The organism is Ensifer sp. LC11 (assembly GCF_001695835.1).
GTDB lineage: Bacteria > Pseudomonadota > Alphaproteobacteria > Rhizobiales > Rhizobiaceae > Ensifer.
In genome coordinates this window covers 1-230,686 of sequence record NZ_MBSO01000023.1, presented here as the reverse complement: position 1 = coordinate 230,686, position 230,686 = coordinate 1, and the positions used below count along the sequence as shown (strand labels likewise).

The 230,686-nt window shown below is 62.8% G+C and carries 194 protein-coding genes and 4 pseudogenes (1 of these 198 cut by a window edge); 112 read left to right on the top strand and 86 right to left on the bottom strand.

Features of this window, described 5'->3' with window-relative positions:
* Both BBX50_RS17335 and BBX50_RS17330 read right to left on the bottom strand, forming a co-directional pair.
* Nucleotides 1-933 carry the 5' portion of a DUF817 domain-containing protein gene (locus BBX50_RS17335; protein WP_065776565.1) on the bottom strand. It extends 15 nt beyond the left edge of the window, so 933 of the gene's 948 nt are visible here — the first part of the coding sequence; the start codon lies at nucleotides 931-933; its stop codon lies off the left edge, out of view.
* 156 nt (nucleotides 934-1,089) lie between these two features.
* Complete coding sequence (locus tag BBX50_RS17330; RefSeq protein WP_065776564.1) at nucleotides 1,090-1,572, bottom strand: hypothetical protein; 483 nt, start codon at nucleotides 1,570-1,572, stop codon at nucleotides 1,090-1,092.
* Between the two features lie 559 nt (nucleotides 1,573-2,131).
* Between BBX50_RS17330 and BBX50_RS17325 the strand changes: the two genes are divergently transcribed.
* The 4 genes from BBX50_RS17325 to BBX50_RS17310 all read left to right on the top strand — a co-directional run bounded on the left by BBX50_RS17325 (nucleotide 2,132) and on the right by BBX50_RS17310 (nucleotide 9,866).
* A complete protein-coding gene (locus BBX50_RS17325; RefSeq protein ID WP_065776563.1) occupies nucleotides 2,132-3,880 on the top strand; it encodes a hypothetical protein in 1,749 nt (582 codons plus the stop codon).
* Nucleotides 3,881-4,010: 130 nt separating this feature from the next.
* A complete protein-coding gene (locus BBX50_RS17320) occupies nucleotides 4,011-6,059 on the top strand; it encodes a type I secretion protein (RefSeq protein ID WP_244513179.1) in 2,049 nt (682 codons plus the stop codon).
* 63 nt (nucleotides 6,060-6,122) lie between these two features.
* Nucleotides 6,123-8,519: a type I secretion system permease/ATPase gene (locus tag BBX50_RS17315; protein WP_244513194.1), complete on the top strand. Its 2,397-nt coding sequence runs from the start codon at nucleotides 6,123-6,125 to the stop codon at nucleotides 8,517-8,519.
* 6 nt (nucleotides 8,520-8,525) lie between these two features.
* Nucleotides 8,526-9,866 (top strand): HlyD family type I secretion periplasmic adaptor subunit, encoded by a 1,341-nt coding sequence (locus tag BBX50_RS17310; RefSeq protein WP_065776560.1) that lies wholly within the window; start codon nucleotides 8,526-8,528, stop codon nucleotides 9,864-9,866.
* A gap of 240 nt (nucleotides 9,867-10,106) precedes the next feature.
* Here the strand turns inward: BBX50_RS17310 and BBX50_RS17305 are convergent, their stop codons facing one another.
* A complete protein-coding gene (locus BBX50_RS17305) occupies nucleotides 10,107-10,715 on the bottom strand; it encodes a hypothetical protein (RefSeq protein WP_065776559.1) in 609 nt (202 codons plus the stop codon).
* Between the two features lie 227 nt (nucleotides 10,716-10,942).
* On the opposite strand from BBX50_RS17305, the gene BBX50_RS17300 reads away from it, so the two are divergent.
* The 8 genes from BBX50_RS17300 (at nucleotide 10,943) to BBX50_RS17265 (ending at nucleotide 17,982) form a co-directional block, all read left to right on the top strand.
* Nucleotides 10,943-12,463, top strand: a complete 1,521-nt coding sequence (locus BBX50_RS17300; RefSeq protein WP_065776558.1) for an FAD-binding oxidoreductase — start codon at nucleotides 10,943-10,945, stop codon at nucleotides 12,461-12,463.
* 9 nt (nucleotides 12,464-12,472) lie between these two features.
* Nucleotides 12,473-12,880: a hypothetical protein gene (locus BBX50_RS17295; protein ID WP_065776557.1), complete on the top strand. Its 408-nt coding sequence runs from the start codon at nucleotides 12,473-12,475 to the stop codon at nucleotides 12,878-12,880.
* A complete protein-coding gene (locus BBX50_RS17290; protein ID WP_065776556.1) occupies nucleotides 12,880-13,956 on the top strand; it encodes a hypothetical protein in 1,077 nt (358 codons plus the stop codon). The genes BBX50_RS17295 and BBX50_RS17290 overlap by 1 nt, the downstream gene beginning before the upstream one ends.
* A gap of 26 nt (nucleotides 13,957-13,982) precedes the next feature.
* Nucleotides 13,983-14,294, top strand: coding sequence for a hypothetical protein (locus BBX50_RS17285; protein WP_244513180.1), 312 nt, complete (start codon nucleotides 13,983-13,985; stop codon nucleotides 14,292-14,294).
* A gap of 13 nt (nucleotides 14,295-14,307) precedes the next feature.
* Nucleotides 14,308-15,288, top strand: coding sequence for an alpha/beta hydrolase (locus BBX50_RS17280; RefSeq protein ID WP_065776554.1), 981 nt, complete (start codon nucleotides 14,308-14,310; stop codon nucleotides 15,286-15,288).
* Nucleotides 15,289-15,672: 384 nt separating this feature from the next.
* On the top strand, nucleotides 15,673-16,203 hold the full coding sequence (locus BBX50_RS29955) for a hypothetical protein (protein WP_065783795.1): 531 nt from the start codon (nucleotides 15,673-15,675) through the stop codon (nucleotides 16,201-16,203).
* A gap of 140 nt (nucleotides 16,204-16,343) precedes the next feature.
* Complete coding sequence (locus tag BBX50_RS17270) at nucleotides 16,344-17,315, top strand: aldo/keto reductase (RefSeq protein ID WP_065776552.1); 972 nt, start codon at nucleotides 16,344-16,346, stop codon at nucleotides 17,313-17,315.
* Between the two features lie 283 nt (nucleotides 17,316-17,598).
* Nucleotides 17,599-17,982 carry a VOC family protein gene (locus BBX50_RS17265; protein ID WP_065776551.1) on the top strand — a complete coding sequence of 128 codons (384 nt, stop codon included), beginning with the start codon at nucleotides 17,599-17,601 and terminating at the stop codon, nucleotides 17,980-17,982.
* A 65-nt stretch (nucleotides 17,983-18,047) separates the two neighbouring features.
* Here BBX50_RS17265 and BBX50_RS17260 read toward each other — a convergent pair whose 3' ends face one another.
* The gene (locus tag BBX50_RS17260; protein ID WP_065776550.1) at nucleotides 18,048-18,473 is read right to left on the bottom strand and encodes an OsmC family protein; all 426 of its coding nucleotides are present in this window, start codon (nucleotides 18,471-18,473) and stop codon (nucleotides 18,048-18,050) included.
* Nucleotides 18,474-18,638: 165 nt separating this feature from the next.
* On the opposite strand from BBX50_RS17260, the gene BBX50_RS17255 reads away from it, so the two are divergent.
* Entirely contained in the window at nucleotides 18,639-19,121 is a 483-nt protein-coding gene (locus BBX50_RS17255) for an isoprenylcysteine carboxylmethyltransferase family protein (protein ID WP_065776549.1), read from the top strand.
* Here BBX50_RS17255 and BBX50_RS17250 read toward each other — a convergent pair.
* Nucleotides 19,105-20,316 (bottom strand): aromatic amino acid transaminase, encoded by a 1,212-nt coding sequence (locus tag BBX50_RS17250; RefSeq protein ID WP_065776548.1) that lies wholly within the window; start codon nucleotides 20,314-20,316, stop codon nucleotides 19,105-19,107. The two genes, BBX50_RS17255 and BBX50_RS17250, sit on opposite strands and share 17 nt — an antisense overlap.
* A 24-nt stretch (nucleotides 20,317-20,340) precedes the next feature.
* Nucleotides 20,341-21,252: a DMT family transporter gene (locus BBX50_RS17245; protein WP_065776547.1), complete on the bottom strand. Its 912-nt coding sequence runs from the start codon at nucleotides 21,250-21,252 to the stop codon at nucleotides 20,341-20,343.
* 115 nt (nucleotides 21,253-21,367) lie between these two features.
* Here BBX50_RS17245 and BBX50_RS17240 point away from each other — a divergent pair, with 115 nt between their 5' ends.
* Entirely contained in the window at nucleotides 21,368-21,823 is a 456-nt protein-coding gene (locus BBX50_RS17240; protein ID WP_065776546.1) for an Lrp/AsnC family transcriptional regulator, read from the top strand.
* Nucleotides 21,824-21,847: 24 nt separating this feature from the next.
* Here BBX50_RS17240 and BBX50_RS17235 read toward each other — a convergent pair.
* Nucleotides 21,848-22,075, bottom strand: a pseudogene (locus tag BBX50_RS17235) (hypothetical protein); the annotation flags it as partial.
* On the opposite strand from BBX50_RS17235, the pseudogene BBX50_RS30820 reads away from it, so the two are divergent.
* The 7 genes and pseudogenes from BBX50_RS30820 to BBX50_RS17215 form a co-directional block, all read left to right on the top strand.
* A pseudogene (locus BBX50_RS30820) lies at nucleotides 22,055-22,168 on the top strand (segregation and condensation protein B); the annotation flags it as partial. The pseudogenes BBX50_RS17235 and BBX50_RS30820 overlap by 21 nt on opposite strands.
* Before the next feature lie 304 nt (nucleotides 22,169-22,472).
* On the top strand, nucleotides 22,473-22,748 hold the full coding sequence (locus BBX50_RS17230; protein WP_139108341.1) for a hypothetical protein: 276 nt from the start codon (nucleotides 22,473-22,475) through the stop codon (nucleotides 22,746-22,748).
* Between the two features lie 361 nt (nucleotides 22,749-23,109).
* The gene (locus BBX50_RS17225) at nucleotides 23,110-23,391 is read left to right on the top strand and encodes a hypothetical protein (RefSeq protein ID WP_065776543.1); all 282 of its coding nucleotides are present in this window, start codon (nucleotides 23,110-23,112) and stop codon (nucleotides 23,389-23,391) included.
* A gap of 9 nt (nucleotides 23,392-23,400) precedes the next feature.
* Nucleotides 23,401-23,619 (top strand): hypothetical protein, encoded by a 219-nt coding sequence (locus tag BBX50_RS30815; RefSeq protein WP_083213715.1) that lies wholly within the window; start codon nucleotides 23,401-23,403, stop codon nucleotides 23,617-23,619.
* Nucleotides 23,620-23,629: 10 nt separating this feature from the next.
* Nucleotides 23,630-23,812, top strand: a complete 183-nt coding sequence (locus BBX50_RS17220; protein WP_065776542.1) for a hypothetical protein — start codon at nucleotides 23,630-23,632, stop codon at nucleotides 23,810-23,812.
* 279 nt (nucleotides 23,813-24,091) lie between these two features.
* Complete coding sequence (locus BBX50_RS29950) at nucleotides 24,092-24,340, top strand: hypothetical protein (RefSeq protein WP_139108335.1); 249 nt, start codon at nucleotides 24,092-24,094, stop codon at nucleotides 24,338-24,340.
* A 140-nt stretch (nucleotides 24,341-24,480) separates the two neighbouring features.
* The gene (locus BBX50_RS17215; RefSeq protein ID WP_065776541.1) at nucleotides 24,481-24,744 is read left to right on the top strand and encodes a DUF1488 domain-containing protein; all 264 of its coding nucleotides are present in this window, start codon (nucleotides 24,481-24,483) and stop codon (nucleotides 24,742-24,744) included.
* A 201-nt stretch (nucleotides 24,745-24,945) separates the two neighbouring features.
* Here BBX50_RS17215 and BBX50_RS17210 read toward each other — a convergent pair whose 3' ends face one another.
* Nucleotides 24,946-25,200, bottom strand: a complete 255-nt coding sequence (locus BBX50_RS17210) for a hypothetical protein (protein WP_065776721.1) — start codon at nucleotides 25,198-25,200, stop codon at nucleotides 24,946-24,948.
* A gap of 576 nt (nucleotides 25,201-25,776) precedes the next feature.
* Here BBX50_RS17210 and BBX50_RS17205 point away from each other — a divergent pair.
* The 4 genes and pseudogenes from BBX50_RS17205 to BBX50_RS30810 all read left to right on the top strand — a co-directional run.
* Nucleotides 25,777-26,118: a hypothetical protein gene (locus BBX50_RS17205; protein ID WP_065776540.1), complete on the top strand. Its 342-nt coding sequence runs from the start codon at nucleotides 25,777-25,779 to the stop codon at nucleotides 26,116-26,118.
* A 59-nt stretch (nucleotides 26,119-26,177) separates the two neighbouring features.
* Nucleotides 26,178-26,300, top strand: a complete 123-nt coding sequence (locus BBX50_RS30955) for a hypothetical protein (protein ID WP_106407803.1) — start codon at nucleotides 26,178-26,180, stop codon at nucleotides 26,298-26,300.
* A 160-nt stretch (nucleotides 26,301-26,460) separates the two neighbouring features.
* Nucleotides 26,461-28,239, top strand: a complete 1,779-nt coding sequence (locus BBX50_RS17200) for an SLC13 family permease (RefSeq protein WP_065776539.1) — start codon at nucleotides 26,461-26,463, stop codon at nucleotides 28,237-28,239.
* A gap of 373 nt (nucleotides 28,240-28,612) precedes the next feature.
* Nucleotides 28,613-28,768, top strand: a pseudogene (locus BBX50_RS30810) (transcriptional regulator); the annotation flags it as partial.
* A gap of 100 nt (nucleotides 28,769-28,868) precedes the next feature.
* On the opposite strand, the gene BBX50_RS17195 reads toward BBX50_RS30810, so the two are convergent.
* Nucleotides 28,869-30,020, bottom strand: coding sequence for an efflux RND transporter periplasmic adaptor subunit (locus BBX50_RS17195; protein WP_065776538.1), 1,152 nt, complete (start codon nucleotides 30,018-30,020; stop codon nucleotides 28,869-28,871).
* A gap of 15 nt (nucleotides 30,021-30,035) precedes the next feature.
* Nucleotides 30,036-33,179: a multidrug efflux RND transporter permease subunit gene (locus tag BBX50_RS17190; protein ID WP_065776537.1), complete on the bottom strand. Its 3,144-nt coding sequence runs from the start codon at nucleotides 33,177-33,179 to the stop codon at nucleotides 30,036-30,038.
* 445 nt (nucleotides 33,180-33,624) lie between these two features.
* Here BBX50_RS17190 and BBX50_RS17185 point away from each other — a divergent pair, with 445 nt between their 5' ends.
* Nucleotides 33,625-34,233 carry a TetR/AcrR family transcriptional regulator gene (locus BBX50_RS17185; protein ID WP_065776536.1) on the top strand — a complete coding sequence of 203 codons (609 nt, stop codon included), beginning with the start codon at nucleotides 33,625-33,627 and terminating at the stop codon, nucleotides 34,231-34,233.
* A gap of 1 nt (nucleotide 34,234) precedes the next feature.
* Here the strand turns inward: BBX50_RS17185 and BBX50_RS17180 are convergent, their stop codons facing one another.
* Together BBX50_RS17180 and BBX50_RS17175 are read right to left on the bottom strand one after the other, a co-directional pair.
* On the bottom strand, nucleotides 34,235-35,557 hold the full coding sequence (locus tag BBX50_RS17180; protein WP_065776535.1) for an MFS transporter: 1,323 nt from the start codon (nucleotides 35,555-35,557) through the stop codon (nucleotides 34,235-34,237).
* Nucleotides 35,558-35,608: 51 nt separating this feature from the next.
* Nucleotides 35,609-35,884 (bottom strand): metal-sensing transcriptional repressor, encoded by a 276-nt coding sequence (locus BBX50_RS17175; protein WP_139108336.1) that lies wholly within the window; start codon nucleotides 35,882-35,884, stop codon nucleotides 35,609-35,611.
* A 440-nt stretch (nucleotides 35,885-36,324) separates the two neighbouring features.
* Between BBX50_RS17175 and BBX50_RS17170 the strand changes: the two genes are divergently transcribed.
* Genes BBX50_RS17170 through BBX50_RS17150 form a run of 5 tightly spaced genes read left to right on the top strand, consistent with a single transcriptional unit; the run spans nucleotide 36,325 to nucleotide 41,747 of the window.
* Complete coding sequence (locus BBX50_RS17170; protein ID WP_065776533.1) at nucleotides 36,325-37,902, top strand: nickel ABC transporter substrate-binding protein; 1,578 nt, start codon at nucleotides 36,325-36,327, stop codon at nucleotides 37,900-37,902.
* 9 nt (nucleotides 37,903-37,911) lie between these two features.
* Nucleotides 37,912-38,847, top strand: a complete 936-nt coding sequence (locus tag BBX50_RS17165) for an ABC transporter permease (protein ID WP_065776532.1) — start codon at nucleotides 37,912-37,914, stop codon at nucleotides 38,845-38,847.
* A complete protein-coding gene (locus BBX50_RS17160) occupies nucleotides 38,838-39,746 on the top strand; it encodes an ABC transporter permease (RefSeq protein ID WP_065776531.1) in 909 nt (302 codons plus the stop codon). Before BBX50_RS17165 ends, BBX50_RS17160 begins: the two co-directional genes overlap by 10 nt.
* Entirely contained in the window at nucleotides 39,739-40,734 is a 996-nt protein-coding gene (locus BBX50_RS17155; protein ID WP_065776530.1) for an ABC transporter ATP-binding protein, read from the top strand. Before BBX50_RS17160 ends, BBX50_RS17155 begins: the two co-directional genes overlap by 8 nt.
* The gene (locus BBX50_RS17150; protein ID WP_065776529.1) at nucleotides 40,731-41,747 is read left to right on the top strand and encodes an ABC transporter ATP-binding protein; all 1,017 of its coding nucleotides are present in this window, start codon (nucleotides 40,731-40,733) and stop codon (nucleotides 41,745-41,747) included. The genes BBX50_RS17155 and BBX50_RS17150 overlap by 4 nt, the downstream gene beginning before the upstream one ends.
* Before the next feature lie 203 nt (nucleotides 41,748-41,950).
* On the opposite strand, the gene BBX50_RS17145 is transcribed toward BBX50_RS17150, so the two are convergent.
* From BBX50_RS17145 to BBX50_RS17135, 3 genes are all read right to left on the bottom strand, one after another.
* Nucleotides 41,951-42,439 carry an SRPBCC family protein gene (locus tag BBX50_RS17145; protein WP_065776528.1) on the bottom strand — a complete coding sequence of 163 codons (489 nt, stop codon included), beginning with the start codon at nucleotides 42,437-42,439 and terminating at the stop codon, nucleotides 41,951-41,953.
* Nucleotides 42,440-42,525: 86 nt separating this feature from the next.
* Nucleotides 42,526-43,887: a dicarboxylate/amino acid:cation symporter gene (locus BBX50_RS17140; protein WP_065776527.1), complete on the bottom strand. Its 1,362-nt coding sequence runs from the start codon at nucleotides 43,885-43,887 to the stop codon at nucleotides 42,526-42,528.
* 213 nt (nucleotides 43,888-44,100) lie between these two features.
* On the bottom strand, nucleotides 44,101-44,943 hold the full coding sequence (locus BBX50_RS17135) for an oxidoreductase (RefSeq protein ID WP_065776526.1): 843 nt from the start codon (nucleotides 44,941-44,943) through the stop codon (nucleotides 44,101-44,103).
* A 141-nt stretch (nucleotides 44,944-45,084) separates the two neighbouring features.
* Between BBX50_RS17135 and BBX50_RS17130 the strand changes: the two genes are divergently transcribed.
* From BBX50_RS17130 to BBX50_RS17105, 6 genes are all read left to right on the top strand, one after another.
* Nucleotides 45,085-45,975 (top strand): LysR family transcriptional regulator, encoded by an 891-nt coding sequence (locus BBX50_RS17130; RefSeq protein ID WP_065776525.1) that lies wholly within the window; start codon nucleotides 45,085-45,087, stop codon nucleotides 45,973-45,975.
* A gap of 287 nt (nucleotides 45,976-46,262) precedes the next feature.
* On the top strand, nucleotides 46,263-47,615 hold the full coding sequence (locus BBX50_RS17125; protein ID WP_065776524.1) for an LLM class flavin-dependent oxidoreductase: 1,353 nt from the start codon (nucleotides 46,263-46,265) through the stop codon (nucleotides 47,613-47,615).
* An 8-nt stretch (nucleotides 47,616-47,623) separates the two neighbouring features.
* Complete coding sequence (locus tag BBX50_RS17120; protein WP_065776523.1) at nucleotides 47,624-48,481, top strand: ABC transporter permease; 858 nt, start codon at nucleotides 47,624-47,626, stop codon at nucleotides 48,479-48,481.
* A 38-nt stretch (nucleotides 48,482-48,519) separates the two neighbouring features.
* Entirely contained in the window at nucleotides 48,520-49,503 is a 984-nt protein-coding gene (locus tag BBX50_RS17115) for an ABC transporter substrate-binding protein (RefSeq protein WP_065776720.1), read from the top strand.
* 9 nt (nucleotides 49,504-49,512) lie between these two features.
* Nucleotides 49,513-50,283, top strand: a complete 771-nt coding sequence (locus BBX50_RS17110) for an ABC transporter ATP-binding protein (protein ID WP_065776522.1) — start codon at nucleotides 49,513-49,515, stop codon at nucleotides 50,281-50,283.
* 119 nt (nucleotides 50,284-50,402) lie between these two features.
* Complete coding sequence (locus BBX50_RS17105; RefSeq protein ID WP_065776521.1) at nucleotides 50,403-50,777, top strand: hypothetical protein; 375 nt, start codon at nucleotides 50,403-50,405, stop codon at nucleotides 50,775-50,777.
* A gap of 94 nt (nucleotides 50,778-50,871) precedes the next feature.
* Here BBX50_RS17105 and BBX50_RS17100 read toward each other — a convergent pair whose 3' ends face one another.
* The 5 genes from BBX50_RS17100 to BBX50_RS17080 form a co-directional block, all read right to left on the bottom strand.
* Nucleotides 50,872-52,602: an adenylate/guanylate cyclase domain-containing protein gene (locus BBX50_RS17100; RefSeq protein ID WP_065776520.1), complete on the bottom strand. Its 1,731-nt coding sequence runs from the start codon at nucleotides 52,600-52,602 to the stop codon at nucleotides 50,872-50,874.
* A 148-nt stretch (nucleotides 52,603-52,750) separates the two neighbouring features.
* A complete protein-coding gene (locus BBX50_RS17095; RefSeq protein ID WP_065776519.1) occupies nucleotides 52,751-53,773 on the bottom strand; it encodes an LLM class flavin-dependent oxidoreductase in 1,023 nt (340 codons plus the stop codon).
* 186 nt (nucleotides 53,774-53,959) lie between these two features.
* Complete coding sequence (locus BBX50_RS17090) at nucleotides 53,960-54,274, bottom strand: cupredoxin family copper-binding protein (RefSeq protein WP_065776518.1); 315 nt, start codon at nucleotides 54,272-54,274, stop codon at nucleotides 53,960-53,962.
* Between the two features lie 8 nt (nucleotides 54,275-54,282).
* On the bottom strand, nucleotides 54,283-54,804 hold the full coding sequence (locus BBX50_RS17085) for a DUF4142 domain-containing protein (protein WP_065776517.1): 522 nt from the start codon (nucleotides 54,802-54,804) through the stop codon (nucleotides 54,283-54,285).
* An 89-nt stretch (nucleotides 54,805-54,893) separates the two neighbouring features.
* Complete coding sequence (locus BBX50_RS17080; protein WP_065776516.1) at nucleotides 54,894-55,595, bottom strand: RNA polymerase sigma factor; 702 nt, start codon at nucleotides 55,593-55,595, stop codon at nucleotides 54,894-54,896.
* 341 nt (nucleotides 55,596-55,936) lie between these two features.
* Here BBX50_RS17080 and BBX50_RS17075 point away from each other — a divergent pair, with 341 nt between their 5' ends.
* Nucleotides 55,937-56,347: a hypothetical protein gene (locus BBX50_RS17075; RefSeq protein ID WP_065776515.1), complete on the top strand. Its 411-nt coding sequence runs from the start codon at nucleotides 55,937-55,939 to the stop codon at nucleotides 56,345-56,347.
* A 133-nt stretch (nucleotides 56,348-56,480) separates the two neighbouring features.
* Here the strand turns inward: BBX50_RS17075 and BBX50_RS17070 are convergent, their stop codons facing one another.
* The gene (locus BBX50_RS17070) at nucleotides 56,481-57,440 is read right to left on the bottom strand and encodes a LysR family transcriptional regulator (RefSeq protein WP_244513181.1); all 960 of its coding nucleotides are present in this window, start codon (nucleotides 57,438-57,440) and stop codon (nucleotides 56,481-56,483) included.
* 67 nt (nucleotides 57,441-57,507) lie between these two features.
* On the opposite strand from BBX50_RS17070, the gene BBX50_RS17065 reads away from it, so the two are divergent.
* From BBX50_RS17065 to BBX50_RS17045, 5 genes are all read left to right on the top strand, one after another.
* Nucleotides 57,508-57,966 carry an ester cyclase gene (locus BBX50_RS17065; RefSeq protein WP_065776513.1) on the top strand — a complete coding sequence of 153 codons (459 nt, stop codon included), beginning with the start codon at nucleotides 57,508-57,510 and terminating at the stop codon, nucleotides 57,964-57,966.
* A complete protein-coding gene (locus tag BBX50_RS17060) occupies nucleotides 57,963-58,886 on the top strand; it encodes an NADP-dependent oxidoreductase (protein WP_065776512.1) in 924 nt (307 codons plus the stop codon). Before BBX50_RS17065 ends, BBX50_RS17060 begins: the two co-directional genes overlap by 4 nt.
* Nucleotides 58,887-58,971: 85 nt before the next feature.
* Nucleotides 58,972-59,967 carry an MBL fold metallo-hydrolase gene (locus BBX50_RS17055; RefSeq protein ID WP_083213713.1) on the top strand — a complete coding sequence of 332 codons (996 nt, stop codon included), beginning with the start codon at nucleotides 58,972-58,974 and terminating at the stop codon, nucleotides 59,965-59,967.
* A gap of 164 nt (nucleotides 59,968-60,131) precedes the next feature.
* Nucleotides 60,132-61,835 (top strand): amidohydrolase, encoded by a 1,704-nt coding sequence (locus tag BBX50_RS17050; protein WP_083213712.1) that lies wholly within the window; start codon nucleotides 60,132-60,134, stop codon nucleotides 61,833-61,835.
* A gap of 243 nt (nucleotides 61,836-62,078) precedes the next feature.
* Nucleotides 62,079-63,017, top strand: a complete 939-nt coding sequence (locus BBX50_RS17045; protein WP_065776510.1) for a LysR family transcriptional regulator — start codon at nucleotides 62,079-62,081, stop codon at nucleotides 63,015-63,017.
* A 238-nt stretch (nucleotides 63,018-63,255) separates the two neighbouring features.
* Here the strand turns inward: BBX50_RS17045 and BBX50_RS17040 are convergent, their stop codons facing one another.
* Genes BBX50_RS17040 through BBX50_RS17035 form a run of 3 tightly spaced genes read right to left on the bottom strand, consistent with a single transcriptional unit; the run spans nucleotide 63,256 to nucleotide 65,727 of the window.
* Nucleotides 63,256-65,088, bottom strand: a complete 1,833-nt coding sequence (locus BBX50_RS17040; protein WP_065776509.1) for a carbamoyltransferase — start codon at nucleotides 65,086-65,088, stop codon at nucleotides 63,256-63,258.
* 11 nt (nucleotides 65,089-65,099) lie between these two features.
* Nucleotides 65,100-65,249 carry a DUF5989 family protein gene (locus BBX50_RS30805; RefSeq protein ID WP_244513182.1) on the bottom strand — a complete coding sequence of 50 codons (150 nt, stop codon included), beginning with the start codon at nucleotides 65,247-65,249 and terminating at the stop codon, nucleotides 65,100-65,102.
* Nucleotides 65,250-65,295: 46 nt separating this feature from the next.
* Complete coding sequence (locus BBX50_RS17035; RefSeq protein ID WP_065776508.1) at nucleotides 65,296-65,727, bottom strand: hypothetical protein; 432 nt, start codon at nucleotides 65,725-65,727, stop codon at nucleotides 65,296-65,298.
* A 587-nt stretch (nucleotides 65,728-66,314) separates the two neighbouring features.
* Here BBX50_RS17035 and BBX50_RS17030 point away from each other — a divergent pair.
* From BBX50_RS17030 to BBX50_RS17010, 5 genes are all read left to right on the top strand, one after another.
* Nucleotides 66,315-68,123: a sensor histidine kinase gene (locus BBX50_RS17030; RefSeq protein WP_083213711.1), complete on the top strand. Its 1,809-nt coding sequence runs from the start codon at nucleotides 66,315-66,317 to the stop codon at nucleotides 68,121-68,123.
* Nucleotides 68,084-68,764 carry a response regulator transcription factor gene (locus tag BBX50_RS17025; protein ID WP_065776506.1) on the top strand — a complete coding sequence of 227 codons (681 nt, stop codon included), beginning with the start codon at nucleotides 68,084-68,086 and terminating at the stop codon, nucleotides 68,762-68,764. The genes BBX50_RS17030 and BBX50_RS17025 overlap by 40 nt, the downstream gene beginning before the upstream one ends.
* A gap of 511 nt (nucleotides 68,765-69,275) precedes the next feature.
* Complete coding sequence (locus BBX50_RS17020) at nucleotides 69,276-69,674, top strand: hypothetical protein (protein WP_139108337.1); 399 nt, start codon at nucleotides 69,276-69,278, stop codon at nucleotides 69,672-69,674.
* Nucleotides 69,675-69,741: 67 nt separating this feature from the next.
* Nucleotides 69,742-70,983 carry a hypothetical protein gene (locus tag BBX50_RS17015; protein ID WP_065776504.1) on the top strand — a complete coding sequence of 414 codons (1,242 nt, stop codon included), beginning with the start codon at nucleotides 69,742-69,744 and terminating at the stop codon, nucleotides 70,981-70,983.
* A 55-nt stretch (nucleotides 70,984-71,038) separates the two neighbouring features.
* Entirely contained in the window at nucleotides 71,039-72,091 is a 1,053-nt protein-coding gene (locus tag BBX50_RS17010; RefSeq protein WP_065776503.1) for an SGNH/GDSL hydrolase family protein, read from the top strand.
* A 112-nt stretch (nucleotides 72,092-72,203) separates the two neighbouring features.
* On the opposite strand, the gene BBX50_RS17005 is transcribed toward BBX50_RS17010, so the two are convergent.
* Nucleotides 72,204-73,106, bottom strand: coding sequence for a LysR substrate-binding domain-containing protein (locus BBX50_RS17005; RefSeq protein WP_065792077.1), 903 nt, complete (start codon nucleotides 73,104-73,106; stop codon nucleotides 72,204-72,206).
* 334 nt (nucleotides 73,107-73,440) lie between these two features.
* On the opposite strand from BBX50_RS17005, the gene BBX50_RS17000 reads away from it, so the two are divergent.
* From BBX50_RS17000 to BBX50_RS16940, 13 genes are all read left to right on the top strand, one after another.
* A complete protein-coding gene (locus BBX50_RS17000; RefSeq protein WP_244513183.1) occupies nucleotides 73,441-74,280 on the top strand; it encodes an arginine deiminase family protein in 840 nt (279 codons plus the stop codon).
* A gap of 16 nt (nucleotides 74,281-74,296) precedes the next feature.
* Nucleotides 74,297-75,376 carry an ABC transporter ATP-binding protein gene (locus tag BBX50_RS16995; RefSeq protein WP_065776718.1) on the top strand — a complete coding sequence of 360 codons (1,080 nt, stop codon included), beginning with the start codon at nucleotides 74,297-74,299 and terminating at the stop codon, nucleotides 75,374-75,376.
* A gap of 53 nt (nucleotides 75,377-75,429) precedes the next feature.
* Nucleotides 75,430-76,539, top strand: a complete 1,110-nt coding sequence (locus BBX50_RS16990) for an ABC transporter substrate-binding protein (protein ID WP_065776501.1) — start codon at nucleotides 75,430-75,432, stop codon at nucleotides 76,537-76,539.
* A complete protein-coding gene (locus BBX50_RS16985) occupies nucleotides 76,536-77,387 on the top strand; it encodes an ABC transporter permease (RefSeq protein WP_244513184.1) in 852 nt (283 codons plus the stop codon). The genes BBX50_RS16990 and BBX50_RS16985 overlap by 4 nt, the downstream gene beginning before the upstream one ends.
* A gap of 7 nt (nucleotides 77,388-77,394) precedes the next feature.
* The gene (locus BBX50_RS16980) at nucleotides 77,395-78,159 is read left to right on the top strand and encodes an ABC transporter permease (protein ID WP_065776500.1); all 765 of its coding nucleotides are present in this window, start codon (nucleotides 77,395-77,397) and stop codon (nucleotides 78,157-78,159) included.
* A 341-nt stretch (nucleotides 78,160-78,500) separates the two neighbouring features.
* Nucleotides 78,501-79,601 carry an ABC transporter ATP-binding protein gene (locus BBX50_RS16975; protein WP_139108343.1) on the top strand — a complete coding sequence of 367 codons (1,101 nt, stop codon included), beginning with the start codon at nucleotides 78,501-78,503 and terminating at the stop codon, nucleotides 79,599-79,601.
* Nucleotides 79,598-80,509 (top strand): ABC transporter permease, encoded by a 912-nt coding sequence (locus tag BBX50_RS16970; RefSeq protein WP_065776499.1) that lies wholly within the window; start codon nucleotides 79,598-79,600, stop codon nucleotides 80,507-80,509. Before BBX50_RS16975 ends, BBX50_RS16970 begins: the two co-directional genes overlap by 4 nt.
* 12 nt (nucleotides 80,510-80,521) lie before the next feature.
* A complete protein-coding gene (locus BBX50_RS16965) occupies nucleotides 80,522-81,322 on the top strand; it encodes an ABC transporter permease (RefSeq protein ID WP_065776498.1) in 801 nt (266 codons plus the stop codon).
* 49 nt (nucleotides 81,323-81,371) lie between these two features.
* Nucleotides 81,372-82,397 (top strand): extracellular solute-binding protein, encoded by a 1,026-nt coding sequence (locus BBX50_RS16960; RefSeq protein ID WP_065776497.1) that lies wholly within the window; start codon nucleotides 81,372-81,374, stop codon nucleotides 82,395-82,397.
* 48 nt (nucleotides 82,398-82,445) lie between these two features.
* A complete protein-coding gene (locus BBX50_RS16955) occupies nucleotides 82,446-83,858 on the top strand; it encodes an aminotransferase (RefSeq protein ID WP_065776496.1) in 1,413 nt (470 codons plus the stop codon).
* A 10-nt stretch (nucleotides 83,859-83,868) separates the two neighbouring features.
* Nucleotides 83,869-84,744 (top strand): N-carbamoylputrescine amidase, encoded by an 876-nt coding sequence (gene aguB / locus BBX50_RS16950; protein WP_065776495.1) that lies wholly within the window; start codon nucleotides 83,869-83,871, stop codon nucleotides 84,742-84,744.
* A 93-nt stretch (nucleotides 84,745-84,837) separates the two neighbouring features.
* A complete protein-coding gene (locus tag BBX50_RS16945) occupies nucleotides 84,838-85,851 on the top strand; it encodes an agmatine deiminase family protein (RefSeq protein ID WP_065776494.1) in 1,014 nt (337 codons plus the stop codon).
* A gap of 32 nt (nucleotides 85,852-85,883) precedes the next feature.
* Nucleotides 85,884-86,657 carry a helix-turn-helix transcriptional regulator gene (locus BBX50_RS16940; RefSeq protein WP_065776493.1) on the top strand — a complete coding sequence of 258 codons (774 nt, stop codon included), beginning with the start codon at nucleotides 85,884-85,886 and terminating at the stop codon, nucleotides 86,655-86,657.
* A 109-nt stretch (nucleotides 86,658-86,766) separates the two neighbouring features.
* On the opposite strand, the gene BBX50_RS16935 is transcribed toward BBX50_RS16940, so the two are convergent.
* Nucleotides 86,767-88,476, bottom strand: coding sequence for an amidohydrolase (locus BBX50_RS16935; protein WP_065776492.1), 1,710 nt, complete (start codon nucleotides 88,474-88,476; stop codon nucleotides 86,767-86,769).
* A 240-nt stretch (nucleotides 88,477-88,716) separates the two neighbouring features.
* Complete coding sequence (locus tag BBX50_RS16930) at nucleotides 88,717-90,219, bottom strand: aldehyde dehydrogenase family protein (protein ID WP_065776491.1); 1,503 nt, start codon at nucleotides 90,217-90,219, stop codon at nucleotides 88,717-88,719.
* A gap of 142 nt (nucleotides 90,220-90,361) precedes the next feature.
* Between BBX50_RS16930 and BBX50_RS16925 the strand changes: the two genes are divergently transcribed.
* Nucleotides 90,362-91,627 (top strand): Zn-dependent hydrolase, encoded by a 1,266-nt coding sequence (locus BBX50_RS16925; protein WP_065776490.1) that lies wholly within the window; start codon nucleotides 90,362-90,364, stop codon nucleotides 91,625-91,627.
* Between the two features lie 77 nt (nucleotides 91,628-91,704).
* On the opposite strand, the gene BBX50_RS16920 is transcribed toward BBX50_RS16925, so the two are convergent.
* Together BBX50_RS16920 and BBX50_RS16915 are read right to left on the bottom strand one after the other, a co-directional pair.
* Nucleotides 91,705-93,099 (bottom strand): FAD-dependent oxidoreductase, encoded by a 1,395-nt coding sequence (locus BBX50_RS16920; protein ID WP_083213709.1) that lies wholly within the window; start codon nucleotides 93,097-93,099, stop codon nucleotides 91,705-91,707.
* A 14-nt stretch (nucleotides 93,100-93,113) separates the two neighbouring features.
* On the bottom strand, nucleotides 93,114-93,491 hold the full coding sequence (locus BBX50_RS16915) for a cupin domain-containing protein (RefSeq protein WP_065776489.1): 378 nt from the start codon (nucleotides 93,489-93,491) through the stop codon (nucleotides 93,114-93,116).
* Nucleotides 93,492-93,862: 371 nt separating this feature from the next.
* Between BBX50_RS16915 and BBX50_RS16910 the strand changes: the two genes are divergently transcribed.
* Nucleotides 93,863-94,747, top strand: coding sequence for a helix-turn-helix transcriptional regulator (locus tag BBX50_RS16910; protein WP_065776488.1), 885 nt, complete (start codon nucleotides 93,863-93,865; stop codon nucleotides 94,745-94,747).
* Between the two features lie 2 nt (nucleotides 94,748-94,749).
* Here the strand turns inward: BBX50_RS16910 and BBX50_RS16905 are convergent, their stop codons facing one another.
* The 4 genes from BBX50_RS16905 to BBX50_RS16890 are packed head-to-tail and all read right to left on the bottom strand — an operon-like array spanning nucleotide 94,750 to nucleotide 98,670.
* Nucleotides 94,750-95,544, bottom strand: coding sequence for an ABC transporter permease (locus BBX50_RS16905; protein WP_065776487.1), 795 nt, complete (start codon nucleotides 95,542-95,544; stop codon nucleotides 94,750-94,752).
* A gap of 10 nt (nucleotides 95,545-95,554) precedes the next feature.
* Nucleotides 95,555-96,457, bottom strand: a complete 903-nt coding sequence (locus BBX50_RS16900) for an ABC transporter permease subunit (protein ID WP_065776486.1) — start codon at nucleotides 96,455-96,457, stop codon at nucleotides 95,555-95,557.
* A gap of 9 nt (nucleotides 96,458-96,466) precedes the next feature.
* Complete coding sequence (locus BBX50_RS16895) at nucleotides 96,467-97,534, bottom strand: ABC transporter ATP-binding protein (protein WP_065776485.1); 1,068 nt, start codon at nucleotides 97,532-97,534, stop codon at nucleotides 96,467-96,469.
* A 29-nt stretch (nucleotides 97,535-97,563) separates the two neighbouring features.
* On the bottom strand, nucleotides 97,564-98,670 hold the full coding sequence (locus BBX50_RS16890; protein WP_065776484.1) for an extracellular solute-binding protein: 1,107 nt from the start codon (nucleotides 98,668-98,670) through the stop codon (nucleotides 97,564-97,566).
* Nucleotides 98,671-98,910: 240 nt separating this feature from the next.
* Between BBX50_RS16890 and speB the strand changes: the two genes are divergently transcribed.
* On the top strand, nucleotides 98,911-99,864 hold the full coding sequence (gene speB, locus BBX50_RS16885; protein ID WP_065776483.1) for an agmatinase: 954 nt from the start codon (nucleotides 98,911-98,913) through the stop codon (nucleotides 99,862-99,864).
* A gap of 74 nt (nucleotides 99,865-99,938) precedes the next feature.
* Here speB and BBX50_RS16880 read toward each other — a convergent pair whose 3' ends face one another.
* The gene (locus BBX50_RS16880) at nucleotides 99,939-100,907 is read right to left on the bottom strand and encodes a DUF808 domain-containing protein (RefSeq protein WP_065776482.1); all 969 of its coding nucleotides are present in this window, start codon (nucleotides 100,905-100,907) and stop codon (nucleotides 99,939-99,941) included.
* Nucleotides 100,908-101,151: 244 nt separating this feature from the next.
* Here BBX50_RS16880 and BBX50_RS16875 point away from each other — a divergent pair, with 244 nt between their 5' ends.
* From BBX50_RS16875 to BBX50_RS16865, 3 genes are all read left to right on the top strand, one after another.
* A complete protein-coding gene (locus BBX50_RS16875; protein ID WP_065776481.1) occupies nucleotides 101,152-101,760 on the top strand; it encodes a TetR family transcriptional regulator in 609 nt (202 codons plus the stop codon).
* Between the two features lie 63 nt (nucleotides 101,761-101,823).
* Nucleotides 101,824-102,966, top strand: a complete 1,143-nt coding sequence (locus tag BBX50_RS16870) for an efflux RND transporter periplasmic adaptor subunit (protein WP_083213729.1) — start codon at nucleotides 101,824-101,826, stop codon at nucleotides 102,964-102,966.
* 26 nt (nucleotides 102,967-102,992) lie between these two features.
* Entirely contained in the window at nucleotides 102,993-106,148 is a 3,156-nt protein-coding gene (locus tag BBX50_RS16865) for an efflux RND transporter permease subunit (RefSeq protein WP_065776714.1), read from the top strand.
* A gap of 187 nt (nucleotides 106,149-106,335) precedes the next feature.
* Here the strand turns inward: BBX50_RS16865 and BBX50_RS16860 are convergent, their stop codons facing one another.
* Nucleotides 106,336-107,481 (bottom strand): serine hydrolase, encoded by a 1,146-nt coding sequence (locus BBX50_RS16860; protein WP_065776480.1) that lies wholly within the window; start codon nucleotides 107,479-107,481, stop codon nucleotides 106,336-106,338.
* A gap of 483 nt (nucleotides 107,482-107,964) precedes the next feature.
* Here BBX50_RS16860 and BBX50_RS16855 point away from each other — a divergent pair, with 483 nt between their 5' ends.
* From BBX50_RS16855 to BBX50_RS16810, 10 genes are all read left to right on the top strand, one after another.
* Nucleotides 107,965-109,197, top strand: coding sequence for an HlyD family efflux transporter periplasmic adaptor subunit (locus BBX50_RS16855; RefSeq protein ID WP_065776479.1), 1,233 nt, complete (start codon nucleotides 107,965-107,967; stop codon nucleotides 109,195-109,197).
* On the top strand, nucleotides 109,179-111,176 hold the full coding sequence (locus BBX50_RS16850) for a glycosyltransferase (protein WP_065776478.1): 1,998 nt from the start codon (nucleotides 109,179-109,181) through the stop codon (nucleotides 111,174-111,176). The genes BBX50_RS16855 and BBX50_RS16850 overlap by 19 nt, the downstream gene beginning before the upstream one ends.
* Nucleotides 111,177-111,612: 436 nt before the next feature.
* The gene (locus BBX50_RS16845; RefSeq protein WP_065776477.1) at nucleotides 111,613-113,637 is read left to right on the top strand and encodes a beta-N-acetylhexosaminidase; all 2,025 of its coding nucleotides are present in this window, start codon (nucleotides 111,613-111,615) and stop codon (nucleotides 113,635-113,637) included.
* A gap of 259 nt (nucleotides 113,638-113,896) precedes the next feature.
* On the top strand, nucleotides 113,897-114,775 hold the full coding sequence (locus tag BBX50_RS16840) for a LysR substrate-binding domain-containing protein (RefSeq protein WP_244513185.1): 879 nt from the start codon (nucleotides 113,897-113,899) through the stop codon (nucleotides 114,773-114,775).
* Between the two features lie 190 nt (nucleotides 114,776-114,965).
* Nucleotides 114,966-116,390, top strand: coding sequence for an aldehyde dehydrogenase (gene aldA / locus BBX50_RS16835; RefSeq protein ID WP_065776476.1), 1,425 nt, complete (start codon nucleotides 114,966-114,968; stop codon nucleotides 116,388-116,390).
* Nucleotides 116,391-116,604: 214 nt separating this feature from the next.
* Complete coding sequence (locus BBX50_RS16830) at nucleotides 116,605-117,882, top strand: MFS transporter (protein ID WP_065776475.1); 1,278 nt, start codon at nucleotides 116,605-116,607, stop codon at nucleotides 117,880-117,882.
* A gap of 5 nt (nucleotides 117,883-117,887) precedes the next feature.
* Nucleotides 117,888-119,105 (top strand): mandelate racemase/muconate lactonizing enzyme family protein, encoded by a 1,218-nt coding sequence (locus tag BBX50_RS16825; RefSeq protein WP_065776474.1) that lies wholly within the window; start codon nucleotides 117,888-117,890, stop codon nucleotides 119,103-119,105.
* A 21-nt stretch (nucleotides 119,106-119,126) separates the two neighbouring features.
* Nucleotides 119,127-120,740 carry a GMC family oxidoreductase N-terminal domain-containing protein gene (locus BBX50_RS16820; protein WP_065776473.1) on the top strand — a complete coding sequence of 538 codons (1,614 nt, stop codon included), beginning with the start codon at nucleotides 119,127-119,129 and terminating at the stop codon, nucleotides 120,738-120,740.
* Nucleotides 120,741-120,999: 259 nt separating this feature from the next.
* On the top strand, nucleotides 121,000-122,739 hold the full coding sequence (gene ggt, locus BBX50_RS16815; RefSeq protein WP_065776472.1) for a gamma-glutamyltransferase: 1,740 nt from the start codon (nucleotides 121,000-121,002) through the stop codon (nucleotides 122,737-122,739).
* 182 nt (nucleotides 122,740-122,921) lie between these two features.
* Nucleotides 122,922-123,278: an SPW repeat protein gene (locus BBX50_RS16810; RefSeq protein ID WP_065776471.1), complete on the top strand. Its 357-nt coding sequence runs from the start codon at nucleotides 122,922-122,924 to the stop codon at nucleotides 123,276-123,278.
* Between the two features lie 359 nt (nucleotides 123,279-123,637).
* Here the strand turns inward: BBX50_RS16810 and BBX50_RS16800 are convergent, their stop codons facing one another.
* On the bottom strand, nucleotides 123,638-124,507 hold the full coding sequence (locus tag BBX50_RS16800; RefSeq protein WP_065776469.1) for a DMT family transporter: 870 nt from the start codon (nucleotides 124,505-124,507) through the stop codon (nucleotides 123,638-123,640).
* A gap of 198 nt (nucleotides 124,508-124,705) precedes the next feature.
* Here BBX50_RS16800 and queC point away from each other — a divergent pair, with 198 nt between their 5' ends.
* From queC to BBX50_RS16775, 5 genes are all read left to right on the top strand, one after another.
* Nucleotides 124,706-125,416, top strand: coding sequence for a 7-cyano-7-deazaguanine synthase QueC (queC, locus tag BBX50_RS16795; RefSeq protein ID WP_065776468.1), 711 nt, complete (start codon nucleotides 124,706-124,708; stop codon nucleotides 125,414-125,416).
* Complete coding sequence (queD, locus tag BBX50_RS16790; RefSeq protein WP_065776467.1) at nucleotides 125,416-125,772, top strand: 6-carboxytetrahydropterin synthase QueD; 357 nt, start codon at nucleotides 125,416-125,418, stop codon at nucleotides 125,770-125,772. The genes queC and queD overlap by 1 nt, the downstream gene beginning before the upstream one ends.
* Nucleotides 125,769-126,506 carry a 7-carboxy-7-deazaguanine synthase QueE gene (gene queE / locus BBX50_RS16785; RefSeq protein WP_065776466.1) on the top strand — a complete coding sequence of 246 codons (738 nt, stop codon included), beginning with the start codon at nucleotides 125,769-125,771 and terminating at the stop codon, nucleotides 126,504-126,506. The genes queD and queE overlap by 4 nt, the downstream gene beginning before the upstream one ends.
* 98 nt (nucleotides 126,507-126,604) lie before the next feature.
* The gene (locus BBX50_RS16780; RefSeq protein ID WP_065776465.1) at nucleotides 126,605-126,955 is read left to right on the top strand and encodes a DUF488 family protein; all 351 of its coding nucleotides are present in this window, start codon (nucleotides 126,605-126,607) and stop codon (nucleotides 126,953-126,955) included.
* A gap of 151 nt (nucleotides 126,956-127,106) precedes the next feature.
* A complete protein-coding gene (locus BBX50_RS16775) occupies nucleotides 127,107-127,970 on the top strand; it encodes an alpha/beta hydrolase (RefSeq protein ID WP_065776464.1) in 864 nt (287 codons plus the stop codon).
* Between the two features lie 58 nt (nucleotides 127,971-128,028).
* On the opposite strand, the gene ugpC is transcribed toward BBX50_RS16775, so the two are convergent.
* The 7 genes from ugpC to BBX50_RS16740 form a co-directional block, all read right to left on the bottom strand.
* The gene (gene ugpC / locus BBX50_RS16770) at nucleotides 128,029-129,102 is read right to left on the bottom strand and encodes a sn-glycerol-3-phosphate ABC transporter ATP-binding protein UgpC (protein WP_065776463.1); all 1,074 of its coding nucleotides are present in this window, start codon (nucleotides 129,100-129,102) and stop codon (nucleotides 128,029-128,031) included.
* On the bottom strand, nucleotides 129,099-131,363 hold the full coding sequence (locus BBX50_RS16765; protein WP_065776712.1) for a glycoside hydrolase family 2 TIM barrel-domain containing protein: 2,265 nt from the start codon (nucleotides 131,361-131,363) through the stop codon (nucleotides 129,099-129,101). Before BBX50_RS16765 ends, ugpC begins: the two co-directional genes overlap by 4 nt.
* An 8-nt stretch (nucleotides 131,364-131,371) precedes the next feature.
* Nucleotides 131,372-132,193: a carbohydrate ABC transporter permease gene (locus BBX50_RS16760; RefSeq protein ID WP_065776462.1), complete on the bottom strand. Its 822-nt coding sequence runs from the start codon at nucleotides 132,191-132,193 to the stop codon at nucleotides 131,372-131,374.
* Nucleotides 132,190-133,089 (bottom strand): sugar ABC transporter permease, encoded by a 900-nt coding sequence (locus BBX50_RS16755; RefSeq protein WP_065776461.1) that lies wholly within the window; start codon nucleotides 133,087-133,089, stop codon nucleotides 132,190-132,192. Before BBX50_RS16755 ends, BBX50_RS16760 begins: the two co-directional genes overlap by 4 nt.
* Before the next feature lie 78 nt (nucleotides 133,090-133,167).
* Complete coding sequence (locus BBX50_RS16750) at nucleotides 133,168-134,436, bottom strand: extracellular solute-binding protein (RefSeq protein ID WP_065776460.1); 1,269 nt, start codon at nucleotides 134,434-134,436, stop codon at nucleotides 133,168-133,170.
* Nucleotides 134,437-134,559: 123 nt separating this feature from the next.
* Entirely contained in the window at nucleotides 134,560-135,582 is a 1,023-nt protein-coding gene (locus tag BBX50_RS16745; protein ID WP_065776459.1) for a LacI family DNA-binding transcriptional regulator, read from the bottom strand.
* 132 nt (nucleotides 135,583-135,714) lie between these two features.
* Nucleotides 135,715-136,611 carry a LysR family transcriptional regulator gene (locus BBX50_RS16740; RefSeq protein WP_065776458.1) on the bottom strand — a complete coding sequence of 299 codons (897 nt, stop codon included), beginning with the start codon at nucleotides 136,609-136,611 and terminating at the stop codon, nucleotides 135,715-135,717.
* Nucleotides 136,612-136,701: 90 nt separating this feature from the next.
* Here BBX50_RS16740 and BBX50_RS16735 point away from each other — a divergent pair, with 90 nt between their 5' ends.
* From BBX50_RS16735 to BBX50_RS16705, 7 genes are all read left to right on the top strand, one after another.
* Nucleotides 136,702-137,601 carry an EamA family transporter gene (locus BBX50_RS16735; protein ID WP_065776457.1) on the top strand — a complete coding sequence of 300 codons (900 nt, stop codon included), beginning with the start codon at nucleotides 136,702-136,704 and terminating at the stop codon, nucleotides 137,599-137,601.
* Between the two features lie 219 nt (nucleotides 137,602-137,820).
* Nucleotides 137,821-138,783 (top strand): galactofuranose ABC transporter, galactofuranose-binding protein YtfQ, encoded by a 963-nt coding sequence (ytfQ, locus tag BBX50_RS16730; protein ID WP_065776456.1) that lies wholly within the window; start codon nucleotides 137,821-137,823, stop codon nucleotides 138,781-138,783.
* A gap of 212 nt (nucleotides 138,784-138,995) precedes the next feature.
* Entirely contained in the window at nucleotides 138,996-140,510 is a 1,515-nt protein-coding gene (ytfR, locus tag BBX50_RS16725; protein ID WP_065776455.1) for a galactofuranose ABC transporter, ATP-binding protein YtfR, read from the top strand.
* The gene (locus BBX50_RS16720; RefSeq protein ID WP_065776454.1) at nucleotides 140,507-141,532 is read left to right on the top strand and encodes an ABC transporter permease; all 1,026 of its coding nucleotides are present in this window, start codon (nucleotides 140,507-140,509) and stop codon (nucleotides 141,530-141,532) included. The genes ytfR and BBX50_RS16720 overlap by 4 nt, the downstream gene beginning before the upstream one ends.
* Nucleotides 141,529-142,497, top strand: coding sequence for a galactofuranose ABC transporter, permease protein YjfF (gene yjfF, locus BBX50_RS16715; RefSeq protein WP_065776453.1), 969 nt, complete (start codon nucleotides 141,529-141,531; stop codon nucleotides 142,495-142,497). The genes BBX50_RS16720 and yjfF overlap by 4 nt, the downstream gene beginning before the upstream one ends.
* A gap of 21 nt (nucleotides 142,498-142,518) precedes the next feature.
* Nucleotides 142,519-143,247 carry a FadR/GntR family transcriptional regulator gene (locus BBX50_RS16710; RefSeq protein WP_065776452.1) on the top strand — a complete coding sequence of 243 codons (729 nt, stop codon included), beginning with the start codon at nucleotides 142,519-142,521 and terminating at the stop codon, nucleotides 143,245-143,247.
* Nucleotides 143,248-143,386: 139 nt separating this feature from the next.
* Nucleotides 143,387-144,904 (top strand): FAD-dependent monooxygenase, encoded by a 1,518-nt coding sequence (locus BBX50_RS16705; protein WP_065776451.1) that lies wholly within the window; start codon nucleotides 143,387-143,389, stop codon nucleotides 144,902-144,904.
* Between the two features lie 147 nt (nucleotides 144,905-145,051).
* On the opposite strand, the gene BBX50_RS16700 is transcribed toward BBX50_RS16705, so the two are convergent.
* The 3 genes from BBX50_RS16700 to katG all read right to left on the bottom strand — a co-directional run bounded on the left by BBX50_RS16700 (nucleotide 145,052) and on the right by katG (nucleotide 152,001).
* On the bottom strand, nucleotides 145,052-148,261 hold the full coding sequence (locus tag BBX50_RS16700) for a multidrug efflux RND transporter permease subunit (protein WP_065776450.1): 3,210 nt from the start codon (nucleotides 148,259-148,261) through the stop codon (nucleotides 145,052-145,054).
* Between the two features lie 3 nt (nucleotides 148,262-148,264).
* Entirely contained in the window at nucleotides 148,265-149,377 is a 1,113-nt protein-coding gene (locus tag BBX50_RS16695) for an efflux RND transporter periplasmic adaptor subunit (RefSeq protein ID WP_065776449.1), read from the bottom strand.
* 416 nt (nucleotides 149,378-149,793) lie between these two features.
* Complete coding sequence (gene katG, locus BBX50_RS16690; RefSeq protein WP_065776448.1) at nucleotides 149,794-152,001, bottom strand: catalase/peroxidase HPI; 2,208 nt, start codon at nucleotides 151,999-152,001, stop codon at nucleotides 149,794-149,796.
* Between the two features lie 437 nt (nucleotides 152,002-152,438).
* Between katG and BBX50_RS16685 the strand changes: the two genes are divergently transcribed.
* The 10 genes from BBX50_RS16685 to BBX50_RS16640 all read left to right on the top strand — a co-directional run bounded on the left by BBX50_RS16685 (nucleotide 152,439) and on the right by BBX50_RS16640 (nucleotide 164,241).
* Nucleotides 152,439-154,616, top strand: a complete 2,178-nt coding sequence (locus BBX50_RS16685; RefSeq protein WP_065776447.1) for a hypothetical protein — start codon at nucleotides 152,439-152,441, stop codon at nucleotides 154,614-154,616.
* Between the two features lie 292 nt (nucleotides 154,617-154,908).
* Entirely contained in the window at nucleotides 154,909-155,799 is an 891-nt protein-coding gene (locus BBX50_RS16680; protein WP_065776446.1) for an AraC family transcriptional regulator, read from the top strand.
* 125 nt (nucleotides 155,800-155,924) lie between these two features.
* The gene (locus BBX50_RS16675; protein ID WP_065776445.1) at nucleotides 155,925-156,833 is read left to right on the top strand and encodes an AraC family transcriptional regulator; all 909 of its coding nucleotides are present in this window, start codon (nucleotides 155,925-155,927) and stop codon (nucleotides 156,831-156,833) included.
* Between the two features lie 234 nt (nucleotides 156,834-157,067).
* The gene (locus BBX50_RS16670) at nucleotides 157,068-157,970 is read left to right on the top strand and encodes an AraC family transcriptional regulator (RefSeq protein ID WP_065776444.1); all 903 of its coding nucleotides are present in this window, start codon (nucleotides 157,068-157,070) and stop codon (nucleotides 157,968-157,970) included.
* Nucleotides 157,971-158,173: 203 nt separating this feature from the next.
* A complete protein-coding gene (locus tag BBX50_RS16665; RefSeq protein ID WP_065776443.1) occupies nucleotides 158,174-158,824 on the top strand; it encodes a hydrolase in 651 nt (216 codons plus the stop codon).
* Nucleotides 158,825-159,004: 180 nt separating this feature from the next.
* Nucleotides 159,005-159,295, top strand: coding sequence for a XapX domain-containing protein (locus BBX50_RS16660; RefSeq protein WP_065776442.1), 291 nt, complete (start codon nucleotides 159,005-159,007; stop codon nucleotides 159,293-159,295).
* Nucleotides 159,295-161,277, top strand: coding sequence for an amidohydrolase (locus BBX50_RS16655; RefSeq protein ID WP_065776711.1), 1,983 nt, complete (start codon nucleotides 159,295-159,297; stop codon nucleotides 161,275-161,277). The genes BBX50_RS16660 and BBX50_RS16655 overlap by 1 nt, the downstream gene beginning before the upstream one ends.
* A gap of 14 nt (nucleotides 161,278-161,291) precedes the next feature.
* A complete protein-coding gene (locus BBX50_RS16650; protein ID WP_065776441.1) occupies nucleotides 161,292-161,732 on the top strand; it encodes a DoxX family protein in 441 nt (146 codons plus the stop codon).
* Entirely contained in the window at nucleotides 161,729-163,327 is a 1,599-nt protein-coding gene (locus BBX50_RS16645) for an MFS transporter (protein ID WP_065776440.1), read from the top strand. The genes BBX50_RS16650 and BBX50_RS16645 overlap by 4 nt, the downstream gene beginning before the upstream one ends.
* Before the next feature lie 83 nt (nucleotides 163,328-163,410).
* Nucleotides 163,411-164,241: an alpha/beta hydrolase gene (locus tag BBX50_RS16640; RefSeq protein ID WP_065776439.1), complete on the top strand. Its 831-nt coding sequence runs from the start codon at nucleotides 163,411-163,413 to the stop codon at nucleotides 164,239-164,241.
* Nucleotides 164,242-164,566: 325 nt separating this feature from the next.
* Here the strand turns inward: BBX50_RS16640 and BBX50_RS16635 are convergent, their stop codons facing one another.
* Entirely contained in the window at nucleotides 164,567-165,208 is a 642-nt protein-coding gene (locus tag BBX50_RS16635; RefSeq protein WP_065776438.1) for a PQQ-binding-like beta-propeller repeat protein, read from the bottom strand.
* Between the two features lie 10 nt (nucleotides 165,209-165,218).
* Complete coding sequence (locus BBX50_RS16630; protein ID WP_065776437.1) at nucleotides 165,219-166,439, bottom strand: DNA-binding protein; 1,221 nt, start codon at nucleotides 166,437-166,439, stop codon at nucleotides 165,219-165,221.
* Nucleotides 166,440-166,767: 328 nt separating this feature from the next.
* Here BBX50_RS16630 and BBX50_RS16625 point away from each other — a divergent pair, with 328 nt between their 5' ends.
* Entirely contained in the window at nucleotides 166,768-167,982 is a 1,215-nt protein-coding gene (locus BBX50_RS16625; RefSeq protein WP_065776436.1) for an MFS transporter, read from the top strand.
* A 68-nt stretch (nucleotides 167,983-168,050) separates the two neighbouring features.
* Here the strand turns inward: BBX50_RS16625 and BBX50_RS16620 are convergent, their stop codons facing one another.
* The 11 genes from BBX50_RS16620 to BBX50_RS16570 form a co-directional block, all read right to left on the bottom strand.
* Nucleotides 168,051-169,358 (bottom strand): MFS transporter, encoded by a 1,308-nt coding sequence (locus BBX50_RS16620; RefSeq protein WP_065776435.1) that lies wholly within the window; start codon nucleotides 169,356-169,358, stop codon nucleotides 168,051-168,053.
* Nucleotides 169,355-170,032, bottom strand: coding sequence for a FadR/GntR family transcriptional regulator (locus BBX50_RS16615; RefSeq protein ID WP_065776710.1), 678 nt, complete (start codon nucleotides 170,030-170,032; stop codon nucleotides 169,355-169,357). Before BBX50_RS16615 ends, BBX50_RS16620 begins: the two co-directional genes overlap by 4 nt.
* 333 nt (nucleotides 170,033-170,365) lie before the next feature.
* Nucleotides 170,366-170,707 (bottom strand): STAS domain-containing protein, encoded by a 342-nt coding sequence (locus tag BBX50_RS16610; protein WP_065776709.1) that lies wholly within the window; start codon nucleotides 170,705-170,707, stop codon nucleotides 170,366-170,368.
* A gap of 13 nt (nucleotides 170,708-170,720) precedes the next feature.
* On the bottom strand, nucleotides 170,721-171,281 hold the full coding sequence (locus tag BBX50_RS16605; RefSeq protein WP_065776434.1) for an ATP-binding protein: 561 nt from the start codon (nucleotides 171,279-171,281) through the stop codon (nucleotides 170,721-170,723).
* 4 nt (nucleotides 171,282-171,285) lie between these two features.
* Nucleotides 171,286-173,646, bottom strand: a complete 2,361-nt coding sequence (locus BBX50_RS16600) for a SpoIIE family protein phosphatase (protein WP_065776433.1) — start codon at nucleotides 173,644-173,646, stop codon at nucleotides 171,286-171,288.
* A complete protein-coding gene (locus BBX50_RS16595; RefSeq protein WP_065776432.1) occupies nucleotides 173,643-174,818 on the bottom strand; it encodes a class I SAM-dependent methyltransferase in 1,176 nt (391 codons plus the stop codon). The genes BBX50_RS16600 and BBX50_RS16595 overlap by 4 nt, the downstream gene beginning before the upstream one ends.
* Nucleotides 174,815-175,333, bottom strand: coding sequence for a ubiquinone biosynthesis methyltransferase UbiE (locus BBX50_RS16590; protein WP_065776431.1), 519 nt, complete (start codon nucleotides 175,331-175,333; stop codon nucleotides 174,815-174,817). Before BBX50_RS16590 ends, BBX50_RS16595 begins: the two co-directional genes overlap by 4 nt.
* A 146-nt stretch (nucleotides 175,334-175,479) precedes the next feature.
* Nucleotides 175,480-177,156, bottom strand: coding sequence for an EAL domain-containing protein (locus BBX50_RS16585; protein WP_065776430.1), 1,677 nt, complete (start codon nucleotides 177,154-177,156; stop codon nucleotides 175,480-175,482).
* A gap of 535 nt (nucleotides 177,157-177,691) precedes the next feature.
* Nucleotides 177,692-179,488, bottom strand: coding sequence for an adenine deaminase (gene ade / locus BBX50_RS16580; RefSeq protein ID WP_065776429.1), 1,797 nt, complete (start codon nucleotides 179,486-179,488; stop codon nucleotides 177,692-177,694).
* A gap of 61 nt (nucleotides 179,489-179,549) precedes the next feature.
* A complete protein-coding gene (locus BBX50_RS16575) occupies nucleotides 179,550-180,950 on the bottom strand; it encodes an NCS2 family permease (RefSeq protein ID WP_065776428.1) in 1,401 nt (466 codons plus the stop codon).
* A gap of 57 nt (nucleotides 180,951-181,007) precedes the next feature.
* A complete protein-coding gene (locus BBX50_RS16570) occupies nucleotides 181,008-182,807 on the bottom strand; it encodes an adenine deaminase (RefSeq protein WP_065776427.1) in 1,800 nt (599 codons plus the stop codon).
* 111 nt (nucleotides 182,808-182,918) lie between these two features.
* Here BBX50_RS16570 and BBX50_RS16565 point away from each other — a divergent pair, with 111 nt between their 5' ends.
* On the top strand, nucleotides 182,919-183,860 hold the full coding sequence (locus tag BBX50_RS16565) for a LysR family transcriptional regulator (protein ID WP_065776426.1): 942 nt from the start codon (nucleotides 182,919-182,921) through the stop codon (nucleotides 183,858-183,860).
* Here BBX50_RS16565 and BBX50_RS16560 read toward each other — a convergent pair.
* From BBX50_RS16560 to BBX50_RS16535, 6 genes are all read right to left on the bottom strand, one after another.
* The gene (locus BBX50_RS16560; protein WP_083213707.1) at nucleotides 183,850-184,872 is read right to left on the bottom strand and encodes a pyridoxal-phosphate dependent enzyme; all 1,023 of its coding nucleotides are present in this window, start codon (nucleotides 184,870-184,872) and stop codon (nucleotides 183,850-183,852) included. The genes BBX50_RS16565 and BBX50_RS16560 overlap by 11 nt on opposite strands.
* Nucleotides 184,869-185,846, bottom strand: coding sequence for a hypothetical protein (locus tag BBX50_RS16555; RefSeq protein WP_065776425.1), 978 nt, complete (start codon nucleotides 185,844-185,846; stop codon nucleotides 184,869-184,871). The genes BBX50_RS16560 and BBX50_RS16555 overlap by 4 nt, the downstream gene beginning before the upstream one ends.
* Nucleotides 185,843-186,451 (bottom strand): PAS domain-containing protein, encoded by a 609-nt coding sequence (locus BBX50_RS16550; protein ID WP_065776424.1) that lies wholly within the window; start codon nucleotides 186,449-186,451, stop codon nucleotides 185,843-185,845. Before BBX50_RS16550 ends, BBX50_RS16555 begins: the two co-directional genes overlap by 4 nt.
* Nucleotides 186,452-186,604: 153 nt before the next feature.
* Nucleotides 186,605-188,113, bottom strand: coding sequence for a tripartite tricarboxylate transporter permease (locus BBX50_RS16545; RefSeq protein WP_065776423.1), 1,509 nt, complete (start codon nucleotides 188,111-188,113; stop codon nucleotides 186,605-186,607).
* 24 nt (nucleotides 188,114-188,137) lie between these two features.
* Nucleotides 188,138-188,599 (bottom strand): tripartite tricarboxylate transporter TctB family protein, encoded by a 462-nt coding sequence (locus tag BBX50_RS16540; RefSeq protein WP_065776422.1) that lies wholly within the window; start codon nucleotides 188,597-188,599, stop codon nucleotides 188,138-188,140.
* Between the two features lie 136 nt (nucleotides 188,600-188,735).
* Nucleotides 188,736-189,707 carry a tripartite tricarboxylate transporter substrate-binding protein gene (locus BBX50_RS16535; RefSeq protein ID WP_065776421.1) on the bottom strand — a complete coding sequence of 324 codons (972 nt, stop codon included), beginning with the start codon at nucleotides 189,705-189,707 and terminating at the stop codon, nucleotides 188,736-188,738.
* Nucleotides 189,708-189,989: 282 nt separating this feature from the next.
* Between BBX50_RS16535 and BBX50_RS16530 the strand changes: the two genes are divergently transcribed.
* From BBX50_RS16530 to BBX50_RS16520, 3 genes are read left to right on the top strand one after another with little or no spacing between them, the layout of a single operon-like run.
* Nucleotides 189,990-190,664, top strand: a complete 675-nt coding sequence (locus tag BBX50_RS16530; RefSeq protein ID WP_065776420.1) for a response regulator transcription factor — start codon at nucleotides 189,990-189,992, stop codon at nucleotides 190,662-190,664.
* The gene (locus BBX50_RS16525) at nucleotides 190,654-192,048 is read left to right on the top strand and encodes a sensor histidine kinase (RefSeq protein ID WP_320410510.1); all 1,395 of its coding nucleotides are present in this window, start codon (nucleotides 190,654-190,656) and stop codon (nucleotides 192,046-192,048) included. The genes BBX50_RS16530 and BBX50_RS16525 overlap by 11 nt, the downstream gene beginning before the upstream one ends.
* On the top strand, nucleotides 192,036-193,139 hold the full coding sequence (locus BBX50_RS16520; RefSeq protein WP_065776418.1) for an ABC transporter substrate-binding protein: 1,104 nt from the start codon (nucleotides 192,036-192,038) through the stop codon (nucleotides 193,137-193,139). The genes BBX50_RS16525 and BBX50_RS16520 overlap by 13 nt, the downstream gene beginning before the upstream one ends.
* 66 nt (nucleotides 193,140-193,205) lie before the next feature.
* On the opposite strand, the gene BBX50_RS16515 is transcribed toward BBX50_RS16520, so the two are convergent.
* From BBX50_RS16515 to BBX50_RS16500, 4 genes are all read right to left on the bottom strand, one after another.
* Nucleotides 193,206-193,721 (bottom strand): DoxX family protein, encoded by a 516-nt coding sequence (locus BBX50_RS16515; RefSeq protein ID WP_065776417.1) that lies wholly within the window; start codon nucleotides 193,719-193,721, stop codon nucleotides 193,206-193,208.
* A 4-nt stretch (nucleotides 193,722-193,725) separates the two neighbouring features.
* Complete coding sequence (locus BBX50_RS16510; RefSeq protein WP_065776416.1) at nucleotides 193,726-194,511, bottom strand: DNA-binding domain-containing protein; 786 nt, start codon at nucleotides 194,509-194,511, stop codon at nucleotides 193,726-193,728.
* 4 nt (nucleotides 194,512-194,515) lie between these two features.
* Nucleotides 194,516-195,442 (bottom strand): DUF692 domain-containing protein, encoded by a 927-nt coding sequence (locus BBX50_RS16505; RefSeq protein ID WP_065776415.1) that lies wholly within the window; start codon nucleotides 195,440-195,442, stop codon nucleotides 194,516-194,518.
* A gap of 117 nt (nucleotides 195,443-195,559) precedes the next feature.
* Nucleotides 195,560-195,883, bottom strand: a complete 324-nt coding sequence (locus BBX50_RS16500) for a DUF2282 domain-containing protein (RefSeq protein ID WP_065776414.1) — start codon at nucleotides 195,881-195,883, stop codon at nucleotides 195,560-195,562.
* A 220-nt stretch (nucleotides 195,884-196,103) separates the two neighbouring features.
* Between BBX50_RS16500 and BBX50_RS16495 the strand changes: the two genes are divergently transcribed.
* Together BBX50_RS16495 and BBX50_RS16490 are read left to right on the top strand one after the other, a co-directional pair.
* The gene (locus BBX50_RS16495; RefSeq protein ID WP_065776413.1) at nucleotides 196,104-196,640 is read left to right on the top strand and encodes a sigma-70 family RNA polymerase sigma factor; all 537 of its coding nucleotides are present in this window, start codon (nucleotides 196,104-196,106) and stop codon (nucleotides 196,638-196,640) included.
* 1 nt (nucleotide 196,641) lies between these two features.
* The gene (locus tag BBX50_RS16490; protein WP_065776412.1) at nucleotides 196,642-197,280 is read left to right on the top strand and encodes an NrsF family protein; all 639 of its coding nucleotides are present in this window, start codon (nucleotides 196,642-196,644) and stop codon (nucleotides 197,278-197,280) included.
* A 266-nt stretch (nucleotides 197,281-197,546) separates the two neighbouring features.
* Here the strand turns inward: BBX50_RS16490 and BBX50_RS16485 are convergent, their stop codons facing one another.
* Complete coding sequence (locus tag BBX50_RS16485) at nucleotides 197,547-198,341, bottom strand: DeoR/GlpR family DNA-binding transcription regulator (protein WP_065776411.1); 795 nt, start codon at nucleotides 198,339-198,341, stop codon at nucleotides 197,547-197,549.
* 238 nt (nucleotides 198,342-198,579) lie between these two features.
* On the opposite strand from BBX50_RS16485, the gene BBX50_RS16480 reads away from it, so the two are divergent.
* Nucleotides 198,580-201,879 (top strand): autotransporter domain-containing protein, encoded by a 3,300-nt coding sequence (locus tag BBX50_RS16480; protein WP_083213706.1) that lies wholly within the window; start codon nucleotides 198,580-198,582, stop codon nucleotides 201,877-201,879.
* Between the two features lie 119 nt (nucleotides 201,880-201,998).
* Here the strand turns inward: BBX50_RS16480 and BBX50_RS16475 are convergent, their stop codons facing one another.
* From BBX50_RS16475 to BBX50_RS16445, 7 genes are all read right to left on the bottom strand, one after another.
* Nucleotides 201,999-202,658: a histidine phosphatase family protein gene (locus BBX50_RS16475; RefSeq protein ID WP_065776410.1), complete on the bottom strand. Its 660-nt coding sequence runs from the start codon at nucleotides 202,656-202,658 to the stop codon at nucleotides 201,999-202,001.
* 89 nt (nucleotides 202,659-202,747) lie between these two features.
* A complete protein-coding gene (locus BBX50_RS16470; protein WP_065776409.1) occupies nucleotides 202,748-203,842 on the bottom strand; it encodes an ABC transporter ATP-binding protein in 1,095 nt (364 codons plus the stop codon).
* A 20-nt stretch (nucleotides 203,843-203,862) separates the two neighbouring features.
* Complete coding sequence (locus tag BBX50_RS16465) at nucleotides 203,863-205,572, bottom strand: iron ABC transporter permease (RefSeq protein ID WP_083213705.1); 1,710 nt, start codon at nucleotides 205,570-205,572, stop codon at nucleotides 203,863-203,865.
* Between the two features lie 122 nt (nucleotides 205,573-205,694).
* Nucleotides 205,695-207,014, bottom strand: coding sequence for an extracellular solute-binding protein (locus BBX50_RS16460; protein WP_065776408.1), 1,320 nt, complete (start codon nucleotides 207,012-207,014; stop codon nucleotides 205,695-205,697).
* A 158-nt stretch (nucleotides 207,015-207,172) separates the two neighbouring features.
* A complete protein-coding gene (locus BBX50_RS16455) occupies nucleotides 207,173-208,513 on the bottom strand; it encodes a sigma-54 dependent transcriptional regulator (RefSeq protein WP_065776407.1) in 1,341 nt (446 codons plus the stop codon).
* Nucleotides 208,510-210,414 (bottom strand): ATP-binding protein, encoded by a 1,905-nt coding sequence (locus BBX50_RS16450; protein ID WP_065776406.1) that lies wholly within the window; start codon nucleotides 210,412-210,414, stop codon nucleotides 208,510-208,512. Before BBX50_RS16450 ends, BBX50_RS16455 begins: the two co-directional genes overlap by 4 nt.
* Nucleotides 210,414-211,769: an extracellular solute-binding protein gene (locus BBX50_RS16445; RefSeq protein WP_065783810.1), complete on the bottom strand. Its 1,356-nt coding sequence runs from the start codon at nucleotides 211,767-211,769 to the stop codon at nucleotides 210,414-210,416. Before BBX50_RS16445 ends, BBX50_RS16450 begins: the two co-directional genes overlap by 1 nt.
* A 513-nt stretch (nucleotides 211,770-212,282) precedes the next feature.
* Here BBX50_RS16445 and BBX50_RS16440 point away from each other — a divergent pair.
* Complete coding sequence (locus tag BBX50_RS16440; RefSeq protein WP_065776404.1) at nucleotides 212,283-214,097, top strand: ABC transporter ATP-binding protein; 1,815 nt, start codon at nucleotides 212,283-212,285, stop codon at nucleotides 214,095-214,097.
* Between the two features lie 54 nt (nucleotides 214,098-214,151).
* Here the strand turns inward: BBX50_RS16440 and BBX50_RS16435 are convergent, their stop codons facing one another.
* The 4 genes from BBX50_RS16435 to BBX50_RS16420 all read right to left on the bottom strand — a co-directional run bounded on the left by BBX50_RS16435 (nucleotide 214,152) and on the right by BBX50_RS16420 (nucleotide 218,761).
* A complete protein-coding gene (locus tag BBX50_RS16435) occupies nucleotides 214,152-215,360 on the bottom strand; it encodes a TIGR03862 family flavoprotein (RefSeq protein WP_065776403.1) in 1,209 nt (402 codons plus the stop codon).
* A gap of 80 nt (nucleotides 215,361-215,440) precedes the next feature.
* Nucleotides 215,441-216,514, bottom strand: coding sequence for an amino acid ABC transporter permease (locus BBX50_RS16430; RefSeq protein WP_065776402.1), 1,074 nt, complete (start codon nucleotides 216,512-216,514; stop codon nucleotides 215,441-215,443).
* Entirely contained in the window at nucleotides 216,511-217,698 is a 1,188-nt protein-coding gene (locus BBX50_RS16425; protein ID WP_065776706.1) for an ABC transporter permease subunit, read from the bottom strand. The genes BBX50_RS16430 and BBX50_RS16425 overlap by 4 nt, the downstream gene beginning before the upstream one ends.
* A 19-nt stretch (nucleotides 217,699-217,717) precedes the next feature.
* A complete protein-coding gene (locus tag BBX50_RS16420; RefSeq protein WP_065776401.1) occupies nucleotides 217,718-218,761 on the bottom strand; it encodes an amino acid ABC transporter substrate-binding protein in 1,044 nt (347 codons plus the stop codon).
* 387 nt (nucleotides 218,762-219,148) lie between these two features.
* Between BBX50_RS16420 and BBX50_RS16415 the strand changes: the two genes are divergently transcribed.
* The gene (locus tag BBX50_RS16415; protein WP_244513187.1) at nucleotides 219,149-220,210 is read left to right on the top strand and encodes a DUF930 domain-containing protein; all 1,062 of its coding nucleotides are present in this window, start codon (nucleotides 219,149-219,151) and stop codon (nucleotides 220,208-220,210) included.
* Nucleotides 220,211-220,403: 193 nt separating this feature from the next.
* Here the strand turns inward: BBX50_RS16415 and BBX50_RS16410 are convergent, their stop codons facing one another.
* Nucleotides 220,404-221,606: an MFS transporter gene (locus BBX50_RS16410; protein ID WP_065776399.1), complete on the bottom strand. Its 1,203-nt coding sequence runs from the start codon at nucleotides 221,604-221,606 to the stop codon at nucleotides 220,404-220,406.
* Between the two features lie 108 nt (nucleotides 221,607-221,714).
* Between BBX50_RS16410 and BBX50_RS16405 the strand changes: the two genes are divergently transcribed.
* The gene (locus BBX50_RS16405) at nucleotides 221,715-222,653 is read left to right on the top strand and encodes an AraC family transcriptional regulator (protein WP_065776398.1); all 939 of its coding nucleotides are present in this window, start codon (nucleotides 221,715-221,717) and stop codon (nucleotides 222,651-222,653) included.
* A gap of 267 nt (nucleotides 222,654-222,920) precedes the next feature.
* Here the strand turns inward: BBX50_RS16405 and adiC are convergent, their stop codons facing one another.
* The 3 genes from adiC to BBX50_RS16390 are packed head-to-tail and all read right to left on the bottom strand — an operon-like array spanning nucleotide 222,921 to nucleotide 228,244.
* Complete coding sequence (adiC, locus tag BBX50_RS16400; RefSeq protein WP_065776397.1) at nucleotides 222,921-224,486, bottom strand: arginine/agmatine antiporter; 1,566 nt, start codon at nucleotides 224,484-224,486, stop codon at nucleotides 222,921-222,923.
* Nucleotides 224,487-224,508: 22 nt separating this feature from the next.
* Complete coding sequence (locus tag BBX50_RS16395; RefSeq protein WP_065776396.1) at nucleotides 224,509-226,809, bottom strand: Orn/Lys/Arg decarboxylase N-terminal domain-containing protein; 2,301 nt, start codon at nucleotides 226,807-226,809, stop codon at nucleotides 224,509-224,511.
* Between the two features lie 52 nt (nucleotides 226,810-226,861).
* A complete protein-coding gene (locus tag BBX50_RS16390; protein ID WP_065776395.1) occupies nucleotides 226,862-228,244 on the bottom strand; it encodes an amino acid permease in 1,383 nt (460 codons plus the stop codon).
* A gap of 289 nt (nucleotides 228,245-228,533) precedes the next feature.
* Between BBX50_RS16390 and BBX50_RS16385 the strand changes: the two genes are divergently transcribed.
* Together BBX50_RS16385 and BBX50_RS16380 are read left to right on the top strand one after the other, a co-directional pair.
* Complete coding sequence (locus tag BBX50_RS16385; RefSeq protein ID WP_065776394.1) at nucleotides 228,534-229,592, top strand: P1 family peptidase; 1,059 nt, start codon at nucleotides 228,534-228,536, stop codon at nucleotides 229,590-229,592.
* 72 nt (nucleotides 229,593-229,664) lie between these two features.
* The gene (locus BBX50_RS16380) at nucleotides 229,665-230,531 is read left to right on the top strand and encodes a D-amino-acid transaminase (protein WP_065776393.1); all 867 of its coding nucleotides are present in this window, start codon (nucleotides 229,665-229,667) and stop codon (nucleotides 230,529-230,531) included.
* A 53-nt stretch (nucleotides 230,532-230,584) separates the two neighbouring features.
* Here the strand turns inward: BBX50_RS16380 and BBX50_RS30795 are convergent.
* Nucleotides 230,585-230,686, bottom strand: a pseudogene (locus BBX50_RS30795) (IS5/IS1182 family transposase); the annotation flags it as partial.

The following is a 230,686-nucleotide window of genomic DNA, read 5'->3' as shown; positions in this document are numbered from 1 at the left end:
GCGACCGTCGGCTTCGGGCGATGTCGTCAGGATGCCCGGTGTCAGGGTCTGCGAACCTCTCGTCCCAGCGAGCAGGCATCTCGGTCGATGGACGAGCGTGACCAGAACGAATGAGAGGATCATCAACAGGTACCAGGCGCCAAGCTTCTGCAGGGAGACCGGTGCCCAACCATTGTGTTGCGAGGGATAGATCCAGGCACGCGACCAGGTGCCGATGTTCTCGGCAAACCAGATGAAAAGGGCGACCAGCAGAAAGCCGATGAGCAGCGGCATGCGGTGACGAAACCGGAAAACGCGATAGTGCACGGTGGTGCGCAGGAAGAGGACCGCCGTCAATGCAAACAAGAGATAGCGTAGGTCGATGATGAAATGATGCGAGAAGAAATTGACGTAGATGGCGAGGGCCAGAAGCAATGTCGCCCAAAGCGGTGGATAGCCGGTATAGCGCATGTCGAGAATCCGGGTCACGCGTGCGAGATAGGAGCCGACGGCGGCATACATGAAGCCTGAAAACAGCGGAACGCCGCCGATGCGAAACAGGCTCGGCTCGGGATAGACCCAGGATCCGGCGGCCGTTTTGAAAATTTCCATCAGCGTGCCGACGACGTGGAAGATCAGGATGACCTTGGCTTCGGCAGCCGTTTCGAGCTTGAAGACGAGCAGCGAAATCTGGATGGCGATGGCGCTCAGGAAAAGGAAGTCATAGCGGGCAAGGCCAATATCTTCGGGCCACCACAAGCGCGTCACGAGCATGAGACCCAGCATGGCGCCGCCGAAGAGGCAGGCGAATGCCTGCTTGATGCCAAAGACGAGAAACTCGGTCAGCCCGCCAAGGAGGCCACCCGCCGGGAGCCGGTCGAGCAGGCGGTGCGCGGCCGCGTCGATGCGTGCTTCCCGGCTTGTGAAGCGCTTTTCGTCTGACACTCGAACCATAACCCTGCCTCCGCCTCACCGTCGGTGATGCGATGGCCGGACAATGCGGTTGAATTATGAATCGCAAAACCGGAGCGTGTGGGCGAGCGGATCGGCGATCCGTGCCCCGAAGCGGCGAGCCGTACAGGAAGCGATCCGCGAAACCGCCGGCAAGTGTCAGCGCGGGAAGGAATAGCGGTCCACGATCGCCCAGATTTCCCGGTTGACCTCCTGCAGCTGCTCGATGACTTCGTTGATCCTGGCGATCTCCGCATCGTTGATCTGCTCGATCTTGCCGTACTTGATCGTGTCCTTGCTGTCGAAGATCGCCATCAGCTGCGTGCTCGCCTGGTCTCCGTTTTCGTCGAAGGAATAGATGCAATGGCTGTATTTGTTGCGAAGCTTTGCCTGCCGGCCGAGTTGCTGGGTGATCGAGAGGATCTCCTGGCGCTGGGCGGGAGGCGTCTTGCCCATCTTGGCCAGCCGCTCCACGAGCTCGATGCGGGCCCGTGTCGTGTTCAGCGTCAGGAAGATGACGATCGCGGTTTCCTTGTCCACTCGGGCAAGTCCGGCAATGAGGTAGATCAGCAAACTCTCCGTGTTGGTCCACGTATAGTTGAGTTGCCCGATCAGAAGTAGGATCTCGTGAAATCTCACCATAAGTCCCTGCCAACGTTTGTCATCCGTCAAACGGACCTACGCTAGAATATCCCATTCCTGCTTCCAGTAAATTTGTTCTGTTCACCGCCATCCGATCGCTGAAAGCGCTGGTGTGCGGGCGGTTTCGGGCCGACTGGCAGGGCAATGCCGGCTGCGCGCCGGGATGATGCATGGCCACATTTCGCCTAACCCGTGGGTGAACATCAAAGGGCCTCGTCGCTAGCCCGCGAAGGTTAGCCCGAACTGACAACTTACAATGCGTGTCGGTTTTAGACAGACTCCCCTCTGCAACCGGCGAGCAGGACGCACTCAGGCCTCTAAGGGCGAGCACTGCATCGAATGGAAATGCCCTGTTGGGAACCTGATCCGGTCCTCTCGACCAAATAAGGGGAGAGGCAAAACAAACGATCGAAGATATCGGCATGTGGGCGACTAGGCGCCCGGAGGAAACCACCTTTACGCAGTTCACTAAGTTCAACACGTAGCCCGCGCATGGCCCAAATCCGCGTATGAGAAGAATGCGGCTCGGCTGTCGCGGCCTCAACTTGAGGTAATAGTTATGAGTAAGGACAAGAATATCCTGTGGCCATGGGATGACAGCCAGTCTCAAGATCAAGACCAGGACCAGGGACAAGGCCAGGGTCAAGGACAATTGCAAGCGGAGCTGCAGGCTCAGCTTCAGGGCCAAGGGCAAGGCCAAGGACAGGGTCAAGACCAGGGTCAGGGACAAGACCAAGGTCAAGGACAGGATCAGGGCCAGTCGCAATACAGCGAATCCTATAACGGCAACCTGAACGGCAACGGCAATCTCAATGGCAATGGCAATGCCAATGCGAACGGCAACGGCAACCTGAACGGCAACGGCAACGCCAACCTGAACGGTAACGGCAATGCCAACCTGAATGGCAACGGCAACGCCAACCTGAATGCCAACCTCAATGAAAACAGCACCGATGTTGACGTGGACAGCAGTACCACCGTTGATGTCGATATTGACGTCGACCTCGACCTGAGCGGCTACAAGCCGTCCGATGACGACTTCGCCGATATCGACAACTCGTCGATCCACGGCATGGCGAATACGAGCTTCAAGGACATCCTGAACGGCTCGATGAATGGCAACAGCAACGTTGCCAACGTGTTCAGCCAGAACGCCATCATGTCGGACGACGACAGTGCCTCTGATATCAACAACAGCGGTACGCTCAACCAGAACGGCAACGCCAATGCCGGGGACGCTCATTCGGGCGATGGCATTCAGGCAGGAGCAGACGGCGGCGAAGGCGGAAGCAAGGCCTATGCCAACGGTGGTGACGGCGGCGATGGCGGCCATACCGTTGGTGGCTTCGCTGGTGCCGGCGATGGCGACGGCGGCGACGCAGACAACAATGCCGATGCGACCGGCGGTGCCGGCCTTGGCGGCATTGCAGCCAGTGTCGGCGTTGGCGGTGGCAGCTCCAGTGGTGACGCGAATGGCGGTACGGCGACAGCCGGTGCCGGCGGTGCTGGTGGTGCCGGTCTCGGCGTCGGTCTCGGTCTCGGTGTCGGCCTCGGTGTCGGCGCGGCAGCCGGTGGTGACGGTGGCAGCAACGGTGCCGGCAATGGCGGCACGAGCGGCGACGTCACGAGCGGCCCGGCGGGAGCCTCGGATGCGGGTGACGGCGGCGATGCCGGCGGCTTCATCCTGCCGATCCTGAACTTCGGCGGCGACGGTGGCGACAGCAACGGTGGCAACAGCGTCGCGGTCGGCGATACCGGCAGTGCTGACGGTGGCGATGCCGGCGATGCCGGTGACGGCGGTGGCGCCTTGGGTGCTGGCCTTGGTGCAGGCGCCGGCTTTGGTGCCGGTGCGGGCGTCGGTGGCGCTGGCGGCGGCGGTGGCGACGCCTATGCAGGCGGCGGCTCCACGGGTGACTCGACTGGCGGTGACGGTACCGGTGGTGCTGCGACCGGTGGTCATGGCCTGGGCGGCCTCGCGCTCACGGGTTCGTGGGCAGCCGGCGGCGACGGTGGCGATGCCCATGGTGGCGACGCGTTCGGTGGTGCTGGCGGAGCCGGAGGCAACGGTGGCTTTGCGACCAACGGCGATGGCGGTGCAGGTGGCAGCGCCGGCACGTGGGGCTCGTATAATGGTGACGATAGCTTCATTGAGGGGATCTCCTCGGCCTCGGCAGACGCCGTGATCGACACCAACGCCTTCAACCAGCAGATCGTGCTCGGTGCGAACCTGCAGGGTAACACGATCGACATGACGGTCGTCGGTGGTGACTACACGACCACTGCTGTTGGCGACGACGACAACACCTGATCGATAAGGTGGTGTCGACCCGCGTATCGCGGGGTCGGCCTGAAAAGGACTGCGCGGGAAGCCTCCCGCGCAGTCCGGCATTACCCGCCGCCCCGGAGGGGACTGCCGACTACAGGAGGAGGGCCTGACCTTGTATTCCGCAAAGATCACCGAGGCCATTGCCCACTTTATCGGTCTCTTCGAGCTCACCACCGAAGAGGCGCGTCTGCGTGAGATCCATGAGAAATTCGATCCGGACCGAGAAGTCCACAAGGATCCGAAGGAACTCGTGTCAGCGCCGGTCAAGGTCCAGGCGCCCTACGATCTCGACGACTTCAACCCTGATGTTCCCTACAAGCCGCTCGGCCCGGACATCTATATGCCGACCCCCGACGGATATGCGGGCATAGCTTTCCCGGAATATCCGATTTCCGGCGGGTTTTTGAACCGCGGCATTGCGGAATCCGTCTTGCAGGGCGGATCTGCCAGAACGGCGGTTCAGCCCGGGACGCCGCAGATCAATCCACCGGGCTCGGTCGTGGTCCATAGCACCCAGACCGCGGAACTCTCAGACAACGATTTGATCAACGTCGGCGGGCATGGCCTTGAATCCAGTCTGCGCATCGACAACAGCGCCACGATGGCCGAACTGATCGATGCTGCGCAGGAAATTTCGCTGCTGGGTAACACGGACGTTGCCGGCTCCAGTGACGCGATCGCCAGCCTCGTTGTGACCGCGGCCGAGAGGCTCGATGCCTACGCCGCCAGTGACGAAGCGCAGGGTAGCGGGATCGCCGTCAGCAGCTTCGTGGCCAAGGCCAGCGCGCTTGACGGCATTTATGTGAATGGCGTGCTCGTCGAGGAAGCGCCGGCGCTCAAAGATCATCTGCCAAACCAGGACGAAACACCCGACACCCCGGATGAGCCTGAGGCGTCGAACGGTCCGAAGGATGCCGTTGGCGGCGTCGCTCATGGGGAAGGCGCCGTCTCGATCGACGTTTCCGTAGAGCTCGTTACGGGCAGCAATACCTTGGCCAATTCTGTCGTTGTGACCAGCAACTGGCTGCAGGCAGAGGTCCTGGCGGTTGCCGGCGACCACGTCGAACTCAACGCGATCATCCAGACCAATGTGTACTACGACAGCGATCTTGTCAGCTCCGCGCTGAGCGGCGGGGGGACCCTCGAGCAGGAAGCGACCCAGGCATTCAACATCGCGATGTTCAAGCACATCGAACCGTCCGCAACCGAAACGGCGCAAGCTGACACGGGGATCTTCCCCTCGGCGTGGGCCATCACCGAGGTCAAGGGCGATCTGATGATGGTGAACTGGTTGCAGCAGTTCGCGTTCATGTCGGATCAGGACACGGCCATCCTTTCCGCTTCCGGCTCCAAGCTGTCGATCGTCGCCGGCGACAACACATCCGCCAATGAGGTGTCGCTGCTGGAATTGGGGTACCGATACGATCTCATATTTGTCGGCGGAAGCGTGTTCGACGCCAATATCATCCAGCAGACGAACATCCTGCTCGACAATGATCTCATCGGGGCGGTCGGTGGTTTCCAGACGAGTGGCGCAGGTTCCGTTTCAACAGGCGGAAACTTGCTTTGGAACTATGCCGGGATCGTTGAAGCCGGTGCGGGAAGCAAAGTCGGCCCAATGTCGGAAGGCTACCTGTCGGCACTTCAGGATCTTTCCGAAGGCAAGAAGCCGTCGTTCGGGGACTTTCTGCATGATCCCGCCTTTGCCGGGCTGCATGGCTTAAGAGTGCTTTACATTTCCGGCGATCTCATCAGCCTCAACTACATCCAGCAGACCAACATTCTGGGCGACAGCGACCAGGTGACGCTGGCGATGAACGCCCTGACCGCGCATCCGGATGCGGACTGGACCATTTCGACGGGCTCGAATGCCTTGCTCAACTACGCAGGGATCGTTGACGTCGATACCGGCAAGACGATTTTTGCCGGCGGCGGCGCCTACTCGGACGAAGTCCTCATCCAGGCCGAACTGATCAAGAACGATCCCTATCTCGGAAGCCAGAATCCGGATGCACTGGTCAGCGAAGCCGTCGTCTTCCTCGGCGACGATATGCTCACCGCCGATACCGGGAACCTGCCGCAGGACCAGATCTCGCCGAACCCGGGATTGCACACCATAGAGACGGCCAGCGCCGATCCCATGCACAGCATGGTCGCCTGAGCGGAGCGCGGGAGAACACCCATGACCGACCGCAACAGACCGTCTTGGCCGGTGTCCACTGGGTTGGACGATGCCGCAATTCCGCGCGCCGGCGAAGACGGCAGCCAACCGGAAAAGCTCGACGCGGGGGCCGTTCGACGGCAGTTCCTCCGCAATCTTGATCATCAGGAACACGTAGTTGATCGCGCTGTTAAGGAGATTGACGGGGTGGCGGACCAAATAAGAAGAGCGGCGATAACCGGCGCCAACGAAAGCAGCAATTGGACCAATTCGTCCGCTTCGGCCCTTCCCGGGTCGGGAACGACGACAAGACCGACACAACCGAGCGACCAGGCGCCGAGCATCGCGCCGGCACGTGTTGCGCCGGCTGTGCCGATTGGCGCCGTGCAGCCGAGGCCGGTACAGGTGAGCAGCCCGCCGGAAAGCGGCGTCATTCAGCGGCCATGGTCACCGAAGACGGAGGCCACGGCCAGGGTCGAGGCAAGGCCGGTGCCGCGTGAAGAAGCGCCGGTCGAGCGCCGCCCTGCACAGGAAGAGCGAAAGCCGGAACTTCGCGTCGAAAAACCGATCGTCTGGCCGACGGCCGAGATGAAGGACAGGGGCTCACCGTCGGGCATGGTCGTGATCGATGGCGATCGCGGACCGATCAAGGTGGATGACCGATCACCCGGCAAGGGCGGAGGCTCTTCGAGCGGAAATGGCGGTGGCGGAGGGGGCGGCATTTTCCATAAACGCCTCGGGCCAGTCGATTTCTCGGCCAGCCTGCAAGCAGGTCTCAAGGCGATCCGGCAGAACCTGATGATCGTCATGCTGTTTACGATCGTCACCAACGTCCTCGTGCTATCGATACCTGTCTATCTGTTCCAGATTTCGGACCGGGTGCTGACCAGCCGTTCGGTCGACACGCTGATGATGCTGACCGCGATCATCGTTGGTGCAGTGGTGTTGCAGTCGGTTTTCGACGCCATTCGCCGCATGATCCTCATGCGCACTGCCGTGGAAGTGGCCGCACAACTCGGCGCGCCGATCCTGAGCGCGGCGGCCAGGGCAGCCCTGCATAGCAACGGGCGCGAGTATCAGACGCTTGGCGACCTGCAGCAGCTTCGCTCCTTCCTCGTATCGGGCACGCTGCTTTCGTTTCTCGATGCACCGATCGCGCCGCTCTTTCTGGTGGCGGTCTTCCTCATCCACCCGCATCTCGGCATGATCGTCGTTACGTCGGCCGTTCTCCTCCTCATCGTCACGCTGCTGAACCAGAAAGCGACGGCAGCCGCCTTTGGCGAAGCGACCAACTACCAGACCAAAGCCAACCTTCATCTCGATTCGATGTCGCGCAACTCGCAGATCATCAATGCACTGGCGATGATCCCGGAGGCGGTGCACATCTGGGGCAAGGACATGGCCGGCTCGCTCAAGGCGCAGGTCATGGCGCAGGACCGCAACATCGCCTTTGCGTCCCTCTCCAAAGCGGTGCGCCTGTTAACTCAGGTGACGATGCTCGGCTGGGGCGCACATCTCGCCCTCAACGGCGCGCTCACCGGCGGCATGGTGATTGCGGCCTCCATCATCGCCGGCCGCGCGCTCGGGCCGATCGAGGGGGCGATTGAGGGATGGAGCCAAGTCATCCAGTCGCGTGCCGCCTATGGGCGCATTTCTGCGCTGCTAAAGACCTCACCCCTCAATTTCGAGCGGTTGAAGCTGCCGCGTCCCGAGGGGCGCCTCGATGTCGAGCGGCTGCTCTTCGTCCCGCAGGGCACCAAACGGGTGGTGCTCAACGGCATCACCTTCGCCCTTGAGCCAGGCGATTCACTTGCCGTCATCGGCAGTTCCGGCGCGGGCAAGACGACGCTTGGCAAGATGCTCGTCGGTTCCATCCTGCCGACCTCGGGCAACGTTCGGCTGGATCTCATGGACCTAAGAAACTGGGACCAGCGGCAGTTCGGCGAAAGCATCGGTTACCTGCCACAGGACGTGCAACTGTTCCCGGGAACGATCAAGGCCAATATCGCCCGCATGCGCGAGGATGCCACGGACGCCGATATCTACGCCGCCGCCAAGCTTGCTGATGTTCACGACATGATTGCCATGCTGCCGCACGGCTACGAAACCGTGGTGGCGGCGGACGGTTCTCCCTTGTCGGGCGGCCAGAAACAACGGGTCGCTCTTGCCCGTGCCTTCTTCGGCAATCCGCGGATGGTGGTTCTGGACGAACCCAATTCCAACCTGGACACCGCCGGCGAAGCGGCGCTGACACGGGCGCTCACCCATGCAAAGCGCGAGAAGATCACCGTCGTCACCATCACGCAACGTCCGGCTCTCCTCAACAGTGTCGACAAGGTTCTGCTCCTCGTCAACGGCACGGTCGCCCTCTTCGGTCAACGTCAGGACGTCCTCAAGGCGCTCGCTGCACGTGGAGTCAACACCGAAGGCAACCCGCTCGACCAACCCCAGCTTCCGTAGGCGAACATGACAGACATGGCCAAAATTCAGGACCTGACATGGTACGCGGAGGTTCCGCGCTCGATCTGGCGGCAGACCGTCATCGGTCTTGTGCTGATCGCGGTCACGTTTGGCGGCTTCGGCCTCTGGGCATTCACCGCGCCGCTGGCGGCGGCCATCATCGCTCAGGGCAGTTTCGTTGCGACCGGGCAAAACAAGGTGATCCAGCATTTAGAAGGCGGGATCATCAAGGAAATCCTGGTCAGCGAGGGCGATCACGTGACCGTGGACCAGCCTTTGGTTCGGCTGGACGAGACCGCGGCACAGGCAAATGAGCGGCAGTTTTTTCTCAGGTGGGCGCGACTGGAAGCAATCGTCGCCCGGCTCACAGCGCAGGCACATGGTCTGAAAGAGATCGCGTTGCCCGCGGCTCTCACGGGGCACGTCAAGAAAGACCCTGAGTTCGCCCCGATCCTGCAGAGCCAGCAGCTAAACTTCCAGACCTGGAGGAGCAAGCTGGACAGCGACATCGGCCTGTTGAAACGCAACATCGAGAGCCTGGAGTTCCGCGCGCAAGGTTTCCAGGAACAGCTGAAATCGGTTCGCGAGCAGCGTGTTCTGCTTGAGGAGGAATATATCGGCAAGAAAACACTGCTTGCCAAAGACCTGATCCGCAAGACGGAGATCAAGACCATCCAGCGTGCGATCGCCGATGCCGAGGGCCAGATCGGGCGGCTGATGTCCGAAGTCTCGGAAACCCGTGCTCAGATCCTCAAGCAGCAGCAGCAGGTCAGCCAGACCGAACAGAGCTATCAAGAGGCGGCGATGGACGAATTGCAGAAGGCCGAGGCGGAACTCGACACGGTGCGCGAACAATTGCGCGGTGCCACCAATGTCCTGCGCCGCGCCACGATCAATGCTCCGGTCACGGGCACGGTCATCCGGATGCATTTCCATACGTCCGGCGGCGTCATCGAAAGCGGCAAGCCGATCATGGAAATCCTGCCCGCCGACGTACCGCTCATCATCGAGGCGCAAGTGCTGCGCACCGACGTGGACAATATCCGGGTCGGCGAGAAGGCGACCGTGCGGCTGACGGCTCTCAACCAGCGCACCACGCCCGTTCTGAACGGACAGGTCTTTTACGTGTCGGCGGACGCCCTGCCGGTGCAGACGCAGGAGGGGACACGCGAGGTGTATCTCGCCCGCATCAGCCTGCCGACCAGCGAACTCGCGCGGGTGCATAATTTCGTCGTGACCCCCGGCATGCCGGCGGAAATCCTCATCCAGACCGCAGAGCGCACGTTCTTCGATTATCTCACCAAGCCGATCCGCGACAGCATGGCGCGCGCGTTCATGGAGAATTGACCGGCTCGCGGCAGCAGCTGTGATGCGGGCGGCGCCTGCGTCTCCATGTCGTGTGGGTGCCTGCGCTTCCGCGCAAACGCCCTGCCACTCGGCAGGAGCGTTCGTGTCGGCGGGCACGCCATTGCTGGATCAAGCGCGCTGGAACACCTTGCCCTCAAGTGGAATAACTTGAGGCAGAAGGATGCTCTAGGCTCAAAGTGCAAGAGCGCCCCTTGTGCGTTTATATGAACGCACGGCGCCCTAGTTGGCAGCGAAGCAGTAGAAAAGGCCGTCGCCGCCGGTGCCCTTGAAGGCCTCGACCGTGCAGCCCCCGCGCGTGGCGTGCGAGGCGTTCCAGGAATCGTTGAGCCCCGTGCGGTCGCTGTGGCCGACGATCGCCGCACCGTCCGCGCCACCCATCGTCCAGTTGCCGCAGGTGTCGGCGGCGGCGGTGCCATCGGCCTTCGAACCTGTCAGGATATCATGGCGGTTGGGCGTATCGCCGCGACCGTTGATGACTTCGCCCTTCTCGTTGAGCGCGGTCTGTTTGGTCAGGTTGTTCTTGTCGCTGTGCAGCGAGGCGACGTCGTCGGCGATCTTGTCGCTTTTGGCATTGTACCAGGGACCCTTGCCGATCCGGTCCTTGGCGTTTTCCTGATCGGTCGAAAGATAGGCCTTCCAGGTCTTGCCGGTGGATCCGGCGGCCGTCGCCAGCGTGTTGCAATGGGCGTCGGCGCCTTCGAGGCCGCCGAGGTCGCCGCCCTTTCCCGGGTTCACGCTGGTTACGAAGAAGCTCATGCTGGTGTCTTGCGCATGGACCGTGCCGGAACAGGCCAGGACCAGCGCGACTGCTGCAAATCCGCTTTTCATCGGTCTCTCCTCCAACGACTTCGGCGAAAGGCTAGCTCTCGCCGCTGGCCGAGTAAAATCGAAATGACGTGATGGCGCCCGACCGCTCCATGCTTCGTCGACGAGTGGGCCGCCGTTCCCCTTCGTCGCGCGCCTTGCTTTGCGTCAATCCGCATTTCATAAACTCACGGTTGATGTTGCGAGTCGAGACGCCGCGAAGGGCGGCGCGCGCATTTGGGGGCGGACAGGTGGTACCGGAAAAAGCGAGCAGGAAACGTAGGTTCGGCCGGCGGTTCGTCCTTGCGGGCGCCGCGGCGATCGCAGGTGTGGCGGCCGGTCGCCTGCTCTCGTTTTCGACCAATGATCCAGGTCCAGGCTTCCCAAGCGAAGACGATAAGCCCGACGGCGCCCAAGCGGTTCTCAATGATGCAAGCGAACTCTCGCCGACGCCGGTCGCCAAGCACATGGTGCTCAGAGAGCCGCCTGAAGCGCAAGCGATCGAGGCGGTCCGCAAAGCCCTCGCTGAGGCGCAGACGGCCGGCCAACCGTTCGTTGCCAACGCCGCCCGCCATTCGATGGGCGCGCAGAGTCTCGTCAAAAACGGGGCGGTGTTGACGCTCGATCAAGATTGGTTGGAGGCGGATACCACGGCGCGGACCTACCGGGTTGCTGCGGGGACGCGCTGGTCGACGGTAATCGGCAAGCTCGACAAGATCGGGTTTTCGCCGGCTGTCATGCAGTCCAACAACGATTTCGGCGTCGCCAGCACCTTCTCCGTCAATGCGCATGGCTGGCCGGTGCCCTTCAGCGGTTGCGGCGCGACGGTACGCTCGATCAGGCTCGTCACCGCCACCGGCGAACTGCTGGTGTGCTCCCGCACGGAGAATGCCGAGCTTTTCAAGTTGGCCATGGGCGGATACGGCCTTTTCGGCGTCATTACCGACCTCGAACTCGACATGGTGCCGAACGCGCTGCTGGAGCCGACCTTTACCCATGTCGCCGGCCGCGACCTCGGCCAACGCTTCGTCGAGGCACTTGCTGCCGATCCGTCCATTCAAATGGCCTATGGCCGCATGGATGTGTCGCTCGACCGCTTCTTCGATGATGCTCTGCTGATCACCTACCGGCCCACTGCTGATCAATCGAGCATACCGTCGGCCGAAGGATCGGGATTGCTGAGCTATGCCGCGCGCGACATTTTCAGGGCGCAGGTCGAGTCCGACGAGGTCAAGCACCTGCGCTGGTGGACCGAGGCACGACTGAACCCGAGGATCGTCGGCAGCGCTTCCCGCAACAGCCTGATGAACGAGCCGGTCGTCACGCTCGACGACAAGGACCCCGGTCGCACCGATATCCTGCATGAGTACTTCATCTCGCCCGCCCGCTTCGGAGAATTCGTCGCGGCCTGCAAGGCGGTCATTCCCGCGTCCTACCAACAGCTTCTCAACATCACGCTGCGCTACGTGAACACCGACCGTGACAGCGTGCTTGCCTATGCCGGCGAGCCGCGCATCGCTGCAGTCATGCTGTTCGCGCAGGAAAAGACCGTGCGCGGCGAGGCCGATATGGCCCGCATGACCGAAGCCCTGATCGAGCGGGTGCTGGCGATCGGCGGCAGCTACTATCTGCCGTACCGGCCACACGCCCGGCAGGACCAGTTTCAAAAGGCCTATGGGCGCGCCGGCGAGTTCGCTGCCGCAAAACGGGCGGCCGATCCGGGGCTTCTGTTCCAGAACGGCCTCTGGAAGAACTACATCTCGAAAATCTGAGGAGCCGGCATGTCCAAACTTCGGTTGATATCGGGCCTTTATGCGTTGGCGCTTCTGGGTGCCGCGGCCTTGAACTACATTCCTGGCCTGACGGACGCCGAGGGCCGTGCCTTCGGCATTTTCGCGCTCGACATCTACGACGACGGCCTGCACCTTGCCTCCGCGCTGTGGGCGACGACCGCCGCGCTGCTCTCGGCGAAAGCGGCGCGCGCCTTCCTCTTCTATTTCGGTATCCTCTATTTCGGCGACGGATTGCTGGGGCTGATCACTGGCTCCGGCTTTCTCGACCTCGGCATCATCAACTACGGCGTGCTCGAGCTGCCGTTCGGCTTCAAGATCCTCGCCAATCTGCCGCATCTGTTGCTTGGCGGCGTGGCGATCATCTCGAGTTACGTTTTTGCCGGTGAGGCGCGTTGATGCGGCGTCTTCTCAAATTTCTCGCGGTCACGATTGGCGTACTGGTGCTCTTCATCGTGGTTCTTTTGAGCCCGGCCGCCTATGTGGAGGCTTTCTGCCACGGCGAGCCGAAGCCCCAGACTTTCGCTCCGCTGATCACCGATCCGGAACAGCGGCGGCAGGAGGCCAATACCTATCTTACCTATCCTGAATGGCACATCGTCTACGCCTATGACGGTTTGGCCGAAGCGCTGAAGAGCGGCGACGAACACCAGTTCGATTACTGGTCGAGCGTCAAAGACTTCTGGTCGAGCGATTGTGCGCTGACAGAGATTGCCGATGCGCATGGCGGGGCCGACAGTGCCACACGCATGACGATCGCGACGATCGGGGTCAGCTTCACCCTCGAGATGGGCCTGAAGGCGGCCTATGAGGAAACGATCGGACGGCTCGCAGCACTTTGGCGCGGCGCGGAAAAGTCACCGCAGGACATCGTTGCACGCGACATGGCGGCTGATTACGCGGCGTTTCTCCGGCAGGTGCCCTGGTACAAATATCCGTTCCAGACTTCGGTCGATGCCCTTTGGGCAGCACCCATCGACGATCCGGTGCGTGGCTGGGAGCGTCGGCTCGCACTTGGCCTGGAGTGGCAATCCAAAATCGCCTATGCTGGCGCGATTGCGAGCGCAGTCGATGCGGTTGGCCAGGCCAAGCTGACGATCTTTTCCGTCGTCTCCGGCCTTCGGGCCGACCAGCTTGCCGCGATCAAGGATGTCAAGATCGCCGCCGAGCGGGGCGGCAAGATCCTGATCGAAACGCCGCGTTATGACCGCTTCACCCATATCCTCTCTGAGATTGTGAGGGCTGGTGGGACAATCGAGGACATCGCCGGAAATGACGATATCATGCTGAGCGCCACGCTGGCGACCGGCAGCGATGATGCGTTGCTTCGCAGAGGCACCGTGATTTCGAGGCTTCACCGTCCGGGCTTCGGCAATGAGCGGGTTCTGATCTCCGTCAAGGTGAGAGATCTCGGCGACATATTGAGAGCGCAGCCAATCGCCGATCCCGGTATTGAACATATCTTCGACTATTGAAGCCTTCTCCGACGAGGATCAGCGGCGTGTCGTTCGTGTCGAAACTGGCAAGAAGAGTGGCAACGGTGGCAGCGCTTATGGCGGCTGCCCTGACGCTCTACGCCGTCCTCTTCGCCGCGACCGGCGAAGCGCCCGCCGCTCTTGTCCTGCGCCCGCCGGCCGCTGCACCCACCGAACTGCCCGGCGATATCCGCATTTTGCGCTGGGAGAGCCGCTACGCCGTGGTGACGAGCGGCGATCCCGGTTATGTCCGTCGCCTCTACGCAGCCGGCGCGCTTCTGGTGCTGCCCTTCCGAAAGGCTGGCTGCCTCGCCCTTCGGCCCAATCCCGCTGTTTGAAAGAATGCCGCTCATGCGCGCCATCCTGCGTTGGTTCATCCGTATCGCGCTCGGCATCGCCTTCATCTTGATCACCGTCCTTGCCGTTTTCTCCGGCCTTGCCGGCTGGCGCGAGAGCGTGCCTGCCGGACGCGACGGGCGGGAAGGCAGCTATGTCCAGGTCGAAGGACGCGACATGCACTACATGAGCTGGGGTCTGGAAGGCGGACCGGTGGTCATCCTCGTGCATGGCACCGTCTCCTGGGCGAAGACCTGGCAGCCCGTCGCTGAAAGGCTGGCGGAGCGGGGGTATCGCGTTCTTGCTCCCGATTTTCCGCCATTCGGCTATTCCGAGCGGCCGGGCGACGGAGACTATTCGAGGGCGGCGCTGGCTCGCCGCATCATCGGTTTTGCCGACGCCGTCGGGGTCGAGCGCTTCCTGCTTGCCGGCCACTCCTTCGCGGGTGGCGGCACGTTGGAGGCGGCGTTTTCAAACCCAGACCGCATCGCCGGGCTGGTGCTTCTCGATGCGGCGCTACGGCTTTCAACGCCCAGCCCGGAACCACCGCTTGGCGCCTGGATGCGCATGCCGGTTCTCGGCGATGCGATCACGGCTTCAACCTTCACCAACCCGTTGACCATCGGATACGGGCTGCGCAGTTTCGTCCATGATCCCGCAATCGTATCGCCTGACCTCGTCGTGGTTTATCGTGAGCCGCTTGCGGTTGCCGGCGCAACTCAGTCCACACGCCTGTGGTACCTGAGCGGTCTCTTCGGCGATGAGCGCGGGTCGCCTTCGGCCGATCGCGAACAATACAGGCGTTTCACAAGACCGGTGCTCCTGATCTGGGGGCGGCAGGACACGGTCACGCCGCTTGCGCAGGGAGAAGAGCTGGCCGGGTTGGTGCCGTCGGCAGAATTGGTGGTGCTGGAGGATGTCAATCACATTCCTCAACTTGAAAAGCCTGGAGAGGTCGCAGACTTGATTGCCGATTTTGCAGGGCGCGTGTTTTAGGTCACGTCATCGTTCACCGAAACGACGACGTGACTTCACCATTTGAAATAACACAATTCACGGCGAAGAACCACGTCCCGTTCTTCCGGGGTCTTCTCCCGCAGCTCTCAACGGTGGCCGCTTGATGGGGTGTCCCTGCCGGGGTGCGCCGGCGATGCGCTGCGCGCATAGCGCATAGCTGGCTTGCACAAATTCCGCCTACGAATTGGGCACGACCGCTGTATACTCCAATCCATCGAAGCAATGCACCTCCTCCCGCAGAGCTTCGATGGGTGAACGATCTCCTCCTCCCATGATCGTTCACGAGATCAGCGCCACTCCTCCTCCCAGGCTGCTGATCGATCTTTTGAAGAGCCTGCCGCACTCCTCCCGCGGCGGGCTCTTTTGTTTTTCGTCGCCGTTGACGTGACGGCCACCGCGAAGGCGGCGTTTATTTCCGATCTCAAACTCTCCGGAACAAAGCGCCGGGTCATCGGGTTAAGCGTTGAGGAGGCCTCAATGTCCATACGGCACTCAAAATCCAGCGTGCGTTTGCGCCCGAAGCCACTACGATGGGCTTTTCATCACGGGGCCGGGCGTCTCAACCACGTGCGAGGCGACGACAGGCGGTTCGAGACCGAGGAACAGCGGACGCATATCGTGGATGCAGGTGACGGCGGGCTGGTTGCGCCGGATCTCTCGAGCACCTCTGACTTTGTTCGCGACCGCCAGCCGCCTCCACATGACTATAGTCAGCTGGCGGGAAGGCTCGCCGCGCTGATCCCCGCATACGAAATGCGCGATGAGGATGGCGCCGGCGGTCCGATCTGGGCAGCCCTCCTCGGCAGCAATACCAGCGAAGCCATGCGGCGGTTGGCACAGATCATCTTCGTTCTTGTCATCGCATTCGCGGTTGTCTTCTGGCTGCTCGCGTAGCCGTGCGAAAACGACCCAACGACCAGACATGACCCAAACCAGCAAGGCTCGCGGTTGACGGCGAGCGGCCGAACGCTAGATATCCGGCGACATCCCCGTCACCGTGCCCGCATCACAGGGCCAATATCAGCGAGCTCATCATGCACTACCGAGCCTTCGGCCGCACCGGTCTTCGCATTTCCGAAATCGGCTATGGTGCCTGGGGCATTGGCAAGAGCCATTGGCAGGGCGCGAGCGACGACGAATCCGCCCGCGCGCTCCGCCGGGCGGTCGATCTCGGCCTGAACTTCATCGATACGGCGCTTGGCTATGGGCAAGGCCATAGCGAAAGACTGATCGGCAGCCTGTTGCGGGAGCGATCCGAGACGATCCATGTCGCCACCAAAATCCCGCCGAAGAACCTGCAGTGGCCGGCCCATGCCGGCACGCCGGCTGAGCAGACCTTTCCGGCCGACCACGTGATCGCCTGCACCGAGACGAGCCTGCGCAATCTCGGCGTCGAGACGATCGACGTGCAGCAGTTCCATGTCTGGTCGGATGAATGGATCGGCCGCGGCGACTGGCTGGAGGCGGTCGAGCGGCTGAAGCGTGACGGCAAGATCCGCTTCTTTGGCGTATCGATCAATGATTACGAGCCGGATAACGCGCTGAGGCTGATCGAGAGCGGCGTCGTCGACAGCGTGCAGGTGATCTACAACGTCTTCGAGCAGGCGCCGGAGGAAAAGCTGCTGCCGGCCTGCCTCGAACACAATGTCGGTGTCATCGTGCGCGTGGCGCTCGACGAGGGCGGCCTCACCGGCCAGATCCGCGCCGACACCGTTTTTCCCGAAGGCGATTTCCGGGAGACCTATTTCCGCGGCGAGCGCAAGCGCGAGGTCGAGGACCGGACACGGAAGATCATCGAGGACCTGGAGATCGCGCCCGATGCACTGGCCGAGACGGCCCTGCGCTTCGTTCTCAGCCATCCCGCGGTATCGACGGTCATTCCCGGCATGCGTTCGGTGCGCAACGTCGAGCGCAACTGTGCGATCGGGGATGGCCTCGGATTGCCGGATGCGCAGCGGGCGAAGCTGCGCGCCCACCGCTGGCGTCGCAACTTCTATCGCGATTGAACGGCCCGCTCTCGCCGCCACCTTTTGCTGCGTCCGGTCATCGGGACCTGTTCCCGCCAGGGGCTGCTCGCACGGTACGTCGAAGGGCTGCGGCTCGTGGGAATGCCGGATTGATTGTCCTTTCGTGCGGCAGGCCTGCGAGGCCGGGACGTCTTCCCGATGGTCCGGAACGAGCCTTGTGTGTTACCCTTGCCCGCCTTTTGATGATTGAATGGTTTGGCGGAGACCAAGGGGGCGCGGCCGCGGTGTCCTGGTCGGATTTCGCCTGTTCGGAGGAAGCCCGATGTCAGAAACACTCGTCAATGTCCGCTACATGGTCGATGACGTGGAGGCGGCGATTGCCTGGTACACGACCCATCTCGGCTTCACACCTATTTCCAACTTTGCCCCCGCTTTCGCCGATGTGCGGCGCGGAGCACTGCGGCTGCTGCTCAGCGGACCAGCAAGCTCGGCCGGACGGCCGATGCCGGATGGCGAGAAGCCGGTGCCCGGCGGCTGGAACCGGATTCACCTGATCGTCGACGACTTGCCGCGCGAGGTCGAGCGGTTGCGCGCCGCAGGCGTCCGGTTTCGCAACGAGATCGTCAAGGGGCCCGGAGGGGCACAGATCCTGCTGATCGACCCTTCCGGAAATGTCGTCGAACTGTTCCAGCCGGCGCAAGGATGAGCTCGCGCGCCGGCCGCGTTTACGGGCGGATATCGCCGCAACACCGGCAGAAGCCGGACGGATATTCAGCTCGCGCTGGTGTCGACCACTTCGAAATCGTGTGTAATCGTCGCGGTCTTGGCGAGCATCGCCGAGGCCGAGCAGTATTTTTCGATCGAGAGCGAGATGGCGCGTTCGACCTTGCTGGTCGACAGGCCACGTCCTTTGACGATGAAGTGCATGTGGATGCGGGTGAAAACCCGCGGCTCGGTTTCCGCGCGATCCGCATCGAGCTCGACGACGCAGTCCTCGACCGGCTCGCGGCCCTTTTCGAGAATGTGAACGACGTCATAGGCCGAGCAGCCGCCGGTGCCGATCAGCACCAACTCCATCGGGCTCGGCCCTGGCGTGCGCCCTTCCTCACCGAAGGCGGTTCCCAATACGACTTTGTGGCCGCTCCCGGATTCTCCGACAAAGGTCCGGTCTTCCACCCATTTGACGCGTGCTTTCATGTCTCTCGTCCTGTTGCTGCAGTAGCGTGATCGACGACCGCGGGTGGCCGTTGATCCCTTTCTGAGATAACGAGTCCCGGCAATTTCGCAAATAGCCTGCCGACGTTAAAATCGAGGACGCGCGAAGCTCATCGTGCGAGCCGCAAGCGGGCGAGAGGTGGCAAGATGAACGATACCGATGGAAATACCCGTGACCGTTCCGGCGCGGTGGTCCGGCCACCATTCGCCTGGCTTGCTGCGGTCGGCGGCGGCCTGTTGCTCGACGGTGCCTATCCGCTGCCTTTGCTGTCAGGGTTCGTGACGGGTCGGCTGATCGGCGTCGTCATCTTTCTCATGGCTCTGGCCTTGCTCGTATGGGCGGCGGCGACCTTCCGCCGTGCCGGGACCGAGATCCAGACCACCCGGCCGACATCGACGATCGTCGAGACCGGCCCGTATCGCTTCACCCGCAATCCGATATATACCGCCATGCTTCTCGGTCTTGTCGGCCTCTCCATCGCCTTTGACAGCCTGTGGCTGCTGATCCTGCTGGTGCCCTTCTACCTCGTCATCCGCTATGGCGTCGTTGCCCGCGAGGAGGCCTATCTCGAACGCAAGTTCGGTGATGGCTACCTCGCTTACAAGGCGCGCGTCAGGCGTTGGCTTTGATGGGGTGGACGAGCGACGAGACGCTCGACACGGCCCGGAGGGTTCGCGCAAGCCGTTCGACCTCACCGGGAAGCAGGCCGGCAATATTGATGCGGCCATTTGCCGTCCCGTAGACGCCGAACTCCTCGCGAAGACGGTTCATCTGGCTTAGGTCGAGCGGCAGCAGCGAGAACATGCCCTTCTGACGGCGCAGCGCCTGGAATTTTTCCGGCGCTCCGCAGCGTGCGAGCGCATCCGCGAGATCGCGGCGGATGCCGGCGACCCGCTCACGGCTCGCCTCGAGTTCCGCAAGCCAGGTCTGCGGATCCTCGAACAGCTGTGCCGCGATCGCGGCGCCGTGCTCCGGCGGCATGGAATAGTTGGCCCGCGTGATCCGCTCCAGCGTCGCACGGACATTGGCGAGTGGCCTGTTGTCGGCGGCAATCACCATCGCAGCACCCGTCCGTTCGCAATAGAGCCCCATGTTCTTCGAGCAGCTTGCCGCCACGAGAACGGTGTCGAGCTCCTTTGCGAAATGGCGCAGACCCCAGGCATCCTCCTCGATCCCGTCGCCGAAACCCTGGTAGGCCATGTCGATGAGCGGGATCAGCCCCCTGTCCTTGCACAGCGCGGCAAGCCGGCGCCATTCTTCGGCTGACGGGTCGGTGCCGGTCGGGTTGTGGCAGCAGCCATGGAGGATAATCACGTCACCAGGTCGTGCGTCCTGAAGGTCGGCGATGGCGGCTTCGATATCGAGACCGGTCTCGCTTTCCTGCCAGCGGAACGGCCGCACGGCAAGACCCGCGGCCAACATGATCGGGCGATGGTTCACATAGCCGGGATTGGTATTCCAGATCGTTGCTCGGGGTGAAACGAGAGCGATGAAATCGGCAAGGATCCGGAGCGCTCCGGTGCCGCCGACCGTCTGGATCGTGCATTGACGATCGAGCGCCTCGGCACCTTCGCCGAGGAGAAGCCGCGACATCCCCTCGTTGAACGCCGTGTTTCCGGACAGTGCTCTATAGGATTTGGAGGCAGCGGCGGAGGCGAGCTGCGCTTCGGCGTCCTGCACGGCGCGCATGACCGGAGTTTGCCCCGAGGCGTCGCGATAGACGCCGACGACGAGGTCGATCTTGTCGGCCCGGCGATCCTGCCGGAACGTGCTGAGGAGAGCCCATAGCGGGTCGGGTTCGGCGGTTGGCAGAGCGGCGAGCATACGAGTTTCCTTACGATCTTTGTTTCAGTGGCGGTTTGCCAGGATCACACCGGCGGTGATGACGAGGATACCGGTGGCAGTTGCGGGCGTGAGAGGCTCGCCAAGGATCGGAATGGCGAGAAGACTGGCGAGCGCCGGCGCAAGCGAGCCGATGGTCGCGCTTTTGGCGGTGCCGAGCCGCGAGATCGCGAAGGCGTAGCCGACCGTCGAGACAAGGCCGACGCCGAGGCCCTGAACCAGGATGAAAGGCAGCGCCTGATGCCAGGAGAACTGCCCGAGATGCGTGGTGACGGCGCCCGTCAGGATCAGCGGGACGAGGACGATGAGCGAGCCGATCGACAGAAGCAGGCCGTTGGTGATCGCATCGACACCGGTTCGGCGCAGGCCGATCGTATAGGCGCCCCAGATGAGGCTCGCGATCAATAACAAGCCGGCGCCGCGCAGGGTCTCGGCAGTCACTGCCTGCTGCTGCCCGGCGACAATGCCGACAACGCCGGCGACAATCAGCATAAGCGGCAGCCAGCGCTTCCGCGGTACGCGCTTTCGCTCCAATGCGAAGGCGAGCAGTGCCACCGAGAGCGGTGACGTTCCGGCAATCAACGCGCCGACATAGGCTGCCGACGTCGCCTTCGCGCCTTCCGAAGCGATGAAGAAGAATGGGACGCCGCCGAGCAGCACCAGTGCTGCGTCCCTTGGCCTGATCTTGCGAAGCGCGGAAAGCCGCTGGGGAACGGCCGGCAGAAGCGCGACGATCGGGATTGCAAAGCGGATGAGAGCGACATCGGCCGTGGCGAGCGGCGACGCGCCGATGAACCGCATGGTGAGCGCGAAGCCCGCCCAGACCAGAACGACGACGAAGAGCACGACGTAGCCGGCTGTTGCCGGTGCCAGCAAACCGTTTTTCGTTTGTTGAAAATCTGACGTCACATCGGTCATGGGGAAGCCTCACTGCAGATTGGCTCGCATGATATGCTTCTCGAAGTATCGGTTTCTTGCTATCTCGCCGGCAGTCGAGGCGAAGTTTGGCAGAATCTGCCAATGGGGGGTGTGAATGGACGACAAGGACAGGCAGATCATCTGGGCGCTGCAAAAGGACGGGCGCCTTTCCAATCAGGACCTGTCGGAGAAGGTCGCTCTGTCGCCGTCGCCCTGTCTCCGGCGGTTGCGCCTGCTCGAAGAGGCCAAGATCATCAAGGGCTATACCGCGATTGTCGACGAGGAGGCCTATGGTCTGCCGATCACCGCCTTCGTGCGCATTCGGCTCGAGCGCCATTCGGAGGCGTCGGTGGCCGCCTTCGAGCGCAAGGTGAGGACAATCGACAATATTCAGGATTGTTACGTCATGACCGGCGAAGCGGACTATCTGCTGCGCGTCCTCGTCACCAGCCTCAAGGACTACGAGCAGTTCGTGCGCAATCAGCTGCACAGTATCGAAGGCATCGCAGCGATCGATACGAGCTTCGCCTATGGCACGGTCAAGCGGGCGACGGTGTTTCCGCGTCTGTGACCGGCGAGCCGGTGGCGCTCCCGCTCAACCCTCCCACCGGCGGAAAAGAACGCTGGCATTGACGGCACCGAAGCCGAACCCGTTTGAGATGGCATAGTCGAATGACAGCGCCCTGGCCGCGCCTGAGACGATGTCGATGCCTTCAGCGGCGGGGTCGGGCACGTCGAGGTTGAGCGTCGGAGGCGCGATCTGGTCACGCAGCGCAAGCACGGCAAAGATCGCCTCAAGACCGTCGCCGGCGGCTGGCAACATAGAAGCCGTTCGGCTTACGCACCGGCGATCCGCGTTTCGCATGCGCCGACTCGCTCTGGAGGAGCACGTCTGTCTGAACACGAGGCGGCGGTAACCGAAGCACGCGAGGCAGCGGAAAGAAATCGCATCGCCCGAGTGCTTGAAGACGAGGCTCTCCGCAAGGCTGCGCGCGATCGACGCTACGCCAGCCGTAAGGCCCGAAGAGCCTAGCGTCCAATCCTCTGCGCCCGTTTGAATCTGTAGCCAAGCAGCCCTGCTGCGTCAGGTCGGCCAGGTGCTTTCGGTGACGACGTAAGGTAGTCCGGTGCGGATGCGGCTTCGCTCGGCCTTGTTGCAATCTATACCCGCCGGCATGGCATAGTTCCTGCAAAAAAACCGTGCCGCCGAAAGGAATATGATGCCAGAACATGCCGGCGAACTCCAGGCGATCAATACGGCCTGGCAGATCGCGATTCAGGAAATCCTGCGAATGGTCATTCGCGACCTGTATCACGCGGGCGGAGAGGAAGCCTTTCTAGCGAATATCAAGCGCGTCGAAGAGGCTGCGGTTGACAGCATATATTCTGACTTGCGACTGCTCGGGACGAGTGAGTGGACGGAAGTGCTCGTCAAGGACAAGGCGAGCAACTTCGTCACTACATTGCTGACATCCTTCGCGTTTGATCGAGGCTGAGAGAGTTTGTGTGCTTTGGTGTGGCGTTTCGTCCGCCGCCCGTGATTTTCAGCCGTCATGTCACCCCCGCGGTGCAGCAACAGCCTGAAAATTCAGCCGAATGATGCTCAGGGCATCACTCGCCACGCAAGAGCCGGCAGCCATCTTGAATTGACCTCAATTGCCGCGCATGCTTCCAAAGTCGACTTAGGCCAGCTTGGCTTCTCGCGGCGTGAGAGACCCGATCCGCCAATTTTCCCCTGTTCGATTGTCGTAATGTTGTGTCCTGAACGCGTGAATGCGTGGTTCTGACGCATCCACATTCGACTAAGCGAGTTGCGCGCCAGCGACGCCGGCAGTGCCTGTGTCGGAAGGAGATGACATGTTCAACCGAACGAAACACCGCATGATCCACTTCGACCGGCCTTTTACATTGCCGGGCGTCGATGAGACGATTGCCGCTGGTGACTACGAAATCGATGACGACGAGGAGTTGATCGAGGGGCTTTCTTGGGCCGCCTATCGCCGCGTCGCCACCTTCATCAAGCTGCCCGCGACGGTCGAGAACCGCTACCGCATGCGGTTGATACAGATCGCACCCGACGAACTGGCACGTCTGGTCGCGCGTTGGGGCGCCAATATTTCGCACTCGCCCAAACAATGAGAGCTGGCCATGTCACAACATCGCTACCCCGTGGGACTGTCCGTTCGGCTTAGTGACCGCAGCCATCTGTCGCCGCGCGCGGCAGATTCGTATCGCATCACGGCAAGAATGCCCGTGCGAGACAACACCCCTCAATATCGAATTCGCAACGACGAGCTCGGACAGGACCGCGTTAGCAGTGAGGATAACCTTGAACCGATCGACTGGGGCATGACCCGTAGCCAGTGAGGAGATTACCATGACCTATGTCGAAAAGCTGGAGCAGTTGTTCCGAGGTATGCGTGAGCCCGTCACCGTAGTTTTCCGTAGGCCGACGATTAGCAAGCCGGAAGCCAGCCCCAGCGGTGAAGAAGAGCGCAACGATGGTTCTGGCGCATTGAGGCGTAACCGGGAAATGCTGGAGCGGCATCGGCTGCTGTAGTGCGACCTTAGAGGATAGAACCGGGAAACGCCCTCTCGAAAGCATGCACGTATCATCGAACGGTGGCAGCGAAATGGCGCCGCACCCAATGTCACTGGTGCCCTTTATCAATACGCCGGCGTGTGGAATGCGAGGCTCCTGGAGGATCTCCAGTACTCATCGGAATGCTGCGCATATCGACTCCTGGACAGTGACGGGCCTCGACCAACACATTCAGCATCCGACGCGCTTCAGGTCCTCAATGCGTCGAATCAGAATTACAGCAGGGAGGAGACGTAAATGTCCGCATTCAGCGAAAATCGGCCTGTAGCGATGAGCGTCGCAGAGATCGACATGCTGCGGCGTGTATTCGAGGCGATTTGCGCCGAGTACCAGGTGCCGCGAGAAGGAACCCGTGCTGAACACCTCGCTCGATTTCTGATGTGCAAATTTCGTGTGTCGGTTTCAACTGAAAGATCTCTTCTGGCCGCCGCCCGTAAAACCTATCCGAAGCAGGGAACGCGCCGTCCGCGCGCAAAGGGAGGGTAACGTGAGGTTTCGTCTTCCCAACCAACTCTCTGCCCATGACTACCGCCGCTCGCTCGGCTGGACCACAGTTGCACTCGCGATCGGTTTCATAGCCTGCTTCATTCTGCTTAGCGGTATCTGAGCGCGACACGAGATTGACCATGGCCCTTTCCTTTCCCAACCGCAGCCGAAGTTTCAACGAGGCTCGGAAAGCTGTCCGGTTCCTAGCTCATGACGGCATGTTCGAGATTCCGTTCTTCGTCGGATCCGACGCGCTATTGAAATCCGCCTCTCCGCAGTCGACCGAAGCTGAGTGTCTTGTGGCTTTCGACGCGGCGCGGCGCCTGATCGAAGATGTAGCACAGTCCGTTTACGCCAGTGGGCACAGGTCGGTGTACATTCTCACAAGAAACGACTTTCAGTGACGGGTGGCGACAACGTTTGCGCGCGCCTATCTGTCGGAAGCTGCTTCACTCGATCCGCGATATTCGACCGCGCGGCACCAAAGTCTCGCACACCGCCGTCGTCGCCAAACCAATCGCTGGTCGCGTGTAGCCCTGCTCGTTGCGAGAGGCGAGTCGAGCGAGGCAGTCTGGTCGCCGCCTGTTTCCAATGCCCCCAAAATGTTACTGGACCGGCCCTGCCGCTCGCGGGGCATTGAGAACGCGCAGCGCCCGCGCAGCATTCTTGGGGCTGAGCCCCTCCATCGTCCAGCAACCGATCTTTGCAACCTCTCCCGTAAAGACGTGGTAGATCGTATAGGTGCCGTCTCCCTCGAAACGGCGGCCATATTGATAGAGCCGTCCGGATCTGTGGGGCGCACCGCCTTCAGACTCCCATGTACTGATCGCGAGCGCGTGCTCTTCGTTTTGGCTTTTCATCTTGTGATCCTCCTTGGAGCGGCGTGTCGCCACCATTCAGCCGGTTCCAAATCATTTTCCCCGCTGACGAGCCATTGGCCTCATCGCGGGATATTGAGGCCAACTGTCCTTCCGCGGGCGGCGATGCGGTAGGTTTCCGCCGCGCCGGGAGAAATATTTCCTCGAACTCTGTGGCGCACCGACAGGCCGATAAGCCGGCTCGATGAGCGGTGAGGTTGGCGGGGCTAGAGCCTCTGAAAAGGCCGAACTGACCTCAGAACGCGTTTCAATCTATATGCGCTGAATGAGGCTTTACTACGCTTTCCAAAAACAAATTTACGGCCACATGAAAAAGATGTAGCGCGGTGCTGACCTGGATAAATTGATGCATAATACTTCTCCGAATAAAAATGATGTGTACCGAAAGTTATTCGCGACTTTTAAATTTGGTATATTTTTTAACAAAGGTTGTGGGATGTCTGTTTACATTGTCTAAGTTAGAGCGCAGGGTTATGAATCTGGATTGATATTTGCTCCTGCTCCGAGAGCGGTCCCGCAACGATCCCGATAATCAACCTGATTAGAGGGAATGAAATCATGACACTCGATCAAATTCTTGAACGGACAAAGCCATACGCGATTGGTTTGGTTGTCGGACTTTTCGCCGCGCCGATCATCGGCTTCAATGCGGGATGGATCACCACCACGACTGCCAGCACTCTGGCGGCAGAAACGGCCAGAGTGGACGCGCTTGCCGACATTTGTTCAGGCGCGGCAGGGCGAATGGCTACGACCAACAGCACGGATCTCGCAACGCTTAAGGGCTACGACAATCGTGCGAAGCGTGACGAACTCGTAGCGACGATTATGGCCGATATCCAAGTTCCCGCGGACGTCCTCGGCAAGGTCAGCACGAGTTGCAGTCGCTCACTATCCTGAAGCGCAGCAGACACCGCGCATAGTTAGGGCCAACCAGCACGAAAAAATTGGAGACCGCTATGAAAAACCTCATCCCCGCCCGCTTTTATACCTACGACTTCACGCGCCTGTTCGTATCGCTAGCTTTTACGCTCGCGATTGCCGTGATTGTCTATTCCGTCCTGTTCGGAAGCATCCTGTAGTCGTCTGATCAAGCTTGCATCCGCGCTACGACGTGGGAAAACATCCTGGACGGACGTTCGGCATGCGTTGTTGAATGAAGCTGATAAGTTATCCTGACATTAGCTCTTTCAGGCGCGTAAAATGGACCTGCCATTGCGAAGAGTGGTCGGGACTTTATCCATGACACAGGCTCAGGCTTTCGCCTTCGCCATTCTGATCGGCCTGATGGTCGCTTTCATATGGGGACGGCTTCGCTACGACCTTATAGCAGTCCTCGCGCTGCTTGCCGCGGTTTTCACCGGCATCGTGCCGCACAACGCAGCATTCTCCGGCTTCGGCGACGATATTGTCATCATTGTAGCCAGCGCGCTGGTCGTCAGCGCGGCGATCGAGCGCAGTGGTGTTATAGAGGCATTCCTCTATCGGGCAGCGCCCAGCGTAACCTCTGTGCGCGGTCAGGTTGCTTTGCTCGTGACGACCGTCTCGATTCTCTCCGTCTTCATCAAGAACATCGGCGCGCTGGCGATGATGATCCCGGTCGCATTCCAGATGGCGCGTCGGTCAAAAGCCTCCCCGTCGTCTTTTCTCATGCCGATGGCATTCGGTTCGCTGCTTGGCGGGCTCACGACCCTTGTTGGCACATCGCCGAACATCGTCGTCTCCCGGATGCGCGAGGAGCTGACTGGCCGCCCTTTCAACATGTTCGATTTCACCCCCGTCGGTATAGGACTTGCCGCAGCGGGCGTAGTCTTTCTGACGTTTGGCTACCGTCTGCTTCCCAAGGGGCGCAAGGCGGTCACGACAATGGAGAAGGCGCTGGACATCAACGACTACATGACAGAGGCCCGCGTTACTGCGACGTCGTCCGTCATTGGCAAGTCGATCCGTCACCTGTCGATCTTGTTGGACGAAGAGGTTCTGGTCACTGGCCTCATTCGCAATCGGGTCGAACCGCTGACGCCGCTGCCGGACGTCGTCCTCCGTCAAGGTGATATCGTTCTGTTGGAAGGAGACCCGCAGGCGCTCGAGCGAGGCATCAGTCGTGCGCGTCTGGAGTTGGAGGGGCACGACCGCCCGACGGAAGCAAAGGGAGTCGAAGAGGAGATTGCCGGTATTGAGGCGGTGATCGGCCCGAAATCAGTCTTGATCGGGCAAACTGCCAAGCGTTTGGCGCTGCATGATCGCTTCAATATCAATCTGCTCGCAGTAAGCCGAAGCAGCCAGCGCTTCACCGAGCGCTTGCGCGACATCGCATTAAGACCAGGCGACGTTCTCGTTTTGAAGGGCGATCTCGTGCTTCTCCCCACAAAACTGGTGGAACTCGGTCTTCTCCCGTTGGCCGAGCGTGAAATTCGCTTGGGGACCCCCCGAAAGGGCCTGATTCCGGTGCTGATCCTGACGGGTGCTATGGTGCTAACCGCATTCGGCCTGTTGCCCGTTGCAACGGCTTTCTTTACTGCTGCGGTCCTGACGGTGCTGCTCGGGCCACTTTCGCTCCGGGAAGCGTACGAAGCCATCGATTGGCCGATCCTGATCATGCTCGGCGCTCTCATTCCGGTCAGCGAGTCGATCCGTACAAGCGGTGGCGCTGACCTTATCGCCGGTGGCCTTGCTCAATTTGCGGCCACCTTGCCCTCTTATGGTGCGCTTGCCATGATCATGGTGCTCGCAATGGCCGCAACGCCGTTTCTGAACAATGCAGCCACCGTTCTCGTCGTTGCGCCGATCGCGGTCACCCTTGCTCAGCGCCTTGGCTACAATCCGGATGCGTTTCTGATGGCGGTCGCGGCGGGAGCGGCCTGCGACTTTCTCACGCCTGTCGGACACCAGTGCAACACTTTGGTGCTGGGTCCCGGCGGTTATCGCTTCGGCGACTATTGGAAGTTGGGTCTGCCGCTCTCGCTCATCGTGGTCTTAATGGGCGTGCCTCTGATCCTGTGGTTTTGGCCGGCAGTTTAGCGCGGTGTCGTCATATTGCAGGGCGATAGAGGGAGTTTCCCTTCCAAGGATCGAGGGCGCGAGCCTATCGTGCGGCCTGTCGCATGACGGCGCACGCGCTCTGCCGCAGAACCTGAGACCCAAGTGTCGGAGACAATTGAGTTTCTAGCACTGGCAGCGGTTGGTCGGTGGTGATCGTCGCGTGCGTCGGGCGGCCGGTGTCGCGGACAGAGACAGTTGTTCATGGGCGCTGAGCAAGTCTGAGAGGTCGACGATTGGGCGGCGGCTTGTGGTCGCAACTGGTCGCCCCGTTTTGCGCACGAGGGCATTTGCAAGCTGCCGGATCAACGCGCTGTGGCCACCCGCGGGTGGAAGCATGGGGCGCGGCTGATCAACGATCTCACAATAGTCCCAAACGGGACTGCCCAATTCCGAGCAATGTGCCGGCCATGCGGAAGGCTGGGCGCATTATCTGGAGCGGCTGGGGCAAGTTGCCTCCGGGCGCGATCCCGGGCCTGATCCATGGCTCGGACGCGACGGCAGCAGGTGACCGCCTCCACCGGCCATCCGGATCGGCAGCAGGGCGTCCGGCTCCATGTCGCCTCTTCTCGATCCTGAAACGATCCTGACGACAGGACCTTCCGCTTGAACTACTTCTGCGCCTGCTCGGCGGGCATCGGCGTGACCGGGGCGCCGGGGAAGATCTTCTGCAGGTTTCCTGATATCACCTGATCGCCTTCCGAAACGCCTGATGTCACGCCGATGAGGTTGCCGCTCGTCGGGCCGGGCGTGACCAGCCGCTGTTCGACGACGTCACCCTTGCCGACGACATAGACATATTTGCCGAGCTGGCTCGATCCAAGCGCGGTTTCCGGAACCATCAGCACACCAGGCTCCTCGCGCACCTTCAGGCGAACGCGGACATACTGCCCGGGAAGCAACGAGAGGTCGGTATTGTCGATCGTCGCGCGTGCCACGACCGTGCCGGTGTTGCCCTCGATGGTGTTGTTGATGAACGTCAGGGCGCCGCGGTAGCGCGGCTCGGCATCACCGGGCAGCAACACCTCCGCTTCCACGTTCCCCTTTGCCCGCGCCTTCTGGATCGACGTCATTTCGGCCTCGCTCGGGTTGAACGAGACGTAGATCGGCGAAAGCTGCACGAGATTGTTGAGAGGGGTACCGGCGGTGCTGCTGACGAGTGTCCCTTCCGACGCCTGGTTGCGGCCGAGACGACCGGCAAAGGGGGCGCGGATCTCGGTGTAGTCGAAGTTGATCTCGGCGGTACGCACCGCCGCCTTCGACATCGCAAGCGCCGCTTCCGCCTGATGCACGGCGCTCTGGCGCTGGTCGAAGCTGTCCTTGTCCAGATAGCCGGTCGTCGCAAGCTCGTTGCCGCGCGTGAGGTTGGATCGAAGATAGGCAAGCGATGCCTCGTCGCGCTCGACCTGGGCCTTTGCCTGATCGAGTTCAGCGCGATAGTCGCGCGCGTCGATCCGGTAGAGGAGATCGCCCTCCTTGACGTCCGCACCGTCGGGGACCGATTGCGATTCGACATAACCCGATATCTTGGCGCGAAGCGTCACGTTGCGGATTGCCTCGGTGCGCGCCGAATAGTCGAGATAAATCGGGATCGTTTTCTTGACGACCGCGGCGACGGGAACGGGCATGGCCTGCTGCGCCGGTGCAACGGCCGCGCCGGCATCGCCGCCTTTCAGCTCAAACCCGCCATTCTTGTAATGATAGGCAGCAACAAGGGCGGCGGTTGCGACCGCTGCGGCGAGAACCAGTTTCGAACCACGCATATCAGGCTCCAATTCCTATTCCGCCGCCTCCGGTTCGTGGCTCTGGCCGATGGGTTTCGACGAGACCCCTTCGCGCCACCGCTCGATGACAGCGTAGAAAACCGGGACGAAAATGAGTGTCAGCACCGTCGCGGCCAGCATGCCGCCGAACACCGTGGTGCCGATCGATTGGCGGCTGGCGGCACCTGCGCCCTTCGCATACATCAATGGCAAAACGCCAAGGATGAAAGCGAAGGCCGTCATCAGGATCGGCCGCAGGCGCAGGCGCGCCGCTTCCGCCGCAGCCGCGACAACGTCGAGCCCTTCCTCGCGTCGCCGTCTTGCGAACTCGACGATCAGGATGGCGTTTTTGGCGGCAAGCCCTACCAACATCACGAAACCGATCTGCGAATAGACGTCGATCTGCATTCCACGCAGCCACAGCGCCGAGAGCGCGCCCAGAAGTGCCAGCGGCACCGAGAGCAGCACCATGAAAGGCATCGACCAGCTTTCATACTGGGCGGCCAGGATCAGGAAGCAGAAGACGAGCGCGAGCGCAAAGACGAGCGCGGCGATCGAACCTGCCCGGATCTCCTGATAGGTAATGCCGGTCCATTCGAATGTGTAGTCCCGCGGCAGTGTCGTTTTTGCCACCCGCTCCATTGCGGCCACGGCCTGGCTCGAACTGAAACCGGGTGCTGCCGCACCGTTGACCAGCGCCGAGGGGTAGTTGTTGTAGTGGGTGATCGTTTCGGGGCCGACGGTGGACTTGAAGGTGCCGAGCGTGTTGAGCGGCACCATCTCGCCCTGGCTGTTGCGCACATAAAGGCGCGAAAGATCCGTGGCCGAAGCGCGTGCGCCCTGGTCTGCCTGCAGCGTCACGCGGAAGGTGCGGCCGAAGAGGTTGAAGTCGTTGACATAAAGTGAGCCGAAATAGATCTGCAAGGTGTTGAAGATGTCCGGCAGGCTCAAACCCAGCAACTTCGCCTTGTCGCGGTCGAGGTCATAGTCGAATTGCGGGCTCGACGTGCTGAAGGTTGTGAAGAGCTGGTAGGGGTTGATCTCCGGCTGCTTGCGCGCTTCGGCGATCAGCGCCTGGGTCGCATCGTTCAGTGCCTGGGCGCTGCGTCCGGCCAGATCCTCCACCTGGAACTCGAATCCGCCCGTCGCGCCGAGGCCCTGGATCGACGGCGGATCGAAGGCGAGCACCAGCGCATCCGGGATCTGCAGCAGCTGCGGCGTCACCGCCTCGCGCAGCGCCGAGGCTCCCTGTTCCGGCGGGCGCTCGTCCCAGGGCTTCAAGACGGCAAACTGCACGGCGGAGTTCGACTGGGCGGCGAAGGACAGGAAATTGAAGCCGACGACGGAGCCGACAAAATCGACGCCGGCAGTGCCGCGCAGGATCTCTTCCGATCGCCGTGCGACGGCCTCGGTGCGTTCGAGCGAGGCGCCGTCCGGCAGCTGGATGACGACGAAGAAATAGCCCTGGTCCTCGACCGGCAGGAAGGTCGACGGAATGCGCTGCCACAACGCATAGGTGGAACCGACGGCGATGAGGAAAAGCGCAAACAGTGCCCAGCGCCAGCGCACGAGCCCGGCGACGCTACGCGCATAGCCATGCGACAGCGCGTGAAAGCCGGAGTTGAACCAGCGGAAGGGGGCAAAGCGGGGCTCGCCGCGGTAGCGCAGGAAAGCGGCGCTGAGTGCGGGACTGAGGGTCAGCGAATTGAAGGCGGAGAAGGCGACCGAGATCGCGACCGTCAGAGCGAACTGATTGTAGAGACTGCCGGCGACACCTGGAATGAAGGCGACGGGGATGAAGACGGCGAGAAGCACGGCGGTTGTTGCGATGATCGGGCCCGTGACTTCCTGCATCGCCTTGCGGGTGGCGGCAAGCGGAGACAGTCCGGCCTCGAGCTGGCGTTCGACATTCTCGACGACGACGATCGCGTCGTCGACCACCAGGCCGATGGCGAGCACCATGCCAAGCAGGCTCAGCATGTTCAGCGAGAAGCCGAACAGATACATGACGACGAGCGTCGCGATCAACGAGACCGGAATGGCAATCGTCGGAATGATCGTGGTGCGCAGGTTCTGCAGGAAAATGAAGACGACGAAAACGACGAGGGCCAGCGCTTCGAGCAGCGTGAAGACCACGTCCTTCATCGCCGCCGAGACGAAGCGCGTGGTGTCGTAGAACATGTGGTAGGCGATGCCGGTCGGGAACCGCTGCGAGAGTTCGTCCATCTTGGCCTGGACGCGGCTCTGCAGGTCGAGCGCGTTGGAGCCCGGCGCCTGGAAGACGGCGAGCACCACGCTTTCCTTGCCGTTGAAGGTGACCGACGACGAATAGAGCAGCGCCCCGAGTTCGATGCGTGCCACGTCGCGCAGCCGGGTTGTTGCCCCGGTCGTCTGGTCGGCCCGAAGCACGATGTCGCCGAATTGGGACGGGTCGCTCAAGCGGCCAAGCGCATTGATCTGCATCTCGAAAGGCGTGCCCGCCGGTGCCGGTGATTGCCCGATCTTGCCGCCCGCGACCTGGATGTTCTGTTCCGTGATGACGTTCTGGACGTCGACGGCGGTAATGCCGAGATTGGCCATGCGGTCCGGATCGAGCCAGACGCGCATCGAATAGCGCCGTTCGCCGAACAGCTGCACGTCGCCGACGCCCGGCAGGCGCTTCAGCGGATCGAGGATCTGCAGGTAGGCGTAATTGCTGACGGAGGCGAAATCGACCGAATTGTCAGGCGAATCCAGGCTCACCAGCACGGTGAAATTCGGGATCTGCTTGGCGATGGTAACACCGGTCTGGTTGACCAGCGCCGGAAGCGATGAGGCCGCCTGTGAGACGCGGTTCTGGACGTCGAGGGCCGCAACGTCGATCGGGTAGCCCACTTCGAAGGAGATGATGATGCGCGACGAGCCGTCGTTCGAACTCGTCGAGGTCATGTAAAGCATGCCGGGCACGCCATTAATCTGCTGTTCGAGCGGCGTCGTCACCGTATCGGCGACGACCTGGGCGCTGGCGCCGGGATAGTTGGCGGCAACCACGATCTGCGGCGGCGTCACGTCGGGAAATTGCGAGATCGGCAGCAGGAAGTAGCAGATGCCGCCGGCAAGCGTCATGATGATGGCGATGGCCGATGCGAAGATTGGCCGGTGGATGAAGAAGTCGATCATGGCAGGATCGATCCTTTCAAGGCAGCGCCATCGCGGCGGGCGGCGTGTCGGGGGGTCATGGAGCCGGGCAAACGCGTGGCCGCCCCGCGGACCACCCGGTCAGCGGCACAGGTCTTCGCCTTCAGCCCATCCAGCATGCGCATCATAAGGCTCCGGCATGCAATCACGATCGGATGGATCGACCCGGATCGTGAACGTGATCAAACTTAAAAAGTCCGTGCGGTGTGCACTCTGGCTAAAAGACGCCTGACGACCGCGCCCACCGACATTGCGCTCGAATTTTTTCCGCGGTTACCGAAGTGTTCGAAAAACGTATGGGGCAGACGCCTGTTTCTCGCGCCTCTGCCGAAAATGTTACTGGTCGGTAACAGGGCCGCATGTTATCGAGCGCTTACGAGGCGTCAAGGGGTAAGATTTCCATACAGATTTCGCCGGACCCAGTGCGATGACAACGGATTTCCGCAGAAAAACCCACAGATCCCCGCGTGATCGTATCGTCGAGGCGGCGCGCGCCCTGTTCCGCAGGAATGGCATTCGCGCCACTGGCGTCGATGCCATTGCCGGCGCGGCCGACAGCAACAAGATGACACTCTATCGTCACTTCAACTCGAAGGACGAACTCATCGTCGAATGTCTTTACCGCGCGGGAATGGAGATGGACGGCTTCTGGCAGGAGCTGGAGCGCACGCATCCCGACGACGGTCTGGCGCAGCTCAGGACGTGGGTCCGGCGGATCGCGGAGCACCTCGACGATGACAATTGTCACTGCGAAATGATGAGCGCTGCGGTTCAATTGACGGACGAGGGGCATCCGGGTCGCTCGGTCATCAGGGCGTTCAAGGATGCACAGCGCGATCGCGTCGTCGCACTCTGTCGCAAGGCGGACATTGTGGATGCCGAGTTGCTCTCAGACACGTTGCTGTTGTTGATCGAGGGCGCGCGCGCCACCCAGCAAACTTCGGGCGCGCAAGGGCCGAGCGCCCGATTTGCTGAGATCGCCGACGCGGCGATCCAGTCCTTTGCTCGCGGCGGCCTCGCGCCCAAACAGGTGTGACTTAGCGTCCGGCCGGCCAATCCGGGTGGTGGCTGTCGATCACGAAAACATGCACGTGCCTGTGTCCATCGCCGACCCGCGTCGCGCCGACAAGGTGAGGGTGGTCGTGGCCGAGCTTCTCATGAATGTGCTCGATCTCGTCGGGATCGTGCGCCGGCCAGAGCCGCGCTGCGGTGACGATTGCCGCTGCGGCGATGACGGAGAGCGCCGCAAAGGTCGCCGGCAGCCCCATGGCCGCCCCAAGCCAGCCTGCAAGCGGATAGGTGATCAGCCAGCAGGCATGCGAAAGCGCAAACTGGGCAGCAAAGAGCGCCGGCCGGTCTTGGCGGTGCGCCGAGCGTCGCAGCAGGCGGCCGGCCGGCGTCTGCGCCAGCGAATAGCCAAGGCCGATCAGCGCCCATAGCAGCAAAAGCTGCCAGTAGTTCCAAACGAAGACACCAGCAAACAGGCTGGCGACGAGGACGGTGGCGCCTGCAAGCATGGCGGCGCGGTCCGGCGTCTTGTCGAGAAGGCGCGGGAGCAGCAAGGCCGCGATCATTGAGCCGCCGCCAAACACGGCGAGCGCGATTGCTGTGTCGCTTTGGGTGAGCCCGAATTTCGCCTGCACCAGCACCACCGTGTTGACGATCACCATCGAGCCTGCTGCCGAGACCGCAAGGTTGAGCGCCAGCAGTCCTTTGAGCCGCGGCGTTGCGAGATAGATGCGCAAGCCCCGCGTCGTCCGCTCATAGATCCCACGCCGCTCGGTCGACGTCGGGCTCGGAAGGGCGACGGACATCACCAGAGCGGCCGAAACAAGGAAGCCGATGACCGTGCCGGCGAACAGGCTATGAAAGCTGATGACGGTCAGCAATGCTGCTGCGAGCATCGGACTGGCGACGCTTTCAAGGTCATAGGCAAGTCGCGAGAGCGAGAGTGCACGGGTGTATTCCTTGTCGTCCGGCAGGACATCCGGAATGGTCGCCTGGAACGTCGGGGTAAAGGCGGCGGAGGCCCATTGCAGCATGAAGATCAGCACATAGACCTGCCAGATCTCGGTGACGAACGGCAGGAAAAGGGCGACGGCGGCGCGCACCAGATCGAGAGAGACGAGCATGGCACGGCGAGGAAGCCGTTCGGCGAAGGCGGCTGCGACCGGCGCCACGCCAACATAGGCGATCATCTTGATGGCGAGAGCGGTGCCGAGCACTGCGCCGGCTTCGGCCCCTGCCAGTTCATAGGCGAGAAGCCCGAGGGCAACCGTCGCAAGACCGGTCCCGACGAGTGCGATCACCTGGGCCAGAAAGAGGTGGCGATAGGTGCGGTGGGCGAGAATTTGCAGCATGACGGTTCGGCTTGCTTATTGGATTCGCGGCGCAGGCGGAAAGGCTTGGTCTTACAGGTACTTCGTGATTGCCTTGAACGCGTCGATGGAGTGGCGCTGGTCACGCGGCAGCGCGCCGACGGCGTCTTCGAGGCAATGGTCGAGGTGGTCCTGGATCAGGGCTCGCTTCGCCTGGCTGATCGCCTTTTCGACAGCATGAAGCTGCTGGGCGATGTCGAGGCAGGGCCTGCCGCCCTCGATCATGGCGATGACGCTCTTCAGATGGCCCTCGGCGCGCTTCAGCCGCTTGACGATCTCCGGGTGGGTTTCGTGCCTGTGTTCGGTCATTTGCATAACCTATCCCCCCGGATAGGATATATCAAGTAGTGCTTGCCGAGATCGTCCTGACCCGCAGGCGCGAGTACCGCCCTAGCGCTATTCAATCGCGCGCGAACGCTGCGACAAGTGAAGCGCCTGTCTTCATATTGCATACAATTTGAGTTTTGCAATCTTCCGGGATTCAAGTGGAGGAAGGCCAATCTGACTGGAAAACGGCCGGAGCTGCGGCCGAGATTTGACAGAATGAGCCGAGAAATGGGTGGTTTCCCGCTCGTCTCGGCGTGTCTGGCTCGCCGAATCTTCACTCGGCTTTCAAAAATGCCGACAATCTAAAATACGATATTGACGTAATATTGCATACATGAGACAGTTGTTTTGTCTATACAAAACGGTGTGGAGGCCGCTTGTATCGACGGCGCGAGGAGCGCCTAACAGGAGGAGATAAACTCATGTCAGTGAATAGACGTACGTTCCTGCAAGGGGCGGCCGGCGCTATCGGCTTGGCCATCGCCCAGGGTGCCCTGTCGAAAATCGCCTATGCACAAGGTGCCGCCGGCACGCTCCGGGTCGCCATCGCCAAGCCTGCCGGCAATCTCGATCCGCAGAGCCATTATGCCATCTGGGCGATCCAGGATCTGATGTTCGAGCCGCTCGTCAAATACGGCAAGGGCGGTCAGATCGAGCCGTGCCTTGCGACCGACTGGAAGATCGAGGATGGCGGCAGGACGCTGCACCTGACTTTGCGCCAGGGCGTGACGTTCCAGGACGGCACCAAGTTCGATGCTGCCTCGTGCAAATGGAACCTCGAACGCTGGATGGGTCTCGACCAGTTCAGTTGGATGAATTGCTCCAAGTACTTCCAGTCGCTGGACGTGGTCGACGACTACAACATCACGCTGCATTTCAAGGAGCCGGTCCTGGCGCTGATGCAGGAACTCTCCTATACGCGGCCGACACGCTTCCTGTCGCCCAAGTCGGTGGGCGCCGACGGCAAGTTCAAGGACCCGGTCGGAACGGGGCCGTGGCGCCAGATCAGCGCCGACGACACCCAGAGTGTCTTCGAACATCACGAGGGCTACTGGGGTCAGTTGCCGTCCTATGAACGCCTTGAGGCCAAGGTTATTCCCGATGCCCGGTCGCGGGTCGCGGCTCTGCGCGCCGGCGAAATCGACCTCGTCGGCGGATTCTGGATTGCGCCGCTGACGCCGGAAGAGGGCAAGCAGCTCGAAGGGGCCGGCTTCAACGTCGTCGTCGATCCGGGCAACGTCACGCTGGTGATGGCGTTCAACCCCGACCGCGCCGAGGCGCTCAAGGACGCGCAGGTGCGCAAGGCCATCAGCATCGGCATCGATCGCGCGGCGATCTCCAAGGTGCTCTACCACGGCTACGCCAAGCCTGCCGGCAACATGTTCTCAGGCGCTTTGCCCTATGCCGGGGCGCAATATGATGCACCGGTCCGCGACGCTGCGGCCGCATCGGCGCTGCTCGAAAAGGCCGGCTGGACCGGAAGTCCCATAAGGTCCAAGGACGGCAAGCCGCTGACGCTCGAACTGGTCGTCAGCCCGGACGCCGTGCCGGGATCGCGCGTGATTGCCGAGGTCATCCAGTCCGAGATGAAGGAGATCGGCATTGATCTGGTGATCCGCTCGGTCGACCACGCCTCCAAGCACACCGACATGCTGGAGCAGAAATACGATCTCGGCTTCTTCCTCACCTACGGCGCACCATATGATCCGTTCGGCTCGATCGTGGCGCTCTGCCTGTCGACTTTCAAGAATGACGTCGAAGGCAAGCTGGTTACGGATCCGGTCAACCTCGATCCGTTGATCAATGCGGCGACGGCCGCGTCCGGGGATCAGATCCAGCCGACCATCCAGAAGGTTTATGACTGGCTGAGGGACAACGACGCGATTGCGCCGCTCGTCTATGTGCCGAGCATCTGGGCGCATTCCAAGCGGCTCCACGGCTTTACTAGCCCGGTCACCGAATACGACATGCCCTACGACAACATTCTGCTGGAAGAATAGGAGGGTACCTTGATCCACTTCATCAGCAAGCGGCTGAAGCATTCCCTGATCCTGTTGTTCATGGCGTCCGTGGTTTGCTTCACTCTCGTCGTGTCGGCGCCCGGCAATGTTGCCGTCCTGATTGCCGAGCTGCGGGGAGCCGTCGCCACACCCGGTTATGTTGAACAAGTTGAAGAAGAGATAGGACTGAACAAGCCACTGCTGATGCGCTACGTGGATTGGTTGGGGGATGCCGTTCGCGGAGATTTCGGCATCTCTTACCGAACGGGTCAGGACGTCAGTGCGGATCTCGCAAACCGGATGCTCGTGACCGGAACGCTGATTGCGGGCTCGGCGGTGATCGCCACCCTCATCAGTCTGGCGCTTGGGTTCCTCGGTGCCTTCTGGCCCTACAAATTGCCGGACCGCGTTTCGCGCGGTCTGGCGCTCCTTGGCGCATCGACCCCGACCTTCTTCGTCGGTGCGCTGATGATCTACGCCTTCTCGGTCACCTTCCAGCTCCTGCCATCGTTCGGTTTCGCCGGCCCGAAGAGCTGGATCCTGCCATGGCTCACCATCGCGGTTCTGCCGGCGGCCGTTCTCAGTCGCGTCGTGCGGGTGGGACTGGAAGAAGCGATGACCAGCCCCTTCGTTCTGACCGCAAAGAGCAAAGGCCTCGGCCGCACCGCCATCCTCTTCCGCGAGGCGCTGCCCAACATCACGCCGATCTTCGTCAACGCGCTCGGCACCCAGGTCGGTTTGATGACGGCGACCGCCATCATCGTCGAGCCGCTGTTCGCCTGGCAGGGTGTGGGCGACTACTTCCTCGCCGGCGTTCGCTTCCGCGATTTCATGGTCGTGCAGGCGTGCCTGCTCATCTTCCTCACTTTCTTCATCGTGGTGAACCTCGTCGTCGATCTGGCAGTCCTCATGACCGATCCGCGCATCCGTCGCCAATGGAGCTGATCATGAACATGCTCAATCCCATTCTCGCCCGATTGAACAAGATGCCGCGCGCGGCACTGATCACCATCGGCCTCTTCGTTGCGCTTGGAACCTTCGCGCCCTGGTTGGCGCCCCAGGATCCGAGCGCCCAGAACCTGCTGGACGCGGGGCTTGGTCCGTCCGCCGCCCATTGGCTTGGAACCGACCACCTCGGACGCGACACCTTCAGCCGCTTGATCATCGCCGCGAACACCTCGCTTGTCAGCGTCGGTTCGGTTCTCGGGGTCGCCATGACCATCGGCATCCTGCTCGGAACGATCGCCGGCTATCATAGGGGTTGGGTCGACGACCTCCTGATGCGCGTCGTCGATGTCGGCCTGTCCGTGCCGAGCCTGATCATCTCGCTGGCGGTCATCGGCATTGTCGGTCCCGGGTACTGGACGATGGTGCTGGCGCTGGCGCTTGCCTGGTGGCCGATGAGCGGCCGCATCAGCCGGGCGGTCGCCGTCAGCATCATGAGCAAGCCGCATATCGAGGCTCTGCGGGTGCTCGGCGCCAGCCCCTGGCGCATTTACTTCGGCCACCTTCTGCCGGGCACCATCGGTTCGGTGATGGTCTATGCGACGGCGGATGCCGGCACGGCCGCTTTGGCGGTCGCGACCTTGAGCTTCCTCGGCCTCGGCATTCAGCCGCCGACACCGGAATGGGGGCAGATGCTGGTGGATGCGCTGCCCTATCTCGAATCCGACCCGCGTCAGGTTCTGCTGCCGGGCTTTGCCCTCACCATGGCCGTCATCGGCTTCAACACGCTTGGCGAGTCGATCGCGCTCAACCGTATTCCGAAACCGCTCACAAGGCGCATGCTCGCGATGCGTCGCGCCGAGGTCGCAAGCTGGAGCAAGGAGAATTCCGATGCATGACCAACCGCTCCTTGATGTCAGCAACCTGACGGTCAACTTGCTGACCGCGAAATCGGCGGTCTGCCCGGTCGACGGCGTCAGCTATTCGGTCCGACAGGGCGAATGTCTCGCCATCGTCGGTGAAAGCGGCAGCGGCAAGACGGTGATGAACTTCGCGCCGCTCGGCCTGATGCCAACCGGCGTAACGACAATGCTCTCCGGCTCCGTCAAACTCGAAGGGCGGGAACTGATCGGCCTGCCCGAGACCGAGATCCAGAAGCTGCGCGGCAAGTCCGTCGGCTTCATCTTCCAGGACCCGATGAGCGCGCTCAACCCGGTGCGCCGGATCGGCCGGCAGATTGCCGAGATGGCAGAGCTGCATCTGAACCTTACGCCCAGAGCGGCAGAAGCCCGTGCGCTCGAGCTCGTCAAGCTCGTCGGCATCTCCGATCCCGCGGCACGGCTGCGGCAATATCCGCATGAGCTGTCTGGCGGTCTGAGACAACGCATCGTCATTGCCATCGCGCTTGCCGGCGAACCGAAGCTCCTGATCGCCGACGAGCCGACGACCGCGCTCGACGTGACGGTTCAGGCGCAGATCCTGCGGCTGCTGAAGGACGTGCAGCGTCGGCTGAACATGGCGATGGTGCTGATTACCCACGACATGGGCGTGGTGGCGGGTGCGGCCGACAACATCGTCGTCATGTATGCGGCGCGCGCCGCCGAATGCGGTCCGGTGGACAAGGTTCTGGTCAGCCCGCGCCACCCCTACACCAGGGGCCTGATCAACGCGATCCCGAGGCGGGAGGACCCGATCGGTTCAGAGTTCCGTGGGCTTCCCGGTATTCCGCCGACGCTCGGTGCGCCGATCAGGGGCTGTGCCCTTGCGCCGCGCTGCGAGTTGGCCGTCCCGGCATGCGGCAACAGCCGCCCACCGCTCGTCCGGTCGGATGACAGCGCCGTTCTCGTGGCCTGTCCCGTCGTCAATCAAGGAAAGGCTGCCGCATGACACAGGCTCCCGTTCTCAAGGTCGAAAACCTGCAGACGCGCTTCAAGAGCGTTCAGCGGGGCAAATATGTGCATGCCGTCGACGACGTCTCGATCGAACTCTATCCGGGCGAGATCGTCGGCCTGGTCGGCGAATCCGGCTGCGGCAAGTCGACCCTCGGACGCACCATCGTCGGGCTCGAGAAGGCGACGAGCGGCCGCGTTCTGCTCGACGGCGTCGATCTCACCACCCTGTCCGGAGCTGCGCTCCGCGATAGCCGCCGGGCGCTGCAATACGTCTTCCAGGATCCCTATTCGTCCCTGAACGACCGCCAGACGGTGGGCGAAGCGATCGACGAAGCGCTGGTGATCGCCGGCACCCGGTCGCCGGAGGAGCGCGATCGTCGTACGAAGGAGCTGCTGGATCAGGTGGGCCTCGCCTCAGCGGTCAGGGACCGTCACACGCGCGAGCTTTCGGGCGGTCAGCGCCAGCGGGTCGCAATCGCCCGGTCGCTTGCCGTGAACCCCCGTGTGCTGATCTGCGACGAACCGGTGAGCGCGCTCGATCTTTCGATCCGCGCGCAGGTGATGAACCTCTTCCTGCGGCTGCAGAAGGATCTGGGCGTTGCATGCCTGTTCATTGCCCATGATCTTGCCCTGGTGCGGCAGGCGGCCTCGCGGGTCTATGTGATGTATCTCGGCAAGATCGTTGAGCATGGCTCGTCGCGGGAACTTTACGATCATCCGAGCCACCCCTATTCGCAGATGCTGCTGGCGTCGGCACCCGAGGTCGATCCCCGGATCGAGAAGAACCGCAGGGGACCGCTGATGATCGGGGAGGTGCCCAGCCCGACAAATCCGCCGTCGGGCTGCCGGTTTCGAACCCGCTGCCCCCTTGCCGTCGACGACTGCGCCAAGGCGATGCCGCCGTCCCGTGTGCTTTCGCCGGAGCATACGGCGGCCTGCACTTTCGCCGCGGATCTCCATCGCGGCAAGCGATCGGCCCTCCTTCAGCAGGAGGTGTCGGCTGCATGATCCTGTGGAGGCACTGACCGCCGGCGGAACCCGGTGTGGGGCGTCGCGAGTTGCTGGACCAGGCGACCCGGATCCAGTCCGGGCCTACTCTCCCTCGCATCCTTTTAAGCTGGGGGTGCGCGACTGCCCCGCCATCGAGCGGGGCTTTTTTGTCACCTCGGCGAAATCATCAAGGAAGATGCGAGAGCCCAGAGCAGGAATGGCTAGCCCTTCCGCCTCTCGCCAGCCTGCTTCTTGCCGAGGCGATCCACAAGGCCTCGTCGGCCGCGTTCCATCACGACCCCATGGTTCCAGCGGAAAACGGGTCTCAAGAGGAATGAAAGCTGGACCATCCAGGGTTTTGTGACCTGCACGATCCAATCGTACCGAACGCGGCAGCTAGTGCCGTCGCCATGCAGTGTCCAGCGGCCCACGCCCTCGAGTTCGCCAAGAGCTCTACCTTCGATGATCGAAGGCGGTTCCACCCGGGTAGTCTCCATATCGAAGGTCAGATCGTAGGGAAGCGCCGTAGCCCAGCGCAGGCGGCGCACTGCACCGATGCCGCGGTCGTCACCGTCCCGCAGCAGAGTGACCTGCTTCACTGACGGCCACCATTCGGGCCAGCGCTCCGGCGTGCTGAGTTCTCGCCACACATCCTCGACAGGGGCGCCGATCGTCCACTCGGTAACAAGATGAAATTCGGTCGACGTCATCGCGGATCCCCTTGGCAGGCGGGTGGCCGCAGCATAACACAGCATGCGAACCTTGCCGCCCGCATGCTGTCTTGTCGGATGTGTCGCTAGGCGGCCCGTGCTGCGGCTGCGAGCGGCTCGAAGTCGTCGACGACCTTGTCACCGTTGTAGACGGTTTCGTCGAGAATGCCTTCGCGCTTGGCGACGATGGTCGGCACCAGCGCCTGGCCGGCGACGTTGACCGCCGTGCGGCCCATATCGAGGATCGGGTCGATGGCGAGCAGCAGGCCGACGCCTTCAAGCGGCAGGCCGAGCGTCGAAAGCGTCAGCGTCAGCATGACCGTTGCACCGGTAAGACCGGCCGTTGCGGCGGAGCCGAGCACCGAGACGAAGACGATCAGCACATATTCCTGGATTCCGAGCGGCAGGCCGAAGAACTGCGCGATGAAGATCGCCGAAATCGCCGGGTAGATTGCCGCACAACCGTCCATCTTCGTGGTTGCGCCGAGCGGCACGGCGAAGGCCGCATATTCGCGCGGCACGCCGAGGCTCTTTTCGGTCACGGTTTCGGTGACGGGCAGGGTGCCGACCGAGGAACGGGAGACGAAGGCGAGCTGGATCGCCGGCCAGGCGCCGGCAAAGAAGCGCGACGGCTTCAGACCGTGGGCGGCGAGCAATGCCGGATAGACGACGAAGAGCACGATGGCGAGGCCGATATAGACGGCAGCGGCATACCAGCCGAGCTGCGCCAGGGTTTCCCAGCCGTATTGGGCAACGGCGCGGCCAAGCAGGCCGATCGTGCCGATCGGCGTCAGGCGAATGACCCACCACAGGATCTTGCGCACGACAGCGAGCAGCGACTGGTTGAAGGCGAGGAACGGCTTGGCGGCATCACCGACCTTCAGCGCGGCGGCGCCGACGGCAATCGAAACCACCAGGATCTGCAGCACGTTGAAATTGAGCGAGGTGGTCGCGCCGCTGTCTGTGAGCTTGGTGCTGGCCTCAAGGCCGAGCACGTTGGCGGGCACGAGGCCCTTCAGGAAATCGAGCCAGGAGCCGGCATAGGAGGGCGCCTTGGCCGCTTCCTGCAAAACCGCCGAGCCGATGCCCGGCTGGATGGCGAGACCGAGCGCAATCGCGATGATGACCGCGATCAGCGAGGTGATCGCGAACCAGAGCAGCGTCTGCCAGACGAGCTTGGCGGCATTCTGCAGCGTCGCCAGGTTGGCGATCGAGGCGACGATGGCAGTGAAGACCAGCGGCGGCACCAGGGCGCGCAGCAGTTGCACGAAGATCGAGCCGATCGTCTGCAGGGTGACGGTCAGCCAGTTCGGGTTGCCGGCGACATCGGCGCCCATGTTGCGGGCGATGAGGCCGAGCAGCAGGCCGATGACCATGGCGGCCAGGACTTGGAAACCGAAGGAGGCGTAGAGCGGCTTTGATGGAGATTTGGAGATTGCTTGGGACAAGGGATTGTACTCTCGATGGGGTGACGGCGGCCACGTCTTGGGCAATGACCGCCGAAAGTGCCCAAAAATTAGTCGAGTCTCATTCGAAAGGTAAGAAACCCTTTGTCTCGCAAACCACTCAGAGTGGAATAATTTCGCAGACCTAAACCAGGCTGCGGGGGGTGTCCCGACTCCGCTTGCGGTGGCGAGCGGAGCCAGAGGTTCGACAATCGATCAGGCGACGCCTTTTGCGAAATCCGTGGAAAGAGCGAGGTCGCGCCATTCGGCGAGCTCCCTTGCAACACTCGCATTCTGTTCCTCGATGACGGCCACGGTGTCGCTGCCGAAGGGCATGCGCAGCGGCGGGTTTGGCGCATTCACCAGGGTCACGATGCCGGCGGCGAGTTTCTCAGGGTTTCCGGGCTGCGCATGGTTCGCACCGGCCGCAAAGTCGCGCATGTTGCCGGCCGGCGTGCCCTTATAGTCGGGGATGGCGGCAGCGCTGACCGCCAGCGAATTGTCGGCGAGGAAGTCGGTGCGGAAGAAACCGGGCTCGACGATCGTTACCTTGATGCCGAAGGGCTGGACCTCTGCCGCAAGCGATTCCGAAAGGCCCTCGACGGCGAACTTCGTCGAACCATAGACGCCCCAGCCGGGATAGCCGAAATAGCCGCCGATCGAGGAGAAGTTCAGGATATGGCCCGAACGCTGCCGGCGCATGTGAGGTAACACGGCGCGCGTCACCTTGAGGAGCCCGAAGACATTGGTGGCGTAGAGTTTTTCGATTTCCTCCGCCGTTGCCTCCTCGACAGCGCCGAGCAGACCGTAGCCGGCATTGTTGACGAGAATATCGATGCGGCCGAAACGCTGGACCGCGGCTGCGGCAGCTTCCTTCGCCTGGGCCTCATTGGTGACATCGAGGGCGACGGCGAGCAGGTTGGGGTGGGTGCCGAGTTGCTCGGTAACCGTGCTCGGATTGCGTGCGGTGGCGACAACCGCGTCGCCCGCTGCCAGGGCTTCCTTGGCCATCAATGCGCCGAGGCCACGCGATGCACCCGTGATAAACCAGACCTTCATGACGAACTCCTTCGAAATTTTGATCGGCTCTTTCTGAGCCGTTTCGCGTCCGCATCCCGTGCTGACGAGGTGAATTTGACGCAAAGCGCTTCGCTGCATAAGATTCGTTATTCTCGTAACTATGATGAATGGTGCTCATTAATGCGTGCGTCAGAGCTCGCCGAACTCGCAGCCTTCGCCGCGGTCGCCCGGCACAGGAGTTTTCGCAAGGCCGGCGAGGAGCGGGGCGTGACGGCGTCCGCCATCAGCCATGCGGTGCTCAATTTCGAAAGCCGGATCGGCATCCGGCTCCTCAACCGCACGACGCGCAGCGTTTCGCTGACGGAGGCCGGCGAGCTCCTGCAATCCTATGTCGATCCTGCTTTCGGCGAGATCGCCTCCGCGCTCGATGCGCTCAACAAGTTCCGCGATACGCCGTTCGGTCGCGTCAGGATCAACGTTCCAAACTCGATCGCGCCCTTTGTCATCGGCCATGTCATCGGCCCCCTGCTCGAAAACAATCCCAACCTCCAGCTTGAAATCAGCGCCACGGATCGGCTCGTTGACATTGTCGGCGAGGGCTTCGACGCCGGAATTCGGTTCGGCGAACGGGTGAGCGAAGGCATGATCGCCCTGCGGCTCAAGCAGCGCTTGCGCCTCGTGGTCGTCGGCTCGCCCGCCTATTTTGCGGAGCGGCCGAAGCCGGAGACGCCGCATGACCTCAAGCGTCACCTCTGCATCCAGAACATGTTTCCGTCCGGCGCCCGCTATGCCTGGGAGTTCGAGAAAGACGGGCAGCCTGTGACTTTCCATCCGACCGGGCCGCTTTCGCTCGACGATCACGAATTGATGGTGGAAGCGGCGCTAAGCGGCGTGGCGCTTGCCTATGTCTGGGAAAACCGAGTGCGCAGGCACATTGCCAGCGGCGCACTTGTTCAGGTGCTGGACAGTTGGTGTCAGCCGGAAGAGCCGCTTTATCTCTACTATCCGAGCCGCCGACATCTGTCGGCGGGCTTCCGCGCCTTGATCGAGGCAATCAAGGATCAAGCCTGAGGCACGCTGGCCACGTCCCATCGCAGACAATGTGGCCGCAATAGTTCCCGCCCGGAGGCGGGCTTTGTCGGCCGGCAAGCGGTGAGTGACACCGCATTGAGCCTGCATTAGCAAAAACATTTCATCTGCGCCGACCATCTGCGAAATCCTCTTTCTCTATAAAAGATATAGATAATGTAAGCTGTGTGTGGTTGCGGCTTGTCGTTTCCCTCCCGGGATTTGCCGCCAGCGCTACACCGCAGCACGTGAGCCTCACGGGTTTGCGACGAACAGAGGAGAGGAATGAGATGACACGCAAGATCCGGCTTGGAGCCTTTCTTCCCGGCGGCGGGCAGCATATCGCCGCCTGGCGGCACCCGGACCAGCCTGCAGACGGCGCAACCAGTTTCGAGTTTCACAAGCAATTGGCGCTGACGGCGGAACGCGGCCTGTTCGACGCCTATTTTCTGGCCGACGGCCTGGCGATCGGCTTTGGCGGTGCGCGTGAGGGCGGCAACGCCCGCGTGGCGGGCTTCGAGCCGGTGACGCTGTTCTCGGCGCTCGCACCGCTGACGACCCATCTCGGCTTCATCGCAACGTCTTCGACCACCTATGAAGAGCCTTATACGACGGCGCGCAAGTTCGCCTCGCTCGATCTGATCTCCGGCGGCCGCGCCGGCTGGAACGTGGTGACGACAACAGGCGATCCGACGGCACAGAACTTCAATCGCGACACGCAACTTCCCCATGCCGAGCGTTATCGGCGTGCGGCCGAGCATGTCGACGTCGTCAAAAAGCTCTGGGACAGTTTCGAAGACGATACCTTCATCCGCGACAAGGAAACGGGCGTCTTCTTCGATTCCGCAAAGCTGCACGATACCGATCACCGCGGCGAACACTTCAAAGTGCGCGGCCCGCTCAACATCTCGCGCTCGCCGCAGGGCCATCCCGTCATCGTGCAGGCGGGCCAGTCCGATGACGGCCGCGGGCTGGCGGCTGCGACGGCAGAAGTGATCTTCACGGCGCACCAGCACATCGAAACCGCCCAAGAGTTTTACCGCGACATCAAGGCGCGCGCCCGTGGGCTCGGCCGCAACCCGGATCACATCCTCGTCATGCCCGGCGTCTCTCCGTTCGTCGGCCGGACCGAAGCCGAGGCGCGCGAAAAATATGATCGGCTGACTTCGCTCATCGTCGAAGAGGATGGGATCGGTCTCTTGAACGGACTGACGGGGGGCACGCTCGATCTTGGCGGCTACGACCTCGACGGCCCGTTGCCGCCGGCGCCGCCGACCGAGGGCATGAAGAGCCGGCAGGCGCTCATCCGCCAGATCGCCGACGAAAACAACTTCAGCATTCGCCAGCTCTACCAATGGATCGCCTCGGCGCGCGGCCACTACACGATCGTCGGTTCGGTCGAGCAGATCGCCGACACGCTGCAGGCATGGTTTGAAAACGAAGCCGCGGACGGTTTCAACATCCTGCCGCCCTGGTTCCCGACCGCGCTCGACGACTTTGTCGAACTGGTCATCCCGGAACTGCAGCGTCGCGGGCTGTTCCGCACGGCCTATGAGGGTCGCACGCTGCGCGAAAACCTCGGCCTGCCCGTTCCCGTCAACCGTTGGGCCGCGGCGCGATCGGCCGTCCAGGCAGCCGAGTGAGGTGCGACATGTCCTATGAAAACGTCAGCACCTTCCTTGCCGCAAGCTTTGGACACCGTCGCCTGGCGCGCGTTTCAGCGCCGACAGCAACGCCTCCGCGCTTGCTCGGCTTTCTCGGGCCGATCGCGGCGCGATACGGCCTGCTCTTTGGCTTTCTTGCCTTCTGGCAGCTTGCGAGCACGACCGGCTGGGTCAATCCGGCAGTCTTTCCGCCGCTCGACGTGATTGTTTCCGCCCTTTGGGGTGGGCTTTCCAGCGGAGCCCTCTTGGACGACATCGCCATCAGCCTGCAGCGGTCCGGCATCGCCTTTGCCGCAGCGGTGGCAGTGGGCATACCTCTTGGCCTGTTCATGGGCCAGGTTCGCCTCGTCGAGCAGGCGCTCGATCCGATCCTGCAGCTCTTCCGCCAGACGTCGGCGCTGGCGCTCTATCCGGTCTTCATCCTGCTGCTCGGCCTCGGCGAAACCTCCAAGGTCTTTGTGATCTTCTGGGCAACGCTGTTTCCGATCCTTTTGTCCACCATCGGCGGCGTCAAGGAGGTCGACAGGAAACTGATCGAGATGGCGCGGACCTATGGCGCCGGACCACTTGCGATCTTCCGGCGTGTGGTGCTGCCGGCCTCGGTTCCGGCGATCTTCGTGGGGCTGCGTCTCTCTGCCACCACGGCGCTTCTGCTTCTGATCGCCGCCGAAATGATCGGTGCCAACAAGGGCATCGGCTTCCAGGTCATGAACGCCCAGTACAATTTCCAGATCCCGCTGATGTTCGCCGCGATCCTGCTGCTCGCCCTGCTCGGACTGGCGGCGAATGCGCTGCTCGTTCTGCTCCAGCGCAACCTTTGCCGCTGGTCCCAGCCCAACAACTGATCCGTTTGCTTCAATTTTTCTTCGGAAAGGATATCGAGATGACCTTCCACCCCCGCAATCTTCTGCTTTCGGCAACAATCGCCTTCGCGCTCACAGCGCCCGCGGCTGCCGCAGACGAAGTCAAGCTGCGTTACCTCGCCAGCCAGGGCGGCCTGTCGGCCCACGAGTTCGCACAGGAACTCGGCTATTTCGACGGCACCGGCATAACCATCGAGAACATCGGCTATGCCACCGGTGGCCCGGCCTCGCTGATTGCGCTTGCGTCCGGCGACGTCGAGATCGGCAGTGCCGCCACCTCCGCCGTTCTGAATTCGATCATCAGCGGCAACGATTTCGTCGCCGCCTACCCGTCGAACGGCATCAATGACGAGGTGCAGTCGATCTTCTATGTGCTCGAAGACAGCCCCATCAAGAGCATCAAGGACATCGCCGGCAAGAGCGTTGCCGTCAACACGCTCGGAGCGCATCTCGACTACACCATCCGCGAGGCCTTGCATTCCGTCGGCCTGCCGTCGGATGCCGCCAACCAGATCGTCGTCCCCGGGCCACAGCTCGAGCAGGTCCTGCGCTCCGGTCAGGTTGATGTTTCGGCCTTCGGCTACTGGCAGACGACCTTCGAGGGGGCGGCACGCAAGAACGGTGGCCTTCGTGCCATATTCGACGATACCGACGTGCTCGGCGAAATCGCCGGTGGTTTCGTGGTGCTCCGGCGCGATTTCGTGAAAGAGCACCCCGAGGCGGCGAAGACCTTCGTTCTTCAGTCCGCCCGCGCGCTCGACTATGCCCGGGAACATCCTGAAGAGACCAAGCAGATCTTTGCCAAGGCACTGAAGGCACGTGGCGAAAACCCCGACATCGCCCAGTATTTCCGCGGCTACGGCGTGCGTGCAGGCGGTCTGCCCGTCGAGCGTGATCTCCAGTTCTGGATCGACGTTCTGGTGCGCGAAGGCAAGTTGAAAGAAGGGCAGCTGGCACCCAAGGACGTGCTTTTCGCCGTCGACGGCCCGCTGGCCAGCAACTGAGGATCGGCCATGGGTGTTCAGCAGAACCTTCGCCGTGGAGAGGTGACGATCCGTCACCTCTCCAAATCCTACCGTCTGAACGGTGCGCCACTGCCTGTTCTCAAGGATATCAATCTCAACATTCGCTCGGGCGAGACGCTCGCGATCGTCGGCGCCAGTGGCTCCGGTAAAACGACCCTGCTGCGGGTGCTGGCGGGGCTCGAGGATGCGGATGCGGGCGACGTGCTGATCGACGGTACGGCAATTCGGGGTGTCGGCGCTGAACGTGCCGTCATTTTCCAGGAACCGAGGCTTCTGCCCTGGCTGACGGTGCTCGACAATGTCGGCTTCGGGCTGGAGACGCGCGGTCTTTCCCGCAGCGAGGCAAGGGGGCGGGCGCAGCACTACGTCCAGCTCGTCGGCCTGCAGCAGTTTGAAGGCGCCTATCCCCGGCAACTCTCCGGCGGCATGGCCCAGCGGGTGGGCATCGCCCGTGCACTCGCGGTGCAGCCGGAAATCCTGCTGCTCGATGAGCCACTCGGCGCGCTCGACGCCATGACCAAGATCAGCATGCAGCAGGAACTCGCGCGGATCTGGCGCGACGAGGACGTGACGACGGTTCTCGTCACCCACGACCTTGAGGAGGCGATCTATCTCGCCGACCGCATCCTGATCCTGCCGCGCGAGAAAGAGGGCGAGCCCCGGCTGATCGAAATCGACCTGCCGCGACCACGCGACCGCAGCGCGCCCGATTTCGTCCGTCATCGCGAAGAACTGCTCAGCATCTTCGGATTGCATTGAGGCTGCGGCGGAACGGTTGCAACGATCAAGCGTTATCTTGCCAAGGCGGCATTCGTCGGAGGCGCAGCCGAGTTGGCCCAACCAAGGGCCGAATGTCGAGCCGAGACAGGAGCAAAGCCATGAGTATTTCCAAAGCTATGTCATTTACGGCAATCGTTTTCGCCCTTGGTGCAGCAACACCGGTCCTGGCCAACGGCTTTTATACCGGCATCGACCCGCACAACCCGCCTGGCACCCAAAACAGGGTACTGTCGACCGGGCCGTATTATGTCGAGCCCGCGCCTGGGCCGGTCTATGTTGAGCCTGCGCCCGCACAGGTCTATGTCGACCCGATGCCGACCGGCAGCATCTATGTCGATCCGGCGCCGGGCTACGTCTATCGCCCGCCGGCGCGCACGCTCGGAGACGCCCGCCAGCGCTACACGGGCGAGTATCAGAGTGGCGGGGAGGGCGACTATTACCTCGGCGTCGCGCATCCGCCGCAGGTTCCTTAAGTTTGTTGCCGGTGATTCAGCGGGCAGCGCGAGAGGTGACGCGTGGGTAGCAATCCCACGCGTCCGTCGTTTTGCGCACCGTCCTGAAGCACCGCTATTCTGGCAGGTCCAGCAAGCGATAGCCTTCTACGAAGTGTTGCAACATTTTTTCGTCCCTGAATGGCTGCGATGCCGCCCAGCCGGTGATGGTGAAGTTCGGATTGTTCATCAGAAACAATTGGGCTTCGGTGCGCGCCTCGTCCAGGCGACCGAGTCTGGCCAGGCTGGCAGCAAGCAGCCGGCGCGATGTCGCCCGATAGGTTGCCGGGTGGCGCAAGGTCTGGACCGCCGCCTCGTAGTCGCGACTGGCGTATTGCGCCTGCCCAAGCATCCAGTAGTACCAGCCTGGAGGATGCGGGTTCAGCCGAAGCGCCTTGTGAACGTGATCGATCGCCTGGGACGGTCGGCCGGCAAGGACGATGAGGTCGGAGCGCATTGCCCAGGCGTCGGCGTGGTTCGGATCGAGCGTCAGGGCCAGGTCGAATTCGGCGTCGGATTCCTCCCAGCGGCACTCGTGACCGAGAACGATTCCGAGGACCCAGCGGTTCCCGGCATCATTAGGGTCGAGGGCTACCGCCTTCTGCGCCTCGCTGACGGCACGTTGCCGGTAAGGGACGATCGGCTGGTCCCAGAATTCCCAGCTTAGCCAGAGATTCAGGGCCAGGAGTCGATGCGCCTCGGCATAGTTCGGATCGAGTGCGAGCGCCCGTTCGAGAAGAAAGATCGCTTCTCTTGCTGCCCCTGCGGTCTGCAGGCCGAGCGTGCGCGCCCGGACGCAATAGTCGTAAGCTTTCAGGTTCGATGGACGGTTGCGGGCCGGCGTATCCGTTAGCCGCCCAACAAGGGCCTCGACGATCCTGCTCGTTACCTCGTCCTGAACGGCGAACATGTCCTCCAGGCCACGGTCAAACCTCTCCGCCCACAGGTGATCGCCCTGCAAGGCGTCGATCAGCTGGGCATTGATGCGAACGCGGCCCGCCGCCCGTCGGGCGCTGCCTTCCAGCACGTAGCGAACGCCGAGTTCGCGCGCGATCCGGCGCACGTCCTCATGCCGGCCCTTGTAGGCGAAAACCGAATTGCTGGCGATGACGAACAGCCCTCCGGCCCTGGAGAGGTCGGTGATCAGGTCTTCGGTCAAGCCGTCGACGAAGACCTCCTGTTCCGGTTCGTTGCTCATATTGGTGAAGGGAAGGACGGCTATGGAGGGCTTGATGGGCAACGGCAAAGAAGCCTTGGCGCCGCTGCCTTGGCTCAAGGTCGCCGTGCTGATGCGATAGAGCGAAACCGGCTCGACGATGTTCTTGATTGCCTGCGGACCAAGTGCGTCGAAATCGCAAAAGAGACGCCGTCGCACCTGGTCGTATATATTGCCGGAAACGTAGATTTCGCCGGAGCCGGCCATGGCCTGAAGCCGCGCCGCGACAATGACGCCGTCGCCGTAGAGATCGCCGCTTTCGACGACGACATCGCCGAGATTGATGCCGATGCGCAGCAGAATTCGGCGGTCGTCAGCGAGGCCTTGATTGGCTGCTGCCATGCCCTTCTGAATGTCGATCGCACAGGTGACTGCATTCACGGCACTGGCAAACTCCACCAGCACGCCGTCGCCCATCGTCTTGACGATGCGGCCGTTATGCTCGCGCACAAGGGGATCGAGGATCTGCCTGCGTCGTTCTTTCAACATCGCAAGTGTACCGCCTTCGTCCAGTTCGACGAGGCGGCCATAACCGACGACATCGGCAGCTACGATTGCGGCGAGACGCCGTTGGGCGCGTTCTTCAGCCATATCGCGCGCTTCCGCAAAATGGGGTGCACCGGATTGTAGGACGTCGGCCGGAAATGTCTATGAGGGAATGCTTATGAGCTCGATCGACATCGGCCGAAACTCCAAACCTGGTGACGATCCTGCGTACTTCCGCTATGGCAACTGCCGCTCAGCGCCAGCCAAGGGCCGGCGCCACGTGCTTCAGGATCGCCTCGATCACATGCGCGTTGTACTCGACGCCCAGCTGGTTCGGGACGGTCAGCAGCAGCGTATCCGCCTCGGCTATCGCTTCGTCCTTTGCCAGTTGCTCGATCAGGACGTCCGGCGCGGCGGCGTAGCTGCGTCCGAAGATCGCCCGCGTGTTGTCGTCGATGAAGCCGATCTTGTCCTCTTGCTGATTTGACTGGCCGAAATAGGCGCGGTCGCGGTCGTCCACCAGCGCAAAGATGCTGCGGCTGACCGACACGCGCGCTTCGCGCGTGTGGCCGGCTGCCTTCCAGGCTTCACGGTAGGCACGGATCTGGTCGGCCTGCTGGACATGGAACGGAAGTCCGCTTTCGTCGTCCTTGAGCGTGGAGCTTTGCAGGTTCATGCCGTGTTTCGCCGCCCAAACGGCGGTGGCATTCGAGCCGGCACCCCACCAGATCCGCTCTCGAAGCCCTTGTGAATGCGGCTCGATGCGCAGCAGGCCCGGGGGATTGGGGAACATCGGGCGCGGGTTGGGCTCGGCGAAGCCTTCGCCGCGAAGGACGTCCAGAAGCACCTCTGCGTGCCGCCTGGCCATGTCGCTGTCCGTCTCGCTCTCGGATGGCTGGTAGCCGAAATGGCGCCAGCCATCGATCACCTGTTCCGGTGAACCGCGGCTGATGCCGAGTTGCAGGCGTCCGCCGGCAATCAGATCGGCTGCGCCGGCATCCTCGGCCATGTAGAGCGGGTTTTCGTAGCGCATGTCGATGACGGCGGTGCCGATTTCGATCCGGCTGGTCTTGGCGCCGATGGCTGCCAAAAGCGGGAACGGCGAGGCGAGCTGGCGGGCGAAATGATGGATCCGGAAATAGGCGCCATCGGCGCCCAGTTCCTCGGCCGCCACCGCCAGATCGATCGACTGCAGCAGCGTGTCGGCTGCCGATCGCGTCTGTGACTGCGGCGAAGGCGTCCAGTGTCCGAAGGAAAGAAACCCGATCTTCTTCATGGTCGTGCCGCCTGTCGAATGAAACCGATCGCTTCATGGCACGATTCCGGTTCGCGATATAGGCGGCCAGCGGTGACTTCGCCGTGAACGGCGGCGCCGGCTGTCATGCCGCCCGCTGTCGCAACCCGGAGGGCACCCGTGCTTACCTCCTTCTGCAGGAGAGGCGTGAATGAGGACCTTTCAACCTCACCACACCTGGAGGCGTGCCTTCATGTTCGGGTGAAAGCGGCAAAAATAGTCGAACGTGCCGGCCTTGGTGACGGTGAGCGCCGCTGTCCCTCCGGGCGGGATCGCGATGTCGAAGTCGCCCTTCACTGTTGCCGTGTGCGCCATGACGTCGTTGTTTTGCCACTCGACCACGTCGCCGACGGCGACGCTGATCTCGGCGGGCGAAAAGACGAGCTTTTCGATGGTGACGCGAATGGTTTCGGCTCGCGCTGGCGATCCGGCCAAGATCAGGGTCAGACCGCAAAGGACACAAAGGCTCCGCTTCGAGACCATGACGCGGCCTACTTCATCATGGCCGCGACATGCTCGGCATGCTGCTGGTGCCCCTGAAACAGCTTGAGGCCGGTCTCCAGCAAGTCCTTGAGGTCGGCATTCTTCGCAGACGGGATCAGCAGGGTTTCGAGCGCGCCGTTGACCTGCTTGTGGTAGGCAACCTCATTGGCGACATAGGCCTTGTCGAAGTCGGCGCCGCTCAGTTTCGCCAGCCGGTCGCGCTCTTCGGCCGCCGCCTTCGCAAGCGCCCGGCTGGTGTCGTTGTCCTCAGGCGTCACGTTCAGCTTTTTCACGAGATCGAGAGCCTGCTTGTTCACAGCCTCGTGGTCGCGCAGCATGTCGTTGGCAAAGGCGAGCACCTCCTTGTCCTTGGACATCTGCAGCGCCTGCTTGGCGGCCTCGATATCGATGACGCCGGCGGTATAGGCGATATGGGCGATCTGAGGATCAGTGACCTTGTTGTCTGCGGCAAGGGCTGCGCCATTGATGAGGCAGGCGAGAGCAAGCGCTGAGGTGAGGCGGGCATACATCGGAAACTCCTCTCCGGCGGCTCGTTGCCGCCGGTCTTTGTGGATGACACCCATTGGATGCGCACAGACCGTGAAGGTTCCCGGCAAATTCAGTTTTGAAATCCGAGGCGGTTCATGACCGCTTCCGTCAGCCGTTCGCAGCGGCGTCCGGCGAAGGGGAACGCGTTGAGCAGTACCGGTCCGACCTTGCGATCGATCTGCTGCCGCAGGAGTTGACGAGCACGGTGCAGGCGCGTTCTAACCGTCTCCGGCTTGATGCCAAGTAAGGCGGCGGTTTCCTCGACGCTCATGGCCTCGATGACGCGGGCGGTGAAGACCAGGCGAAACGGCTCCGGCAAGGCGTCCGTCGCCTCTTCCACCAATCGCAGGATCTGGCGCTGGGCAAGGGCCCGTTCCGGATCCTCCGCGCTTGCCGCATTGGGAAACGGCACGATGTCGGCACTCGCCTGCTCTGTTGCCAGAGGAACCTCCCGCCGCGTGGACGATTTGCGTAGCCGTCCGAGCGCCTCATTGAGGACGACGCGATGAAGCCAGGTGGCAAGGCTGGCGTCACCGCGGAAGGTTTCAAGGTGTTCGAAGGCACGCAGATAGGCCTCTTGCACCACATCTTCGGCGATGCTGTCGTTGCGCACAACGGCGCGCGCGATGCGGAAAAGCCGCTGGTTGTACCGGCGCATGATGGTGCGGAACGCTTCCGGATCATCGCTGCGTGCGCGGCGCAGCAGTTCCTGCTCGGACAAATGATCCGGTCGGAGCGCAGCCCGTGCGGTTTGCAAGAGAACGTCCTTCATCACCCACCTCCAAACAACCGTTTGATGCGGATCCCGCCGGTTCGTTCCCGATCGATCAGAAGAAAGAATACTCCCGCCGGCAAGGACCGGACTAGCAGCGGGCGCTCGCTTTCCACCTTATGTGGCAATGCTCGTTCCCGCCAATCTTTGCTCGGAATTTGTGCGATTTTCGCCAGCGAAAGTTGGGCCCCTTGGCACGTTTCCCGCAGCGGTACGCGCCAACCGAATTTATTTTTTCAGCCAGGGAACTGCGGTTTATACTGGCGAGTTGGAGGAGGGCGATCTCTGTGCAGAGGGGCTCGCACCGCGGTCGCATCTTCTTCGGACTAGGAGAGACGACGATGAAGCATCAAACGATAGAACAGTTGCAAGCGCTCGCCGAAATCCGTCCCGATCCCGTCATGACGAGAACGGAACGGCTCCAACGTTGGGCCGAACTCCTGGAAATCAACCCCGGCCGCCGGCTGGGCACGCTTTCCGGTACCGAACATGCGTCCGCCGCCGTCAGGCAGACCATGCAGGTCAGCGGTTCACCCATGACTGTCGCCTTCGAGGACACGCACTTGCGCCTCGCGGGCCTCGCCGATGACAGCTATGGCGAGGCGAAACGGTTCTTCGAACTCTCGGACCACCAGTTGCACGACATCGTCTGCGACTGCAATTTCGGCAGTTCCGTCCGTGCCGCCTATGCCGCGCGGCGGGTGCGTGCGGCGATCGGCCTCTGGCCACGGATCAAGGCGCTCTTTAGCTGAGCCGACCGGCCAGCCTCCAGGGAAGCCAGGGCGCCAGCCGGAAGCTTCCCTCACGCCTCGTTTAGTTTCTCGGCGTCGGGGTCCTGCCCCCCGCGCCGTGCAGGATATCGCGCAGCCAGGGGTGCGCCGCGCATCAGATTCCCGCCTGGCTCACTTGATCTGGCCCGTTCGGCAGGGCATCGGCAATGCACGCGCGGAACCACCGTTGCGCGGGATGGCTGTCGTTGCGGCGGTGCCAGGACAGCGTGAATTCCACGGGCTCAAGCGCGATCGGCGGCGTGATCGCGATGAGACGTTCCGCCTGGCCCGAAGCCGTTACGACCCCCTCCATTACGGTCGCGATCAGGTCCGATGAGGCGACGAGGGTCGGGGCGGCATACATGTGCGGCAGCGTGAGTGCGAGGTGCCGCCTCAGCCCCTTGCTTGCAAGTGCTGCGTCCACCACACCGAACCGCTCGTTTTCCGGCGAGACGAGCAGATGCGACAGGGACAGGAATGTGTCGAGGTCGAGTGGCCTGCCAGCCGCGGGATGATCCTTGCACAGGATGCAGACGAAGCGTTCTTCGAAGAGCCGGGTATTGAGAATGCGTCCGGTCTCGGCAGGCGGGACGCCGACGGTCATGTCCGCCTCGCCTGTGTCGAGAAGGCGGATCGCATCATTTCGATCGGTGAAATTGCGCACGGCAAGTGTGATCGCAGGCGCCTTTTCACGCAGCATCTCCAACAGCCGCGGCAGGAGTGCGAAGGTCGGATGTTCGGATAGCCCGAGTGTCAGCGACGCCCTCGACGTCCGAGGGTCGAATTCCCGAGTGAAGGCAAGTGTGCGTTGAATCTCGGCAAGGGCACGTGTGATCGGTTCCGCGAGATCGAGCGCTCTCGGCGTCGGCTGCAGGCCCTTTGGCGTTCGAACGAACAGTTCGTCCTGAAGCAGAGCCCGTAAGCGTGACAGTGCCGCGCTCATGGCCGGCTGGGTGCGCCCTATCCGTGCCCCGGCGCGCGTCACGCTACGCTCGGCCATCAGTGCGTCAAAGGCGACCAGCAGGTTGAGGTCTATCCCATGTAAATCCATGACATGGATGTTAAAGCATACCATCAATCGATTTCAAGCATGAAGCGCTCTCCGCTATCTGTTGGCGGTACTTTGAGAGGACGCCAACACAATGACAACGACAGGTCCTGAAATCTCGGGGCTCGCGCCGGAAGACCGGCATGCGCTCGAAGCATTCTATCGCGCTTTTGAGGGCCAGCCGGACCTCCTTGACGCGGCGGTGACGGAAGACTGGCAGGACATGCCACTGGCGCCGCAGCAACAACCCGGTCGCGACGGCATGAAGCCGTTGATCGGCGCATTTGCACGTGCCTTCCCTGACGCCAAGGTCGAGATCCTCGAAATCATCGCCGCGCCCGGCCGTGCTGCGGTGCGCGGACGGATCTCCGGTACGCACCGGGGCGAGTGGTTCGGCGTCGCGCCATCAAACAGATCCTTCACGATGCCGATCCACGAGTTCCACCACATCGACCGCGGGAGGCTTACCCACACCTGGCACCTTGAGGATTGGTTCGGGTGGTTGATCCAGGTTGGTGCCTGGCATCCCGGCCGATCGGAGGCCGCAGAATGAAAGCGATCCGGATTGCCGGCTATGACGCCACCCCCATCGTCGAGGATATCGCCATACCCGTTCCCGTCGTCGGACAGGTGCTTGTGCGCGTCCTGGCGGTCGGTCTCAATCCGCTCGATGTCAAGCTGCAGCGCGGATACGTGCAACAGTTCTTCCCGTTGAGCTTCCCCTATACGCTTGGCACCGATTTCGCCGGCGAGATCGCCGTGGTGGGCGAGGGGGTGGAGACCTGGCGGCCGGGCGACAAGGTCATCGGGCGTACCGATCCGACCATGGGTGGAGCCGTTGCAGAATACGTGGCGGTTCGTGCAGACTATCTGGCGAAAGCCCCTGCGACTGTCGATCTTTACGTGGCCGCCGGCGTCCCGACGGCGGCAGGGACGGCATGGCAGGCTCTGATGGAAGGAGCCGCTCTGTCTGGCAAGGAGACCGTCCTTATCCATGCGGGTGCGGGCGGCGTCGGCAGCTTCGCCATCCAGTTCGTCCGCCATGCGGGTGCCCGCGTCGTCAGCACGGCCTCGGGCGATGGGATCGAAATTGCGCAGCGGCTTGGAGCAGCCCAGGTCATCGACTATCGTCGCGACGATTTCGCCACAGCGGTTTCGGGTGCCGATATCGTGCTGGACACGATTGGCGGCGAAACCGAACGGCGCTCCTATCACGCACTGCGCACGGGTGGCAGGCTGTTTGCAACGGCGCTGCCGCCGGACGAAGCTCTGGCGACGGCTCACGGCGTTGCGGCCGCATTCGTCTTTCACGCCTCTGATGGCCAGCGGCTGCGACGCGTCGCGGATGCGATCGACCGAGACGGGGTGAAAGTGCTCGTTGATCGCAAGGTGCCGCTGGACGATTTCGGCGCTGCCTTCGGGCGCCAGGCATCGGGCCGGGCCCGTGGCAAGATCATCCTCACCCTTGAATAGGCCTCATACACGCCCCGGCAATGCAGACGCATGTCGGGGCAATGAAGGTGGCTCTCCCGCTTCGCATGTAGAAAAGGTGGCCCGCATGGAACCTGAGACAATCCGTAACGTCGATCGACGCACTCTGTTGAAGCTGTCAGTGCTCACGGCAATCGCCGGTTCAGCGCCATTGCGCGCTGAGACGCAGCAATCGGAAGAGGGATCATTTGCGGCTCGCCGGCCGATGCCGACCGTCGATGCGCGGTTTCCGGCGGAGATGGCGCCGGGTGTTTTCCTGTTGCCGGACAGGCGCATTCCGCTGGTTCCCAACATCGGCATCATCGTCGGCAAGGAAAGCGCACTGGTCGTCGACTGCGGTCTTGACCTCGAAAGCGCGGAAAACGTGCTGCGATTGGCGCGTGAGCTGGCGCCGCGTCGCCGTCTCGTTCTCACCGTCACTCACGCGCATCCTGAACATGGGTTCGGCGCGCAGGTGTTTCGAAACGATGCCCGCATCTACTACAACACCGCCCAGCGCGACCACTTGCTGCGCTCGGGCAAGGCCTTGCTCGACTGCTTCAGGGCAGGTGTCCTTCCGCCGGAGCAGAAGCACCTGCTTGACGGCGTCGAACTCACGCCACCCCATGAAACCTACGCGGGCCTGCAGGCTACGATCGATCTTGGCGGGCGCGAGGTGCGGCTTTGCAATTGGGGGGTGGCGCATTCGCCCGGAGACCAGGTCGTCGTGCTGCCACAGGACCGTATTCTCTTTGCCGGCGATCTGCTGGAAGAGGGCATGTTCCCGATCGTGCCGTTCTTCCCGCCAATGATCGACGCCGAGGATATCGACCTTGCAAGATGGGAGATGGCACTGGCCGACATCATCCGGCTGCAGCCGCGGCTGATCGTGCCCGGCCATGCCAATCTCGGCGGCCCCGAACTCCCGGAGGCGGTGCTCGGCTACTTCCGCACGCTCCGGAACCTCGTCGCTCAATCCGATCGGAGCGCCGATCTTAGGTCCGCAGTTCACGCCCGCTATGCGACCTGGGAAAATCCCGAGTTTATTGCACCCGCGCTGCAATACCTTCGGCAAGGGGGCTGAAGCGACAGCGGTCACCGGTGTGCCCGTCGTCGAGCCTGGCATCCAGATCGGAACCTAGCCCGAGGGAGTATATCCCTGCCTTCCCGAGTTGCCGCATCATCCTCCCAACGCCGGTGCCGCGGCTCGCCGGGGTGGAGGGATGCAGTCGCGGGAGGAGAGGTTTGATGACATTGGCAGCAGTAAAGAGGGCGTTGGGCGCCACGTCGGTCCTGGCGATCATGGTTTGTGCAGGCGGGGCAGCGTGGGCAGCGCCCGACGTGATCGTGCTCAACGGCGATGTGCGCACGGTCGATGGGGCGAAACCCAAGGTTCAGGCCTTCGCCATCGAAAGCGGCAAGTTCAGCGCGATCGGCAGCAATGACGAGATCAAGGCGCTGGCCGACGCCGAGACCAAGGTGATCGACGCCGGCGGCAAGACGGTCACGCCGGGCTTCATCGACGGGCACACGCATCTGACATCCGGCATGGACATGGTGACCGGTGTCGATCTCTCCTACATCCCGGACAAGAAAACCTGGCTCGAAAAGATCAAGGAGGCCGATGCGCGGCTGCCGAAGGGCGCCTGGCTGACCGGCGGTGGCTGGGACTACACGCTCGGTGAAGGCAAGCTGCCGACCAAGGAGGACATCGACGCTGTGGTGCCGGACCGCGTCGTCATCCTGCGCGACATCGATTTCCACTCAGTCTGGGTCAACTCCAAGGCGCTCGAAGTGGGCGGCGTCACCGCAACTTCCAAGGTCGAGGAAGGCGGCCAGGTCGTGCTGAACGACAAGGGCGAGCCGAGCGGCATCCTGCTCGAAAAGGCCGGCGATCTCGTCGAAAAGCACCGCCCGGTTGCCAGCGACAGCGAAAGGCGCGGCGCGCTGCTGCAGACGATGAAGTTCGCCAACAGTCTCGGCATCACCGGCGTCAACGACATGTCGGATCTCGCCGCCGTACACGACTATGCCGCGATCCTTTCCGAAAGGAAGATGCCGCTTCGTGTCTGGTACGGCTTCTTCGAGGGCGATCCGAAGAAGATTGCCGGCGCGGTAAAGGATCGCGACGAGGTCGACAAGGTGGCCGCGGATTCCGGCGAGCAGGAGAAGAAGGGTCCACTCTTGAAACTTGGTTACACCAAGTCGGTGATCGACGGCGTGCTCTCGACACGCACGGCTTTGATGCACGAGGACTATTCCGACCAGCACGGCTGGAAGGGCAAGCCCTTCGAGACCAAGGAGCAACTCGCCGCTGCGATCAAGGCTTCCAACGAAAATGGCTTCCCGACAGCCGTGCATGCGATCGGCGACGGCGGCGTCAGCCTCGTGCTCGACGCCTTTGCCGAGGCCTCCGTGCCGCGTCCGCAGCCGAACCGCATCGAACATATCGAGGTGGTGGAGACCAAGGACATCCAGCGCTTCAAGGCGCTTGGCGTTGTCGCCTCGATGCAGCCGAACCATGCGACCGGCACAATCGGCAAATACATCACCGAGCGCATCGGCACCGAACGGGAACCGCGCGCCTATGTCTGGCATTCGATGCTCGATGCTGGTGTGCCCCTGGTGTTCGGTTCGGATTGGCCGACATCGCCACTCAGCCCGCTCACCCAGATCAACGATGCCGTGTTCCGCGAGAGCCCGTTCGGCCTCGGTGACGGTCCCTGGCATCCGGAGCAGGCCGTCAGCTTCGACCAGGCGCTGCACGGCCTCACGCAAGCCGGTGCGGACATGACGCCCTGGGGTGATCAGATCGGTTCGATCAGCGTCGGCAAATGGGCGGATTTCGTTGTGATCGACGGCACGTTGCCGGATCCGCTCGACCGCTCGATCCGCGAGCGCAAGGTCGAGGCGACCTATCTCGCTGGAACCGAGGTCTATCGCCAGCCTTAGGCGTTAGGCCCGAGCGGAATTCTCACTCGCCTGGGGGACGACGAAGTCAAACGTCGATGACTGATGGTCGTTAATGCCAGCAATCGCCTGAGCGGCCGGCGCGCCTCGCGCCGGCCGCTTTTGCATGCCGATCCGACAGCGGCGAAAGAGAGCGGCCACAAATGTTTGCGCCTAGCTTAGTGCGTGATAATGCATAATAATCCCGTTTCACTTGGGGAAAGTTCAAGGTAAGGCGGGGCTTGAATGGCATTGGACTCATTGGATGTGAGGCTGCTGCGCATCTTCGTGACGATTGTGGAGGCGGGCGGTTTTGCGGCGGCGCAGAGCGAACTCAATCTCTCGCTGTCGACGATCTCCAACCACATATCAGCACTGGAGAGCCGGCTCGGCCTGACGCTCTGCCAACGCGGCCGGTCCGGCTTTCGCCTGACGGAAGAAGGCCGCGCCGTCTATGAGGAGGCCAAGCGTCTTTTCGGCTCGATCGACCAGTTCGATATCCGCATGAAGGGGTTGCAGCACCGGTTGAACGGTACGCTCTCGATCGGTCTCATCGACAATACCCTGTCCGACCCGGCGTCCCGTCTTAACGCCGTCCTTGCCCGGATGACGGATGAGGCACCGGAAGTGGCGCTTTCAATCGTCACGCGCCCGCCGCACGAACTGCTGCGCGACGTGATAACGGGAGAACTTCATATTGCGATCGCCAGCTTTCCGCGCACGACGCTCGGACTGGAATACATCGATCTCTACGAAGAGACGCAGCGCTTCTACTGTGGCGCCGGGCATCCGCTGTTTTCGCGCGATGACAGCGAAATCGAGATCGACGACATCCGCGCCTACAATCTGATCGGCCGCTCCTATTGGAACGCCCGCGACCTCAAGATCTTCTCGATCGCCAACCCGCGCGCGACCGTCAGCGACATGGAGGCGGAAGCACGGCTGATCCTCTCTGGGCGTTACCTCGGCTATCTGCCTGACCATTTCGCCAGTCGCTACGTTACAGATGGCTTGCTGCGGCCGATCCGGCCCGATCTTTTCAGCTATAAGGCGCCGTTTCAGGCGGCCTTCGACAAGTCGCGCGCAAAGTCTGGGTTGATCCCGTTTTTCGTGAAGCTACTGACGAGCGAGTTCGGCGTGCGGCAGTCGTCTCGAGGCGCGCTGCGCGCGCGTGCCGGCCGGTAACGCGTCGCAGCCTGCCCGTCCGGCCCAGCCGTTCTCGACCGGGGTATCCGCTCTGACGTGAAATGACGGGAATGCGAAAGGCGCCCTGGAAACCAGGTTCCAGAGCGTCCTTCGGCCTTATCGAGCGCGTACGGTTTACTAGAGCATCCACCTCAAGTGGATCCACGTGAGGTGGAAAGATGCTCTAGAATCAAAGAACTGGAGCGTCCTTGCTGCATTCGTATGAACGCACGGCGCTCTAATCGAGCTCGAAGTTTTCTTTGTAGTCCTGCTTCAGATGCGCCGGCTGGTCTTCCTTCTTCAGCATGCAGTTGCCGACGACGAGCCGCTCGATTTCCGTTCCCATGAAGCAGCGATAGGCGTCTTCCGGGTTGCAGACGATCGGTTCGCCGCGCACGTTGAAGCTCGTGTTGACGAGCACCGGGCAGCCGGTGCGGGCCTTGAAACGGGTCAGCAGTTCCCAGTAGCGCGGGTTGGTTTCTCGGTGCACGGTCTGGATGCGGGCCGAATAGTCGACATGCGTTACCGCCGGTATTTCCGAGCGCGGCACATTGAGCAGGTCGATGCCGAACAGGTTTTCCTGCGGATGGTTGGCGTGCAGGCGGCGGCTTTCCACGACGTCGCCGACCAGCAGCATGTAGGGGCTATCCTTGTCGATGTCGAACCAGTCTGCGACATCCTCGCGCCTGACCGACGGTGCGAAGGGCCGGAAGCTCTCGCGGTACTTGACCTTGAGATTGAGCATCTTCTGCATGGTCGGAGACCGAGCGTCGCCGAGGATGGAGCGCCCGCCGAGTGCGCGTGGACCGAACTCCATTCGGCCCTGCATCCAGCCGACGGCTTTTTCCTCGGCCAGCGCCGAGACCGTGGACGAGGTGACTTCCTCGTCCGACAGGACCTCGAATTTGGCGCCGGCGGAGGCAAGCCGCTGCTCCACCTCGCCCTGCTCGAAGGCCGGCCCCAGATAGGCCCCTGACATCGCATCGCCGTCCTTCGGCGCACGCGTACTACCGAGATACTCGTGCCAGACGGAGAGTGCTGCCCCGAGGGCGCCGCCCGCGTCGCCGGCGGCAGGTTGGACCCAGATGTCGTCGAAGATCCCGGCCTTGAGCAACTTGCCATTCGCGACGCAGTTGAGCGCGACGCCACCCGCAAGGCAGAGGTTTCGTTCGCCGGTCTGGCGCCGCGCAAAGCGGGCGAGCCGCATGACGACCTCTTCGGTCACGGCCTGAACCGAGGCTGCAAGGTCCATCTCACGCTGGGTCAGCGGCGATTCCGGCTTGCGCGGCTCGCCTCCGAACAGGTCGTGAAAGGCGGGCGAGGTCATTCTCAGGCCCGTACAATAGCCGAAATAGTGCTGATCGAGACGGAACGAACCGTCTTCCTTGATATCGATCAGGTTGTCGAGGATCGTCTGCACGAAACGCGGCCGACCATAGGGGGCGAGCCCCATGACCTTGTACTCACCCGAATTGACCTTGAACCCGGTGTAATAGGTGAAGGCCGAATAGAGCAGGCCGAGGGAATGCGGGAAATGTATTTCCTTCAGAAAGTCGAGGCGATTGTCGCGGCCATGGGCAAGCGATGTCGTGCACCACTCGCCGACCCCGTCCATGGTCAGGACCGCCGCGGAGGCGAAGGGTGAGGGAAAGAAAGCGCTTGCCGCGTGGGACTGGTGATGCTCGGTGAAGAGCAGCGACCCCTCCCATTCCTTCTGACCGGCAAGCTTGCCGAGATCCTTGCGCAGCATCTTCTTCTGGAATAGCTTTTCCTTGATCCAGACCGGCATGGCGACGCGGAACGAGCTGAAGCCGTGCGGCACAGTTGCAAGGTAAGTCTCGACCAACCGTTCGAACTTCAGAAACGGCTTTTCATAGAAGACGACATGATCGATGTCGCTGATGCTGCAGCCTGCTTCCGACAGGCAGTACTCGATTGCCCGCGCCGGAAAGTCCGGGTCGTGTTTCCGGCGCGTAAAGCGTTCTTCCTGGGCGGCTGCAACGATGCGCCCGTCTTCGACGAGCGCCGCCGCGCTGTCGTGGTAAAATGCCGAGATACCGAGGATACGCACGACAAGCCGCCTCAGAACAGCGTGTAGATGAAGGGGGCGACAGCCGTACCCTGCGTCAGTACCACCAGGGTCCCGAAAATGGTTGTCATGACCAAGATCGGCAGCAACCAGTACTTCTTTCGGTTGCCCATGTATAACAGGAGTTCCCTAGCAAGGTCCATTTTCGTTTCCTCTGCCCGATTCAGTAATGGTTAGGTTCTTCAAAATTCAGAACTGATTTTTCATCGTTGCCTCGGGCGCGCCGCCCTTCGGCTTGTCAATCCAATAGGTCTTGGCGCTTTTGTCGAACTCGGCGGTCAGCGCGTCATTTCCACGCAACCTGAGATAGAGGCCGATTGGCACGAAGGTCGTAACGTAGATCAGAAGCATCACGACCGGATTGACGATCTTGAAGAGAACGAGGCCGAGCTGCATCCAGAGACGGTTCGCACCTGTCAGGGTTGATGGTGCGACAAAGGCCAGGCTCACGAGAACCGCGCCGATCAGGGCAAGCGCACCTGTAAACACCGTCATCTCGGAAGATCGCCACAATTTTACAAGCGCGATCAGGACCAGAATTCCGCCGACGGTGTAGCCGAAGCTTCTGTTCGACGGCCCTTCCGGGAGCGTCTCGTTTAGGGGTCCATGAGAAATGCTCATTGCTATCCACCTCAAAGCGGTTAGCTAAAAATAGGCACAATTTTCAAAGTGCCGACGCCTGAAAAATTTTTAGTCATCTATATTGCGAGAATATGAGCGGCAATTACTGGATTTGGTCAATATGCCAATGGATATAGGAGGTCATTTCAACCTTCTGATTCTTGGCGGTACATTCTGATACTGAGATCGGTGCCCGACAGGGTTTCTCTTCTCTTTAGCGCCACGAGGATTTTTGGACGCGCAAAGGTCGTCGTAGCATTTTGAATTACTGCATGTTTTGTCCTTTGGTCGGCGACGTTGAAGGAAACCATGCAGCAGAGGACACTGGCTGATGGCGCGAAGATCAGGTGGCCATGACGGTGTCCATAACCTTGGATATACTCGCGGTGAATGCAATTGAGCATGGGGCAGGACAAGCGTATGCTCACTGCACTTGAGCAGGTAGACTTTAGAGGCTCCGAGATCCGGGCCGTCCATATTGTTGAAGATACGGCCGGTAACGGTCGAGGGCCGCAACTTTATTCATCCTCGCTCGTCACGCGCGCCTTGATATCTTTTCGTGGGCCGACTGGAGGCGGAGACATGGCATGAGGCTAGAGCCGTCAGACCGTTTCAGCGCCCGGCGCGCGAGCCCGGCGGGAGCCTTGCCGCCGCACGACGCGGGGGCGCCGGTGGACGGAGACCAGGCTTCCGGTCGCAAGGTCTGGGCGAACACGTTCCGTGCCCGTTCCGACAAGGTGATCGCAGTCGGACGTATCCTGCTTGCCGCCGGCAGCGTCTGGATCGCCTGGCTTGATACCGCGCACGTGCCCCTGCCACCCGAGCCGATCTACTTTCTGCTGATCGGCTATCTGTTTTACGCGGTCGCGGCTGCCTTTCTCGTCTGGCGCACGGAGATTTCGAGGGTGCGCGGTACCCTGGTGCGCCATGTGATCGATGTCGCGGCCTTTGCCACGTTCATGTCGATGACCGACGGTCCGGCCAGCCCGTTCTTCATGCTGATGCCTTTCACGCTGCTCTCAGCGACCCTGCACTGGCGCTGGCGCGGAGCGCTCTATACCGGCCTCGTCTGCCTGGCGGCGCTGCTCTACCTGGGCTACTTCGACACCAATGACCTGCTCGATCCGGATTCGGACACGACGACGAATGCGTCACGAATTCTCTTCATTTTTGTCGCGGCGGCACTCCTGGTCTGGCTCGGTGCGCACCAGGAGGCGGTCAGGGCCGAACTGTTGCGCCTCGTCCAGAGGACGCCGGCCCAGCCGCGGGGGCGCGAATGGCCGGCGCGCGCTGCGCTCGACTACGCAGCCCATGTGATGTTGGTGCCACGCGCGTTGTTGCTGTGGACCGACGCGGAAGAACCCTGGACCTATGTGGCGCTGTGGAAGGAAGGTGAGCTCGAGGTGGCGCAGATGCCCCCCGACGCCTTTGGCTCCTGGACGGATGAGAAGCTGCAGCGCAGCAGTCTTTTGATCACCGAGGCCGCGCGTGGACGGCTTCTTGTCCATGTGGGCGAGGGGCGGTTTCACCAATGGACGGATGCCGACCCGCCGATATCACCGGCACTTGTCGAAGCTTTTCAGATCAATGCCGCGGTCTCCACCTACTTTCAGGTCGATGACCTGCAGGCGCGTCTCTTTGCTCTGGAGCCGCCTGCGCTCACGCTTGACGACGTGGCGATTGCGGAAATCATCGCTGACCGGATAAAGGCCCTGTTCGAGCAGGCGATCCTCGTGCGGCGATTGAGCGACGAGGCGGCCGTGGATGAGCGTATCCGGATCGGCCGCGATCTGCATGATGGCGTCCTCCAGGCGCTTGCGGGCACCGCATTGCAGCTGCAATCTCTGCGGAAGCTTGCCGATGTGAGGCCCGAGGTGCTTGCCGAACGCCTCGACACCATTCAGGCGATGCTGCTTGAGGAGCAGCGGGAGCTTCGCGGCTTCATTCGGGCGCTCGAGCCTGGTGGCAACCTGCAGGTCGCCGGAGAAATGCATATCGAGCGCCAACTCGAGGCGGTCGCGGCGCGGCTCAGGCAGCAATGGCAGATCGACGTGACAATAGCATTCGACCCGCCGTCCGGCATCGACCTGCCGCTGGCTCTGACCTATGAGCTCGCGCGCATGACGTCTGAAGCAACCGCCAACGCGGTCAGGCATGGTGGAGCGCAGAAGGTCAGGATCACCGTCAGGATCGACAATGGTTCGATCGTGCTGACGATCGACGACGATGGCGTCGGCTTCGGTTACGGCGAACGCCTCGACCATGCCGAACTGGAACGTGAAAAAATCGGACCCCGCAGCCTGCGCGAACGCGCGGCGGCGCGCGGTGGAAAACTTGCGATCGAAAGGATAGCGGAATGGACACGGGTGGTCGTCATGCTGCCGATGCCGCAATAGTGCTCCGCACGATCGTCGTCGACGATCATCGCATCGTCCTTGACGGGCTGCGCCGCCTGATCGAGACCGTGCCCGGGTGGGAAGTGGTTGCGACCTGCGAACGCGCGGCCGACGCCCTGCAGATACTTTCCGGCTGCACCGTTGATATCGTCGTCGCCGACCTTCGCATGCCGCAAATGGATGGGCTCGAATTCATACGCCGGCTGCGCAGCCACCGGCAGGGGATTGCGATTGTCATCCTGACGGCGGACATCGGCGACGACCAGATCGCCGAAGCGATGAAACTTGGCGTGAACGGGATCGTGCTCAAGGAGCAGGCGCCGGACACACTGCTCGACTGCATCGGCGCGGTCGCCGCAGGCAAGACCTACTTCCAGGACCAGGCGCTTAAATCCGCAATCGAACGGATCCGCAGCGAGGAGGCCGAGCGGACCCGGGGGGTCGATCTGCTGACGCAGCGCGAGATCGAGGTGTCGCGCCTGGCCGCCTCCGGCATACGAAGCAAGGAGATCGGCGCCCGGCTCGGCATCTCCCCAGGCACAGTCAAGCTGCACCTCCACAGCATCTACAGCAAGCTTGGTATCTCGACGCGCGTCGAGCTTGCCAATCTTGCCAGCCGACTGCCGAGAAACTCCGCGTGATCGCGCTGATTGTCGTGTTCGATAGATCTGTTTTTTGACGGAAATCGCGTTCCTGACCAGGTCAGCCTTTCCAGGGCCTCGGATTTCCAGGCCGCAGACCGGCACGTCAGCAGCAGCGGTGCAGCCTTTGCGGCGAAGCTCATGGCACGCCACCTCAGAGCAGGCGCAATTGCATCTGCGGTCGCAGATGCGGCCCGCGAGCAGGCAGCCCTTGGTCGCCGGGAACCCAACCATGACTCGAAACAAAGCGAGCGGAGTATATCCATCTGGATATATTCAGGGCGAAAATACTGGGATAGAGTTGCAACCTGTAAGGCGCCTCCGGCAGAGAAGTGTAAGCCTCAAAAGCTCATGTCGCAGTATAAAAAATAGATTCATGTCCTCGTAGTCAAAAAACATTTTACGGTGTTCTTCTCTGCTCCGGAGAGCCACTATGCATGTTCAAAGTGTTATTGAAATAGCGGAAACAGACGGTCAGCTTCCGGTTGAGATAATCATAAAGGGTTATCGCTTGAGCCAGAAGCGGCTTACCGTCTTTATCTTGAACGAGGTGACGCCGGATGCGGTCAATCGCGTCCTGGATCCCGTGGTTCCGACGTTGCCTCTTCTCATTCCTGGCGTGCTCTACATCAAGATTTCCGATGAAGCCTGTGTCCGCGAGGCGGTGGGAGCGGCCGAGGTCGTTTACGCCGCGACCGCCATGTTTCGGGATCTGTTGACCGGTTATGGGGTCTTGCCCGGTCTGTTGCGATCGATCGAACTCCTGAAACCGGAATCCTCGAAGCGCGTCAGGCTTGCGGAGTCCGGCGAGCAGAAATGCATCTCGTCAGCGCCCGAGGTGCAAAGGAGGACGATTACCTATTTGGCCAGTCTGGCGCGCTCCTACTGGCGCGAGGCCGGAAGCGCTTGATTAAGAACGAAGCGACGCAACCCGAAAATGTTTCAATGAAGATCGCCCAATCAAGGTGTCAGCCCACATGTCGCGAAAAGCCGAACATCAGGACGCGCTCAACAACCCGACAGCCGCGCCGGCGGACTTCATCGGTGAGAGCCAGCCGCGACCGGCCGGCATCCTTCGGCGCATTCGCCGCTCGCGCAATCTCTCCGGCGCGCTCGACGGGCTGATCATCGTCGTTTCGGGCCTTGTCGCCGTTCTCATCTGTGAGATGCTCCTGCGCTTCGTACCGAGCCTGCAGCTTCCGGTCGGCGAAGGAGAGTACGTCTTCTGCGGGATGCCGCGCGCGCGGCATCAATCCCATGCGCTCTATGGCTATACGGAAGTACCGGGCAACAGCTATTTCGAGCGCTTCAGCCCGTTTGACCCCTGGAACCACGTCCAGATCAACCGCGACGGTTTCCGCGACAATGCGACCAGAGATGGCGCGGCCGTCTTCGTCCTCGGAGATTCGATGGTGCGCGGTTCGCTCGTCAAGGAAAGCGAGACCTTTAGCGCGCTATTGAACACGTGGCATCCGCAGTTGCTATTCAAGAACTACGGCACCGGCGGCTACGGTCAGCCGAACGAGATACGGCTCTACGAAGACAAAGCTCCCAACATTCCGCACAAGCTCGTCATCGCTGGCCTTTCGCTCAGTACGGATATCGAGGATAACGCCGAGCGGGCGGTGCTGACGCCATCGTCGGTCGAAATCACCGTGGAGCCAGCGGGCAGTGGCTTGAAGAAACCCAGCCTCGCTCTGCAGGCGCATCTGTTTCTTTGGCAGAACAGCAAGCTCTACAACTGGTTCTATTCAACACTGCTCAGACCCTATGTCGGCGATCGGGCTTCCCGGCGAGACATGGGCCAAGCCATCGAACTGACACGACGGCTGTTCGTCCGGCTTGCCGACGATGCTCGCGCAAACGGCGCCGAACTGCTTGTCGTCATCCTGCCCGGCTGGGCCGAGCTCGCGGGCCGGGACGACGGTCTGCAGCCTTCCAAGCAGCGCGAAATGATCAAAGCATTCGCCGCTGCGACACCTGGTGTTTACGTCGTCGATCCGACGGAAAAACTCGCCGCCAACGATCCGATGAAGACCTATGGCATCGGTGACAAGCATCTGTCCCCGCTCGGACATTTCCTGGTGGCCGAGGCGATCGACAGGTGGCTGATCAATAGCTGGGACGGCCGGCAAAGCCTCACCGGCGGCAAGCATGAATTTGTAAAAACCGCTCCGATTGAGCCCGATTGCCTGCAGCTTTCGCAGGTGGAGCCATAACTGGCGGACCTGAAAGGAAGATCCGATGAGTTCCAACGCGTCACGAGTCATTCCAATGGAACAGAACAGCATACAAAGGTCCTCCATCGTAAAACGCGCCCTGCTCGCTATTCTCGCTACAGCCTTCAGCCTCGCCCTCTTCGCCCTCACGATCGAAGGTCTGGCGCGGGCCGTTTTCGACAACGGCATGGATTTCGATCTGGAGATGTGGAAATACGCCCGCGATCTCAAACGGGTCAGCGCCGAGCCGGCGATCGGCCACGAGCATATCCCCAACGCAAGCGGGGTCTACATGGGCGTGCCGGTGAACATCAATTCGATCGGGCTGCGCAATAGAGAAGTCGCGCCCGTGTCCGATAATGCCGTGCGCGTGGTGATGCTCGGAGATTCGCTGACCTTTGGCTGGGGCGTCAAAGAGGAGGACACGCCGTCCAGGCAGCTGGAGACGGTCCTTAACCGTGCTGCTGCGGGTGCGCTCAAATACGACGTGATCAACACTGGCGTTGGCAACTACAACACACAGATGGAAGTCGCCTATTTCCTGACCAAGGGGTCCGAGCTCAAGCCGGATATCGTTGTTCTCAACTATTTCATCAACGATGCCGAGCCGACGCCGCGCCGGCACAAGGTGGGGTGGGGCGAATACTCGCAGGCCTATGTCGTACTCGCTTCGGCAATCGACAAGGTCTCACGCATATTCCTCGGCCGAGCCGACTGGAAGGCGTACTATCGCGGCCTCTATGAGGCCGGGCAGCCCGGCTGGACCGACGGTCAGGCGGCAATCCAAAAGCTTGCGCGCTTCTGCCGGGAGCGCGGCTATAAGTTTGTGATCGTCAATTATCCCGAACTGCACGAGCTCAAACATTATCCGTTCCCGGAAGTGACTGGTGTGGTGGAAAAACTCGCCGAGAGCGAAGGCGTCCCGTTCCTTGACCTTCGTCCGTCCGTCGAGGATCTCGTGCCGGAAACGCTCTGGGTGTCGCCTTCGGACGCCCATCCGAACAAGATCGCCAACGCGCGTTTTGCCGGCGCGATCGCGCAAACGCTGACGCGCTCCTATCCTGAGCTGTTCGCTGATACGGCATCGGTTGCAACTGTCGCCAAGTGACACCGTCGGCCAGTGGCCGGAGACGGCGAGAGGCACCTGGTCTGCAGGTCTGCCCACCAGCGCACACCGATCGTCGTGAGTGTGAGCTCATCGAGGGCCGGTTGTACGATTGTCAGGCAAAGTCGCCCGTGGCTTCCGCCTCGTTGACGACCCAGTCGATGAAGACCTTGGCGAGTGGCGAGCTCTCCCGGTTCCTCTGCGTCACGATGTAGTAGCCTTTGGTCGCCGATTTGATGAAGCCCTTGAGAGGACGGACGAGCGCGCCTTGAGCGAGCTCCTCGCCGGCCGTAATATTGTCCCCCATCGCGATGCCGATGCCGCAGCGCGCCGCCGCCAGATTCTGATTGAAATCCTCGAAACTCAAGCGCCGCACGGATGGCGGGATCTCCTGGCCGTGATGCTTGAACCAGTCGTTCCAATGCGTCGAGCCGACGCCATCCAGAAGGACGTGCCGCGCGAGATCCTTGGTACGTTTGATGTCGCCGTCGCGATTGATCAGGATCGGGCTGCAGACCGGAAAGAACTCCATCTGCTTGAGTGGTGTCGTTTCCCCTTTGGCCATGCGCGGATCACCGAACATGATCGCGAGGTCCGCCTGGCCATCCGGGAACGGCTCGCCCCATTCCGGCATTGAGAGGATCTGCAGTTCGACCTGCTCGAAGCGCTCGTAGAACTTGCCGAGCCGCGGCACGAGCCAGCGGGTTGCAAAGGCCGGCATGCAGCGCACGGCGAGCCGCCCGGCAATCGGGTTTCGTTGGAGGCCGAGGACGGCATCGTTGAGCGTTTCGAAGGATTGGGTGAGCTTGGAGAAGAGCTCCTGACCCTGCGGGGTCAGCACGAAGCTGTCGCGTGACTTCGTCGCCAGCGCAAAGCCGAAATGGTCCTCCAGTTGCCGGAACTGCTTGCTGACAGCGCCAGGCGTCACATGGAGTTCGTTTGCGGCCTTCGTCAGGCTTCTGTTGCGGGCACTGGCCTCGAAGGCGCGCAGTGCGTTGAGCGGCGGCAATCTCGTCACCTGGTTCTCTCCGGATCGAGCTTCATCATTGAGAAAACCTCAAGTAAGAGCGGAAATCAATTCGCTATGAGAGAGGAAAACGATACGTTAGCATTTCCTTTATCGAAACAGGAGGCCGGGCCGATTGCCGCTGTCGGCTCGCATAGAAGGGAACCAGACGTGAACGCCGCACCGCCCAAGAAAAAGGATCTCTATTCCGCGACGATCAAGTATTTCGGTTCCGTTCCCGAGCCGGCCTTCGAAGCGCCGGAACGGCTCGCCCAACTTTGGGGGCGCAACTGGGGGTGCAACAACGATGTCGGCACGCTGCGCACCGTGCTGATGCACCGTCCCGGTGACGAGTTTTCCGTCATCGACCGCAACCAAGCGGATCGAGGAGATCGGCACTTACGGCGATCTCGAAACCGGCTGGTACTGGCAGAGCGACACCATTCCGACGCTCGAAGAACTGCAGGCCCAGCATGACGGTCTGGCCGACGTGCTGCGCGCCGAAGGCGTCGAGGTGATCTATGTCGAGGGCGTCGATCGCGGCCGGTTCAAGTCGGTCTACACCCGCGATTCCTGCATCGCTGTCAAAGGCGGGGCGATTGTCCCACGGCTGGCGCCGCGCATGCGCCATGGCGAGGAGCTCGCCGTGACGCGGACGCTGGCAAAACACGGCATGCCCGTGCTTCGCACCCTGCACGGAACCGCCATGGCGGAAGGCGGCAGCTTCGCCTGGCTCAACAGCCGCACCGCCGTGATCGGTCGCGGCATCCGCATCAACGACGACGGCATCAGCCAGATCGCCGAGGTCCTGCGCTATCAGGGCGCCGAACTCCTGGTCGTCGACCTCTGCGGCTACGACATCCATATCGACGGGCATTTCCTGATGATTGACGTCGATCTCGCGCTGATCTGGCCGCGCGGCCTCTCCTTCGTGTTCCTCGAAAAGCTGCGCGCGCTTGGCATCCGCACCATCGAGATGAATGAGGACGACAATCCCTGGATCGTCAATGGTCTGGCGATCGCGCCGGGCCGGGTGATCATGCCACGCGGTCTTTCGGATCGTACCCGCGAGGCCCTTGCCCGCAACAACGTCACCGTGCTCGAGATCGACTACGACAAGGTGCAGCTGAACGGAGGCGGTATCCATTGCTCGACGAGTCCGCTGATCCGGGACAGCGTCGACTGAGCGGAGATTGCAGATCATGCCAGCCCACATTTCCATTCGCAAAGCCTGCAAGGCCTTCGGGTCCTTCGAGGCCCTGAAGAACGTCTCGCTCGATATCGAGAAGGGCGAGTTTCTCACCTTTCTCGGTCCGTCCGGATCCGGCAAATCGACGCTTCTGAACGCGATTGCCGGCTTCGAGCCGCTGTCGTCGGGCGCTATTTTGAGGAACGGCGAGGACATCAGCGCAACGCCGGCCGACAAGCGCAATTTCGGCATGGTGTTCCAGGGCTATGCGCTGTTCCCGCATCTGACCGTCGCGGAGAACATCGCCTTTTCCCTGCGTGTGCGGAAGGTGGCGCGGGCCGAGGTGGAGCAACGCGTAAGCCGCATGGTGGACCTCGTCGGCCTCAGGGGGCATGAGCACAAGCGCCCCTCGGCATTGTCAGGCGGGCAGCAACAGCGCGTAGCACTCGCACGCGCGCTGGTGTTCGAGCCCGAATTGCTGCTGCTGGACGAGCCATTGTCGGCGCTCGACAAGAACCTTCGCGAGCAATTGCAGGACGAGCTGGTCGCCATCCATCGCAAGACCGGAACGACCTTCCTGTTTGTTACCCACGACCAGATGGAAGCCATGGCAATGTCGGACCGGATCGCGATCTTCGACCATGGCCGCATTGTCCAGCTTGACCGGCCAAGTGTGCTCTACGATGAGCCCAACTCCCGTTTCGTCGCGGAATTTCTGGGCACGATGAACACGTTGCCGGTCTCGCGGCAGCGGGCGGTTGCCGGCGAGTTTCATGCGCATGTCGGCGAGTTCGGCGTCCGGGCAGTGTTCCCCGACGCCGAACAGCTGGCGGGCGCGCCGGCCGTCCTCGCCATCCGTCCCGAAAAGCTGACCCTTTGCCGCGACCGGCCCAAGACCGACCACAACCTTCTGCCGATGACCATCGACGGCATCATCTTCCAGGGCGGAACGACCATCGTCAAAGGCAGCGCTCCGGAGGGAACTGGCCTGACGGTGACGACCGCGCGTGATGCGCTCGGCATGCCACCGGCGCGCGGAGAGCAGCTCTGGGTCCACTGGGGCCACCTGGATGGGCGGGTGCTGGCCGGCTGACGACGCATTCGCAAAGAACGTCTACCAACCAAACAACAAAAAGGGGAAATGAGATGAAAAACGATCTGAAGGCTGAATGCCTTGAACTGTTGAGGGACGGCCATCTTGCTGGTCGCATTGACCGGCGGACGTTTCTGATCGGCCTCGTTCTGCTCGGCGTTGCGCCGCACCTTGGCGGCCGATCGGCCCGCGCGGGCGATGGTCAACTGGTGGTCACGAACTGGGGCGGAGACGCTGTCGGCGCCTTCGAGACGGCGTTGACCGGCAGCTACGCCGAACAGCAGGGCATTGCGGTGAAGATCGACGGATCCGGCCCGACCAAGGGCGCGATGAAGGCGCAGTTCGAAAGTGGTGCTGTCTCCTGGGATGTCTGTGACGCCGATCCGGGTGCGACGAAGTCTTTGGGCGAGGCCGGGATGATCGAGCCGATCGACTACAAGGTGGTCGACCGCGAGAAGGTGCAAACCGGTTTTGCCTATGAATACAGTGTCGCCAACTACTTCCTGAGCTATGTCATTGCCTACGACGCCAAGAAATTCGGCGCCAATCCGCCGAAGTCCTGGGCGGATTTCTGGAACGTCGAAAAATATCCGGGCAAACGATCGCTCTACAAATGGATGTCGGGCTGCATGGAGGCGGCATTGCTCGCCGACGGCGTGCCGATGGATCAGCTTTACCCGCTCGACGAGGAGCGCGCCATCCGCAAGCTCAACGAGATCAAGCCGCATATCGTCAGCTTCTGGGATTCCGGCGCTGAGAGCCAGCAACTCATGCGCGACGGCGAGGCGTCGATGGCACTGATGTGGCACACTCGCGCCAACCTGGTGGAAAAGGACACCGGCGGCGACGTCAGCTGGACCTACGCCGAGGGCATTCTTGCGCCATCGGGTTGGGCCGTGATCAAGGGCAATCCGGCAGGCGCGAGCCGGGCGATGGACTTCATCCGCTACTGCCAGGATCCGGCGCGCCAGGTCGAGCTGCTGCGAACCCTTGGCTGCGGTCCCTCCAATCCGCTTGCCCACGATCTCGTGCCAGCAGAGCTGAAGAGGCTGGACTGCAGTTCGACTGAAAACATGTCGCAGCAGGTGCTGATGGACATGGACTGGTACTCGGCTCGCGGCGACGTGGCGCTCGAAAAATATCTGGCGATGACCGCGTCATGATGCGGGCGCATCCCATCCCTGTCCGGCGCTTTGCCGCAACCGGATCGCTGGTGATGCTCTGGGCATGGCCGGTGATCCTGGTGCTTGCCTACGTGCTGCCGTTTGCGGGTGTGACGCTTTGGAGCGTCACCAGACCCGAGTTCGGTTTTGAGAACTATGTCCGCATCTTCACCGGTGCGGACTTCCAGGCGATCTTCCTGAGGACCTTCTGGGTATGCTTGCTCAGCACCGCGATCACCATCCCGATCGCCTATCTGCTGGCCTATTACTGGGTGATGGGCGGTGCGCGGCGCAGCCGGCTGATCGAGATCTGTATCTTCATCCCGTTCTGGATCTCGGTGCTGGTACGGGCCTTCGGCTGGGTGGTGATCCTGCGCAACAACGGGCTGGCAAGCGACGTCACGAACGCGCTTGGCTTCGGCGAGCTCTCCACCGGTCGCAACGTCTGGTCGGTCATCACGGGCATGGTGCATTTCATGGTGCCGTTTGCCGTGCTGCCGATGGCCTCCGTCATGCGCAAGATCGACAGGCGGGTGCTGCTGGCCGCACTCGGCCTCGGCTGCCGGCCGCTCGGCGTGTTCTGGCGGATCTATCTGCCAATGTCGCTACCGGGCGTCTGTTCGGCGCTGGCGATGACCTTCATCTTCTCTCTCGGCTTTTTCGTCACTCCGATGATCCTCGGCGGCGGGCGGGTGGTGATGACGGCGGAATCGGTCTTCGTGCAGATGTTCCAGACGGCCAACTGGGGGCTCGGTGCTGCACTCGGCGTTGTGCTGCTCGTCGTTGTCTTCGCGATCCTCTGGCTGTCGCAGCGCGTCATGCGCATCGAACAACTCATGTCGCGGTAGGTGCAACATGTTTGGAAAATCACGTCTTGGCGGTGTTCTTGCCGGTGCGGCCGGGCTCTTCCTGCTCTTGCCGCTCGTCGCCGTCATTCCCTTTTCCTTCACGCCCAAGCGCTTCCTGTCGATGCCCGACGGCGAGTACTCGCTCAGGCACTATCTGGCGATTTTCGATCCTGACACCTGGCTGGCGAGCATCGGCACGAGCACGCTCGTCGCGTTGCTTTCAAGCGTTATCGCAACGGCACTCGCAACCGCGTTCGGCATCGGAATCTGGCTGCGCCGGCCAGCAAGCGGGCGCCTGTTGATCGGTCTGGTGCTGTTGCCGATCATCGTCCCACCGGTCACCTCGGCCGTCGCGCTCTACTTCCTGCTGGCGCAGATCGGATTGCTTGACACGATCCCGGGGCTGGTGCTTTCCCATGTGGTGATGATCGTGCCGTTCTCGGTGATCGCCATCCTTAGCGCACTGAGCCGGCTCGACAGGAACCTGGAACTTGCGGCCCGGAACCTCGGAGCGACGCAATTGCAGTCGATTTTCCGGGTCATTCTGCCGAACATCCGTTTCGGTCTCTTTGCGGCCTGGTTCGTGAGCCTCGTCATGTCCTGGGAGGAGAGTTCCGTCACACTGTTCGTCAGTGGCGTCAACGTCATCACCTTGCCGAAGCGCATATGGGACAATCTGCGCCTGGACCTCGATCCGGCAGTCGCTGCCATCTCGGTCATCATGATCCTGGCGACCACCTTGGTCATCCTATTCCGGAAGTCGGAAGCATGAAGATCGCGAAAAGGCGGTCGCTGTTTCAGTAACGAAAGCAATGACCTGACGATCGACGCTGCAGGCTGACCGCGCCTGTTGGAGTCGATTTCCGGAAGGCGGCCCATGGGCCGCCTTCGTCGTTCGGGCGCGTCCGGAACTTGGGGGCGTCGGCGGTACCCCCTCTGGGGGACTAACGCCCCCTCCCGGCGCCACGCATAGTCCTTCCATGCCGAACGGTATCCGTTCGCTCCCGTCGGCTTAAGTGGAGGAGAACCATGCAGCGCGCCATAATAGAACCCAATCCGACGTCGCCCGCCGACAGCAAGGCCGCGTCGGCTGCCATGTCCGGCTCCCTTCCGATGCAACATCCGAATAGCGTCGCTGCCGAAGTGCGCAGTCTCTGCAAGACCTACAATGCCGGTACACCGCGCGCGCATGAAGCACTCAAGGACGTCAATCTCTCCATTCGCGCCAATGAATTCTTCACACTTCTCGGCCCCTCCGGCTGTGGCAAGACGACCTTGCTGCGCATCCTCGGTGGCTTCGAGATGCTGACGTCAGGCGTCTGCCGCATCTTCGGCGAAGATGTCAGCCGCCTGCCGCCGGAAGCGCGACCCGTCAACACCGTCTTCCAACAATATGCGCTGTTTCCGCACATGACGGTCCGCCGCAACATTGCCTTCGGTCTGGAAATGCTTGGCAAGCCTAAGGCCGAGGTCGAGCGCACCGTCGATCGGATGCTCGATCTGGTCCACATGCGCGAATACGCCGATCGCCGACCGGACACGATGTCGGGTGGTCAGCGCCAGCGCGTTGCGCTCGCCCGGGCGCTCGCACCGCAGCCGAAGCTGCTGTTGCTCGACGAACCCTTGTCCGCGCTAGACCTGAAGCTCAGGCAGAAGATGCGGCTGGAGCTGAAGTCGCTTCAGCGCGAAACCGGGATCACCTTCGTTTTCGTCACCCATGACCAGGAAGAAGCGCTGGCGATGAGCGACCGGGTTGCCGTCATCAGCAATGGCCGCCTGCAGCAGGTTGGAACGCCCGAGGATATTTACGAACAGCCGCAAAGCCGCTTCGTTGCCGATTTCATCGGCGAGTCGAACCTGGTCGAGGCGAGGGTGGCGCGCTGCATCGGCGGCGAGGCGGCTCTCGATGTCGAAGGCTTCGGCCAGGTCCATGCCCCCGTCGCGCAGCGTGTCGAGGTGGGGCAAAAGGTCTGGCTTTCGATCCGTCCCGAGCGGCTGGTTCTTGGTGCTGGCCACAGCGACGGGCAGGCAACCGCATCGATCGCCGATCGGACCTATCTCGGCAATGCCGTCGAATATCACCTGCGCGCCGGCGAACATGCCTTGACCGCTCGTTCGCCGCGCGGCGGCCTGCGCGGCCGGCAGGACTTCGCGCCGGGCGATGCCGTCAGCCTCGGCTTCGAGCCCGGCTCCATCAAGGTGCTGTTGTCATGAGTGCCCGGCCTCTCGCACTCTCCTCGCGCATCCCGCCCGGGCTCGCCCATGCCGGTCTGCTCTGGCCGTCGCTCGGCATCATCCTGGTGTTCATGGTCGCGCCGATTGCGATCATGCTCACCTATTCCTTCCTTGTGCCGGGTGCCTATGGCGGCGTCGAGTGGACCTTTTCCACCGGAGCCTATGAGCAGATCCTGTTCGAGCGGGATTTCCTCGACGACAGCCTGACGTTTACGCCCGACTACCTGATCATCGTCGCCCGCTCGCTGCTGCAGGCAACCGTCGCGACGGCTCTATGCCTCGTGATCAGCGTGCCGACCGCCTATTACATCGCGACCCGGTCCGAGCGGGTGAAGAACATCTGGCTGTTCCTGATCACTATTCCTTACTGGGTGAATCTTCTGATCCGTACCATCGCGCTCCTGTTCGTGCTGCGCGACGACGGGCCGATCAACAGCGCTCTCCTTGATCTCGGCGTGATCGGCCAGCCCCTGGCATTGAGCTATAACGGCTTCGCTATCTCGCTCGGGCTGATCTATTCCTTCCTGCCCTTCATGGTGCTGCCGCTCTATTCGGCCTTCGAACGCTTCGATTTCCGTCTTCTGGAAGCGGCCTACGATCTCTATGCCAGCCGCAGGACCGCCTTCTTCCGCATCGTGCTGCCGGTGATGCGTCCGGGACTGATCGCGGGCAGTCTGCTCGTCTTCATTCCCTCCGTCGGCTCCTATCTGGCGCCCGACATTCTCGGCGGCGGCAAGACGCTGATGATCGGCAACCTCATCGGCACGCAGTTTCAGGGCGCGCGCAACTGGCCGTTCGGCGCAGCACTGTCGATGATCCTGCTTACCATCACCCTCATCGTCCTTCTCTGGCTTGCCCGGCGCGCCGCGCAGCAGCAATCGAACTGAGAAAGGTCCGACATGTCCACCGCCCGTTTGCGCGACCTGCGCGTCTTCCCCGGCTTCGGCCTTCTCTCCGTCGGCTGCGTCGTCTTCCTCTATGCCCCCATCGTCGTCCTGGCACTTTATTCCTTCAACGATGGCCGTTCGGTCACCCGGTGGGCAGGCTTTTCGTTACGCTGGTACCAGACCGTCTTTGCCAACCAGAACATCCAGACGGCGGCGCTGAACTCGGTGGTGATCGCCATCATCGCCGCGACCGTCGCCACGGTCTTTGCGCTGGGGGCTGCCATTGCCACGGTCAATCGCAAGAAAGGCGGCGGTGAAGGGGCCCATGTCGTGCTGACCTTCCCGCTGATGGTGCCGGAAATCGTCACGGCCGTTGCCTCGCTCGTCTTCTTCGTCGCTGTCGGCATCAGCCTCGGCTTTGCCACCATTCTTATCGCCCATATCGTCTTCTGCATCCCCTTTGCCTATCTGCCGATCAAGGCGCGGCTGGAGAGCATGGACGAGACGCTGCCCTCGGCGGCAGCCGACCTCTATGCCTCGCCGGCAAGGGCCTTCCTGCGCATCACCCTGCCGCTGCTGGTGCCGGGCCTCGTCTCCGGGTGGCTGCTCGCCTTCATCATTTCGCTCGATGATTTCATCATCACGGCTCTTGTCGCCGGTCCCGGCGCCACGACCCTGCCGCTCCACATCTACGGCATGCTCAGGCTCGGCATGACGCCCGAAGTCAATGCCATTTCGACGCTGATGCTGGCGGCATCGACCGTGCTGGTGTTGCTGTCAGGACTGCTCGGGCAGGTGGGTCGCAAGCACTGATTTCGCGGGAAACGACACACGAAAATCAAAAAGAGAAAGGGAACATACGATGAAAAAAGCTGCCGTCTTTACTGCCCTGCTTGCCTCGACCATCGCCGGACCCGCGTCCGCTGCCGGTGACCTCTTCATCTATACCTGGGGCGAGTACACGCCGCCCGAGATGGTGGAGAAGTTCGAGAAGACCTACGGGGTCAAGGTCCATATCGATACCTACGATTCCATGGAGACCATGCTCGCCAAGCTGAAATCGGGTGCTGGCGGCTACGACATCATCGTCCCCGGCCACGATACGATGACGATCCTGATCGGCGAGAAGCTGCTCGAGCCGATCAACGTTGCGGCAATGTCGAACTATCAGCATGTCGACGAAATGTGGCGGGACGTCTTCTGGGACAAGGGGCGCCTCTACTCGGCACCCTGGGCCTGGGGCTCGACTGGTCTCGCCGTCGACCGCGATATCGTCAAGGGCGATGACACGTCCCTGAAGATCCTGTTCGAGCCGGATGACGCGGTGAAGGGCAAGATCAACATGCTACGCGACGTCAACGACGTCATCAATATGGCGCTGCGCTACCTCGGCAAGCCGCGCTGCAACGATAATCCCGAGGACCTGAAGTCGGTGCTCGATCTGCTCTCGACGCAGAAGCAATTCGTCAAGAGCTACAACTCCGAGACCAAGGAACTGCTGGTTTCCGGCGAGGCAGCCGTTTCGATGAGCTGGAACGGCTATGCGATGCGCGCCCGCGACGAGCGACCGTCGCTCGAATACATCTATCCGAAGGAAGGCTATACCGGCTGGATGGACAATGTCGCCGTGCCGAAAGGCGCGCCCGACATCGAGAACGCCAAGCTCTGGATCAACTTCATCATGGATCCGGAAAATGCGGCGATGATCACCAACTATGCCCGCTACGCCAACGGCATCAAGGGTTCGGAAGCCTTCGTCGACAAGGCACTCGCCGGTGCCCCGGAGCTGAGCCCGCCCGAAAGCGCGCCGGCGCCGGAGTTCCTGACCGCCTGTACGCCTGCCGTCACCAAACTTTACGACCGCGTCTGGACCAAGCTCCTGCGCTGACCGGCCGGTCTGCGGAGCCAAACCTCACGCCCATCCCTGGAGAAAACAATGACCATCGTTCAATCCGTTGTTGCCGGATCCGACCGGCCGAACAACCGTTCGGCGTTCGAGAAGGATCGCGACCACGTCCTGCATCCCTATACCGACTTCTCGACCTTTGCCGCGACCGGCAGCCAGATCATCGAAAAGGCTGAGGGCGCCTATGTCGTCGACAATAGCGGCCGGCGGCTACTCGACGGCATCGCTGGCCTCTGGTGCGTCAACATTGGCCATGGCCGCCGCGAAATGGCCGATGCCATCGCTCGCCAGGTTCTGGACATGGACTACTACAATCCCTTCGGCGCATCGGGCAACGTGCCGGCGGCCGAACTCGGAGCCCGCCTTGCAGAGCTTTCGCCCGGCAGCCTCAACCATGTCTACTATACCTGCGGTGGCTCGACGGCGAACGAAGCGGCAATCCGCATCGTGCACTACTATTTCGCCATGCGCGGCAAACCGGGCAAGCGCAAGATCATCTCGCGCAACAATGCCTACCACGGCGGGACCTATGTGGCGGCGGCGCTGACCGGCATCCACGGCACCAAGTACGGCTTTGCTCAGGTCGGCGAGGATTTCATCCACCACATCTCCGCCGCCGACTGCTACGCCCGTCCGGACGGCATGACGGAGGAGGCCTATTGCGACCTGCTGGTACGCGAGTTCGAGATGCGGATCGAGCAGCTTGGACCCCAGAATGTCGCCGGCTTCATCGCCGAGCCGATCATGGGCGCAGGCGGCGTGCTGGTCGCGCCGAAGGGCTATCACAGCCGAATGCAGGCGGTCTGCCGCCGCAACGACATCCTCTACATCGCCGATGAGGTCGTGACCGGTTTCGGCCGTCTCGGTGAATGGTTCGCTTCCGATGCGATCTACGACACCCAGCCGGACATTCTCGTCTCGGCCAAGGGCATCACGTCAGGTTATATCCCGCTCGGCGCGACGCTGATTTCCGACGAGATCTATGAGGTGATCAGCCGGCCGCAATGCGAAGGCGGCGTGTTCTCGATGGGGCTCACCTATTCCGGACATCCGGTCGCCTGTGCCGCAGCGCTGACCAACATCGACATCATGGAGCGGGAGCGGCTGCTGCCGCATGCGGCGAGAACCGGCGCGCACTTGCAGAAACAGGCAAAAGCCCTGCTTGCCCATGACATCGTCGGCGATGTCCGAGGCGCCGGTCTGATGCTCGGCATCGATCTCGTCGCAGACAAGGCGACGAAGGCGCCGCTGCCGGCCCACGAGAAGGCGAGCGAAACGATCTTCCAGGGCTGCATTGCCCGCGGCGTCGTCGTCCGGCCGGTCGGCAACCGGCTCATCGTATCGCCACCTTTGATCGTCACGGAAGCCGAATGCGACACCATCGTCTCTGCTTTGTCGGAATCGATTGCCGCCTTCATGGCATCCCGCCGCAGTGCCGCTTGAGGAGCAAAAGATGAGCGAAGTCACCGTCGCTGCAACGCAGATGGCCTGCAGCTGGAACATCGACGAGAACATCGAGAAGGCCGAGGAGCTGGTCCGGCTTGCCCATGAGGATGGGGCTCAGATCATCCTGCTGCAGGAACTGTTCCAGACGCCCTATTTCTGCCTGGAGCAGCGGATCGACCATCTCGATCTCGCCGCAAGCCTTGGCGAGGACCGGGCGGTCCGGCATTTCCGGACGATTGCCAGGGAGCTCGGGGTCGTGCTGCCGCTCTCCTATTATGAGCGCTCAGGACCGGCGCAGTACAACTCGCTTGCGATCATCGACGCGGATGGCGAAATCCTCTGGAACTATCGCAAGTCCCACATCCCGCAGGCGCCGGGCTATGAAGAGAAGTTCTATTTCAGCCCCGGCGATACCGGCTTTCGGGCGATCGACACCAAGTACGCGCGGATCGGTTGCGGCATCTGCTGGGACCAGTGGTTTCCGGAAACCGCGCGGTCGCTCGCGCTGCAGGGCGCGGAACTCTTGTTCTTCCCGACGGCGATCGGCAGCGAGCAGAAGACCGAGATCGACAGCTCCGGCCACTGGCGCCGCACGATGCAGGGGCATGCGGCCGCCAACATGGTGCCGGTGGTCGCGTCTAACCGGGTGGGCAGCGAGGCGGCCGGCAGCAATGAGGCGCTGTTTTATGGCACGTCCTTCATCGCCGACCATGTGGGCGCGATCGTCGCTGAAGCCAGCCGCACCGACGAGACCTATCTGACGGCGCGTTTCGACCTCGACGCGGTCCGCGCCTTTCGGCGCAGCTGGGGCATTTACCGCGATCGCCGGCCGGACCTTTACGGCAAAATCCGCACGCTCGATGGCCAGACGGCGATCGGCTGACTTTTTTCTCGAACGAACAACTGTGTAAGCCCCGTTTCCCAGCGCATCTGCCATGTCGCGGGCGCTAGAACCGGGCAGGAAGGATATGCACCCATGAAGAACCAGACGCCACGCGAAGCCGGGTTTCGCATGCCGGCCGAATGGGAGCCGCACCGCCGCACCTGGATGATGTGGCCGTGCCGCCACGAGGTCTGGGACGATATCGCGGCGACCCGCCGCGACTATGCCGCCGTCGCCCATGCCATCCGCGAATTCGAGCCGGTGACGATTGCGGCGCGTGCCGAAGACTTCGCCGAAGCCCGCGCCATTCTCGATCCCTCGATCGATCTTATCGAAGCCGACATCGACGACAGCTGGGCGCGCGATGCCGGCCCCTGTTTCCTTACTGCGGCGGATGGCCGGCGCGCCGGCGCACGCTTCAAATTCAATGCCTGGGGCGGCAAGTACCACCCCTTCAACGGCGATGCCGCCTTCTCGGGGCTGGTGCTGGAGAAGGCCGGGCTCGCGGGGTTTGTGTCGAACCTGATCGCGGAAGGCGGCGGCGTCAGCGTCGACGGCGAGGGCACGATCATCACCACCGAGACCTGCTTTCCGAACCGCAATCGCAATCCCGGCTGGAGCCGCGACGACATCGAGCGCGAGCTTATCGACATGCTCGGCGGTGAAAAGGTGATCTGGCTGCCCGGCAACCCGATCGAAGACGAGACCGACGGCCATGTGGACGGCATTGCTGTCTTCGTCGCTCCCGGCGTCGTGCTGATGGAAAGCCCCGGTGATGAGGATGACGAGTGGAACCACTACATTCGCCTGAACCTGGAGGCGATGCAGGGCCAGACGGACGCGAAAGGGCGCCCGATCCGTATCGTCACCATTCCGGAAGCGGTCGACGCGCCGTCCGACCACCCGAAGTTCTGCCGCTCCTACGTCAATTCCTATCTGGTCAATGGCGGTGTGATCATGCCGTGCTACGGTATCGCTTCGGACACTACCGTGCGGCAGATGTTCCGCGAACTCTTCCCCGACCGACGCGTGCGCGAGGTCCGGATCGACGCCATTGCCATTGGCGGCGGCGGCATCCATTGCATTACCCAGCAGGAACCGCTTTGATCGCCGAAGGAATTCGCACGACAAGGCGGGAAATGACGGGATTTCCGTTTGAACAGATGACATTGATCGGCAAGGCCGTGGCTGCCATCGGCAGCCCGGCCTTTCCGGCCGCGCTGCGGCAGCTTTGCCTCGACGTCTATGGCTTCGACAGCCTGTTCGTCTCGGTCTTTTCCGCCGACCAGCCGCCGCTGCAGCTTTACAGCGACCTCGATCCGGAGGCGACCCGACGTACGATCGGGCCTTATCTCAGCTTCGCCTATCTGCTCGATCCGTTCTACAGCCTCTATTTGGCTGACCCCGGTGATCGCGTGGTGAGCCTCGACGACTGCGCTCCGGACGATTTTCGCGAGAGCGAGTACTACCGCATGTTCTACGCCGAAACCGGTCTCTACGATGAGATCGTGATGCTGGTCGCAAGTGCCGAGGGCACCGCGATCGCGCTTTCGCTCGGCCAGCGGACGGAGGACTGCCGCCCCGGGCCCCAGGCCCGCGCCCATCTCGACGGCCTGCTGCCCGTGGTCTCCGAGCTTTGCCGCAAGCACTGGCCGCAACCGGTCTCAGGATCGGCCGCAAGCGAACCAGCGGCCGATATGGTCTTTGCCACGCTGTCGCAACTGAAGGTGAGCACGCGCGAGGGGGAAATCATCCGCCTGATGCTGAAGGGGCATTCGACCAAGAGCATTGCCCGCATTCTCGGCAACAGCCCGGAAACGGTGAAGGTCCACCGCAAGCGCATCTATTCCAAGCTCAAGATCTCCTCGCAGGGCGAGCTGTTCTCGCTCCTGCTCGGAGGTGCAGGCGGATAGAGCACCCCGCTTTCAAGTGCGGATCATTGCAAGCGGAGAAGATGCCTAGAATCATAGTCGTAGAGCGTCCTTGTGCGTTCAGATACACCCACAAAGGACGCTCTAACGCTCAGTTCCCGGAGAACAGGCCTTCGGCGTCATAGACCGGGTCGCCCTGCAGCAAGGTTGCCTCGACGGCCGCCTTGCCGATCTCCTTGACCGGAATGTCGAAGATATCCCTGTCGATGACGATGAGGTCGGCGAACTTGCCGGGCTCGATCGTGCCCGTCTTGTCGTCCTGGTTCAAAAGCTTCGCGGGGTTGATCGTCATCCACTTGACGGCCGTTTCCACATCCGGTGCGCCATCCTTCGTGCGCTGGAGCGCCGTCTGGATCTTGACCAGCGGCGAAAGCTCGTCTGCATCGAAGTCGCTGCTCATCACGACGGTCGCGCCTGATTTCTCGATGCTTCCGGCCGGCATCATATGATCGGCGCGCTCGCCGATGAACTTGCGGATGAAGGTGTCATATTCCCGGCTGAGTGAACTCGGCGCGAGCTGAAAATCGGCGACGACACCTTCCGCCTTGAACCTGGCGTCGTCGGCTTCATCGAGCAGATAGAGATGCGTCAGTCGGTGCGGGCCGGGCTTCGGGTCCGATTGCGCGATGGCGTCGAGCGCCAGGCGCGCGCCGCGGTCGCCGGTCACGTGATAGTGCAGCTTGAAGCCCTTCTCCGAAAGCACCTTCGAATAGCGGTCGAGCGTCGCCTCGTCGAAGTAGAGGAAGCCACTGTCGAAGCCGTGATCGATGCCCGGTCCCTTCAGGTAAGGCTCAAGCACGGCGCCGGTGCGCTGCTCGAGGATCCCGTCCACATAGACCTTCACCTGATTGAATTTCAAAAGCCGGTTCGGATCGTTGCTGTAGAAGCTCGTGAGTTTGTCCACCTGCGCGTCGAACGGCAGGTCGGGATAGACATAAAGCGCGTTCGCGGCCCTGAGCGTCAGGGTGTCGTTTTTCTCGGCCATTTCCCAGGCCTTCAGGTGCCCCTGCGGCCAGAAGCCGCCAGCGTCGCTGATGGTCGTGATGCCGTTTTCAGCCATCGTCTTCAGCGTCGGCAGCATGCTTTCATAGGCGAACTTGACGTTCTCGGGCGTGTCCGGGAAGGCGAGGTTGCGCAGTTTCTGCTGGGCATTCTCAAGCACGATGCCATTCGGGGCGCCGGTCTTCTGATCGCGCAGGATAATGCCGCCGGGCGGATTGCCTTCGATCTTGTCGTAGCCGGCGGCCGCGAGCGCGGCACTGTTTGCCCAGGCGCCGTGGCCGATGTCGTCGAGGATCAGGATCGGTCTGTCCGCGGAAATCTCGTCCAGCACGCCGACGGGGGCATCGGTTTCGTCAAGCAGGTTGGTCATGCTGACGCCCGAGCCGACAACCCATTCCTGCTCGCTCTGCTTGACGCAGTCGCGAACGGTGGCTTTCGTTTCTTCAAGGGAGGCGAAGGGCTCGAACTCGCACAGGCTCGCGTTGATGCCGGCCTCGACGAGATGCACGTGGGCATCCTGGAAACCCGGCAGAAGCATGCGGCCGCCGAGTTTGATGACATGCACGTCCGTTCCCGCCGTCTCAAGAACACTCGCTTCGTCGCCCACCGCAATGATAACGCCGTCGTCATCGATCGCCACCGCTTCCGCCAAGGGAGCGGTCGGATTCATCGTGCGGACCTTGGCGTCAGTAATGACGAGCGTCTCGGCGGCTGAACTGACGGCGGCGCTGCAAAGCGCCGAGGCGGTCAGCAGCAGGCCGGTCAGCGACCGCAGGGTTGTCTTGGTGTTTCGGGCCATAGGGGTGGTACCTTTCCTGTCGGATGTTCTAACTGCCACGCCCGCAACATCAATGCAGGTGAACTCTCCCACTGCATGTTTCCTTTGATTGCAGCGGATTGAAGGACAAAAACATGCAGAAATTCAGAGTGCTACAGCGGCCTTTGCGCGTCTGACAAGACGCGCGGCGCTGTAGGAACGATGCCTTGCGGGCTTGTTGCTGACAGCCCCATGTCGGGTGCCGTCAGTTGTCGCCGGCTGTCAATCGAGCGTAACCCAGACCGACTTGGATTGGGTGTTATCGATCAATGCCTGCAGACATTTGTCGCGGCCGTGGCCGGAGAGCTTCCAGCCGCCCCAGGGCTGGCTCATGTCGCCGTTCATGTAGCCGTTGATCCAGACCATGCCACATTCGAGATCGCGGGCGATGCGGTGGGCTTTGCCGAGACTGGAGGTCCAGATCCCAGCGGCAAGACCGTAGGGGCTATCGTTGGCGATCTTGACCGCATCCTCGGCACCATCGTGCGGAATGATCGCCCCGACCGGCCCGAAGATTTCCTCCTGGGCGATCTTCATGCGGTTGTCGACGCCGGCAAAGAGCGTCGGTTCAACGAAACACGCCGCGTCGGCGGTCCGATCAGCAGCACTGCCGCCAAGAACTTGCGCCGCGCCTTCCTTGCGGGCGCCGTCGACATAGTCGAGCACGCGGCCTTGATGCACCTTGTTGACGAGGGGACCCATCGTCGTCGCGGGATCGAGGGGATCGCCCGGCCGGTACTTCCGCGCCGCGTGGCCGGCGATGAGATCGCAAAACTCGTCGTGAATGCTTCGGGCGACCAGAATGCGCGAACCTGCCGAGCACACCTCGCCCTGATTGCCAAACAGCCCGTCGGCGACCTTTTCCGCCACGGCCGAAAGATCCTCGACATCCGCAAGGACGATCTGTGGCGACTTGCCGCCGAGCTCGGCCGAGACCGCCTTGAGGTTCGAATCCGCGGCATAGCGATACATCTGCCGGCCGATCGCCGTCGAACCCGTAAAGGCGATCTTTTCGACCTGCATCGAACGCGCCAGCGCCTGGCCGGCGACGGCACCGCGTCCCGGTACGACGTTGAGGACCCCGTCCGGCCCGCCGGCTTCGAGAAACAGGCGGCCAAGCAGCAATGCGCTCAGCGACGTATCCTCGGCCGGTTTGAGGACGACGCTGTTTCCGGCGGCAAGTGCCGGCGCGATCTTCCAGACCGCCATCATCAGCGGGTAGTTCCACGGCGTGATGCAGCCAACGACACCGAGTGGCTGGCGCAGGATATAGTGCAGCGCGTCCGGATTGGTGACGGGCGCGCTGCCTGCGATCTTGTCGATGCTTTCGGCCATGAAGCGCATGGTCAACACGGCACCGGGCACATCAATGGCGCACATTTCCGCGATCGGCTTGCCCATTTCCATCGTATCGAGCACCGCCAGGATATCGCGGTTTTCGGCGATCAGCTCGGCAAAGCGGACGAGAACATCAACGCGTTTCCTTAGCGCCAAACGAGACCACACGCCCTGCCGGAACCGCTTTGCGGCGACATCGCAGGCCATCTCGATATCGTTGGCGCTGGCGCAAGCGACCTGGGCGATGAGTGCGCCCGTCGCCGGATTGATCGAGGCGAGCGTCTCGCCAGCCGTCGCTGCCCGAAACTGCCCGTCGATCAGCAATCGCGTCTCGGGCCGGAGCGCTTCCGCGATGCGGTGCCATCTTCTGTCCGGTATCGTGTCCATGACCTGCCTCCACGGTTGTGCACTCCTGTCTTGTTGTAGCGAGGGGAGCGGTCGTCATCACAGTCCCCCACATGGGTGACTGGTGCCCTTTCGACGGGCCTAGGAAGCTGATCTGGATGAACGACTGCGCAAGGAGGATGGGATGCGGCACGGTGTTGATGGAGAGCGGTTGTGGGCGCGGCTGATGGCCATGGCCGAAATCGGCGCCACGTCGGGGGGCGGCTCCTGCCGGCAGGCGCTTTCCGATATGGACGAGGCGGGCCGCAAACTGTTCCTTGGCTGGTGCGAAGCGCGTGGATACCGGGTCCGCAAGGATCGGGTCGGCAACCTTTTCGTTCGCCGTCCGGGCAGCGATCCCGCCGCCACCCCGGTGCTCATCGGCAGCCATCTCGATACCCAGCCGACCGGTGGCCGCTTTGATGGCGTGCTCGGTGTGCTCGCAGGGCTCGAGGTTCTGGAAACCTTGGACGACAGGACGGTGGAAACGGACCGACCAATCGACCTTTGCGTCTGGACGAATGAGGAGGGATGCCGCTTTCAACCGGCCATGATGGGCTCGGGCGTCGCCTGCGGCCTCCTCGATCTGGAAACGACCTTGGCCGCCCGCGATGGCGGAGGGATAACGCTCGCCGACGAAATCAACCGGCATGGATACGATGGCGAACCGATGCCCGGTCTCCCTGACGCCGATTGTTACATCGAACTGCACATCGAGCAGGGGCCGATCCTTGAGGCGGAAGCAAAGACCATCGGCGTCGTCACCGGCGGGCAGGGCATCCGCTGGTACGAGATATCGGTTGTCGGCGAGGAGACCCATGCGGGGCCGGTGCCGATGGCGCTACGCAAGGACCCGGTGCCGATGCTCATGCATGTGATCGGTTTGGTTCAGGCTATCGGCCGGACAGATGAGGCTGCGCGCTGCACCATCGGCAAGATCGAGCTGTCGCCGGGCGCAATCAACGTGGTTCCGGGGCGCGCCGACATGACGGTCGATCTCAGGCATCCCGACAAGGCGGTTCTCGACAAGATGCACCAGCGGTTCATGGACGGGCTCGACGCGCTCCGCCAGGGCCACGCGGAGATCGATCTACAGGGACGCCTGACCTGGCATTCGCCGGTGATCGCTTTTGATCGCGTGTTGATCGAGGCGGTCAGAACAAGCGCCAGGGAGCGCGGGCTGACGCACCGCGACATTGTCTCCGGCGCAGGGCATGATGCCTTCAATCTGGCGAGACGGGTGCCGACAACGATGATCTTCGTTCCCTGCCGCGATGGGGTCAGCCACAACCCCCGCGAATATGCCGCTCCCGCCGACGTTGCTGCTGGCGCAAGCGTGCTGCTGGATGTGGCATTGGCGCGGGCCCGCGCAATGATCCCGCTTGCCGGCGAATTTGCGACTCCTGCCTGAATTCGGCGCAAAGCCGGCGAGCGCTCTGTTCCTGTGTCCGCCGACCATGCGGGTCGCTCGACCGCCTGGCCGGCGCGTCAGCTGAGCGGAAAGCCCATCGCCGAGACCATTTTCAGCCAAGGCTTACGCCAGCCGCCGGATTTGTCGGCGGTGTCGAGCGCGTACATGGTGATCTGCGCGCCGAGCCAGCGGAACGGTTCCGGTGGGATGGCGTTCGGCAGGCTGGTGGCGAAATCCAGCCGGCTTTCCGGTGTTTTCGAACCGTCGAGGATATCGAGCGCGATGCGTGCGCCGAAGCGGGAGGCCGAGACGCCAAAGCCGGAGTAACCGCCGGCATAGACGACCTTGTCGGCGTAGTAGCGCTGGAAATGCACAGCCATGCGGGTGCTGAGGTCGATCGGACCGCTCCAGGCGTGACTGAAACGCAGCCCCTCGAGCTGCGGGAACGTATCGAAGAAGGCGGCCGCCAGCGGTTCGTAGGTATCAAGCTCCTTGTCGACCGAGGGAAACGGGTCGCCCGCAAAGGCGTAGGCAAGCCGACCGCCGAAGATGATGCGGTTGTCCTTGGTGAGCCGCATGTAGTTCATCTGCGTGCGGGTGTCGTAGACGCCCTGCCGATGGGTCCAGCCGATCGCCGCCAAACGCTCCGCCGACAACGGTTCGGTGGCCAGCACCCGGTCACGCACGGCGACGACCCGGTGCTTGATCTTCTTGTGGCCGGAGGCAAAGGCGTTGGTGGCAAGCAGCACCTTGGGGGCAGTCACGCTGCCGGACGGCGTGTTGGCCTTCATGCTGTTGCCGAGGTCTTCGAGACCTGTCAGTTCGGTGTTCTCGAAAATCTGGACGCCGAGGGTAAGTGCCACGCGCTTCAGCCCGAAGGCGAGCAGGGCCGGGTGAACGGTGCCGCAGATATGCTTCGACCAGACGCCGGCCTTGTAGCGCGGCGAATTGATCTCGGCGCGCACGGCGCTCTGGTCGAGGAAGACCGCCTGATGACCATATTTGAGGTGCAGTTCGTGCTCCTCGTGCAGCGCCTCGATATGGGCGTCGTCGACCGCGACCGTCAACTCGCCGCCCCATTCCGCATGACAGTCGATCGCATGCTCCTCGACCGTCTGCAGGAAGCCGTGCATGTTCTCCTGGCCGAGCCTTTCGAGAGCGGCGATGTCCTTCGGAAAGATGCGCACTGCGTTCGACAGTCCGTGCATCACCGAGGTCGAGACGACGCCGCCCGGCCGGCCCGAGGCCCCGTTGGCGACCGAGCCCTTCTCGATCAAGACGACATCGATCTCGGGCTGGCGTTGTTTCGCCTGGATGGCACCCCACAACCCGGTAAAGCCGCCGCCGACGACGAGCAGGTCGGCCCTGAGGTGACGCGTCAGCCGCTCTTTCGGCTCAGGCGCATCCGCCCGGTCGAGCCAGAAGGGCGTCATCGTCACGTCTGCAAGCGCTTTGCTTCTTACCTTGGTCATGGGGACGCCTCACATCAGTTCGCGGCGGGTGCGGTGTAGAGGACGTAGACCTTGCGCATCGTCTCGATCACTTCGAAACGAACCTCGACGCCGGCCGGCAGGATGTAGCTCTCGCCGGCCGAGAAGGTCTCGATCGAGCCATCAGGGTTGGTGATCGCGACCTTGCCGGAGAGGATGACGCTGTATTCGTTGCCGTCGGGATAGGAGAGCATTTCGGCGTAGGGCGTCGACTGCCAGGTGCCGATGACAACAGCTTTGTCCGGGCTTTCGAAATGCACGTCGCCAAGTTCGTCGGCAAAGCCGGAGAGGATTGCCTCCGGCGGGACGGCACTGCATTTCTCCAGCTCGCGCAGGCCAACACCGTTGCGGCCGAGTTTGATAACCTTCGACATGTTCACTCCAGTTCTAAGATGGTGAGCGGTTGGCACGACCGGCCGCTCCAGTTTCGTTGTCGGGTTTCGTGCGGAAGGGGGCGTCGTCCGGAACGCTTGAACCGTCGCTCCCACTCCACTTGCCGCCGCTTCAGCGCCCGGCTTGTCTTGTTTCTAGGTGGGGGTTGCAACGTCCGGAATACGCCAAAGGGCTAGGTTCAAGGCTTCGAATGCAGCATCGACAAGGCTGACGAGCCCTTGTCCTGCTGAGGTTTCGCAAGCTTTGCCGTTGTTTTGCCTTGGTAAATGATAGTTTTGGAAATCCCGCAGTGAAAATCCGTTACTTGCGACGAAATAAACCTTCGCCTAATGTACCCGCGGAGGAGACCATCATGACCGACAACATGATCACCAAGCTGGGCGCGACTGCGCAGCAGCCATCGGGGATGGGCGATCTGGCCCTGTCGCTGATGACGAGCGTTGGCTGCTCGGACTTTCAGGATCGAATGGCTGAGACGCTCAAACGGCACATCGCCATCGATGCGGGGTTGATGCTGCTTTATCGTCGTGGTGCTGCGCCGAAGATCCTGTTCAACGACTGGCGTACGGACAAGGGGTTGTCGGATATCCGCGCCTACCTGCAGGGCCCATACCAGATGGATCCGTTCTATCGGCTGGCGCTCGACAATGGTGATGACGGTCTCTACCGGCTGAAGCAGATCGACCCCTCATACGATCGGTCGCAATACTATCGGGATTACTACCGGCATTCGGGCCTGCATGACGAATTCAACGTCTTCATCAGCCTCGACGCCGACACCAAGGTTGCGATCTCGTTGGCGCGCCGCCATTCGCACGCCGCCTTCAGCGCCGAGGATCAGGATTTCCTGCAGACTGCGGCGCCGCTGCTGAGCATGGCTGTGCTCCGGCATTATCGCGATCTCCGGCCCGAAAGCCTTGGAGATGAGGGCTCGCCGCTTCAAAGCGCCCTGGCGCAGGCGATCCGCAACTTCGGCCGCAGCCTGCTCACCGATCGCGAATGCCAGGTTGGGCAGATGATCCTGCGCGGCTACTCGGTCAAGGGTGCTGCGGAAAAGCTTGGCATCTCGCCGGCGACCGTCAAGCTGCACCGGCGCAACCTCTATGCCAAGCTCGACATCACCTCGCAGACGGCGCTGTTTTCGCTGTTCATCGATTCCGTTTCGTCGGCACGCAACGCCTTCGAAGATCCGCTCGCCACGTATTTGGCTCCTGGCGGTGCGCTCGTCGCGCATTAGCACTAGGCGACGCTCGCCTTCTGTTCCGAGCGTCGCGACACCAGTTGCGCGGCCACCAGCCCCAGCACCACGATGCCGAGGATGATCGTCGAGATCGCATTGATCTCAGGCGTCACGCCGAACTTGATCTGCGAGTAAATCTTCATCGGCAGGGTCGATGCACCCGGACCCGTCGTGAAGCTCGAGATGACGAGATCATCGAGCGACAGGGTGAAGGACAGGAGCCAGGCGGAAACGATGGCCGGGACCATGTTCGGTAAGGCAACGCTGACGAAGGCCTTGGGCGGCGGGCAGCCGAGGTCGCGCGCCGCCTCTTCCAGAGACGGGTCGAGTTCAACCAGCCGAGATTGCAGCACCACGGTCGCAAAGCACAAAGTGAAGGTGGTGTGGGCGAGCGTGATGGTGAGCGGGCCGCGGTCGATCCCGAGCGTCACGAACATCAGAAGCATCGAGACGGCCATCACCACTTCCGGCATCACCATCGGGGCAAGCAGCATGCCGTTGAGCAGCGCCCGGCCGCGGAAGCGCCGGAGCCGCACCATGACGACAGCGGCGAGCGTGCCGAGGATCGTTGCCGCCGTTGCCGAGACGGCGGCGACGAGGAAACTGACCTTCGCACCTTCAATGATCGACGGGTTGCTGAGGACCGTCGCGTACCATTGGGTCGAGAAGCCGCCCCAGACCGTCACGAGCTTCGAGCCGTTGAAGCTGTAGATGACGAGCACGACGATCGGCAGGTAGAGGAAGGCGAAGCCGAACAGGATCGACAGCCGATTGAACCAGCTTGGTTTCGTCATGGCCAGCTCCTCAGGTTCGTTCGCGCGATTGGCGCGATTGGAAATAGACGATCGGCACCACGAGCAGCGCCATGAGCACGATGGTCACGGCGGCGGCCATTGGCCAGTCACGGTTGTTGAAGAATTCGAGCCAGATGGCGCGGCCGATCATCTGCGTGTCGGCGCCACCCAAAAGATCCGGGATCACGAATTCGCCGACGACGGGGATGAAGACCAGGGCACAGCCGGCCAAGACACCGGGAAGGCTCAAGGGGAAGGTGACCCGCCAGAAGGCGGAAATCCGCGAGCAGCCGAGGTCTCTGGCCGCCTCGATCAGCGTCTTATCGGCGCTGCTCAGGTTCGAATAGATCGGCAGGACCATGAAGGGCAGGTAGGTGTAGATGATGCCGATATAGATCGCCGTCTCGGTGTTGAGGATGCGCAGCGGCTCGGCGATCAGGCCAAGCTTCAATAGCAGCGCGTTCAGGAGACCGTCGTTCCGCAGAATGCTCATCCAGGAATAGACGCGGATCAGCATCGAGCTCCAGAAGGGAACGATCACCAGGAAGACCAGCAGAGAGCGCGAGGACGGCGCACACGAGGCGATGCCATAGGCGAGCGGATAGGCGATGAGGAGCATGGCGGCGGTCGAAATCGCCGCAATCTTGAGGCTCGTCAGATAGGCCAGCAGATAGGTATCGTCGGTGAGAACATAGAGGAAGTTCTCGAAGTTGAGCCGGAGATTGAGGATCGATCCGTCCCAGGCTGTCAGCGGCTCGAAGGGTGGCATGCCAAGACGCACGGTCGAAAGGCTGATGCCGGCGACTAGGGCGAAGGGCGCCAGGAACAGGACCAGGAGCCAGGCGTAGGGGATGGCGATGAGGAGCCGCTTGCCCCAGTTCGCCTTTTCAAACGATGTCGCTACCGTGGACATGGCGACCTCCTACTCGGCCAGAAGCCGGCTCGCCTGCGGCGACCAGCTTGCGAAGACACGATCGCCGACGCCGAGATCGCTCTCGGTGCCGTGGTTGACGCGGCGCGCGTCGAGCGTCGCGCCCGACTTCAGCCTTACCCGGTAGTGCCGCTCGACGCCGGTATAGGTGAGTTGTTCCACGGTGCCTTCGAGGCCGCTGCCCGAAGTCGCAAGTTCCACCCGTTCTGGCCGGACCGAGACCCAGTATGGCGCGTCGAGCGCGACGCGGTCGGTAAAGGCCGCATGCAGCCGGCCGCCAGCCTCGTCACTTTCGATCTGCAGTTCATCTCCATTCCGCTGAGCACGCCCGCCGGCAAAGACGTTGGTTTCGCCGAGGAACTTTGCAACATAGCGAGACTGCGGCGTTTCGTAGACTTCTGACGGCGTGCCCACCTGCAGCACTTGCCCTTGCTTCATGATGGCGATGCGGGTGGAAACAGTCATCGCCTCATGCTGGTCGTGGGTGACGATGATGAAGGTGAGGCTGAGCTCCCTTTGCAGGCGAACCAGTTCGAGCTGGGTTTCGGTGCGCAGGTTCTTGTCGAGCGCACCCAGTGGCTCGTCGAGAAGCAAAACCTTCGGTCGCTTGACCAGGGCGCGGGCGAGCGCCACGCGCTGGCGCTGGCCGCCGGAAAGCTGCGCCGGCTTGCGATCAAGCATCGCCGCGAGCTGCAGTTTCTCCGCCACCTCGTCGATGCGCTTCTTGATCTCGCTCTTGGCGAGACCGTCCTGCTGCAATCCGAAGGCGATGTTCCTGCCAACCGTCAGATGCGGGAACAGCGCATAGGACTGGAACATCATGTTGGTCGGCCGCCGATGCGCCGGAACGTCGGTGACATCGGCCCCTTCCAGCTTGATCGCGCCGGAGGTCGGCGTCTCGAAGCCGGCGATCATCCGCAGCAGCGTTGACTTTCCGCAGCCGGAGGGCCCGAGAAGGGAGAAGAACTCCCCCTTCTCGATGCCGAGGCTGATGTTGTTGACGGCACTGACGACGCCATAGGACTTCGCCAGGTTCTCGATCGAAATATAGGATTGCACGGGGTCTGGTCCTGCTGTTGTCGGATCGCTTACTGGCCGGCCCTGAACGCCGACCAGACGCGGGTGCGCTCGCGCGTCTGGCGCGGCGGCAGCGACTTGTCGACGAAGAGCTTGGAGCGGACCTCGGCAGGAGGGTAGATGTTCGGGTTGTCGCGGATCCCCGCTTCCACCTCAGCGGTCGCCGCCGCATTGGCGTTGGCGTAGAAGACATGGTTGCTGATTGCGGCGACTGTCTTCGGCTCGAGGATATAGTCGATGAAGGCGAGCGCCTGCTCCGCATCAGGCGCATCGGCAGGGATCGCCATCGTGTCAAAGGAGATGATCGTGCCCTCCTTCGGGATCGAATAGTCGACCTTGACGCCGGTCTCCGCCTCTTCGGCGCGAGCAGCGGCAATGCCGGCGTCGCCGCTCCACATCAGCGCCAGGCAGAGCTGACCGGAGGCCATGTCGGCCACGAGCTGGCCGCTCTGCATGTGGCGGATGTAGGGACGAAGCTTCAGCAGCAGTTCCTTCGCCTTGTCGAGATCATCAGGCTTGGTGGAGTATGGGTCGAGGCCGAGATAGTTGAGGGCGATCGGGATCACTTCGTTCGGCGCGTCGACGATGCCGATGCCGCAGTCCTGGAATTTTTCCGCGACCTCGGGCTTGAAGAACATGTCGAGGCTATTGACAGGTGCATTGGGCAGGCGCTCGCTCACGAGCTTGGCATTGTAGGCGACGCCTGTGGTCAGCCACATGTAGGGGACCAGGTACTTGTTCTCCGGGTCATGCTCGGCAACGAGCTTCAGCAAGTCCTTGTCGAGATTGCCGTAATTCTTAAGGGCCGTCACATCGATCGGCTTCAGCGCGCCGGATTGAATGAGGCGTTCACCGACCGTGGCACTCGGAAAGGCGACGTCGAAGCCGCTGCCGCCGGCAAGCAGGCGGGTTTCGAGAACTTCGAGCGAATCGTAGAAGTCGACCCGCGTCTCGACGCCGGTGCGCGCCTGGAAGTTCGAGACCGTGTCTTCGGCAAAGTAGTCGGAGAAATTGTAGATGAAGAGCTTGTCCTGCGCCTGGGCCGTGGTTGAGGCCGAGATGGCGGCGAGCGATGCCGCAACGATGGAGCGCAGGGCGGTGCGAGTTAAGTTTTGCATGGTTCCTCCCAAGGACATCGTATTATTGTTTTCGCCAAAGTGATCGGCGGGTCCTGCGAGGGCAACACTCCCTTTGGCTAGGTGCGGCAGGCCGGGCGCCGTCGTACATGGCAATCGACGCCTGCCTTCGCTGTGTTGGACGTATTGGTTTGATCGCGATCGAAGTAACATTCGATCAATGGGCATTTCTCGGTCCGCAGCGCCTGATAGGTTCCGGCGAAATCAAAAGGGAGAGCCTCCATGGAAGAGATATTCAACCAGCCGCTCGGCGGCAACGACATGCCCCGTTTCGGCGGTCCGGGAACGATGATGCGCCTTCCGGCCGCGACGTCGGCGGCGGGCCTCGATGCCTGCTTCGTTGGCATCCCCATGGATATCGGCGCCTCCAACCGTTCCGGAACGCGCTACGGGCCGCGCCAGATCCGCGCCGAATCCGTGATGATCCGCCCCTACAACATGGCGACGGGCGCTGCCCCCTTTGAAAGCCTGCAGGTGGCCGACATCGGCGACATCGCCATCAACACCTTCAACCTGCCGGCCAACATGGAGATCATCACCCGCAACATCGGTGAGATCCTCAAGCATGATTGCATTCCGCTGACGCTCGGCGGCGATCACACGATCAGCTATCCGATCCTGAAGGCGATTGCCGAAAAACATGGGCCGGTCGCGCTCATCCATGTCGACGCCCATGCGGATATCAACGACACGATGTTCGGCGAAAAGATTGCACACGGCACGCCGTTTCGCCGCGCCTTCGAGGATGGTTGCCTCAATCCCAACCTCGTCTTCCAGATCGGTCTGCGCGGCACCGGCTATGCGTCCGACGACTTTGATTGGTCGCGCGACAAGGGCTTCACCGTCGTCCCGGCCGAGGAATGCTGGCACAAGTCGCTCGTGCCGCTGATCGAAAAGATCCGCGCCAGGATCGGTGACCACAAAACCTATCTGACCTTCGACATTGATAGCCTCGATCCGGCCTATGCGCCCGGCACCGGCACGCCCGAGATCGGCGGGCTGACCGTCATCCAGGCGATCGAAATCATCCGCGGCTGCCGCGGACTCAATCTCGTCGGCGCCGATCTCGTGGAAGTGAGCCCGCCGTTCGACACAACCGGAACGACGGCGATCACCGCGGCGAACCTGCTTTATGAAATGCTCTGCGTTCTGCCGGGTGTTAAGTACAAGCGCTAGGCTAGCGGAGAAACCGCAGACGGATTGCCGGGAGGCCTGAAGCGGCCTCCCACTCCATAGATCCCGCGGGGGCCCTAGCTCTTTGCCGGCCGCAGCTGCTTCCAGATCGGCGCGACGATGCTGCCCATCACGATGATCGTTGCGCCACCGACCAGGATGGCAAGCAGCGCCTGGAGCGCCGAGGTCGTGAGCCAGCCGATAACGCCCGGGGCGAACGCCAGCGCATGGGCGACGCCCTCTGATATGTCGTGGATGAAATGCTCCGGCCCGGCCTGACCGAGTTGCGCCATGCCGTGCACGAGGATGCTGCCGCCGACCCAGAGCATGGCGGCCGTGCCGATTGCGGCCAGAACTTTCAGGAAGATCGGCATGCCAAGAACGAGCCCGCGACCGAAGAGGCGCAAGGCCGACAGCGGGTTCTTCGCCAGCGCGACGCCGGCATCGTCGGCTTTGACGATCAGCGCCACGACGCCGTAGACGGCGAGCGTGATCAGGATGCCGACGCCCGCCAAAACCGCACCCTGCATGTAGATGCCCGCATCGGCGACCGTCGACAGCGTCAGCGCCATGATCTCGGCCGACAGAATGAAGTCGGTGCGGATGGCGCCGGAAATTTTCTCGTTCTCAAGCGCTGCCGGATCGCTCTTCTCGCCGAGCACCGCCTCTTCATGGGCGTGGGCCGCATGCGGGAAAACGGCGCCATAAAGCTTCTCGGCTCCTTCGTAGCAGAGATAGATGCCGCCCAGCATCAATAGCGGCGTGATCGCCCAGGGGGCGAAGTAGCTGAGCAGGAGCGCGCCGGGCAGAAGGAAGAGCAGCTTGTTCTTGAGCGAACCGTAGGCAATGCGCGCGATGATCGGCAGTTCTCGCTCAGGCGTCAGCCCCACCACATAGCGCGGGGTCACCGCTGCGTCATCGATGACCACCCCGGCCGCCTTGGCGCTGGCCTTCGCCGTTTGGGCGGCAACGTCGTCCAGCGACGCGGCCGCCATTTTGGCGATCGCTGCAATGTCGTCGAGGAGAGCGATGAGACCGGTGGCCATGGTTTGTTAACCCTTTCGAGCAGAGTGCGTGATTTGCGCCACTAACCACCAGAGCGTGTCGAGTCAACGGCCATTGGGCCCGCAAGGGCGTCCGTGAGGGGCCGGCGGGGATTTGCTGACCGTCGCCGGTCCCAAATCGTGATCGCCGAACTGGTCTTTTACCATTGACCATTGTCCCATTTCGATTTACGACTGACGAAATACAAAATTCGTCAGTCGTAAATCGTAAACTGAAAGGCAGGGAATGCCGGTGACCAGCGATACCGTTGCGGAGCAGACGCGGCAGGACAACATCACGCGCATTCTCGATGCCGCGGAGGGGTTGTTCCGGCATTTCGGCTACAGCAAGACCAATGTTGCCGATATCGCCCGCGAGCTCGGCATGTCGCCGGCGAACATCTATCGCTTCTTCGCGTCGAAGACCGAGATCCATCAGGCACTTTGCGCACGCATGCTTGCGGCCAGCTACCAGATGGCACAGGAGATCTGCCAGCTGCCGTTGAGCGCGCGCGAGCGCCTGCGCCGTTACGTGCATGCACAGCACCAGATGACGGTCGAGCTCATGCTTGACGACACGAAGGTGCACGAGATGGTCGTCGTCGCCATCGAACGCGACTGGCACGTCATAGACAAGCATATCGAACGGATCGACGCGCTTCTCGCCGATGTCATTCGCGAAGGGATCGCTGCCGGCGAATTCCCGGAACAGGACGCCGATGTGGCGTCGCGTTGCTTTGGTGCCGCGACCATCACGCTCTGCCATCCGCAAATGGTCGCTCAATGTCTGAACAAGTCTGACCGTGTGAGCCCGGAAGAGGTCATTGAATTCGCGATCAAGGCGCTGACGGTCTAGCCGGAATACTTCCGGTGCTGCGTGGCGCGGCGTCGGCCTCATTTCAGGAGTGGGAATATGTTTATGCCTATTGAATTTCGCCGCCGTATTTCATTCTTTGCCACTGCCGCGCTCCTCTCGACCCTCTCGATAGCGCTGGTCGGCTGCTCCGAGGAAAAGGCCGAAACCACTGAAGCCGTCCGGCCGGTCAAGGTTGTCGAGATCGCCCAGACCGACAATGTGCGTCAGCTCAGCTATTCCGGTTCCGTTCGGGCGCGAACCGAAATGAACCTCGGCTTCCGCGTCAGCGGCAAAATCGTCGAGCGCGTCGTCAATGTCGGTGACCGTGTGAAGGTCGGAGATCTGCTCGCTCGTATCGATGCGACCGACTATGAGCTCGCGGTCCGCAGCGCTTCAGCCAATCTGGATGCGGCCGAGCGTCAGGTCGAGACGGTCAAGCTCGTGCGCGATCGCGCCGAGCAGCTGCTTGCCAGGAAGTTCGCCTCGCAGGCGCAATTCGATCAGGCGGTGCTGAGCTACAACCAGGCCACAGCCACCCGCGACGCCGCGAAGTCGGCATTGTCCCAGGCGCAGAACCAGGTCGTCTATACGAGCCTCGTCGCCGATCGGCCCGGTATCGTCACCACGATCAATGCCGATGTCGGCCAGGTCGTCGGCTCCGGAACGCCGGTTGCGACCGTCGCCGTCGAAGGCGAAAAGGAAGTCCAGGTCGCGGTACCCGAGACGGAGATCGCCAATTTCCGCGCGGGCCTGCCGGTCGAGATCGGGATCTGGTCGGATGCAGGCCTGTCGCTCGACGGGACTGTGCGCGAGGTCGCCGGCAGCGCCGACCAGCAGTCACGCACCTTCTCGGTGCGCGTCAGTCTGCCCAACGATCCGCGGGTCCTGCTCGGCATGACGGCGACCGTTGAAGCTTCCACTGGCAATAGCGTCCCCTTCGTCTCCGTGCCTTTGAGCGCGCTGGCGCAGAAGGATGGTTATCCGATCGTCTGGGTCGTCGACCGCGGCACGGAAACGGTCCGCAGCCGTCCGGTCACGCTCGCCGATTTCACCGGTGACGGTGTCCGGGTCACGGATGGCCTCAATGTCGGTGATCTCGTCGTCGCCGCCGGAACGCAGTTCATGACCGATGATCTCAAAGTGACGATCTCCAACGAGACGGCGCACCAGTCTGCTTCGGCAGGCGAAGCCCGCCTCGTTCGCTGATGCCCAAGAACCGCGGAAACGAGCCGATGACCACCTCCTCCTCCGAAGAAAAGCGGCCCTTCAACCTTTCGCGCTGGGCGATCGCGCATCCAAGCATGGCGCGCTTCCTGTTTGGCCTCATCATTCTTGCCGGCGCTTTCGGCCTGATGCGCATGGGGCAGAAGGAAGACCCGGACTTCACCTTCCGCGTCATGGTTGTGCAGGCTTTCTGGCCCGGTGCCTCGATCGAGGAAATGCAGGATCAGGTCGTCAACAAGATCGAGCGCAAGCTGCAGGAAACGCCTCATCTCGATTTCGTGCGCTCCTACACCCGCGCGGGCAGCGCGATCATCACCCTGCAGGTCGAGGGCGACACCAACGCGCAGCAGGTGGCCGACGCCTTCTACCAGGTCCGCAAGAAGGTCGGCGACATTTCCAACGAACTGCCGGAAGGTCTGCTCGGTCCCTATTTCAACGACGAGTTTGGCGACACCTTCATCACGCTCAATTCGCTGAGCGGCGAGGGATACAGCTATCCGGAGCTAAAGAAATTCGCGATCCAGGCGCGTGACATGCTGTTGACGACGCCGGGCGTCGAGAAGGCTGTGATCATCGGCGACCAGCCGGAGAAGATCTATATCGACGTCTCCTCGCAAGTGCTGGCTGAACGCGGCCTGACACTCAACGACCTGCGCAACACGATTGCCGGCCAGAACAACATCGATCCGGCCGGCTCCGTCGACACCGGCACGCGCTCAGTGCGCATTTCCGTGGAAGGCAGCCTCGATAAGGTCGAGGATCTGAAGAACCTCCGGCTTCGGGCGGGTGGTCAGATCACCCGCCTCGGCGATATCGCCACGGTAAGCTCCGGGCTCGAGGATCCCTATTCGCGCAAGTTCCGCTTCAACGGTCAGGACAGCGTGCAGATCGGCGTCGTCATGGCCAAAGGCTTCAAGGTGACCGATGTCGGCAAGGCGGTCGAGGCGACCTATGAACGCTTCGAGTCGTCCTTGCCCTATGGCGTCAAGGTCGACCAGGTTTCCAACCAGCCGGAAGTGGTGAAAGAAGCGGTCGGCGAATTCATGAAGGCGCTCGGCGAGGCTTTGGTGATCGTGCTCGTCGTGTCGTTCCTGTCGATCGGCTGGCGCTCGGGGCTGGTGATCGCGATCACGATCCCGCTGGTACTGGCTGCGACCTTTGCCATCATGTACGAACTCGGCATCGATTTGCAGCGCATCTCGCTCGGCGCACTGATCATTGCGCTCGGTCTTCTGGTCGACGACGCCATGATCGTGGTGGAAATGATGGAGCGAAAGCTGGAGGAGGGGCTCGTCAAGGTCGAGGCCGCAAGCTTCGCCTATACCTCCACCGCCTTTCCGATGCTGACCGGCACGTTGATCACCACGGCCGGTTTCATTCCCGTCGGCTTCGCTGCCTCCACCGCCGGCGAATATGTGCGCTCGCTGTTTTATGTGGTCGGCATCGCGCTGGTCGTCTCCTGGTTTGTGGCGGTCTACTTCACGCCCTGGCTTGGCAACATGCTCCTGAAGCAGCGCAGCCACGCGGGCAACCATCACGACGTCTTCGACACGCGCTTCTATCGCAACCTGCGCTCGACGGTCACCTGGGCCGTGCGCCACCGCATTATCGTTCTGTCGACGACGCTCGTCATCTTCTTCGTCAGCCTCTGGGCTTTCCAGTTCATTCCGAAGAACTTCTTCCCGCAATCGTCGCGGCCGGAAATTCTCGTCGATCTCTGGCTGCCCGAGGGCAGCAGCATCAAGGAAGTGGAGAAGCAGGCCAAGGCACTCGAAGCCCGCATGATGGACGACGAAGACAAGCGCTTCATCGCCACCTATATCGGCGAGGGCGCCCCGCGCTTCTTCCTGCCGCTCGACCAGCAGTTGCGCAATCCGAACTTCGCCCAGCTCCTGGTGATGGCCAAGGACGAGCCGGCGCGCGAACGGCTGATCGCCAAGATGCGCGCGATCCTTGCTTCCGACTTCCCGTCGATCCGCACCAAGGTCGATCGCCTGTTCCTCGGCCCGCCGACCGGCTGGCCGGTGCAGATGCGCGTCATGGGGCCGGACCGCGAAGAGGTCAGGCGCATTGCCGACCGGGTGAAGGCGAAGTTCCATGAGAACCCTGAGCTTGGCGCTGTTCATGACGATTGGCTTGAGCCGGTGCCGGGCATGAAGCTGGTCATCGACCAGGATCGCGCCCGTGCGCTTGGCGTGACCTCCCAGCGCATCCGCCAGATGCTGCAGGCAAGCGTCACCGGTGCGCCTCTCGACAATTTCCGCGACGGCGAGGAGACGGTGGCGATTGTCGCCCGCGAACCGGCCGACAGCCGCAAGCTCTTAAGCTCGGTCGACTCGATTTACATCCCGACCGACTTCGGTGGTTTCGTGCCGCTTTCGCAGGTCGCCAAGGTCGTGCCCGTGCTCGAACAGGGCATCGAATGGCGGCGCGACCGCCTGCCGACCATTACCGTGCGCGGCACCCTGCCGGATGGTGTCCAGCCGAACGACATGGCGATGAAGATGTTTGGCGACATGCAGTCGCTGCGCGACAGCCTGCCCGCCGGTTACTCGATCGCCATTCAGGGCGGGGCCGAGGATTCGGCCGAAAGTCAGGCCTCGATCGCTGCCAAGGCGCCGATCATGCTGGGCGTCATCGTCATCCTTCTGATGGTGCAGCTGCAGCATTTCGGCAAGGCGATGCTGGTGCTCGCCACCGGCCCGCTCGGCATCATCGGTGCCGCTGCGGCGCTTCTGATCAGCGGCGCACCCTTCGGCTTCGTTGCGATCCTCGGCGTCATCGCGCTGCTCGGCATCATCATGCGCAACTCGATCATTCTGGTCGACCAGATCGACCAGGACATCGCCGCCGGCATGGATCGTACAGAGGCGATCATCGGCTCTGCCGTCCGACGCTTCCGCCCGATCACGCTCACGGCATTGACGGCGGTTCTGGCGCTGATCCCGATTTCCCGCGGCGTCTTCTGGGGACCGCTCGCCTACGCCATGATGGGCGGCATTCTGGTCGCAACGGTGCTGACCATTCTGGTGCTGCCCGCCGGCTATGCGCTCTTCTTCGGCCGCGAACCCAAGAAGGGCGTGGCCGGACCGGAAAAAGCCGACGAGATCGATGCCGAGATCCAGACACCGGTCAGCTATCCCGCGGCCGTGGCGGCGGAATAGCGGCCACGATCCGCTCGGCGCGGCCAAACGGGCGGCGGAACGCCGCCCAGGGACAGACCGTAACAAACCTGGCCTGGTCGGCCGCGGTTGGGCACGTCTCGCAGCCTCGGCCGCCTCCGAGGTAATCGGCTCTCTGCCCCAGAAGACGAGAGCCTTCGCCGCAATCACTGAAAGCGGAGAAGATGCCTTAGCCAGGGCATTTCGGGATTGTCGCTGGATGGGGGAAACTCGAGGGAGTCGCCGCCAATCCACGCAGATCGCCGAGCAATCTGCGGCCGGTTGCCGTCAGGACGCCGCCGGCCCTGCCGCCGCTGGTATTGCCGAAGACGAACACCCCGACTTTGCGGGCGGGGTCGAAGGCCATGTAACTCTGATAGCCGCCAAGGGCGCCGTTTTTGTCGAGATAGCCGTTGCCAAGCTGCCAGCCGAGCCCCATCGACAGCGCGTCGTCACGCGGATGGGGCTGCTGCGTCGTCCTGATCGCGGTCCCGAGCGAGCCTTCCGGCGGGCTGATTTCCGTCTCCAGGAAGGTCAGCATATCGTCCAGGGTGGAGGACAGCGCGCCGGCTCCCAGTGCCGCCGATGTCATGTCCCAATCGGGCGGAGAAACTGGCTTGTAGGCGGCAATGCCGCTGTCGTCGCTATAATTGTAGCCTTGCGCGACCTGCCCGCTGACCGACTGATAGTCGACCTGTGTGGTTGGCATGCCCAGGGGAGACGTCACTTTGCCGACGGCAAGTGAGGGCCAGTTCTGATAGGTTTCATCCCAGCCAGCGCTCGCGCTGCCGCCGGCATAGGCATGGGACAGGAGCACGCCAAGTAGGGCGAAGCCCTGGTTGCTGTAGACCCAGTATTTGCCCGGCGCGTAGGAGGGTTCGAAATTCTTGAGGAACTGGCCGAGTGACGAAAACGGGTAGTTGCCAAATGTCGGACGCGGACCGCACATCCCGTCGGGAAAACCTGCGCTATGGGTCGCGAGATGCCACAACAAGATGTCGCCATCGGGCTGGTGTACGGTGACCCCATCAGGCAATAGCGCGCTAACGTGGGTGAACGGCGTGACTGGACCACTCGTTTCGCGGGCCGCGAGCGCCAGCAATGTCGCCGTGACGACCTTGGTGTTCGAGCCGATGAAGAATACGATGTCCTTGATCGCGACAGCGCCGCCCTGGTTTAGATCGACCGTGCCGAGCTCGAAATAGTAACGTTTTCCCTCCAGCGTGATCCCGACGAGTATTCCGACCGATTTGCTCGGCTGTGGGTCGCCCGGCTCGGCAATCAGTGGTGAAAAGAGGCGATCGACAGTCGTACCAATCATGCTCTGGCTCAGCATTGCGGTCCTCCTTCGTTTCAAAACGATACACGCAATGGTAGATTTTATCACGGTTATGCACGCGCGCTATCCTGAGTTTAGCGGGGTATTTCCAAGCCGGACCGGTCCCTTGTTCCGCGGCCGGTGCGGGGCAGACCCGGGCGGCCATGCTCCCTATGGCAGCGGGTACAGCCATGTCGAAGGTGGTCGGCGGCATCGATGCGCCTGATGGGCTCGCTGCCATGGCCGCGGGGACCTCGACATCACAGTCTTTCGGAACGCGATCGCTCCGGCGCGCGAGAAAAAAGACGGAACCGCCCGGCTGCAATGGCGCCGCAAGCTGTTCGCAACTGGTCAACCGAACAACAAAAGCACCCAATTCTGAGGGTTGTCCGGCGAGCCTTGTCGGACGATCTTCATTATGCCGCCGGAGCCGTGGACGGACCCGAGATTCCGCTCTGGCGTTTGTCGCGCGCGGCCACGTAGTGAGTGGGAACGGCTTGCATGCTCCTGAACCATCGCATCACGCGTATCACCGTCGGCATCCTGCTTTTGACGCTTGCCGTAGTCGTGCTCCTGCCCGGGTTGACGGGCTTTACCAGCCTCGACGGCACGGTGAATGCGCGCTTTGCGGTCATCAACGCCCCGATCGATGGCGAAGTCGGACAGGCGCCGCCGCGCATCGGAACGCCGGTTGCAGAAAGCGAGACGCTTCTGACCATCCGGAACGAACGGGTCAATCGCGCGATCCTCGCTTCGCTGCACGCGGAAGGAAGAACGGCGGCCGATCGTGTCTCGGCATTGGAGCGGGAACGGAACGAACTTGTCGCTCTTCGCGATCAGCTTGCAGAGCGGCTGGAGATTTTCAAGAGTGCGACCATCGCCAGTCTGGAGCGGGAACTTCGCATCCTGCAGAAGCGGGTTGAAGTGTCGCAGGCTCAGGACTTTGTTGCCAAGGTCGATCTCGACCGGCGACAGGAACTGGAATCCAAGGGAATTTTCACGCGCAAGATGGTGGAGGCGGCCGAGGCGGCAGGCGCCGCAACGGGCGGAGAGGTCGAGATCAGCAACCTGTCGCTCGAATTGCTCGAGCAGCGTTTGGCCGCGTTGCGTCAAGGGATCTTCGTCGTCGGCGACGGCCAGAACGATGTGCCCTATTCGCGTCAGCGCCAGGACGAAGTGATCGTGCGCATCAATGATCTCAACACCCGTATTGCCGAAAACAGCACGCGCGCCGACCAGACCGGGCGCCAGTTGGCCGAGGAGGAAAAGCGCGTTCGCAGTCTCGAACTCGCGACGATTTCGTCGCCTTTCGGTGGCGTGGTGTGGAGCCGCAATGTCGTCAACGGTTCCAACGTCATTTTGAACAACGAACTGCTGCGCATCCTCGATTGTCGCGAACTCTTCGTCGATATTCTCGTGCCGGAAGTCGACTACGACGAGATTTATCCGGGGCGCGAGGCGGAGGTCCGGCTCCTCGGGCGAAGTGAAATCTTCAAAGGGAAAGTGCAGGCGGTCAAAGGTTCGTCGGCCGTGCTCGAGAAAGATAACCTCGCCGCCAAGGAACCGGAAGCCGACGAACGCGATGCCCGAATCCGCATCCAGCTTGTCCCTTCGGCGCTCAATACCGACTTCGGCAATTTCTGTCAGGTGGGGCGTACCGCACAGGTGCGCATCTCCAAGCACAATCTGCAACTGACGCAGTGGATCAAAGGCCTGTGGTTCAACCTCTTCTAGCGCTGGCACCGACGCTGCTGGTCATTGCCTTCTTCCTGCTGGGACCGTCGAACTGGTCGCGCCATCAAAGTTGGGCGCGGACCATCACCTGCCTCGTGGTTGGCGCCGTCGCCTTGCGCTACATGATCTGGCGGCTGACCGAAACCGTTCTTCCCTATCCGGCCGATGGCGCGAACGTCTACTGGGTTTGGCTCGTCTTTATCGTCGAGTTCCTGGCGTTTACCGAAGTGGTGCTCTTCCTCGTCCTGATGAGCCGCTACGTGGACCGCAGCGCCGAAGCGGATCAGCTGGGCAAGGCTTTCTTCACCGTTAGGCATCACGACCTGCCGACCGTCGACGTGTTCATTCCGACCTATAACGAGCCGCTCGACGTTCTGGAGCGCACGATCGTCGGAGCATTGGCGCTCGACTATCCGAAGGACAAGTTCAAGGTCTACGTTCTCGACGACGGCCGCCGCGACTGGTTGAAGGCCTTCTGTGCAGAGCGGGGCGCCGTCCATGTCACGCGCCCGGACAGTGCCCACGCGAAAGCCGGCAACATGAACAGCGGCCTCAGCGCGAGTTCGGGCGACTTCATTGCGATTTTCGACGCGGACTTTGTGCCCTATCGCCATTTTCTCAAGCGCACATTGCCGTTCTTCTCGGATGAGGCGATCGGCATCGTCCAGACGCCCCAGCACTTTTTCAACGTCGATCCGGTGCAATCCAATCTGGGCCTGGAGAACATCTGGCCGGACGAACAGCGCCTGTTCTTCGACGAGATCGCACCGAGCCGCGATGTCTGGGACGTCAGCTTTTGTTGCGGCTCATGCTCGATCGCCCGCCGCAAGGCCGTAGATGCCATCGGTGGGTTCCCAACCGAGTCGATTACCGAAGACCTGCTGACGACCCTGTCGATGCTCAACAAAGGCTACAAGACGCGCTACCTGAACGAGCGGCTTTCGATGGGATTGGCTGCGGAAAACCTGACCGGCTACTTCGTCCAACGTGAACGCTGGTGCCAGGGCGGCATCCAGACGCTGTATCTGCACAATGGCCCCTTGCGCGGGCCGGGTCTGTCGCTGTTCCAACGGATCATGTTTTTGCCGATGTCATGGCTGGTGCAATACGTCGTGCGGCTGATCGTCCTCATCGTGCCGATCGCCTATCTCTGGTTCGGCGCCTTGCCGCTGCACTTCACCGGCGTTGCCGACTATGTCTCCAACCAACTTCCCGTTCTGGCAGCCTATTTCCTGTTGATGCTGTGGATCACGCCGACGCGCTACCTCCCTGTGGTTTCCAGCGCTGTCGGGACCTTCGCGACCTTTCGCATGCTGCCGACGGTCGTTTCCAGCATCGTGCGACCCTTCGGCAAGCCGTTCAAGGTGACCCCGAAAGGCACCGGTAACGAGGCCAACGCTTTCGATGCCTACACGTTCGCCTGGATTGCGGGCTTCATCACCGTCACGGCGCTGGGGCTGCTGATCAACATCGTTCCGGAGACTGCGCGGATCCAGGGCTCGTTCTCGGTGATCGGGTCTATCTGGTCGGGCATCAACATCGTCGTGCTCGTCATCGCCTCGCTGATCTGTTTCGAGAAGCCGCGGCGCCTTTTCCAGGCTTTCAAACTGGACGAGCCGGCCAGTGCCGATGGCACACCCGGCCGCGTCGTCAGCCTCTCACTCGACAAGGCGGTGGTCGCCGTCTCCGCTGAGGCGCGCTTCGAATCGACCGATGTGACGCTGAGGCTCGACGGCTTTAAGCCTTTGCAAGCTGAACTCAGGCAGGTGACCCAGCGCGGCGGCGACATCACCCGCTCCTCAGACAAGCGCCGCTATTACCTTCACCTCCACTACAACCTCGATGGCGAGGAGCGCGACAGAATGATCGTCAAGCTCTACACCGGCCGTTACTCGCAGGACATCCCTGACATCGACAAGGTCGCGGTATCCGTGAACCTGATGCTGCGCGCCTTCGGACGCACGCGCACCGTCTCCTAGCCGCCGGGGCAGATGGATCTCGGATTTCGCCATTCTCGTCGGCGGCGCAAGTCTGCGTCGTGATTTCGAAGCGGTGAGGCGCCGTGATTCGACCTTCCCATTGGTGCCTTGCGGCTAAAACCAGCCGCCTGACTACCTCGTCGATTGCCGCTTTTTCGCAAGTGGTATTCAACTTCGAAATACCACTCAGCGGTTCTGACCATAACTTCAGCCAGGGCGAAAGGACCCCAATTGACAGCGCGTCTTTGCCGGACTTATCGTTAAGTCAAATTACTTGACTTAATAGTTCGATCAACGAAACCTGAGGGGGAATTCGTCATGACGGCAGTCGAGGAAATCAGGGTTTTGGGCGGTGCGCCAGGAGCCGGGAGGAGAAGGCAGGACCCTGCCGGCCCTTTCGGCCGGCTGCAGAGATCAACTTTCATGGAGCCGCTTGATGACGTTTGCCGCCAAATCTGAATTTCTGCTGGAAACCCTCTGGGTGCCGGTCGGTACCACCGACAGGTCGGTCTACGCGCTGACCCTCACAAACAATTCGGACCGGCCGATCAAAGGCTTCCGCCTCGGCGTCTCCGGTCCGGCACGCATCGACCCTGCTGCCGAGATCGAAGGCGGGCGACTTCTTGTCCGGCTCTCCAACTATGCGGAGTTCGCGCCGCCGGAAGGTTTTGAGTTGCAGCCGGGCGCCACCTGGGCGCTGAAGGCGCACGGCATGAGCTTCGAGCCGCGCCATTGGACCGATGGCGCCAACGCCGCCTTTCTGGTGTTCTCCGACGGCGCGAAGGCGCCGGTCGCGGTGCTTGCCTCGCGGGCACATGGCGACAATGCCGAGCTGAAGCGCGGTGCCGCCGTCTATCCGGTGCCGAAGGTGGCGCCGGTGCCGGTCTCGATCGTGCCCTGGCCGCAGGCGGTTTCGGTTTCGGGGCAACTGGTCGCGCCTCCGGGCCTCGACCTGAAGCCCGAGGGTGATGAAGCGGCCGGTGCTGCCAAAGCTTTCGCCGATCTGACGGCAAGCCTGTTTCCGGTCGAGGGCATCGTCCGTCCGGCGGCGGAAGGGGGCTTTCCGGTTGCCTTATCGAAGACCGCCGATCTCGGGCCGGAGGCATACACTGTCGGCTTCTCTCCGGCGGGTGTTGCTGTTTCGGGCGGCAGCCAGACCGGCATTCTCTATGGCCTGATCACGCTCGGGCAGATCCTGCGCGGTGCGCGGCTTCATCCCGGCACCTTCGTGTTTCCGACGGGCGGCGAGATCAAGGACGAACCGGTGCTTTCCTGGCGCGGCACCCATCTCGACGTCGCCCGGCAGTTCTACGGCACCGCCGAGGTCGAGCACTTCCTGCGGCTGATGGCCTGGAACAAGCTCAACCGCTTCCACTGGCACCTGACCGACGACGAGGCCTGGCGCGTCGAGATCGATGCCTATCCGGCCCTGACCGAGATCGGCGCCTGGCGCGGCCACGGCCGCAAGATCCCGCCGCTGCTCGGCTCGGGCCCTGAGCCGACCGGAGGCTACTATACGAAGGCTGCGATCCGTCAGATCGTCGCGCTGGCATCAAGCCTCGGCATCGAGGTGATGCCGGAGATCGACATTCCCGGGCATTCCTTCGCGATGCTGCAGGCGATCCCCGAACTGCGCGATCCTGAGGAGCAAGGCAGCTATCACTCGGTCCAGGGTTTTCCTGACAATTGCCTCAATCCGGCACGCGAAGAAACCTATCGCGTTCTGGAGATCATCTTCGATGAGTTGATCGAGCTGTTTCCGATGCGCGCCATCCATGTCGGCGCCGACGAGGTGCCGCTCGGCGCCTGGTCGGGTTCGTCGGAGGCGCTGGCACGGCTTCGTGCGCTTGCCGGAGACGAAGTGGCGGACACGCACGCCAAGCGCCTGAACGTCGTCACCAATACGCATGGCGCCGACGAGATCGACGGTTCGGGTGCTGCGGTGCTGCAGGGCGAATTCCTGGCGCGCGTGCAGGCGTTCCTGGCGAGCCGGGACTGCGTTACCGGCGGTTGGCAGGAGGCGGCGCATGGCAACGTCATCGACAAGGCGAAGTCGCTGCTCTTCGGCTGGCGCACGGTCGAGGCGTCGGCAGCGCTTGCCGAGGAAGGCTACGACATCGTCGTCTGCCCTGGTCAGGTCTATTATCTCGATATGGCCAACAGCCCCGCCTGGTCGGAGCCAGGCGGCAGCTGGGCCGGCTGGTCGGACCCGGAAAAGCTCTACACGTTCGACCCCGTAGAAGGCTGGACCGACGCGCAGAAGAAACATCTGCTTGGCGTGCAGTGCTGCATCTGGTCCGAGCCGATGACCGACCGCGCCGTCTTCGACCGGTTGGTCTTCCCGCGCCTTTCGGCGCTCGCTGAAACCGGCTGGACGCAGCCGGAGCGCAAGTCCTTCAAGCGTTTCGAGGCGCTGGTCGGGCTGATGCCGGTACTCTACGGCTTCTATGCCACGGAGTAGGAGCGGGTGAGTTTCCAGTTTTCGTCTGGGCTTGGCCAGACGATGGATTGGATAGGCAACCGGCGGCGAAAGCCGCCGTTTGTCGTTCGGGGATAGCCGGGTGCTTGCGGTCAGCCAGGTGATTTGGATTTTCGTGCTTGTACGCTGGCGCGTGGCACGCAAAAGTGCGCATCGATCCCGCGGCAACGCCCGCGGCGATGTGCGTGTACAGCTTCCTGAGGCCAAGATATCGATGCGAAGACTTCCTGGATTGTCGGCGATGAAAGTCTTCGAGGTGGTCGGGCAGACCCGCAGCTTCACGCGCGCGGCCGAGCGCCTCAATCTGACGCAGAGCGCCGTCAGTCGGCAGGTTCGCAACCTTGAAGACGAGCTCGGCGAGGAGCTGCTCATCCGCCGCCATCATCATCTTGAACTGACGCCGGCCGGCGCCGAGCTGCTGGCGACGATACAGGACGCCTTTCACAGCATCGAGGTGTCGCTGCGCAGCATCACCGAGAAGGGCAACCGGAACCGGCTGCGGATGAACGTGCCGCCGACTTTCGCCAAGCGCTGGCTGCTGCCGCGCCTCGCGCAGCTGCGTGAGGCACTGCCGGATGTCGAGATCAGCCTCAGCACTGAAGCTTCCGATACGCTTGCCGAACGCGGGCTTCTCGATTGTGCCATCCGCTTCGGTGACGGCGAGTGGCCGATGCTGGACGCAAACATCCTGATGACGGAGCGGCATGTCGCCGTCTGCGCGCCTTTGCTTCTTGAGGGGCTGAAAGTCGAAGGCCCGTCCGACCTGCAGCGCTTCACCTTTCTGCATGTGCTCGCCTCGCCCGACCGGCGCTACCTGACCTGGCGGCACTGGCTGGACGCGGCAGGTTTCCAGGATGTCGATACCCGTGGCGGGCTGGAATTCGACCTGCTTGATCTCGCGATCGAGGCGGCCTGCGCCGGGCTCGGTGTTACCGTTGCCGACCGCTCCATGGTGCGCAATCAGTTGCAAACAGGGCAATTGGTGCAGCTCTTCGACGTTGAGGTGGAGGGGCACGAATCCTATTGGTTCGTGACGCGGCCGCAATCCGGAAGCAATCCCAAGGTGGAAGCGTTCCGCGCTTGGTTGCTGGCGGAAGTCGAGGCCGACCGGGCCGCCTGAGCAAGCATTCCTTTTTGGAATGCTCTCACCGAAAATTACTCGCTTGTGCCCTCGTCTCCATCGTCGCATCAATTTTCCTGACGGTTCCGGTCAGGGAGAGAGGTGGGGTCGTCGCTGTCGTGCTCTCTCCCGGCAGTCCGCCTTCCTGCGCCATCGGCGCAAGACCGGCGGCGAACCGATCCGAGATGACATGAGCTCCTATCGCAACTTCTCCGGCGGCCGTTTCATCGAAAGCGCATCCGCGGTCACAATCGACGTACGCAACCCGGCAACCGGCCAGGTTTTCACGTCGGTGCCGGCGGCAACGGATGACGAAGCGAAGGCGGCAGTCGAAGCCGCGGTGAAAGCGCAGCGCGACTGGGCTGCACTGCCGGCCATTCAGCGCGGCGATGCCCTCCGGCGACTCGCGACCGTGCTGGAAAGCCGAGCCGAGCGCATCGGCGCCGCACTGGCAATGGAATCCGGCAAGAGCCCTGCCGATGCTGCCGCCGAAGTGATCTACGGCGCAGAACTGATGCGCTATCACGCCGAGTGGGCCCGTCGCATCGAGGGCGAAGTGATCGAGAGCGACAATCCCGGCGAAACCCTGCTCCTGAAGCGCGCGCCAATCGGTGTCGCAGCCTGCCTGATCCCGTTCAACTATCCGATCTACACGCTCGTGCGGAAGATTGCGCCGGCGCTGATCTCAGGAAACGCCGTCGTCGTGCGCCCGAGCAACAACACGCCGACATCTGCCTTCGTGTTTGCCGAAGCCATTGTCGAGGCCGGTCTGCCTGATGGTCTCGTCAATATCCTGACGATGTCGCATGACGTCGCAAAGACGCTCTGCACGCATCCCGGTGTCGGCATGATCACGCTGACGGGCAGCGTCTCGGCCGGTCGCATCGTGCTCGATTATTGCAAGGAAAACATCGCCAAGCCCTCGCTCGAACTCGGCGGCAAGACGCCCGTGATCGTCGAGCCGGACGCCGATCTCGATGCAGTGGCACAGATGATCATCGCCGCCAAGACCACCCATTGCGGTCAGGTCTGCACCAGCGCCGAGCGGCTCTATGTTCATGAAAGCGTGCACGACCGGCTGCTTGCCAAGCTGCGCGAAGGCTTTTCCACCCGCACCTTTGGGGACCGTGCCGCCGATGCGACCCGCATGGGCCCGCTCGCCAATGCGGCTGCGCAGAAGCGCGTGCACGAAATGGTCGAGCAGGCGCGGGCCGAAGGCGGAACGGTCGAGACCGGCGGCTATCTGCCGGATGGTCCCGGCTATTTCTATCCGCCAACGCTGATTTCCGGCTGCCGCCAGGAGATGGAGATTGTCCGTGAGGAAGTCTTCGGTCCGGTGCTTGCCGTCCTTCGCTACGCGACCTTCGAGGAGGCGCTGGCAAAGGCCAGCGACCACCAGTTCGGCCTGAGCTCGGTGCTCTTCACCGAGAACTATCGCACCGTCATGCGCGCCAGTGACGCGATCGAAGCCGGCGAACTCTACGTCAACCGCTTCCCGGCCGATCCCTATCAGGGCTTCCATGCCGGCTGGAAACGCTCGGGCCTCGGCGGCGACGACGGCAAACACGGCATGCTGGAATTCACCCAGACGCGCCTCGTCGTCCTGAAACACTAGAGCATGCCGCTCTCAGGTGGATCCACGTGAGGCGGAAAGATGCTTTGGAATCAAAGTGCTAGAGCGTCCTTGTGGCGTTCATATGAACGCACGGCGCTCTAGACCAATTGAAACTGAGCAATCCCGACGGAAAGCCGGAACTGCTCCGACACCAACATATCAATACCGGACTGGCGGCATTGCTCTTGCCGTCGGTCGGGGGAGGAGACTACCCGTGAGCCTAACCGCAGAAACCGAAATTGCTGCGCCATCCGTGTCGGCCCGCAGTCGCTATCTTCAGCTCGCGCTGATTGTGATCGCTGCCGGCGCCATCTATCCGATCCTCTATCTTCGCCAGTCCTATCAGACGACGATGCTGGAAGTGCTGAAGCTCACCAACACCGAGCTTGGCGTCCTCTATTCCATCCTCGGCACCAGCTTTCTGCTTGGCTACCTGCCGAGCGGCTGGCTCGCCGATCGCGTCCAGCCGCGCGTCCTGATCCTCATTTCCATGGTCGGCACGGGTTTGCTCGGTCTCTGGTACGCGACGCTACCCGGCTATTCGTCGCTGCTCGTCATCTATTGCGGCTTCGGAGTCACCACCGGTCTTACGTTCTGGGCCGCGACCCTCAAGCAGGTGAACCTGATTGCCAGCACCGACGAACAGGGGCGCTTCTTCGGCATTCTCGACGGTGGCCGCGGCCTGGTCGAGGCGCTGCTTGCAAGCGTCGCCATCGCGCTCTTCGTCTTTGCGACCGAGACACGCGGTGCCGGATTGGTTACAGGTTTCCGTGACGTCGTGCTTCTCTACGCCATCGTCTGCATTGTCGTCGGTATCGCCTATTTCGCTGCGTCGCAGCCGATCGCTGTGGACAGGGCCAGGAGCAAGCGCCAAGGAAACCTTTTTACCGACATCAAGACGCTGCTGCGCATCCCAGAGGTCTGGCTGGTCGCCGCCATCATCTTCTGCGGCTACCATGTTTTCCTCGCGACCTACAGTTTCTCGGCCTATCTGCAGGAAGGCGGGTTCGGCATTTCCGCCGCGATGGCCGGCCTGATCGTCACGATCAAGCTGTGGCTGCGCCCGGTCGGCGGTATCGGCGGCGGTCTGCTCGGCGATCGCTACGGCAAATGCGGGATCCTGCTTCTAAGCTTCCTGATTGCTGTTGCCAGCCTCGTCGCGATGATCGCGCTGCCGGGCATCGGCTCCACCATGATCTTTGTTGGGCTGGTGCTGCTCGTCGGCCTGATCACCTATACGATCCGCGGCCTCTACTGGGCGATCCTCGACGACTGCCACGTGCCGCCGAACATCACCGGTCTTGCCATCGGCATCATCTCGCTGGTCGGTTACGCGCCGGACACCTACCTGCCGCTCGTCAACGGATACCTCTCCGACCGCTATCCGGGCATCACCGGTTACCAGCTCTATTTCGGCTATATTGCCGCCATCTGCGTTCTCGGCGCCATCGCCACCCTGGTGCTGATGACCCGCCTCAAGAAAAAGGGATGACACCCATGAAGATCGCGTCTCTCAAGACCTATGCCGTCGCCGTCCCGCCACCGCATGTGGGCGGCATGTACTGGATCTTCGTGCGTCTCACGACCGCCTGCGGCATCGAGGGCATCGGTGAGATCTATGCGACCTCGTTCCATCCGAGCGCCATGTCGCCACTGATCGAGGATATCTTCGAGCGACATCTTCTCGGTCATGATCCCCACCAGATCGAGCGCTTCTGGCGCTCGGCCTATTCGAGCGGCTTCACCCAGCGTCCCGATCCGACGGTGATGGGCATCGTCTCGGGGCTCGAAATCGCTTGCTGGGATATCATCGGCAAGGCGGCCGGCCGGCCGGTTTCGGACCTTCTCGGTGGGACGGTGCACGAGAAGCTTCGCGCCTATACCTATCTCTACCCGAAGAATGCCGCCGGAGAGTTCGATTTCAACGACCCCGATCTCGCGGCCGAATGCGCCGTCGAAATGGTCGAGATGGGTTTCACTGCCGTGAAATTCGACCCGGCGGGTCCCTACACGAACTACTCGGGCCACCAGCTCTCGCTTGGCGTGATGGATCGCTGCGAGGAGTTCTGCCGCAAGGTCCGTGACGCGGTCGGCAGCAGCGCCGATCTGCTCTTCGGCACCCACGGCCAGATGGTTCCGTCCTCGGCCATCCGGCTGGCGCGGCGGCTTGAAAAATACGATCCGCTCTGGTTCGAAGAGCCGGTTCCTCCGGGACAGGAGGCCGCGATGGCCGAGGTCGCGCGTGCAACCTCGATTCCCGTTTCGACCGGCGAGCGCCTGACGACCAAGTACGAATTCCAGCGCGTGCTCGAACTCAGGGCCGCCTCGATCCTGCAGATGAACGTGGCGCGTGTCGGCGGCCTTCTCGAAGCCAAGAAGATCGCAGGCATGGCCGAGGCCTATTACGCCCAGATTGCGCCGCATCTTTATAACGGCCCGGTGGGGGCTGCCGCCAGCATCCAGCTTTCGGCCGCGACGCCGAACTTCCTCATCCACGAGGCGATCCTCGATTTCTCCGGTTTCCATGCCGACGTGCTGAAGACCAAGCTCGTCGTCGAGGACGGCTACCTCATCCCGTCGCGCGAGCCGGGCCTCGGCATCGAACTCAACATGGACGTGGTCGAAAAGCACACGCCCTATACCGGCGAGCGCCTGCACCTGCAGATGGACAGCCGGCCGGCCGACGTGAAGGCCTTTGCGCCGGCGCGCGGGTAACTCCGACGATAGGACAATGAGATGATCTACGATTACGTCATCGTCGGCGCCGGGTCGGCGGGCTGCATTCTTGCGAGCCGCCTCAGCGAGAGCGGGCGCCACAGCGTCCTCCTGCTCGAGGCCGGCGGCAGCGACAATTCCTTCTGGTTCAAGATCCCCGTCGGCTACGCTCGCAGCTACTATAATCCTCAGGTCAACTGGATGTATTCGAGCGAACCGGAGGCCGAGCTTCAGGACCGCAGCATCTACGTGCCGCGCGGCAAGGTCCAGGGCGGCTCCGGATCGATCAATGCGATGATCTATGTGCGCGGCGCACGCGACGATTTCGACGACTGGAAATCAGCCGGCAATGCCGGCTGGGGCTATGACGACGTACTTCCCTATTTCCGCCGGCTTGAAACCCATGCGCGCGGGTCGTCCGAATGGCACGGCGGCGATGGGCCGATCCACGTCACGCCGATGCGCGGCATGACCCATCCGATCACCGACGCGTTTCTGGAAAGCTGCGGGTCGCTGCAGCTGCCGCTGAACGAGGATTTCAACGGCGCCTCGATCGAAGGTGCCGGCGTCTACGACGTCAACACCAACAACGGCCGTCGCTCGCATTCGAGCGCGGAATATCTGCGGCCCGCGCTGAAGCGCCCCAATCTCACGATTGAACGTTATGCTCAGGCCGAAAAACTGGTCTTTGGCGATGGCGGGCGCGTGACCGGCGTCGATGTCATCCAGAACGGTGCGCGGCGGCGCTTCACGGCGGGACGCGAAGTCATCCTGGCGGCGGGAGCGGTTGGCAGCCCGCAACTGCTACAGGTCTCGGGCATCGGCGACGGCAAGACGCTGTCGTCGCTTGGCGTCGAAACGCGTCGGCACTTGCCAGCCGTCGGCCTGAACCTGCAGGACCATCTCTGCGCCAGCTTCTACTATCGCGCCACCATCCCGACGCTGAACGACGAGTTCGCCAGCCTGTTCGGACAGATGCGGCTCGGCCTGCAATATCTACTCACCGGCAAGGGGCCGTTCTCGATGAGCGTCAACCAGGCCGGCGGCTTCTTCCGTGGCCGGCCGGGCGAAGAGCGGCCGAACATCCAGCTCTACTTCAACCCGCTCTCCTACCGGATCCCCACGGATCCGAAGGCGGGACTGAAGCCGGAACCCTATCCCGGCTATCTGATCTGCTTCAACTCCTGCCGCCCGACCAGTCGCGGCAGCATTTCGATCGCCTCTCCGGATGCAGGGCAAAAGCCGCTGATCCGCCCGAACTACCTGACGACCGATCGCGATATCGACGAGGTGCTGCAGGGAAGCCGGCTGGTGCGGCGGATCGCCTCGGCCTCCGCACTCTCATCGTTGACCGCCGAAGAGATTTCGCCGGCGCCCGGCGTTCAAAGCGACGAGGCGCTGATGGACTATTTCCGCGAAAACGCAGGCTCGATCTACCATCTCTGCGGCACCTGCGCGATGGGGCCGGATCAGACGACGTCGGTCGTCGACAGCCGCCTGCGCGTGCACGGGGTTCCCGGCCTGCGCGTTGTCGATGCCTCGATCTTCCCCAACATCACAGCGGGCAACATTAACGCGCCGACGATGATGGTCGCCGAGAAGGGGGCCGAGCTGATCCTCGCGGATGCAGCCTGACGAGTGCCGAATAATCCCCGCGCGCCAGCCGGTGAACCTCAGTGTAGGTACCGGTCCTCGCGCACAGGCGTTGCGATCGGCCAAGCGTGAATTGCCATCGCCGGTCGAGCGTGGCTATACTTCGCGGACTTCATAGCTGCCCACGAGCAGTGCTTGCCTGGCCGAACGATTGTTGCCGCCGCGCTCGCCGCGCTGGCGGACGTTTGTCCCCGCGGCCGCCGGCAAAGCACTGCGAGCAACGCCTGCAAGGGAGGGATGCATGCGCAGTTCCTGCTTGAAGAGCCTACCCGTCGCCGTGCTATTTGCGCTGAGCCTGGCGCCGCTAGAGAGCCGGGCGGCCTCGCCTGAGCCGGAAAAGGCCGAGCATGGCATGGTCGTTACCGCCCAGCACCTGGCGTCGGATGTCGGCGTCGCGGTCTTAAAGAGCGGTGGCAACGCGGTGGATGCGGCGGTTGCCGTCGGCTACGCGCTCGCCGTCACCTATCCGACAGCCGGCAATATCGGCGGCGGTGGCTTCATGACGATCCGCTTCAAGGACGGCAAGACGACCTTCCTCGATTTCCGTGAACGGGCGCCGCTGGCGGCAAGCAAAACCATGTATCTCGACGAGAAGGGAGATGTCGTCAAAGGGTTGAGCACCGATGGCTATCTCGCCGTCGGCGTGCCAGGACCGGTCATGGGCTTCGAGGTCGCGCGGAGCCGCTATGGCACGAAGCCGCTCGCCGAACTGATGGCGCCGGCGATCGCGCTCGCCAAGGATGGGTTCGTGCTGGAACAGGGCGATGTCAATACCTTCCTGGGCAGGACAGAAAGGCTCGCCAAGGACCCGGCTGCGGCCGCGATCTTCCTGAAGGATGGCAAGCCCTTCCTGGCAGGTGAAAAGCTCGTCCAGACCGATCTTGCTGCGTCGCTTTCAAGCATCGCCGAGAAGGGAACGGATGCCTTCTACAAGGGGGCGATCGCCGATCAGATCGTCAAGGCGAGTGCGGAGAAGGGAGGCGTGCTCGCGAAAGCGGACTTCGAGCGTTATGCGGTGCGCGAACTGGAGCCGGTCAAATGCAACTATCGTGGCTATGACATCGTGTCTTCGCCGCCGCCGTCGTCAGGCGGCGTGATCATCTGCGAAATCCTCAACGTGCTCGAAGGCTATCCGATCTCCTATATGGGCTATGGCGCCGCCGACACCGTGCATGTGATGATCGAGGCGATGCGGCACGCCTATGTCGACCGCAACACCGCGCTCGGCGATCCGGATTTCGTCGAAAACCCGGTCACCAAGCTCACTGACAAGGCCTATGCCAAGGAGATCCGCGGCAAGATCGATCCGTTCCGCGCCGGCGTCTCTGCGGCGCTGATCCCCAAGGGTTTCGGCGAAAGCAAGGAAACGACGCATTATTCGATCATCGACGACGAGGGCAATGCGGTTGCCGTCACCTACACGCTGAACGGATCCTTCGGCGCCGGCGTCGTGGCGCCGGGCACGGGCATCCTGCTTAACAACGAGATGGACGATTTTACTTCCAAACCCGGCGTGCCCAATCTCTACGGGCTGATCCAGGGCGAGGCCAATGCGATCGCGCCGGGCAAGACGCCGCTGTCGTCGATGAGCCCGACGATCATCTCGAAGGGTGGCAAGCCCTTCATGGTGATCGGCAGCCCCGGCGGCGCGCGCATCATCACCATCACGCTGGAAGCGATCCTCAACGTCATCGACCATGGCATGAACATCCAGGAGGCGGTCGATGCGCCGCGCATCCATCATCAATGGCTGCCCGACAAGGTGTTCATGGAGCCCTATGCGCTGTCGCCCGATACCCGCAAGCTGCTTGCGGCGATGGGTCACGACGTTGAGATCGACGAGAACTGGACGATCTGGGGGCAGGCGACGGGGATCCTCGTCGGCGGCGAGAGCCTTTCCGACATCGAGGCCGGTGACGGCGCCCGTTACAATGGCGCGGTCGACAGCCGCATCGGCGCCGGCGCGGCGCGCGGTTACTAGCGATCAGGGCTGCCTTGTGCGGAGTGGAGGACGGCGGATTCCGGTTCGCCGGGCGCGCCCAATCACTGCGTACTCGCGCGAAAAAGATTTGAAAGCGCTTTCGGTTGAATTTATTATGGTTTTAGAGCGTGTGCCCGCACGCGGTCGTACGCTTTGGCCAAGCTTCATTCGTGGAGGTTGTCATGGCACTGATGGAAGGAAAAAAAGCGCAGGACTGGATCAATCTGGTTCTTGCAGCCTGCCTTTTCGTCTCCCCCTGGATCATGGGTTTCGTTGTCGAGAGCGTTCCTGCCTGGAACGCCTGGATCGCTGCCGTCGTACTCGGCGCTCTGGCGATCGCAACGCTTGCCATGTTTGCGGAATGGGAAGAATGGGCAAGCCTCGTCGTCGGGCTCTGGCTGATCGCTTCACCTTGGCTGCTCGGTTTCTCGACCAGTCCCAACCCCATGTGGACGCATGTCGTCCTCGGGGCGCTGGTGACTGCGCTCGCGATCTGGGCGGTCTGGGACGAACGTCAGCACCCGCATGCGCACGCATGACGACGAGCAGGAGAAAGATCGCGGCCCGGCGCCGCAGCTCCGGGCCGTGAGTGGATCGCGCAATGTCCATGTTCCTGAGACAGAGCGCGACCGCATCTTTGAGCCATTCTATCGCCTGAAACCGCGTGACCGAGGCGCGGGCCTGGGCCTCAATCTCGTTCTGCAAATCGCCCGGCGCCATGGCGCGCAGATGGCGTTTTGAGTTCGCCAAGCGGCGGTGCGTGTTTTCGGATGTCCTTCTGCAACGCGGCTGTTGGCTAGAGGGCCGTGCGTCCACACGAACGCACCAAGGACGCTCCAGCACTTTGATTCTAGAGCATTTTTCCGCCTCACGTGAACCCACTCGAGAGCGGGATGCTCTAGGCTCGCTTGGCCAACTGATGTTCACGCCAGATCGTGAAAAGCCCGGCGCCGACAACAATGAGAGCGCCGATAATCATGTTGTGCGTTATCGTCTCGCCAAACAGAATGACGGCGAAGATGACGTTGAGAACCAGCTGGAAATAGGTGACTGGCTGAACTTCGGCCGCCGGCAGCAGCCCATAAGCCCTGATGAGGAAGTAGTGGCTGAGGGTGCCGCAGACGCACAGTGCTGCGAGCGCGAACCAATCGGACGGCTCAACTTCGGTCCAGTAGAACGGGCCGATCAGCGATATTGCGATTGCTCCGACAACACCGGCATAAAACAGGCTCGTCACCGCGGAATCATTGCGACTGACCGCACGGGTGGCGATGCTGTAGAGCGCGAACAGAACGGACGCAGCGAGCGGCAGAAGCAGCGACGTGTCGAAGTGAACGTCGACGGGGTTGATGATCACCAGAACGCCGATCAGACCAACCAGAATTGCAGCGCCGCGCCGCCATCCGACCACCTCGCCCAGAAGCGGTACGGAGAGAATGGTGATGATCAGCGGTGTTGCCTGAAAGATCGATTGGCTCATGGCGAGCCCGGCGTGAACATAGGAAACGACGATGACTACGATTTCCGCGACGAGCAGAAGGCCGCGAACAATCTGCAGCCAAGGGTGTCGCGTCTGAATGGATCGGCGCATGCCGCCCGGCGACGACGCGGCAAAAGCAAACACAAAGAGCGCGAACGCCCAGAACCGGATCATTGTGATGAACAGAGCCGGGTATCGATCGCCAAGATACTTGGTGATGGCATCCTGGCCAGCGAAGATGCAAATGGTAAGGAAGGCAAAAATGTAACCGCGGGTCTTGGGGCTCATCGCACTACAAACTTGGGAATCGCTGCCCAACGGAATAGCATAGTCTTTGCGCAAGGGCTCGCCATTCTGTCCGTGAGGCCGACAGCACGTCCTCCTGCACCGGCAATCAATTTAACGCTTCCCATTGCCCCTGCTTTGTCTTAGAAGGCGCCCCGTAATCCGGTCGCAGCCTACCCGGTCAAAACAAGGACACCTATCATGAAGACGATCGTCATCTGCTCTGGCGGATTGGACTCGGTATCGCTTGCCCACAAGGTCGCAGCCGAGCATGAGCTCATCGGCCTGCTCTCCTTCGACTACGGCCAACGGCACCGCAAGGAACTGGACTTTGCCGCGGCCTGCGCCAGGCGGCTGAATGTCCCGCATCAGATCATCGACATCCGCGCGATCGGCGCCCATCTCACCGGATCGGCGCTGACGGATGATGTCGACGTGCCCGACGGCCACTATGCCGAGGACACGATGAAGGCGACGGTGGTTCCGAACCGCAACGCCATCATGCTCGCCATCGCCTTCGGGCTCGCAGCGGCGCAGAAGGCGGATGCGGTTGCCGTCGCCGTACATGGCGGCGACCATTTCATCTATCCCGATTGTCGCCCCGGATTCATCGACGCATTCCAGACGATGCAGAACCATGCGCTCGACGGCTACGCCAACGTCAGGCTTTACGCACCCTATGTGACGATTTCGAAGGCGGACATCGTCACCGACGGTGCGAGCCACGCAACGCCCTTCGCCGAGACCTGGTCCTGCTACAAGGGTGGTGCGCGCCATTGCGGTCGCTGCGGCACCTGCGTCGAACGGCGCGAAGCCTTCCACCTCGCCGGTGTTGCGGACCCGACCGATTACGAGGATTCGGATTTCTGGGTGGCGGCGACGTCGGCTTTCGCGGCCGAGGAGGTGAAGTGATGTTCCGGATCACCAAGGAATTCCATTTCTCGGCCTCGCACCAGCTCAAAAGCCTGCCGGCGGATCATCAATGCGCCCGGCTGCACGGCCACAACTACATCGTCGAGGTCGAGCTTACAGGTCAGGAGCTCAACGAGCACGGTTTCGTGCGCGACTATCACGAGCTTTCGCCGCTGAAGCGCTACATCGACGACAGTTTCGACCATCGTCATCTGAACGACGTTCTCGGCCATGACCGAGTGACGGCCGAGTGTCTGGCGAAGCACTTTTATGACTGGTGCAAGGCGAGGCTGCCGGAAACCTCGGCGGTGCGGGTCAGCGAAACGCCGAAGACCTGGGCGGAATATCGGCCATGACCGGGCCGGGCGAAACGCGCATCCGGGTCAGCGAAATCTTCGGGCCGACGATTCAGGGCGAGGGCATCCTGATCGGGCTGCCGACCGTGTTCGTGCGCACGGGCGGCTGCGACTATCGCTGCAGCTGGTGCGACACGCTGCATGCGGTCGACAGCGAATACCGAGACCAATGGCTGCCGATGACCGTCGAGGAGATCTGGCGGGAAGTTGCCAACCTTTCCGGCGGCAAGCCGCTGACGGTTTCGCTCTCGGGCGGAAATCCCGCGATCCAGCCGCTAGGCCCCCTGATTGCGCGCGGCCGGCAGGAGGGCTACCGCTTCGCTCTGGAAACACAGGGCAGCCTCGCCAAGGCCTGGTTTGCCGATCTCGACGTGCTGGTGCTGAGCCCGAAGCCGCCGTCGAGCGGCATGGAGACCGACTGGCACGCCTTCGACGACTGTCTTCGCATGGCGGCGGGCGGGCCTGAGATTGCGCTGAAGATCGTCGTCTTCGACGAGCGCGACTATGCCTATGCCCGTGACGCCGCGGCGCGTTACCCGCATTTGCCGCTCTATCTGCAGCCCGGCAACCATACGCCGCCGCCGCCTGACGATGACGACGCCACGGTTGACATCGACGGCATCATCGATCGCATGCTCTGGCTCGTCGACAAGGTGACGGAGGACCGCTGGTTCGAGGCGCGCGTGCTGCCGCAACTGCATGTGCTGCTCTGGGGCAACAGGCGCGGGGTGTAGCCGGCCGGCCGTTGCTGTCCTCTTACAACCCGTTGAAGCTTGGTTGGACGATCGCGGCCGGCTATGGTCCAAGGATTGAGACCGTGCGAGGGGCGTTCATGCAGCTGAAGACGAAACGTGTCTATGAGCCGAAGGCGGACGGCGACGGGATGCGTATCCTCGTCGATCGCCTGTGGCCGCGTGGCCTGGCCAAGGCGGAGGCGGCCGTCGACCTGTGGCTGAAGGAGATCGCACCGACGACGGAACTGCGCCGCTGGTTTCACGGCGACCAGGGGACCTGGGACGAATTTAGCGAACGCTATCTTGCGGAACTTGACGGCAACCCGGCCGCCGTCACGCAGCTTCGCAACCACATTGAAGACGGTCCCATCACCTTGCTCTTCAGCGTCAAGGACGAGACGCACAATCACGCCGAGCTGCTGAAAGCCTACATGCTGAGGCACCGGTAGCGACGGACGACGTGTCCGCCCGCGACGTGCTTTCGGCACTCCGCAACGAATGCGCGAAGATTTCCTGGCTGCAGATGTCGGGATGCGTGTTGGCCATGCGTCTTAATCTCGACGGCGGTCTTGGACCGCGCTGACGACAAGGAGATTAGGAATGTTTCGCACCGCATTGCTCGCCGGCGCCCTGCTGATGTCCGGCACCGCATTTGCCGAGGCCGAGACTGTCGGCAAACACGTCGATGTCAATGGCATGAAGATGTATTACGAGGTCTCCGGCGAGGGCGAACCGCTGGTCGTGCTGCACGGCGCCTATATGAACATACCGTCGATGGGCGCGATCATCCCGAAGCTTGCCGAGACCCACAAGGTCTACGCCGTCGAGCTGCAGGGCCATGGCCGCACCAACGATATCGACCGGCCGATCACCTATCCGAACCTGGCGGACGACGTTGCCGCCTTCATGGATGCGGTCGATATCGAGAAGGCCGATGTCTTCGGTTATTCGATGGGAGCAGCCGCCGGTCTGCAGCTGGCGATCCGTCACCCGGAAAAGGTGAACAAGCTGGCGGCGGCATCGGTCGCCTATGACGCCGAGGGCTGGCAGCCGGAGTTCAAAGCGGTCATCCCGCAGATGACGGTCGAGATGATCGTCGGTCTGCCCTTTGCCGAAGACTATCGCAAGCTCGCGGTTGATCCCAACGGCTTTCCGGAGCTGGCAAGAAAGCTGATCCAGCTCGAAAAGGAGCCGATGGTCTGGGAGGCCGACGTCAAGGCGCTGAAGACGCCGGTGTTGATTATCGCCGGCGATGCGGATGTGGCGACGCTCGAACACAACGTCGCACTGTTCCGTCTGCTCGGTGGTGGCGCCATGGGTGATATGGGCAAGCCGCTGTCGGCCTCGCGCCTCGCCATCCTGCCGGCGACGTCGCACACCGCCGTCATCAACCAGCCGGAATTGCTGCAGGCCTTCATCGAACCGTTCCTGGAGGGTGAGACGCCGAAGGGCATGTTGCCGTAATGAAAACCGACGGCGCCACCTCATGGCGCCGTCGGTTTCATGCATTTCCAGAAATTGCCTAGCGCAAACGCTGGCCGCCAGCGTCGAACACCAAGGCGGCGGCAGGATCGAAATGGGCAGCGATGCTGTCGCCCGACTTCAGGCCACGGCCGTTTTTCGTTTCGATGATGATCATTTCGCCGTCGCCATGCCGGGCATAGGCGAAGGTCTCGCCGCCGAGATGCTCCAGCATGTCGATCGTCAGATCGAGGCTCGCCGATCCGGTTTCGCCGAAATGTTCGGGCCGGATGCCGATCGTCACGGTGCTCCCCGGCGCTGCTTCCTTCGCGGCGATCGGCAGCGTCGCATTGCCGAATTCCGGCAGCCGCACCTGCCTTCCGTCAGTACCGGTTTCGACGACCCCCTTCAAAAAGTTCATCTTCGGCGAGCCGATGAAGCCGGCGACGAAGAGATTGGCGGGATCGTCGTAGAGGTCGAGCGGCGAACCGACCTGCTCGACCACGCCGCCCCGCATGACGACGATCTTGTCGGCAAGCGTCATCGCCTCGACCTGATCGTGGGTGACATAGATGATCGTGGTCGCGAGCTTCTTGTGCAGCCGTGCGATCTCGATGCGCATGTGCACGCGCAGTTCCGCATCGAGATTGGAGAGCGGCTCGTCGAAGAGAAAGATCTTCGGGTGGCGGACGATCGCCCGGCCGATCGCCACGCGCTGGCGCTGGCCGCCGGAAAGCTGCTTCGGCTTGCGGTCAAGCAGCGGTCCGAGCTCCAATATGTTCGCCGCTTCGCCGACGCGTTGTTCGATCTCGGCCTTCGGCACGCCGGCAAAGCGCAACGCGAAGCCCATGTTCTCCCGCACGGTCATGTGCGGATAGAGCGCATAGGACTGGAAGACCATGGCAATGCCGCGCTTCGACGGATCGACATCGTTCATCCGCTCGCCGTCGATCGTCAGATCGCCCGAGGTGATCTCTTCGAGACCGGCGATCATCCGGAGCAGGGTCGACTTGCCGCAACCGGACGGTCCGACGAAGACGACGAACTCACCGGTCTTGATGTCGAGGTCGACCCCCTTGATGACCTCGAAGGTGCCATAGGACTTTCTGACGTGCTTAAGTTGGAGTTCACTCATGCGGCCGCTGCCTCGTCCGCAGTCGCCGAAAGTTCCAATCTCACGGTGCCGAGCCGTGTCGAGGTCACCGCGACGGCGATGCCGCCGGCAACACCCGTCGTCTCCAGCCAGAAGCCGGTCGAGCCGCCCTGGAAGACGAGACGCTCCGGCCCGAGCAGCCGCGCGGGACCGGTGACCGTCACATCGACCGCGTCGTTGAGGAAGGGCAGGATGTTGCCCACCTGGTCTAGAGCGCTGACGATCACGCGGACGCTGTCACGACCTTCCGCCCGAAGCGTCGCGCTGTCGGCCACGACCTTGAGCGTCGTCGGCACGGGATCGGCGACCATGCGGAGACTGGCGACGGCCTTGCCATCGATGAAGCCGGTGAAATCAGCATCTTCCCATTTCATGCCCCAGACGCCGAGTTCGTCCTTGGTGAAATGGCGATGGTCGATGACGACAGGCGGATGCGGCAGGTGCGGGAAGCTTTCGCGGTCCGGACCGACGCGTTTGGTAAGCGATCCGTATTTCAGTTCGACCTCGTCGCAATTGGTGAGCACGATCAACGGCAGCACGCCGCCGATGTTGCGCTCGCCGCGCGCCCAGAAGGTGACCGGCTTCATCACCACTTCCTCTGACGGCGCGCACTGGCTGGCATAGACATAGGCTGCGAATTTCGGCTGGCGGAACATGTCCATGACGCCGTGATAGCAGATCCGGTCGCCGGAGCCGAAGTCCTTGTGGGTGTTGTAGTCGAACATGCACCAACCGATGGCGCCGGAAATGCTCGCGTCACCGTGGGCCGCGTTCAGCACGTCCAGATGCCGGCGCACGTGCTCGGCCTGCCGCTGCTCCTGGTCGTAGATTTTCGTCGGAAACATGTGGCCGCCGAATTCGGTGATGAGATAGGGCACCTTGCGGTTAAGCCCGGTGCATTCCTGCTGCGGGCGCAGCGCGGTGCGCGGCCGATTTGCCCCCGGCAGCTCCTCGTTGCCGAGGATGAAGTCGTTCATCGTGTAGACGTCTTCGAGGAATTCGCTGTCGGTGATGTAGCGCACGCCACCGGTCTGGCGCGTCGGGTCGAGTTCGCGCGCCAGCCTGTTCGTTTCGACGTAGAAGTCATGCGAGTCCTGCGACTCGTTGATGCGCACGCCCCAGATGATGATCGACGGATGGTTCCAGTCACGCTCCAGCATGCGGCGGACGTTCTTGATCGCCTCCTGTTTCCAGGCCTCGCCGCCGATATGCTGCCAGCCGGGGATTTCCTCAAAGACGAGCAGACCGATGCGGTCGCAATGGTCGAGGAACCACTTGGACTGCGGATAGTGCGAGGTGCGCACGAGATTGCAGTGCAGCGTGTGCTTCAGGATCTCGGCGTCGCGTTCCTGCGCCGTCCGGCCCATGGCATAGCCGACATAGGGGAAGGCCTGGTGGCGGTTGAGGCCACGGATCTTGAGCGGCCGGCCGTTGAGCTTGAAGCCTTCGGTGGTGAATTCGGCCGTGCGAAAGCCGAAGCGTGAGGAAAGGCGGTCACTGCCGCGATCGCTGCGCAGCTGCAATTCGATCTCGTAGAGCACCGGATTGTCGATGTCCCAGAGCGACAGGCCTGCAACGCCGATCATCTCCAGCGTGACACTCTGACCCCGGGTTTCGCCGGTTGCCTCGGCCAGCACCCGGCCGTTGGCATCCTTGAGCAATGCCGTGATCGCACCGGCAAAAGCGAGATCTTGTGGGTTGGCGAGATCGCAGCGGATCGAGACGGTCTTGGTTTCGCTCAGCGCATTGCGGGTTTCGATCTTGAGATTGGCGATCGAAACCGCGTCCGTGATCTTCAGCCAGACGTCGCGATAGATGCCGGCATAGGTGAGATAATCGATGCGGCCGCCGAAGGGCGGGATCTCGGGATTCTCGCTGCCATCGATCTTGACCGTGATCAGGTTGTCGCCTTCGCGGAGTTTGTCCGTCAGCCGCGCCTCGAAGGGCGTGTAACCGTCCTTGTGCGCAACGATCTCTTCGCCATTGATGTAGACGACCGCATCCGCCATGGCGGCGTCGAAGACGAGCGAGACCTCGCGGCCGTGGAACTCGCGACGCCAGGCGAGCACCTTCTGATAGGTGAAGGCGCGTTGATAGGAGGCCTCGTCGAAATAGTTGAACGGCAGTTCGACGGCGTTGTGCGGCAGGCTGACGGGCTTGCCCGCCTGCAGTCGGCCGGCGTCAGTGGCGGCGAAGCCTTCGGAAAACACCCAGGAATCGTTGAATGAAGTAACAGAACGCATGATCATTCCTACTTGACTGAGCCCAGCATTCCCTGGACGAATTGGCGTTGCATGAAGAAGAAGACCGCAAGGGTGGGGAGCGTTGCGAGAATGGTGCCGACCATGACCACGCCGTAGTCGGGGTAGTAGGCGGAAGCGAGCGAGGAGATGACGAGCGTGATCGTCTTCGTTTCGTTCGACTGCAGCACGATCAGCGGCCAGAGATAGTTGTTCCAGGCGGTCATGAAGACGATGATGAAGGCGGCGGCATAGGTCGAGCGCATCACCGGCACGTAGATGTAGAGGAAGATCTGCCACTCTTTCAGCCCGTCGACCTTGGCCGCGTCGCGCAACTCCGACGGGAACGCCTTGGTGCACTGGCGGAAGTAGAAGACGATGAAGGCCGAGCCGATCGTCGGCAGTACCACGGCGAAATGCGTGTTGATGAGACCCGCCTTGCCCATCATGATGAAGAGCGGGATCATCAGCGCCGCAAACGGGATCATCATCGTGAGCAGCAAAGCGCTGTAGATCCGATCGCGGTGGCGCGAGCGGAACATTTCGAAGCCGTAGCCGGCGAGTGACGACACGGCGAGGGTGAACACCGTTGCGAGAATGGCGATCTTGGCGGAATTCCAGAAGACCAGCGGCGCATTCACTTGGGTGAAGAAGGCGCTGACATTGGTGGCAAGCGCGCTGCCCGGCAGTATTTTGCCCTTGATGATGTCGATCGACGAATTGGTGGCGCCGAGCAGCATCCAGATGAAGGGAAAGACCGAGAGAAAGGCCATCAGCCCGACGAAGCCGTAGGTGAGGATGGCGCTGGCTTTACGCGTGAACCCGTTGTTCATCGGTCGCGCTCCCGTGCTGCGAAGAACTGAAGGCAGGCGAGCAAAGCGACGAGCACGACGATCACGTAAGAGACCGTGGCCGCGTAGCCGAAATTTGGCATGAAGCGGAAGGTCAGGTTGTAGATGTAGAGCGACAGCGTCAGCGTGGCGTTTGACGGTCCGCCCTTGCCCTCCGTCAGGTTGTAAACTTCGTCGAAGAGCTGGATCGTGCCGATCGTCGATATGACTGTCGTGAACAGGATGACGGGCTTCAGGAGCGGGATGGTGATGTGGGTGAAGCGGGCCCAGGCAGGCACCCCGTCGATACGCGCAACCTCGTAGATCGACTTGTCGATGTTCTGCATCGCCGCGAGGTAGAAGATCATATTGTAGCCGGTCCAGCGCCAGGTAATCGCGAGGATGACGAGCACCTTCGCCCAGAAAGGATGCGTCAGCCACGGGATCGGTGAGGCGATGATGCCAATCGCCTCAAGCGTCGAGTTGACGATGCCGTCGAGCGCGAACATGCCCTTGAACAGCACCGAATAGGCAACCAGCGAGGTGACGCATGGCAGGAAGATGGCGGTGCGGAAGAAGCCGCGGCCGACGAGCTTGGGATTGTTGAGCAATGACGCCAGGATCAGCGCCAAGAGGATCATGATCGGCACCTGCACGACGAAGTACGTCATCGTGTTGGTGAGCGCCTTGATGAAGACCGGGTCGTTCCAGAGGCGGACGATATTCGCAAAACCGGCGAATTTCAGCATCATGCCGCGACCGGACTGGAACGACATCCACAGCGACCAGAGGATCGGGTAGACCATGAAGAGGGCGATCAGCCCGAGCGCCGGCGCGACGAAGAGCCAGCCATTGACGTTGTAATATCGGCCGATGCCGCCGCGGCGCGCGAGAGCCATCATCATCCTCATGGGTAGCAGGAGCCGTTGGCCGTGGCCTTTGTTGCCACGGCCAGGTGCAGTCAGTCGCGGGAGCGATTACTGGATCTGACCACTGATCTCGGCGTCGATCGCCTTCAGCACATCGTCAACAGGCATTCCCTGCGACAGAGCCGGCAGTTGTGCAGTGACGGCGGTGTCCGCCTCGTTGGTGAAGACGCCGTAGTTGACCGAGGGAACCTTCGCGAGCCAGTCGGAGAAGTTCTGCCAGACCTTCTCGTCGCCGAAGAAGGGGTCGGCCGCGCCATAGGCGGCGCCACTACGGGCGGCGAGCAGCGAGCCGACGGCACCGCGGTCCTGAAGGATCGTCTGGTAGAAATCGACGTCCTTGGCGTAGATCTCGTTCAGGAAATCGATCGCTTCGGCCTTCTCGGCCGAGCTTTCGAGCACGTACCAGCTTGATCCGCCGAGGTTCGACGCATGCGTCGCGCCGTCGATTGAAAGTGCCGGGATCGGCGCCACGCCCCACTTGCCCGACTGGTCCGGCTGCGCCTTGACGGTGCCGGTGATCCAGACGCCGGTGATGACGGTTGCGACGTCACCGGACGTAAATGTTCCGACCCAGTCGGCCCAGCCGGCGGCGGGTTTGTAGATGTTGGAAGACATGATCTTGCCGACCGTCTCAAGCGATGCCTTGAGCGCCGCGTTGCCGGTGATGTTCGCCTTGCCGTCCTTGTCGAAATACCATTGCCCGGCCGATTGCATGATGATGCGCACGAGCCCGGCATCCGTCGGGTCGAAACCCATCATCTTTTTGCCGGTCTTGGCCTCGACCTGTTGGCCGATCTCGATGAAGCGATCCCAGGTGAGGTTCTGCATGTCCTCGGGCTTGAAGCCGGCCTGCTCCAGATAATCCTTGCGATAATAGAGACCGGTGACGCCGGAATCGAACGGCATGCCGTAGACCTGTCCATCCAGCGTCATCAGCCCAACCTTGTAGGGCGCGAAGCCGGAATAGTCGACGGTGCCGGAAAGCGGCGCGAAGGCGCCAGGGAAGGACTGCAGATACTTCTGCGCGCCGTAGTCCTCGATCAATACGATATCCGGCAGCGCGTCCGCCGTGCCGGACGAAAGACCGGTCTGCAGCTTCTGCTCGACGTCGGCCTTGGCGAAGTCGACGATGTTGAAGGTGACATCAGGATGCGACTTGGAATAGCGCGCGCCGGCTTCCTTCATGATCGCGACGTTGAAGTTCGGATCCCAGCACCAGATGGTGATTTCCTTGGCCTCTGCGGCGGTGACCGCCAAGAAGCTAGCGCTAGCAAGCGCGATCGCGGCAAAGCGCGGCAGATAGGTACGCATGTCCATTGGTTCCTCCCTCGAACTCGTTCCCCGAGACACTCCTCCTGGTCTCGGCGCGGAGTATTTCGCAAAATTCTGAAGAAGGCAATATTTCAGTAAATTTTTACCACCGAAGTTTTATCGGTCCGACTAAGCGGCTGGATCGGCCGCGACGGTACTTCCGCGCCAGACGATCTCGGTCCCAAGGATCACTTTCTTGGCGACGTCGCGCCCCGTCAGGCGTTCGACCAGAAGGTCGACCGCGGTCTCGCCGATCACTTCGGCGGGGATCTTCACCGTCGAAAGCGGCGGCCCGAGAAACTGGGCGACGGGGATGTCGTTGAAGCTGGCGACGGCGACGTCGTCAGGGATCCGAAGGCCCATCTCGTGAATGGCGCGGTAGGCGCCGATCGCCATGTTGTCGTTGCAGGTGACGAGGATTTCTGGCGGATTGGGTTTCGACAGCATCGCCTTTGCCAGCGTGTAACCGCTGTCCGGCGTCAGCTTCTCGACCATGCAGAGGTCCGGATCGTAAAGGCTGGCCTTGGTCATCCAGTGGATGAAGGCGCGGCAGCGGCGCTCCGAATGAATGTCGTCCTTGTCGCGGAACGCGTCGATCCAGCCGAGGAAGCCGATGCGGCGGTAACCCATGCCGTAAACGCCGTTAAGCAGGCGGTTCATGGCTACGGAGACGTCGCTCATCACGCTGTCATCGACATCGTCGTCGGGAGCAAAGTCGGCGAAGACCAGGTGGCGGCTGTGCCGGCGCAGCCAGTGGACCTCTTCGCCGTAATGGTGGCCGACGGCGACGACGCCGTTTGCGCCCTGCAGGATCGCCGCCTCCGGCAGATTGCCATTGTGGAAGACTTTGACCACCTCGATCTTCAGCGCCTGACAACGGTTTTCGATCCCGAGCCGCACGCCGACATAATAGGGGTCGATCAGCTCCTGGGCGGGCTGCAGGAAGTGCACCAAGGCGAACTTCAGGCCCTGCATCGGCCCCGCGCCGCGGCCGCGGTTGCGTGGTGTCGCGTAGTTCAGTGCCTCGGCCGTTTCGATGATCGCCTGCCGCTTCTTGGTGGAGATCGAAAGCGTCGGATCGTAGTTCAGTACCCGTGACACCGTTGCCGACGAGACCCCGACGGCCGAGGCGATTTCCTTGATTGTGACCATGTCCAACGTCCTGCCTGCCGCCAACGTCCCGATTTGGGCGCGGCGCAATCTTTATTTAGTAAAATTTTGCCTTGGATTTTTCAATCACTGGACGTGCATTTCGTTCGCCGACGCCAGCTGGGAGGAGGGCGCTTAAGATCCGGGCAAGGATCGGCCCTTGGCCAGGGCTTCCGCCTGAAGCTCTTCGGACAGGAACTCCCAGAGAGCCGCGACCGGCCGGGACGACAGGCCCTGCTCGTCGGCCGCGAAAAGACCGAGCTCGATCTCCGGAGCCGGCGGCAGGCCATCGTCGTCGCCAAGGGTCTTCATCGTGTTGGGACGGATGTTGAGGTCCAGCAGAACGGCAATGCCGAGGCCGGCTTCGATCATTGACTGGATCGAGGCGAGGCTGGCGCTCGTCAGCACTGTCCGCCATGGCCGCCTGCCGCTGTTCAGCACATCGATCATCTTCTGGCGCCAGGTGCAAACCCCATCGAAGGTGACGAGCGGCAGAGGACCTTCCTGAGGCATGACGAAACCGCGCGCCGCGACCCATCGGAGCGGCAACCGCCAGGTGAGGACCGGCCGGCCGCGGAAGAGCGCCGGGTCGCCGATTGCGACATCGAGCTCGCCCGTTGACAGCTTCTCCGACAGCACGGTGCTTTCGGTAACGGTGAGTTCCAGGGCTACGCTCGGATGGCATTCGGCAAAACGTTGCAGCGCCTTTGGCAGTGACCCGACCGCAATGTCCTCGATCATGCCGAAGCGGATCGGGCCACAGACTGCCTTTCCGGCAAGCGCACGTCGTGCGCCCACGCTCAGGCCCAGCATTTTCTGGGCATAGGGAAGCAACACATGCCCGGCGTCGGTCAGGTCCATGCCCCTCGTGCTGCGGTTCAACAGCCTGGTGCCGAGATCATCCTCGAGACGGCGCAATTGCATGCTCACGGCGGCCTGGGTCCTTGCCAGCCGCTGGGCAGCGCCGCTGACGGTGCCGCATTCGGCGGTCACGACAAAGGCGCGCAACAGACCGATGTCCAGATCATGCATATAACGGTCTCTTATGCTGACATCACAATTATTAGCATTCCTTATTGTGCCGCGATTGCTATGTCTGTTCAAGTCAAAGGGAGAACGGACATGGCGGAGACGGAAACGACGGCGGATAACGCTTGGAGCGGGCCGGCAGCGGCGGACGGCGCGACCGGTCGTGTGTCTCTCGCCATCGCTTTTTGCCTGCTCTCCATGACAAGCGTGCAGTTTGGCGCGGCGCTCTCGAAGCCGGCGATGCAGGATCTAGGCGCCTTCGGCGCCACCTGGTTACGGCTCTGCTGGGCGGCCGCGTTCCTGCTGCTTTTGGTTCGGCCACCGTTCCTCAGCTACACGCGGTCGCAATGGCTTACGGCCATCACGCTGGGCGCCACAATGGCGATGATGACGCTCTGCTTTTTCGCAGCGATCGAGCGCATTCCCCTCGGGCTTGCCGTGGCCATCGAGTTTCTTGGGCCCCTGACCGTCGCCGCGATCCTGGGTGGACGCGGCTGGCGGCTGCTTTTCCCGGCGATCGCTGCAGCCGGCGTGCTGTGCCTTTCCTGGGATGGCACCGCCTGGGTGGCAGACACTCGCGGGCTGCTTTTCGCTTTCGGCGCGGCCATCGGCTGGGGCGGCTACATCGTGCTGATGAAACATGCCGGCCAACGTTTCAAGGGACTGGAGGGGCTCGCCGTCTCGCTGCTCTTTGCCGCGGTCGTCGCCACGCCATTCGGCTTCCATCAGGTGCAGTCCGGCTTCTCCACCCACATGCTGCTGGTAACGGCAGGGCTCGCCGTTCTTGTGCCATTGCTGCCTTACGCGCTTGAATTCATGGCGCTACGGCGCCTGCAGTCCTCGACCTTCGGCATCCTGATGAGCCTGGAGCCGGCGATGGGCGCCGGCGCCGGCCTTGTTATTCTCGGGCAGGTGTTGTCCCTCAACCAGATCTTCGGCGTCGTCCTCGTGATGATCGCCAGCGCTGCCGGTACGCTGTTGGCGCGGCGGTAGACGACACGACGCCGCAGCTGAAGCCTCCCAAGTCTCAGAGCCCAAATCCCAGCGTCCAGGGCCCGCGGTGTTGCCGCCGGCGCAGCCCTGCCGTGAGCGCCCGGCTTCCCTCGCAGTCGGATTGAACGGCCCAAAGTCAAAACTTCTCGTTTACAAAAGTAATATTATATGATTTTTTCTCGATGGCTGCGCGGAGGCAGCTTTCTTTGGGAGGAAATCATGGAAATCGCCAAGGCACTTGCGAGTGCAACGATCCTTGCTGCCTGCACGTTCGGCAGCGCTTCGGCCGCGGAACTCGTTGTCGGCTTCTCGCAGATCGGCTCGGAGTCGGGCTGGCGCGCGGCCGAGACGACGCTGACCAAGCAGCAGGCCGAACAGCGCGGCATCGACCTCAAATTTGCTGATGCGCAGCAGAAGCAGGAAAACCAGATCAAGGCTGTCCGCTCGTTCATTGCGCAGGGCGTCAACGCCATTCTTCTGGCTCCAGTCGTTGCGACCGGTTGGGACGAGGTGCTGCAGGAAGCCAAGGACGCGGAAATCCCGGTCGTCCTGCTCGACCGCACAGTCGATTCGTCGAAGGATCTCTACCTGACGGCGGTGACATCCGACCTCGTGCACGAGGGCAGTGTTGCCGGCAAATGGCTCGTCGATACCACGGCGGGCAAGCCCTGCAACGTCGTCGAGCTTCAGGGCACGACCGGTTCCTCGCCGGCGATCGACCGCAAGAAGGGTTTCGAACAGGCCCTTTCCGGCCACGACAACCTGAAGATCGTTCGCAGCCAGACCGGCGATTTCACCCGCACCAAGGGTAAGGAAGTCATGGAGAGCTTCCTGAAAGCGGAGGACGGCGGCAAGAACATCTGCGCGCTCTACGCCCACAACGACGATATGGCGGTCGGCGCCATCCAGGCGATCAAGGAAGCCGGCCTGAAACCCGGCAAGGATATCCTCGTCGTCTCGATCGACGCGGTTCCGGATATCTTCCAGGCGATGGCCGCCGGCGAAGCCAATGCCACGGTGGAGCTTACCCCGAACATGGCCGGTCCCGCCTTCGACGCGCTCGCCGCGTTCCAGAAGGACGGCACGGCGCCGCCGAAGTGGATCCAGACGGAATCGAAGCTCTACACCCAGGCTGACGAACCGCTGAAGGTCTACGAGGAGAAGAAGGGTCTCGGCTACTGAGCGTTTGCTGCCTGCGTCGCGGCGCGCAGGCAGCGGAACCGCCGCGCTATGCGGCGGTTCGTCTCCGGCCGGAGGCAAGCCACTCGCGCTTAACGCGAGACAAGCTTGTGCTTCGGCCGGCTGATCACGATGGTTGGAGCGGATGCCGGCGCAAGACCGCACGGCCCTTTCTCATCGCTCTTCCGATGGCAGCATGGCGGGAACGGCATCAAATGCAAACCAGCGACCACATTCTCCAGGCAATTCGGATCGAGAAGGAATTTCCCGGAACGAAGGCCCTCGACAAGGTCGATTTTCACCTGCGGCGCGGCGAGGTACACGCCCTGCTCGGTGAAAACGGCGCCGGCAAATCGACACTGATCAAATGCCTGACCGGTGCCTATCACCGCGATGGCGGCACCATCCTGCTTGACGGCGAGGAGGTTGATCCTCGCGATACCTTCGACGCGCAGAAGCTTGGCATCGGCACGGTCTATCAGGAGGTCAATCTCTTGCCGAACCTGACGGTCGCCGAGAACCTCTTTCTCGGGCGCCAGCCGCGCCGTTTCGGCATGGTCGACGCACGCGCCATGAACCGTCAAGCCCGCGATCTGCTGGCGGACTATGAGCTCGACCTCGATGTCACGCGCGATCTTGCAAGCTATTCGGTGGCGATCCAGCAGGTTGTCGCGATTGCGCGCGCTGTCGATCTCTCCGGCAAGGTGCTCATCCTCGACGAGCCGACGGCAAGCCTGGATGCCCACGAGGTGGCAATGCTCTTTCGCATCGTGCGGAGGCTCAGGGCGCGCGGGCTCGGCATCGTCTTCGTCACCCATTTCCTTGAGCAGGTCTATGAGATTTCCGACCGGATCACCGTCCTCAGAAACGGGCAGCTCGTCGGCACCCGCGAGACCACAGACCTGGAGCGCCGCGAGCTGATTGCGATGATGATCGGCCGCGAGCTCGCGGCCGAGATCCACGCCCCTAGACCGGAGGCCGTACAGGGACCGATGCGCTATCGCTTCCGCAACTACGGTAGCAAGGGCCACATCAGTCCCTTTGATCTCGATGTTCGGGCGGGTGAGGTTGTCGGCATGGCCGGCCTGCTCGGCTCCGGGCGAACGGAAACCGCCGAGCTCCTGTTCGGCGCCTGTCGGGCCGACAGTGGTCAGGCAGAAATCGACGGTCGCCCGGTCGAGTTGCCATCGCCACGTGCCGCCATTCGCCACCGCTTCGGCTTCTGCCCGGAAGATCGCAAGATCGCCGGCATCGTCGGTGACCTCTCGGTGCGGGAAAACATCGTGCTTGCCCTGCAGGCGCGCCGCGGATGGACGCGACCGATCTCGCGGGCAGAACAGAACCGGTTGGTGGATCACTACATTCGCGCGCTCGATATCCGCACCGCCGACCGGGAGAAGCCGATCAGGCTTCTGTCCGGCGGCAACCAGCAGAAGGTGATCCTCGCCCGCTGGCTTGCGACCGAGCCGGAGTTGCTGATCCTCGATGAGCCGACGCGCGGCATCGACGTCGGCGCGCATGCGGAGATCGTCAAGCTCATCGAGGCGCTGCGCGAGAAAGGCATGTCCCTGGTCGTCATTTCGTCGGAGATCGAGGAGCTGGTTGCCTACAGCACACGGGTTATCGTCCTTCGTGATCGCGCCCATGTCGCCGAACTGGACGGACATCGGATCACCGCGCATCAGATCGTCGAAGCGATCGCTGCAACCAACGACAGGAGGGCGTCGTGATTTCGGACGTCAGGCTCTATCTGAACCGGTTGCTGCCGCAACTGATTGCGCTTTGCGTCATCGTCGCGGCCGTGTCGCTGGTGTTTCCCGGCTTCCTCAGCCTGGAGATCCAGAACGGTCGCCTTTACGGCAGCCTTGTCGATATCCTCAATCGCGGCGCTCCGGTCGTGCTTCTGGCGATCGGCATGACCGTCGTCATCGCCACCAAGGGCATCGACCTTTCCGTCGGCGCGGTCATGGCGATCTGCGGCGCCACGGCCGCGGCCTCCATCACGTCGGGGCATTCGTTGGCGGCAACCCTGCTGATCACGCTCTGCGTCGGTGTTCTTTGCGGCATCTGGAACGGGCTGCTGGTGGCGGTGCTCGATATTCAGCCGATCATCGCCACGTTGGTGCTGATGGTGGCGGGCCGCGGCATCGCCCAGCTCATCACCGAAGGTGCGATCCTGACTTTCAACGATCCGGGCTTGATCTTCGTCGGCAGTGGTTCCTTCGCCGGTCTGCCGATGCCGGTGGTGATCTGGCTGGTGTTCGGGGCGCTGGTTGCCGCACTCGTCAGGCGCACGGCGCTCGGCATGCTGATAGAGGCGATCGGCATCAACCGTAGGGCAAGCACGCTTTCCGGCGTCCTTACTCCGGTGCTTCTCGTGGCGGCCTACGTGCTTTCCGGCGTCTGCGCCGCCATCGCCGGCATTATTGCGGCCGCCGATATCCGCGGCGCGGATGCCAACAATGCCGGGCTCTGGCTGGAGCTCGACGCGATCCTCGCCGTCGTGGTCGGCGGGACGTCGTTGCTCGGTGGCCGCTTCAGTATTGCCGCATCGGTGCTCGGCGCCATCATCATCCAGGCGATCAACACCGGCATTCTTCTCTCGGGCTTCCCGCCTGAGTTCAATCTGATCATCAAGGCAGGGATCATCGTCTTCATTCTGGTGCTGCAAGCGCCGCGGTTCCGCACGGCTTTTGCCTTCCTGGTACCGGCGCGCGGCGCCCGCAAACCGACAGAACGAGCAGCGAAATGAAGCAGAAACATCTTCCGCTCACCGCGACGATCCTGATCTTCCTCGTGGGTTACGCGCTCTGCGTTGCACAATATCCGAACATGCTGTCGACGCGGGTGATTGGCAATCTGCTGACCGACAACGCCTTCCTGGGAATTGCGGCGGTCGGGATGACCTTCGTCATCCTCTCGGGCGGCATCGATCTCTCGATCGGTTCGGTCATCGCCTTTACCGGCGTGTTTCTGGCGGTCGTGCTGGAGCACAGCAGCCTGCACCCGCTTGTCGCCTTCGTGATGGTCCTCGCCATCGCGACCCTCTTCGGAGCCTTGATGGGGGCGATCATCCATTATCTGGAAATGCCGGCCTTCATCGTGACGCTTGCCGGCATGTTTCTCGCGCGCGGCATGGCCTTCGTGCTGTCGATCGACAGCATTCCGATCAAGCATCCCTTCTACGCGACCTTGAAAGGGCTCTATTTCAAGCTGCCCGGTGGCGGGCGCATCACGCTCATCGGCGGGCTGATGCTGCTCGTCTTTGCGATCGGTATCCTCATTGCCCACCGGACCCGTTTCGGCATCAATGTCTACGCGCTCGGCGGCGGGACGGCGACGGCAAGGCTGATGGGCGTTCCGGTGGCGGCAACCACGATCCGGATCTATGCGCTGTCGGGCCTGCTTGCCGGATTGTCCGGCATCGTTTTTTCGCTTTACACATCGGCCGGCTATTCGCTTGCCGCCGTCGGCGTCGAACTGGACGCGATCACCGCGGTGGTCATCGGCGGGACGCTCCTGACAGGTGGCTCCGGCTTCGTTGCCGGCACTTTGGTGGGCATCCTCATCCAGGGCCTGATCCAGACCTACATCACCTTCGACGGATCGCTGTCGAGCTGGTGGACGAAGATCCTGATCGGGCTTCTGCTCTTTGCTTTCATCCTTTTGCAGAAGGGCATCATCTACGCGTCCCGTCATCGCCAGCAGCGAGCGTGACGGGGCCTTGAGGATCGTGCGATGTGGCCCTCCCTCCAGACGCCGCGCAAAAGGACGAGCCACCGGCTCGTCGTCGAAGAGCTTGGTCAGGCGGTGATCGGAGGGGAATTCGCCGTTGGAGACATTCTGCCCGGCGATACGGAGCTTGCGGCTCGATTCAATGTCTCCCGCACCGTGCTCCGAGAGGCGATGAAGACGCTCGCGGCCAAGGGGCTCGTCGTCGCCCGTGCCCGCATCGGCACGCGCGTCATGTCGCGGGCAAACTGGAACCTGTTCGACGGCGACGTGCTTACCTGGCATTTCCGGGCCGGCGTCGACGAGCAGTTTCTTCGCCATGTCAGCGAAGTCCGTCTCGCGCTCGAACCCTATGCGGCCGGACTGGCGGCGCGGCGTGCCACGGACGCCGATATTTCCCACATGATGCGACTGGCCGTCGCCATGGGCGATGCCGGCCATAGCGCGCAGACGCTGGCGCGTGCGGATCTCGAATTCCATCTCCGTCTGCTCGAGGCTTCGCTCAACCCGTTCATGCAGACCGTTGGTAGCCTGATCGAGGCGGCGCTGATAGGTGTTTTCCAGTTGACCAACGCGGCGGCTGATGGCGCCGAGATCGACCGCGTCGCCGTCGCGCATATCCGCATTGTCGAGGAGATCCGGCTTCGCAACGAGGAAGGCGCACGAATTGCCATGGAGCACGTGATCCGCGTCGGGCAGCAGCAGTTGATTGCAAACTTGAAGGGAAGTGGCTGATCCGCCGACAAGGGCTTCGGCGCCTCGCCGCAAGGTCGCGTGCATGCGGTGCCGCTTGGCTTCACCGGGCATGTGCGCGTAGGCTGCCGCAGGTGGCGACCGATGCTGGGTCGCAGGCGGAGCGAGCGGAGAAGGCAGGATGACGGAACAGGATGTTCTGATCGTCGGCGCTGGGCCGACGGGGCTGGTGCTTGCCCTCTGGCTGACCGTCCAGGGGGTGAAGGTCCGGATCATCGACAAGAACAGCGCTCCTGGTCCGACGTCGCGGGCGATGGTGGTGCACGCCCGCACACTCGAACTCTATCGCCAGCTCGATCTGGCAGCAGCGGTCGTCGCGGCCGGACACCGCAACCCATCGGTCAATCTCTGGGCGAAGGGCAGGGCGAAGGCGCGGATATCCTTCAGCCCGACCGGTGCGAAGCTGACCCCTTACCCCTTTGTCCTGGTCTATCCGCAGGATCATCACGAGCGCCTGCTGGCGGAGCGCCTGGAAGCGATCGGCGTCACCGTCGAGTGGCAGACCGAGCTTGTCGACTTCGAGGACGTGGGTGGTGAGGTCCGTGCGCGCCATCGGTTGCCTGACGGCAGCGAGCGGATTTCTACGGCGCGGTACCTCGCCGGTTGCGATGGCGCGCGCTCGCCGGTCCGGCACAAGCTCGCGGTTGGGTTTAAGGGCGGCACCTATCACCAGACTTTCTACGTCGCCGACGTCGAGGCGAGCGGGCCTGCCGCCAATGGCGAAGTGCATATCTCGCTCGAAAGCAGCGACTTCGTTGCCCTTCTCGCCCATGGGAAAGGTCGGGGACGCCTGATTGGTCTGGTCCGTGGCGAGCGCGAAGACGTGGACAGGCTCAGTTTCGAAGATGTCAGCCACCGCGCCATCGAGGGCCTCAAGCTCACGATCGACAAGGTCAACTGGTTCTCGACCTATCGCGTCCATCATCGCGTCGCCGAGCACTTTCGGCAGGGGCGCGTTTTCCTGCTGGGTGACGCTGCGCATGTGCACAGCCCTGTCGGCGGCCAGGGCATGAACACCGGCATCGGCGATGCGATCAATCTTGCCTGGAAACTCACGGCGGTCTTGAGGGGCCGAGCACCTGACACGCTGCTCGATAGCTATGAAGACGAGCGCATCGGCTTTGCGCGACAGCTTGTGGAGACGACCGACAGACTGTTCACCTTCGTGACCGCCGAAGGCCGTTTCGCGGATTTCCTGCGGGTTGAGATCGCTCCCTTTCTGGCGAGTTTCGCCTACCGCATCGGCGGCATCCGGGAGTTCCTGTTCCGCATACTCTCGCAAACCCAGCTGAACTATCGCGGCGGACCTTTGAGCCGTGGTGCGGCTGGCAGGGTGGAGGGTGGAGACCGGCTACCCTGGGTCCTGGCGAATGGTCTCGACAACCACGCGCCGCTTGCCGCCATCAGCTGGCAGGTTCACGTCTATGGAGCGGCTTCCGGCGAATTGAGACAATGGTGCGCGGCGCGCCATGTGCCGCTCCATGTATTCCCCTCGACCGATCAGCACGCGGCGGCCGGCTTGGCCGTGGACGCGGCCTATCTCCTGCGGCCGGATACCTACGTCGCGGTGGCTGCGGCGGAGCAGGCGCCTGAGGCTTTCGAAGCCTATCTGGCGGAAGCGGGGATCACGCCGTCCTGATGCGCGCCCTCGCCGCGGGAAATTCCGCCGCTCGTTTGTGCGGTGCAGGGTTTGGCTGACACGGGAGCGCCCCCAGACAGAATCGTCGAAACAAAAATGGGGCCAGCGTGGCCCCATTTACTTGATCGGAGGGTCGTGCCGCCGAACTTAGCCATGGCCCGTCGGCGTCTGGACCTTACCCTCAGTAGTGCCAGCCTCGGTCGCTGCATCATGCCCCTCGACCGGATGCCTGGAGATGCCGACGAGCTTGTGGCCGCGCTCGCGCAGCCACTGGAAGGCGACATAGAGCGCCGGAATGACGAAGATGCCGACAAGCGCCGCGGCGAGCATGCCGCCGGCAACGCCGGTGCCGACCGCACGGCGGCTGAGCTCGCCGGCGCCCTTGGCGATCACCAGCGGCACCAGGCCGACGATGAAGGCGAAGCTCGTCATCATGACAGCGCGGAAGCGGGCGCGCGCACCCTCGATCGCCGCTTCGACGATCGGGGCTCCGGCCTCGCGGTGCGCCTTGGCGAACTCGACGATCAGGATCGCGTTCTTCGAGGCGAGTGCGATCAAGACGACGAGGCCGATCTGGGCATAGATGTCGAAGGAAAGCCCCGCGACGAGCACCGAGAGCAGCGCGCCGGAGACGCCGAAGGCGACCGAGAGCAACACCGGAACCGGGATCGTCCAGCTTTCGTAGAGCGCTACAAGGAAGAGGTAGGCAAAGAGCACGGCCATGGCCAGGATTGCCGTCGTCTTGCCGGCCGCTTCCAGTTCCTGCAGCGCCGTACCCGTCCATTCGTAGCTGTAGCCGGGTGGCAAGGTGGATGCCGACAGCGCCTCCATCGCGGCAAGCGCTTCGCCCGACGAATGCCCGGCGGACGGCTGGCCGTTGAGCGTGATCGAGCGATAGTTGTTGTAGCGCACGATCGATTGCGGACCGACGATGTAATCCACCTTGGCGACCGAGGCGACCGGCACCATGTCGCCACTCGAATTGCGCACGTGCAGACGCTGGATGTCGTCGACAGCGTTTCGGTCAACCTGGGCTGCCTGCATCGTCACTTTCCAGGTACGGCCGAAGAGGTTGAAGTCGTTGACGTAGTAGCTGCCGAGCGTGCCCTGCAACGTGGTGAAAAGGTCGCTGACCGAGACGCCAAGCGATTGCAGGCGGTCGCGGTCGATGTCGAGGTAAAGCTGCGGCGAGCTTGCCGAATAGGTGGTGAAGGTCGGCCCGAGCGCCGGGTTCTGGTTGGCGGCGATGATCAGACCACCGGCGGTTGCCGAGAGGTCGGCGACCGAACGGCCCTGCAGGTCGAGCAATTGGTACTCGAAACCCGAACCGGTGCCGAGGCCCATGATCGGCGGCAGGTTGAAGGCGAAGATCTGCGCGCCGCGGATCGCCTGGCCCTTGACCATGGTCGTGCGGATCGCCGCTTCGACCCCGGCCGCGTCACTCAGGCGCTCCGCGAAGGGTTTCATGGTGACGATCGCAAAGGCCGAGTTGGATTTGGAGAGGCCATCGAGGAAGGAATAGCCGGTGACGGTGATCACATTGGCAACGCCTTCGATGCCGCCCAGCATCGTCTCAACTTGCTTCACCACCTCATCGGTGCGGTTGTAGGACGCGCCTTCGGGCAGGCGGATTTCGGTGAAGAAGGCGCCCTGGTCTTCCGCCGGCAGGAAGCCGGTCGGAACGACGCGGAAGAGGAAACCGGTGGCGACGAAGGCAACCGCCAGCAATACAAGCCCGATGATCGCGCGCCGGGCAATGTGGCCGGCGACAAAGGCATAGCCATCGCGTCCCTTGTCGATGGTGCGCGAGATAAAGCCGAGAATGCCGCGTTTCGGTCCGTGGTGCGGCTTCAAAAGCACGGCGCAGAGCGCCGGGCTGAGTGTCAGCGCGTTGATTGCCGAGATCACCATCGACACCGAGACGGCGACTGCGAACTGCTGGAACAGCTGGCCGCTCAAGCCCGGGATGAAGGCGACCGGCACGAAGACCGAGAGCAGCACCAGCGTGATTGCGACGATGGCTCCAGTGATTTCACCCATGGCGCGCCGCGCCGCTTCCGCCGCCGAAAGGCCAGGGTTTTCCTCCATCACGCGCTCGACGTTTTCGACGACCACGATGGCGTCGTCGACGACGATGCCGATCGCCAGCACGAGTGCGAGCAGCGACACGGTGTTGAGCGAGAAGCCCATGGCGAGCAGCACGGCAAAAGTACCGATCAGTGCGACCGGAACGGCGACAAGCGGGATCAGCGTTGCCCGCCAGTTCCCCAGGAACAGGAAGACGATGAGGATAACGAGCACGAAGGCTTCGAACAGCGTTTCTTCGACGTTGTCGACGCTGGCCTCGACGAACTGCGCCGTGTCGTAGGAGACCGAATAGGTCAGGCCCGGCGGGAAGGATTTCGACAGCCGCTCCATCGCCTCCTGCACGCCTCTGGCTGCGGCAAGCGCGTTGGCGCCCGGCGCCTGGTAGGTGCCGATCATGGCGACAGGCTTGCCATTGATACGGGCGTTCGAGTCGGAGCTGGCAGCGCCGAGCTCAACCCGCGCGACGTCGCGGATGCGGACATAGGAGCCGTCGGGCCGCGCGCGCAGCACCACATCCTCGAATTGCTTGGGATCGGTGAGGCGCCCTTGCGTCTGAAGGTTGAGCTGGAACAGTGGGTCGTCGGTCATTGGCTGGGCGCCGATGCGGCCGATGGCGGCCTGGACGTTCTGGGCCTTCAGCGCGTTGATCACGTCGGTCGGTGTCAGGTCGAGGCTGGTCATCCGGTCGATGTCGAGGACGACGCGCATGGAGTAGTCCTGCGCGCCGAAAAGCTGGGCGTCGCCGACGCCGGGCACGCGCTTGACCGTGTCGAGCACGTTGATCGTGGCGTAGTTGGACAAAAACAGGGAATCGAAGTTCTGCTTCTCGTCCGCGGCAAAGATGGTGATCACCTGCATCAGCGCAGAGGACTTCTTGCGCACGCTGACGCCGCTCTGCTTGACCTCGGACGGCAGGCCGGCTTCGGCGAGCGACACACGGTTCTGCACGTTGACGGTGGCGATGTCAGGGTCGGTGCCGACGGCGAAGGTGACGGTGAGCGTATAGGAACCGTCGGCGCCGCTGGTCGATTTCATGTAGAGCATGTCGTCGACGCCGACGACCTTGCTTTCGATCGGCTGGGCGACCGTGGTTTCCACCACGTCGGCGCCGGCGCCGGGATAGCTTGCCGTGACGCTCACTTGCGGCGGCACGATGTCGGGGAACTGGGCGATCGGCAGGCGGGTGAGCGCGAGCAGGCCCGCCAGCGTCAGCACGATGGAAATGACCGTGGCGAAGCGCGGGCGATCGATGAAGATCTTTGAAATCATGGCTTAGCCACCCGCTGCCGTGGCTGCATCGACAGTGATGCCCGGTCGGACCTTGCCGGCCCCCTCGGTGATGACGTTCTCGCCTTCTTTCAGGCCCTTGCCGATGACAGCCTGGCCCCGCGTGTTGCGCGTGACATCGACGCGGCGAAGCTCCACCTTGGAACTGGCGTCGACCACAAGCACGAAGGCGCCCTGCTGGTCGCGCTGGATCGCCTGCTGCGGCACTGCCAGCACATCCTGCTTGTCAGATTGCTCAAGCATCACCCGCACGAGCGCCCCGTCGAGCAGGACGCTGTCCGGATTGGGAAACTCGGCGCGCACGGTGACCGTGTCGGTGCCTTGCGAGACGTTGCTGGCGATGAAGTTGATCGTGCCCTTCTGCTTGTATTCCGTGCCGTTCGGCAGGCTCAGCCCGACATTGGCGCCGCCGCTGATTTCGCCCTTCACCACCCGCTCGCGGTAGGTGAGATAGAGCGCGGTCGCCACCGGGAACTGGACATAGATGGGATCGAGCCGGGTAAGCGTTACCAGCGAGCCGCTGTCCGGGCCGACGAGCGCGCCGACATCGGCAGCCGTCAGGCCGATGATGCCGTCGAAGGGCGCCACGATCTTCGTGTAGGAGAGGTTGAGGTCGGCGTTGTCCTTGCTGCCCTTGAGCCGTATCAGATCGCCTTCGGCTTTCCTGACTTCGGCATGGGCTTCGTCGACCTTGGCCTGGGAAATTGTCTTGGTCGTCAGAAGCTGTTCTGCGCGGTCGCGCTCGAGGATGGCAAGTTCCTTGGCCGCTTCGGCGGCTTCGATCTGACCTTCGATCTCCTGGACCGCGGCGCGATAGGCGCCGTCTTCGACCCGGTAAAGTTCCGTCCCTGTCGAAACCTTCTGTCCCTCGGTGAAATTGACAGCCTCGAGGAAGCCCGACACACGGGCGCGGATATCGACCTTCTGGATGGCGGTCACCTTGCCCGTCAGATCCACGCTTTCGCGCAGATCCATGACCGTGGCAGGCGCCACGACGACGGCTGGCGCTTGCTGGGCAAACGCGCTTTGTGTCGCGAGGCTAATTGCGAAAAGAAGTGATGATGAAAATGAAGCGGCGAGCATTCTCGTACGAGGCATGCCACGTTCCCCCTGAACGAAACAGCTTGAGATGATTTCAGCGCACCTGGGCAGGCGGCCTATTGCGATGAAATCAGAACACGTTCTCCACGCCAAGTCACGCAATCATTGGTTGATAAGAGGCTGCGCTCGTAAAAGAGGTTGATCGGTAGCCAGCGCGTGTTCCGAGACAGAACTTGTCACAAAAGCAATGGTTTGTGCGCCCTGTGTCGCCCAACGCGCAGGAGGCGCAAGAGCGAGGTTCTCGGCGGTTCGGTTGCGCGAATCGACTGGCCGCGATCGTTTAACGTGTGGCGGCATGCTCCGGACAAGATGCTCGATGTTGCAACCCCTGGTGACGCAATTGGCGCAGATGCCTAAAAAAACAGGTCCCGGTAGGTGCCGGGACCTGTCGTCTGTGTCGGTGCGCTGCGGCCTCAGACGAGATCGAAACGGTCGGCGTTCATCACCTTGTTCCAGGCGGCCACGAAATCGCGAACGAACTTCTTCCTGGAATCCGCCTGGCCATAAACTTCGGCGATGGCGCGAAGCTGCGAGTTCGAGCCGAAAACGAGGTCGACGCGCGTCGCCGTCGCCTTGACATCGCCGGTCCTGCGGTCGCTTCCTTCAAACACGTCCTTCGCGTCGGAGGTTGCCTTCCACGCCGTACCCATGTCGAGCAGGTTGACGAAAAAGTCATTGCTCAGCGTTTCGGGACGATCGGTGAAGATCCCGTGCTTTGTCGCGCCGTAGTTGGCGCCGAGGACGCGCAGGCCGCCGACGAGAACGGTCATTTCCGGTGCCGTCAGCGTCAGCAACTGCGCCTTGTCGATCAGCAGCTCTTCCGGCGAAACGGCATATTGCGTCTTCTGGTAGTTGCGGAAGCCGTCTGCGATCGGTTCAAGAACGGCAAAGGACTCGACATCGGTCTGTTCCTGCGAGGCGTCGGTGCGGCCCGGCGTGAAGGGAACCTCCACGTCATGGCCGGCCGCCTTGGCCGCCTTTTCAACCGCCGCCGCGCCACCCAGCACGATCAGGTCTGCGAGCGATACTTTCTTGCCGCCGGACTGAGCATCGTTGAAGGCGCGCTGGATGCCCTCGAGGGTTTCGATCACCTTGGCCAGCTGGGCCGGCTGGTTGACTTCCCAGTCCTTTTGCGGGGCAAGGCGGATGCGGGCACCATTGGCACCGCCGCGCTTGTCCGAACCGCGGAAGGTCGAGGCTGACCCCCAGGCCGTCGAGACGAGCTCGGAGACCGAAAGACCCGAGGCAAGGATCTTCGCCTTGAGGCCGGCGATGTCCGCAGCGTCGATCAGCGGGTGGTCGACAGCCGGAACCGGATCCTGCCAGATCAGGTCTTCCGTCGGCACTTCCGGGCCGAGGTAGCGGGCGCGCGGGCCCATGTCGCGATGGGTCAGCTTGTACCAGGCGCGGGCAAAGGCGTCGGCAAAGGCGTCCGGGTTCTCGTAGAAGTGTCTTGCGATCTTCTCGTAGGCCGGATCAACGCGCAGCGCGAGGTCGGTGGTCAGCATCGACGGGGCATGACGCTTGGACTTGTCATGGGCATCCGGCACGGTGCCGGCGCCCATGCCATGTTTCGGCGTCCACTGGTGCGCGCCGGCCGGGCTCTTCGTCAGCTCCCATTCGTAGCCGAACAGGTTCCAGAAGAAGTTGTTGCTCCACTTGGTCGGCGTCGTCGTCCAGGTGACTTCCAGGCCGCTGGTGATGGCGTCGCCACCACGGCCGCTGCCGTAGGTGCTCGCCCAGCCAAGGCCCTGCTCCTCGATACCGGCACCTTCCGGCTCGCGGCCGACATTGGCCGCATCGCCGGCGCCATGGGTCTTGCCGAAGGTATGGCCGCCGGCGATCAGCGCAACGGTCTCCTCGTCGTTCATTGCCATGCGGGCGAAGGTCTCGCGAATGTCGCGTGCGGCTGCGATCGGATCCGGATTGCCGTTCGGGCCTTCCGGGTTCACGTAGATCAGGCCCATTTGCACCGCGGCCAGCGGGTTCTCGAGGTCGCGGTCGCCGGAATAGCGCTTGTCGTCGAGCCAGGTCTTCTCAGCACCCCAGTAGATGTCCTCCTCCGGTTCCCAGACATCAGGACGGCCGCCGGCGAAACCGAAGGTCTTGAAGCCCATCGATTCGAGCGCGACGTTGCCGGTGAGGATCATCAGATCGGCCCAGGAGATGCTGTTGCCGTATTTCTGCTTGATCGGCCACAGCAGTCGGCGCGCCTTGTCGAGGTTGGCATTATCAGGCCAGCTGTTGAGCGGCGCGAAGCGCTGCTGCCCGGCGCCGGCGCCGCCACGGCCGTCACCGGTGCGGTAAGTACCGGCGCTGTGCCAGGCCATGCGGATGAACAGCGGGCCATAGTGGCCGAAGTCTGCCGGCCACCAGTCCTGCGAATCAGTCATCAGCGCCGTGAGGTCGTTCTTCAGCGCCTGCAGGTCGAGCTTTCCAAATTCCTCGGCATAGTTGAACGTCTCACCCATGGGATCAGACAGCGAAGAATTCTGATGCAGGATCTTCAGGTTAAGCTGGTTCGGCCACCAATCCCGGTTCGACGTGCCGGCGGATTGAGCGCTCGTCTGCGCTCCATGCATGACGGGACATTTGCCCGTTTTGTCGGCTTTCGCGTCCATTTTGATCTCCCTTTGCGATGATGCGAATTGTGCGGTTAGAGGAAAAGCAGGCCCTGCAGGCCGGCGTTCTGCCTGGCCCGGATCGCGGCGCTTGTTTTGCCGTCGGTGGTTGTCGTTCCGCGATGCGGTCTCGCCACTGGCTGCGTCTCCCTCGTTGGTCCGCGGACTCTATCAAAGTGGTTTGATTAATTTAAGTTGGATTTCCTGATGGTCGCGATAAGTCAATCCTATTGCTAATGTTCTCCGCCGTCGGGCGATGTGGTATCGCTCGCAGCTCTATGTGCATTCTTGATGACATGGCGCCCTGTCGGAGGTTGCAGCCCATGGAAGATACCGGTGCACAGCACTCCCGCCAAACTTGCGCATGAACGCGCTAAAGTTTAGTCACACGCGCAAAGACTCGCTTCCATTTTTCACGTGGTGAAAGGACAAACATCGTGGCGCAGGCAGAAACGAGAACCGGCGGTGGCCGTCGCAAGGCGCTTTGGGCGGCCGTGGCCGTAGTCGCAATAGCGGCGACGGGTGTCGTCGGCGGCAAGTTCATGCTCGAAAAGGCGGTCGGCACCTTCATCGCCGAGCGCGGCGGCAAGGCAGGCTCCGTCGAGGCCGATTTCCTCGGTCGCATCCATCTTCGCGACGTGACGCTGCCCTTCGCCGACGGCGTCAGTGCGCGCATCGCGGCAATCGACGGGCGCCCCAAGATTTTCTCCCTGAGCGGCAAGCTCGAGGTGAAGGGGCTCGATCTCGATCTGAAGGCCGTCAAGCTTTCCATGCCGCAGGCGACGCTTGAAGAGCCGGACTTCTTTGCCGCCGGTCATGCGGCAAGCGGCGACAAGGCGGACCTGCTGAAACGCATCGAACGCTTTGCCGCAAAGCGGGTTTCCGCGCCCGAGGTTGCCGTCACGCAAAACGTCGCCGGGTCGGAACAGAAGACCGTCTACAAGGACGTCGCGCTCGAGGATATCGCTGGCGGTCGCGTTGCCCGCTATTCGGCAAGCGGTGCCACTTTCGCCTTTGCCATGGATGTTCCCGATGGCGAAGGTGCCACCAGGCGGGAAAAGCTTGATGGCACGATGGGTGCCGTGACCGGGGAGAACTTCGACGCGGCCTACATGGCGCGCATCTACACGGAAAAGGCGGGCCCCGAAGACAAGGAGCCGAAGCTGCTCTATGGTCCGCTCTCGGTGAAAAATCTCGCATTTTCCGACAGCAAGTCGCGCTTTGGCTACGACGAGGTGCGCAGCAGCGGCCTTAGCGTCCGCATGCCGGCCGAACCGCTTCTCGACACACTGAAGCAGTTGGAATCGGTCACCGACATCGAGGCGCTGCCGCCGGCCGAGCGCCAGGTGTTCTTCAAGCGCGTGCTTTCGCTCGTCGACATGCTGGCCAAGGGCGACATGGAACTGATCGGCCTCAAGATGGAAGTGCCGGAGCAGGGCAGCGACGAGGGCAAGATGGTGAAGCTCGCCGTCGACAAGATGGCGTTTGAGCTCGACGGCCGCAGCTTTGACGGCACCATGAACGGCGTTTCGGCAGGCGAGGGCGCCGACTATTTCAAGGTTGCCGAAGCAAGCATCAAGGGCTTCTCCTGGGCTCCGACCATGGAGGCGCTGACGAAGCTCGCGGGCCTGAAGGAGGAAGAGTTCGAAAGCTTCCCCTACACCACGCTGATGCCCGAATTCGGCACGATCCGGATGGCGGGGCTGGACGTGGACATGCCCGGCACCGATCCGGCAAGCGTGACCGACAGCGCAATCGGCGCAGATGACCAGAGCGCGACCGAAAGCGAAGCCGATCCGTCGGTCGGCGTCGAACCTGCGCCGGAGGAGCCGACCGATGGCGATGCTGCGAGCGAGACGGAGATCCCCGGCGATGCCGCGGAAGATCCGATGGCCGAAGCACCGGCGGAACAGGCTGCGGTGCCTTCCGTTCCGGAACGCGTTCGCTTCACGCTCGACACTTACGAATTGGCGCTGACCAAGCCGCGCAACGGCATCCCGACCGATGTTCGCGTCAGCTACCGCGATCTCAGTGTGCCTATCCCTGCGGACACGCAGGAAGAGAGCTTCAAGACGCTGCGCAAGATCGGTCTCGACAAGCTGGTTTTCTCTTCCAATGTCGAGCTTTCCTGGGACGAGTCGAACGAGAACCTCGTCATCAAGGACATTTCGCTTGATGGTAAGGACATGGGTAGCTTCGCCTTCTCGGGCCTGATGGGGGGCGTCTCGAAGGACTTCTTCTCCGGTGATCTGAACGCCGCGCAGATGGGGCTTTTCGGCCTGACCGCGCGGGAGGCGAAAGTCACGCTGGAAGACAAGGGGATCCTCGCCAAGGGCATCAAGCTCTACGCCGAGGACAACCACATGACCGAGGATAGCGTTCGCGGCCTGCTCGTGCTGATGACGAGTGCCGGCGTGCAGCATCTCGCCGCGACCCAGCCGAAGCTGCAGGAAGCAGCAACCGCGCTGACACAGTTCATCAGCAAGCCCGGCACCTTCACTTTGACGGTCAAGGCCAAGGAACCCGCAGGTGTCGGCGCGCTCGAACTGATCGGGGCTGCCGAAAACCCGGCGCTTCTCCTCGACAAGGTCGACCTTGAAGCGACCGCACAGTAAAAAATGAGGCGGGCCCGTCGGTAGGCGTGGCCCGCCACTATCGATATCCGAGAGCAGTGGCGGCTGCATCTCCAGGCTTTTTGAAACAATGCAGCGCCAAGCGGCGCTTCACCGTCCAGGTGTGCTGGCAGGCTGCCGCTCAAAACAGAGACATTTGCGGCCAAATGTGAGCAATCGATACAAGAAATTGTCGGTCGCTGCCCGCATGTTACGTCCGCAATGCGCCCGCACCGTTTCCACAGCGGTCCGCGAGCAACGAACGCCATCGCCCAGAGGCGAGGACAGACAGGCAATGACAGAGGCAACTGGTGTTGGAGCGTGCTTCGGCGAACCAAATGCTCCGTTTCTTGCGGCGCGCCCTGTGCGCGACGCACGCTTCTCTGTCACGCGCCTGCAGTGCCGGCTCGGTGGGGCGTTGGACCGGCTCGTGTCCCTGCCGGCGGACGACGCCTATTTTCTGATGTTCTACTTCAAGGATGTCATGCATTGCGATGTGGCGCCTGATGGTCGCGATGGCGAGATCCAGCAGTACAGGCAGGGTTCGATCTGCCTTGTCGATCTCGCCTACGGGGCGAGCGTTCGACTGGTCAGCGATCTTGATTCGCTTGCCTTCCATCTGCCGCGGGCGCTGTTTCGCGAAGTGGCCGAGTTTTCACACGCCCCGCGCGCCGCCGGTCTGCGCTGCCGTCGCGGCGAAACTGACGACGTCATGTTGAACCTCGCGCAGGCGCTGCTTCCGCACTTCGGCAAGAATGGCAGCGAACCCGGTCCGGTTCTCCAGCATATCGCTGTCGCCATCTGCGCCCACCTCCTGCATTCCTACCCTGATCGGCCAGCAGCGGCTGGCCACCCTACGCTTTCCGTATGGCAGGAAAAGGCGGCCAAGGATTTTATGATCGAGCACTGGAACGAGGCTTTCTCTCTCACCGCCGCAGCCGCCGCGACGAACTTGCCGGAGAGAGACTTTGTTGAGCGCTTCGCGTCCGTGACGGGGCAAACGCCGCAGCAATGGTTGATGCGGTACCGGATCGGACGGGCCAAGCGCTATCTGATCGATGATGGCGGATCGCTTGCCGACATTGCGGCGCGGTGCGGCTTTGCGGACGAAGCAGGCTTCATCGAGGCGTTTTGCGAGACAACCGGGGTTATCCCCTCTGTCTGGCGCCGACGCTGGCTGCAATGATGATGTCACACGGATCCACGAAACTGTGAGCCGCGTCGGGACAATGCCCTGTATCGCGGCTGCCAACCGTTGTAGCATCCTCGGCGCCGCTACGACGGGCGCTGTAAATCGGGGGGCTCTGACCAATGGCCTTGCATGAGCGATTGAACGCGGAGAACCAGATCTCGCGCCCCACGGTCAAAACGATCGGCGCGGGGGGCATCACCGTCACGAGAACCTTTTCGGATCGCTTCGACTTGCAGCGCGCCCCGGCGCTGCCGGTGGCCGATGCCTTCAACGTCATTGTCCAAATGCGTGATTTCGAGTCCCATCGGCTGTGGCGGCGCGGCGAGCTCGTCTTCGAGGGAGGCCATCGGAAGGCATCACTCGCGATCACCGATCTTCGCGACCAGTGGCAGTGCCACCATCTTTCCCCCTTCGACAACGTTCGTTTTCACATCCCCTTTGCCTCTATGCGGGCCTTCGCAGAGCAGGCGGGACGCAGAGAATACGTGGCGCTTGCATCTGTGCAGGGACACGCCGATCCCGTCATGTTCGGCCTTGCCCAGGCCCTGCTGCCGTCACTCGACGAGCCTGACGTTGCCAACCTGCTTTTCGTCGAACAGATCAACCTTGCGGCACTTGCCCATCTCAGCCAGACCTATGGCGGGCTGCATTTTCCTGTCGACAAGAAAGGTACGCTTGCCCCGTGGCAGGAGAGGCTGGCGACCGAGTTTCTGGTCGCGCACTTCAACATATCCTTCTCGGTCGGCGATCTGGCCACTCAATGCGAGCTGTCGCGCAGCTATTTCAACAAGGCTTTCAAGGAAAGCTTCGGGCGTACGCCTTCCAGATGGTTGGCCGAGTATCGCGTCGCCAGGGTCAAGGAGTGCCTGTTGCAGGGCGCGCCCCTCGCCGAGATCGCGATTCAATGCGGCTTTGCCGATCAAAGCCATATGACGCGGGTTTTCACGAGCTATGCCGGCGAGACGCCGGCGCGGTTCAGGAAAAAGAACAGGACACTCAGTGTGCCCGTCGAGGGGCTTCCGGAATAGTGTTGAAAGAGGGCGCGCCCTCATGCGTTTTGTTCAAAACGGGTGACAAACGTGCAAGAATGCCGTTGCGGCTGGGGCGATCATGGTTCCTTGTCGATAATTTGCCGAGCCTGAGATGGATTGTATTGAGGCCTCCCACCCGAACCGCGATCCAGGCGTTGCCGTTGTCTCGAACCGGTGCCGTCCTATGCGGCTCTTGGCGCCCGGGTGCTGGTGCCTGCGGGAGCGAGAGCGATGACGGGGACCATTGCAACGTCAGCGGCCGCGCCGCCGCGCGATAGCCTAGGCTGCTCCCGTGATCAACTCGACGACGACCGGATGATCGAAGGTCGCGACATGCTCCTTTACCGCAAGAAGTCGGCCGCCGGCCCCCCGGGCAGGGTGACCACCCCTGGCAACGGGCGTGGCTACCTGATCGGCCTGTCGCTTGCGGGCGGCCATGACCGGAGGGTGTTCCAGGAGCACCATTCGACGATCCAGGAATTTGGCCCAAACTCCATCTATGTCAGAAGTTTCGCGGACGACTACAAGGCGGATTTGAGCGGTTCGTTCGATTTCGCCCTGCTTGAAATCGGTCACGGCGCGCTCGAGCGCATCGCGGATGCCGCAGATCTCGCCGGCGTCAGTGAACTGCGTTCGCTCGCCGGTTCGCCCGATCCGGTTCTCGGCGGCATGCTCGGTGCCCTGTTTGCGACCGTAGATGGACGCACCGATCGCAGCGCGCTCTTCGTCGATCAGCTCTCGGTGGCGATTGGCGTGCACGTGGTGCGGCAATACGGCAATGGCCGCGGCGGTACGCCTTCTGGAGGCAGGCGACTTTCGCAGCGCTGCCAGGCAAGGATCCGCGATCTCGTCCAGAGCCGCCTGGACGGCGAGCTGACCGTCGAGGAACTGGCGGTCGCCTGCAATCTATCTCAGGCAACCTTTTTGCGCGCATTCCGGGAGACCATGGGCAGCACGCCCTATCGTTGGCTGCTGCAGCAGAGGATCGAAAAGGCCAAGCATCTGCTGCATTTCTCCCAGACGCCTCTGAGCGAGATCGCCACGGCCTGTGGCTTCTCGGACCAAAGTCACTTTACACGCGCCTTTGTACAGGCGGTCGGAACCACGCCACGCGTCTGGCGCCGGAGCCGGTAGCCGCCGATCTGCCGGCCGATTGCCCCATGCACAGGGGCGCTTCGTAAGGAAGCTGGCGCTCGATAGCGATCCACCGGCGTCAGCGGCATGGCGAGCGAAATTTTCAAAAATCCACCTTTGGCGACAAGAACGCGACGGCCGTCGGCGGCATAGTTGGCGCTCTCCAATCGGAGTTCAGTTTTCAACAGAAAGAGGTCACGACCATGTCTGCGACAGCGACCCCCGGCAAACTCCTCGTATCACCCAACGACCACACCCTGATCATGATCGACTTCCAGTCGCAGATGTCCTTTGCGACGAAGTCGATCGACGCGGTTCTGCTGCGCAACAACGCGGCGCTGGTCGCCCATGCGGCCGCAGGCTTCGGCGTCTCGACCATTCTTACGACCGTTGCCGAGAAGACGTTTTCCGGTCCGATGTTCTCCGAGATCACTGACGCCTTTCCGGGCCAGAAGCTGCTCGACCGTACCTCGATGAACACCTGGGAGGACGCGGCGGTCATCGACGAGGTCAACCGCATCGGCAAGAAGCGTCTTGTCATGTGCGGCCTCTGGACCTCGGTTTGCATCGTCGGCCCGACGCTCTCGGCGCTGGACCAGGGCTTTGAGGTCTACGTCATCGCCGACGCCTGCGGCGACGTTTCCGACGAGGCGCATGAGCGCGCCATGGACCGCATGGTGCAAGCGGGCGTGCGACCGATGACCTCGCTGCAATACATGCTTGAGCTGCAGCGCGACTGGGCCCGCGCGGAGACCTACGACATGACCACCGGCATCGCCAAGAAGTTCGGTGGCTCGTACGGTCTTGGCATCATCTACGCCAAGTCGATGTTCGGGGCATCCGAGGGGCACTGACACAGGGCTGATGCGCCCTGGAGCGCCTTCATATGAACGCACCAAGGACGCTCTAGCACTTTGATTCTAGAGCATCTTTCCGCCTTACGTGGACCCACTTGAGAGCGGGATGCTCTAGAGTAACGCTCTGGCCGTGCCGATGCGGCCGGGGCGGCAACCTCATCCGTGAAGGAGTTGGCGATGAAGATGTATCTTCTCTCGCTCGGAGCCGGGCTTCTCGTCGGCGTCATCTACGCGCTGCTCAATGTCCGCTCGCCGGCGCCGCCCGTCATCGCGCTCATTGGGCTGCTCGGCATCCTCGTCGGGGAGCAATCGGTTCCGCTGGCCAAGCGTGTCCTGTCCGGCGAGCCGATCAATCTGAGCTGGTTCAACCGGCAATGCATGCCGCACATGTTCGGCCATCTTCCCCGCGGGCCGGCCACCGCCGGCAAGGCGAAGAATGCAGCCACCACCGATGAAAGGGCCGGATGATGCCGACGCGACGCTCGTTTCTTGGTGCAGCCTCGTCGCTGGCGCTGCCCGCTCTCTTTTCGTCGGCACGCCCCGCCGGCGCTCAATCGACCGGAGACACTTCGATGACGCCAGACCTGATCCTCCACAACGGCCTTGTCACGACACTTGACCGCGCCAATCCGGCAGCGACTGCCATCGCCATCAAGGACGGCCTGATCCTCGCTGTCGGCGACGACAGAGCGATCATGGCGCTGGCCGGGTCCGCTACGAAAGTCATCGATCTCAAGGGCAAACGCGTGCTGCCCGGGCTCAACGACAACCATACCCACGTCGTGCGCGGCGGTCTTAACTACAACATGGAACTGCGATGGGACGGGGTGCGCTCGCTCGCCGATGCGATGGACATGTTGAAGCGGCAGGTTGCGGTCACGCCGGCACCACAGTGGGTGCGGGTCGTCGGCGGTTTCACCGAGCACCAGTTCGCCGAAAAGCGGCTGCCGACGATCGACGAGATCAACGCCGTTGCGCCGGATACGCCGGTGTTCCTGCTTCATCTCTATGACCGGGCTTTGCTCAACGCCGCCGCACTGCGCGCTGTCGGCTATACCAGGGACACGCCCAACCCGCCCGGCGGCGAGATCACCCGCGATGCCAACGGCAACCCGACCGGGCTGCTGCTTGCCAAGCCGAATGCCGGCATCCTCTATTCGACGCTTGCCAAGGGGCCGAAGCTTCCCTTCGACTACCAGGTCAGCTCGACCCGCCACTTCATGCGCGAGCTCAACCGGCTGGGCGTCACGAGCGTCATCGACGCCGGCGGCGGTTTCCAGAACTATCCGGATGACTACGCCGTGATCCAGAAGCTGGCTGACGAAGGTCAGATGACCGTCAGGCTCGCCTACAATCTGTTCACCCAGAAGCCGAAAGAGGAGAAGGAGGACTTCCTGAAGTGGACGTCCTCGGTGAAATACAAGCAGGGCACCGACTACTTCCGTCACAATGGCGCCGGCGAGATGCTGGTGTTTTCGGCCGCCGACTTCGAGGATTTTCGCGAGCCGCGCCCGGACATGCCGCCGGAGATGGAAGGCGAGCTCGAAGAGGTCGTCCGGATTCTCGCCGAGAACCGCTGGCCCTGGCGTATGCACGCCACTTACGACGAGACGATTAGCCGTGCGCTCGACGTCTTCGAGATGGTCAACAAGGATGTTCCACTCTCGGGCATCAACTGGTTCTTCGATCATGCCGAGACGATCTCCGACCGCTCGATCGACCGGATCGCAGCACTCGGCGGCGGCATCGCCGTCCAGCACCGCATGGCCTATCAAGGCGAATATTTCGTCGAGCGCTACGGCCATGGCGCAGCGGAAGCCACCCCACCGGTGGCGAAGATGCTGGCGAAGGGCGTCAATGTTTCGGCGGGCACCGATGCGACGCGCGTCGCCTCCTACAATCCCTGGGTCTCGCTCTCCTGGATGATGACCGGCAAGACCGTCGGCGGCATGCAACTCTACCCGCGCGCTAACTGCCTTGATCGTGAAACGGCGCTCAGGATGTGGACCGAGAAGGTGCAGTGGTTCTCCAACGAGGAGGGCAGGAAGGGGCGGATCGAGAAAGGGCAGTTCGCCGACCTGATCGTGCCGAACAAGGATTACTTCAACTGCGCCGAGGACGAGATCTCGTTCCTGACATCGGAACTGACGATGGTCGGCGGCAAGATCGTCTATGCGGCCGGCGATTTCGTCTCCTACGATGAAAACCCGGTGCCGCCGGCAATGCCCGACTGGTCGCCGGTCCGGACCTTCGGCGGCTATGCCGCCTGGGGCGAACCGGATGGCGCCGGCAAGAACTCTCTCCGACGCACCGCGATCACCTCGTGCGGCTGCGCCAGCAACTGCGGTGTGCATGGTCATGACCATGCCGGCGCCTGGACGTCGCGCCTGCCGATTGCCGACCTCAAGGGCTTCTTCGGTGCGCTTGGTTGCTCGTGCTGGGCGGTGTGAGGGTGGATCGCGACATGAACAATATTGCGGGCCCCGACCACCGCGTCCGAGCGACGACCAGCCCCTTGCATTTTCTGGCGCTGCTCGCCCTTTGCTCGGCCTACATCCAGGGGCCGCTCGTCAAGATCCTCGACTTTTCAGGCGCGCTCGCCGAGATGGAGCATTTCGGCTTGAACCCAGCACCGCTTTTCGCCGTCGGCGTGATCGTCTTTGAGCTTTCGATGTCAGCGCTCATTCTCGCCGGCATCTACCGCTGGGTCGCGGCAGGCGCGCTTTCGGCCTTCACACTCGCCGCCACGTTTCTCGCGTTTCGCTTCTGGGAGCTGCCGCCGGGCGCGGAGCGCGCGATGGCGATGAACGGCTTCTTCGAGCATATCGGCCTTGTCGGAGCCTTCGTGCTCGTTGCCTGGTACGATCTGCGGGAGCGAGCGTCTGGACGGAGGAGTGCCCAATGACGGCATCGGCAACCAGCACCGGCACCTTTGCGCCGCTCCGCCAGAAGGTCTTCGCCGTCCTGTGGGTGGCGACGATCATCGGCAACACCGGCAGCTTCATCCGCGATGTCGCGAGCTCCTGGCTCGTCACTGATCTGTCGGCAACGCCCGCCGCCGTATCGATGGTTCAGGCGGCCGCGACCCTGCCGATCTTCCTGCTCGCCATTCCGGCCGGCGTGCTCTCCGACATCCTCGACCGGCGCAAATTCCTGATTGCCGTCCAGTTCCTGCTCGCATCCGCAAGCCTCTGCCTTTTGTTTCTTTCCGCCGCCGGACTGCAGTCCGTGACGTCGCTGATTGCGCTCACTTTTGTCGGTGGTATCGGCGCGGCACTCGTCGCTCCGACCTGGCAGGCGATCGTGCCGGAACTCGTGTCCAGGCAAGACGTCAAGGGCGCGGTGGCACTGAACTCGCTCGGCATCAACATCTCCCGTGCGATCGGTCCGGCGCTCGGCGGCCTGCTGCTTGCCTGGTTCGGCGCGGCCGTCACCTATGGCGTCGATGTCATCAGCTATGTCTTCGTGATCGCGGCGCTGCTCTGGTGGCGGCGGCAGGTGCCGGAGGACGACGCTCTCTCCGAGCGCTTCCTCGGCGCTTTTCGGGCCGGCTTGCGCTACGCCCGCGCCAGCCATGAGCTGCATGTGGTACTGTTGCGCGCGGCGGTGTTTTTTGCGTTTTCAAGTGCGATTTGGGCGCTCCTGCCATTGGTCGCCCGCCAGCTTCTGAATGGCGGCGCCAGTTTCTACGGCATCCTGCTCGGCGCCGTCGGCGCCGGCGCGATCGGCGGTGCGCTCCTCATGCCGCGCCTGCGCGCTCGAATGGATGCCGATCAGCTGTTGCTGTTGTCGGCCATGCTGACCGCGGCCGTCATGGGCGTGCTCTCTTTCGCTCCGGCGCAATGGGTGGCGATCGTGGCCCTGCTGGCCTGCGGCGCCGCCTGGATCACGGCGCTGACGACACTGAACAGCACCGCGCAGGCGATCCTGCCGAATTGGGTAAGGGGGCGCACGCTTGCCGTTTATCTCACTGTCTTCAACGGCGCGATGACCGGCGGCAGCCTCGCCTGGGGCGCTGTTGCCGAGGCAGTCGGCGTGCCCTTCACCCTGGCGGTGGCGGCTGTCGGTCTGCTCTGTGTCGGGTTCGCCTTCCATGCGATGAAGCTGCCGAAGGGGGAGGCTGATCTCATTCCTTCCAACCATTGGCCGGAGCCATTGACCAGTGAGCCGGTGGAACACGACCGCGGCCCTGTGCTGGTGCTGATCGAATACATGGTCGACAGAGCCGATCGCTCCGAGTTCCTGAAGGCCCTCGCCCGCCTGTCACACGAGCGTCGGCGTGACGGCGCCTACGGCTGGGGCGTGACAGAGGATGCGGCGGACCCCGGCCGGATGGTGGAGTGGTTCATGGTCGAATCCTGGGCCGAGCATTTGAGACAGCACAAGCGCGTCTCCAAGGCCGATGCCGACATCCAGGCGGATGTCCGCCGTTTTCACAAAGGACCGGCGATGCCGGTCGTGCACCACCTGCTCGCAATCAATCGACCTCATCTCGGTTGATGCGGCCGGCCTTGCGCTGCGCATTGCGGCGCTGCGCAAGGCACAACCAACCATCTCTTCGAACCCAGAAAGGAACCGTTCCAATGACCGAGAATTTCGTCAGAACCGAAGACGGCGTCGACATCTTCTACAAGGATTGGGGCTCGGGCCAGCCCATCGTCTTCCACCACGGCTGGCCGTTGTCGGCGGACGACTGGGACGCGCAGATGCTCTATTTCGTCAATGAGGGCTATCGCGTCATTGCCCACGACCGCCGCGGCCATGGTCGCTCGACGCAGGTGAGCGAGGGGCACGATATTGCCCATTACGCGAAGGACGTTGCAGCACTGACCACCAAGCTCGGCCTGAGCGATGCCATCCACATCGGCCACTCCACGGGCGGCGGCGAAGCGGTTGCCTATGTGGCGCGGCATGGCGGCGGCCGGGTCGCCAAGCTCATCATTGTCGGTGCGGTGCCGCCGATCATGGTCAAGACGGCCAACAATCCCGGTGGCCTGCCAATCGAGGTGTTCGACGGGTTCCGTTCGGCACTTGCCGCCAACCGCGCCCAGTTCTTCCTCGATGTTCCGACCGGACCCTTCTACGGCTTCAACCGGCCCGGCGCCAAGGCATCCGAGGGCGTCATCCGCAATTGGTGGCGGCAGGGCATGATGGGCAGTGCCAAGGCGCACTACGAAGGCATCAAGGCATTCTCGGAAACCGATTTCACCGAAGACCTGAAGGCGATCGACGTACCGACGCTGGTGATGCACGGCGACGACGACCAGATCGTGCCGATCGACGACAGCGCCCGACTGGCCGTCAAGCTTTTGAAGAACGGCACGCTGAAGGTCTACGAAGGTTATCCACATGGCATGTTGACAACCCACGCCGACGTGATCAATCCCGACCTGCTTGCCTTCATTCGGGCCTAAAGAGAGGGCACGATCCGCAGCGTCCGGGCATCTGCGGACCGTGCCAGGACATTCACCACTGCATGTGTCCTCTGGTCGGCATGGCTTGGGGATGTGAAGCGTGCAGCAAAGTGCGGCAGCAACCTTGCGCACTTAGAGCATCCCGCTCTCAAGTGGGTTCACGTGAGGCGGAAAGATGCTCTAGAATCAAAGTGCTAGAGCGTTCTTAGTGCGTTCATATGAACGCACTGCGCTCTAGTGAGATGCATTGTGCCGTCGCCCCCGCGCCGCGTTGACCGCGGTGCGGGCTTTGCGGCCTCAAGTTCCTGCCTGAGGCGGTCGGAAATCAGCGAGCGTGCCGCGGGCGACGAACGGCCCTGATCGTGCCGCTGCCGCCGCCACCGCAGAAGAAGCGGTCGCTACCATCGGATTCCAATCCCGAGACACCCGTTCCGGATGGCATGGCGATTGTCTCCAGCACCGAACCGGTCTGCGGGTCGATGCGCCTGAGATCGCTGTCGTCGCCTTCCCAGGTGCCGTGCCAGAGTTCGCCGTCGACCCAGGTCACCCCGGTTACGACGCGCTTGGATTCGATGGTGCGAAGGATCGCTCCCGTTTCCGGGTCGATCTGGTGAATTTGCCGGCTGCGATACTGCCCCACCCAGAGCGTACCTTCCGCCCATGCAAGCCCGGAATCGCCTCCTCCTCCGGGAGCGGGGATCGTCGCCAGCACGCGCCCGGTCTCCGGATCGATCTTCTGGATGCGATCCTCGGCGATCTGGAAAAGGTGCTTGCCGTCGAAGGCGGTGCCGGCATGTGCCGCGACCTCGATCGAGCGTACGGTGCTGCCGCCTTCCGGGTCGAGGGCGTTGATTGTGTCTCCGGCGGCGAACCAGACGTTCTGGCCGTCGAAGGTCACGCCATGCACGTGGTCGACGCCTGGAAAGGGGCCATATTCGCGGAGAATTTCGGCTTCGGATCGTTTCATGGTTTCAATCCTAATCGATCGGCAGGGGGCCGGGGAGTAACAACACTGTCGGGAATGCGGGAACTGGCGGCCGCACCCAGCGGCGCGCCCGCCCGCGCCCGATCGGCAGCACCTTGTTTTCGGATGCAAGTTCCTCGAGCCCCCGCTGCACGGTGCGTGGGCTCGCCCCAAGTGCGATCGAAAGAGCAGAGCTCGCCCAGGCTTCACCATCGGCAAGCAGCGCCAAGATCGCCGCATGTCGTTCGTCGGCCGGCGGCGCAAGGACGACAACCGCGTGGTCATTGCGCAGGGACAGCCTGAAGCCGTCGCTGGTCGCGGTGATATCCGCGAGCGCCCGCACTTCCTCGCGCAGTCGACCGATCTCGACCCTCAGCCTTGCGCGGTGGGATTCGTCGACCTGCCGTGCGCCGAATGCACGCGCAAGCAACGTGCGCCGCGATACATCGGCCGGCCATGCTTCGCTCAGCGTGCGCAACAGGGCAAACAGCACTGGCCGTGTGGCGAGCGTAACCGTTGCTGCACCCTGGCAGACGAGGTTTCGGCAAGCGTCGACGACGAAGGAACCGGAAAGAAACAGTGCTTCGACCTCGTCAAGCAACAACAGACGTTCCTGGCCGCCGGCCAGAAGACGGGCGGCTGGCGTCGTCAGGACGGCGGCCGCATTTTCGACTTCGGCCATCAGGGCCGGGATGCCGGCCGCCTTTGCGGCCGCCGCTGCCCGAGCGAAGGCCGTGGCGGCCGTCAACGTTTGAAGCCGGCGAACGGCGATGCCTGCAACCGCGAGTTCATGCGCGGCTCTGGGTGGCGGCGTGAGCAGCGCAGGATCGGTGGCTGAAAGCATCTGCTCGGCCTCGTGCAGACGCCCGATCAACAGCAGGCGCCGGGCGCCGAGATTGCGCGCATGGGCGGCGTTAAGGTGATCGCCGTGAGCGTCGAGCGTCGCGCAGGCGTCCTCCAGTGCCGCCATCGGCCAGGAAAGATCGCGTGAGACGATGGCGATCTCCGCCTCGGCAACGATGCACCGCGCCCGCGCCACGGCCTCCCGCGGGCCGAAGGCGCGCGCCGCGCTTTTCAAGAGGACCTTGGCGCGGACAAAATCTCCGAGCTGCGCCATCGCGATGCCGCGCAACGCCAGCGCCGGGGGATCGTCGCGCAACGCGACCCGCTTCAGCGCGCCGAGCGGGTCGCCGCGGGCCAGCGCCTGGGCCGCGGCGGTGATCAGCGAATCCATCGAAATCCCGTCACACTTGTCACTCCCGCAAACGGTGCCCTGGCCTCTATCTATTCTTTGAAGAGCGACGATCAACAGACTGGACCTTCGCGGCACAATCAAGTGGCCAGCGACAAGGCCCGGTTGAAAATGTGCCAACGGACGCGCCCAGGCGCGAACCTGCAACATTTATGAGATTCTGGTGGGCGTGGTGTCGGATTCTGCCTGGTGACGGCGTCTTCCAGCAGGCGGGTGGGCAAGAGGCCGCGCGCCTCGGCTTCCCGTGCGATCCGTTTGTACGATTTCGGCGTTGCCGGCAGACTGTCCGGACGCCACCAGGGAGATTGCAATGAGCAATTCGCAGTATCGTTGGGTGATCGTGGCGGCAGGCGGTCTGCTTGGCTGTCTCGCGATCGGCGCCATGTTCTCGCTTCCGGTGTTCCTGCTGCCGATCTCGCGCGGCACCGGCTGGTCGGTCACCGGCGTTTCCAGCGCCATGACCATCGGCTTCCTGGCCATGGCCTTTGCCAGCATCACCTGGGGCAGCCTCTCCGACCGCTGGGGTGCGCGGCCGATCGTCCTCATCGGTTCGGTGCTTCTGGCTGCGAGCCTGGCGGCGGCAAGCTGGTCGACCTCGCTCATCGCGTTTCAAATCATCTTTGGTGTCGTTGTCGGTACCGCGACGGCAGCGATCTTCGCGCCGATGATGGCCTGTGTCACCGGCTGGTTCGACACGCATCGAAGCCTTGCCGTATCGCTCGTCTCGGCCGGCATGGGCATGGCGCCGATGACGATGTCGCCTTTCGCCGCGTGGCTGGTGTCCGCCTACGACTGGAGAACCGCGCTACAGATCATCGCTGTCGTCGTGGCGGTCGTGATGATACCGGTGTCGCTTCTCGTTCGTCAGGCGCCGGCACTTGCCGCTGGCGCTGCCGCGGCGATTTCGCAGGACGAGGTTCAATCGTCGATGACGACGAGCCAGGTGCTGAAATCGCCGCTGTTCATCATCCTGCTCATGACGAACTTCTTCTGCTGCGCCACCCATTCGGGTCCGATCTTCCATACGGTGAGCTATGCCATTACCTGCGGCATTCCGGTGATGGCGGCCGTGTCGATCTATAGCGTCGAGGGCCTTGCCGGAATGGGCGGACGCGTCGTCTTCGGCCTCCTCGGCGATCGCTTCGGTGCCAAGCGCATCCTGGTTCTCGGGCTGCTCGCCCAGGCCTTTGGGGCGCTCGCCTACGTCTTTGCCCAGGGGATCGGCTCGTTCTATGCGGTCGCGGCCCTCTTCGGCTTCATCTATGCCGGCGTCATGCCGCTCTATGCGGTGCTTGCCCGCGAAAACTTCCCGCTCAGGATGATGGGGACCGTCATCGGCGGGACGGCCATGGCCGGCAGTCTGGGCATGGCGACGGGACCGTTGGCCGGTGGCATGATCTACGATGCGCTGGCGAGCTATACCTGGCTCTATGTCGGATCCTGGGGCATCGGTCTCGGGGCGTTCCTGATCGCGCTGATGTTCAGGCCGGCGCCGAGGTATCAGCCGGCCGTTGCTGCGGCGTGATACGCTTTGCCGGATGAGAAAGGGCTCGGCCCAGGAGGCGGAGCCCGAACCGATCGCTCGGCGGCCGCCTATCGGCCGCCGTCGATCTTGATGGTCCGTGCGCCGACTTGCAGCGCCCGGCCGGCGCCCATGCCCATGATTGCCACGCCAACGCCGAGGGCAAGGAAAAGGATAGAGCTTGCGGCGAAGCTGCCGGTCCAGCCGCGGATGAAACCGACGAGCAGCGGGCCGATGGCAGCGAGCACGTAGCCTACGCCCTGGGCCATGCCGGAGAGGTGCGCTGCGACATGGGAGTCGGGCGAGCGCAGCACGATGAGGGTCATCGCCGCCGCGATCAGGCCGCCCTGTCCGATGCCCTGCAGTACGGCCCAGATGAGCACGGTCGAAAGCGGCGCGAAGAGGAGGCCGATGAGAGCGGTGACGGCAGCCGTCGCCAGAGCGACGCAGACCGCGCGCTGGTCACGGCGCTGGATGGCGAAGGACGGCACGAGCAGGCAGGTGACGACCTGCATCATGATCGAGGCCGAGACGACGGCGCCGGCCGTCGCCGCGTCAAGCCCGCGCTCGCGAAGGATCGGTGCCATCCAGCCGAAGACACAATAGGCGAGTGCCGATTGCAATCCCATGAACAGCGTGACCTGCCAGGCGAGCCGGTCGCGCCAGAGTCCGACGACGCGGAAACCGCTGTGGCGCGCCTGCGCCTTGCCGCGCAAGGCCTGCGGCGCCCAGATCAATAGAACGATGAGCGCGGGCATTGCCCAGGCGGCGAGCGCGCCGGACCAGGAACCGGCGAGATGGTGTTCGATCGAGAGCGTCAGGCCGGCAGCACTTGCAGCACCTGCGCAAAGCGCCATGGTGTAGAGCCCGGTCATCATCGCCGCCCGGTCGGGAAAGTCACGCTTGACGAGACCGGGAAGCAAAACGTTGCCGATCGCGATCGCAGCGCCCGCGGCAAAGGTTGCGAGGAAGAGCAGCGGCACGGACTGAACACCGCGAAGGGCGGTGCCCAGCGTCAGGAGCAAGAGGACGCCAAGCAGGGTGCGCTCGGCGCCGAAGCGCTGGGCGAGCTTTGGCGCGAGCGGCGCAAACACCCCGAGGCAGAGCACCGGCAGAGTGGTCAGCACGCTGGCGCTGGCGGTCGACAAGCCGGTTGCCTGCATCACTTCGGGCAACAACACCGACAGGCTTGAAAACAGCGGCCGCAAATTGAAGGCGATGAGCACGAGACTGGCACCGAGAAGGATGCGGGCGCGGCGGCTCAAGACAGGCGGTTGCGGCGCCGGCAGGCTGTCGGCCTCCGCGTCGATGAGCTGGTCTTCGAGCTCCAGCCGTTCGCCGGTCTCAAGCTGATGGGGGTCCCGAAACGCCTGGTTCATTGCGCAAGAAGCCGTTTTAGTTCATCGAGGACGGGGGCCATGAATGCCCGGACGGCGCTCGCGGCCCGGTCCGGATCGGCGGTTGCAATCGCCTCGACGATTGCCGCATGTGCCCGGTCATCCGGTTCGGGCAGGTCGCCATTGAGCGTCGAGTGGATGGTTTCGAGGATGGCCGAGGTGAAGAAATCATAGAGCTCGACGATTGCGCGGTTGCCCGACGCCTCGACGATTGATCGGTGAAAGGCGATGTCCCGTGCACTGAAGGCGTCACGTCCACCGTCCGCCACCGTGCCGCGGGCCTTGAGCAGCGTGAGCATCCGTTCGAGGTCTTGAGGCGTATGACGGAGTGCTGCAAGGCGCGCCGCTTCGACGTCGAGCGCTGCTCGTGCTTCCCACTGGTCACGCAGACCGGTTCGCTTGACCCGGTCGAGGGCGCCTGACGTATCGACCGTTGAGCGGACGTAGGTGCCGGAGCCCTGGCGGGCGTCGAGTAGACCCTTCGAAATCAGAACCCGAACAGCTTCGCGCACGGTGCCACGGCTGACGGCGAGCAGTTCGGTGAGCGCCGTTTCGTTGGGAATGCGCTCTCCGATTGCCCAGCGACCGCTCAGGATCTCTGCGCGCAGGCTTTCGGCCGCGCTCTCGGTCAGGTTGGTACGATTGACTGGCTGCATCATCCGCTCATCAAGTCATCTGATGATTTGACTGTTAGGCGCGCTTGCCGGCGGAGTCAAGCGTGTGGATCGGCGTGGACGCGCGATCCCGGCACCGGAAGTCGCGCTCCCGGTTTCAGGTCTTGATTGGCGGGTGGCTTCGAGCAGGCACCAAGGCGAACCGGCGCGCCGGCGTCGCGGAACTTGGTCAGCACTTCAGACGACAGGCTTTTCTCTTAGAGCATCCCGCTTTCAAGTGGAGCCACTGGGGGCGGAAAGATGCTCTCGAATCAAAGTGCTAGTGCGTCCTGGTGCGTTCAGTTGAACGCACGGCGCTCTGGCCCGAGGCCGACCTCAGTTAAGCCTGAGGTCGAGGCCCGGATGCAGCTTCTTGAGGTTCGGCAGGGATTTCGATTGCCACGGAATCTCGGAGGTTCCGCGCACCGTCAATTGCACGTTCGGCCGGTTGCGCGCTTCGATGGTGAGCTTGGCAAGCAGGTTGATCCCCGACGAATTCAGGAACTGCAATTCGGTCAGATCGATCGTCACGTGGTCAGGCTCGGTGTCGAGCACGCCCATGACGGTCGAGAAGATGGGAGCATAGGCTTCCGTGCCCGGCAGCCGCATGGTGCCTTCGAAATGGATATCGTTGCCCTCGGACCAAACGCGATACTCTTCTTCGTCCTTGTTTTCCATATTCATCGGCTCATCAGTTCGAGAGGTCTGGGACCGCAATGGAGGCATAGGTCTCCAGCGACGTTTCTCCGTCGTCTCCCTGGGCACCAAAAACCCAAGCGAAACGAACACCATAATCGCTCATCAGCGTCAAAAGACCAAGCCCTGACCCGGTCTTGCCGAGCCCGATTGCGTTGGCTTCGATGCGCTCGATGAGCAGGTCACCGGGATCGCCGTCGGCGATCTCGGAAAGCAGCTCCTGGAAGCGGGCCGCCGCTTCATTGTCGATGACATTCGACACTTTCGTGCGGAAGCTGTTGGCCTCGAGCGCGGCTTCGACCATGACGGCGCCGGAGGCGCGGAACTTTACCGCGTTCTCGACCAGCTCGTTAGTCAGATAGCCGATGTTGTGTCGCACTTCGCGATAGGTGTTACGCGAGGCGCGGTAACGCAATGCTGCAAGTTCAGCAACAAAGTCCGAGGCCATCGCGCAGTGCTTCCAGCTCAAATCGAGCGGCCCGTCATAGAGGCGCAGCCGCGTCATTCTTTGATGGGCACCGATCGTCAGGTCCGCCAATCCGTAGAGCGTGGTCATCTGATCACCTGTGTCTCATGACGACGAGCGTGATGTCGTCATATATCTTCTGCTTGCCGATATGCGTCATCAGGTCTTCGAGAATTCCTGATTTGACGTCCTCGGCGCTCTGTCCGTAGAACTTCCCGGCGCTCGCGCATAGCCGTTCAATGCCGAACAGTTCGCCCTTGGCGTTCACCGCTTCGGTTACGCCATCGGTGTGCAGCACGATCATGTCGCCCCGGCTGAAAGCGATCTCACGGGTTGCGACAAAGCGCGAAATGTCGGATTCGAGGCCGATCGGCAGGCCGAGGTCGAGCGTGTCGATCCGCTCCACTTCGGCACCCTTGCGCACGACGATGAGTTCCTCATGCTGTCCCGACAGCGTCAAACGGTCGCCTTCATAGTCGAGGAATGCCAGGGACAGGTGCTTGTCGGTATTGGTCCGCACGATGTTCTTGTAGATGGCGCGGTTGAGGCGATTGAGGAATTCCTGCGGGTCCATGTCGCCGGCCTCCTGCAGGGCGCGTGCGACGGATTGCACCATCAGCATCAGCACGCCGCTTTCCAGCCCATGGCCGGTCACGTCGCCGATGCCGATCTTCAGCCGCTCGCCATCGCGAAGCACATCGTAGTAGTCGCCACCCACCTCGTCGGCCGGCCGCATATAGGCGGCGATTTCGAGGTCGGCGATTTCGGCGAGTTCGCCGGCCTTGGGCAGCACCATCATCTGGATCTGCTTGGCGACCGCGAGTTCGGCGCCAAGCCGCAAGTTCTCGCTGCGCAGCTGCGTGTTCAGCGTCGAAATCTGGTGGTTGGCGTCCTCGAGCTGTTTGGTGCGTTCGGTAACCAGGTTTTCGAGGTTCTCGGTGTGGTAGCTGATTTCTTCCGCCATCCGGTTGAAGGCGATGCCCGCTTCACCGACCTCATCACGCGTCGTAATCGGCACGCGGACCGAATAGTCCTTGGCTTCGATGCGCGTCGCAGCACCCGCGAGCGCGCTGATGCTGCGGGTCACGCGCTTGGATATGCCGAACACGGCAAGCGTGACGAACAGCAGCGAGGCGAGCAGGGCCAGGATCTGGTAGATGAGGATACGATTCGTCGCTTCGGAGATACTCGCCTGTGCCGCAAACAGCGAGGCATAGATTTCCCGCTCCGGCACCACGATGCCGATCGACATGGTCTCACGGCGCACCGGACCGGACACCCAGAGGTTTTCTGGCTCGAGCTGCTTCAGCAGGATGAGATAGGGGACCTTTTCACCAGCCTCGTCGAGCAGCACCCGCTGAATGGCGCCATCGGTGCCAAGCGACAGCTCTGCAATTGCGGGCTGTACGCTGCGGCGCAGCGAACGCTCGAGGCCGGTGACGCCCTGACCGCCGGTGTCGCTCGAGCGCTGCAGGCCGATCACCTTCTCGCCGACCGGGTTGATCGCAAGCACGTTGCCGTCGGACATCGCCAGGAAGCCAAAGCCGCTGTCGCCGACCTTGACGCTTTCGACAACCTCGGCCAGCTGGTCGAGCGTGATGTCGGTTCCGGTCGCTCCGGCGACACCTTTGCGGTCGGGCGTCCAGAGCGGTTGGAAGAAGCTGACGATTAGTTTGCCCGAGGCGGCATCCGTATAAGGTGCCGTTTGCGTGGTATCGGCTGCAACGGGCCTGAGGCTCGGAGACTTCGCCCATTCCTCCCAGGACTCGTAGAGGCCGGGGAAGAAGAAGTTCCAGAAGTTGGCCTCGTTGTGACCGGGGTAGAGACGGTCGAACGTCTGCGCCTGATCGGCATAGGGCGCCATCCGCAAGATCGGCCGCTCCTTTGGTCCGACGTAGTACATCTGCAGTTTGGAGCGGCCGTGCGCAAGCAGGGCTGGCGCAACCAGATCGAGAACGGCGCTGTTCTCGATGTCGGTCTGCACCTCGGGTAGTGGCCGGTGGTCGGGGTCAAGGAGATAACTCCATACGCTTACGCTCGAGAGCGGTCCCGGAAGGTTCTGCGCCCACCCACCTTTGGCATCGTAAGTGACGGTAACGGATTCCGGTGCGTGCCGCGCAAGTGCCTCACCGACGTCGGACCGGCGCACGGGGCGGTCGATCTGCGCCTGGAGCACGCCCGCGAGCGTGGCGACGTCGGCGTGAACCTGGCCCAGCAGAAGATTAACCCGCGCGGCCGTCGATTCCGCGTAGGTGAGCATGTAATCTTCGTTGGCGTTCTGCAGGCCCTGCCCGACCTCCGTCGTCGCGTCGCGCGACAGTCTTTGAACGTTCCAGAGTGCCAGACCGCCTGTCAGCAAGAGGTCGAAGAGCACGGCGCTGCCGACGACCAGCACGAATTTGGCTCGAAAGGATCTCAAACCGAACCGGGGGCGTTGGATATTGCTCGCGTTCATAATGGTTTGCGCCCGGACGCTGCCCAGATAGGCCAGCCCGCATAGCCCTTCGGATGCAGTGCAGCGAAGATGTGATCCCGGAAGCCCTGGCGGAACCGCTCTATGAATTCGGGTGCTTCGCCGTTTCTCACCGCCATGTCCGCAAACATCTTCTCCCAGCCGGCGATGATGTCGGCGAAATCCTGTGGGTCCCCGTCCAGATTGGTGACCATGAAGGATTCGACCAGGATGTCGTCGAAGCCCGTGTCGGTAAGATAGCGCCGGCTCTTCGGCCCGAACTCCACATCTATTTCGAAATTTGTCAAAAGCCGCGCGAGCTCATTGTAGGTCCATTGGATGCTTTGCGCCCGCGGCTCGCCGAGACAGTGCGAGTTCTTCTCGTTGGTGATGTAGACGCGGCCGCCCGGCTTCACGATCCGATAGAGTTCCTTGAGAAGCAGCTCCGGCTGATTGAAGACCTGTAGCGAGTGGCGGCAGCTCACGAAGTCGAACTGGTTGTCCTCAAGCAGCATCTCCGACGCATCGCCGTAGGTGTATTCGATACCCGTCACGCCGAACTCGGCGGCCACCTTGCGGGCATAGGCGAGGCTCGGCTTCGAGTGGTCGAGCGCGACGATCCGCGACGGCTGGAACTCCTTCTGCGCGAGCACGGCGAAATCGCCGATGCCGCAGCAGATGTCGGCCACGGCGATCCCGGGCCGCATGCCGTGGCGCGGCAGGATGGTGCGCTCGTGGCGCCAGGTCAATTTCGTCTGGGCGCGCAGGATGGGAATGAAGCTCGTGTCCTCGAAGTAGTCCTGGCCGGGATAGAACATCGAGTCATAGACCTCGACGGAGATCTGCGGCTCGATCGTGCTCAAGTGCCGGAACATGCGCGTCGTCCAGCTGACGACGCTTGACGTGACGACGATCAGGCGCAGGTCGGACCGCTCCCGGCAGGCGTCGAGGGCCACCCGAATGAAGGCCTGGAAGGCCGTGTTGTTCATCTGGATGAGGCGCTTCACATCGATGTAGAGGACGCCGCGCACCGTATCGATCGCTTCCCTGAGCGCTTGGATACTCTCGGCGATTTCGTCGATCGATCGCGGCCGGATCGTTCCGGCAAGCGAGAAGATCTGGCTGTTGGGATCGAAGTCGACCTTGAAACGCTGAGGAAGGCTCGCCGCGATCAACTCACCATTCCTTCAAGAGGAAGATCCACGATCAGGGTGATGGCCGGAGCCGCATCCTCGTCAAGCCGGAGGCGGGCGTCATAGTTGACAGCGAGGTCCAGAAGCACCGATTCCCGGCTGGGAGCAAGGTCGTTGGAAATGGCGTCGAGATAGCGGGCCTGGGCATCGCTCTCACGGGTTTTCGAGACCGCCTCGCGATAGAAGCGCGCCTGCCCCGGCGGGCAGGGAAAGCTCAGCTGTACCCGCTCCGTGGCGCCCTGGCGATAGATTGCCAGGCCGATCTTGCCGTCGGTGGTGCCGCCGCGAAACGAGACCTCCAGGAGCTCGTTGAGGGCGGACGAAAAGAAGTTCGAATGCCGTACCGGATCGGTCCTGTTGTGGCTGATCATCCGGGCGAGGTAGGTCGAGACATGATCGCAATGGTGCCAGTCCGAGAGGAAGTCTTCCATCTCCATATCGAACTGAAGCAAGGGCTCGAAAGCCGTTTCCGTGGTCTTGTTGACACTAGCACCCATGCCGCAATGTCCTCCGCGTGCCGAACTCTGCCACGGCCATAAAGCACTTTCTATAATGATTTCTAACGACCCAACCCCGTGATTTTGCACCAAAACAACCCAGACTTTGCGTGGTGCCGCATGCTGCGCAACGCACAGATGCGCGATTACAGTGTCGCCATTGCCGACGACCGTCGAAGGTAGGCGCCGATGGCTTCCGCCGGCATCGGCATGCCGAGGAAATAGCCCTGCAGCCGGTCGCATCCCTCTTTGCGAAGCCAGACGGCCTGCCCGACCGTTTCGACGCCTTCGGCAGTCACGCGCATTCCGAGGCCATGCGCGAGCCCGATGATCGATCGAACGATCGTCTGGCTTTTTTCGTCGTTCTCCAGATCCTTGATGAAGTAGCGGTCGATCTTGATCGTATCGAAGGGGAAGTTCTTGAGATAGCTGAGCGAGGAATAGAAAGTACCAAAATCGTCGAGCGAAATCTGAATGCCCAGGACATTCAGTGTGTTCAGCGTGTCGAGATTGTTGGTCGTGCGCTCGAGCAGCACCGATTCGGTGACTTCGAGCTCAAGCCGGTCGGCGCGCAGGCCAGCCATGTCGATTGCCTGGGCGATCCGGTCCGTCAGGCCCTCTCTGAGGAATTCCGCCGGCGACAGGTTGACGGCGACGGTGAAATGCGATGGCCAGGTTGCGGCCTGCCGGCAGGCCTCCTCCAGCACCCATTGGCCGATCTCGTTCATCAGGCCGTCGGATTCCGCCATCGGGATGAAGACGTTGGGCGGGATCGTGCCGACCAGCGGGTGGTGCCAGCGCACCAGTGCCTCGAAGCCGACGATCGAAAATGGCGGCTCGACCAGCGGCTGGTACTCGATCGAAAACTGGTTGTCCTGAAGGGCGGTGCGCAGACTGCGGCGCAACATCTCGCGCTGTTCCAGCACGATCAGCATGGAACGGCTGAAGGTCTTTGCCCGGCCCCGTCCGTCCTTCTTGGCGGCATAAAGCGCAATGTCCGCAGCCTTCATCAGCTGCTCAATGTCGTTTCCGTCATTCGGCGCAATGGCAATGCCGATGCTTGCGCCGACGAAGACGGAGATGCCGTCGATGGTGAAAGGTTCGCTGAACGCCTCGATCAGGGCCTCGGCGAGATATTCGGCGTCCGCCGGCTGGTCGCTGTGCCGCTGGATGACGGCAAACTCGTCACCGGCTAGACGATAGGCGATCTCACCGTCACGGAGCGCCCCCCTTATGCGTTCGGCCGCCATCTTCAAAACAGCGTCACCGGCGCCGTGACCGAGCGTATCGTTGACGGGCTTGAAGTCGTCGAGGTCGATCTGCATCAGCGCCAGCTTTTCGCCGGGCGTCGGCAGGATGCTCTGCAGATCGTCGCTGAATTGCCGCCGGTTGGGCAGTCCCGTCAAAACGTCGTGGGTTGCCTGGTGCAGAAGCAGCGCCCGTTCGCTCTCGCCGTGGCTGCCGACCTCGCGGCGGGTCGACCGGCCACTGGTTTCGAGCACACCGATGCCGCGCATGGCGCGGAAAACGAGAAGTGTGCGTCGCGACCTGGTGGCGGCGTCGATGACTTCGACGCTCCGCGGCACCCCGCTCGCGATCACGGTCTCGACCGTTGCCTTGGATGCGGGCGCAAGCAGTTCGGGATAGAGATGCCACAGGGTCGCATCAACCAGCGTGCCGACCTCATAGGTTTCCTGGAGTGCCGACGAAGCACTGGTCAGGTGAAAGGCCTCATCATAGAACGAAAGAACTTCGTCCGGACGGGCCGTGACGGGGTCTTGCACTGAAGCTGAAGCAGACAAGGTTGCATCAGTATCCGGCATGCGTGCCTTTGCCTTTCTTTTTCGAACGCGTCCCGTGGAATGCAAGCGCTCGCTCAGCGGCGCTCCGGTTTGGCTCATTCCTCTCCAAAGCTACCGCACAGCTTGTCCGGGTCAATGCTGTTGCCAAGCGCTGGATGTTGCCTGTGGAAACCTCGTTGCCAAACATGTGCGCGTAGCGCGAGACCTTTTGCCCTACACGGTTGTATATAAGCTCCTCCTTGTACCATTTGCCATCATTGCATGCAATTTGGAGCAGGATTGATTGGGGCGCGGCGGGGCGATCGGCGGCCCTGTCCCATTGTGGGACGATGGCTGCGGTGGGATCCTGACGTCAACTGCGTTTCGGAAAGGGCGAGCAGGAGGACAATCCGACCGGGCAATCGGGGCGATTGTTTCCGTTTAGGCATTGATTAACCATAAGGGAAGATTCCGGGGGATTGGGCGGGACTGACCGTCGCTCTGCGACCCGACGTATCAACGGGAAGGTGGAGCGGAGCGAAAGGGATCGGCCACCGCTGCCGGCGGCCGATTCGTTTTAACGCGTGCTCAAAACGACGTCGGTTTTCTGGAACGTGCGCACGTCGATCAGGCCCTTGTCCGAGATCCGAAGCTCTGGAATGACGACGAGCGCCAGCAGCGAGTGCTGCATATAGGCGTTGTTGAGCCGGCAGCCGCAGGCGCGCATCGCCTCGACGATCGCTGCAGCCTTCTCGGCAACCACTTCCGCCCGCTGATCCGACATCAGGCCGGCCACGGGAAGTTCGACCAAGGCCAGTTCACGACCGCCTTTGATCACGACGATGCCGCCGCCGACCTCCTGCAGCCGGTTGGCGGCCATCGCCATGTCGGCCTTGTTCGTGCCGACGACGATCATGTGATGACTGTCATGGGCGACCGTGCTGGCAATGGCGCAATCGCTGTCGTAGCCGAAGCCGGAAACGAAGGCATTGACGACATCGCCGGTGCCGCGGTGCCGTTCGACCAGCGCGATCTGGCAGATGTCATTCTTGCGATCCATCTGAACGAGCCCGTTTTCGATCGCGACCTCGGCCTCAAGCGCGCGGGTCGGCGCCTGGTTCTCGACAACGCCGATCACGTTCACCCGCGCCCGTGTCGCGCGTGCATTGGACGGGATGTCGAAGTCGCCGGCCGCCAGCGTTCGGCCGAGATGAACCGTGTTGCGGGCGCTTTCCGGATAGACGTAAGCCGGGATGTCGCGCACCAGCGCACCGCCTTCGGCCAAGAGTTCGCCGCGGGCAAAGACCATCTCGATCGGAAGGGCGGCAAGGTCCGAGGTGACGATCAGGTCGGCGCGGCGGCCGGGCGCGATGGAGCCGAGTTCACGTTCGAGACCGAAATGCTGGGCGGTGTTGAGCGTCGCCATCTGGATGGCGGTGACCGGCTTCAGCCCTTGGGCGATGGCGTGGCGCACGACCCGGTTCATGTGGCCGTCATGAACGAGCGTGCCGGAATGGCTGTCGTCGGTGCAAAGCAGGAAATTGCGCGGGTCGAGACCGGATTCGGTCACCGCTTTTATCTGTGCAGCGACGTCGTACCAGGCGGAACCGAGGCGCAGCATGGCGCGCATGCCCTGGCGCACACGGGCGATGGCGTCGTCAACCGTCGTGCCCTCATGGTCATCAGCCGGTCCGCCGGCGGCATAGGCGTGGAACTCGCGGCCGAGGTGCGGCGAGGCGTAGTGGCCGCCGACCGTGAGGCGGGCATCCTGGGTGGCTGCGATCTCGGCCATCATCTTCGGATCATTGCCGGCAACGCCGGGAAAATTCATCATCTCGCCAAGGCCGATGACGTTCGGCCAGGCGAGCGCCTCCGCGACATCTTGCGCTGAAAGCTCGGCGCCGGCGGTTTCAAGGCCCGGCGCGCTCGGCACGCAGCTCGGCACCTGGACGAGCACGTTGACCGGCAGGCTCTCAGCCTCCTCGTTCATCAGCCGGACGCCGGCAAGGCCGAGCACGTTGGCGATCTCGTGCGGATCGATGAACATGGTGGTCGTGCCGTGCGGGATGACCGCGCGGGCAAATTCGGTGACGGTGACGAGACCGCTTTCCACATGCATGTGCGCGTCGCAAAGGCCGGGCACGAGATAGCGGCCGACGGCGTCCAGGACCTTGGTGCCTTCGCCGATGGTGTGGCTGGCGTCCGGCCCGACATAGGCGAAGCGGCCGGCTTTGACGGCGATGTCGGTCCCGGGAATGATCTCGCCGGAATAGACGTTGACCCACTTGCCATTGCGGATCACGAGATCGGCCGGCTTGCGGCCCATGGCGACGTCGACCAGTTCGGGTGCGGTTCTCGACCAGGATTGAAGCATGATGGTTTCCTTCGGATGGGCGATGTCGGCGTCCTCTTATCAAGAGAGGACGCCGAAGGGACTACTGGGTCTGGGCGACGAGTGCTGCGGCAAGCAGCGCGACGAACCACATGACCGGTTTTACATCGCCGGCCCGGCCGCAGACCAGCTTGATCAGCACATAGGCGATGATCGCGAGCGACAGGCCGAGCGTGATCGAGAAGGTGAGCGGGATCAACACGATCGCGAGGAATGCCGGGATCGCCTCGTCGAGTGTGTTCCAGCGGATATTGCTGATCGGCTCGGACATGAAGAGGCCGGTGAGGATCAGCACCGGCGCGGTCGCAACCGCCGGCACCAGCGACAATAGCGGCGACAGGAACAGGAAGGGCACGAAGAGAAGGCCGGCGACGAGTGCGACGAGGCCTGTGCGTCCGCCTTGGGCGATGCCGGCGCCGGATTCGAGGTAGACGGTTGCCGGGCTGGTGCCGAGCGGGGCCGAGATCAGCGCGGCGATCGCGTCGACATGCATCGATTCGCGGATATTGCGCGGCATGCCGGTTTCATCCTTGAGGTCGGCCGCTTCGGCAAGGCCGAGGAAGGTCGACAGAGCCTCGATGAAGTTGGTGAACAGGAAGACGAAGATGAAGGGCAGGTAGATCAGGTTGAGCGCACCGATGAGGTCGATCTGGCCGACGAAGCTGAAATCCGGTGCCGCCGAGAAACCGCTCCAATTGACGAGTGTGTGCACGTCTGGTGTCTCCGGCCAGAACGCGGCGCCGTCGCCCCACCAGCGGCCGATCGGGATCGACAGGATGGTGGTGAGGATCATGCCGGCCATCATCGCGCCGGGCACCTTGCGCACCACCAACGCCACCGTCAGCACGAAACCGGCGATGAAGGTGAGCGTCACCGGGTTGAACTGCGTCAGGCCGACGATCGTATCGGGGTTGGCGACGATGAACTTGGCGTTTTCCAGACCGATCAGCGCGATGAAAAGGCCGATGCCGCAGGCGATGCCATAACGCAGATCAACCGGGATCGACTCGATGATCGTCTGGCGCAGGTTGAAGAAGGCCATGACGGTGAAGAGCACGCCGGCCCAGAAGACGCAGCCGAGCGCGATTTCAAGCGGCACCTTGGCGCCGACGACCATGGTGTAGGCAAAGAGCGCGTTGATGCCCATGCCGGGCGCCACCAGGATGGGGCTGCGCGCATAAAGCCCCATGGCGCAGCTGCCGATGAAGCTGACGAGCACCGTCGCGGTCACCCCTGCCGAAAACGGAATGCCGGCATGCGCCAGGATCGATGGATTGACGACGATGACGTAGGAGGCGGCGAGAAAGGTGGTGAGGCCCGCGAGGATCTCGGTGCGGACGGTCGAGCCGAACTGCGAGATCTGGAAATAGCGGTCAAGGAGTGCGCCGAGCCAGGATGTCTCCGGGCCTGGGGCCGCCTCCACGGTCTTGTTCTGATAGTTCATTTTGTTCCCCTTTTTTAAACGAAGAAGGGGGCCGGCATGACCGACCCCCTCCAGCTATCATTCCGCGGCTTCGGCGCGCTCGTCCCCACCGGCGGGTGCAAACGGCGAGATCACCTTGAGCCCGACGCAATCGACGACGCCAAGGTCGGTGATCGCATATTCCGGGATCGCCGTGATCTGCAGCACGAACATGTACATGAAGGGCCAGGGCAGCCGGCAGCCGAGCGCGCGGGCCGCATCGTCGAGCTGGTCTTCCAGCGCCGCCATTTCGGCCGGTTCGATGTCGGAGACGATGCCGCCGATCGGCAGGTGCAGGAAGGCTTCGACCTTGCCGTTGCGGACCACCACCTGGCCGCCATTGTTGGCAATCAGGTGGTTGATGGCGATGCGCATGTCCTCAAGATCGGCGCCGATGCAGATGATGTTGTTGTCGTCTGGGGCGGTCGAGCTGGCGATCGCGCCCTCGCGCAAGCCGAAGCCGGAGGCAAAGGCGACCGGGCGGTTGTTCGTCTTGCCGTAGCGCTCGACGACCGTCACGTACTGCACGTCCCTGGCCGGATCGGCGAACACCTGACCGTCCTTGACCGCAAGCGTCACGTCGCGACGGGTGCGCACGAAGATCTTCTCCGGGGTTACGGCGATCGCCATCGCTTCCGCCGTGTCGCCGACGCCGTCATAGGCAACCTTCAGGTCGCCAGGCTGAAGCGGTGCGACCTTGACCGAGTTGAGCAGGGCGACGCTGCGTTCGGGCGGCGTCAGCTCGATTGCCATCTTGCCGGCGCGGGCTACCACTTCGCCCTTGGCGACGACCGTTTCGATGTTGAAGTTGCGAAGGTCGTTGACGAGCAGAATGTCGGCGGCGCGGCCGGGCGAGATCGAGCCGACCTTGTCGTCGATCCGAAGCGCGTCGGCGCCGTTGATCGTCGCCATCTGGATCGCGGCCATCGGCGAGATGCCCATGGCGATCGCCATGCGCACCATGTTGTCGAGATGGCCGCGCTTCAGAATGTCGCTCGCCACCACGTCATCGGTGCAGAAGCTGATGCGCCGAAGCGCCTTGGCGCCCATTTCGGTGACGATGCGCAGATTTTCGGAAAGGAAGTGCGAGATCGAGGATTCACGCACCACGACATGCATGCCGGCGCGCAGCTTTTCTAGCATTTCCTCGGGCGTGTAGCTCTCATGGTCGGCGCGCACACCGGACTGCTGGTAGCCGGCAAGCCGCGCGCCGCGGGTCATCGGGCAGCAGCCGAGCACCGGCAGCCGGCTCTTTTCGGCAAGCTCCAGCGCCGCCAGCACGTCGGCATCCTCCTCCTGGATGAATTCGCGCACGGTCTCCCATATGCCGACGCATTCCGGCCAGTGGTGCGTCGCCTGGTGGTCGGCCGGGCTGAAATAGTGGCCGACCGTCGAGCGCGGCATGGTGTAGGGCGTCTTGCAGGGCGCGCCCCAGAAGACTTTCAAAGGTGTCTGCTTGGCTTCGTCGAGGAACTCGCGCGCCGCAGCCGGGCCGCCGACGACGATGATCTGGTCGAGGCCGGTGACGATCGAGGTCGTGCCGAGCGGAACGACGGCCTTGGCGAAGCTCGTCAGCGACATCTTCGAGCACTCGACATGCAGATGCCCGTCGATCATTCCGGGTGCGAGGTACTTGCCGGTCGCGTCGACGATCCTGGTCTCAGGGCCGATATAGTCGGAGATGTCGCCGACGGCGATGATGCGCTCGCCATAGATGGCGACGTCGGCCTGATAAATTTCTTCCGAAACGACGTTGACCAGGCGGCCACCCCGGATCGCCAGCGTTGCCTTGCCGCCGGTGCCCGATGCGGCGCGAATGAATTCTCTGATATCGCTCACTGGAACCTCTTCTCCCTTAGCTCCAGTGATTATTCCCAATTCCCAATCGTTTGCACAATGGGCCGAAATGCTCTAATTTACGAACATATCATCCAAGATTTTGGACGAAATATGGACCTGTCACTCATAGACTGCTTTGTGAAAGTTGCGGATTCCCGTTCGATTTCAGCGGCTTCCAGGCGGCATCGGCTGCCAAAGTCGACGCTCAGCCACAAGATCCGGCAATTGGAGGACGAGTTCGGCATCGAGCTCTTCGTGCGCGAAGGGCACCAACTGCACGTGACCGATGCGGGTGCGGAATTCCTGCGCTACGCGCGGCTCATCCAGTCAAACTGCGACGATGCGGCGACCGCAATGGCGGAGATGCGCCAGGAGGTGGCGGGCACGCTGAGGGTGGGTTCAACAGGCGAATTCGGCACGACGATCACCTCGGAGCTGCTTTACGCCTTTCGCCAGCAATATCCGCAGGTCAATCTCGACGTCGTCTTTCTCTCCTCGCGCCAACCTTTTTCCGATGTCACGGAGCAGGCGCTCGACGGCATCTTTCACTGGGGCGAGCCATCGGATGTGGACTACATCAGTCGCCGGCTTTCGGTCTCATCCTACGGGCTGTTTGCAAGCCCGCAATACATCGCTCGCCACGGCCAGCCGGAAAACCCGGATCAACTTTCCGGCCACCGCGGTCTCGTTTTCCGCCAGCCGACGCGGCTGCAGTCCTGGTACTTGACGCAGGCCGGCGAAGACGAGGTGGACCTGCTGCCGGCGGCGACCTGCACCACCAACGACTACTGGACGATCAAGTATTTTGCGGTCGCCGGCGAGGGCATCGCCTATCTGCCTGACTTCTTCGTCGAGACCGAGCGGCAGGCCGGTCTGCTGGAGCCGGTGCTATCAGACTGGCGGTCACCGCAGACGGCGATCAATTTGATCTATTCGCGCCGTCGGCACGTGTCGAAGCGCTTCAAGGCCTTCGTCGATTTCTGCATCGACTTCTATCGCGACCGGGATCGGGTGAAGATCCCGCGCTACTATGTCGAGCGGGTCAGCCTTTAACGCGCTCTACGTGGTGCCGCTTGGAGCCACTTCTGTCCGGGGGCTGCTGACAACCTAGCAACGCAGGCAACACGCTGGCGCCGTCGACATTGCCACCGCAGAGCAGGACGACATTGGTCTGGCCGGCACACTTTTGCGCGACCTTCCGGAAACCGGCGAGCGCGAGTGCTGCAGCCCCTTCGACCAGCATGTGCTCATCCAGAAGCAGGTCGCGCATCGACGCTTCGATTTCCGCTTCCGTGCAGGTCACGACCTCATCGATCACGGCCATCGACAGCCCGAGCGTCAGGCTGTCTTCATCGAGACCACCGGCGACCGCCTCCGCGAGCGTGTCGAAATGATCGGTTTCGACGACGCGGCCGGCCCGCATCGAGGCCGCGAGTGCTGCCGAATTCGCCGCCGAAACGCCGATGACACGGGTGTGCGGTCTGAAACTCTTCAGCACCGAACCGATGCCGCTGATCAGCCCGCCACCACCCATGGCGACGAAGATGTTGTCGATGCGGGTCGCCTGTTCCAGCAATTCGAGCGCGATGGTGCCCTGTCCGGCGATGATGTCCGGGTCGTTGTACGGTGAGACATAGACGAGCTTCTCCGTCGCTGCGAGCCGTTGCGCATGCTGCTCGGCAAGCCCGGTTTCCGCGCCATGGAGAATGACATCGACTCCATAGGTGCGGATGCGTTCGAGCTTCGCCGCCTTGACGATCTCGGGCAGCACGACGGTCAGTTTTTGGCCAATCGTGCTTGCCGCATGGGCAGCGCCGATGCCGTGGTTGCCGGACGACGCGGTGATGACCCGCTGATCCCGCGGCAGCGATGTCATCTTGCTGGCAGCGCCTCGGATCTTGAAGGAACCGGTCAACTGCAGGTTCTCCGCCTTGAACAACACCGTCGAGGATGTTTGCCGCCCGATTGCGCGCGAGGGGATCAGCGGCGTCTCATAGATGAAAGGGCGGATACGCTGACGCGCCCTGACGGCGCTTGCGGCGGTCTCGAAGATGTCCTTGTTCATGATCTTGCTCCTTCCGCGCGCCCAAGCAGACCGAGCGCCTTAAGCGCGGTACGGGCGATAGCGATGTCCTGCGTCGCAATCCCCGTCAGGTCAGCGATGGTGATGTCCTGCTGCGCGTGTCGGCCTTGTGCTGTGCCGGAAAGAACCGCGCCGAGCGCCACGCAGCGGCCTTCGTCGATCAGGCCAGCCTGGGCCGCAGCGGAGACTTCGCCGTGGTCCAGGCATTGCTCGGCGAGATCGACGAAAAGACGGTCCGCGCGGGTGATGAGTTCGACATCGAGTTCCTGCTTGCCTGGCGCATCCGCGCCCATGGCGGTGATATGCGCGCCGGGTCCGATCCACGCTGATCGGATCAGCGGCTCTTTCGATGGGGTCGTCGTCACGATCACGTCGGAACGGCGGCACAGCGTTTCGAGGTCGGCCGTCGCCTCGATGGCAAGGTCAAGGTCCGTGAGATCTCCGAGTACGGCTTCGGCGCGGTCTAGCGACCGTCCCCACACCGTGAAGTTCAGCGGGCGATCCGAGAGTGCCGCGAGCGCCCGGATCTGGATGCGGGCCTGCGTCCCGGTTCCGACGATTCCGATCCTTCGGGCGTCGTCGCGCCACAAGGCCATGGTTGCGATGGCGCCGCCGATGCCGGTGCGCAGATCGGTCAGCAACCCCTTGTCGTCGAGAACGGCGGCCACATCGCCGGTCTCGGCGGAGACAGCAAGCATCATGCCGTTGCTCGAAGGTAGTCCCTTGGCCGGGTTGTCGTAGAAGCCGGAGGCGATCTTCACAACGAAGATCGGATCGCCTTCGATGTAGCCGTACTTGATGTGGCAATCGGCATTGCGGCCGTGAAGCGGCAGATAGCCGACCGGCGGCAGGTTGGCGCGGCCGTCGGTGACGGCGATATAGGCGTCGCGGATCGCCGGGGCCGCAAGCGTCAGTAGGGACAGGCGCGCAAGTTTTTCGCGGTCGATGACGATCATGGCGCGCTGCCTTCGCTCAGATATTTGTAGACGGTCGCCCGGCCCATGCCGAGGATGCGGGAGATGTAGGAGGCGGCGTTCTTGCCGCCGAAGGCGCCATTTGAGGAGAGCGCGATCACCAGCGCCTGCTTGTCGCTCCGGCTCATCGTCGAGATTGTCAGCCCGCGCGCCGCCGTCCATTGCTGCACATATTCGTTGACGCGCTCGTGCCAGTCCTCCTTGAACAGGCTCTCGGGCTTGTCGCTGACCGACACGCGGACAAGCGCATTGAGCGTGCGCAGCGCCGCGTGAAAGTCCGAGACATCGGCGTTGATGCAGAGCACACCGATCGCCTTGCCGGTCGTTTCGCGCAGCACCGCGCTGATCGACTTGATCGAGCGCCCGTCCCAGTTGACCTTCTCATAGGGACCGATGACCCCGTCCGCTTCCCTGAAACCGATTTCGCTGAGCAGCGAAGGCTCGCCGATCTCGCGCTTGGAGAAATTGCCGGCGATGTGGACGACGGTTTCGGTCGCGAGGTCATGCAGCACGACCTCGGCATAGGGCTGGAACAGCAAGGCGATCGCGTCGCAGACAAGCACGTGCGGGCGGAGTTCGGGTTTCACGGCCTTCCCTTTGTTTGGTTGGCAAGCTTTAAAGCATGCGTAGACGCAAATGTCCACGTTGGATTTATTGTCTACATTCGCCAAGTAAAAGCAACAGCGGCGTGCGATGATGCCGCACGCCGCTGCTGAAGCTGCCGTCAGGGAGGAGTGGGATCAGCTTGCTTGGACGGCTTTCGCTGCTCTTGTCCGTCTCCACCCGAGGATCAGCGGCATGAACGCCATGGCGCCGGCGAGGATCCACAGGATGATCGAGATCTTGCTCTGGAACAGGATCGAGATGTCGCCGCCGCTGATCGCCAGCGCATTGCGCAGGTTGACCTCCATGACATGGCCGAGCACGAAGCCAAGGATGATCGGCGCCATGTCGAAGCCGGCCTTTCGCAGCAGCCAGCCGATCATGCCGATGCCGAGCATCAACAGGATCGAGAACACCGAGGCGTGGGTCGAGTAGACGCCGACGATCGAGAGCACGAGGATGCCCGGAACCAGCAGCCAGTTCGGTACCGTCAACACCCGGGCGAAGATGTTGACCAGCGGCAGGTTGAGCAGAAGCAGCAGGATATTGCCGACAAACAGCGAGGCGACGAGGCCGCCGACCACTTCCGGACGTTCGGTGATCAGCATCGGACCCGGCTGAATGTTGTAGAGCATCAGCGCGCCGAGCATGACGGCGGTCGTGCCGGAACCGGGCACGCCGAGCGTCAGCATCGGGACGAAGGCGCCGCAGGCCGTCGCGTTGTTGGCCGCTTCCGGTGCTGCAAGACCGCGCACGTCGCCCTTGCCGAAGGTGCCTTCGGTGTCGGAGATGCGCTTTTCCGTGGTGTAGGAAACCGCACTCGAAACGGAAGCACCGGTGCCCGGCAGCACGCCGACGATGAAGCCGATGACCGAACCGCGCAGCGTCGCGCCCACCGATTTGCGGATGTCGTCGAGGCGGGCGGTCATGCGGCCGAGTTCGCGAATGACACTGACGCCGCTTGCCTGGTGTTCAAGGATCAGCAGCGCCTCGGAGACCGAGAACAGGCCGATGACCAGCACGACGAATTCGATGCCGTCGCCGAGTTCCGGCTCGTTGAAGGTGAAGCGATAGGCGCCCGATGTCGCGTCGAGACCGACTGTTGCGAGCATCAGCCCGAGGGTGCAGCCGATCAGCGTCTTCACCGGCTGGCTGCCGACCATCGAGCCGAGCGTGGCGAAGGCAAAGACCATCAGCACGAAGTATTCCGCTGGCCCGAAGCCGATCGCAAGGCCCGCAAGCAGCGGCGCAAACAGCGCCAGCCCGACCGCGCCGAAGACGCCGCCGACAAAGGAGGAGAGCCCGGAGAGCATCAGCGCCTCGCCGGCGCGACCCTGGCGGGCCATCGGGTTGCCGTCGAGGGCGGTCATGACCGCGCCGGCGTCACCGGGAACGTTCAAGAGGATCGAGGAAATGCGGCCGCCATACTCGGCGCCGCAATAGACGGCGGCGAGCAGGATCATCGTGCTTTCGGCCGGCAGTCCCATCGTATAGGCGATCGGGATGAGAAGTGCGATGCCGTTGATCGGCCCGATCGCCGGCAGAGCGCCGACCAGGGTGCCGATGAAGCAGCCGGCGAGACCGATCAGCAGGTTCTGCATGGTGAGGGCGACGGTAAAACCGTTCCAGAGATAATCGAGATTCATTGATATCACTCCATAACCGGCGGATCAGCCGAATAGACGGCCGGCGGGCAGATAGACGTCGAGCAGGTAGGAAAAGACGGACCACCAGAGGAGCGCCTGTCCGGCCGCGCCGATCAGCGCAAGACGCAGCGGTGCGCCGAAGATCCAGCCGACGCCTGCGGTCAAAAGGAAGATCGAGGCCGCGAAGCCGGCCGGCTCCAAAAGCAATGCCGATGCGAGGAGCAGGAGCGGAACTGCCACGATCCGCACAAGAAGCTGTCCCCTCGGGAAGGCTTCGGCCGTTCCGGGGCTTTTCAGATAGAAGAGGCAGAGCACCGTGAGGATGATTGCCAAAAGCACCGGCACGACGCGCGGTCCGAGCGGGTCCGAGGCAAAGGCGTATTCGATCCGGCTGCCGCCGATGCCGTAGGCAATCGCGAGCGCGAGCATGGAGAGCCCGCCGATCCTGCCGATGAGGGTGGAGGAGGAGGATGTGGTGTCTGACATGGTTCTGTTCCCGATGATCTCGTCGTCGGAGGGAACGGGCTTTCGACCCGGCCGATCAAGCGAAAGGCGTGGCGAGCCCGCAAGATGGTGGCGAGCCTGTCGGAGCGGGACGAGCGCCCCGCTCCGCGCTCCGGTCCTACATGCCGGCTTCCTTGGCGATGATCTTGAAGCGTGCCACGTCTGACTTGACCTGCTGGTCGAAGGCCTCGCCGACCTGGGTGTATTCGTAGAGGCCGCGCGCTTCGCGCTCCTTCACGAACTCCGGTGTCGCGACGAGTTTGGTGAAGGCGTCGGCCCACCATTTGTAGTCGGCATCGGAGACATCCTTGCCGACATAATAGCCGCGCCAGACCGGCCACTCGATGTCGACGCCCTGTTCCTTGGCGGTCGGGACTTCGGCGAGTTCGCCCGGCAGGCGCGCCGGCGCCATGACCGCAAGCACGCGGACCTTGCCGGCCGCATGGTGCTTGGACATTTCGGCGGCATCGCCGGCGCCCACCTTGACGTGCCCGCCTTCGAGTGCCGTCAGTACCGCGCCGCCGCCCTCGAGCGCGACATAGCGCATCTGCTTCGGCTCCTGACCCGCGGCTTTCGCCAAGAGTGAGCCCTTCATCCAGTCCTGCGAGCCAACGGCGCCGCCGCCGGCGACCGAGAACTCGGTCGGGCTCGCCTTATAGGCCGCGATCAGTTCGCCGAGGCTCTTGTAGGGCGAGTCCGCGGCAACGACGAGCACGCCGTAATCGGCGCCGAGCGCGCCGAGCCAGCGCACCGCGGTTTCGTCATATTGCCCGAACTTGCCCTGGGCGATCAGAAGCGCCGAGCCCGATGATGCCGCGGTGATCAGGTTGCCGTCGCCGCCGCGCTTACCCACGACGTGGTTGTAGGCAACGGCACCGACGCCGCCCTCCATATAGGTGACGGCCATCGGCTTGCCGATCAGCTTGGCTTCGAGCAGCGCATTGGCGGCGAGCCGGCAGGTGAGGTCGAAGCCGCCACCGGGTTTGGCGCCGGCCAAGCACTCGGGCTTCGACGGTTCCGCCCCGGCGGGCGATGCGACAGCGGCCAGGCAGCCAGCCGCAAGAAGGGTCTTCAGAAAGCTTCGGGTCATGGTCTCTCTCCCATCGTCCATGATTTCGTGTTGCGACGCTGTTGACGCCGCCTTGAGCCGACCGAACATCCAGGATCAGGAGCACGCCGAAGAACATCGCTGGACCGCATGCGCGACCACCCGACAATGCCTCAACGATGGTTGTCCTCCAGATCCTGGCCGCATCTCCCGTTGTCGCGGTCAGGCTGCCCTCTTTCCTCTGCGAACCTGTCACCATGCTGTCACGGTCGCAGTCAGATCCACCGGGTTGATCGCCCAAATCTTCCGTGTCACTGCTTCCCCATGCGCATCTTTCTGGTGGAGGACACGAGGGATGTCGGGGAGGCAATCAGCCGGCGACTGGAAAAGGTCGGGCACACCGTCGATTGGCAAACGGACGGGCAAGCCGCCGCCGACATACTCGAATTTACCGACTATGATCTCGTGATCCTCGACGTGATGTTGCCGGGGCTCGACGGGTTCGAGATCCTGCGGCATCTGCGCGCCCGGCGGAAGACGACGCCGGTCCTGGTGCTGACGGCGCGTTCGGAGATCGAGGACCGCGTCGGCGCGCTCGACCTCGGCGCCGACGACTATCTGGTCAAGCCGTTCGATTTCCGTGAACTGGAGGCCCGCACGCGCGTGCTTTTGCGCCGCCGGCAAGGCGATCCGACCAATCTCATTCAATGCGGCGATCTGGTTCTCGACCGCAACAGCCGCTCCGTGCGGATCGGCAGCCGCGAGGTGCAGCTGAAGCGGCGCGAGATCACGCTTCTCGAAGTGCTGGCCGCGCGGCCGGGGCGGGTCTTCAGCAAGGACGAACTGCTCGACCGCCTCTTCGGCTTCGACGAAGGCGCCAACCAGAACGCGGTCGAGCTCTATGTTGGCCGGCTGCGCAAGAAGATCGAGGGCTCAACGGTGCGCATCGTCACGATCCGTGGCCTCGGCTATCAGCTGGTGACTGATGATGCGGCGTGAAACGTCACTCTTCTCGCGCCTCGTGCTGCGCGTGGCGCTGGTGCTTTGCGGCGGCGCAGCACTTCTGGCCACTGCCGCCTGGTACTATGCCCGCGCCGCAGCAGATGATGCCTATGACCGGCTGCTGCTCGGAGCGGCGATCCAGATCACGGCGAACATGACCGTCGATGCAGGCAACCTGGGGGTGACACTACCGTCCTCGGCCTTCGAACTGCTTGGGCTCGCCGAACGTGATCGCATCTTCTACCGGGTGGTCGGGCCCGACGGGAAAACGCTGACGGGCTACGACGATCTCGACGCTGGTATCGACCTGACGTCCGCACGGGCAGCGCCTGTGTTTCGGTCGGCTGAGTATCGCAATGCGCCGGTTCGCATCGCGATCGTGTCGCGGGCGCTGTCGGATCCCTCCTTTTCCGGTTGGGCCTATGTGGTGATGGCGCAGACCACCGAGGCGCGGCGCGCGCTTGCGAGCGAACTGACGACGCGCGCCATGATCCTTGTCGGCATCATGAGCCTCTTGGCGCTCGCTGGCACCGTGCTTGCCATCCGCTATTCGCTCTTGCCCGTCGGCAAGCTCGCCTCCACCTTGCGCGCCAGGGACCCGCAGGACCTCACACCGGTTGACGTCGACATGCCGCGCGAACTCAAGCCTTTCGTCGGATCCATCAATCATTTCATGGGCCGTCTCGATGAGCGTGTCACCCTGCTGCAGCGCTTCATCGCCGACGCCGCCCACCAGATCCGCACGCCGCTGACAGCACTTTCAGCACAGGTCGACATGCTCGACGACGAAGACCTCGACGCCGATCGCAAGCGCCATCTCGAGCGGGTGCGCGACCGCGTCGGTCAGTTGGCGCGGCTCACCAACCAGCTGCTGAGCCACGCCATGGTCATCCATCGCTCCGATTCCGTGCGGTTCAAGCCGGTCGATCTCGGCGACATTGCCCGCAAGGCCTTTCGCTCGGCGATCCCGGTCACCGTTGATCCGGACGTCGTCGTTTCGTTCGAAGGGTGCACGGAACCGGTGGTCGTGCTTGGCGATGCGTTGAGCCTGCGCGAGGCGATCGTCAACATCATCGACAATGCCCTGCAGCATGGAACCGTTCAACGCCTGGCTGTCCGCGTCGGGCGTGGAGATGGGCGAGTGCTGGTGGAGGTTGCCGACGACGGCCCCGGCATTCCCGCCGGCGAATGGTCACGGGTCACGGCGCGGTTCGTCAGTTCGAAGACGGGGGAGGGAAGCATGGGGCTCGGCTTTGCAATTGCGGCTGAGGTGGCGGTGGCGCATGGCGGCACCATCCGGTTTCGCGAAAAAGGCGAGCATGACTTTGCCGTTATCCTCGATCTTCCCCTCGGCAAGGAGGGCGCGTCATGGCTTGGCTAAAGGCGGTGCCGCTCGCAATCACCGCGGTTCTTGTGCTTGCCCCGACGGCTGGTGCCGTCGAGGGCACGCGCAACGTCTTTCCCGCGCTCGATGCGGAGCGCGGCCGGCTCGTCATCAACGGGGCAACGGACATCGAGGCGATGGAGCCTCTGATCCGCGATTTCCAGGAGACGGCCCGGGATGTCGCCATCGACTACACCGACTATGTGACCAATGATCTCTATCGGGATGCCGATATCGCCTGCCGCCTGCGGCAGCCCTTCGGCGACATTCTGCTCTCGTCTTCCGTCGACCAGCTCGTGAAGCTCGCAAACGACGGCTGCGCCCAGGCGCATGTCTCGGAGGAAACCCGCGACGTCCCGGCCTGGGCGAACTGGCGCGACGAGGTTTTCGGCTTCACCTTCGAACCCTCGGTCATGGTCTACCACAAGGATTTCGTCCCGCCGGAAGACGTGCCGCACACCCATGGCGAACTGACCGACCTCCTGCGTTTCAAGCCGGATTATTACCGCGGCCGCATCGGCACCTATGATCTGCGCCAGTCCGGCATCGGCTACCTGCTTGCCTTCCTCGACGCGCAACAGGCGTCGACCACATACGGCCGGCTGCTCGAAAGCCTCAGTCGCGCGGAAGCCGTGCTGCGTTGCTGCAACAATGCCGTGCTGTCGGAGCTTGATAGCGGCAATGTCTATATCGGCTACAACATCCTCGGCTCCTACGCCTATGCCGCCTCGCGCCGCAACGACAAGCTCCGGATCGTGCTGCCGCGCGACTACACGCTGATCCTCAGCCGCGGCGCGCTCATCCCAGTTGGCGCAAAACGTGGGAATCTTGCCGGTCGTTTCCTCGATTACCTGCTGTCTGAAAGGGGGCAGGGCGTGGCGCGACAGAAGGCCTTCTTCTTCTCGCGCGATGGCGCCGTGCCCGCCGAGGTCGACGGACCGGCGAAACTGGTCGAATCCGGCATCGGCCGGCCGATCCGCATCGGCCCGGCGCTGCTCGCTGCGCAGGACCGGCTGCAGCGCTCCCGGTTCATCGACGATTGGACGAACCTGATCGTCAACACGCCGGTGCGGTTGCGGCCGAATTGATGGCCCGTACCGGCAAGGGTTGCAACGGTCGGGACTGGGCGTCGGAACTGGGCAACGGCACTGGCCTCAGGCCTTGTGCGGGCCGCCGCGCCAGGCGCACAGCACATGGTCAAGCGACAGCCTGCCGGGGCCGGAGGCCATGAGGCCGAGTGCCATCGCCGCCCAGGTGATGTGGATGGGCCAGCCGTCCGGCACGGTCAGCTGCACGACGGCTGTCATCGCCAGAAGGCCGAACGCGGCAAAACGCGTTGCCAGACCGAACACCAGCAAGATGGGTAGAAGGATCTCGGCTGAGCCGGCAGCAAAGGCCATTACGGTCGGGGCAGGGTAGGGGTAGGGGCCGCCGGGAAGATGCAGCTGGAACTCTGAGCTGAAAAGCAGCACCGCGACGTCGTTCAATTGCAAGAACCCGTCCCACTTGCTCATGCCGGACCGGAAGAACGGCACGGCAAGGCCGAAGCGGAGGACGAGCTGAGCAAGCCAGAGAGGGGCGAGTGCTGCCACCGCCCGGTTGGCGCGACGGATCCAGTGCGACAACTCAGTGGCGTTGACGCTGCGCGGGGAGCTGGATGCGGACATCATGATTTCATCCTCCGTGATGAATGGCCGAGAAGGCGCCGGCCTTGAGCGCCGTTGCGATGACGCTGGCGAGGTCGAGCGTTGGGCAGTGGTTTGTTGCTTCGGTTGCCGCGGCCGCGAGCGGAACACCTGACAAAAGCCGGTCGAGCAGAATGTCGGCGCCCGGTGCGAGGTGGCGGACAGCCACCTCCAATTCGGGGCGGGTGATCAGTGCGCTTTCCGGTGCCGACGTCTCGATCCGGCCGACGGGCGCACTTGTCCGATTGGCGGCAAAGATCGTCACGGCCGGATAGGCGGAGCGGACAATCCGGGTCGCCGGATGGCCCGTGAATACGGCCGCGCCAAGCCGGTCGGCGGGAATGGCGGCGAGGGCATCGGGCGTCAAAGCCGGCGCATCTGCTGCATGATAGGCGTCGAGCCAGGCGCGTTCGATCCGCGCCACATCGGCAAGCCAGGGCATGGATTGCGCGTAGTCGTAGCGAGCGATGAAATCGGGAAAGTCCCGACCGTATTCGAAAAGCAGCGGCGAGGTCGGGGGCGTTTCGCGCACATGAAAACGCGCCATGGCGCGAAAGAAGGACTCGCCGGTGATGCGCTCTGTCGCCGGAAAGGTCGCCGCCAGCGCCTCGATCAGGCTGACGGTGACGTTGTTGCGGTAGACGTTGAAGCGCTTCACCGCCGCCTTGCCGTTCGGGCCGGAGACGAGCATCGGCGTCCGGCGCTCCGGATCGAGAAGCGGTTGCACGAAACCGGCCGCGTAGCCGCTGCCAGCATCGTTCGGTGCGATCGACATTTTGTCAGGCGCTTGCACGGATCTTCTCCCGTGACGGCGCCCGTGCGTGGCGGTCGAGGATCCGTTGCGCCGCCGTTGCCTCGCGCTTCAGCACCGGCCAGTCGGGAATGGCGCTGTCCCATTCGATCAGCGTCGGGATAGGGCCACTCCGGGCGATGACCAGCTCATAGAGTTTCCAGACCGCATCGGCGACCGGTCCGTCATGGCTGTCGATCAAGAGCAGTTCGCCTTCGTCGTCCTGCTGCTCCGTATGTCCGGCAAGATGGATTTCTCCGACATGTTCCAGCGGAAAGTCACCGAGATAGTCGAGCGCGGAATAGCCCTGGTTGGTGGCCGAGACGAAGACATTGTTGATATCGAGCAGCAGCCCGCAGCCGGTGCGCTGCACCAGGTCGCGGATGAACGCCGTTTCGCTCATCGTCGATTCGGTGAAGGTGACGTAGGTCGACGGGTTCTCGAGCAGAAGCCGGCGGCCGATGGTCTCCTGAACCTCATCGATATGCTCGGCAACGCGCGTCACCGTCGCCTCGGTGTAGGGCAGTGGCAGGAGATCGTTGTAGAAGGTGGTTTCGTGGGTCGACCAGGCGAGATGCTCCGAGACAAGGGCAGGTTCGTAGCGCTCGACCAGATCCTTGAACCGAGTCAAATGGGTCTTGTCCAATGCTTGCGGCCCGCCGATCGACATGCAGACACCGTGCAGCGATATCGGGAAATCCTCGCGGATCCGTGCAAGCGCCGCATGTGGCGGGCCGCCGGCGCCCATGTAGTTTTCCGCATGAACCTCGAAGAAGCCGCCGGGCGCGTCGTCGGCGAGGATCGCCGGCAGATGCTGGTGCTTGAAGCTGGTGCCCGCCAGCCCGGCGATTGCGTGGTTCGGGAACCGTTGGTTCACCAATGCAAGCCGACTGCCGTTATCCGTTGAAACGCTCATTGCCCATCCCGTTCCCATTCTTGTCGTGTTCGGTGGCGAACGTCCTCGGCCCGCCACCGTTTCAGGAGACTTGCTTGCGGACCGGTTGGCGTTTGCCCCGCTCCGCGCTGTGGTGGATCAGGACGGCATGTCGCGGGTCAGCGGCTCCGGCGAGCCCTTACGACCGTCAGGCAGTTCCATCGTCGTGCAGGTGCCGCCATCGACGAACTTCCAGGCGTTGCCCTGATAGTCGACCGTGGACGTCGCCTGGCAGGTCGTGCCGGGTCCGGCTGCGCAATCGTTCTGGCCCTTGAGGGCGACGCCGAAGCATTTTTCCTTGCCCGCATCCATCGCGCTTTTGACCTGCGCTTCCGTGAGCGGTGCTGCGGTCGCGAACGTCGACAGGGCGGCAGCGACGGCGCTTGCCAGCATTGCGCTGCTGATCGTGGACTTCATCGACATTGTAGTATCTCCGTGTTGAACTCATCCCGTGCGTCCTGTCTCAGGCGCACATTGGGTCTTTCGTCGCGGAGACAGGTGGCGTTACATAACGTTGGCAACACGCTTTCGTGATGTGTTCGCGAGCGGTCACGATCATGTCAGCCGGCTGACAGCCGGTGGGTTTTTTGGGATGAACGTGTAACAAACGCCCGGAATCGGCGAATGGGGAGGAAAGGCGCGGGTGAGCGGCGCGGACGACGAACATCTCGCAAGTCTTCTTCGCGGGGCCGTGGCCGGCGACGAGAAGGCCTATGGCGACTTCCTGCGCGACGCAGCACTTGTGATTCGCGGCTGGGCACGGCGATGGACCGTGGGCGGCGGTGTCGATGCGGAAGATATCGTCCAGGAGGCGCTGCTGGCCGTACATATCAAGCGCCACACTTGGCGGGACGATGCGCCTGTTATCCCCTGGCTCCATGCGATCGCCCGGCACAAATTCGTCGACGCCGTGCGGCGACAGGCTCGCCGCCCGACTGTTGGCATCGCGAAGTTTGAAGAGACGCTTGCAAGCGCTGAGACGGAAAGGGCCTGCGATTGGGAGATCGGCCGTGCGTTGGAGGGGCTCGCCCCGGGGCAACGCTCGGTCGTCAACGCGATCTCGGTCGACGGCTGCTCGGTCGCCGAGACGGCAAAGCGGCTGGACATGAACGAGACGGCGGTTCGCGTGGCGCTTCATCGCGGCCTGGCGGCAATCGCCCGCCGGTTTGGACGGGACTGATATGGATACGAACGACCTGATCAAGGCTCTTGCAGCGGACACCCGGCGGCCCGGATTGTCGATGAATGCCGCCTGGCTGGGCGCCGCAAGCGGGGCGCTCGCGCTCGCCGGGCTCGTCTTCTTTATAATGCTCGGGCCGAGGCCGGATATCGCCGCTGCCGTCGAGACGCTGCGCTTCCTGTTCAAGTTCGTGGTCACCATTGCGCTGGCGGCCGCGGCTTTTGCGGCGATGCGGGTCGCCGCCTGGCCGGAAGCCGAGTTGCGCAAGCTGCTACCCTATCTCTGCATTGCGCCGCTGCTGGTGCTCGTTGGTGTCGTACTGGAACTCGTCGCCCTGCCGTCTGATGCCTGGTCTGCAAAGCTAATCGGCACCAACAGCTTGCGTTGCCTGACTTTCATTCCGTTGATCGGGCTGGCGCCGCTCATGCTCTTCCTGCTGGCATTGCGCCACGGCGCACCATCCCGCCCGGCGCTTTCCGGTGCGCTGGCGGGGCTTGCCGCCGGCGGCATCGCGGCGACCTTCTATGCGGCGCACTGCCCCGACGATTCACCGCTCTTCGTCGCGACCTGGTACACGATCGCGGTTCTCGGCCTGACACTGCTCGGAGCCTTCGGCGCCCGTTGGGCTGTCCGCTGGTAGGGGCGCACACCAGCCACTGATCGGGCTGAAGCGGTGGCGAGAAAACAAAAAAGGCCGGCAATGCCGACCTTTTTCCCGTTCGCTGCGTCACACTGCCAGTACATCCGTGGTCAGGGTTTTCGCGCGAGCCGTGCCCGGAGCCTTCGGTTATCCCTCGGGCTCCACGGGCAATCCGTTGACGCCTATGTGTGGTGCCGGATGCAGGGTTTCAAGCCCTCGGCCGAAAATCGACCAACCGTTCGCCCCGGTGTCCTTTCAGATCTGCCTTAGCAATGGATGCCGACGCCGTGCGCATTCAGCATCGCGACGATCTGCTCGTCCGGCAGCTGATCGGTGACAAGGGCATCGATATCGGCAAGCGACGCAAGGCGCACGAGCGCCCGCCGGCCGAATTTGCTGCTGTCGACCGCGAGGATCACGCGTTCGGCCTGGTGCATCGCCGCCGACACCGCGGCGACTTCGGCATGGTCGTCGTCGCCGATGTCGCCGTCCTGGTCGACACCGCTGACGGAGATGATGGCGACGTCGAACTTGAACTTCCGGATGTAGTCGGCGGTCTCCTCGCGGAACACGCCGGCATCCACCTGCCGCACGAACCCTCCGGGCACGGCGACGGCAAAGTTGCTGCTTTCGCTCAGCGTGGTGGCGACGCGCAGGCTGTAGGTGACGACGCGCAGGTCACGGCGTTTCAACAGGCCCCGCGCGACGGCCTCGCACGTGGTTCCGGTGTCGAGGAAGACGGCGGCGCCATCGGCCACGAGATCAGCCGTCAGCTGCCCGATGCGCTCCTTCAGCGCGGCGTTGTCGATGCGTCGCTGGCGGTAGATATTGGGATCCACGGGGGTCGCGATGGTCGCGCCGCCATGCAGACGGCGAACCTTGCCTTCCTGCTCAAGCGCCATGATGTCGCGGCGCGCGGTCTGGGTCGTCACGCCGAACATCTCGGTGATCTCTTCGATCGAGATATAGTGTTTCTCTCGGAGATGCCGGAGAAGCTGGGCCTGCCGGCGTGTCTTCTTGTCTCCCGTCACAGCATCCCGATCGTCGTCCATGGCCCTCATCTCGTTCCCCCAGGCACGCCTTGCTAACATAGGGCTTCGACCAATCTCCAAGGAAATCGCCGGAGCGCCTATCCGCCGCGTGAAATTTTATGATGTTCGATCAAATGTTGTAAAACTGACATTTGACTCGCCTAATGTCTGAAATCGTACATTTCATCGAACACTTCCGCTCATCAACACCATCGCTATGAAGGTCTTGTGACGAACCGTGTTCGCATCGCGACATTGGAGCAGCAAAATGAGACAACGTGGACACGACCTCCGCGGGGTGCGGACACTTGCGCGCCTTGCCCAACCGCTTCGCCTGGTAACGGCGATCCTCCTGTGCGGAACGAGCCTGACGCTTTCGGCGGCCGAGGCGCGCGCCGCCGATGACAGCATGAAGATCCTGACGCTCAACACCTGGCTCGACCGCTTCAAGGCCAACCCGAGCGTCATGTCGGACTTCTTCATCAAGGGGAACTACGACATCCTGACCTTCCAGGAGTTCCGCGCCAACAGCACCTACGCGCGGGACATCCCGGGCATCCTGAAGAATGCAGGCCTCGGCACCTACGCCACACGCCAGGACGGCGATACGGGTGTGTTTTCGCGCCTGCCCGGCACCTACGGCGCCAGCACGCTCGGCGACATCGTGAGCTATACGGTTGTCGATCCGACCGCCAGCAAGCCGCAGGTGGTCGTCGGCACCACCCACCTCAACTATTACGACCCGCCAACGACCCGCATCAACGAGGCCAAGGGCATCAATCAATGGGCCAAGTCCGAGACGCGTCCGATCATCTTGACCGGCGACTTCAACGCCGGCGACGTCTCCGAGCGCGGCCTGCATTCGGTGAGCCAGCAGGAACTGCTCTTGAAGACCTACGTCAAGAGCCCCAGCAACAGCTTCTATCTTAGCCTGCTGCGCGACTACGCCAAGGACCACCAGAAGCTCGATGCCTATATCGCCGAGTGGAAGGGCAAAAGTGCCGCGGCGATCAACGCCTCGACGGTGCCTTCGGGTCTGTTTGCCGATGAAATGTATCCGGTTGCCGGCAACCTGCCGCAGACGATGAACATCCTGAAGAAGCAGTTTCAGCTGCTGCAGCTTCCGAACGAGCGCGAACAGTTTTCGCCGCACGCGCTCAACGATGGCAGCGTTACCTGGCCGTCGCACGGCGAAGACGCCACAAACACCTGGGCGAGCTGGCACCGGGTGAAGATCGACCATTTCCTGGCGTCGCGCCCCTTCGGCAAATGGTGGACGCTCAATGACGATCCGAAGGATCCCTATTCGGGCGTCATCACCGATGTCAGTTACGTGACCAATCCGGATGGATCGAAGACGCCGCTTTCGGACCACGAACCGGTCGCCCACACCGTGCGCTGGGTCGGCCCGGTGCTGCAGAACTATACCGATCCTGCGACCTCCGCAGCCAAGACCCGGATCGTCTGGGGGGATGAGGCATCGACCTTCGCGGAAAAGGGCAAGGTGTTCAACCTCAGCCGCAATAACATGCGCAACGACGTCTATCTCGGCCAGATTGCCGACGAGAACGGCCTGCCGATCCTTGCAGGCCTAACAGATGCCGAGAAGAAGACGCTGCTCGACTGCAAGAGCACCGACGCTCGCTTCCAGCAGGCGATCCGCGATTATTGCGTCGACGATCACTCGTTCATCGGCGAGACGCTGGTGACCGATGGCGGTACCGTGGTGGTCGAGGAGGATGCCGCGCTCGGCAGCGCTTCGGCCAAGCTCAGGCTCGACGGTGGCGCGCTCCGGATTGCCGGTCGCGACATGCACCAGATCAACCGCGATATCGTTCTTGAAGGTGCCGGCGGCGCGCTCGACGTCGCCGACGCGGCAAACGTCGTCGCCGTCAACAAAGCGATCAGCGGCGCCGGCGGCCTGACCAAGCTTGGCGCGGGTGCCCTGGTTCTCAACGGGCTGAACACCTATACCGGCGCGACCGTCGTCAAGTCCGGTCTGCTTTCGGTCCAGGGGTCGATCGCCTCGTCTTCGGGGCTGATCATTGAAAAGGATGGTGCGATCGGCGGCATCGGCACGTTCGGCAGCATCACGATTGCCGACGGCGGCGTGATTGCGCCCGGCAACTCGATCGGTACACTCAACATTGCTGGCGACATCGGCTTTGCGGCTGGCTCGACCTATGAGGTCGAGGCCAATGCCAAGGGCGAAAGCGACAAGATCGTCGCCACCGGCAGGGCAACGCTGAACGGTGGTTCGGTCCTGGCGCTCGCCGCCAACGGCAGCTACGCGCCGCAGACCCTCTATACGATCCTGACGGCAGCGGGCGGCGTGACCGGCACTTTTGCCGATGTCGCATCCAGCCTCGTCTTTCTTGATCCGATGCTTGGCTACGACGCCAACACTGTCACGCTGACGCTGAGCCGCAACGATATCCGCTTTGCCGATGTCGCAGCAACGGCCAACCAGCAGGCGGCAGCGGTCGAGGCAGAAAGCCTCGGCTTCTCCAATCCGGCCTATACCGCCCTCACCAACCTCGATCGCGACCAGGCGCGTTTCGCCTTCGACCAGCTCTCGGGCGAAATCCATGCCTCGACCAAGGGCATGCTGCTGCAGGATGGCCTACTGTTGAACACGGCTGCCACGAACCGCATCCGCGCCGCTTTCGGCGACGACAGCACCAAGGCGACGCCGGTGCTTGCCTATGGCGAGGGTGGCATTGAAAGCGTTGCGGCCGACACGGATCGCTTCGCCTTCTGGAGCCAGGCCTTCGGCACCTGGAGCGATACGGACGGCGACGGCAATGCGGCCGCCTTCCAGCGCAACGTTGGCGGCTTCCTCATGGGCGGCGATGGTCTGGTTGGGGACAACTGGCGCGTCGGTCTGTTCGGTGGCTATAGCCGCTCGTCCTTCGATGTTGTCGATCGTCGCTCGTCCGGCGACAGCAACAACTATCACGTCGGTGGCTATGCTGGCGGCGGGTTCGGGGCGCTGTCGCTGACGGCGGGCGCGACCTACAGCTGGCACCGCATCGAGACGACGCGAAGTGTCGCGTTCCCAGGCTTCGACGAGAGCCTGTCGGCAGCCTACGATGCCCGCACCGCCCAGATCTTCGGCGAGGCGAGCTATGCCGCGAGTGCCGGACGTTTCGAGTTCGAGGGCTTCGCCAACCTCGCTTATCTCAACCTCGACACGGACGATTTCCGCGAAAAGGGCGGGGCAGCGGCGCTTTCAGGCCGCTCGGACAACACCGACACGACATTCACGACGATCGGCGTGCGCACGTCGACCGACGTTTCCTTCGGTGAAACGGCGGCGGTTCTGAGCGGCACGGTCGGCTGGCGCCATGCTTTCGGCGATGTCGTTCCGACCTCCACGCTTGCCTTTGCCGGCGGCCAGGGCTTCACGGTCGGCGGCGCGCCGATCGCCAGAGACGCGGCGCTCGTGGAGGCGGGCATCGACTTCAAGATCGCCCCGGCTGCGACCTTCGGTGTCAACTACACCGGGCAGATCGCCTCGGGCGTCTCCGACCACGGCGTCAACGCCAAGCTGAAGGTGAGCTTCTAAGGGCGCGTCTGGGAACCATTGCAGGGGGCGCCAACGCCCTTTGCCCGAAACGTCGAACGCCGCGCGTGGCTTTTCACGCGCGGCGTTTCTTAAGAGCGGTCTTGTTCCCGTTTGGCCGATCAGATCCAGACCGTCCGGCCGGCGCCGTCGCAGCCAAGCGCGCGCAGGACGCTGGCTGGAATGTCGAGCATGGTCTCGCGGCCTGATGCCAGCAGGAACGACGCCGTCTGCGGTTCGCGGTAGGCGAGGATCTCGTCGCGCGAGGCAGCGGTATAGATGCCGCGCAGCGCCCGCAGGCAGCCGCTATGGGTGACGACGACGTGGTGCCGGCCGCGGTCGAGCGTGTCGAGCCAGGCTTTAAGGCGCGCTGCAAGCGCGGTCCGGCTTTCGCCGCCGGGCATCGAATAGTCGAAGGGGTCCGCGCTGTGCGCATCATACTGATCGGCAAGATCGCGTTCGATCTCGTCATGGGCAAGGCCCTCCCATGCGCCATAGGAGCGTTCCGCAAGCGCGGGCGCCTCGACAAAGCGATCGAACGGGATCGACCAGGTGTCGGCGAGGATCGATGCGGTCTGGCGGGCCCGGCCGAGCGGGCTCACCCAGAAGTCAAGGGATTCGCCTTCGGCAATCCGTTCGGCGAGCCTGAGGCCGACGGCGAGCGCCTGGCGCACGCCATTGGCGGTAAGCGGCGTATCCTTGCGGCCCTGCAGGCGGCCGGCGACGTTCCATTGCGTTTCGCCATGGCGGATGAGGATGAGGCTTGGAAGATCTTTGGTCATGCGGAACTCGGGAGGCAGCGATCTGGCGATGGCTGGAACGGGAGGGGTGGCGTCCGCCGGCCAAAACCGGCGGACGCGCGTCGTGTTCTTTAGTTGGCGAGCCATTGTGCCGATGACGGCTTGAGGCCGAGCGTCGTCGCAGCTCCGGGCTCGAGCAAAGCGTCGCCGGAGTGGAAGGGCGCATCGATCAACACGGTCGCAGCCCCGATCCGCACACCGTAGCGCACGGTTGCCCCCAGGAATTCGCGATGGGCGATGATGCCTTCGAGGGCGACGGCGCCGGGCTCGAGGCTCCCGATCGTTGCATATTGCGGACGGAAGACGAGCTTGGCGCCGCTGGGCACCTCGGTCCCCGCCGGGATCGGAATGGAGCCGCCACCCACGACCTCGAAGTTCCTGTTGGCACCGCTGCCCGCCACCTTGCCGTCGAGGATGTTGGCGGTGCCCAGGAAGTTGGCAACGAACAGGTTGGCGGGTTTTTCATAGAGCCCCATCGGTGTTCCCACCTGCTGGATGCTGCCCTCGTTGAAGACGGCGATCCGGTCGCAGACGGTGTTGGCCTCTTCCTGGTCGTGGGTGACGAAAATCGTCGTCAGCTGCAACCGCTGCTGCAGCTCGCGCAGCTCACGTCTGACTTCGACGCGCATCTTGGCGTCGAGGTTGGAAAGCGGCTCGTCGAGCAAGAGCACCTTCGGCTCGATGGCGATGGTGCGGGCAAGCGCGACGCGCTGCTGCTGGCCGCCCGAGAGTTGCGACGGCCGGCGGTCGGCGAGATGCTTGAGACCGACAAGTTCGAGAGCCGCCTGGACCCGGCGCTCAATCTCGGCGCGCGGCAGGCGACGTTCTTCCAGGCCGAAGGCGACGTTGGCAGCGACCGTCATGTGCGGCCAGAGCGCGTAGGACTGGAACACCATGCCGATGTCGCGCTTCCACGGCGGCATGTCGAGCACGTCCTCTCCGCCGATGACGACCTTGCCCTTTCGGGCATTATTGAAACCGGCGATCAGCCTTAGAAGTGTGGTCTTGCCGCAGCCGGACGGACCGAGGAAGGCGAAGAATTCGCCCGGCTGGATTTCGAGGTTGATGTCCTTCAGCACGTGCAGCGCGCCGTAGTAGAGATTGACGTCGCGGATGCTGATCGCCTTGGCGGGGCCGGCGGCGAGAGCCGCGCTGTTGATATTCATTGTCATTTATTCCTCCCGAGTTATTTCGCCGTCCCGAGCGCCTTTTGGCGGCGTTCGATGACGTAGTGGGACAAGAGCGTGCAGAGCGCGACCAGGATCACGGCGATGACGCCAAGCGCTGCGCCTGGGCCGCGACCGGCCGGCGATTGCATGAAGACGTAGAGCCCGTAGGCGATCGGCGCGTCCGAATTGCTCTGGATCAGCATCAGCGTTGCCGACAATTCGACCGCAGCGGTCGAAAAGCTGGTGACGAAACCGGCCAGCAGGCCGCCCGTCATCAAGGGCAGAACGATGCGGCGGATGGTCCGCTGCTTGGTCGCGCCGAGGTTCTCCGCCGCTTCTTCCAGCGATTCCGACACCTGCTGCAGGGCTGCGTAGCAAGCGCGCAGCGCATAGGGCAGGCGGCGGATGGCGAGCGCCAGCACCACCATGACCCAGAGTGTTGCGAGCGGCGTACCATCAGGCAGCGTGATGCCGTAGAAGGTACGGAGATAGCCGATACCGAGGACGACGCCGGGGATGGCGAGCGCTGCCGTTGCCGCCCAGTCGAGCCAGCGACGGCCGATGACCTTGGTGCGCAGTACCAGATAGGCGATGGCGCCGCCGATGACCACGTCGATCAGGCCGGCGAGGCTCGCATAGATCAACGTGTTCTTGATGTAGAGCGAGCTTTCGCCGAAGACGCGGCCGTAATGCGCGACGGTATAGGCGTCAGGCAGCGGGCTGAACGACCAGACGGTTGCGAAGGAAAGCAGCAGCAGGCCGATATGCGGCGACAGCACGAGCAGCAGGATTAGCGCGACGACGCCATAGGCAATCACGCTCTCGCCACGGCTGAGCTTGCGCCTCGAGAGGCCGCCGCCGCCACGCTGCACCGTCGAGTAATCCTTGCCGCGCATCGCGACCGCCGACAGCCACATGGCAAAGATCGAGACGGCGATCAGGATGACCGAAATGACATAGCCCATCGGGTCGGTAAGGCCGACCGAGGTGACACGCAGATAGGCCTGCGGCGCCAGCATGTCCTTGACGTTGAGAAGCAGCGGTGTCGCCAGATCGTCGAAGACCTTGACGAAGACCAGCGACGCACCGGCGAGATAGCCGGGCATGGCGAGCGGAAAGACGATGCGGCGGAACAGGCGGAAGCCGGAGGAGCCGAGGTTCTGTGCCGCTTCCTCCATCGACCGGTCGATGTTGCGCAAGCTGGTCGACAGGTTGATGAGGATGAAGGGAAAGTAGTGCAACGATTGCACGAAAATGACGCCGTTGAGCCCCTCCATGAAGGGGATGCGGATGCCGAACCACTCGTTGAGCAATAGGTTTACGGTGCCATTGCGACCGAAGAGGAGCTGCATGGCGACGGCGCCGACGAAGGGCGGCATGATCAAGGGCACGAAGCCGAGCGTCTGGATGACAAGCGAGCCGCGGAAATCGAAGCGGGTCGTCAGCACCGCGAGCGGCAGCGCAATGGCGCTCGCCCAGACGACCGACATGCCGGACACGTAGACCGAGTTGAAGAAGGACCGCCGGAAGAGGTCGGTGTTGAAGAAGTCGACGAAGTTGACGATGGTGAGCGCACCGGTGCCTTTCTCGGTGAAGGCGGTGTAGATCACCGTGCCGGCGGGAACGACCAGGAAGATCGCCAGGAACAGGGCGATCACCGAGACGGCCAGGATCTGGCCAGGTTTGGCCGCGGCTGGCCTGATGGGAATGGAAGCGACGAGTGCCATGGGGCAGACTCCGGAGTGAGTTCAGCCAGCCCGGCGCGCGTTCACGCGCCAGGGTCGGCGAAGCTGTGATGTTGTGGGAGCATGACCGCCCGCCGGTGCGGGCAGGCGGTCGCTGTCGTCGGTTAGTCGACGAGGTTCAGGGCTTCTTCAGCCTTGGCCTTGGCGGCAGCGTATTTCTCCGTCGCGAAAGCCGCCCACTTCTGTTCCAGTTCCGCCTGACGTGCGGTCTTCTCCTCGCCGCCGGTAAAGGCGTCGCGGGTCTCCTTGCTCGCCGCTTCCTCGGCGGTGATCGGCATGGCAGCAATCAGCGCCTTGGCTTCATCGAGAAGGCTGCGAGCGACCGGCTGTTCGTTTGCCGCAAGCGCCTTTTCCGCCTCATGGATTGCCTTGGTGGCGCCCTTGAGGTTTTCGAGCTGGAAGGAAATGAGCTGGTCGAACAGCGTGTCGACAACGTCGGTGCGCTTCTTCGAGACGTCGGAATCGAACGTGATCATCGACTGGAAGCGCGGATCCTTGAAGGGGTTCGGGAAGCCCTCGGGCGCCTTGGCGTAGAGCGCGGGATTGATTGGCAGGCGGCGGATCGCCGGCTCGAGCAGGACGGCCTGGCCCTTTTCCGACAGCAGATAGTTGACGAAGGCTTCGGCACCCGCCTGGTTTGGGGCGTTGGCAACGATGCCGATATTGGCCGGCACGACCGTGGTGACCGAAGGATAGGCGAAGCTGACCGGGAAGCCGCTTGCCTGGGCCGAGAAGGCGAAGAAGTCGATCACGATGCCGATCCCGGTCTGGCCGGAATTGACCGCATCCGGAACGCCGAAGGAGCGCTCGGTCACCTGCTGAAGATTGCCGCCGATGCCCTTCAGCGTGCCCCAACCCTTGTCCCAGCCTTCGCCCTGCAGGATCGTCTCGATCGTCAGATGCGTCGTGCCGGATCGCGACGGCGCAGCGATGGCGACATGGTCGTAATAATCAGGCTTGGCGAGGTCGCTCCACTCGGCCGGCTTGGCCAAGTTGTTGGCCTCGAGATAACGGTCGTTCGACATGATGCCGTAGCCGGACGCGGCAAAGCCGAAATAGTAGCCGTCCGGATCGTTCACCGGATAGGAGCCGACCTTTTCCGGAAGGCCGGTCACCGACGGGGTGAATTTGGTGAGCAGCTCCTTACTCTTCAGGCTGTCGAAGGCGTCGGGTGCCGACGCCCAGAACAGGTCGACCTGGTTGTTGACCTTGGTCTCGTCGATATACTTCACGCCCGAGCTGGTGCTCTTGTTCTGGACATCAAGGGTGAAGCCGGGATTGGCGGCCTCGAAGCCGGCCTTGAACGGATCGGTCACGTCCTTAGAGAACGAGGTGACGATCGTCACCTTGCCGCCGTCCTGCGCATGGGCCGTCACGATGAACGCAGCCGACATCAGCATCGCTGCCGCGATGGTTTTCAACATAGGTATCTCCTCCCAATAGGCCGCCAGTGCTTGGCGGCTGTCCTATTGAGAGCAAGGGCCGTGCCAGATCGAAAATCCCGGAAATCCGGGCACTTCCACATCAAGATGGGTAAGAAAGGTAACATCGGGGCCCGCAAGGCGGGGTCAAAAGGGTAACATCACCCTTCGTCGCCATCGCCCCGGGCGTCGATGTTGTACTTGCGCATCTTCAGATAGAGCGTCTTGCGGGAAATGCCGAGCGCGTCGGCCGTCGCCCCCACTCGACCGTCGTGCCTGGCAAGGCTGTTGAGCAGGATGGTGCGTTCCAGCCGATCGAGCTGCGCCTCCAGGGTCTCGTTGCTTGCCGCAGCGGTGTCCGGGCCCGGGCGATCTTCGAGCCCGAGGACGAAACGCTCGGCGACATTGCGCAGTTCGCGCACGTTGCCGGGCCAGGGCCGGGCGTTGAGGTCGGCCAGGAGATCCGCATCGACCGGAGGCGGCGTGCGCCCCTGTCGCTTGGCGGCAAGGCTGAGGAAATGCTGGAAAAGCAGGCCGACATCACCCTTGCGGCGCGCGAGCGGCGGCAGTTCGACGCGGGCGATATCGAGGCGGTAGGCGAGGTCTTCGCGAAACTCTCCGCGACGCGCGGCGTCGTGCAGATCAGCCTTCGTCGCCGCCACCACGCAGATGTTGACCGGCAATTCCACGTTCGAGCCGAGCCGTTCGATGACGCGCTCCTGCAGGACGCGCAGCAGCCTGACCTGTGCGGCGAGCGGCATCGACTCGATCTCGTCGAGAAACAGCGTGCCGCCATCGGCATATTCTATTTTGCCGATGCGTTTTTCCCGCGCGCCGGTAAACGCGCCGGCCTCGTGGCCGAAGAGTTCGGATTCGAGCATCGTTTCGGGGATGGCGCCGCAGTTGACGGCGACGAACCGTCCCTTGCGGCCGCTGAAATCGTGGATGGCTCTCGCCGTCACCTCCTTGCCGGTGCCGGTGTCGCCGATGATCAGCACATCGGCGGCGGCGGCGGCGATGCGCTGCAGCTTTTCACGCAGCGCCACCATCGGCGCCGAGTGCCCGATCAGCCGCGTCTCCCAGCCGTCCTTGTCGACGGATAGACGCAGCCGGCGGTTTTCGAGCAGCAGGCGCCTGTGGTCGCGGGCTCGCCGCACCGTCTCGATCAGATGCACCGGCTCTGCCGGCTTTTCTAGGAAATCCCAGGCGCCTTCGCGCATGGCGCGCAGCGCCATCGGGATGTCACCGTGCCCGGACATCAGGACGATCGGGATATCAGGATCGATCTTGCGCACGGCCGCGACCAGATCGAAACCGTCGTGGCCGGGCATGCGAACATCCGAGACGATCACGGTCTGGCTATCGGCACGCAGGCCCGCGAGTGCGGAGACGACGGAACCGTGCGGCGCGACGCTGAAGTCTTCGAGCTCCAGGACCTGGCAGCAGGCCTCAAGAACGCTGGCGTCGTCGTCGATCAGGATGATGTCGGCTTCCGGTCTCATTCCGGTCCTTTCAGGGATACGAGGAATTGCGTGCCGCTTGGGCCGGTGTCGAGGATCGCAATGTCGCCGCCGAAATCCTTGACGATGTTGTAGGAGATCGACAGGCCGAGACCGAGCCCCGAACCCACCGGCTTGGTCGTGAAGAAGGGATCAAACACGCTGCTCAGGTTTTCCGACGCGATGCCGTGCCCTGTGTCGCCGACGATCAGCCGCGCGTTGCCGTCGGCCGCTTCGATCGCAACGCTGACACGACGCTCGGGTCGGTCGGTGACGGCGTCGAGCGCGTTGCCGACGAGGTTGACTGCGACCTGTTCGAGGCGCACCGGCTCGGCCATGACCATGACCGAGCGCCCCTGCGGCAGCGAAAGGTCAAGCATCACGGCCTCCTCCTCGAACCGGTGTTCGAGCAGGCTCAGCGCGTCACGCACAGCGGCAGCCAGATCGACCGGCCGCAGTTGCGCGTCCGGGCGCCGGGCGAAGCGCCTGATATGGCTGATCTGGTCGGCCATGCGGGCCGTCAGCCCCTTCATCTTGTCGAGGTTGGTGACGGCCTGCTCGCCCTTGCCACGGCCGATCAAGGTCCCCGCGCTGTGAATGTGGGCGCGAAGGGCTGCAAGCGGCTGGTTGAGCTCGTGGCCGATCCCGGCCGCCATCTGGCCGAGGGCCGCAAGCTTTGCCGACTGGACCAACTCGTCGCGGGTCTGGCGAAAGAGGGTGAGGGCGCGGGAGAGATCGCCGAGTTCATCGGCCTCGGGGGGCGGGATAGGAGCGGCCGGCCGGCCGCCGCTAATGGCGCCTGCGGCGCTCGCGAGCAGCCTTATGCGGGTGAGCAGATTGCGGTGCACGTAAAAGAAACCGATGGCGGTCGCGACAAGCACAGAGAGGATGGCGATGGCAAGCAGCAAGCTGCGACCGGTCTCGATTGCGGCTGCGGCGCGGCGGGCGGCATCGCCGGCGCTGGCCTCGATCGCCACCACTTCCGTCTCGATCTTGCGTCCGAGCTCGTCGACGAGCCGACCGTTTTCGCTGGCGAGATCGGCAAGCGTTGCTGCGTGCAGCATTTCCGAGCGCTTGCGGTTGGGGATGCCCGTCAGGGCATCGGATTGGTCGAGAATGCGCTGCGCGAGTTGCCGCACGGTGATGCTGTCGGGCCAACCCTCCAGGGAGCCGATGCGGCTCGCCAGTTCGTCGGCACTATCGCCGAGGAAAGCGTTGGTTTCCTGCACTTCCTCCTCGGTCGCGGCGTTGACGAGGCGGCCGATGAGCCCGGTCGCAAGGTTTGCCTGCGAAACGACTGTCAGCAGTGCTTCGCTTTTCTGCTGCTCGGCAAGGGCCGCCGAGCCCTGCCCTTTTCGCGTCTCCGCCTCGATGTTGAAGCGGATGTCATCAACGAGCGGATCGGCCTCTTCGAGAAGGTCGGTCTGCACCCAGCGCAACTCGTCGATATCGGACCGCATCGCCTCGCGCAGCGTGAAACGTTTTCCGGCCGCCAGATCGATCTTCTTCAGGTTCGCGCCGATTGCTTCGGCCAGCGGCAGAAGGGCAGCGGTGCTGGATTGCGCTGCGTTTTCTTCGAGCAATGCGCGGAGCGCGGCCAGACGGATGCTGTACGTGCTTCGAACCTCGTTGTATTCCGTGCGGCTCTCGGCGCCGGCAAGCACTGAGGTCACCGAGCCGATATCGGCTCCGGCCTTCGACAGGCGCGACGCAAAGGCGAGCTGCGGCATCTGCTCGTCAGTCATGCGCGACAACTCGCCGGAAAGCCGTTCGTAGGATAGCCAGCCGACAATACAAGCTCCGACGGCCAGGCCGACGATTGCGACGAAGGCGAGCACAAGACGGGCACCGATGCCGAATCGCCATTGCGGACGCGGCGCAGTCGCTTGGAGCGTCGCCTCCATCATTGCCGCCACGGGCGGAAGTTGACATTGCCGCCCGGCCGGGCAGCCGCGGAGAGTAGTCCTTCTGCTTCCGCCAGATTCTGCTCGATTCGTGCACGTAGCTTGTTGGCCAGGTCCGTATGTGCAGGGGAACGCGCAACGCCGCGTGGCCACTCGCCTTGCAGAGACGAAGCAACGTTCTCGACCTCCCTGGTCGAAAGGGGCGGCGTCGCCAACAGGCCTTGGGCCCTCGCAAGCATGCTCAGCCGCTGCGCGTCTTTGATCTCCATCGCCTTCAGGTCCGCGGTCCTCTTCCACAGGCGGGCGAGCGTCGCCCGGCGGCGCACGATATAATCGTCGAACATGAGGTTGACGAGCCCGTATCTGCGCGCCGACAGGGCAGCGTCGAAGCCGCCGGATTTCAACAGGCGCGCGCCGTCCTCGGGTGGCAGCAGCCCGCTGCTGAGCGTGGGGTTGACGGGAATGCGGGCAATCGTCGGCGAAAGCAGGAGCTTCTGTCCCGGCTCCGAGAGCACGAAATCGACAAAGCGCTCTGCGGCTGGAACGTTGCGCGCCCTCGACAGGATGGCGATGCTTGCCGGTACGAACACCGTATCGGGCGGCAGGACGAAGACGTTGCCGGCGCCGGCGAAATCCGGCGAACTGGCGAGAAAATCGATGGTGATGCCGATGCTGAAGCGCCGCTGCGCAACGCCGGAGGCCACCCCGAAGCTGCGGGCGGTAACCGTCGAGAGATTGCCGCCAAGCTGCGACAGCATCGCCCAGCCTTCCTCCCAGCCATAGGTTTGCAACAGTGCTTCGACGATCAGATGCGTCGTGCCCGAACGGGACGGTGTGGTGATGCCGATCTGGCCGGAATAGACGGGGTTCAGCAGATCCTGCCAGGCACGAGGAACGGGAAGTCCGTTCTGGGCGAGGTGGGGTGGATTATAGACGAAGCCATAACCGGACAGCGCAAAACCGAGGTAGTAGCCCCCAGGGTCGTTTACCGGATAGCCGAACACCCGCTCCGGGGCGCCGGTGTTGCGAGGAGCGATCGGGCGCAGGCTGCCGTTGCGCTTCAGGAGCTCGAAAGCGTCGGTCGCAGACGCCCAGAAGACATCGGCCGGAACATCCGTCTTCTCGATCACGAAGCGGCTGGCGCTTGCCGTATTGCGTTGAACGATCGACACGCGGATATCGGGATGACCACGTTCGAAGGCCGCGCGGTACGGTTCGAAAAATGACGGCGGATAGGAGGTGACGACGACGAGATCCTGCTTTTCGACCGCGCGGGCGGCGCCTGCCAGTGCAGTCAGGCCAAGCAAAATCAGCGGCAGAATGGCCGCGCCAACAACGAGCCGGAATCTGGTCAATTCACTCCCACCGCATTTCACCGGCCGATCGTTGTCGGTCAGGTTCCTGCGGTCCCTCCCAACGCCGTCACCGTTTCGCGGCATGGCACCGCCGGTGATCGAGGCGCCACTTTCTACGAAGACGGTGCTGTCGTAAACCCCAGGGACACCTCCGGCGACTGTTGCAAACAGGCCGCAGCCGCGACCATTGGCGCCATGGCAAGATTTCTGCACTTGGCGGTTGCTGCCGATTCGCCTATAGGTGGTCTTCCGGCAACCAATCAGGGAGGTTTCAAAAGATGCCAGCTTTTTCTTTCTCCCTACGGGGCGGCGTACAGTTCTGATCTGGACTGAGAAAGGCGCTTCCGCCTTTCCGTCACATCCGGGTCAGACTTTGTTTCGCTGACCTTGGCCTCTTCCCTCCGCGGGACATGGCCAAGCCAATGATGCCGCATCGGAAGCTGGGTTCCTTTTCACGGCATATTTCATTCTGAATTCGATTTGAGGCCGGTGCACGCGCATCGGGCAATTGTTATGGCTTTTACTCGTTTGGACTTGCGCGGCGGCGCGTTCCGCAGCGTTCTTGGTTTTACGTGGGCTCACTGGAAGGGGCAGCCGCTGCGGATCACGGTGATCCTCGGCATGGTGCTGCTGTCGACGCTTGCCGACGTGCTGACGCCGCTCTATTCGGGTCGGCTCGTCGACGCCGTCGTTTCCGGGGCGGCAGCAGATCAGCTTGCCTGGGATGCGGCGATGGCGGCATTCTGGATGCTGATGGCGCTCTCTCTCGGTGCGATCATTCTCAGGCACTTCACTTTCCTAGGGGTCACTGATCTGACGCTGAAGATGATGACGGACATCGCGTCCGCCGCCTTCTTCCGCATCCAGCGCTTCTCGACGGACTGGCACGCCAACAGCTTTGCCGGCTCGACGGTGCGCAAGGTGACGCGCGGCATGTGGGCGCTCGACCTTCTCAACGACACCTTGCTGGTCGCTCTGTTCCCGTCTGTGGTGATGCTGGTCGGATCGACCGTTCTGATGTCGTTCTACTGGCCGATGATGGGCGTCATCATCGGGATCGGGTCGATCGTCTTCATCCTGATGACGGTCGTGCTGTCGCTCGGCTATGTTGCACCGATGGCGAGCCTTGCCAACCGGTGGGACACCAAGCTCGGCGGCGCGCTTGCAGACGCGGTGAGCTGCAACATCGTGGTCAAGGGCTTCGGCGGTGAAAGCCGCGAGGACGCACGCCTGGCCAAGGTTCTCGCCAAGTGGCGCGACCGCACGCGCCGCACCTGGATCCGCGGCACGACCAACGGCACGTCGCAGGGCGCCATGCTGCTCATCCTGCGCGCGGCAGTGATCGGCTTTGCGCTGTTTCTGTGGTCCCGCGGTCAGGCGACGGCAGGCGACATCACCTTCGTGCTCACCTCGTTCTTCATCCTGCAGGGTTACCTGCGTGAAGTCGGGCAGCACATCCGCAACCTGCAGCGCTCGATCAACGACATGGAAGAACTCGTCGACATCCATGGCCAGTCGCTCGGCATCGACGACAGGGCCGACGCGAAGCCGATCCGGATCACCGACGGCCGCATCGAGTTCAAGGAGGTGACGTTCCACTACGGCGCGCACCGCAAGCCGCTCTACGACCGGTTCTCGGTGACGATCCGGGAGGGCGAGCGTGTCGGTCTCGTCGGGCATTCCGGTTCGGGCAAGACGACCTTCGTCAAGCTGATCCAGCGTCTGCACGACCTGAAGTCCGGGCAGATCCGGATCGACGGCCAGGATATCGCCTCGGTGACGCAGACGTCGCTGCGCCAGCAGATCGCGATCGTCCAGCAGGAGCCGATCCTGTTCCATCGCTCTCTGGCGGAGAACATCGCCTATGCGCGGCCGGACGCCACGCAGAGCGAGATCGAGAAGGCGGCCAAGCTTGCAAGCGCGCACGACTTCATCACGGCGCTGCCGAAAGGTTACGGCACGCTGGTGGGTGAGCGCGGCGTCAAGCTCTCGGGCGGGGAGCGCCAGCGTATCGCCATTGCGCGTGCGTTCCTGGCGGACGCACCGATCCTGATCCTCGACGAGGCGACCTCGAGCCTCGATTCGGAATCGGAGGTCTTGATCCAGCAGGCGATGGAGCGGCTGATGCTCGGGCGCACGACGCTGGTGATCGCGCACCGCCTCTCGACCGTCAGGGCGCTCGACCGGTTGCTGGTCTTCGATCACGGCCGGATCGCCGAGGAAGGCACGCACGACGCGTTGATCCGCCTCGACGGCGGCATCTACCGCGGCCTCTTCGAGCGCCAGGCGCTGGAACTGACCAAGGGCCTGGTGCTCAACGACCAATAGGGTCTTTAAAAGCCTTTCGCCGCGCCACACCAGGCGCGGCGGAAAATCCATCGCCTACCGGCTGAGCCAATGCTCGATGCCGTGCGCCGCCGCCCGGCCGGTTGCAAAACAGGCGGTCAGCAGATAGCCGCCGGTCGGCGCTTCCCAGTCGATCATCTCGCCAGCGACGAAGGTGCCCGGCAACGCCTTCAGCATGTAACCGTCATCGATCGCGTCCCACATCAGCCCACCGGCCGAGGAGATCGCTTCGGCGCTCGGGCGGGGTCGCACGAGCGGGATCGGCAGGGTCTTGATCAGGGCAGCCAGATCCGGCGGGCTCATGCGGCCGGCTTCGGCCGCAAGTTCACGCAAGAGGGCAGCCTTCACGCCTTCGATCCCCGCGCCCTTGCGCAGCCGATTGGAAAAACTGGTTTTGCTGTCGAAACGACCAAGGTCTTTCTCCAGTCTGGCAACGCTTCGCCCCGGCGCAAGATCGACCAGAAGCTTGGCGGCCTCCCCTTTCAGAAGGCGGTCCCTGAGCACGGCGGCGTGGGCGTAGACGAGACTGCCTTCGATGCCGTTTTTGCTGACGACGAATTCACCGGGCACGGTCCCGGCCTCGGAGGTTGCGGTAACGCCCTTGAGCGCAGCACCGGCGAAACGATCGCGGAAGGCTTCGCTCCAGGTGACGTCGAAACCGCAATTGGCTGGCCGAAAATCCGCAAGGCGGACGCCCTTCGCCTGCAGCCACGCCGGCCAGACGGCGTCCGATCCAAGGCGCGGGTAGCTGGCGCCACCGAGGGCAAGCAGGGTGGCATCGGCACGGACGCGCTTTGCGCCATCCGGCGTTTCGAAAACGAGCTTGTCGCCGTCAAAACCGATCCAGCGGTGCCGCGTCAGGACTTCGACCCCGCGGCTTTGCAGCGACTTCAACCAGGCGCGCAGCAGGGGCGAAGCCTTCATCGTCGTCGGGAACACGCGGCCGGACGAGCCGACGAAGGTCTCGGTCCCGAGTCTCGCTGCCCACTGCCTGACATCGTTGGGCGTGAAGGCATCAAGCGCCGCGCGCAACCGTGGAGAGGCGCTGCCGAAGCGTTCGGCGAAGGTGGCATAATCTTCGGAATGCGTGATGTTCAGGCCCGACTTGCCGGCGAGCAGAAACTTGCGCGCGACGGTCGGCATGCTGTCATAGACGGTCACGGCATGGCCGCGCTCCGCCAGAACCTCGGCCGCCATCAGCCCGCTTGGTCCGCCACCAACGATGGCGATCTGCTTCTTCTCCATGCGCTTGCCCGGTGCCCGATTCCAATCCCGGTCTTCTTCGCCCGCCGCGGCGGAAGGTGCAAGCCCGGGAAAGGCTGCGATCAGGCGCGGCCGGCGCCGTTGAGCTTTCTTTCGAGCCACAGGCTGTAACGCGAGCCGGTGAAGCAGATCGTGAAATAGACGAATGCGGCGAAGATATAGGCCTCGCTGTAAAAGCCGAGCCAGTTCGGGTCGGTCGCCGAGGTCTTGGCGGCGTTCAGCAGATCGTAGATGCCGATGACGGCAAGCAGCGAGGTGTTGAGCACGATGCCGATCGACAAATTGACGATCGCCGGGATGACGGCCCTCAGCGCCTGCGGCAGGACGACCAGCCGCAGCATCTGGATCCGGCTCAGTCCCAGCGACAGCGCCGCCTCCCGTTGGCCGGCTGGTACCACCTGCAGGCCAGCGCGAATGACTTCGGCGAGATAGGCGGAGAAGAACAGCGTGACACCGATCTGCGCGCGCAGCAGCTTGTCGATTGCAGCTCCGCTCGGCAGCGCCATCGGCACGATCAGCATGGCCACATAGAGGACAGCGATCATCGGGACACCGCGCAGCACTTCGATGAAGGTGATGGCGAGTGACCGCAGGATACCCATGTCGGACTGGCGGGCGAGCGCCAGCAGGAGCGCGACCGGGAAGGCAAAGGCGAGGCCGGCGATGGACACTGCAAGCGTGATCGGCAACCCGCCCCAATGGTTGGTCGAGACCGGTGCCATGCCCAGTGTTCCGGCCATCACCGCCCAGCCGCCGGCAAGCGCGGCCACCCAAAGGGGTACGAGCCGGAAACTCCAGAAGCGGGGGATGGCAGAAATAACGAGAAGCGCCAGTGTCAGTGCCACGACCAACGCAGGGCGCCATTGCAGCAGCGGCGGAAAGAAGGCGAAGAGCATGAAGCGAAGCTTGGCGCCGACGAACGCCCAACAGGCGCCGGCGGTTTCCGCTGCGCAATCGGCCGCGGTGCCGGTCCAGACCGCATCGATGACGGCCCAGCGGATGAAGGGAAGCAAGAGCCAGAGGATCGCGGCGAGGCTCAGGAGCGTAACGAGGCCATTGCCCCAACCGCTGAAAAGCCCTTGGCGCCAGCGGTGCCAGTCGGGCGCGACCGGTGGTGCAAGTTCGATCTGGCTCATCTTGTGCTTTCTGCGCGCAGAACCACGCGTCGATTGTAGAGGTTCATGACGGCTGAGACCGCAAGGCTGATCGTCAGGTAGACGGCGCCGATGATGATGATCGCCTCCAGCGCCTGTCCCGTGGTGTTGGCCGTCGTGTTGGCGACGCTGACGAGGTCGGGGTAGCCGATCGCCACCGCAAGGCTCGAGTTCTTGGTCAGATCCAGGAAGCTGGAGATCATCAGCGGCGTGATCACCCGCAGCGCCTGCGGCAGCACGACGAGGCGCAGGATTTGAGCGGGTTTCAGGCCGAGCGCTCGGGCCGCCTCCCATTGCCCTGCTTTGACGGACTGGATGCCGCTACGCACGATTTCCGATATCGAGGCCGAAGCATTGACGACGAGGCCGATGAGCAGGGCTGCGAATTCGGGTGTCAGCGACAGGCCGCCGCGGATGTTGAAGCCGCCCTTGGCGGGCACGTCCACGGAGGCGGTCAGGCCGAACGCAGCAAGAGCGAGGCAGCAGACGACTGCGCCGAAAGCGGCGCCGAAAACCTTCGGCAGGTAGAGGGCGGAGCCGGCGAGCAGGCGACGGGCGATGGCGAGCGCTGCAAATATCGCCAACACCACGGACGGCAACCAGATCGCCACGGAAAGGCCGTCGACGGAGATTGACGGGACGTAGACCCCGCGATTGCTGAGGTAGACGCTGCCGAGGAACGTGTAGGCGCCGCGCGGCGGCGGCAGGGCGTGAATGATGGCACTCCACAGGAAGAGTTGCAGCAGCAACGGCGTGTTGCGCAAAAGCTCGACATAGGCATGGACGAAGCTCGCCAAAAGCAGGTTGCCCGAGAGCCGTGCAATGCCGAGCGCGACCCCAAGTACGGTCGCGAGCAGGCAGCCGAAGATCGCCACCTTGACGGTGTTGGCGATACCGGCGGCAAGCGCGCGGGCATAGCTGTCGCCGGCGGAATAGGGCAGCAGGCTTTCCCCAATCTCGAAATTCGCTTGATGGGAGAGGAAGGCGAAGCCAGGGGTCAATCCCGTCCGATGCATGCTGTCGGCGGTGTTCTGCCCGAGAAAGGCAAAGAGCAGGAGTACGCCGATGAAGACCAGGCTCTGCTGCAGCGGCAGAGGGCCGATCCATGAACGTAGGCGCGAGACAAGTCCGGGCCCCGAAGGGCCCGGTTGGATATGGCGCGTCATGACCAGGTCCACGAACGGCTCAACGGAACGGCGGCGAATAAAGCAGGCCACCTGCGGTCCAGGGCTGGTTGTACCCGCGTTCGAAATTGAGCGCCGTGCCCTTGCCGACGTTGCGCTCGAAGATCTCGCCGTAATTGCCGACCGTCTTGACGATGTTGTAGGCGAACTTCGGATCAAGCCCGATGGCTTCACCGAGCGACGGGTCGACGCCGAGGAAGCGCTTGATCGCCGGATCTTCGCTCTTCAAGAAGGTGTCGACATTGTCCTTGGTGATGCCGAATTCTTCGGCCTGGATCGTCGCGTAGACCGTCCAGTTGACGATTTCGAGCCACTGGTCGTCACCGGCCCGGATTGCCGGCGCTAAGGGCTCCTTCGACAGGCGCTCCGGCAGAAGCACGTAGTCGTCGGGCTTGGAAAGCTGGGTGCGCTTGGCGGCAAGGTCGGTCGCGTCCTGCGTGAGCGCATCGACGCGACCGCTGTCAAGCGCCTTCAGGAACTCGCCGGTCTCTTCGATCGTCACCGGCGTGAAGGCCTTGCCGGTCTTGCGGAAGAAGTCGGCGATGTTGAGCTCGCCGGTCGTGCCGCTCTGAACGCCGATCGTCGCGCCGTCGAGTTCTTCGCCCTTGGCGACGCCGAGGTCCTTGCGCACAAGCAGGCCCTGGCCATCGTAGAAGACGACGGGACCGAAATGGAAACCCAGCTTGAAGGCGCGGCTCACCGTCTGGGTAACGCCCGAAAGCAGGATGTCGAATTCGCCCGATTGCAGCGCCGGCAGGCGCTGCTGCGGCGAGGAGTTGGTAAACTCGACCTTCTCTGCGTCATTGAAAACGGTGATGGCGATGGCGCGACCGAAATCGACGAAGAAGCCCTGCCAGCGGCCGCTGCTATCGGGCGAGAAGAAGCCCGGCGTGGTGCCGACGCCGACCTTGATCACGCCGCGTGCCTTGATCTTGTCAAGCGTTTCGCCCGCGAGCGCCGAGGTGGCGATGAGGCCAGCCGCCAACGCTGCCGTCGCGGCAAAGGTTTTGGTGAAAAGTTTTCGGTGATTGGAATTTCGCTGCATGAAAGGCCCCCAAGCCAAAAAGAATGTCATTGCGCGTCACCGGCAGAGCCGTTCGAGGCGTGTAAAAATAATTAAATCTATAGAAATTATATAATAGGTACGTTTGTGCGAATTTGAGCTCCGACGTGAAACAGATTTCGCCGCCTCGTTTTTGCCGGGAACGTTTTTGACAAGGGACTGTCGGTTCGCGGCAAGGTTGCCTCGCAAGAGAATGCCGCCCCAATGGATCGCCTTGGACTGCAGCCGGGCCTGCGGCTGCAGTCCAAGGCTGTGCCTCTTGTTGAGATTGGCGGAAGTTTCTAGGTTCCGCCCGTCGATTGGTTTATCTGCTTGGCGATGCAGCTCTTTGCGGGAAAATGGCGGGAACGGATAGGATGGGGCGCGCCGGTGTCGGTCGCCCTGCACCTCGTCGTTGCCTTCTTCCTGCTGTTCGATCTGCCGCTGGAACTGCCGAAGCCGCCGAAGGAGCAGACGGTCAACGTCGAGCTCGTTCCTCCGCCGGAGGCGAAGGAGGAGAAGAAGGCCGAGCAGAAACAGGCGGAGCAGAAGAAGGCGGGGCCGAAAAAAGGCGAAGAGAAGAAGGCCGAGCAACCGAAGCCGCAACCCAAGCCCAAGCCTCAGCCGAAGGCAGACCCGAAGCCGCAACCCAAACCGGCGCAGCAACTGCCGCAGTCCTTCGCCTCGGCCATGGCCAAGACCAAGCAGGACAACAAGGAGGCAGAGCTTCCGCCGGCTGCGCGCGAGACGGTGAAAAAGACGGAGGCTTCCGAGCCGGCAAAGGCCGTGGACGACAAGGCAAAGCCGGCGGATGAACCGGCAAAGGCGTCCTCGACCGAGAAAAAAGAGCCAGTCAAGGAGCTGAAACCCCCGTCAACGCTTGCCGTGCCTGCGAAATCCCCTGACCGCGCCACACAGAAGGCGGACGAAAAGGCCGCGGCGATGGTTGCCGATGCCAAGCCTGAACCAAAAGAAACGCCTGACGCCAAGCCGCAGACGGTCAAATCGGAGGAGGGGGCGGCAAAGGCAAAGCCGGCCGATGCTGCGGCAAAGGTCGAGCTCAAGCCCGTTCCGAGCAAACTGACCGAAGCAAAAGAACTTTACTCGGCAAAGTCGATTGCCGACCCGCGGGTGAAACAGGCGCTGATCAACCTGCCGGTCAAGAGGCGGATCCTGCAACTGTGCAATCTCGAGGCGCTGGAACAGATCCGCAGTCAACGGCCGGATACCCCGCCCGAAGGATTGGTGCCCTTCGGACCGAAGGGCGGCTTCATCACAAAAAACGGTATGGACGCCAGCGGTGGGGCCTACCAGAACAAATCGAATTGGTACGACGTCGACTTCAATTGCGTCGTCAATGAAGATGCGACCGAAGTGACCTCCTTCAGCATCGCCATCGGCGGCGAAGTGCCGAAAGCAGCCTGGAAGGAGCGGCGGCTTCCGGGGAATTGATCCTTGCGACACGGATGGCGGCGTATGCCTTGTCGTGGACAAAACCTCATTCCGCAACGACGGCCGGCTGTTTGCCGCGCTTGTCGCCAGAGGTCACCGGTCGCCACACTGCGCCTAGATGTTTGCCTGCCGGACCCTTCGGGGTCCGGCAGGCGCAGTGCGAGTTGCCACTCCCGCACTGAACTTGGATCTGCTATTCGGCGGCCTGCAGCGCCCGTTCACGGTAGACCGACACGAGCGATGTGCCGAGCATTGCCGCAACAGCGGCGAACAGGAAGACTCCGGCCGGCCCCTGGAGTTCGACGAGAACGCCGCCGAGGATCGCGCCGGTGGAAATGGCGATCTGGAAGGTGGTGAGCGTCGCAGCACCGGCGCCCTCGGCCTCATCGCCGGCGGCGCGGCTGAGGAAGGATTGCACGCTCACCGGCAGCGCACCGAAGGCGAAGCCCCAGGCGGCGGTCGTAACGATGGCGACAGCGGGCAATGCGCCTGCAAGCCCCAGGATCAAGGTCGTGGCGGCGACGCCGGCTGCGGCCGACATCATCGAAAGGCGCGTGCTGCGCTCGGCGAGGAAGCCGCCGGCAATGTTGCCGAAGAAGCCGCCAATGCCGAAGGCGAGCAGGATTGCGGTGATCGCTTCGACCCCGAACTGCGGGACCTGTTCGAGGAAGGGCCGGACATAGGTAAAGCCGGCAAAGTGGCCTGTGACGACGAGCAGGATCGTCGCAAGCCCCAGCCGGATCGCCGGACGCTTCAAGACGTTGAGGATGGTGTCGAGGCCGGTCGTCCCGACAGGCGGAAGGCGGGGAACAGTGAGCGCCTGGACGACGAAAGTGACGATGCCGACGGCAGCGGCGAGCAGGAAGGCATAGCGCCAGCCGAGCGTCGCGCCGATCCAGGCGCCGACAGGGGCGGCACAGACCGTTGCAATCGATACGCCGGACATGATGATCGCCATCGCCCGGGGCATCAGCCGGCTGGGAACAAGCCGCATGGCGAGGGCCAGCGACAGGGCCCAGAACCCGCCCAATCCGATGCCGAGCAGGAAGCGCGCGGCAAGCAGCATCGGCAGGCTGGATGCAAAGCCGGCGAGCAGGCTCGATATGACCAGAAGGGCGGTCAGGGCCAGAAGGACGTTCCGTCGATCGAAGCGCCCGGTGTAGACGACGATTGCTGGGCCGGCGATGGCCGCGACGACGGCCGTGGTCGTGACTGACTGGCCCGCAGCACCCACGGTCACGCCGAGATCGGCCGACATCGGCGTCAGAAGACTTGCCGGCAGAAACTCCGCCGTGACCAGGCCGAAAACCCCGAGCGACAGCGAAACGACGGCAGCCCACAGCGGCTTGTCTCGTTCAGTCGCCTGTCCCGTGGGCTTGGCGATAATACCATCCATAATTTTCATCTCCATTGCAGGTGGTGGTGAAAATATGCATGGCCCCTTGGAGTTTCTATGCTAGAAAATCCAAAACACTGTGCTGATTGTCCAAAGATGGAATGCGAGATGAGCGATGCGCTGACCGAGATCCTGCGCGGCCTGAGGCTCGACGGCGTTGAATATGGGCGCTGCCAGCCCTGCGCGCCATGGGCAACCTCCTATCCCGCGCAAGAGCCCGCGCGATTTCATTTTCTGGCCTCAGGTTCGGCCCATCTTCAGACACCTGATGGCGCGTGGACGGAACTGGCGCCGGGAGATGCCGTGCTCTTGCCGCGGGGCGATGCGCATGTGCTGGCCAGCAAGCCGGGGCTGCCGGCCATCTCGATCCGCGATCTGCCGAAGCGGCAGCTTTGCGATGGCATCGTCGACGTGCAATGCCCCAATTCGGACAGTCAGAATCTTCTGTTTTTCGCGGTGATGCAGTTCAACGTCGACCGGCTGCATCCGCTGCTGCAACTGATGCCGTCGGTCATGCGCACCAGCGATCTCGCCTCCAGCGAGCCGTCGATCCCATCGCTGCTCGACGCCATGACCCGCGAAGCGGCGATGCAGCGCGTCGGCGCGGGCGGCATCCTGGCGCGGCTTGCCGACGTCTTGACCGCGACAATCATCCGCACGTGGGTGGAGCATGGCTGTGGCACCTCGACCGGCTGGCTGGCGGCGGTGCGCCATCCGGAGGTCGGCCGCGTCCTTGCCGCGATCCACCTCGATCCGGCCAAGGACTGGACCGTGCCGGAACTGGCAAAGCTCATGGGTGCGTCCCGTTCCGGCTTTGCCCAACGCTTTGCCGACACGGTCGGCGAGACGCCGGCCCGTTACGTGGCGCGCATGCGCATGCACCAGGCGCATCAGTGGCTGCGCGAAGGAAAGCGCGTCGCCCATGTCGCCAATCGTCTCGGCTACGATTCCGAGGCGTCGTTCAGCCGCGCCTTCCGCAAGATCATGGGCGCGCCGCCCAGCCATTCGCGGAGCCTGACGTCTCCTGCGGATCAACGGGCCTCCTGATCTTCCTGCGGCCCCGGAGCCTCAGAATTTGACGAGCAGGTCGGCTTGGCAGCCGAAGGCGCCGGCAAGGTCGCTCTGGTTCGATGCGCGACGATCTTCGGGATGATCGTTGCCTCCTGGAGCATGTCGCTGGTGGTCTTTTCCAAAGCGCAGTCTCAGCGAAGACACGAAGCAAACCTTGCAATGGGCGCGCCTGGTTGCAAGCGGTGCTGAAGAAGGGGCGGTGGATGCACCCACCGCCCCCGGTCTTTGGTGCCTGGGCCGAGATTATTGGGCCGGTTGGCTCTCGGCGGGAAGCACCGCGGCCGGCGAGCCGGCTGCGGGTTGCACGGTGCTTTCGGCCGGCGGTACCGGCGAGCGGGTCCGCAGCGTCTCGGCACGGTGGCGACCGACCGAAACCCAGAACAGCGCGACGAGGGCTGCGACCGTCACGGTCACCGTCACGTAGCGGATCCAGGTCGGTGCGTGGCCGCCCGGATCGATGTGCTTCTCGTCGATCTCCCGCTTGCGGGTGATGGCGGCCGAGTAGAACACGATCGTCGAGATCACGAAGATCAGAGACCAGCGCGTCTGCTCGCCATCCGAACCGATCAGCGCCACGAGACTGTAGATCGCCGCCGCCAGGCCGATGACCACGTACCAGTTGTACGTGCTCGCCGGCATCTTCTTGTAGCCGAGCACCTTGATGGAGATCGCCGAGTAGATGTAGGGCAGCAGCGTCATGATCACCGCGATCGAGGCGATCTTGCCGAACTGTTCGCTGGCGGTCGGCGACATCGTCGCAAAAACCTGTACCGTCATGATGACCGCGACGATCGCAAGGCCCGCCGAGGGCACGCCCTTGGAATTGACCTTGGCGAAGATCGAGCCGAAGAGACCGTCATCGGCCGCGGCCTTTGCCGTCTGCCCGACGAGCAGCGTCCAGCCGGCAAGCGAGCCGAGGCAGCCGAGTGCGGCGCAGATCGCGACGACCGCGCCTGCCGTGTCGCCGAGCGCCAGCCGCGCGGCGTCGGCAAAGGGTGCGGAGGAGGCGATCAGCTCCTTGTTCGGGATCATGCCCATGATCACTGTCGAAGACAGGATGTAGGCAACCGCGGCAAGAATGACGCCGCCGACGGTCGCGATCGGCACGTTGCGTTGCGGATCGCGAACGACTCCGGCTGAGACCGACGCACTTTCGACGCCGATGAAGGCCCAGAGCGTGAAGTTGAGCGTCGCCATGATCGCCGCCCAGCTGTCCTTGCCGGAAACGTTCCAGCCTTCGGAGAAGGTCGCCGGCGAGAACCAGAACCAGCCGAAGATCGCCATGCCGAGGATCGGCACCAGCGCGAAGGACGTCGTGAAGGATTGCAGCCGGCCGACGACATTCGGCCCGAGGATGTTGGCGTAGGTAAAGAACCAGATGAGCGCCACCTGGGCGAGCGCGGAGACCAGCGGATCGCGCAGCATCGGGAAGAAGGCCGTGAGGTAACCGAGACCGGCGACCGCAAGTCCGACGTTACCCACCACATTTGCCAGCCAGTAGATGAGGTTGGTCTGGTAGCCCATGTAGTCGCCGAAGGCCTTGCGCGTATAGGCGTAGGGGCCGCCGGCGGCGGGATCGATCGCCGCGAGCTTCGCGAAGGTCAGCGCCAGCGCGATCGCGCCGGCAATGGTGATCAGCCACCCGAAGACGGCGATGGACCCGACTGCGGCGAGGTTCGCCGGCAGCATGAAGACGCCCGAGCCCATCATGTTGCCCGCGACCATCAGGGTCGCGGGAACGAGGCCGATCTTGGCGGAGTCCGCCACAACAGAGGATGTGGCTTTGGAAGCGGTATCGACAGCAGCCATGTTCGTTGCTCCTGCAGCCGGTTCAACGGGTCAAGACATAGACGCGGTAGAGGCCGTTCTCGACCTCCACCCCGTGCGTGTCGTGGGTGAAGCCCGGGAACCGCAGGTCGTAGGCCTCGAGCGCCTTCAGGTAGCCGAGAACCGGGCCGTCGGCCGGGCCGGCGTTCTCGCCGGGCATCAACAGCGGGATGCCCGGCGGGTAGGGCACGACGCCGGTCGCGACCGTGCGGTCGGCAAGCTCATCGAGGGTGACCTGTTCCACCTCGCCGCGCACCAGTCGTTCATAGGCGCGCACCGGGCTTAGGTCCGGATGCGGCAGAACCGAGAAACCGGCCGCCATGGAGGCGGTGGTCTTCAGCTGGTCCATCGCCGAAAACATCGTGTCGGCGAGATCCTTGAGGCCCATGCCGGCGTAACGTTCGGGATGGTCCTCGGCGAGCGACGGGATCGCCACTTCGAGCGTGAGATTGGCGTCGTAGTCGCGCTTGAAGTCGCAGAGCGCGCTGACGAGCGAGCCCCATTTGCCCTTGGTGATGCCGAGCGAAAAGAGGAAGAGGATGGTGAAGTCGGTGGTCTTTTCGACCACGATGCCGCGGGCATCGAGATAGGCGGTGACGAGACTTGCCGGAATGCCGACCGGCATCAGCCCGCCGCCGGGCGCGACGCCTGGCGTGACGATCGACACCTTGATCGGGTCGAGCATGCAATAGCCGTCCTCGATCTCGCCGAAGCCGTGCCATGCTGCGCCGGGCTTCAGCACCCAGCAGGACGGGTCCGTCGTCAGGGCTTCCGGCGAGGCTTCGTGGAACGGGCCGGTGCGGCCGGTCTTCGGGTCGCGCACGGTGTCGGGTTGCCAGCAATCGAAGAACCAGTCGCCGCGTTCGGCCGCATCGTTTGCCAGCCGCGACATCATCAGGCGGAAGGCGACGGCTTCCTCGATCGATTCATTGGTGATCGCTGCCCCGCCAGGCCCGTCCATCATCGCCGCCGAAACGTCGTTCGAGGCGATGATGGCGTAGTTCGGCGAGGTCGAGGCGTGCATCATGAACGTCTCGTTGAAGATGCCATGCGGGATCGGCTTGCGGCCGTCGCGCACATGGATGAAGGAGGCCTGCGAAAGTGCCGCCAGCAGCTTGTGCGTCGACTGGGTGGCAAAGACCGTGGGCTTGTCCGCGGTATGCGCCTTCGGATCACCATGCATCGCATGGCGGTCGCGATAGATCGGGTTGAAGCGGGCGTAGCCATACCAGGCTTCGTCGAAATGCAGCCGGTCGACGCTGGCGCCGAGAAGTTCCTCGACGCGGGCGACGTTGTAGCAAAGGCCGTCATAGGTCGAGTTGGTGATGATCGCGTGCTTCGGCTCGCGGTCCTTGAGATCGGCCGCCAGCGGGTTGTCGTCGATCGTCTTGCGGATGGCCGCCGCCGTCAGGCGCTCCGGCGGGATCGGGCCGATGATGCCGTAGTGGTTTCGGGTCGGCACGAGATAGGTCGGTACTGCGCCCGACATGGTCATCGCGTGTTCGGCGGACTTGTGGCAATTGCGGTCGCAAAGCGCGATCTGGTCGCGGCTGACGCTCGCCATCAGGATGACGCGGTTGGAGGTCGAGGATCCATTGGTGACGTGGTAGCTGCGGTGCGAGCCGAAGACGCGGGCAGCGTATTTTTCGCTGGCGCCGATCGGCCCGGAATGGTCGAGCAGCGATCCGAGCTCGCCGACCGAGATCGAGAGGTCGGAGCGCAGCAAGGGCTCGCCAAAGAACTCGAAGAAGGCGCGGCCGGGCGGCGATTTGAGGAAGCCGGTGCCGCCGGTATGGCCCGGCGTGTGCCAGGAATATTCATGCACCTGCGAAAACTGGGCGAGCGCCTTGAACATCGGCGGCAACACGGTGGAGCGATAACGCTCGATCGCCGCCTGGATGCGGCCGCCGACGAAGTCCATCGTGTCTTCGAGCATCCAGACGAAGTCATCGACCTTTGCCATGATGTCGGCGGGGACGGTGGAGGCGACACTGCGGTCGGCGAGCAGGAAGAGCGGCACGGTGCCGTTGCGCTTGCGCAGCGCCTCGACAACGCCGACGGACTGCTCGTGACCCTCCGGCCCGAGATCCCAATCGACCAGCACGCATTGGAGGGCTGGGTCGGACCTGATCACGGCAACGCCGTCATCGGCGCTCTCCGCCGTCACCACTTCGATCTGGCGGCGCTCCAGTTCCGCGATCAGCGACCGTACGGCGCGGCCTGCCGCACTTTCCTCGCTGATCTCGTCATCAAGAACGAGTGCTTTCATGCCAAGACGGCGGTGACCCCTGATCAACGTGCTCATATCCAATCGTCTCCGTAGTTTGGTGCTAGATGCAGGTGGGGTTCGTTGTCGGTCAGTTTGCGGATTGCTCCTTCCGCTCGACCGACAGGTAAACGGGCAGTGCTACGAGCAGCAGCAGCAGACACCAGAGGCCCGCCTGAGGTCCGCTGCCGTAGACCGTCCAAAGGGAGAATGCGAAGGCGACCAGCGCATAGGGCCTGTAGGGGCCGACGCGGACGCCGGCCCATTCCTCGTCGCCAGGGCGTGTGAGCGCCAGGAACAGCGCGCCTTCGACGAGACTGCAGAAGACGTAAGGAACCATGGCCGCTGTGGTCGAAAGATCGACGGCAAAGCGGTAGACGGCCATCAGCCCCGAGACCCCGGAGGTCTGCAGCACGAGGAGGGCCGAGGCGAGCGTCATCGACATAATAATGCCCCGCTGCGGCACGCCGCGGCGCGAGAGGCGGCCGAAGACAGGCGGGAACAGCCCGTCGCGCGCCGCCGCCATCGGCACCTGCGCCATCAGGAGCGTCCAGCCGTTGAGCGCGCCGATCGAGGAGAGCACGACGGCACCTGCCACCAGATTGCTTCCCCACCAGCCCCACATCATGAAGGCAGCATCGGAAAAGGGGGCGGCGGAGCGCGCCAGCGTTTCGCGCGGCACCGTGCCCATGACGACCAGCGTGCCGAGTATGAAGATCAATCCGCAGCAGAGTGTGCCGAGCACCGTCGCCCGCGGGATCGTCCGCTTCGGATCGTCGACATCTCCGGCCGGCACGGTCGCCGACTCGATGCCGAGGAAGGCGAACATCGTCAGTGGCGCGGTCGCGGAAATGAGGCCGAGGAAGGAGAGACCACTTGGATTGACCGGCGTCAGGTTCTGCGGCTCGACCCAGAAGAGGCCGAGAAGCGCAATGGCGATGAACGGAACGAGCTTCAGGCCAACGGTCGCGACCTGAAAACGTCCGGCGCTCTTGACGCCGAACATGTTGACGAAGGCGACCAGCCACATGGCGGCGAGCGAAACGGCAGTGAAGCCGCCGGGCACATTCTGAAGGTTCGGGAAGAACACGCCGAGATAGCCGGTAAAGGCCATGGCGATCGCCGGCAGCGACGCCCAGATCGAGATCCAATAGGCCCAGGCGACCATAAAGCCGGCAAACCGCCCAAAGGCCATGCGCGTATAGGCATAGGGACCGCCCGTCGCCGGCTGGACGCTGGCAAGCCTGGCAAAGACCAGGCCGAGGCACATGGCGGCGACCGCCATGCCGATCCAGCCGACGAGCGCTGCGGCGCCATAGGGCGCCAAGGCTGCGGGCGACAGATAGAAGCCGGAACCGATGATGTTGCCGACGACGAGCGCCGAGCAGGCCCAGATGCCGAGGCTTGGCGGTGTTGCCACTTCGGACGCGATTCCCTGATTTCTGCCGGTGGTTGCATCAAGCGGCTTCGTCATGGATGGGGTTGCTCCCTTGCCAAAGACGAGGCGAACTTATGAACTGTTTCTTATGGTTGCAACTGCTTTATTTTACTCGACTATCGGTCGCTCCACCCTGCGCGCTGGCGATGGTGGGAAACGACTTTGCCTCAAGGGGAGCCGATGCGGCGCGATCGCTGGCGTTGCAGGCTTCTCATGAAACTATTCCATTTTTGAGATGCCCTTTTGCCGCGGAGGAAGGTAGGGTCCTCTGCGACGAAATGTCTGCTTCGTGGTCGGATCAGCGGACAGGAATACGACGAGAAAAATGATAGATATCAAATACTTGCGACTTCGGGATCTCGGCATCCGGCCGGGCGTCTACGAGACCGGTTCCCTGAACGCGATCACCGATGTTGAAGGCGTTGCAGTCGGCCATGCCACCGTTATCGACGGCGATCGCATCCGCACAGGTGCTACCGCCATCCTGCCGCATGACGGCAACCTCTTTCAGGACAAGGTGCCGGCGGCGCTCGCGGTGCTCAACGGTTTCGGCAAATTTGCCGGTTCCACCCAGATCGAGGAGCTCGGCGAGCTCGAGACACCCGTCATTCTTACCAATACGCTTGCGACCGGACGAGCGATCGAGGCGATCAACCGCTGGACGCTGACGCAGCCCGGCAACGAGAAGGTCGTGTCGCTGAACGCGGTTGTCGGCGAAACCAACGATTCCCGCCTCAACGACATTCGCGCCGGCCGCCCGACGATCGACGAAATGGGCGCAGCCCTGGCTGCGGCGAAAACTGGTGTTATCGAGGAGGGCGCTGTCGGCGCCGGAACCGGCACGGTGGCCTTCGGGCTCAAGGGCGGCATCGGCACAAGTTCGCGGCGGGTGAAGGCGGCGGGCGAGGTTTTCACGCTCGGCGTGCTCGTTCAATCGAATTATGGTGGCCGTCTCACCGTTTGCGGGCGCGCCTACGAAGCGCCAGCAGCGCATGACCGGGACGGCTCGATCGTCATCGTGATCGCGACCGATGCGCCGCTCTCTTCGCGCAATCTCAAGCGCCTTGCCGAGCGCGCCTTCGGCGGTCTTGCCCGCACGGGGGCGGCACTCAGCAACGGTTCCGGCGACTACGCGCTTGCCTTCTCGACAGCATCTACGGTCCGCCGCACCAGGGCGCGGCGGGCAGCGATCGTGCAGTACCCGGATCTTGCGAACGACCTGATGTCGCCGCTCTTTGAAGCCGTGATCGAAGCTACGGAAGAAGCGATCCTCAATTCGCTGACGACGGCGCGGACGACACAGGGCTTCAACGCGGCGAGCGGCAAGCCGAGCACGATCGAAGCGATTTCGCTCGAGCGGCTTCGCGCCATGAGCCAACGCTGACCTTACGCCTGCGGAGCACACCTGGTGTTGCGATCCGCCGCCCCTTTCCAAACCCAATCGCCTGGAGTTTTCATGTCCCTGTCCCCCATTCGCACCGTCTATCTCAACGGCGCATTCCTGCCCGAGAACGAAGCGCGGCTTTCGATCTTCGATCGCGGTTTTCTCTTCGGCGACGGCATCTATGAGGTGACGGCCGTGCTCGATGGCAGGCTGATCGACAGCGCGCCACACATGGCGCGGCTGGAACGTTCGGCCCGCGAAATCAACGTGCCGCTGCCAGTATCGATCGAGGAGGTTGTCGCCATCGAAAAGCGGCTGGTGCAGGAGAACGGCCTTGCCGAAGGCATCGTCTATCTCCAGCTCACCCGCGGAGCCGAAGACCGGAACTTCCTGTTCTCGGAGGATATCAAGCCGACGCTTCTGCTCTTCACCCAGGCAAAGGCGCTGGTGAACGTCGCTGCGGCGCAGAAGGGGCTTTCGGTCGTTTCCGTTCCCGACCAGCGCTGGGCGCGGCGCGACATCAAGAGTGTGTGTCTGCTGCCGCAGGTGATCGCCAAGCGCATCGCCAAGGCCGAGGGCTGCGACGAGGCCTGGATGATCGAAGACGGCTTGGTCACCGAGGGAGCGTCCTCCACCGCCTACATCATCACTGCAGACAATCGCATCGTGACGCGCGGCAACAGCCAGGCAACCCTGCCGGGCTGTACCCGGCTTGCCGCACTCGCCTTGGCGCGAGAACAGGGGCTGACGCTCGAAGAACGGCCCTTCACTCTTGAAGAAGCAATCGACGCCCGTGAGGCCTGCCTGACCAGCGCCTCGAACTTCGTCGCCCCGATCACCCGGATCGATGGCCAGCCTGTCGGATCAGGCGTGCCGGGCCCGATCGTCAGACGCCTGCGCGAACTCTATCTGGAACAGGCGCGGCGAACGGCGATCTAGAGCGCCGTGCGTTCATATGAACGCACCAAGGATGCTCTAGGACGAATCGACATTCACGGCAGCCAGATCATTGCGGCGAGGAGATAGACGAAGCCTTCGAAGTGGATTGTTCTGCGGTCGTATCGGGTGGCGAAGCGTCGGAAGTGCTTCATTCG

Coding starts and splice junctions, on each gene's coding strand:
- BBX50_RS17330 (WP_065776564.1), bottom strand. CDS start 1,572: ATGGTGAGATTTCACGAGATCCTACTTCTGATCGGGCAACTCAACTAT.
- BBX50_RS17325 (WP_065776563.1), top strand. CDS start 2,132: ATGAGTAAGGACAAGAATATCCTGTGGCCATGGGATGACAGCCAGTCT.
- BBX50_RS17310 (WP_065776560.1), top strand. CDS start 8,526: ATGACAGACATGGCCAAAATTCAGGACCTGACATGGTACGCGGAGGTT.
- BBX50_RS17305 (WP_065776559.1), bottom strand. CDS start 10,715: ATGAAAAGCGGATTTGCAGCAGTCGCGCTGGTCCTGGCCTGTTCCGGC.
- BBX50_RS17295 (WP_065776557.1), top strand. CDS start 12,473: ATGTCCAAACTTCGGTTGATATCGGGCCTTTATGCGTTGGCGCTTCTG.
- BBX50_RS17290 (WP_065776556.1), top strand. CDS start 12,880: ATGCGGCGTCTTCTCAAATTTCTCGCGGTCACGATTGGCGTACTGGTG.
- BBX50_RS17280 (WP_065776554.1), top strand. CDS start 14,308: ATGCGCGCCATCCTGCGTTGGTTCATCCGTATCGCGCTCGGCATCGCC.
- BBX50_RS17270 (WP_065776552.1), top strand. CDS start 16,344: ATGCACTACCGAGCCTTCGGCCGCACCGGTCTTCGCATTTCCGAAATC.
- BBX50_RS17265 (WP_065776551.1), top strand. CDS start 17,599: ATGTCAGAAACACTCGTCAATGTCCGCTACATGGTCGATGACGTGGAG.
- BBX50_RS17260 (WP_065776550.1), bottom strand. CDS start 18,473: ATGAAAGCACGCGTCAAATGGGTGGAAGACCGGACCTTTGTCGGAGAA.
- BBX50_RS17255 (WP_065776549.1), top strand. CDS start 18,639: ATGAACGATACCGATGGAAATACCCGTGACCGTTCCGGCGCGGTGGTC.
- BBX50_RS17250 (WP_065776548.1), bottom strand. CDS start 20,316: ATGCTCGCCGCTCTGCCAACCGCCGAACCCGACCCGCTATGGGCTCTC.
- BBX50_RS17245 (WP_065776547.1), bottom strand. CDS start 21,252: ATGACCGATGTGACGTCAGATTTTCAACAAACGAAAAACGGTTTGCTG.
- BBX50_RS17240 (WP_065776546.1), top strand. CDS start 21,368: ATGGACGACAAGGACAGGCAGATCATCTGGGCGCTGCAAAAGGACGGG.
- BBX50_RS17230 (WP_139108341.1), top strand. CDS start 22,473: ATGCCAGAACATGCCGGCGAACTCCAGGCGATCAATACGGCCTGGCAG.
- BBX50_RS17225 (WP_065776543.1), top strand. CDS start 23,110: ATGTTCAACCGAACGAAACACCGCATGATCCACTTCGACCGGCCTTTT.
- BBX50_RS30815 (WP_083213715.1), top strand. CDS start 23,401: ATGTCACAACATCGCTACCCCGTGGGACTGTCCGTTCGGCTTAGTGAC.
- BBX50_RS17220 (WP_065776542.1), top strand. CDS start 23,630: ATGACCTATGTCGAAAAGCTGGAGCAGTTGTTCCGAGGTATGCGTGAG.
- BBX50_RS29950 (WP_139108335.1), top strand. CDS start 24,092: ATGTCCGCATTCAGCGAAAATCGGCCTGTAGCGATGAGCGTCGCAGAG.
- BBX50_RS17215 (WP_065776541.1), top strand. CDS start 24,481: ATGGCCCTTTCCTTTCCCAACCGCAGCCGAAGTTTCAACGAGGCTCGG.
- BBX50_RS17210 (WP_065776721.1), bottom strand. CDS start 25,200: ATGAAAAGCCAAAACGAAGAGCACGCGCTCGCGATCAGTACATGGGAG.
- BBX50_RS17205 (WP_065776540.1), top strand. CDS start 25,777: ATGACACTCGATCAAATTCTTGAACGGACAAAGCCATACGCGATTGGT.
- BBX50_RS30955 (WP_106407803.1), top strand. CDS start 26,178: ATGAAAAACCTCATCCCCGCCCGCTTTTATACCTACGACTTCACGCGC.
- BBX50_RS17200 (WP_065776539.1), top strand. CDS start 26,461: ATGACACAGGCTCAGGCTTTCGCCTTCGCCATTCTGATCGGCCTGATG.
- BBX50_RS17195 (WP_065776538.1), bottom strand. CDS start 30,020: ATGCGTGGTTCGAAACTGGTTCTCGCCGCAGCGGTCGCAACCGCCGCC.
- BBX50_RS17190 (WP_065776537.1), bottom strand. CDS start 33,179: ATGATCGACTTCTTCATCCACCGGCCAATCTTCGCATCGGCCATCGCC.
- BBX50_RS17185 (WP_065776536.1), top strand. CDS start 33,625: ATGACAACGGATTTCCGCAGAAAAACCCACAGATCCCCGCGTGATCGT.
- BBX50_RS17180 (WP_065776535.1), bottom strand. CDS start 35,557: ATGCTGCAAATTCTCGCCCACCGCACCTATCGCCACCTCTTTCTGGCC.
- BBX50_RS17175 (WP_139108336.1), bottom strand. CDS start 35,884: ATGACCGAACACAGGCACGAAACCCACCCGGAGATCGTCAAGCGGCTG.
- BBX50_RS17170 (WP_065776533.1), top strand. CDS start 36,325: ATGTCAGTGAATAGACGTACGTTCCTGCAAGGGGCGGCCGGCGCTATC.
- BBX50_RS17160 (WP_065776531.1), top strand. CDS start 38,838: ATGGAGCTGATCATGAACATGCTCAATCCCATTCTCGCCCGATTGAAC.
- BBX50_RS17155 (WP_065776530.1), top strand. CDS start 39,739: ATGCATGACCAACCGCTCCTTGATGTCAGCAACCTGACGGTCAACTTG.
- BBX50_RS17150 (WP_065776529.1), top strand. CDS start 40,731: ATGACACAGGCTCCCGTTCTCAAGGTCGAAAACCTGCAGACGCGCTTC.
- BBX50_RS17145 (WP_065776528.1), bottom strand. CDS start 42,439: ATGACGTCGACCGAATTTCATCTTGTTACCGAGTGGACGATCGGCGCC.
- BBX50_RS17135 (WP_065776526.1), bottom strand. CDS start 44,943: ATGAAGGTCTGGTTTATCACGGGTGCATCGCGTGGCCTCGGCGCATTG.
- BBX50_RS17130 (WP_065776525.1), top strand. CDS start 45,085: ATGCGTGCGTCAGAGCTCGCCGAACTCGCAGCCTTCGCCGCGGTCGCC.
- BBX50_RS17125 (WP_065776524.1), top strand. CDS start 46,263: ATGACACGCAAGATCCGGCTTGGAGCCTTTCTTCCCGGCGGCGGGCAG.
- BBX50_RS17120 (WP_065776523.1), top strand. CDS start 47,624: ATGTCCTATGAAAACGTCAGCACCTTCCTTGCCGCAAGCTTTGGACAC.
- BBX50_RS17115 (WP_065776720.1), top strand. CDS start 48,520: ATGACCTTCCACCCCCGCAATCTTCTGCTTTCGGCAACAATCGCCTTC.
- BBX50_RS17110 (WP_065776522.1), top strand. CDS start 49,513: ATGGGTGTTCAGCAGAACCTTCGCCGTGGAGAGGTGACGATCCGTCAC.
- BBX50_RS17105 (WP_065776521.1), top strand. CDS start 50,403: ATGAGTATTTCCAAAGCTATGTCATTTACGGCAATCGTTTTCGCCCTT.
- BBX50_RS17100 (WP_065776520.1), bottom strand. CDS start 52,602: ATGGCTGAAGAACGCGCCCAACGGCGTCTCGCCGCAATCGTAGCTGCC.
- BBX50_RS17095 (WP_065776519.1), bottom strand. CDS start 53,773: ATGAAGAAGATCGGGTTTCTTTCCTTCGGACACTGGACGCCTTCGCCG.
- BBX50_RS17090 (WP_065776518.1), bottom strand. CDS start 54,274: ATGGTCTCGAAGCGGAGCCTTTGTGTCCTTTGCGGTCTGACCCTGATC.
- BBX50_RS17085 (WP_065776517.1), bottom strand. CDS start 54,804: ATGTATGCCCGCCTCACCTCAGCGCTTGCTCTCGCCTGCCTCATCAAT.
- BBX50_RS17080 (WP_065776516.1), bottom strand. CDS start 55,595: ATGAAGGACGTTCTCTTGCAAACCGCACGGGCTGCGCTCCGACCGGAT.
- BBX50_RS17075 (WP_065776515.1), top strand. CDS start 55,937: ATGAAGCATCAAACGATAGAACAGTTGCAAGCGCTCGCCGAAATCCGT.
- BBX50_RS17070 (WP_244513181.1), bottom strand. CDS start 57,440: ATGGTATGCTTTAACATCCATGTCATGGATTTACATGGGATAGACCTC.
- BBX50_RS17065 (WP_065776513.1), top strand. CDS start 57,508: ATGACAACGACAGGTCCTGAAATCTCGGGGCTCGCGCCGGAAGACCGG.
- BBX50_RS17060 (WP_065776512.1), top strand. CDS start 57,963: ATGAAAGCGATCCGGATTGCCGGCTATGACGCCACCCCCATCGTCGAG.
- BBX50_RS17055 (WP_083213713.1), top strand. CDS start 58,972: ATGGAACCTGAGACAATCCGTAACGTCGATCGACGCACTCTGTTGAAG.
- BBX50_RS17050 (WP_083213712.1), top strand. CDS start 60,132: ATGACATTGGCAGCAGTAAAGAGGGCGTTGGGCGCCACGTCGGTCCTG.
- BBX50_RS17045 (WP_065776510.1), top strand. CDS start 62,079: ATGGCATTGGACTCATTGGATGTGAGGCTGCTGCGCATCTTCGTGACG.
- BBX50_RS30805 (WP_244513182.1), bottom strand. CDS start 65,249: ATGGACCTTGCTAGGGAACTCCTGTTATACATGGGCAACCGAAAGAAG.
- BBX50_RS17035 (WP_065776508.1), bottom strand. CDS start 65,727: ATGAGCATTTCTCATGGACCCCTAAACGAGACGCTCCCGGAAGGGCCG.
- BBX50_RS17030 (WP_083213711.1), top strand. CDS start 66,315: ATGAGGCTAGAGCCGTCAGACCGTTTCAGCGCCCGGCGCGCGAGCCCG.
- BBX50_RS17025 (WP_065776506.1), top strand. CDS start 68,084: ATGGACACGGGTGGTCGTCATGCTGCCGATGCCGCAATAGTGCTCCGC.
- BBX50_RS17015 (WP_065776504.1), top strand. CDS start 69,742: ATGTCGCGAAAAGCCGAACATCAGGACGCGCTCAACAACCCGACAGCC.
- BBX50_RS17010 (WP_065776503.1), top strand. CDS start 71,039: ATGGAACAGAACAGCATACAAAGGTCCTCCATCGTAAAACGCGCCCTG.
- BBX50_RS16995 (WP_065776718.1), top strand. CDS start 74,297: ATGCCAGCCCACATTTCCATTCGCAAAGCCTGCAAGGCCTTCGGGTCC.
- BBX50_RS16990 (WP_065776501.1), top strand. CDS start 75,430: ATGAAAAACGATCTGAAGGCTGAATGCCTTGAACTGTTGAGGGACGGC.
- BBX50_RS16985 (WP_244513184.1), top strand. CDS start 76,536: ATGATGCGGGCGCATCCCATCCCTGTCCGGCGCTTTGCCGCAACCGGA.
- BBX50_RS16980 (WP_065776500.1), top strand. CDS start 77,395: ATGTTTGGAAAATCACGTCTTGGCGGTGTTCTTGCCGGTGCGGCCGGG.
- BBX50_RS16975 (WP_139108343.1), top strand. CDS start 78,501: ATGCAACATCCGAATAGCGTCGCTGCCGAAGTGCGCAGTCTCTGCAAG.
- BBX50_RS16970 (WP_065776499.1), top strand. CDS start 79,598: ATGAGTGCCCGGCCTCTCGCACTCTCCTCGCGCATCCCGCCCGGGCTC.
- BBX50_RS16965 (WP_065776498.1), top strand. CDS start 80,522: ATGTCCACCGCCCGTTTGCGCGACCTGCGCGTCTTCCCCGGCTTCGGC.
- BBX50_RS16960 (WP_065776497.1), top strand. CDS start 81,372: ATGAAAAAAGCTGCCGTCTTTACTGCCCTGCTTGCCTCGACCATCGCC.
- BBX50_RS16955 (WP_065776496.1), top strand. CDS start 82,446: ATGACCATCGTTCAATCCGTTGTTGCCGGATCCGACCGGCCGAACAAC.
- aguB (WP_065776495.1), top strand. CDS start 83,869: ATGAGCGAAGTCACCGTCGCTGCAACGCAGATGGCCTGCAGCTGGAAC.
- BBX50_RS16945 (WP_065776494.1), top strand. CDS start 84,838: ATGAAGAACCAGACGCCACGCGAAGCCGGGTTTCGCATGCCGGCCGAA.
- BBX50_RS16940 (WP_065776493.1), top strand. CDS start 85,884: ATGACGGGATTTCCGTTTGAACAGATGACATTGATCGGCAAGGCCGTG.
- BBX50_RS16935 (WP_065776492.1), bottom strand. CDS start 88,476: ATGGCCCGAAACACCAAGACAACCCTGCGGTCGCTGACCGGCCTGCTG.
- BBX50_RS16930 (WP_065776491.1), bottom strand. CDS start 90,219: ATGGACACGATACCGGACAGAAGATGGCACCGCATCGCGGAAGCGCTC.
- BBX50_RS16925 (WP_065776490.1), top strand. CDS start 90,362: ATGCGGCACGGTGTTGATGGAGAGCGGTTGTGGGCGCGGCTGATGGCC.
- BBX50_RS16920 (WP_083213709.1), bottom strand. CDS start 93,099: ATGACCAAGGTAAGAAGCAAAGCGCTTGCAGACGTGACGATGACGCCC.
- BBX50_RS16915 (WP_065776489.1), bottom strand. CDS start 93,491: ATGTCGAAGGTTATCAAACTCGGCCGCAACGGTGTTGGCCTGCGCGAG.
- BBX50_RS16910 (WP_065776488.1), top strand. CDS start 93,863: ATGACCGACAACATGATCACCAAGCTGGGCGCGACTGCGCAGCAGCCA.
- BBX50_RS16905 (WP_065776487.1), bottom strand. CDS start 95,544: ATGACGAAACCAAGCTGGTTCAATCGGCTGTCGATCCTGTTCGGCTTC.
- BBX50_RS16900 (WP_065776486.1), bottom strand. CDS start 96,457: ATGTCCACGGTAGCGACATCGTTTGAAAAGGCGAACTGGGGCAAGCGG.
- BBX50_RS16890 (WP_065776484.1), bottom strand. CDS start 98,670: ATGCAAAACTTAACTCGCACCGCCCTGCGCTCCATCGTTGCGGCATCG.
- speB (WP_065776483.1), top strand. CDS start 98,911: ATGGAAGAGATATTCAACCAGCCGCTCGGCGGCAACGACATGCCCCGT.
- BBX50_RS16880 (WP_065776482.1), bottom strand. CDS start 100,907: ATGGCCACCGGTCTCATCGCTCTCCTCGACGACATTGCAGCGATCGCC.
- BBX50_RS16875 (WP_065776481.1), top strand. CDS start 101,152: ATGCCGGTGACCAGCGATACCGTTGCGGAGCAGACGCGGCAGGACAAC.
- BBX50_RS16870 (WP_083213729.1), top strand. CDS start 101,824: ATGCCTATTGAATTTCGCCGCCGTATTTCATTCTTTGCCACTGCCGCG.
- BBX50_RS16865 (WP_065776714.1), top strand. CDS start 102,993: ATGACCACCTCCTCCTCCGAAGAAAAGCGGCCCTTCAACCTTTCGCGC.
- BBX50_RS16860 (WP_065776480.1), bottom strand. CDS start 107,481: ATGCTGAGCCAGAGCATGATTGGTACGACTGTCGATCGCCTCTTTTCA.
- BBX50_RS16855 (WP_065776479.1), top strand. CDS start 107,965: ATGCTCCTGAACCATCGCATCACGCGTATCACCGTCGGCATCCTGCTT.
- BBX50_RS16845 (WP_065776477.1), top strand. CDS start 111,613: ATGACGTTTGCCGCCAAATCTGAATTTCTGCTGGAAACCCTCTGGGTG.
- BBX50_RS16840 (WP_244513185.1), top strand. CDS start 113,897: ATGAAAGTCTTCGAGGTGGTCGGGCAGACCCGCAGCTTCACGCGCGCG.
- aldA (WP_065776476.1), top strand. CDS start 114,966: ATGAGCTCCTATCGCAACTTCTCCGGCGGCCGTTTCATCGAAAGCGCA.
- BBX50_RS16825 (WP_065776474.1), top strand. CDS start 117,888: ATGAAGATCGCGTCTCTCAAGACCTATGCCGTCGCCGTCCCGCCACCG.
- BBX50_RS16820 (WP_065776473.1), top strand. CDS start 119,127: ATGATCTACGATTACGTCATCGTCGGCGCCGGGTCGGCGGGCTGCATT.
- ggt (WP_065776472.1), top strand. CDS start 121,000: ATGCGCAGTTCCTGCTTGAAGAGCCTACCCGTCGCCGTGCTATTTGCG.
- BBX50_RS16810 (WP_065776471.1), top strand. CDS start 122,922: ATGGCACTGATGGAAGGAAAAAAAGCGCAGGACTGGATCAATCTGGTT.
- BBX50_RS16800 (WP_065776469.1), bottom strand. CDS start 124,507: ATGAGCCCCAAGACCCGCGGTTACATTTTTGCCTTCCTTACCATTTGC.
- queC (WP_065776468.1), top strand. CDS start 124,706: ATGAAGACGATCGTCATCTGCTCTGGCGGATTGGACTCGGTATCGCTT.
- queD (WP_065776467.1), top strand. CDS start 125,416: ATGTTCCGGATCACCAAGGAATTCCATTTCTCGGCCTCGCACCAGCTC.
- queE (WP_065776466.1), top strand. CDS start 125,769: ATGACCGGGCCGGGCGAAACGCGCATCCGGGTCAGCGAAATCTTCGGG.
- BBX50_RS16780 (WP_065776465.1), top strand. CDS start 126,605: ATGCAGCTGAAGACGAAACGTGTCTATGAGCCGAAGGCGGACGGCGAC.
- BBX50_RS16775 (WP_065776464.1), top strand. CDS start 127,107: ATGTTTCGCACCGCATTGCTCGCCGGCGCCCTGCTGATGTCCGGCACC.
- ugpC (WP_065776463.1), bottom strand. CDS start 129,102: ATGAGTGAACTCCAACTTAAGCACGTCAGAAAGTCCTATGGCACCTTC.
- BBX50_RS16765 (WP_065776712.1), bottom strand. CDS start 131,363: ATGCGTTCTGTTACTTCATTCAACGATTCCTGGGTGTTTTCCGAAGGC.
- BBX50_RS16760 (WP_065776462.1), bottom strand. CDS start 132,193: ATGAACAACGGGTTCACGCGTAAAGCCAGCGCCATCCTCACCTACGGC.
- BBX50_RS16755 (WP_065776461.1), bottom strand. CDS start 133,089: ATGGCTCTCGCGCGCCGCGGCGGCATCGGCCGATATTACAACGTCAAT.
- BBX50_RS16750 (WP_065776460.1), bottom strand. CDS start 134,436: ATGGACATGCGTACCTATCTGCCGCGCTTTGCCGCGATCGCGCTTGCT.
- BBX50_RS16745 (WP_065776459.1), bottom strand. CDS start 135,582: ATGGTCACAATCAAGGAAATCGCCTCGGCCGTCGGGGTCTCGTCGGCA.
- BBX50_RS16740 (WP_065776458.1), bottom strand. CDS start 136,611: ATGCATGATCTGGACATCGGTCTGTTGCGCGCCTTTGTCGTGACCGCC.
- BBX50_RS16735 (WP_065776457.1), top strand. CDS start 136,702: ATGGCGGAGACGGAAACGACGGCGGATAACGCTTGGAGCGGGCCGGCA.
- ytfQ (WP_065776456.1), top strand. CDS start 137,821: ATGGAAATCGCCAAGGCACTTGCGAGTGCAACGATCCTTGCTGCCTGC.
- ytfR (WP_065776455.1), top strand. CDS start 138,996: ATGCAAACCAGCGACCACATTCTCCAGGCAATTCGGATCGAGAAGGAA.
- yjfF (WP_065776453.1), top strand. CDS start 141,529: ATGAAGCAGAAACATCTTCCGCTCACCGCGACGATCCTGATCTTCCTC.
- BBX50_RS16710 (WP_065776452.1), top strand. CDS start 142,519: ATGTGGCCCTCCCTCCAGACGCCGCGCAAAAGGACGAGCCACCGGCTC.
- BBX50_RS16705 (WP_065776451.1), top strand. CDS start 143,387: ATGACGGAACAGGATGTTCTGATCGTCGGCGCTGGGCCGACGGGGCTG.
- BBX50_RS16700 (WP_065776450.1), bottom strand. CDS start 148,261: ATGATTTCAAAGATCTTCATCGATCGCCCGCGCTTCGCCACGGTCATT.
- BBX50_RS16695 (WP_065776449.1), bottom strand. CDS start 149,377: ATGCCTCGTACGAGAATGCTCGCCGCTTCATTTTCATCATCACTTCTT.
- katG (WP_065776448.1), bottom strand. CDS start 152,001: ATGGACGCGAAAGCCGACAAAACGGGCAAATGTCCCGTCATGCATGGA.
- BBX50_RS16680 (WP_065776446.1), top strand. CDS start 154,909: ATGACAGAGGCAACTGGTGTTGGAGCGTGCTTCGGCGAACCAAATGCT.
- BBX50_RS16675 (WP_065776445.1), top strand. CDS start 155,925: ATGGCCTTGCATGAGCGATTGAACGCGGAGAACCAGATCTCGCGCCCC.
- BBX50_RS16670 (WP_065776444.1), top strand. CDS start 157,068: ATGACGGGGACCATTGCAACGTCAGCGGCCGCGCCGCCGCGCGATAGC.
- BBX50_RS16665 (WP_065776443.1), top strand. CDS start 158,174: ATGTCTGCGACAGCGACCCCCGGCAAACTCCTCGTATCACCCAACGAC.
- BBX50_RS16660 (WP_065776442.1), top strand. CDS start 159,005: ATGAAGATGTATCTTCTCTCGCTCGGAGCCGGGCTTCTCGTCGGCGTC.
- BBX50_RS16655 (WP_065776711.1), top strand. CDS start 159,295: ATGCCGACGCGACGCTCGTTTCTTGGTGCAGCCTCGTCGCTGGCGCTG.
- BBX50_RS16650 (WP_065776441.1), top strand. CDS start 161,292: ATGAACAATATTGCGGGCCCCGACCACCGCGTCCGAGCGACGACCAGC.
- BBX50_RS16645 (WP_065776440.1), top strand. CDS start 161,729: ATGACGGCATCGGCAACCAGCACCGGCACCTTTGCGCCGCTCCGCCAG.
- BBX50_RS16640 (WP_065776439.1), top strand. CDS start 163,411: ATGACCGAGAATTTCGTCAGAACCGAAGACGGCGTCGACATCTTCTAC.
- BBX50_RS16635 (WP_065776438.1), bottom strand. CDS start 165,208: ATGAAACGATCCGAAGCCGAAATTCTCCGCGAATATGGCCCCTTTCCA.
- BBX50_RS16630 (WP_065776437.1), bottom strand. CDS start 166,439: ATGGATTCGCTGATCACCGCCGCGGCCCAGGCGCTGGCCCGCGGCGAC.
- BBX50_RS16625 (WP_065776436.1), top strand. CDS start 166,768: ATGAGCAATTCGCAGTATCGTTGGGTGATCGTGGCGGCAGGCGGTCTG.
- BBX50_RS16620 (WP_065776435.1), bottom strand. CDS start 169,358: ATGAACCAGGCGTTTCGGGACCCCCATCAGCTTGAGACCGGCGAACGG.
- BBX50_RS16615 (WP_065776710.1), bottom strand. CDS start 170,032: ATGCAGCCAGTCAATCGTACCAACCTGACCGAGAGCGCGGCCGAAAGC.
- BBX50_RS16610 (WP_065776709.1), bottom strand. CDS start 170,707: ATGGAAAACAAGGACGAAGAAGAGTATCGCGTTTGGTCCGAGGGCAAC.
- BBX50_RS16605 (WP_065776434.1), bottom strand. CDS start 171,281: ATGACCACGCTCTACGGATTGGCGGACCTGACGATCGGTGCCCATCAA.
- BBX50_RS16600 (WP_065776433.1), bottom strand. CDS start 173,646: ATGAACGCGAGCAATATCCAACGCCCCCGGTTCGGTTTGAGATCCTTT.
- BBX50_RS16590 (WP_065776431.1), bottom strand. CDS start 175,333: ATGGGTGCTAGTGTCAACAAGACCACGGAAACGGCTTTCGAGCCCTTG.
- BBX50_RS16585 (WP_065776430.1), bottom strand. CDS start 177,156: ATGCCGGATACTGATGCAACCTTGTCTGCTTCAGCTTCAGTGCAAGAC.
- ade (WP_065776429.1), bottom strand. CDS start 179,488: ATGCTTCAATCCTGGTCGAGAACCGCACCCGAACTGGTCGACGTCGCC.
- BBX50_RS16575 (WP_065776428.1), bottom strand. CDS start 180,950: ATGAACTATCAGAACAAGACCGTGGAGGCGGCCCCAGGCCCGGAGACA.
- BBX50_RS16565 (WP_065776426.1), top strand. CDS start 182,919: ATGGACCTGTCACTCATAGACTGCTTTGTGAAAGTTGCGGATTCCCGT.
- BBX50_RS16560 (WP_083213707.1), bottom strand. CDS start 184,872: ATGAACAAGGACATCTTCGAGACCGCCGCAAGCGCCGTCAGGGCGCGT.
- BBX50_RS16555 (WP_065776425.1), bottom strand. CDS start 185,846: ATGATCGTCATCGACCGCGAAAAACTTGCGCGCCTGTCCCTACTGACG.
- BBX50_RS16545 (WP_065776423.1), bottom strand. CDS start 188,113: ATGAATCTCGATTATCTCTGGAACGGTTTTACCGTCGCCCTCACCATG.
- BBX50_RS16540 (WP_065776422.1), bottom strand. CDS start 188,599: ATGTCAGACACCACATCCTCCTCCTCCACCCTCATCGGCAGGATCGGC.
- BBX50_RS16535 (WP_065776421.1), bottom strand. CDS start 189,707: ATGACCCGAAGCTTTCTGAAGACCCTTCTTGCGGCTGGCTGCCTGGCC.
- BBX50_RS16530 (WP_065776420.1), top strand. CDS start 189,990: ATGCGCATCTTTCTGGTGGAGGACACGAGGGATGTCGGGGAGGCAATC.
- BBX50_RS16525 (WP_320410510.1), top strand. CDS start 190,654: ATGCGGCGTGAAACGTCACTCTTCTCGCGCCTCGTGCTGCGCGTGGCG.
- BBX50_RS16520 (WP_065776418.1), top strand. CDS start 192,036: ATGGCTTGGCTAAAGGCGGTGCCGCTCGCAATCACCGCGGTTCTTGTG.
- BBX50_RS16515 (WP_065776417.1), bottom strand. CDS start 193,721: ATGATGTCCGCATCCAGCTCCCCGCGCAGCGTCAACGCCACTGAGTTG.
- BBX50_RS16510 (WP_065776416.1), bottom strand. CDS start 194,511: ATGTCGATCGCACCGAACGATGCTGGCAGCGGCTACGCGGCCGGTTTC.
- BBX50_RS16505 (WP_065776415.1), bottom strand. CDS start 195,442: ATGAGCGTTTCAACGGATAACGGCAGTCGGCTTGCATTGGTGAACCAA.
- BBX50_RS16500 (WP_065776414.1), bottom strand. CDS start 195,883: ATGTCGATGAAGTCCACGATCAGCAGCGCAATGCTGGCAAGCGCCGTC.
- BBX50_RS16490 (WP_065776412.1), top strand. CDS start 196,642: ATGGATACGAACGACCTGATCAAGGCTCTTGCAGCGGACACCCGGCGG.
- BBX50_RS16485 (WP_065776411.1), bottom strand. CDS start 198,341: ATGAGGGCCATGGACGACGATCGGGATGCTGTGACGGGAGACAAGAAG.
- BBX50_RS16480 (WP_083213706.1), top strand. CDS start 198,580: ATGAGACAACGTGGACACGACCTCCGCGGGGTGCGGACACTTGCGCGC.
- BBX50_RS16475 (WP_065776410.1), bottom strand. CDS start 202,658: ATGACCAAAGATCTTCCAAGCCTCATCCTCATCCGCCATGGCGAAACG.
- BBX50_RS16470 (WP_065776409.1), bottom strand. CDS start 203,842: ATGAATATCAACAGCGCGGCTCTCGCCGCCGGCCCCGCCAAGGCGATC.
- BBX50_RS16465 (WP_083213705.1), bottom strand. CDS start 205,572: ATGGCACTCGTCGCTTCCATTCCCATCAGGCCAGCCGCGGCCAAACCT.
- BBX50_RS16460 (WP_065776408.1), bottom strand. CDS start 207,014: ATGTTGAAAACCATCGCGGCAGCGATGCTGATGTCGGCTGCGTTCATC.
- BBX50_RS16455 (WP_065776407.1), bottom strand. CDS start 208,513: ATGAGACCGGAAGCCGACATCATCCTGATCGACGACGACGCCAGCGTT.
- BBX50_RS16450 (WP_065776406.1), bottom strand. CDS start 210,414: ATGGAGGCGACGCTCCAAGCGACTGCGCCGCGTCCGCAATGGCGATTC.
- BBX50_RS16440 (WP_065776404.1), top strand. CDS start 212,283: ATGGCTTTTACTCGTTTGGACTTGCGCGGCGGCGCGTTCCGCAGCGTT.
- BBX50_RS16435 (WP_065776403.1), bottom strand. CDS start 215,360: ATGGAGAAGAAGCAGATCGCCATCGTTGGTGGCGGACCAAGCGGGCTG.
- BBX50_RS16430 (WP_065776402.1), bottom strand. CDS start 216,514: ATGAGCCAGATCGAACTTGCACCACCGGTCGCGCCCGACTGGCACCGC.
- BBX50_RS16425 (WP_065776706.1), bottom strand. CDS start 217,698: ATGACGCGCCATATCCAACCGGGCCCTTCGGGGCCCGGACTTGTCTCG.
- BBX50_RS16420 (WP_065776401.1), bottom strand. CDS start 218,761: ATGCAGCGAAATTCCAATCACCGAAAACTTTTCACCAAAACCTTTGCC.
- BBX50_RS16410 (WP_065776399.1), bottom strand. CDS start 221,606: ATGGATGGTATTATCGCCAAGCCCACGGGACAGGCGACTGAACGAGAC.
- BBX50_RS16405 (WP_065776398.1), top strand. CDS start 221,715: ATGAGCGATGCGCTGACCGAGATCCTGCGCGGCCTGAGGCTCGACGGC.
- adiC (WP_065776397.1), bottom strand. CDS start 224,486: ATGGCTGCTGTCGATACCGCTTCCAAAGCCACATCCTCTGTTGTGGCG.
- BBX50_RS16395 (WP_065776396.1), bottom strand. CDS start 226,809: ATGAGCACGTTGATCAGGGGTCACCGCCGTCTTGGCATGAAAGCACTC.
- BBX50_RS16390 (WP_065776395.1), bottom strand. CDS start 228,244: ATGACGAAGCCGCTTGATGCAACCACCGGCAGAAATCAGGGAATCGCG.
- BBX50_RS16385 (WP_065776394.1), top strand. CDS start 228,534: ATGATAGATATCAAATACTTGCGACTTCGGGATCTCGGCATCCGGCCG.
- BBX50_RS16380 (WP_065776393.1), top strand. CDS start 229,665: ATGTCCCTGTCCCCCATTCGCACCGTCTATCTCAACGGCGCATTCCTG.